General features: G+C 60.4%; 191 protein-coding genes, 1 pseudogene and 2 riboswitches (2 of these 194 cut by a window edge). Of the genes and pseudogenes, 53 read left to right on the forward strand and 139 right to left on the reverse strand.

Going from position 1 to position 230686, the window contains the following annotated elements:
• From DLM86_RS14755 to DLM86_RS14765, 3 genes are all read right to left on the reverse strand, one after another.
• On the reverse strand, positions 1–113 hold the 5' portion of the coding sequence (locus DLM86_RS14755) for a Gfo/Idh/MocA family protein (RefSeq protein WP_110840802.1). The gene continues 1138 nt to the left of window position 1, outside the view; 113 of the gene's 1251 nt are visible here — the first part of the coding sequence; it begins with the start codon at positions 111–113; the stop codon falls past the left edge of the window.
• 112 nt (positions 114–225) lie between these two features.
• Entirely contained in the window at positions 226–1566 is a 1341-nt protein-coding gene (locus DLM86_RS14760) for an ABC transporter substrate-binding protein (RefSeq protein ID WP_158289480.1), read from the reverse strand.
• Positions 1567–1612: 46 nt separating this feature from the next.
• Positions 1613–3436, reverse strand: coding sequence for an FAD-dependent oxidoreductase (locus DLM86_RS14765; RefSeq protein ID WP_110840804.1), 1824 nt, complete (start codon positions 3434–3436; stop codon positions 1613–1615).
• Between the two features lie 119 nt (positions 3437–3555).
• Here DLM86_RS14765 and DLM86_RS14770 point away from each other — a divergent pair, with 119 nt between their 5' ends.
• Entirely contained in the window at positions 3556–4374 is an 819-nt protein-coding gene (locus DLM86_RS14770) for a helix-turn-helix domain-containing protein (protein ID WP_110840805.1), read from the forward strand.
• Positions 4375–4541: 167 nt separating this feature from the next.
• On the opposite strand, the gene DLM86_RS14775 is transcribed toward DLM86_RS14770, so the two are convergent.
• Both DLM86_RS14775 and DLM86_RS14780 read right to left on the reverse strand, forming a co-directional pair.
• Positions 4542–8657: a carbohydrate binding domain-containing protein gene (locus DLM86_RS14775; RefSeq protein ID WP_110840806.1), complete on the reverse strand. Its 4116-nt coding sequence runs from the start codon at positions 8655–8657 to the stop codon at positions 4542–4544.
• A 214-nt stretch (positions 8658–8871) separates the two neighbouring features.
• Complete coding sequence (locus DLM86_RS14780) at positions 8872–9927, reverse strand: Gfo/Idh/MocA family protein (protein WP_158289481.1); 1056 nt, start codon at positions 9925–9927, stop codon at positions 8872–8874.
• Positions 9928–10065: 138 nt separating this feature from the next.
• Here DLM86_RS14780 and DLM86_RS14785 point away from each other — a divergent pair, with 138 nt between their 5' ends.
• The 4 genes from DLM86_RS14785 (at position 10066) to DLM86_RS14800 (ending at position 17007) form a co-directional block, all read left to right on the forward strand.
• On the forward strand, positions 10066–11046 hold the full coding sequence (locus tag DLM86_RS14785) for an AraC family transcriptional regulator (RefSeq protein WP_110840808.1): 981 nt from the start codon (positions 10066–10068) through the stop codon (positions 11044–11046).
• A 610-nt stretch (positions 11047–11656) separates the two neighbouring features.
• Entirely contained in the window at positions 11657–12835 is a 1179-nt protein-coding gene (locus DLM86_RS14790; protein ID WP_146250215.1) for a stalk domain-containing protein, read from the forward strand.
• Positions 12836–13136: 301 nt separating this feature from the next.
• Positions 13137–15899, forward strand: a complete 2763-nt coding sequence (locus DLM86_RS14795; protein WP_110840810.1) for an OmpL47-type beta-barrel domain-containing protein — start codon at positions 13137–13139, stop codon at positions 15897–15899.
• 262 nt (positions 15900–16161) lie between these two features.
• Positions 16162–17007: a metallophosphoesterase family protein gene (locus DLM86_RS14800; RefSeq protein ID WP_158289482.1), complete on the forward strand. Its 846-nt coding sequence runs from the start codon at positions 16162–16164 to the stop codon at positions 17005–17007.
• A gap of 28 nt (positions 17008–17035) precedes the next feature.
• Here the strand turns inward: DLM86_RS14800 and DLM86_RS14805 are convergent, their stop codons facing one another.
• The 8 genes from DLM86_RS14805 to DLM86_RS14840 all read right to left on the reverse strand — a co-directional run bounded on the left by DLM86_RS14805 (position 17036) and on the right by DLM86_RS14840 (position 26892).
• The gene (locus tag DLM86_RS14805) at positions 17036–17548 is read right to left on the reverse strand and encodes a CBO0543 family protein (RefSeq protein ID WP_110840812.1); all 513 of its coding nucleotides are present in this window, start codon (positions 17546–17548) and stop codon (positions 17036–17038) included.
• 128 nt (positions 17549–17676) lie between these two features.
• Positions 17677–18153 (reverse strand): DinB family protein, encoded by a 477-nt coding sequence (locus tag DLM86_RS14810; protein WP_110840813.1) that lies wholly within the window; start codon positions 18151–18153, stop codon positions 17677–17679.
• A gap of 182 nt (positions 18154–18335) precedes the next feature.
• Complete coding sequence (locus DLM86_RS14815) at positions 18336–18845, reverse strand: SRPBCC domain-containing protein (RefSeq protein WP_110841051.1); 510 nt, start codon at positions 18843–18845, stop codon at positions 18336–18338.
• 170 nt (positions 18846–19015) lie between these two features.
• Positions 19016–20662: an extracellular solute-binding protein gene (locus DLM86_RS14820; RefSeq protein ID WP_110840814.1), complete on the reverse strand. Its 1647-nt coding sequence runs from the start codon at positions 20660–20662 to the stop codon at positions 19016–19018.
• Between the two features lie 63 nt (positions 20663–20725).
• Positions 20726–21610, reverse strand: coding sequence for a carbohydrate ABC transporter permease (locus tag DLM86_RS14825; protein WP_110840815.1), 885 nt, complete (start codon positions 21608–21610; stop codon positions 20726–20728).
• 14 nt (positions 21611–21624) lie between these two features.
• Positions 21625–22491: an ABC transporter permease gene (locus DLM86_RS14830; RefSeq protein ID WP_245954626.1), complete on the reverse strand. Its 867-nt coding sequence runs from the start codon at positions 22489–22491 to the stop codon at positions 21625–21627.
• 255 nt (positions 22492–22746) lie between these two features.
• Positions 22747–23313, reverse strand: coding sequence for a glycerol-3-phosphate responsive antiterminator (locus tag DLM86_RS14835; protein ID WP_110840816.1), 567 nt, complete (start codon positions 23311–23313; stop codon positions 22747–22749).
• A 108-nt stretch (positions 23314–23421) separates the two neighbouring features.
• Complete coding sequence (locus DLM86_RS14840; protein WP_110840817.1) at positions 23422–26892, reverse strand: heparinase II/III family protein; 3471 nt, start codon at positions 26890–26892, stop codon at positions 23422–23424.
• Positions 26893–27331: 439 nt separating this feature from the next.
• Between DLM86_RS14840 and DLM86_RS14845 the strand changes: the two genes are divergently transcribed.
• Complete coding sequence (locus tag DLM86_RS14845) at positions 27332–28318, forward strand: copper amine oxidase N-terminal domain-containing protein (RefSeq protein WP_110840818.1); 987 nt, start codon at positions 27332–27334, stop codon at positions 28316–28318.
• Position 28319: 1 nt separating this feature from the next.
• On the opposite strand, the gene DLM86_RS14850 is transcribed toward DLM86_RS14845, so the two are convergent.
• Genes DLM86_RS14850 through DLM86_RS14880 form a run of 7 tightly spaced genes read right to left on the reverse strand, consistent with a single transcriptional unit; the run spans position 28320 to position 39227 of the window.
• Positions 28320–29000 (reverse strand): DUF4956 domain-containing protein, encoded by a 681-nt coding sequence (locus DLM86_RS14850; RefSeq protein WP_110840819.1) that lies wholly within the window; start codon positions 28998–29000, stop codon positions 28320–28322.
• 31 nt (positions 29001–29031) lie between these two features.
• On the reverse strand, positions 29032–29745 hold the full coding sequence (locus tag DLM86_RS14855; protein WP_110840820.1) for a polyphosphate polymerase domain-containing protein: 714 nt from the start codon (positions 29743–29745) through the stop codon (positions 29032–29034).
• A 2-nt stretch (positions 29746–29747) separates the two neighbouring features.
• Positions 29748–32885, reverse strand: a complete 3138-nt coding sequence (gene pelG / locus DLM86_RS14860) for an exopolysaccharide Pel transporter PelG (RefSeq protein ID WP_110840821.1) — start codon at positions 32883–32885, stop codon at positions 29748–29750.
• A complete protein-coding gene (pelF, locus tag DLM86_RS14865) occupies positions 32861–34306 on the reverse strand; it encodes a GT4 family glycosyltransferase PelF (protein WP_110841053.1) in 1446 nt (481 codons plus the stop codon). Before pelF ends, pelG begins: the two co-directional genes overlap by 25 nt.
• Before the next feature lie 5 nt (positions 34307–34311).
• Complete coding sequence (locus DLM86_RS14870) at positions 34312–36144, reverse strand: DUF2194 domain-containing protein (protein WP_110840822.1); 1833 nt, start codon at positions 36142–36144, stop codon at positions 34312–34314.
• A gap of 1 nt (position 36145) precedes the next feature.
• Positions 36146–37048 carry a hypothetical protein gene (locus DLM86_RS14875; RefSeq protein ID WP_146250216.1) on the reverse strand — a complete coding sequence of 301 codons (903 nt, stop codon included), beginning with the start codon at positions 37046–37048 and terminating at the stop codon, positions 36146–36148.
• Positions 37041–39227: an NAD-dependent epimerase/dehydratase family protein gene (locus DLM86_RS14880; RefSeq protein ID WP_110840824.1), complete on the reverse strand. Its 2187-nt coding sequence runs from the start codon at positions 39225–39227 to the stop codon at positions 37041–37043. Before DLM86_RS14880 ends, DLM86_RS14875 begins: the two co-directional genes overlap by 8 nt.
• Before the next feature lie 196 nt (positions 39228–39423).
• Between DLM86_RS14880 and DLM86_RS14885 the strand changes: the two genes are divergently transcribed.
• Positions 39424–40830 (forward strand): DUF4832 domain-containing protein, encoded by a 1407-nt coding sequence (locus DLM86_RS14885; protein ID WP_158289483.1) that lies wholly within the window; start codon positions 39424–39426, stop codon positions 40828–40830.
• Positions 40831–40887: 57 nt separating this feature from the next.
• Here the strand turns inward: DLM86_RS14885 and DLM86_RS14890 are convergent, their stop codons facing one another.
• The 4 genes from DLM86_RS14890 to DLM86_RS14905 form a co-directional block, all read right to left on the reverse strand.
• The gene (locus DLM86_RS14890; RefSeq protein WP_110840826.1) at positions 40888–41256 is read right to left on the reverse strand and encodes a LytR/AlgR family response regulator transcription factor; all 369 of its coding nucleotides are present in this window, start codon (positions 41254–41256) and stop codon (positions 40888–40890) included.
• A gap of 157 nt (positions 41257–41413) precedes the next feature.
• Complete coding sequence (sdhB, locus tag DLM86_RS14895; protein ID WP_110840827.1) at positions 41414–42166, reverse strand: succinate dehydrogenase iron-sulfur subunit; 753 nt, start codon at positions 42164–42166, stop codon at positions 41414–41416.
• Between the two features lie 2 nt (positions 42167–42168).
• Positions 42169–43926, reverse strand: a complete 1758-nt coding sequence (sdhA, locus tag DLM86_RS14900; RefSeq protein ID WP_110840828.1) for a succinate dehydrogenase flavoprotein subunit — start codon at positions 43924–43926, stop codon at positions 42169–42171.
• A gap of 16 nt (positions 43927–43942) precedes the next feature.
• Positions 43943–44608, reverse strand: a complete 666-nt coding sequence (locus tag DLM86_RS14905; protein ID WP_110840829.1) for a succinate dehydrogenase cytochrome b558 subunit — start codon at positions 44606–44608, stop codon at positions 43943–43945.
• 396 nt (positions 44609–45004) lie between these two features.
• Between DLM86_RS14905 and DLM86_RS14910 the strand changes: the two genes are divergently transcribed.
• The gene (locus DLM86_RS14910; protein ID WP_425453969.1) at positions 45005–45910 is read left to right on the forward strand and encodes a LysR family transcriptional regulator; all 906 of its coding nucleotides are present in this window, start codon (positions 45005–45007) and stop codon (positions 45908–45910) included.
• A gap of 17 nt (positions 45911–45927) precedes the next feature.
• On the opposite strand, the gene DLM86_RS14915 is transcribed toward DLM86_RS14910, so the two are convergent.
• From DLM86_RS14915 to DLM86_RS14925, 3 genes are read right to left on the reverse strand one after another with little or no spacing between them, the layout of a single operon-like run.
• A complete protein-coding gene (locus tag DLM86_RS14915) occupies positions 45928–47160 on the reverse strand; it encodes a cation:proton antiporter (RefSeq protein ID WP_110840830.1) in 1233 nt (410 codons plus the stop codon).
• 22 nt (positions 47161–47182) lie between these two features.
• Positions 47183–47848, reverse strand: coding sequence for a potassium channel family protein (locus tag DLM86_RS14920; protein WP_110840831.1), 666 nt, complete (start codon positions 47846–47848; stop codon positions 47183–47185).
• 12 nt (positions 47849–47860) lie between these two features.
• The gene (locus DLM86_RS14925; RefSeq protein ID WP_110840832.1) at positions 47861–49201 is read right to left on the reverse strand and encodes a TrkH family potassium uptake protein; all 1341 of its coding nucleotides are present in this window, start codon (positions 49199–49201) and stop codon (positions 47861–47863) included.
• Between the two features lie 92 nt (positions 49202–49293).
• Positions 49294–49438, reverse strand: a riboswitch (cyclic di-AMP (ydaO/yuaA leader).
• A 206-nt stretch (positions 49439–49644) separates the two neighbouring features.
• Between DLM86_RS14925 and DLM86_RS14930 the strand changes: the two genes are divergently transcribed.
• Entirely contained in the window at positions 49645–51270 is a 1626-nt protein-coding gene (locus tag DLM86_RS14930; protein ID WP_110840833.1) for a CPBP family intramembrane glutamic endopeptidase, read from the forward strand.
• Between the two features lie 80 nt (positions 51271–51350).
• On the opposite strand, the gene uvrC is transcribed toward DLM86_RS14930, so the two are convergent.
• Entirely contained in the window at positions 51351–53348 is a 1998-nt protein-coding gene (uvrC, locus tag DLM86_RS14935; protein ID WP_110840834.1) for an excinuclease ABC subunit UvrC, read from the reverse strand.
• A gap of 147 nt (positions 53349–53495) precedes the next feature.
• Complete coding sequence (trxA, locus tag DLM86_RS14940; protein WP_110840835.1) at positions 53496–53813, reverse strand: thioredoxin; 318 nt, start codon at positions 53811–53813, stop codon at positions 53496–53498.
• A 300-nt stretch (positions 53814–54113) separates the two neighbouring features.
• Between trxA and DLM86_RS14945 the strand changes: the two genes are divergently transcribed.
• Positions 54114–54245 (forward strand): YqzM family protein, encoded by a 132-nt coding sequence (locus DLM86_RS14945; RefSeq protein WP_110840836.1) that lies wholly within the window; start codon positions 54114–54116, stop codon positions 54243–54245.
• Between the two features lie 87 nt (positions 54246–54332).
• Here DLM86_RS14945 and dnaI read toward each other — a convergent pair whose 3' ends face one another.
• The 4 genes from dnaI to DLM86_RS14965 form a co-directional block, all read right to left on the reverse strand.
• Positions 54333–55292 (reverse strand): primosomal protein DnaI, encoded by a 960-nt coding sequence (gene dnaI / locus DLM86_RS14950; RefSeq protein WP_110840837.1) that lies wholly within the window; start codon positions 55290–55292, stop codon positions 54333–54335.
• 61 nt (positions 55293–55353) lie between these two features.
• Positions 55354–56847 carry a DnaD domain protein gene (locus tag DLM86_RS14955; protein WP_342773086.1) on the reverse strand — a complete coding sequence of 498 codons (1494 nt, stop codon included), beginning with the start codon at positions 56845–56847 and terminating at the stop codon, positions 55354–55356.
• A gap of 896 nt (positions 56848–57743) precedes the next feature.
• A complete protein-coding gene (locus DLM86_RS14960) occupies positions 57744–58631 on the reverse strand; it encodes an alpha/beta fold hydrolase (RefSeq protein ID WP_110840839.1) in 888 nt (295 codons plus the stop codon).
• A 196-nt stretch (positions 58632–58827) separates the two neighbouring features.
• Entirely contained in the window at positions 58828–59121 is a 294-nt protein-coding gene (locus DLM86_RS14965; protein WP_110840840.1) for a YuiB family protein, read from the reverse strand.
• 190 nt (positions 59122–59311) lie between these two features.
• Between DLM86_RS14965 and DLM86_RS14970 the strand changes: the two genes are divergently transcribed.
• Both DLM86_RS14970 and hemQ read left to right on the forward strand, forming a co-directional pair.
• Positions 59312–59935, forward strand: coding sequence for a DUF3298 and DUF4163 domain-containing protein (locus tag DLM86_RS14970; protein ID WP_110840841.1), 624 nt, complete (start codon positions 59312–59314; stop codon positions 59933–59935).
• A 170-nt stretch (positions 59936–60105) separates the two neighbouring features.
• Positions 60106–60852, forward strand: coding sequence for a hydrogen peroxide-dependent heme synthase (hemQ, locus tag DLM86_RS14975; RefSeq protein ID WP_110840842.1), 747 nt, complete (start codon positions 60106–60108; stop codon positions 60850–60852).
• A gap of 85 nt (positions 60853–60937) precedes the next feature.
• Here hemQ and sda (DLM86_RS14980) read toward each other — a convergent pair whose 3' ends face one another.
• Positions 60938–61099 (reverse strand): sporulation histidine kinase inhibitor Sda, encoded by a 162-nt coding sequence (gene sda / locus DLM86_RS14980; RefSeq protein WP_110840843.1) that lies wholly within the window; start codon positions 61097–61099, stop codon positions 60938–60940.
• A complete protein-coding gene (locus tag DLM86_RS14985; RefSeq protein WP_110840844.1) occupies positions 61096–61383 on the reverse strand; it encodes a hypothetical protein in 288 nt (95 codons plus the stop codon). Before DLM86_RS14985 ends, sda (DLM86_RS14980) begins: the two co-directional genes overlap by 4 nt.
• Positions 61384–61592: 209 nt before the next feature.
• On the opposite strand from DLM86_RS14985, the gene DLM86_RS14990 reads away from it, so the two are divergent.
• Positions 61593–63449 carry an LTA synthase family protein gene (locus tag DLM86_RS14990; protein ID WP_110840845.1) on the forward strand — a complete coding sequence of 619 codons (1857 nt, stop codon included), beginning with the start codon at positions 61593–61595 and terminating at the stop codon, positions 63447–63449.
• 46 nt (positions 63450–63495) lie between these two features.
• Entirely contained in the window at positions 63496–64509 is a 1014-nt protein-coding gene (locus DLM86_RS14995; RefSeq protein ID WP_110840846.1) for a helix-turn-helix transcriptional regulator, read from the forward strand.
• 266 nt (positions 64510–64775) lie between these two features.
• Here DLM86_RS14995 and DLM86_RS15000 read toward each other — a convergent pair whose 3' ends face one another.
• Positions 64776–64955: a hypothetical protein gene (locus tag DLM86_RS15000; protein WP_110840847.1), complete on the reverse strand. Its 180-nt coding sequence runs from the start codon at positions 64953–64955 to the stop codon at positions 64776–64778.
• 1314 nt (positions 64956–66269) lie between these two features.
• On the opposite strand from DLM86_RS15000, the gene DLM86_RS32080 reads away from it, so the two are divergent.
• From DLM86_RS32080 to DLM86_RS15015, 3 genes are read left to right on the forward strand one after another with little or no spacing between them, the layout of a single operon-like run.
• Positions 66270–67355 carry a sensor histidine kinase gene (locus tag DLM86_RS32080; protein ID WP_158289484.1) on the forward strand — a complete coding sequence of 362 codons (1086 nt, stop codon included), beginning with the start codon at positions 66270–66272 and terminating at the stop codon, positions 67353–67355.
• Positions 67352–68014, forward strand: a complete 663-nt coding sequence (locus tag DLM86_RS15010; RefSeq protein ID WP_110840849.1) for a response regulator transcription factor — start codon at positions 67352–67354, stop codon at positions 68012–68014. Before DLM86_RS32080 ends, DLM86_RS15010 begins: the two co-directional genes overlap by 4 nt.
• A gap of 3 nt (positions 68015–68017) precedes the next feature.
• Positions 68018–68956 (forward strand): polyprenyl synthetase family protein, encoded by a 939-nt coding sequence (locus DLM86_RS15015; protein WP_110840850.1) that lies wholly within the window; start codon positions 68018–68020, stop codon positions 68954–68956.
• A gap of 364 nt (positions 68957–69320) precedes the next feature.
• Here DLM86_RS15015 and DLM86_RS15020 read toward each other — a convergent pair whose 3' ends face one another.
• The 7 genes from DLM86_RS15020 to DLM86_RS15050 form a co-directional block, all read right to left on the reverse strand.
• Positions 69321–69761 (reverse strand): DUF6220 domain-containing protein, encoded by a 441-nt coding sequence (locus tag DLM86_RS15020; RefSeq protein ID WP_110840851.1) that lies wholly within the window; start codon positions 69759–69761, stop codon positions 69321–69323.
• 27 nt (positions 69762–69788) lie between these two features.
• Complete coding sequence (locus DLM86_RS15025; protein ID WP_110840852.1) at positions 69789–70289, reverse strand: hypothetical protein; 501 nt, start codon at positions 70287–70289, stop codon at positions 69789–69791.
• Positions 70290–70377: 88 nt separating this feature from the next.
• The gene (locus tag DLM86_RS15030) at positions 70378–71076 is read right to left on the reverse strand and encodes a response regulator transcription factor (RefSeq protein WP_110840853.1); all 699 of its coding nucleotides are present in this window, start codon (positions 71074–71076) and stop codon (positions 70378–70380) included.
• Positions 71073–72605, reverse strand: a complete 1533-nt coding sequence (locus DLM86_RS15035) for a sensor histidine kinase (protein ID WP_110840854.1) — start codon at positions 72603–72605, stop codon at positions 71073–71075. Before DLM86_RS15035 ends, DLM86_RS15030 begins: the two co-directional genes overlap by 4 nt.
• 19 nt (positions 72606–72624) lie before the next feature.
• Entirely contained in the window at positions 72625–73368 is a 744-nt protein-coding gene (locus DLM86_RS15040) for an ABC transporter permease (protein WP_110840855.1), read from the reverse strand.
• Entirely contained in the window at positions 73361–74104 is a 744-nt protein-coding gene (locus tag DLM86_RS15045) for an ABC transporter ATP-binding protein (protein WP_245954604.1), read from the reverse strand. Before DLM86_RS15045 ends, DLM86_RS15040 begins: the two co-directional genes overlap by 8 nt.
• 15 nt (positions 74105–74119) lie before the next feature.
• On the reverse strand, positions 74120–75079 hold the full coding sequence (locus DLM86_RS15050) for a hypothetical protein (protein WP_110840856.1): 960 nt from the start codon (positions 75077–75079) through the stop codon (positions 74120–74122).
• 243 nt (positions 75080–75322) lie between these two features.
• On the opposite strand from DLM86_RS15050, the gene DLM86_RS15055 reads away from it, so the two are divergent.
• Positions 75323–75802, forward strand: coding sequence for a hypothetical protein (locus DLM86_RS15055; protein WP_110840857.1), 480 nt, complete (start codon positions 75323–75325; stop codon positions 75800–75802).
• Positions 75799–76314: a hypothetical protein gene (locus DLM86_RS15060; protein ID WP_110840858.1), complete on the forward strand. Its 516-nt coding sequence runs from the start codon at positions 75799–75801 to the stop codon at positions 76312–76314. The genes DLM86_RS15055 and DLM86_RS15060 overlap by 4 nt, the downstream gene beginning before the upstream one ends.
• Positions 76315–76486: 172 nt before the next feature.
• On the opposite strand, the gene DLM86_RS15065 is transcribed toward DLM86_RS15060, so the two are convergent.
• From DLM86_RS15065 to DLM86_RS15110, 10 genes are all read right to left on the reverse strand, one after another.
• Positions 76487–76774 (reverse strand): hypothetical protein, encoded by a 288-nt coding sequence (locus DLM86_RS15065; RefSeq protein ID WP_110840859.1) that lies wholly within the window; start codon positions 76772–76774, stop codon positions 76487–76489.
• A gap of 29 nt (positions 76775–76803) precedes the next feature.
• Positions 76804–78084 (reverse strand): ArsB/NhaD family transporter, encoded by a 1281-nt coding sequence (locus DLM86_RS15070; protein ID WP_110840860.1) that lies wholly within the window; start codon positions 78082–78084, stop codon positions 76804–76806.
• A gap of 253 nt (positions 78085–78337) precedes the next feature.
• Entirely contained in the window at positions 78338–78940 is a 603-nt protein-coding gene (locus DLM86_RS15075) for a DUF975 family protein (protein WP_110840861.1), read from the reverse strand.
• A 183-nt stretch (positions 78941–79123) separates the two neighbouring features.
• A complete protein-coding gene (locus tag DLM86_RS15080) occupies positions 79124–79984 on the reverse strand; it encodes a MurR/RpiR family transcriptional regulator (RefSeq protein ID WP_110840862.1) in 861 nt (286 codons plus the stop codon).
• Positions 79985–80016: 32 nt separating this feature from the next.
• Complete coding sequence (locus tag DLM86_RS15085) at positions 80017–80730, reverse strand: PIG-L deacetylase family protein (RefSeq protein WP_110840863.1); 714 nt, start codon at positions 80728–80730, stop codon at positions 80017–80019.
• A gap of 65 nt (positions 80731–80795) precedes the next feature.
• Positions 80796–81671 carry a carbohydrate ABC transporter permease gene (locus DLM86_RS15090; protein ID WP_110840864.1) on the reverse strand — a complete coding sequence of 292 codons (876 nt, stop codon included), beginning with the start codon at positions 81669–81671 and terminating at the stop codon, positions 80796–80798.
• Positions 81671–82573: a carbohydrate ABC transporter permease gene (locus tag DLM86_RS15095; RefSeq protein WP_110840865.1), complete on the reverse strand. Its 903-nt coding sequence runs from the start codon at positions 82571–82573 to the stop codon at positions 81671–81673. The genes DLM86_RS15090 and DLM86_RS15095 overlap by 1 nt, the downstream gene beginning before the upstream one ends.
• Before the next feature lie 83 nt (positions 82574–82656).
• Positions 82657–83982 carry an ABC transporter substrate-binding protein gene (locus DLM86_RS15100; RefSeq protein WP_110840866.1) on the reverse strand — a complete coding sequence of 442 codons (1326 nt, stop codon included), beginning with the start codon at positions 83980–83982 and terminating at the stop codon, positions 82657–82659.
• 61 nt (positions 83983–84043) lie between these two features.
• The gene (locus DLM86_RS15105; protein ID WP_110841056.1) at positions 84044–84997 is read right to left on the reverse strand and encodes a GNAT family N-acetyltransferase; all 954 of its coding nucleotides are present in this window, start codon (positions 84995–84997) and stop codon (positions 84044–84046) included.
• Between the two features lie 22 nt (positions 84998–85019).
• On the reverse strand, positions 85020–86204 hold the full coding sequence (locus tag DLM86_RS15110; RefSeq protein WP_245954605.1) for an exo-beta-N-acetylmuramidase NamZ family protein: 1185 nt from the start codon (positions 86202–86204) through the stop codon (positions 85020–85022).
• Positions 86205–86441: 237 nt separating this feature from the next.
• On the opposite strand from DLM86_RS15110, the gene murQ reads away from it, so the two are divergent.
• Positions 86442–87389, forward strand: coding sequence for an N-acetylmuramic acid 6-phosphate etherase (gene murQ, locus DLM86_RS15115; RefSeq protein ID WP_110840868.1), 948 nt, complete (start codon positions 86442–86444; stop codon positions 87387–87389).
• Between the two features lie 93 nt (positions 87390–87482).
• Here murQ and DLM86_RS15120 read toward each other — a convergent pair.
• A pseudogene (locus tag DLM86_RS15120) lies at positions 87483–89051 on the reverse strand (IS1182 family transposase).
• Positions 89052–89277: 226 nt separating this feature from the next.
• On the opposite strand from DLM86_RS15120, the gene DLM86_RS15125 reads away from it, so the two are divergent.
• Entirely contained in the window at positions 89278–90159 is an 882-nt protein-coding gene (locus DLM86_RS15125) for an Rpn family recombination-promoting nuclease/putative transposase (protein ID WP_110840869.1), read from the forward strand.
• 360 nt (positions 90160–90519) lie between these two features.
• Here DLM86_RS15125 and DLM86_RS15130 read toward each other — a convergent pair whose 3' ends face one another.
• The 3 genes from DLM86_RS15130 to DLM86_RS15140 form a co-directional block, all read right to left on the reverse strand.
• Positions 90520–92835 (reverse strand): glycoside hydrolase family 95 protein, encoded by a 2316-nt coding sequence (locus DLM86_RS15130; protein WP_110840870.1) that lies wholly within the window; start codon positions 92833–92835, stop codon positions 90520–90522.
• Positions 92836–92982: 147 nt separating this feature from the next.
• Positions 92983–93240 carry a hypothetical protein gene (locus DLM86_RS15135; protein WP_110840871.1) on the reverse strand — a complete coding sequence of 86 codons (258 nt, stop codon included), beginning with the start codon at positions 93238–93240 and terminating at the stop codon, positions 92983–92985.
• A 37-nt stretch (positions 93241–93277) separates the two neighbouring features.
• On the reverse strand, positions 93278–94468 hold the full coding sequence (locus DLM86_RS15140; RefSeq protein ID WP_110840872.1) for an NAD(P)/FAD-dependent oxidoreductase: 1191 nt from the start codon (positions 94466–94468) through the stop codon (positions 93278–93280).
• Positions 94469–94798: 330 nt separating this feature from the next.
• Here DLM86_RS15140 and DLM86_RS15145 point away from each other — a divergent pair, with 330 nt between their 5' ends.
• Together DLM86_RS15145 and DLM86_RS15150 are read left to right on the forward strand one after the other, a co-directional pair.
• The gene (locus DLM86_RS15145; protein WP_110840873.1) at positions 94799–95800 is read left to right on the forward strand and encodes an NAD(P)/FAD-dependent oxidoreductase; all 1002 of its coding nucleotides are present in this window, start codon (positions 94799–94801) and stop codon (positions 95798–95800) included.
• Between the two features lie 142 nt (positions 95801–95942).
• Positions 95943–96197 (forward strand): hypothetical protein, encoded by a 255-nt coding sequence (locus tag DLM86_RS15150; protein WP_110840874.1) that lies wholly within the window; start codon positions 95943–95945, stop codon positions 96195–96197.
• Positions 96198–96207: 10 nt separating this feature from the next.
• Here the strand turns inward: DLM86_RS15150 and DLM86_RS15155 are convergent, their stop codons facing one another.
• From DLM86_RS15155 to DLM86_RS15210, 12 genes are all read right to left on the reverse strand, one after another.
• Positions 96208–97350 carry an ABC transporter permease gene (locus DLM86_RS15155; protein WP_110840875.1) on the reverse strand — a complete coding sequence of 381 codons (1143 nt, stop codon included), beginning with the start codon at positions 97348–97350 and terminating at the stop codon, positions 96208–96210.
• A gap of 46 nt (positions 97351–97396) precedes the next feature.
• Positions 97397–98317 carry an ABC transporter ATP-binding protein gene (locus tag DLM86_RS15160; RefSeq protein WP_110840876.1) on the reverse strand — a complete coding sequence of 307 codons (921 nt, stop codon included), beginning with the start codon at positions 98315–98317 and terminating at the stop codon, positions 97397–97399.
• Between the two features lie 12 nt (positions 98318–98329).
• Positions 98330–99106 (reverse strand): ABC transporter permease, encoded by a 777-nt coding sequence (locus tag DLM86_RS15165; protein WP_110840877.1) that lies wholly within the window; start codon positions 99104–99106, stop codon positions 98330–98332.
• Positions 99106–99819 (reverse strand): ABC transporter ATP-binding protein, encoded by a 714-nt coding sequence (locus tag DLM86_RS15170; protein WP_110840878.1) that lies wholly within the window; start codon positions 99817–99819, stop codon positions 99106–99108. The genes DLM86_RS15165 and DLM86_RS15170 overlap by 1 nt, the downstream gene beginning before the upstream one ends.
• Positions 99816–100223 carry a GntR family transcriptional regulator gene (locus DLM86_RS15175; protein ID WP_110840879.1) on the reverse strand — a complete coding sequence of 136 codons (408 nt, stop codon included), beginning with the start codon at positions 100221–100223 and terminating at the stop codon, positions 99816–99818. The genes DLM86_RS15170 and DLM86_RS15175 overlap by 4 nt, the downstream gene beginning before the upstream one ends.
• A gap of 144 nt (positions 100224–100367) precedes the next feature.
• A complete protein-coding gene (locus tag DLM86_RS15180) occupies positions 100368–101999 on the reverse strand; it encodes a response regulator transcription factor (RefSeq protein ID WP_110841057.1) in 1632 nt (543 codons plus the stop codon).
• Positions 102000–102004: 5 nt separating this feature from the next.
• Positions 102005–103807 (reverse strand): cache domain-containing sensor histidine kinase, encoded by a 1803-nt coding sequence (locus DLM86_RS15185; protein ID WP_110840880.1) that lies wholly within the window; start codon positions 103805–103807, stop codon positions 102005–102007.
• A gap of 158 nt (positions 103808–103965) precedes the next feature.
• Positions 103966–105285 carry an extracellular solute-binding protein gene (locus tag DLM86_RS15190; protein WP_110840881.1) on the reverse strand — a complete coding sequence of 440 codons (1320 nt, stop codon included), beginning with the start codon at positions 105283–105285 and terminating at the stop codon, positions 103966–103968.
• Positions 105286–105410: 125 nt separating this feature from the next.
• On the reverse strand, positions 105411–106235 hold the full coding sequence (locus DLM86_RS15195) for a carbohydrate ABC transporter permease (protein WP_110840882.1): 825 nt from the start codon (positions 106233–106235) through the stop codon (positions 105411–105413).
• A gap of 1 nt (position 106236) precedes the next feature.
• On the reverse strand, positions 106237–107121 hold the full coding sequence (locus tag DLM86_RS15200) for a carbohydrate ABC transporter permease (RefSeq protein WP_110840883.1): 885 nt from the start codon (positions 107119–107121) through the stop codon (positions 106237–106239).
• Positions 107122–107696: 575 nt separating this feature from the next.
• The gene (locus tag DLM86_RS15205) at positions 107697–109055 is read right to left on the reverse strand and encodes an extracellular solute-binding protein (RefSeq protein ID WP_110840884.1); all 1359 of its coding nucleotides are present in this window, start codon (positions 109053–109055) and stop codon (positions 107697–107699) included.
• Between the two features lie 414 nt (positions 109056–109469).
• A complete protein-coding gene (locus DLM86_RS15210; protein ID WP_110840885.1) occupies positions 109470–110231 on the reverse strand; it encodes a 2-phosphosulfolactate phosphatase in 762 nt (253 codons plus the stop codon).
• Between the two features lie 247 nt (positions 110232–110478).
• Here DLM86_RS15210 and DLM86_RS15215 point away from each other — a divergent pair, with 247 nt between their 5' ends.
• The gene (locus tag DLM86_RS15215; protein ID WP_110840886.1) at positions 110479–111030 is read left to right on the forward strand and encodes a YdcF family protein; all 552 of its coding nucleotides are present in this window, start codon (positions 110479–110481) and stop codon (positions 111028–111030) included.
• Between the two features lie 159 nt (positions 111031–111189).
• The gene (locus DLM86_RS15220) at positions 111190–111909 is read left to right on the forward strand and encodes a GNAT family N-acetyltransferase (RefSeq protein WP_110840887.1); all 720 of its coding nucleotides are present in this window, start codon (positions 111190–111192) and stop codon (positions 111907–111909) included.
• 192 nt (positions 111910–112101) lie between these two features.
• Here DLM86_RS15220 and sda (DLM86_RS15225) read toward each other — a convergent pair whose 3' ends face one another.
• Positions 112102–112251 (reverse strand): sporulation histidine kinase inhibitor Sda, encoded by a 150-nt coding sequence (sda, locus tag DLM86_RS15225; protein ID WP_110841058.1) that lies wholly within the window; start codon positions 112249–112251, stop codon positions 112102–112104.
• 617 nt (positions 112252–112868) lie between these two features.
• Here sda (DLM86_RS15225) and DLM86_RS15230 point away from each other — a divergent pair.
• On the forward strand, positions 112869–115352 hold the full coding sequence (locus tag DLM86_RS15230) for an NHL repeat-containing protein (protein WP_110840888.1): 2484 nt from the start codon (positions 112869–112871) through the stop codon (positions 115350–115352).
• Here DLM86_RS15230 and DLM86_RS15235 read toward each other — a convergent pair.
• From DLM86_RS15235 to DLM86_RS15250, 4 genes are all read right to left on the reverse strand, one after another.
• The gene (locus DLM86_RS15235; RefSeq protein WP_110840889.1) at positions 115346–116461 is read right to left on the reverse strand and encodes a dienelactone hydrolase family protein; all 1116 of its coding nucleotides are present in this window, start codon (positions 116459–116461) and stop codon (positions 115346–115348) included. The genes DLM86_RS15230 and DLM86_RS15235 overlap by 7 nt on opposite strands.
• A 37-nt stretch (positions 116462–116498) precedes the next feature.
• Positions 116499–117017, reverse strand: coding sequence for a spermidine/spermine N(1)-acetyltransferase (paiA, locus tag DLM86_RS15240; RefSeq protein WP_110840890.1), 519 nt, complete (start codon positions 117015–117017; stop codon positions 116499–116501).
• A gap of 21 nt (positions 117018–117038) precedes the next feature.
• Positions 117039–117491, reverse strand: coding sequence for a MarR family winged helix-turn-helix transcriptional regulator (locus DLM86_RS15245; RefSeq protein ID WP_110840891.1), 453 nt, complete (start codon positions 117489–117491; stop codon positions 117039–117041).
• A gap of 146 nt (positions 117492–117637) precedes the next feature.
• Positions 117638–117820, reverse strand: a complete 183-nt coding sequence (locus DLM86_RS15250) for a hypothetical protein (protein ID WP_110840892.1) — start codon at positions 117818–117820, stop codon at positions 117638–117640.
• 178 nt (positions 117821–117998) lie between these two features.
• Between DLM86_RS15250 and DLM86_RS15255 the strand changes: the two genes are divergently transcribed.
• Positions 117999–118943: a dienelactone hydrolase family protein gene (locus DLM86_RS15255; protein ID WP_110840893.1), complete on the forward strand. Its 945-nt coding sequence runs from the start codon at positions 117999–118001 to the stop codon at positions 118941–118943.
• A gap of 94 nt (positions 118944–119037) precedes the next feature.
• Here the strand turns inward: DLM86_RS15255 and DLM86_RS15260 are convergent, their stop codons facing one another.
• On the reverse strand, positions 119038–119997 hold the full coding sequence (locus tag DLM86_RS15260; protein WP_110840894.1) for an acetylxylan esterase: 960 nt from the start codon (positions 119995–119997) through the stop codon (positions 119038–119040).
• Positions 119998–120180: 183 nt separating this feature from the next.
• Here DLM86_RS15260 and DLM86_RS15265 point away from each other — a divergent pair, with 183 nt between their 5' ends.
• Entirely contained in the window at positions 120181–122331 is a 2151-nt protein-coding gene (locus tag DLM86_RS15265) for a YhgE/Pip domain-containing protein (protein ID WP_110840895.1), read from the forward strand.
• A gap of 96 nt (positions 122332–122427) precedes the next feature.
• Positions 122428–122619: a hypothetical protein gene (locus DLM86_RS15270; RefSeq protein ID WP_110840896.1), complete on the forward strand. Its 192-nt coding sequence runs from the start codon at positions 122428–122430 to the stop codon at positions 122617–122619.
• 98 nt (positions 122620–122717) lie between these two features.
• On the opposite strand, the gene DLM86_RS15275 is transcribed toward DLM86_RS15270, so the two are convergent.
• Positions 122718–123146: a DUF6526 family protein gene (locus DLM86_RS15275; protein ID WP_110840897.1), complete on the reverse strand. Its 429-nt coding sequence runs from the start codon at positions 123144–123146 to the stop codon at positions 122718–122720.
• Positions 123147–123246: 100 nt separating this feature from the next.
• A complete protein-coding gene (locus tag DLM86_RS15280; RefSeq protein WP_245954637.1) occupies positions 123247–123561 on the reverse strand; it encodes a winged helix-turn-helix transcriptional regulator in 315 nt (104 codons plus the stop codon).
• Positions 123562–123885: 324 nt separating this feature from the next.
• Between DLM86_RS15280 and DLM86_RS15285 the strand changes: the two genes are divergently transcribed.
• Positions 123886–124824 carry an aldo/keto reductase family protein gene (locus tag DLM86_RS15285; protein WP_110840899.1) on the forward strand — a complete coding sequence of 313 codons (939 nt, stop codon included), beginning with the start codon at positions 123886–123888 and terminating at the stop codon, positions 124822–124824.
• Positions 124825–125005: 181 nt separating this feature from the next.
• Positions 125006–125308 (forward strand): hypothetical protein, encoded by a 303-nt coding sequence (locus DLM86_RS15290; RefSeq protein WP_110840900.1) that lies wholly within the window; start codon positions 125006–125008, stop codon positions 125306–125308.
• 7 nt (positions 125309–125315) lie between these two features.
• On the opposite strand, the gene DLM86_RS15295 is transcribed toward DLM86_RS15290, so the two are convergent.
• From DLM86_RS15295 to DLM86_RS15335, 9 genes are all read right to left on the reverse strand, one after another.
• Positions 125316–126332, reverse strand: a complete 1017-nt coding sequence (locus DLM86_RS15295; protein WP_110840901.1) for a Gfo/Idh/MocA family protein — start codon at positions 126330–126332, stop codon at positions 125316–125318.
• A 68-nt stretch (positions 126333–126400) separates the two neighbouring features.
• The gene (locus DLM86_RS15300) at positions 126401–127216 is read right to left on the reverse strand and encodes a carbohydrate ABC transporter permease (protein WP_110840902.1); all 816 of its coding nucleotides are present in this window, start codon (positions 127214–127216) and stop codon (positions 126401–126403) included.
• A 16-nt stretch (positions 127217–127232) separates the two neighbouring features.
• On the reverse strand, positions 127233–128153 hold the full coding sequence (locus DLM86_RS15305; RefSeq protein ID WP_110840903.1) for a carbohydrate ABC transporter permease: 921 nt from the start codon (positions 128151–128153) through the stop codon (positions 127233–127235).
• A 117-nt stretch (positions 128154–128270) separates the two neighbouring features.
• On the reverse strand, positions 128271–129632 hold the full coding sequence (locus DLM86_RS15310) for a glycoside hydrolase family protein (protein WP_146250217.1): 1362 nt from the start codon (positions 129630–129632) through the stop codon (positions 128271–128273).
• Between the two features lie 92 nt (positions 129633–129724).
• The gene (locus tag DLM86_RS15315; RefSeq protein WP_158289485.1) at positions 129725–131872 is read right to left on the reverse strand and encodes a discoidin domain-containing protein; all 2148 of its coding nucleotides are present in this window, start codon (positions 131870–131872) and stop codon (positions 129725–129727) included.
• Between the two features lie 90 nt (positions 131873–131962).
• On the reverse strand, positions 131963–133342 hold the full coding sequence (locus DLM86_RS15320) for an extracellular solute-binding protein (RefSeq protein ID WP_146250218.1): 1380 nt from the start codon (positions 133340–133342) through the stop codon (positions 131963–131965).
• Positions 133343–133458: 116 nt separating this feature from the next.
• On the reverse strand, positions 133459–135210 hold the full coding sequence (locus tag DLM86_RS15325; protein WP_110840907.1) for a sensor histidine kinase: 1752 nt from the start codon (positions 135208–135210) through the stop codon (positions 133459–133461).
• Positions 135207–136823, reverse strand: a complete 1617-nt coding sequence (locus tag DLM86_RS15330; RefSeq protein ID WP_158289486.1) for a response regulator — start codon at positions 136821–136823, stop codon at positions 135207–135209. Before DLM86_RS15330 ends, DLM86_RS15325 begins: the two co-directional genes overlap by 4 nt.
• Before the next feature lie 326 nt (positions 136824–137149).
• Positions 137150–137350, reverse strand: a complete 201-nt coding sequence (locus DLM86_RS15335; RefSeq protein ID WP_110840909.1) for a hypothetical protein — start codon at positions 137348–137350, stop codon at positions 137150–137152.
• A 741-nt stretch (positions 137351–138091) separates the two neighbouring features.
• On the opposite strand from DLM86_RS15335, the gene DLM86_RS15340 reads away from it, so the two are divergent.
• The 4 genes from DLM86_RS15340 to DLM86_RS15355 all read left to right on the forward strand — a co-directional run bounded on the left by DLM86_RS15340 (position 138092) and on the right by DLM86_RS15355 (position 142160).
• The gene (locus tag DLM86_RS15340) at positions 138092–138838 is read left to right on the forward strand and encodes a collagen-like protein (protein WP_110840910.1); all 747 of its coding nucleotides are present in this window, start codon (positions 138092–138094) and stop codon (positions 138836–138838) included.
• A gap of 295 nt (positions 138839–139133) precedes the next feature.
• Positions 139134–139321: riboswitch (cyclic di-AMP (ydaO/yuaA leader) on the forward strand.
• Between the two features lie 83 nt (positions 139322–139404).
• Complete coding sequence (locus DLM86_RS15345; RefSeq protein ID WP_110840911.1) at positions 139405–139749, forward strand: type 2 periplasmic-binding domain-containing protein; 345 nt, start codon at positions 139405–139407, stop codon at positions 139747–139749.
• A gap of 96 nt (positions 139750–139845) precedes the next feature.
• Positions 139846–141672: an APC family permease gene (locus tag DLM86_RS15350; protein WP_110840912.1), complete on the forward strand. Its 1827-nt coding sequence runs from the start codon at positions 139846–139848 to the stop codon at positions 141670–141672.
• A gap of 224 nt (positions 141673–141896) precedes the next feature.
• The gene (locus DLM86_RS15355) at positions 141897–142160 is read left to right on the forward strand and encodes a hypothetical protein (protein ID WP_110840913.1); all 264 of its coding nucleotides are present in this window, start codon (positions 141897–141899) and stop codon (positions 142158–142160) included.
• Between the two features lie 127 nt (positions 142161–142287).
• On the opposite strand, the gene erpA is transcribed toward DLM86_RS15355, so the two are convergent.
• Entirely contained in the window at positions 142288–142647 is a 360-nt protein-coding gene (gene erpA / locus DLM86_RS15360; RefSeq protein ID WP_110840914.1) for an iron-sulfur cluster insertion protein ErpA, read from the reverse strand.
• Between the two features lie 314 nt (positions 142648–142961).
• On the opposite strand from erpA, the gene mqnE reads away from it, so the two are divergent.
• Together mqnE and DLM86_RS15370 are read left to right on the forward strand one after the other, a co-directional pair.
• A complete protein-coding gene (mqnE, locus tag DLM86_RS15365) occupies positions 142962–144065 on the forward strand; it encodes an aminofutalosine synthase MqnE (RefSeq protein ID WP_110840915.1) in 1104 nt (367 codons plus the stop codon).
• 102 nt (positions 144066–144167) lie between these two features.
• Entirely contained in the window at positions 144168–145229 is a 1062-nt protein-coding gene (locus tag DLM86_RS15370) for an NAD(P)/FAD-dependent oxidoreductase (RefSeq protein WP_110840916.1), read from the forward strand.
• A gap of 3 nt (positions 145230–145232) precedes the next feature.
• On the opposite strand, the gene DLM86_RS15375 is transcribed toward DLM86_RS15370, so the two are convergent.
• Entirely contained in the window at positions 145233–145487 is a 255-nt protein-coding gene (locus DLM86_RS15375; RefSeq protein ID WP_110840917.1) for a YuzB family protein, read from the reverse strand.
• A gap of 75 nt (positions 145488–145562) precedes the next feature.
• On the opposite strand from DLM86_RS15375, the gene DLM86_RS15380 reads away from it, so the two are divergent.
• On the forward strand, positions 145563–145814 hold the full coding sequence (locus DLM86_RS15380; RefSeq protein WP_110840918.1) for a NifU family protein: 252 nt from the start codon (positions 145563–145565) through the stop codon (positions 145812–145814).
• A gap of 91 nt (positions 145815–145905) precedes the next feature.
• On the opposite strand, the gene DLM86_RS15385 is transcribed toward DLM86_RS15380, so the two are convergent.
• Complete coding sequence (locus DLM86_RS15385; protein ID WP_110841059.1) at positions 145906–146397, reverse strand: DinB family protein; 492 nt, start codon at positions 146395–146397, stop codon at positions 145906–145908.
• Positions 146398–146544: 147 nt separating this feature from the next.
• Between DLM86_RS15385 and DLM86_RS15390 the strand changes: the two genes are divergently transcribed.
• On the forward strand, positions 146545–147126 hold the full coding sequence (locus DLM86_RS15390; RefSeq protein ID WP_110840919.1) for a CGNR zinc finger domain-containing protein: 582 nt from the start codon (positions 146545–146547) through the stop codon (positions 147124–147126).
• Positions 147127–147212: 86 nt separating this feature from the next.
• Here DLM86_RS15390 and DLM86_RS15395 read toward each other — a convergent pair whose 3' ends face one another.
• From DLM86_RS15395 to DLM86_RS15410, 4 genes are all read right to left on the reverse strand, one after another.
• Positions 147213–148007, reverse strand: a complete 795-nt coding sequence (locus DLM86_RS15395) for an SDR family oxidoreductase (protein ID WP_110840920.1) — start codon at positions 148005–148007, stop codon at positions 147213–147215.
• A 21-nt stretch (positions 148008–148028) separates the two neighbouring features.
• Positions 148029–148733: a Cthe_2314 family HEPN domain-containing protein gene (locus DLM86_RS15400; RefSeq protein ID WP_146250219.1), complete on the reverse strand. Its 705-nt coding sequence runs from the start codon at positions 148731–148733 to the stop codon at positions 148029–148031.
• Positions 148734–148843: 110 nt separating this feature from the next.
• Positions 148844–149782 (reverse strand): COX15/CtaA family protein, encoded by a 939-nt coding sequence (locus DLM86_RS15405; protein ID WP_110840922.1) that lies wholly within the window; start codon positions 149780–149782, stop codon positions 148844–148846.
• Between the two features lie 204 nt (positions 149783–149986).
• Positions 149987–150331 carry a thioredoxin family protein gene (locus tag DLM86_RS15410; RefSeq protein WP_110840923.1) on the reverse strand — a complete coding sequence of 115 codons (345 nt, stop codon included), beginning with the start codon at positions 150329–150331 and terminating at the stop codon, positions 149987–149989.
• 173 nt (positions 150332–150504) lie between these two features.
• On the opposite strand from DLM86_RS15410, the gene DLM86_RS15415 reads away from it, so the two are divergent.
• Together DLM86_RS15415 and DLM86_RS15420 are read left to right on the forward strand one after the other, a co-directional pair.
• Positions 150505–151344: an SPFH domain-containing protein gene (locus DLM86_RS15415; RefSeq protein WP_110840924.1), complete on the forward strand. Its 840-nt coding sequence runs from the start codon at positions 150505–150507 to the stop codon at positions 151342–151344.
• Positions 151345–151353: 9 nt separating this feature from the next.
• Positions 151354–151548: a type II toxin-antitoxin system antitoxin gene (locus tag DLM86_RS15420; protein ID WP_110840925.1), complete on the forward strand. Its 195-nt coding sequence runs from the start codon at positions 151354–151356 to the stop codon at positions 151546–151548.
• Positions 151549–151603: 55 nt separating this feature from the next.
• Here the strand turns inward: DLM86_RS15420 and clpP are convergent, their stop codons facing one another.
• From clpP to DLM86_RS15435, 3 genes are all read right to left on the reverse strand, one after another.
• Positions 151604–152185, reverse strand: coding sequence for an ATP-dependent Clp endopeptidase proteolytic subunit ClpP (clpP, locus tag DLM86_RS15425; protein ID WP_281272143.1), 582 nt, complete (start codon positions 152183–152185; stop codon positions 151604–151606).
• Positions 152186–152256: 71 nt separating this feature from the next.
• Positions 152257–152538, reverse strand: coding sequence for a hypothetical protein (locus DLM86_RS15430; protein WP_110840927.1), 282 nt, complete (start codon positions 152536–152538; stop codon positions 152257–152259).
• 5 nt (positions 152539–152543) lie between these two features.
• Entirely contained in the window at positions 152544–153146 is a 603-nt protein-coding gene (locus DLM86_RS15435) for a winged helix-turn-helix domain-containing protein (RefSeq protein WP_110840928.1), read from the reverse strand.
• Positions 153147–153483: 337 nt separating this feature from the next.
• On the opposite strand from DLM86_RS15435, the gene DLM86_RS15440 reads away from it, so the two are divergent.
• Positions 153484–154776 (forward strand): DUF2515 family protein, encoded by a 1293-nt coding sequence (locus tag DLM86_RS15440; RefSeq protein WP_110840929.1) that lies wholly within the window; start codon positions 153484–153486, stop codon positions 154774–154776.
• A 36-nt stretch (positions 154777–154812) separates the two neighbouring features.
• On the opposite strand, the gene DLM86_RS15445 is transcribed toward DLM86_RS15440, so the two are convergent.
• From DLM86_RS15445 to DLM86_RS15455, 3 genes are all read right to left on the reverse strand, one after another.
• Positions 154813–155634 carry an ABC transporter permease gene (locus DLM86_RS15445; RefSeq protein WP_110840930.1) on the reverse strand — a complete coding sequence of 274 codons (822 nt, stop codon included), beginning with the start codon at positions 155632–155634 and terminating at the stop codon, positions 154813–154815.
• Positions 155631–156659, reverse strand: coding sequence for an ATP-binding cassette domain-containing protein (locus DLM86_RS15450; RefSeq protein WP_110840931.1), 1029 nt, complete (start codon positions 156657–156659; stop codon positions 155631–155633). Before DLM86_RS15450 ends, DLM86_RS15445 begins: the two co-directional genes overlap by 4 nt.
• A gap of 227 nt (positions 156660–156886) precedes the next feature.
• Positions 156887–157762: a helix-turn-helix transcriptional regulator gene (locus DLM86_RS15455; protein ID WP_110840932.1), complete on the reverse strand. Its 876-nt coding sequence runs from the start codon at positions 157760–157762 to the stop codon at positions 156887–156889.
• 214 nt (positions 157763–157976) lie between these two features.
• Between DLM86_RS15455 and DLM86_RS15460 the strand changes: the two genes are divergently transcribed.
• A complete protein-coding gene (locus tag DLM86_RS15460; RefSeq protein WP_110840933.1) occupies positions 157977–159506 on the forward strand; it encodes a glycoside hydrolase family 31 protein in 1530 nt (509 codons plus the stop codon).
• Positions 159507–159598: 92 nt separating this feature from the next.
• Here the strand turns inward: DLM86_RS15460 and DLM86_RS15465 are convergent, their stop codons facing one another.
• Positions 159599–160573, reverse strand: a complete 975-nt coding sequence (locus tag DLM86_RS15465) for a quinone oxidoreductase family protein (RefSeq protein WP_110840934.1) — start codon at positions 160571–160573, stop codon at positions 159599–159601.
• Between the two features lie 103 nt (positions 160574–160676).
• Between DLM86_RS15465 and DLM86_RS15470 the strand changes: the two genes are divergently transcribed.
• The 4 genes from DLM86_RS15470 (at position 160677) to DLM86_RS15485 (ending at position 164085) form a co-directional block, all read left to right on the forward strand.
• Positions 160677–161621, forward strand: coding sequence for a helix-turn-helix transcriptional regulator (locus tag DLM86_RS15470; RefSeq protein WP_170143715.1), 945 nt, complete (start codon positions 160677–160679; stop codon positions 161619–161621).
• A 202-nt stretch (positions 161622–161823) separates the two neighbouring features.
• A complete protein-coding gene (locus tag DLM86_RS15475; RefSeq protein ID WP_110840936.1) occupies positions 161824–162438 on the forward strand; it encodes a TetR/AcrR family transcriptional regulator in 615 nt (204 codons plus the stop codon).
• A 1-nt stretch (position 162439) separates the two neighbouring features.
• Positions 162440–162709, forward strand: a complete 270-nt coding sequence (locus DLM86_RS15480; RefSeq protein WP_110840937.1) for a hypothetical protein — start codon at positions 162440–162442, stop codon at positions 162707–162709.
• Positions 162706–164085, forward strand: a complete 1380-nt coding sequence (locus tag DLM86_RS15485) for an MATE family efflux transporter (RefSeq protein WP_110840938.1) — start codon at positions 162706–162708, stop codon at positions 164083–164085. Before DLM86_RS15480 ends, DLM86_RS15485 begins: the two co-directional genes overlap by 4 nt.
• A 173-nt stretch (positions 164086–164258) precedes the next feature.
• Here DLM86_RS15485 and DLM86_RS15490 read toward each other — a convergent pair whose 3' ends face one another.
• From DLM86_RS15490 to DLM86_RS15540, 11 genes are all read right to left on the reverse strand, one after another.
• Complete coding sequence (locus tag DLM86_RS15490) at positions 164259–165863, reverse strand: putative polysaccharide biosynthesis protein (protein ID WP_110841060.1); 1605 nt, start codon at positions 165861–165863, stop codon at positions 164259–164261.
• 135 nt (positions 165864–165998) lie between these two features.
• Positions 165999–166985, reverse strand: coding sequence for an aldo/keto reductase (locus tag DLM86_RS15495; protein WP_110840939.1), 987 nt, complete (start codon positions 166983–166985; stop codon positions 165999–166001).
• On the reverse strand, positions 166979–167779 hold the full coding sequence (locus DLM86_RS15500) for an SDR family NAD(P)-dependent oxidoreductase (RefSeq protein WP_211326537.1): 801 nt from the start codon (positions 167777–167779) through the stop codon (positions 166979–166981). The genes DLM86_RS15495 and DLM86_RS15500 overlap by 7 nt, the downstream gene beginning before the upstream one ends.
• A gap of 13 nt (positions 167780–167792) precedes the next feature.
• Positions 167793–168830: a succinylglutamate desuccinylase/aspartoacylase family protein gene (locus DLM86_RS15505; RefSeq protein ID WP_158289487.1), complete on the reverse strand. Its 1038-nt coding sequence runs from the start codon at positions 168828–168830 to the stop codon at positions 167793–167795.
• A gap of 56 nt (positions 168831–168886) precedes the next feature.
• Complete coding sequence (locus DLM86_RS15510) at positions 168887–169630, reverse strand: MBL fold metallo-hydrolase (RefSeq protein WP_110840941.1); 744 nt, start codon at positions 169628–169630, stop codon at positions 168887–168889.
• Positions 169627–170640, reverse strand: a complete 1014-nt coding sequence (locus DLM86_RS15515) for a Gfo/Idh/MocA family protein (RefSeq protein ID WP_110840942.1) — start codon at positions 170638–170640, stop codon at positions 169627–169629. Before DLM86_RS15515 ends, DLM86_RS15510 begins: the two co-directional genes overlap by 4 nt.
• Positions 170641–170687: 47 nt before the next feature.
• Positions 170688–171890 carry a threonine synthase gene (locus DLM86_RS15520; protein ID WP_110840943.1) on the reverse strand — a complete coding sequence of 401 codons (1203 nt, stop codon included), beginning with the start codon at positions 171888–171890 and terminating at the stop codon, positions 170688–170690.
• 224 nt (positions 171891–172114) lie between these two features.
• Positions 172115–172795 (reverse strand): FadR/GntR family transcriptional regulator, encoded by a 681-nt coding sequence (locus tag DLM86_RS15525; RefSeq protein ID WP_110840944.1) that lies wholly within the window; start codon positions 172793–172795, stop codon positions 172115–172117.
• 54 nt (positions 172796–172849) lie between these two features.
• Entirely contained in the window at positions 172850–173671 is an 822-nt protein-coding gene (locus DLM86_RS15530; protein ID WP_110840945.1) for a carbohydrate ABC transporter permease, read from the reverse strand.
• A gap of 22 nt (positions 173672–173693) precedes the next feature.
• Positions 173694–174566, reverse strand: coding sequence for a carbohydrate ABC transporter permease (locus DLM86_RS15535; protein ID WP_245954607.1), 873 nt, complete (start codon positions 174564–174566; stop codon positions 173694–173696).
• Positions 174567–174642: 76 nt separating this feature from the next.
• Complete coding sequence (locus DLM86_RS15540; protein WP_110840947.1) at positions 174643–176001, reverse strand: ABC transporter substrate-binding protein; 1359 nt, start codon at positions 175999–176001, stop codon at positions 174643–174645.
• Positions 176002–177329: 1328 nt separating this feature from the next.
• On the opposite strand from DLM86_RS15540, the gene DLM86_RS15550 reads away from it, so the two are divergent.
• From DLM86_RS15550 to DLM86_RS15565, 4 genes are all read left to right on the forward strand, one after another.
• Positions 177330–180281: a DUF2341 domain-containing protein gene (locus tag DLM86_RS15550; protein ID WP_110840949.1), complete on the forward strand. Its 2952-nt coding sequence runs from the start codon at positions 177330–177332 to the stop codon at positions 180279–180281.
• Between the two features lie 235 nt (positions 180282–180516).
• Positions 180517–181173 carry a FadR/GntR family transcriptional regulator gene (locus DLM86_RS15555; protein ID WP_110840950.1) on the forward strand — a complete coding sequence of 219 codons (657 nt, stop codon included), beginning with the start codon at positions 180517–180519 and terminating at the stop codon, positions 181171–181173.
• 179 nt (positions 181174–181352) lie between these two features.
• Complete coding sequence (locus tag DLM86_RS15560; protein WP_110840951.1) at positions 181353–182291, forward strand: ArsR/SmtB family transcription factor; 939 nt, start codon at positions 181353–181355, stop codon at positions 182289–182291.
• Positions 182292–182453: 162 nt separating this feature from the next.
• Positions 182454–184268 (forward strand): glycoside hydrolase family 2 protein, encoded by a 1815-nt coding sequence (locus tag DLM86_RS15565; protein WP_110840952.1) that lies wholly within the window; start codon positions 182454–182456, stop codon positions 184266–184268.
• 117 nt (positions 184269–184385) lie between these two features.
• On the opposite strand, the gene DLM86_RS15570 is transcribed toward DLM86_RS15565, so the two are convergent.
• The 28 genes from DLM86_RS15570 to solA form a co-directional block, all read right to left on the reverse strand.
• On the reverse strand, positions 184386–184733 hold the full coding sequence (locus tag DLM86_RS15570; protein ID WP_110840953.1) for a hypothetical protein: 348 nt from the start codon (positions 184731–184733) through the stop codon (positions 184386–184388).
• A 128-nt stretch (positions 184734–184861) separates the two neighbouring features.
• Positions 184862–185881 carry a radical SAM/SPASM domain-containing protein gene (locus tag DLM86_RS15575; RefSeq protein ID WP_110840954.1) on the reverse strand — a complete coding sequence of 340 codons (1020 nt, stop codon included), beginning with the start codon at positions 185879–185881 and terminating at the stop codon, positions 184862–184864.
• Positions 185882–186127: 246 nt separating this feature from the next.
• Complete coding sequence (locus tag DLM86_RS15580; RefSeq protein WP_110840955.1) at positions 186128–186754, reverse strand: SAM-dependent methyltransferase; 627 nt, start codon at positions 186752–186754, stop codon at positions 186128–186130.
• A 108-nt stretch (positions 186755–186862) separates the two neighbouring features.
• Entirely contained in the window at positions 186863–187897 is a 1035-nt protein-coding gene (locus DLM86_RS15585; RefSeq protein WP_110840956.1) for a MerR family transcriptional regulator, read from the reverse strand.
• A gap of 77 nt (positions 187898–187974) precedes the next feature.
• On the reverse strand, positions 187975–189453 hold the full coding sequence (gene abc-f / locus DLM86_RS15590) for a ribosomal protection-like ABC-F family protein (RefSeq protein WP_110841062.1): 1479 nt from the start codon (positions 189451–189453) through the stop codon (positions 187975–187977).
• 325 nt (positions 189454–189778) lie between these two features.
• Positions 189779–191623, reverse strand: coding sequence for an ABC transporter ATP-binding protein (locus tag DLM86_RS15595; protein WP_110840957.1), 1845 nt, complete (start codon positions 191621–191623; stop codon positions 189779–189781).
• Positions 191616–193412: an ATP-binding cassette domain-containing protein gene (locus DLM86_RS15600; RefSeq protein ID WP_245954609.1), complete on the reverse strand. Its 1797-nt coding sequence runs from the start codon at positions 193410–193412 to the stop codon at positions 191616–191618. Before DLM86_RS15600 ends, DLM86_RS15595 begins: the two co-directional genes overlap by 8 nt.
• A 115-nt stretch (positions 193413–193527) precedes the next feature.
• Positions 193528–194622, reverse strand: a complete 1095-nt coding sequence (locus DLM86_RS15605; RefSeq protein WP_110840958.1) for a GerAB/ArcD/ProY family transporter — start codon at positions 194620–194622, stop codon at positions 193528–193530.
• Positions 194619–195902, reverse strand: coding sequence for a Ger(x)C family spore germination protein (locus DLM86_RS15610; RefSeq protein ID WP_158289488.1), 1284 nt, complete (start codon positions 195900–195902; stop codon positions 194619–194621). The genes DLM86_RS15605 and DLM86_RS15610 overlap by 4 nt, the downstream gene beginning before the upstream one ends.
• 44 nt (positions 195903–195946) lie before the next feature.
• Positions 195947–197539, reverse strand: coding sequence for a spore germination protein (locus tag DLM86_RS15615; RefSeq protein WP_245954611.1), 1593 nt, complete (start codon positions 197537–197539; stop codon positions 195947–195949).
• A gap of 428 nt (positions 197540–197967) precedes the next feature.
• Positions 197968–200553, reverse strand: a complete 2586-nt coding sequence (locus DLM86_RS33000; protein ID WP_110840960.1) for a DUF7948 domain-containing protein — start codon at positions 200551–200553, stop codon at positions 197968–197970.
• Between the two features lie 534 nt (positions 200554–201087).
• Positions 201088–201441: a Rieske (2Fe-2S) protein gene (locus tag DLM86_RS15625; RefSeq protein WP_110840961.1), complete on the reverse strand. Its 354-nt coding sequence runs from the start codon at positions 201439–201441 to the stop codon at positions 201088–201090.
• Positions 201442–201473: 32 nt separating this feature from the next.
• The gene (locus DLM86_RS15630; protein WP_110840962.1) at positions 201474–202535 is read right to left on the reverse strand and encodes an amidohydrolase family protein; all 1062 of its coding nucleotides are present in this window, start codon (positions 202533–202535) and stop codon (positions 201474–201476) included.
• A gap of 27 nt (positions 202536–202562) precedes the next feature.
• Positions 202563–204128, reverse strand: coding sequence for an extracellular solute-binding protein (locus DLM86_RS15635; RefSeq protein ID WP_110840963.1), 1566 nt, complete (start codon positions 204126–204128; stop codon positions 202563–202565).
• Positions 204129–204183: 55 nt separating this feature from the next.
• A complete protein-coding gene (locus DLM86_RS15640) occupies positions 204184–205044 on the reverse strand; it encodes a carbohydrate ABC transporter permease (protein ID WP_110840964.1) in 861 nt (286 codons plus the stop codon).
• 16 nt (positions 205045–205060) lie between these two features.
• A complete protein-coding gene (locus tag DLM86_RS15645) occupies positions 205061–205954 on the reverse strand; it encodes an ABC transporter permease (RefSeq protein WP_425453971.1) in 894 nt (297 codons plus the stop codon).
• Positions 205955–206289: 335 nt separating this feature from the next.
• Positions 206290–208617 carry a helix-turn-helix domain-containing protein gene (locus DLM86_RS15650; protein ID WP_110840965.1) on the reverse strand — a complete coding sequence of 776 codons (2328 nt, stop codon included), beginning with the start codon at positions 208615–208617 and terminating at the stop codon, positions 206290–206292.
• A 188-nt stretch (positions 208618–208805) separates the two neighbouring features.
• Positions 208806–214454 (reverse strand): discoidin domain-containing protein, encoded by a 5649-nt coding sequence (locus DLM86_RS15655; protein ID WP_245954642.1) that lies wholly within the window; start codon positions 214452–214454, stop codon positions 208806–208808.
• A 159-nt stretch (positions 214455–214613) separates the two neighbouring features.
• The gene (locus DLM86_RS15660; RefSeq protein WP_146250220.1) at positions 214614–216470 is read right to left on the reverse strand and encodes a hypothetical protein; all 1857 of its coding nucleotides are present in this window, start codon (positions 216468–216470) and stop codon (positions 214614–214616) included.
• Between the two features lie 71 nt (positions 216471–216541).
• Positions 216542–217912, reverse strand: coding sequence for an ABC transporter substrate-binding protein (locus DLM86_RS15665; RefSeq protein ID WP_110840968.1), 1371 nt, complete (start codon positions 217910–217912; stop codon positions 216542–216544).
• Positions 217913–218069: 157 nt separating this feature from the next.
• Positions 218070–219716: a response regulator gene (locus DLM86_RS15670; RefSeq protein ID WP_110840969.1), complete on the reverse strand. Its 1647-nt coding sequence runs from the start codon at positions 219714–219716 to the stop codon at positions 218070–218072.
• A gap of 88 nt (positions 219717–219804) precedes the next feature.
• Positions 219805–221448: an extracellular solute-binding protein gene (locus tag DLM86_RS15675; RefSeq protein WP_110840970.1), complete on the reverse strand. Its 1644-nt coding sequence runs from the start codon at positions 221446–221448 to the stop codon at positions 219805–219807.
• A 181-nt stretch (positions 221449–221629) separates the two neighbouring features.
• Positions 221630–223876, reverse strand: a complete 2247-nt coding sequence (locus DLM86_RS15680) for an AraC family transcriptional regulator (protein ID WP_110840971.1) — start codon at positions 223874–223876, stop codon at positions 221630–221632.
• 246 nt (positions 223877–224122) lie between these two features.
• A complete protein-coding gene (locus tag DLM86_RS15685; RefSeq protein ID WP_211326538.1) occupies positions 224123–225307 on the reverse strand; it encodes an acyl-CoA dehydrogenase family protein in 1185 nt (394 codons plus the stop codon).
• Positions 225304–226107, reverse strand: a complete 804-nt coding sequence (locus tag DLM86_RS15690; protein ID WP_110840972.1) for an ATP-binding cassette domain-containing protein — start codon at positions 226105–226107, stop codon at positions 225304–225306. The genes DLM86_RS15685 and DLM86_RS15690 overlap by 4 nt, the downstream gene beginning before the upstream one ends.
• Before the next feature lie 18 nt (positions 226108–226125).
• Entirely contained in the window at positions 226126–226908 is a 783-nt protein-coding gene (locus DLM86_RS15695; protein WP_110840973.1) for an ABC transporter permease subunit, read from the reverse strand.
• The gene (locus DLM86_RS15700) at positions 226905–227978 is read right to left on the reverse strand and encodes a sulfonate ABC transporter substrate-binding protein (protein ID WP_110840974.1); all 1074 of its coding nucleotides are present in this window, start codon (positions 227976–227978) and stop codon (positions 226905–226907) included. The genes DLM86_RS15695 and DLM86_RS15700 overlap by 4 nt, the downstream gene beginning before the upstream one ends.
• Positions 227975–229147, reverse strand: a complete 1173-nt coding sequence (gene solA, locus DLM86_RS15705; protein ID WP_110840975.1) for an N-methyl-L-tryptophan oxidase — start codon at positions 229145–229147, stop codon at positions 227975–227977. Before solA ends, DLM86_RS15700 begins: the two co-directional genes overlap by 4 nt.
• A 130-nt stretch (positions 229148–229277) precedes the next feature.
• Between solA and DLM86_RS15710 the strand changes: the two genes are divergently transcribed.
• Together DLM86_RS15710 and DLM86_RS15715 are read left to right on the forward strand one after the other, a co-directional pair.
• Positions 229278–229637, forward strand: a complete 360-nt coding sequence (locus DLM86_RS15710; protein WP_110840976.1) for a winged helix-turn-helix transcriptional regulator — start codon at positions 229278–229280, stop codon at positions 229635–229637.
• 263 nt (positions 229638–229900) lie between these two features.
• Positions 229901–230686, forward strand: partial view of a DUF4855 domain-containing protein gene (locus DLM86_RS15715; RefSeq protein ID WP_110840977.1) — the beginning only. Its footprint extends 906 nt past the window's final position; the window shows 786 of its 1692 coding nt (coding positions 1–786); its start codon is at positions 229901–229903; the stop codon falls past the right edge of the window.

Below are 230686 nucleotides of genomic sequence, written 5' to 3' on the forward strand. Positions count from 1 at the left end.
ATCGCCGGGACGTCCACATCCTCCATCCCGAGCAGCTGATTCAGCAGCCCGTATCCGCGGCCGCCCAGCCCGATCACGCCGAGCCTCGCGTTCCGTTCCGCAAGCTTGTTCAACTCGCTCCCCCCCCCCCCTGATATGCCCGCTGCCGGACAGCGGCCCCGGCAAGCGATGTCCCCGGTCGGACGGCAAGCCGCTTCCGCCGTCTTACCGAGGACACCGTCTTCCTTACTTCTTGGCCTTCTCCTCCAGCAGCATCTTGTTGATCTCTTCCTCGGCCTTGCTCAGCGCGGAGTTGACGTCCATGCTGCCGCTGTCGTATTCCTTGAAATATTTGCTCGCGATCGACTCGGACTTGGACCGGTACGGCGACGAGAGCGGATACGGAACCGGCTTGCTCTTGAATATGCTTTGCAGCTGCTTGCCTTGAAGGAAAGGGAGCCCCGTTCCGAATGCGGCCCGGACCGTCTCGCTTTTCAGCGGCGATACCTTGCCCTGCTTCGAGCTCTCCAGCTGCACCCGATCCGAAGTCGCCGCCCGGATGACCTGCATCGCCTCGTCCGTATGCTTGCTCGTCTTCGTCACCATGATGACGTTCACGCTGGCGTTTCCGTAGATGTTCGGGCGCTCGGGATAGCTCGGGTATTGGACCACGTCCCAGTTCAAGCCGTTTTGGCCGGCGGACTCGAGCTGCGAGAATAAGTTCGTATAGCCGATCATCGCCAGCGTCTTGTCTTTCAGAAATTGGTCGGCGGCCGTCACGGTGCCGGGCTCGTTGCCGGGGATCGAGTAGAACGAATGAACGAGCTCGAATACCTTTCTCCACTGCTCGTTGTTGATCGACGATTTCCCGGTCTTGTAATCGTCCGCCTGGATGCCGAGCGGCTGGTAAATCCAGGAGATGCCGGCGCCCGGATCGAATCCGCGGTATTGCGTATTGCCGTCCTTGCGGGTCACCTTCTTGGCCAAGTCGACCACCTGGTCCCAAGTCATGCCGTCCTGCGGGTAGGCGACCCCGAATTTGTCGAAGATGTCCTTGTTGTAATAAAGGGCGTGGAAGTTCGTCCCGTAAGGGATGCCGTACAATTCGCCCTTGTCGGAAAATTTGCGGACGTCGTCGATCATTTGCGGATCGAACCGGCTCAAATCGATTTGATGCGTCTTCGCCAGTTCGGTCATGTCGCGCAGCAGCTCGCGATCCGCATAGGTGGACAGCCGTCCGTTATACGTAAAGATCAGATCGGGTACGGTTCCCGCCGCGATCAGTTCGTTCAACGTGTTTCCTTTGGTCGGCTGGATGATGTTCAGCGTGATGTTGGGACGGCTCGCCTTGAGCTCTTCCTGAATGAGCTTCTCCAAAGCGGGATCAATGATGACGGCATCGATCGCCGCGGTCAGCGTGACCGGCTCCGTAGCTGTTTTCGGCGTCTCGCCCCCTTGCTGAGACGGTGCGTCCGACGTTCCCGCGCCTTTGCCGCATCCGGCCAAAGCGAGCGTGACCGCCAGCAGCAAGGCGACGGCGAAAGCCAACGTTCCATTGCGATCCGACTTTCCTTGCGCAACCTTCATTCGAGGATGACCTCCCTTTTTTCGTTGTTGCCGTGAATCCGCTTCGTCAGACGCATCGAATTTCGAACACTCGGGCATGATCCAATCCGTTGGTGGCGACCACTTCCAATCGGAGTTTCCGAAACCCGCGCAGCTCCACGTCGAAGTCCAGCTGCCGCGAATAATTGTCCCGCACGTGCGCGATTTCCCCGAAGCCTTCGCCGGTGTCGGCCAGCAGGCGGAATTCCTTCAGCGTTTCCGGCTGCGCCCCCCATGCCATTGTTTGAAAGTGCATGTCGGAATGGGTCAGTGCCAGATGCCGATGCAGTCCGCCGTCCAGCACCAGCGTAATCCGCTTCAAAGGGACGGCCTCCTCCCAGTGCATCTCCAGCCATGGCGCCAAATCCGACGGGTCGGACATCCAGCGGTGCGTGCCCGGCACGGCCAAGTCCGGCCGAACGCCTTTCGGTCCGTGCACGGATCGGACGTGGCCGTCTACGATCAGGGCGGCCCGGCCTTCCTCCTGCTCGGAGGAGGCGACGATGCGGGCATCCGCGGCGAGGTTGCGGTCTTCCAGCCGGATGCCGGGGAGATAGGCCCCCTGCCGAAGAAGCTGCTGCTGCGTCTCCTTCACAATCGCCGCGTCCCGCCATGCGTCGCCGATCGGCTTGCCGCTGCGGAGGGCGACGGCGGCGAACGTGCCCAGCCCTTCGCCCATCAAGGCGCAGGTGGCCATGACCCGAGTGCTGGAGAAGGCGATATGGGTGGCCGACATGTTGCGGCCGGCAAACAGGAGATTGTCGATATTGAGGCTGACCAGCGACCGCAGCGGGATGCCGTACAGATAAGGCGTATAAGGCGCCTTGTTCGGCTTCTCGCCCGTCGCCTCGATGCCGGCGGGATGATGAACGTCCATCGGCCAGCCCCCGTACGCGATCACATCGTCGAAATGGACCGCCTCGACCAGGTCGCTTTCCTTGAGCACGTACTTCCCGACAAACCTTCGCGATTCCCGCTTGCCGGGCACGAACCCGAACCAATCGAGCGCCCAGTTGGCCGAATCCGGGTGATGGCCGCTGTTTTTGATATGGTCCCAGATGCCCAGCATGATCGCCAGCAGCTCGTCGCGAATCGTCTCGTTGTCCTTGACGGTGTCCAGCATGCCGCCGAATTCGACCCACCAGTAGCCGTATTCCCAGGTGTCGTGCCGACGGAACTTCAGATCGTCCTCCGTGAACTTGCGCGCCCACTTCGGCGGTACGAAATGCATCGGCCGCCCCATGTCCCGGGACGTGAACAGGAGCGAGGATCCCAGCCTGTACTCGTCGCGCCGTTCCTCGGCCACCGTCTCACCGAATTCGGCCGCCGCCTCCCGGCCGGTCGTATAGACCGCTCCGGCCTCATGCCCCAGCCTGCCGTCGCCGGTGCAGTCGGCGTACAGCTCGGCCTCGATTTCGAAGAAGTCCTCCGTGCTTTCCCGGTTCGCATATACGGAAACGATGCGGCTTCCGTCCATGCGCGCTCCGACGACCGCCGTGTTGAGCATCAGCGTCAGATTGGGCTCGGCGCGGCATTTCTCGTAGAGGATCAGATCGAGCATGCTGGCGCTGCGCTGCGGATTGCGCACCGCGCACTCGAGCAAAATTTCCTCAATGATGCCGCTCTCGCGCGATTCGGTCTGAAGCGCCTTCCCCCGGACCGACGAGCCGCTGATGTTCATGCGAATTTCCGAAGAAGCGTTGCCGCCCAGGACGGGGCGGTCTTGGACGAGGATCGCGGCGGCCCCGTTGCGCGCAGCGGCGATGGCGGCGGCAACGCCGGACATCCCCCCTCCGGCGATCAGCACCTGCGTGCGCAGCAAGGTCCGTTCTCTTGCCGGTGTTACCGTCATGTCGAATCTCTCCCTTGTATCGTTCGCCCGCACAAAGCGCTGCGGGCTCTCTTTCTTTTGGCCGAACGATCCGGTATTCTTATCGAAGACCCATACATTCCGCGATAAGGGTGAGCCAAATGCCTTCCTACCATCCCCAGGAGCTTCTTCCTCATGTCGTCACCTTGGTCGACTGGCGCGACAAGGCCCGTTTCGAGAAGGACGAGGACCAGAGTCCGCTGTGGGTCCTGTTCGCCGTCGAATCCGGAAGCTTCCGCTTCGAGCTCGAGAAGCACCGGGGGAATGCGGAGAAAGGCAGTCTCGTGCTCTGCCCGCCGAACACGGTATTGAAGCGTGTCATGCTTCGTCCTTCCTCGTTCCTCGTGCTGTACTTCACCTGGCGCAGCGAGACCGGCGAAGAGATTCGGGGCGACGAGCTTCTGCAGCCGAACCCGACCGGGCTTTCCGTCATGACGGATAAGCAGCGCTTCGCCAGCAATTGCGGGTATTTGCGCCTGCTCAAATCCCGAATGGACGCCCCGTCCGTCGCCAGACGGAACTTCCTGCTTCAGGATCTGTGGCACCAGTACGGCTGGGAGTGCGAGACCAGCCGGCGACGCACGACGCCCGTGTACGACGACCCGCTCATGGACGAGGCCAGAACGATTCTGACTGAAAGCGCTTGCCATCCGCTCGGCCTGGGCCAGCTGTCCGACCGGCTCGGTCTGAGCACCGTCCAGCTTAGCCGAAGATTCCGCCGCAAGTTCGGCGTCAACCCGAGCGAATTCGTCAGCGAGCTGAGGCTCGACAAGGCGTGCGCCCTGCTGGCGGAAACGGGCCTGACGCTCGATGCGATCGCGGCGGAATGCGGCTACGCCAACGGTTACTACTTGAGCCGCGTGTTCTCGCAGAAGATGGGAATCAGCCCCTCGGAATACCGGAAAGCCCACCGGATCTGATCGCCGCTTTCGCATGCCCGCGGGCTGCCGCAAGCTGTCGGATATGGCAGGACACGGTCGCGGCGATCGTCCGGTTTATACTTGCCTTCATCGTATCAGGTTCCGGAATCGCGTTTGAATACACGAATCGATCAACGGGCATATCTTTTTCTTCACCTGGCTGCGGCTTACGGAGCGGAAATTTCCTCCACCGTCAGATCGTCAAACCAGGCGGAACCGTCCGCGGTCGTATCCGACTTCAGAAACACTTGCACATACCTCGCGGTCGAAGACGGCGCGATCGACAGCTCGTAATGCGTCCAGTCCGTATCGGCCAGCGTCTCCCGCCACGTGTACTTGACCGTGGACACGCGATCTTCCTTGACCTGCCTGAGTCCGATCGACACGCCGCCGGCCGCGGAGCCGTTCTTGACCCAACCCTTGAGCGCATACGGGCTGCCGGGCACGACCGGGATCAGGTCCGAGACGATGTAGTTCGATGCATTGTTCGGATCGGCCGCCAAGGAGACGGCGTGCTGCCCGCCATGGACGACATCCTGTACCCACAGTCCTTGACGCATCAGCCATCCGGCCGGGGCGGTCCCCTGGGACGTCGCCTGCTCGAAGCCCGGGTTGACGAGCAGATTGCTGTCGATCACGATCGGCAGCGAAACCGACCTTGCGAGCTGACCGTCGGCGAATATCCGAATCGTCGCTTCGTAAACGCCGTCGGTGACGGTCGTCGGAACGTATACCGTACCGGTGACGGTCGTTTGGCCGAATGCAGCCAAATGGGCCGATGCGGCAAGCTGCATGGTCACGCCCGAAGGCAGATCGGGCTCGATCTCCACCGCGAGCTCGCGCGCCGCGTTGTTCGACAGCTGCAGTTCGAACGGGAACGCGCCGCCCCGGTTGGAGGCGATCGAAGCCGGAGCCGCTTCGGCGTCGAGCACGAATTCGGGTTCGACCGGTATCTCGTCCACATACAGATCGTCGAACCAGGCCGGTCCGTCCGTGAGCGTGTCCGACAGCAGAAACACCTGCACATACTTGGCGTTCGCCGCCGGCGTCAGCTCCAGTTCGTAGGATGTCCAGTCCGACAGGGGCTGCGCCGATTTCCACGTGTAGTTGATCGTGGACGCGCCGTCCTCCTTCACCTGCCTCAGCCCGATCGACGCGCTTCCGGACGAGGAGCCGTTCTTCACCCATCCTCGAAGCGCATATTTGTAGCCGGGCTTGGTCGGAATCAAGCCCGAAGCGATCACGTTCCACGTATTGGCCGGGTCCGGCAGCAGCGATACGGCATATTGTCCGCCGTGCTTCTCGTCCTGCGTCCATACGCCGTCGCGCATCCCCCAGCCGTTCGGCGCCGTTCTCGCCGGCGAAGCCGTTTCGAAGCCCGGGTTGGCGAGCAAGTTTTTGCTGATGTTGACCGTCACCGGAACCGTCCGGACGACATGCCCGTCCGCGGACACGTCGATGGCCGCCTCATTGGCGCCGTCGGCCGCGTTCTCCGGAACGTATACGGTACCGGTTACAGTCGTGCTGCCATTCGCCGGCAGCGGCAAGGAGGCCGGAAGATCGATCGTCATGCCTGGCGCCAAATCCGGGTCGAGCGCAACGTTCAGCGCTCTGGCGATGCTGCTCGAGATCGTGACGGCGAACGGGAAGGCGCCGCCTTCCTTCGCGTCGAACGACGCCGGAACCGTTACGGCATCGAGCAGGTCCGAATAATCGGCATAGACCGACTTGCCGACGGTAATCCGCGTTCCGGGCCTGTCGGCATATTCGAATGCGATGACGGCTTGCAGCCGGTAGCGGTCCTCCGGCACTGCGACGCCGATGCCGAAGTCGAACGTATCCGCGGTTCCCTGACCTCCGCCGATCGAGGAGAACGCTCGGGTCTGCTGCGGCAGTCCGAACGGCTCCGGAAGCCGCAGCTCGACTTGAACGTCCTGTATCGCGTTTGCCGTCCCGTTGTGCAGCGTAACGGCCAGCTCGTTCGGCTCCTGCTGCCCGTAGATCCGCCCGGCGGCCAACGTCAAGTCGGCACGCACGTTCGCAGCCGCGATCGGCGCGAGCAGCTCCCGGATCCGATCGAGCGCGTTCAGCATCTCTTCCTTCGTGCCGCCGGCGCCGTTAAGCTCGGCCCAATTCGTCAAATCGTCGGCCGTGCTCCAGGCGTCCAGAGCGGCCTCGATCGCGTCGCCGATGGCGGACGGTGTGCCGGTCAACGCGGCTTCGGCCGCATCCAGCCCGGCGAAAAGCTGGCTGAAGGTCGACACCCAGAACGGCTCGGTCGACAGCCCGGCCGCTTCGTCGGCCTCGCCGATCGCTTGGCTTACCATCGTCGCGAACGGCACGATCCGGTACAGGAGCGACTGCTCGGGACCGAGCCCGATCGTCAAGCTGTCCGACTGTTCGTCCAGCGTGGAGCGGGAATCGCCGTACAGCAGCTCGGCGCGATAGCCCGTTGTCCCGAGCGGCACGGTCGCCGTGCGGACTGCGCCGCTCGTATTGACGACAGCCGCGTAAAGCTCGTCGCCGTCCTTCCACAGCGTCCAGCGAACGTCGGTCGCCTGACCGGCACCCAGCCGTTCCCCTTCGGTGATCAGCCGCCCGAACAGCTCGAGCTCGTCCCGGAACTTGACCAGTCCGGGCCAAAGCTCGGATTGGCGAAGCGCGAAGCCGTCTTCGTTGAAGGAGTAATAGGCGAGTCCTTGCCCGCCGCTCAGCAGCGACTGGTACGCCATGTTGCGCAGCTCGCCGATCGTGGGCAGATGCGTCCAAACCGGCGGATTGTACATCGCCTGCAGAACGTTCCATACCGGCTTTCCTTCTCCGGCGGCCTGCTTGGCCAGCGCCGTCCGCTCGCCGACGATCGAGATCGGGAAGAACGGCAGCGGGTAGACGTCGGTCGCGAGGATGTCCGTCACTTGAGCGACCGTTTCGTAGGCGTCGGCCGGGGCCTCCACAAGGTAGGCCGGATGCGCCTTGTCGATCGAACGGATGATGCGGTAAGCTTCGGCCAGCTCCTCCTGCGATTTGTTGTTCTGCACCGGCTCGTCCATGATCATCCAAGCGAGCACCGCCGGGTGATCCTTCAGCTCCGTCACGAACTGCTCGATCATCGCGTAGTTTTCCTGCACGTTCATGTTGTAATAGAGCGGGACGAGCACGCGAAGCCCGTTCTGCCAGGCCGCATCGAGCGTTCCCCGCATCGTCTGGACTTTGTTCGTCACGCCGCCCTGCACCGTATTGACTCCGGCTTCGGACAAGTACGGATAATCGGTTTGCCGGACGTGATAGGCGGCGACGGGAAAGAACGGCTCGCCGTTGATCCGGATGTTGCCGTCCTCGCGCAGCATCGTCGGACGGTCGAATCGGTATATCGTCTTCTCCGCCGTCTCCAGCAGCGTTCCGGAGCTGTCGCGCAGGCTCACCTCGACCTTGTACGGCTCCTCCTCGACCATCAGCGTCGGATCGAAGTCGAATGCCAGCGGGGAGGCGGCGCTCGTCAAGCCGTAGGTCGCAATCGACACGCCCGTGGATACGCGGTAAACGCGCGCCTCCGCCTGCTTGCCGGCCGTCTGGCCGTCATGCGGACGGAACGTCGCGGCGACGTGTCCTTCTTCCCATTCCGAGTAGTAGAACAGATGATCCGTCTTCATCTCGATCATCGGAGGAAGCTTCCGCAGCACGAAGGACGCGTCGTCGAAGAAGACGGTGCCCGTGCCGTACAGCCTCAGGAAGACGACGACGATCGTCGCTTCCGGCGGCGCCGTCACCTGCATCTTCAATTGCTGCCAGTCGCCCGTCAAATCGCCCGCGAGCACTTTGTCGGAACGGTCGATCAGATGGCCGGCGCTCGTCCGCTCCTCGCCCTTGTAAAATTCGAGCTTGAAGCCGATGCCGGACCCTTGGACGCCGGTCGCCTTCAGCCAGGCCGACACTTCGTATTCCGCCCCGGCTTCCACCCGGATCTCCTGCGCGATCCACGGATTCGACTGCTGCGTCGTTTGAATTTGGAACCCGTTCGTTCCGGTCCGCGCCGCCGCCGGCGTCAGCGCGAGCTCCGGATTGCTCCAGCCGTTGAATGGGATCCACGGAAGCGGATATCCCCCTTCAGTCTGCTCGAACCCTCCGTTGACCATCAAGTCGTCTCCGACGCCGTTCGCGGCCGCATGCGGTGTCGCTGCCGGGACGAGAAGCGGCGTCAGGACGGTCAGCAGGCAGGCCGTGAGCGCCGCCTTCGCGCCCAGCGATCGGATGTTTCGGAGCGTGTTTCGAATGGACAAGTTCATCGTCTTCCCTCCGATTCGGTTTTTGTGGAAGCGCTTGCAATTTGAGGTGTTTGCAGATACTTGGAGATCGTCAATTCGATGCCTCGATCACCTCCCTTCCTCTTGCGGCTGAGCCGACGGAGCCTCCTTGGCGGAGGCTCCGGGGTTCGTTTGCGCTGCCGAAACTCGGCGACCGGTTCCCCGTTGCTCGTGCGGATAGCAGCGCCGCACCGCGTCAGCCGTAGACGCCCTCTTCGATTGCAAGTCCTCGCAGATCGGCGATCGTGCCGCTGCGTTCCGCCTCGTACAGGCGCCAGATCACCCGCAATCCTTGGAGACTGCTGGCCCCGTCGGTGACCGGGCGCTTGCCCGTCCGGATACAGTCGATGAAATGCTCCGTCTCGTACTGCGTTTTTTTGCCCGCCGCGTTGTCCTCCATCAGGATGCGGGTCCGCGACGTTGTGTCGAGATCGGCTTGTTCCGCCGCGATGTTCGAATGCAGGTACAGCTTGCCCTCGGCGCGGTTGTACTCCAGCATTCCTTCCGTGCAGTGGGCGTGAATGCTGTAGCCGAGCCGCGTCCCGCGAGCGCCCCACGTGCCGAAGTGGTAGCCGACGGCGCCGCTCTCGAATTCGATCGCCAGATCGCTCGTCCCTTCCTTCTCCATCCAGGGCGTACCGAAGTTGGTGCCCAGGTGAAACCCTTTAACCGGCCGGCCCAGCAGCCAGAGCATGAGGTCGATGTAATGGCAGCCGTGGCTGAACAGCTGGCCGCCTCCGAGCCGCTCCGCCGACTCGGTCCAGTGCCCGGACGGAAATCGGGTGAACTGCTCCGTCCAGATCGACAGATGAAATACGTCCCCGTACGTCTTGGCGTCGATCAGCTCCTTCATCTTCCGAACGATCGGCCAGAACCGCACCGGATAGGCGCTCATCAGGACGAGCCGACGGCGCTCCGCCTCTTCGATCAGCCGCAGGCATTGCTCCTCGGTATTGCACAGCGGCTTCTCCATCAGCACATGCTTGCCGGCTTCGAGGCAGGCCAGTCCCACTTCGAAGTGAAGATCGTGCGGAAGGGCGATCAATACGGCGTCCACCCGGTCCAGCAGATCGCGGTAATCGATTGCTGTAAAGGCTGCGCCGAGCCGCTCGGAAGCCGCTCGGGCGCGGTCCTGATCGATATCGCAAACCGCCGTCACCTCCAGCCGGTCGCTCAGCGCCAGCAAGCCTTCGGCATGGCCCTTGCTCCCCATGCCGCCGCAGCCGATCAATCCCATCCGGATTTTGTTCATGCGTTTCATCCATCCTCTCGGGTTCTCTTAGTTGAAACTGTCTGTCTATGCCCTATAATAGGGGTAACTCCGCATGGACGTCGTTGTCTTTAAGGTCCAACGTTATGCCAATTCGGTCGGGACGGAAGGGAGACGGCTATGGAGCGTCCGAGACATACGCTGCTGGAAGAGTTGTCCATACGCAAATTGGTTACGTTTTACTACCGGGAATTGACCAAACAGTTCTACACGAGCGGGGAACGCCACGATTTTTGGGAAATCGTCTACGTGGACAAGGGCGAAGTGGACATTTTCACCGACGCGGGCAATCAACGGCTCAAGCAGGGAGATCTGATCTTTTACAAGCCGAACGTGTTCCATGGAGGACGGGCCGCCAACGACAAAGCTCCCAACCTGATCATCCTCTCGTTCGAATGCTCGTCCCCCTGCATGCGGGCGTTCGAGGACAAAACGATCCGCCTGCTGGAGGAGGAACGGCTGCTTCTGTCGCGCATCGTCCGGGAAGGGCTGCAGGCGTTCGAGCCCGCGATCGATTCCCCTCACATCGCGAATTGTCCGAGCAGCCGCGAAGGCGCCCCGTTCGGCGGGGAGCAGCTGATCCGCAATTATCTGGAAATTTTGCTCATTCAGCTTTATCGCCGGACGCAGGAGGTAGAACGCTCCTTACATCCCTCTTCCGTCGTGGCCGAAGCCGAAGGCGACGAGGTTGTAGATGCCGTCGTCCACTATCTCCGCGAGCATCTGTCGGACAACTTCACGCTCGATCAGCTGTGCGAGCGGTTCACGATCAGCCGTACGCGGCTCAAGACGCTGTTCCGGGCCAAGACGGGCTGCGGCGTCATGGAATATTTCAACCTGCTGAAAATCAGCCGGGCGAAGCAGCTCATGCGCGAGCATACGGCCAGCTTCTCGGATGTAGCCGAACGGCTCGGGTACAGCAGCGTCCATTACTTCTCCAAGCAGTTCAAGCGGATCTCGGGCATGTCTCCTTCCGAGTACGTCCGCTCGGTCCAAGCCCGGACGGCGTCGATTCGAGGCCGGGACGCGACGGGAGGCGACGGCGACCGGCTGCAAACGGGTCGAGACAGACCGGATTGGCAAAAAAATGGCCCGCAATGACAACGCTTTCGAATCGAACCGGGATTATGATGGAGAGGAGGTCGATGGAAGACATACCGATCGGAAGGGGAAACGCCACTTGAGCAGAGCATCGAATGGGATGGCGGTCGTCATGCCGACGGCCTGGCTGGCGACCGGCTGCGGTCAAGGAAACCAGCCGGCTGCTCCGGAGCGGACTTGAACACGGCGCTCAGGAAAGCGGAAGAAGATGCGGTGAAGAGCATTCAGGAACGGTTGAACAAATAGAGGTCTGCCCCAAAGCAAAACCCGCTTCGGCGGGTTTTTGCACGTCTTTTGGCGTTTTGTTGCACGTACGGAGGATGAAATTGGCCCGCCTTGCAGACAGGCAACAAGGCGAGGCGCTTTGTCGACGCCCCGTGCCCATTCAGCCGGAGCTGCGATCCGGGCAATGGACGTTAGCGGCCGTATCCCGCCCCGCCGTGTCTGAATCACCTTCCCGGCTATGACCAGTCACGGTCAAAGCATTCGAAAGATCATGACCGGTGATGGCCGGAAAGTTCCTGTTAGGAGGCATGCGAATGCTCTACAATGATACTTATTTCGAGCGGCATTCCGATAATGCCATAGAAACGGATGGTGAGTGAGAAACGTGTATTGGAAAAGGTTTCGCGCAGCATGGCTGGCTTTTGCCGGTCTTATGGGACTGATGCTGGTGGGGCAGACGGCGGTTGCCGCGCCCAAACCGATCGCGGTGTACCATAATGAGGCGCCGCTGCAATTTGAGGACGCTCAGCCGGTCATTCTGGACGGGACGACGTTGGTGCCGTTTCGCGCTTTGTTCGAAGCGCTCGGGTTTCAAGTGAAATGGATCGACTCCGGCGGCGTTCGCCAAGCGATCGGGAGGAAGGACGACTTGAACATCGAGCTTACGATTGACGGCAAGGCCGCCAAAGTGAACGACGAATTCATCCCGCTGGAAGTTCCGGCGCAAATGCTGAACGGCAGCACGATGGTCCCTCTGCGGTTCGTAGCCGAAAACAGCGGCTATGAGGTGACGTTCGAGGATACGGGAAGCGAATATGTCATTAACGTATGGGGCGGCGGCGACGATCCGGACGATTCGGGAGACGGATCCGCGTCGATCGAGCCTTGGGTCGTGAAGGGCTTCGTGAAGGACGGCAAGGGGAGTCCGCTGGAAGGCGTGCAGGTTATCGCGGACAATATGCTGCTGTACAACAGCAACCTGATTGCCGTTACGGACGCGAACGGCGAGTACCGTATCGAATTGCCGCAGCTGGCGACCACCTGGAATATGAGCGCCGAGCTGAAGCGGAAGCTGAACGGCAGCACGATTCAGATCAGCTTGACTCCCGACAACGACAACCCGTTTGCCGGCAACACGGGGGCGGTGCGCCATTTCGTCTGGGACTCGACGGGGCCGAGACCGGAAGGCTGCTATTCGTGCAGCGGCAAAGTGCTTTTCTATATGGCCGATTACTTCCATCCGGACAATCCGGATCTGCCGCCGCCGAGCCGCGAAGACGTCGAGCTGACGCTGGTTCCCGTCGGGCCGCTGCTGGACGGAAGCGAAGGCGAGACGATCATCGCGCATGGGGAGGATTCGGGAGACGGCTTCGGCTTGCAGGACGTACCGTTCGCCCGTTACAAGATCGCGGCCCGCTATGCTCCGCAGGACGGCGAGCCTCGCGCCATGCTCGTTCGGGTCCGCAACAAGGGCGAATATGCGGAATCCGTTACGGCCGATTTTCAATCGATCACCTCCAGCATCCATCATATCGAGGTTGAAGTGAAGCTCGGTCCGAAATAACGATCGCCCCGTCACGTGCCGAAAGCCGCGTTTATCGCGGCTTTTTGGCATTCATACGGATCGTGGCGGGGGCTTTTTCGTTTTTGTATATGCGGTTCAATGATGTTTATTGAGCTCCGCACGGCGGTTTGTTATGTTCGGACAAGGGAGGCGACGCTTTTTCCAAGGAGCGGAACGGGTATCTCCACTTGCGACGAAAGGAGGCGAAGGTCGCTTTGTAAGCGCAATCAATGCAAAGGCGACGCAATCGACTGATGCAAGCAACGGTATAAACCCAACGTGTCATGGAGGTGTTCGATTGATGAAAAAGCGGTCGAGACGAAACGTTTCCATCGTTCTGCTGCTCGCTCTGATTATGTCCGCCGTTAGCCCCGTACTGGCGGATACGGCTCGCGCGAATACGGCGCGGACCAACCCGTACGCCGCCAAACTGAATGCAAGCATGGCCAACGCGACGCTGCCGAATCTTCCGGCATGCACGTCCGCGACGGACAGCTGGGGCTTGGTCTACACCCATGCCGTACATGCGAAATGGCGGGCCTGGGCGATTACGCATTCGCTCAGCACGTTAACCGACGGGCAAAAAGAAAGCTTGAAGGGCCAGAGCAAGGCGCTCGTCGACTATTTAATCGGCTGCCAGCTTCCGGAAGGAAACTGGTGGAAGGCCGGGAGCGGCCGGACCGGCGACGATAACGCCAACCGGTTTTTGCTGCTGTCGCTGCTGGACGCGTTATGGATGCTCCGGACAAACGGCCACTTTCAGCAGGAGATGCCCCAATGGCTCGAGCGGCTGAAGCCGGCGGTCGAGTACCAATACAACTATTACGGCCGGCAGAGCCGCGTCGACAGCTACGGGGACATCTCGAAGGAGTACGCCAATGCCGACGCCGGCTATGCGTTCGTCATGGGGCTTTCCTGGAAGCTGTGGCAGGAGGACCGGTATTTGCGCAGTGCCGAGGCGTTTCTGGACGCGATCGATTCGAACGTGATGCCGGACGGCGCTTTCCATTACTTGCAGGACAGCAACGAGGTGGCTTCCTACCACGAGGTGACCGTCAACTGGCTGTCGCGGCTGTACACGATCGCCGGGCTCGAGAAGGCGGCGGCCATCATCCGGAAGACGGTCGATTATTACCCGTACCTGCTGAACAATTCCGGGGGCGCCGAAACGTCGTCCCACGTCTGGTGGAAGCAGTCGCCCGTCGTAAACGACTACGTGCCGCCGTCTCTTCCGGACATTGTCGCCGCGCTGACCGGGGACGGGCGGAACAAATGGTACGCCGAGCGCCTGCCGATCCTGTATGTCGATCCGTCCTTTTACGGAGTCGACTATTGGCGCGACGACATCGTGCCGGTCGCCCCGGCGGACAGCCGAGTCGTTCGGGATCGGAACCTCGGACCGATAGGCGGCGCGCGGGGATGGCACGGCGATTTCAACTGGGTCGGTACGCTCGGGCAGACGGCCAATACGTTTGTGGGCGTGCGGACGATGCGGGGCGCGATGGGGTCGAAGACGAAAAACGGCTATATCGAGCTGGTGAAGCCCGAGGTGGAATTCAACGGGTATTCGGCGGATGCCACCGCCATCCACTACCCGAAAGCGCTCGTAACGTCGCCCGAATTCGCGGCATTGTCCGCGCGGTATAAGCCGAGGAGGGCCCAGTATATCCATGTCGGCGAATACCCGGAATCGCCGTGGCAGGTCCATCAAATATGGCTGCAGCTGAAAACCGGCGTCGTCGGCCTCGTATCGATGCAAAGCTTGGCGGAGCAAAGCCCGAATTACGCCAGAGTGCATCTCAAGGCAAGCGAGAAAGAAACGTTCGCGTTCCAGCCGGTCGCCCCGAACGTGTTCGGACTCGGCGATTTGCGGGTTTCCGTGCTGGCCAATTCGTTCGGCTCCTCCGACCTTTCGTCCAAGTCGCTGTACGTGGGGAACGGAAGCAAGCAAACGTACGCCGCCGGACAAACGTTCGACGTGGCCGCCGACATTTCCCCCGTCTGGGCAACACCGGGCGACGGCTTTGCGAAGCTCGAAGCGGGTCCGTTTCTCGGCTTCCACATCCGCAAGGACTCGCAGCGGTACTACGTGTTTTCCAATACGTCGGCCGAATCCCGCGATTTGACCTATACGGTCGAAGGCGGCTTGAACGCGGCCGACGTGTACAAAAGCTGGGTGACCGTCGACGCGGCCGGTTACAACCCGCCCGTTTCCGCGAACGGAGCAACCCTTTCCGTCCCGCAGGTTCCGCCATACGGTCTCGTTGTCGTACGGACGGATGGCGCTTCAGACACGGCTCCTCCGCAAACGGACGCGTCCGTGGAGGGGATCGAGCGCAACGGCTGGTACGTCTCCCCCGTCACGGTGTCGCTCACGGCGTCCGACAACGGCGGCTCGGAAGTGAAGGAAACCCGGTTCAGCCTGGATGGCGGAGCGACCTGGACCCGTTACGAGCGGCCGATTCGAATCGGCGAGGAAGGCCGGCATGCCGTCGCCTACCGGTCGGAGGATACGGCCGGAAATATCGAGGACGTACGCACCGTCGAGGTGGGGACGGACTGGACGGGGCCGATCCTTGACGGTCCGCGGCAAACGTCGTATCGGCAAACCGACCCGATCGAGCTGACGGTATCGGCCGACGATGCGCTCAGCGGAGTGGAGCGCCTCGAAGCGAGGCTCGACGGGCGGCCGATCGGGATCCCTGCGCGCTTCGACGCCTTGACCGTAGGGGCCGGCACGCACGTCCTCTCCGTCGAGGCGTCCGATCGGGCCGGCAACGTGACGGAAGCGGTATACGATGTAACAGTCGAGGTTACGCCCGACGACTTGGCCGAGATCATTCGGAAGGGGGCGGACCGGGGATGGATCGACAACCCCGGGATTCGGAACGGCCTGATCCGTAAAGCCGAACGCGCGCAGGAGGCGAAGTCGGACCCGGAGCGGCTGGCTCAAGCGCTGAACGCGCTCCGGCACGAGATCGAAGCGCAGTCCGGAAAGCATATTGCGGCGGAGTTCGCCGAGCTGCTGCTGGACGATATCCGGTACGTACTGGAGCAAAGCTGACGAAGACGAGGAAACGCCCCGTTTGCGAAACGGCGTTTCCTCTTCGTCTTTTTCCTGGGGGAAGCCGCCGCTCCGCCCCGCTCCTTCGAAACCATGCCGAAAGTCCGATTCTCCCCCGAACCGCGAAGCAACATCGGGACGGAAGCCCTATTCGCATGGGAAACGGCTTCATACAATCTTTAGAGTGTCGTGACACGGGGTTAACATGCGGCAGCTATGCTGGAGATGCCACCCACCCGAACAATTCGAGGAGAGTGAAGGGATGCGAATCGCAATCATGGGAGACTTCCATTACCCGCGCATGCAGCACGCCGGGAACGAGCTGCTGAAGGCGAGAGAATCGTTTTTCGGCGGCATGCTCGAGCGTTTTATGGCGATCGAGGCGGACCTGCACGTGTCGCTGGGCGATTTGACCAACGAAGGCACCGAGGACGAGCTGGGGTACGTATTCGGCAAAATCCGATCGTTGGGCGGCGGCAACTCGTTCGTCCATACGCTCGGCAACCACGACACGTATTGGATGCCGAAGGCGGACATCTTGGCCATCACCGGCCAGCTCCGGTACCGGGCGATCGAGACGGACGAGGCCGTCGTCCTCGTGCTCGATACGACGAGGGAAATGAATCCCGCCGACTGGGGCGGCGAGCTCGATCCGATGCAGCTCGAATGGCTGGACGGACAGGTTCGGCGCTCGGAGCGCAAGCCGCTGCTCGTTTTCGCCCATCATCCGGTATACGGTACGACGGCACGATCGACGATAAGCAAGCTTTCGATCGATCCCAACATCGACATCCGGTCGATTTTGTCCAAGAAGCAGGGCTTCGGCGTCTACTTCTGCGGACATAACCATCAACACTCGATCGTCCGCGAAGGCAACTGGCATTTCGTCCAGACGGCCGCGGTGCTCGACGTCCCCGCCTTCCGGATCGCCGAAGTCCGCGACGGCGCGCTGTCCGTCGAAACCGTTCGCGTGCGGGACGAGGAGCTGCAACGGCTTGCGCGGCTGATCGGCGGGAACATGGTCTACTTCGGGCTGCACGCGGAGGCGGACGGCGATCCGGCGGACCATGCGCTGCGCGTGGACGAACGAATCTTGGAACGGAGGTAACCGAGTCGGCGAGTCGTATGATTCTCATTTATTTAACGGGAACCTTAGTCAAATGCAATAAGGTAATCGTTATTGGAACGGATAACAGGTAAGTGAATAAAGGATGTTTAAAGTGAAGTCGCAGCATCGGAAACATCAACATGTTGAAAAGTACGGAATGAAGGAAAGTCCAACCATGATCATATTTCATGGCTCCCAATAAATAAAGCCCTCCTTCAATAGCCGAATAAAGCGAGACCCAGAGGAAAACCCATGATATCGACTTCCAGCGTTTATTGGGGAATCGCCCCAGGTAAATCAATGGAGTACAGGCAAAGCAAATCATGGCAAGCAGTTCAATACCCGTATAGGACGGAATCCAAGATATCGGTGTATGGCGCCATAAGGGATATTCGTATGTAAAATAGTTATAAAGAGCATCGCAAAATAAGAAATACAAAATTGTCGAATGATATTTTTGCCAGGTTCTCCAATCGCCCCATTTCCATGCAGCAAGGATAAAAGCGATTGCTAGAATGATGAAAACCGGCTTATCATCCATGGTCTACTGTACCCCACTCCTTATTTTGTATGGATGGAACACTCGTTTTCTTGGCTGTTCATGCTCATGGCATTTGTTAATATTTACAAATTATCCGGTCTAGTATACAATCAACATTTCGATCGCGATCAATCGAATAACCCTCTGCCGATCAAGTTTGCCGTAACCGGCTTCTTCCCGATTTCTCGCGACCATACGGATAATTGACCGATGTGGTGGATCTCGTGGGCGATCACGTGCCGCATCACTTCGCCATACGTATGAGCTTCCCGTTCCCCTTCATCCGTGATATCGATCATAATCCGGCTTTCCAGGCTATCCTTCCAGTCATAGACAAACGGCGCAAGTTCCAGGTGGCAACGGGCGGAAAAATCTTTGATTTGCTGCAAGCCGGCCACGTTCTCGAACGGAGGGATTTCGATCGATTTTCCTTGTATTCCCCCGCATATCCAGCCATACTCTACTGCCACAATGTGATGTAGAGTAATAAGGATGGATCCTACGCCGCCCGTTCGTCTTTTCATCAACTCCTCCTCGTTAACCGTGCCGCACCAATCCAACCAATCTTTGCGAACTTGCCAATTATATTCGAATAGTTTCAACATGTCGCAGCCTCCCCATAAGATACTGTGTTTCGCATAATAACAGTGCTCAGCGTCCCGGTCGCCGAAATGGCCGCGAAGGCGGACGAGCGGCCCGGCAAGCCGGAACGCGAAGCAAGGGCAAACGCAAACAACAAACACCTTTTCGCTCGGAGAAGCGAGAAGATGTTTGTTGTTTGTTCCGCTTATCGAACGGACGCCAGATGCTCGTCCAGACGATCCCACGTCTCCGTAATGCCCTGCTCCATGCCCATGTCCAGGACGGCTTTGAGCGCTTCGGGGGACGCGTATGTCGCCCGGTTGACGAGCTTCGTCTTGCCCTCGTATTCCTCGAACAGAAGCACGATGTCGCTCGAAGGCATGCCGGCCGCCTCGTTGCCTTCGGCGTCGGAGAAGTAGTCCACGTAGGCGATTCGCTCCGCCTCGACGATTTCCTTGTACACGGCTTTGCCCCACGATTCCATGCCGTAGAAGCTGCCTTGGTTCTCGTCCATGCACTTCATGCAGTAATGCCAGACGCCGCCCGGGCGGAAATCGACGGTGCAGACGGTCAGCGTCCAGCCGCGGGGGCCCCACCAGCGCTTCAAGTGCTCGGCCTCGGAAAACGCCTTGAATACCAGCTCGCGCGGCGCGTCGAATACGCGCTCCAGCGTCAGTTCGTTGCCCTCTACCTTGGTCGTCATTTTGCTCGTCATCGTCATCTTCCTCCTAATGGGTTATCCGTTTCTTCGCCGGATGGCTTGGCGGCGTGCGCCTCAACTTCACACTCTTAATATACCCCATTGTGAATATTCCCGTCAAGGAATATTTTCGTCATTCCGCAGCACGACATAAAGGGCCCCCGTCGCGGGAGCCCTCCTCTTGCTTACTTGCTCTTGTTGTAACGGTCGTAGGCCGCCTTGTATACGTTCATGTAGTCGGCCACGCCCATATTTTTGACTGTGTTGACGTACTTGTCCCATTCGCCGAACGAGGCGGCGCCGGTAATGAATTTCGCCTCCATCTCGGTGATGAACGTATGGATGTCGGTCCCTTTCGTCTTCATGAAATCCGTCTCTTCGTCCGTGAAGTTGAAGTTGTACCACAGCTCCTTGATCGCATGCGGCTGCGCCTTCTTGCCGGCTTCGATCGATTCGGGCAGCGTCTCGGAGCCCTTGAAATATTTTTCCTGCACGTAGCCCGGGTAGCTGCCGCCCATCCACGAGACGTATTTCGTCAGCGCCTGGTCCATCGTCAGCCCGTTCGGGTTTTTCTTGATCTCGTCCACGAACTCGAGCTTGCCGTCGGCCGCCTTCGTATAGCTGACGCCTTCCTTGCCCATGAAGTAGAACGTCGCGCCCTCGTCGCCGTAGAAATGGTCCATCCAGCGTACGGTCGCTTCGACGTTTTTGTTTTTGTTCGTAATGACGAACGCGCCCGGCCATACCATCGGCACCTTGATGTGCGTATACAGCTGGTCGCCGTGCGGCCCTTTCAAGGCGCCGAGACCGAAGTAGCCTTCGCCGTTGAACTGCGTCTTCGGGTTCGGGTTGATCGTCGCGCCGAGCAGCCCTTTGCCGCCCTTCGCGTACAGCGCGTTGCCCGTCTGGGTGAAGACGTCCTTATCGATGAGCCCTTCCGCGTACAGCTTGTTCATATATTGCAGCAGCTCTTTGAAGTTGTCGGTCGTACGGAAGAAACGAAGCTCGTTCGTCTTCGGATCGACGTCGACGTACTTGTGGCCGAGTCCGCGCGTGCCGACTCCCCATGCCCCCATCAGCTGCTCGATGAGCGGATTGATGCCGGTGCCGCTGTACGGAATTTCGTCGGCTTGGCCGTTGCCGTTCAGATCGGTCGACTTGACCGCCTTCAAATAGTTGTACAGCTCCTCGGTCGTCTGCGGCTCCTTCATGTTCAGCTTGTCCAGCCATTCCTTCTTCACCCAGAGCGGCGTCCCGATCAGCATCGGCAAAAATTCCGGGCTGTAGAACGACGGGAACGAGTAGATGCCGCCGTCCGGCATCGTCAGCGCCTTGCGCAGGTCCGGATATTTGTCCATCAGCTTTTTCAAGTTCGGGGCGTACTGGTCGATCAGGTCGTTCAGCTTGACGAACACCCCTTGGCCGCCGTACTTCATCAGATCGGCCGCCGGTACCCGCGCCGAGTAAAGCGCGTCCGGGTAATCGCCGTTGGCGAGCGCCAGGTTCCGCTTCTCGGTCAAGCTTTCGAACGGAACGGTCTGGAAGTTGACCTTGATATTCGTCATGCCGGCATACTCTTTCCAGACGAGCCGCTCCTCGAACTTGTTGCTGCCGTTCGTCGCCGCAAGCCCCGTGAAAAACGTCAGCTCGATCGGCTCCTTCGCGATCGGCATGCCCGTCTTGTTGACGTTCGAATTCGCTGCCCCTTTGTCCCCCTGATTGTTCGACGTCCCCCCGTCGGCTTGTCCCCCGTTCGAAGCTCCGCAGCCGGCGAGCGCCGTAGCGACCATGACGGAGCTAACCGTCAGGGCGGTCCATTTCTTGAATTGCATGTCGTTTCATCCTCCCACCGATGTGTATATCTGTATGCTAAGAGGGCGCTGCCCCGAATAGCCTCAACCTTTGAGCGCGCCGACCATGACGCCCTTGACGAAATACTTTTGCAGGAACGGGTACAGCGCCAAAATCGGCAAGTTCGCCACGACGACGACGGCGTACTTGATCAGCTCCTCGTCCATCAGCGTCTTGGCGTGCGACGAGTCGCCCGCGTTCGTCATCTGCTCCATCTGCCCTTGGATCAAAATTTCCCGCAAAATCAGCTGCAGCGGATAGTCGCTCCGGTCGGTCAAATAAATCATCGCGTTGAAGTACGCGTTCCAATGGCCGACGCCGTAAAACAAAATCATGACGGCGAGGATCGGCATCGACAGCGGCAGCACGATCTGCCGCAGGATGCGCATATCCGAGCAGCCGTCGATGGCGGCCGCCTCTTGAATTTCGTTCGGGATGCCGGTTTGGAAAAACGTCCGCATAATGATGATGTTCCAGACGGACACCGCATTCGGAATGACGAGCGCCCAGATCGAGTTCGTCATGCCGAGCTGCTTGACGAGCATATAGGTCGGGATCAGTCCCCCGCTGAAAAACATCGTGAACACCATAATCGCCATCATCAGGTTGCGTCCGCGCAAATCGCGCTTGGACAGCGGATAGGCGGCCATGACCGTCATGACGAGATTGATCGCCGTGCCGACGACGGTGTAGACGATCGTATTGATATAGCTCGATACGATTTCCTTGTTCTCGAACACTTTCTCGTATCCGGCCCACGTCAGCTCCTTCGGAAAAAGCCACATGTCGCCGTTCAGGACGTGCGCCGGATTGCTGACCGAGGCGCTCAGGACGAACAGAAGCGGGTATAGGACGACTATGGAGAGCATGGCGAGCAGCGCGATATTGACGGCCTCGAACCATTTGTCTCCCAAGCTGCGCGTTTCCATCGGACGGTTACCTCCTACCATAAGCTGACTTGATTCACTTTTCTCGCGATCCGGTTCACCGTCAGGAGCAGGACGAAATTGATGACGGAATTGAACAGGCCGACCGCCGCCGAGAAGCTGTATTGCGCGCCCAATATGCCGCTCCGGTACACGTAGGTCGAGATGACGTCGGAGCCTTCCATGTTGAGCGAGTTTTGCATCAGGAACACCTTCTCGAACCCGACTCCCATCAGCGTTCCGATGTTCAGAATGAGCAGGATGACGATCGTCGGCCGGATGCCCGGCAGGTTGATGTGCCAGATGCGCTGCAGCCGCGAAGCGCCGTCCACCCGGGCCGCCTCGTGAAGCTGCGGATCGATGCCCGCCAGCGCGGCCAAATAAATGATCGAGCTCCAGCCCATCTGCTGCCAGACGCCCGAGAGGACGTAGATCGGCTTGAACCAGCCGGGCTCCGTCATGAAGAAGATCGGCTCCCCGCCGAACGCCTTGACGGCCATGTTGACGAGACCGCTCGTCGGCGACAGGAACATGAGCACCATCCCGACGACGACGACGGTGGACAAGAAGTGCGGCGCGTACGTTACGGTTTGCACGAACCGCTTGAACCCGTTCGAGCGCACCTCGTTGACCATCAGGGCGAGCACGATCGGGACGGGGAAGCCGACGACGAGCTCGAGCAAGCTGATGCCGAGCGTATTTTTCACAAGCCGCCAGAAGAAGTAGCTGTCGAAAAACCGCTCGAAATGCTTGAACCCGACCCACGGGCTGCCTCCGATGCCTTTCGTCGCGATAAAATCTTTGAACGCGATTTGCACGCCGTACATCGGCCAATAGTGAAAGACGACGAAGTACAGCATGACCGGCGCGATCAGCGCGTACATTTGCCAATGACGCAGGAGCGCCCGAACCGCCGCATGCCGTCTTTTCGCCTTGCGGCCGGTTGTCGTTACGATACGCTGCGCATGGATTTGTTCCAAACGGATAACCCCCATTTTTATCATTAATTTCCAATATTTATTGTAAAATCGAAAAAGAAAACGATCGAGAGCCGAAAGCAAAGAAGCGCTTCTCCGGCTGTACGCGCCGGAAAGGGGCCGCTTTTCTTTCGGGTTTTCTCGTCGTCTCCACCCGATTGATTATTCGATTGAAGGGTGCCACAGCGATTCGTCGCTGACCGACACGTAGTCCGCCCCCATCGCGAACGCTTCCTGCGCTTCCTCGCGGCGGCGGATCAACCCGCCGACAATGAGCGGGGAGTCGATCCGGTCCTTCACGTGGCGGACGATGCGCGGGAGAAGCCCCGGCATCAGCTCGACCTCGTCCGGACGGCTAGCCGCAACCGTCCGCAGCGCCGTATCGAGCGCGACGGTATCGATCGCGAATACGCGCTGGACGGCGATCAAGCCGGCTTGCTTGGCGGCCTGCACGATGCCGCTCTTCGTCGTGATGATCCCGTCGGGACGGAACGTCTCGGCCATATAGCGGATAAAGGCGGCGTCCCGGCCGATGCCCTCGACCATCTCGATATGGACGAACAGCCGCTTGTCCGTCTCGCGGACGCGTCTGACGATCGTCTGCAGGCGGTCGATGCCGCCCGAGACCAGATTGATCCGGCGCACGCCGCTGGCGAGCGCCGAATCGAGACTTCGTTCGTTCGTAACCGATGCGATCATGCGATCGATCGAATAGGCGGTCTTGTCCATTTGTCGGTATCCTCTTGATGTCTGCGTATTGGAATGTCTTCTGAAGTAAGCTTACCGCCGAATGATTAAGATCGCGTCAACTGGGGGTTAAGATTTTGTAAAGCACATTCACGGAATCAGCTGGACGGATACGTCGTCGAAGCGAATCTGCGCCTTCGAGGCGTGCAGCCCGAAGCCTCCTTTGCTAAGCAGCGTATCGTACGCGGCAAGCTCCTCCGTACCGTTCACGTAAAATTTCAGCATCCCTCCGTCGGCGACCGCGCGGAACGTATAAGACGTGCCGGCGTTGAACGTATACGGCTTTTCCGCGAGCACGACCGGCGCCGCCTCCGCCGCTTGTCCGTCCACCACCTTCTCGATGCGCAGCTTGCGCGCGGAGCCGTCGTTGTACGCGACGAACCGGTAGCCGTCGTTGCCGCCGAGCGAGCGGGCGACGATGCCGGCACGGCCCGGCGCCGTTCCCCAAGCGACGACCTTTACCTTCGCCTCCCCGATCGTATCGCTCCAATCGTTCTGGCTGCGCGTGCGGATTTCCGAGCTCGTCTCGTTCAAGCTGTCGCTGTACAGCTCGAAGTTGTTGATCAGGAAATGCCCTTTGCCGATATCCCACCGATCGCCGTCCACGATCTCCGTCACCTTCATGTCGTCGAAATAAGCGTCGCGGCGATGGGTGCCGAGTCCGGCGCGACCGATCAGGATGTCGGTATCGTAGGCGGTGAGCTGCAGCACGTTATTGACGTAAAACTTGAGCACGTTGCCGCTTGCGATCGCCTTCAGCGTATACGTCGTATTGTGGCTCATCGTATAGGGGACGCTCGCCAGATTCGTGCTCGTGCCGTTGAAGTTTTTCGTGATAACCAGCTGCGGGGAGCCGCCGTTCGTATAATATTGGAAATGGTAGTTGTTCGCCGGGTCTTGGTAGCGGGCATACAGGCCTACGCCGTTGTAGGAGCCGTTCGACGCCAGCGTCGTTACCTTCGCCTCCACGAGCGCGTCGGTCCACTTGCTCACCGTTACGGCCGCCGCACTCGTCTGGCTGCTCGCCGATTGGCGGTATACCTTGGACGTTCCCTGCGTGTCCACGCTCCACGTCCCGGCCTTCGGCTCCAGTCCCGCCGCGGAGCCGTTCTCGAAGTCTCGCGTCTCGCTCGTCAAGCCGGCCACGTCGAACGAATCGTTCAGCACGGGCGTTCCGGCCGACGGGCTAGACTGACCGCCCACCGTTACGAAGCCGCCCGACGGCGCGAACGCGATGGCGCTGCCGTTCAGCTTCACCGCAGTGACGCCGGGCGCGTAGATCGTAACCGTCGGCGCGAGCACGTCGCTCGAATACAGCTCCAGCGTCGGTCCGTCGTAGCGGACGGACAAATGGTGCACCGTCGCCGTCGCGGCGATCAAGCTCGTCGTGCCGTCCTTGAGCGACGTCCCCCGGGCGATGGACGCCGACCGGAGCGCGCCAGCCGGCGTTTTCTCGACGTAGGCGACCTCGCCGTCGGTCGTGAAGGCGTCGAAGCTTCGGGTCGCCGGCGCCGTCTCGTGGGACAAGTAATAATACGAGACGTTGCCGCCGTTGCCGGCGTCGTGCTCGATTTTGAGCGCCGTCGCCACGGTGGACGCCGCCCCCGTCGCCAGCCGCGCGACCGTCGGGTTGCGATTTTGTCCGGGCGCCTGCGGGAACAGCACCGTGTCGAACGTAGCGCTTCCGGTCGCCGTCTTGCCGTAGGACAAGTAGCTTACGCCGCTCTGGACGACGCCGGCGGCGTCGGAATAATACCCGTCCGTATGCACGGTGGCGGTCGTCGAGCCGGGATCGGCCGGTACGATTTTGACGTTCGCTTCGCCGGCGAAGCTCGTCGACGCCCGCTTCGTCGCGCCGTCGAGCGTCACGGACGTCGGCATGAAATGCCAATACTGCTTGTACGCGTTCGCGATCGAGCTGCCGGTCATCCGATCGGAGACGATCCAGAAATCGGGCTTCGCGAAAAAGATTTTCCGCTCGTGAACGATCGGCGCGTAGTCGCTGTGCTGTCCGTGGTAAAAATCGAAGCCGCCGTTCGAGTACCATTTGATGTGCCGGCGGTCGAGGTTGCTCTGGGTGTTGCCGTTCGGCTCGACCGTATTGTGCGCTTTCGTCGTCTTGCGCAGCCAGTTGCTCGACGGGATGTCCAAATAGTTGTTCACCCCCGGATCGACGATGAGCCGTTTGCCCAACGCGTACATCATGAGACTCAAATCGTCCGGATGGTTATGGGAGCCGGTATAGTCGGTGTCCTGATTCTCGATCATCATGTAGGCGTCGTTCGCCCCCCAGCCCGACCGCATGACGGCGAAGCTGTTCGGGTACAGGACGGACAGGTTGGACGGCACCGTTCCTTGCGCTCCCTTCGTCCCTACATATTGAAAATCGGTTCTGCCGTAATAGGTCGCGTAGTCGTTCAGAACCGACCCGGTGCCCAAGCTTTTGTCCGACGTGTCGCCGATCATCGGCACCTCGAAGTTCGGCAGCGTCAAGTCCATGAGCGCTTCGCCGCCGCGCTCCAGCACCTCCTGCAGGTCGCCGAGCACGGAATAGCCGTTCATGGCGCCGAGCTTCTGGAGCCGGTTCGCAAGCGACAGCGAGTACAGGTGGTAGTTTTCCGTCGGCTCGACGTTCATCCCGTCGCCCTTGACGTTTTTGCGCATATATTTGTACGTCGCCCCTTCCCCGCGCATGCGCCAGTTTTCCGCATCCTTGAACTCGGGGAAATAGACGCCGGCCGAGTAAATCGACCACGCCAAGCTCATGTACCAATTGTTGCCGCTCGTCCCTTCGATGCCGTCGTACAGCATGTCCGCCATTTGCCACATATGCTTCAGGAAGGCGGTATGGCCGTTCGCATCGACGACCGCGTCGTTTTTGAACACGGTATAGGCGCTGATCCAGTTGGCCACCCGCTTCGCCATATCGAGCTGGTTGTTGTCCGTGCCGAACGCGAGCGAGTTGCCCTCGTCCGCCACATATTCGAGCGTGAACTTCATCCACGTATCGGCATACTGCGTCCGCCGCGGATCGGCTGCGGGGAGCGCGTTGTAAGACGGCGCAAGAATGGCGTTCATCATGAAATCCATGATGTAGTAGTGCGGACCGCCGAACTGGGTCGGATCGCCCGGGTTCCAATGGTACGCCCAATCGATATTGCCGTTGAAGTCCCGCACCTGTCCGTCCGTAAACTTGAACGTATAGTCGGCCAGCTCGTCCGCGGTCGAGCTCATCGGCGACGTGACGGGCGTCGTGCCGACGTCGAAGTGGACGGGGGACGTCCGGGACCGGTAGTAGGCAAGCAGGCTCGCCTTCGCCGCGGCGTAATCGCCGTTCTGCACGTGCGTCTTCACCGTCGCGAGCCCGGGGGCGTCAAGATCGAGCTTGTCGAAGAAAGCGGCGTCCGTCATATTGCTCGTATCGGTATAAGCGTGGCCCGTCGCGGCCGCGGCGGTCAGCAGGACGAACAGCGCGGCCGCGAAGGCAAGCGCCAGCCGGACGGCGTGCGGCGGGCGGAGCGGACCGGATCGGGATCGGTCGAGTCGAACGGATTCGTTCATAAGTGACACCTCGCTTGGTTTGGGAATGGATTGTTGCGGGTTTCGTCGAAACGGTTCGGGTCGGCAAAAAGGACGTTCGACGACAACGTCGTGCGGCTCTCGTAAGGGTCGCGCCCTCGCCTCCTTTCCGGATCGGACTTCCCCGGTTCGGTCCGCCGGTACCGCCGGCTAGTCCGACTTGCCAAGAATGCGCTTACATTTGCGGGGATGGTTTCATCGTACGGCATTCGTTCGTCCGAATGGAATGGACAAAACGGTACGCCGCTTGGACAAATGCGCCCAAATGCAAAAAAAGCGCGTTCCCGGCCGCTTGGCGCCGCCCTGCCCGCACGCTGGCTTCTTCGTCGCTTCCGGTACCTGTCATATTGTCATTTGGCGTTCCCTTGCTATACTAGTTTCATAGCCATATAGGCCGATAACGGAAAAGGGATGGTTTACGATGCGAGTGACGAACATGATCAGCGCGGTACCGATGCTGCTCGGCTTTTTTACGGCAACGGCGGCCGCCGCCGGGGAACCATCGACCGACCCCGTCCAGCTCTTGCAATTTCGCTCCGCCTCCTCGGCCGAGCCGGTAGAAGCGTCGCTTCGGGGCGCGGACCGGTTCAAGGTCGCCTGGCGGCTGGCGGAACCGTCGCCGGAGCTGCTGCAGCGGACGGATGACGGCACGTTCCGCTATCGCAGCGGCGGGCGGACGTACGCCGTGCTGCCCTCCGGCGCCCGGACGCCCGATCCGGGGCAGGACGCGAAGCCGGCATCCGATCTCCCGGACGCCCCGTCCCCCCTCGTCTTCGACGGCAACGCCGTGCGCAGCGAAGCCGCGGGCGGCGGCTGGACGTATACGCTTCCGGAGGGCCGGAGCGTGCTGCCGCAAACACGGCAAACCGATGCGCGGTCCAACCTCTACTTTCAGGACGACGCCTCGAACTGGTATTCGTTGACCGCTTCCGGGGAAGAACGATTCGTGCTGAGGCTGGACGGAATCGGGGACCGGCCGAAGTGTGTCGTCGCCCCGTCCGGCGACTCGGCATGCGCCTCGCCGGCACTCGGCTTGATCGGACTCAGGGAGAAGTCCGACGCTCCCCGCCTGTATATGGACGGCCGGGAAACGTTTTTCCCGATGCGTCCCGCCGTCATCGACGGGGTCACCTACGTGCCGCTGCGCCCGATCGCGGAGACGTTGAAGGCTTCCGTCGTTTGGGGGGAAGAAGACCAGTCCGTCACCATTAAGGGAGAGCGCGCAGTGCGCTTGGCCATCGGCCGGCCGGGGGCGACGGTCGACGGCAAAACCGTCCCGCTGGAGCATCCGCCGCTGCTGATCGACGACACGACGTTCGTGCCGCTGCGGTTCGTCGGCGAAGCGCTTGGCGAGACGATCATATGGGAAGAGGCGACCCGGACTATCCAGATCGCCTCTCCCCAATAAGTTATTGCGCGTAGTCGCCGGAATAATTGATCAAGGCGACGTCCAGGACGCCGTTCAGCGCCGAAAGCTCGTTCACGAACGCCGTATTGTCGTCCCGAAGCCGCATCTCCAGCGTCAGCTCGGTGAAATCTTTGCGCACCGTTTTCGATTTCAGCTGGTAGTTCATTTTGCGAAGAAAGGTGCGGACGTCTTCCGTCGCCGATTCGTTATGCCGGATGACCAGCAAGTACGGCTGCCCCCGCACTTTTCTCCGCGAAAGCCAGAACAGCGCCAAGCCTACGGCCAGCGAGCCGATGATCGTAACCGGGTACAGCTTCGCGCCCGTGGCGATGCCCGCGGATACGGCCCAGAACATGTAGACCGTGTCCAGCGGGTCCTTGACCGCCGTCCGATACCGGACGATACTGAGCGCTCCGACCATCCCGAGCGACAGCACGATATTCGTGCTGATCGTCATGATGATGAGCGTCGTGATCATCGTCATCAGGACGAAGGTGACGTTGTAGTTGTAGCTGTAGACGACGCCGCGAAACGTTTTGCTGTACACGTAGTAGATGAACAGGCCGGCCAGAAACGAAACGATCAGTCCGATGATGATGTCGATATAGGAAATATTCCGGAACGCCTCCAAATGAAGCACGCTCTTCTTGAATAAATCCTGAAAGCTAGTATTGTCGCCCATGAAACGAACTCCTTCTCGATGGTGGCTATCGTTATTTGTACGTATAGTGCCGCATGCCGATCTCCCGGCAAAGCACATATTTCGAAATGGCCGACCGGGCGTGGTGCTGCGGCTGCATCAGCTGCCGCACCGCCTCCGGCAAATATTCGTTGAATTTGATCTCCATGATCGTTTTCCCGGGCTCCAGCACTTCGACAAGAGCCAGCCCGGGATCGAACAGATCGAGCGTATTGATCCCGGCCGCCAGCTTCTTGTCGAACGTCACCCGGACGTCGCCGTGCTCGTATATATACGCTTCCCGGGTGTAATCCACGATCACGGCCGGACGGAATCCGCGCTGCTCGACGGCGAAATAAAAATCTTTCAGCAGCGGAACGGTCGCGTCCTTCAGAACCGACCCTTCCCCCGCGAGAAGCCGTTCGTACTGCTCGCGGTGGAGCGGCGCGGCTTCTTTGCAGATGTAGTCGCCGTACTTGCTCTTGCGCTCCAGCTTGATGACGCCGTCGCTGCCGTTGTAGATGCGAATCCGGTATTTTTGCCGGCTGAAGATGCCGTTCACTTTGTCGTACAGCGAATGCTCGTGCGGACCGTCGAAGTACAGGCTGCGAATGGAGTAGCCTTCCTTGTCCTCCGAATTCCCGTCCAGATTCAGCATGGCGGAAACCCGCTGCCTCAGCTGCACGTATTCGTGAGGGTGAATGTAATACTTCAGTTCGTGACGCAGTTTTCTCCCCATAAATTGCATCGCTATTCCACCTTTATTTGCCTGATCCCGAAATAGAAATTGCCCTCTTCATCCTCATGCTGGTCGAAAGCGATTTGCGTGTTCCCTTTCTGATCCCGCACGACCACTTTCCAGTAGTACGTTCCCGGCTTCAACGCATCGACGACCGTCTGCGTGCCGGTCAGACCGGTCCGGTTCTCGACGCCCGTCGTGAACAGCGGATCCTTGGCGATCGACCAATCGTAGAACAGCTCGTCGCCCTGCAGGTCGAACGAATGCTCCCAGACGAACACGTGCTGGCCCGAATCGTTTTTCTGCACATCCCCGAGAAAGATCGGCTTCGGCTTCTGGACGTCTTCCTCGAAGCGGGCGAGCGAGCGGCTCGGCGTTTCGGCGATAATGCGGAGCTCGTCATCCAGCTTGTTCGTTTGAATCGGATAAAAGTTTTTGTCCGGCGCGCGGGCAAGGAACGGCTCCAGCACCGGCTTGTACAAAGCCAGCCGCGCCGCGACGGATTCGTTGTTTATCGTCTTGTGCAGCTCTTCGATCTTGTCGCGCAGCAGGCGGACGTTCGCTTCGCTGTGGAAAAACCGGTTGTGCAGCACGTTGCCCCAATAGGTGCTGATCCCGTTGCCGAAGGGGCTGATGCTTTGCAACCCGCGCTGCAGCTCCCAGCCGCCGTCGTAATCCCATGGCACGAAATACCACTTGTTCGAGTTGAGCGGCGAGTAGAGCAAGAAATTGTGCGCCGCGGTGTCCATATTGTCCATCAAGATGTTGGCCGCGAGCCAAGTCAAATAGTTGTCCAAATCGAAATGCTTCGCGATGACGTCGTTGATCGGAATCGCCCGGTTGTTCACGTCGTCGAGCATCGCCAGCAGCTTGTCGTGATCTTCGCGGCCTTCGATTTCCAGCACCTTCTCGAACGCCTGCTTGTCGTAGCCCGGGTCGGACTGCGACTTCAACGATTCGGGGTAGCGGAAAAACTCGAACATTTCCGCTTTGTACAGCTGCCCGTTCGGGTCCAGCCAATGGTTTTTCAAAAACTGCTTGTTCGGATTTTCGATATGCGTATACAAGCCGTAATCGACGAACGGCTGATTGCCGTTGCCGCCCGCCGACAAATCCTTCACGAACAGCCGGACGAACTGCGTCCGGAGACTCGCGATGTCCGGCAGTGTTTCGAACAAGTCGAAGCTGAGCTTGTTGCGGATCCGGGACGAGTCGTAGTAGTGCTTGTTCAAGTTCAAGATGCGCTGATCGCGCCACAATCCGGCTTGCTCGTTCAGCTTGATTTTGTAGGACCGCTGCGGCGCGTAACGGGCCGTGTTGCCGCGAAGGCTGATCTTCGCGTTCGCCTCGGTCGTGCCGTAGCCGAACGTTCCGGGAACGGTCCCGCTGCCGTCGGCCGCGCCTTCCTGGATGATGATGCTCATGTCCCCTTCTTCCATCCAGTCCTTGATCCGATTCAGTCGATACCAGTCGATCGACTGCTTCTCGTCGGTCTGATTCGGCATAATCGTCACGTACAGGCCGGCGAGCGACGTATCGTCATCGCGCTCGTACAGTCTTTTGTCCTCGACGAACCTTTCGGACGCCGCCGGAGCCGGCTCCTGGGCGACCGCCGGCACGGCGCCGGCAGGCTGCCGCTCCTCCGGCGCCTCGTCGGTGCACGCGGACAGCAGCCCGGCCAGCACGAGCAGCATCGTGGCGGCGGCCGCCGCCTTGGCACCTTTCCGTCTCCGGAAAGGGTTAAGCGACGGGCCGGACTTTCCGGCGGACGGGCCGAGCGGCTGGTCGCAGTACGTATAATAATCGATATTGCGCACGTACGTTAGAAGACGGGCCAGCGCTAAAGCCAGCGCCGCGAACGAAGCGAGCACCAGCCCCAGCCCGTGGCTTTCCGCCTGCATCGTCCAATAACTGAAAACGGCATTCAAAACCACAAACAAACCGCTGATCGCAAGCGCCCCCTTCCTGTCGTCGTAATACAGCATCAGCAGCATGACGATAAAAGCGTGAATGAACAAATAATAGCCGAGCACGAGAATGATGAACGTATCGATCTGCTCCATCGTGAATCCGACGACGGGCAGCAGCTTGATGCCCAGCGCGATCGATACGACGGTGGCCAGCAGCTGCACCTCCATGATGAAGCCGATTTGCTGCATCAGCGTTTGCTGCATGTTTTGCTTCGCCCGCTGAATTTCCGGATACGTCCCCCCGTGCAAAATAAAGGCGTAATAGTCCCGATATTTTTCGTAGAACGACGTTTCCATCGATACGACGAACGTGACCAGCGTCGGCAGTATCGTCAAGTAAGCGTAAAACACCGGCGTATCGTAAAACGGCGAAATGACGTAGGCTTCCGCAACCCGGACGCCCGTCGGTCCCGACCAATAGACGAAGCTGTGGACGTACACCCCTGCGTAAAAAAACGTGCCGATCCCAAATAAGGCGGGGTACTTGCGGAAGTACTCCGTAAAACGGAAGTAGTCCCGGCTCGACGACCGCGGCATCACGCTCGCGAGATGCCGGGCCGAGAGCAGCGCGATGACGAAAAAGCCGGCGTCGATCATGACCAGGACGGCCGTCGCGCTCTTCAGCCCCGTCCAAGCGAGCATGAGCCACGTTCCGGCCACCGCAATCGCCACCCCGTACAAAAAGTTGCGCACGATCCGCTTGTAATCCTTCAGCGCGGACAGCAGCACCGATTGCAGCCAAATGACGATCAGCTCCTCGAAGAAGACGAACGCCGAAAGCTTGTAGCCGGCCCCGGCCGGAACGCCGCTCAAAAAGATCGCGGCGATCAGCGCGCCGATCGGCAGGCAGATCGCCGCCGCTCCGTAAAACGACGAAAGCAGGTAATCGTTTTTCTTCTGGTAGATCATGTCCGATATGAAACGGGTCAGCAGCATGGACACTCCTCCGGTCAGGAGCACGGAGAACACGAAGCCGTACACGACGGTCGCCAAAAACAGCTCCCGCTCCAAAAACGGAGCGCCCTTCGCCGTCATCAGCTGCTGCATCGCGATAATCATCGTGACGCACAGCACCATCGGCCCGACCGTCGTCAGCGACGAATACCCGTAAGCCTTCATGTGGCTCAAAATCCCTTGATCCCGAAACAGCTTTTTCAGTTCGAAGCCGATGCCCGCCATGGTCCCGCCCCCTCGTAGGATGCATAAAGCTTCCGGTAGCTTTCGATAAACCCTTGAAACGTATAATGCTTGCGAATGCGCTCCAGACCGTTGCGCCCCATCTGCTCGCGCAGCTGGCGGTTGCGGCACAGCTTGACGATTTCGTCGGCCATCCGGTCGTAATGCATGACCGGGACGACGACGCCGGCGGGGCCGATTCCGTCGTCGAGCCCGTACAGCAGCTCGCGGCAGCTGCCGACATGGGTCGCGACGACCGGCTTGGCGCTTGCCATCGCCTCCAGCACCGCCAGCGGCATTCCTTCGCTTATGCTGGAGAGCAGAAGAATATCCATCCGCCCCAAATAGTCTTTGATGCGGACGCCACCCGTCAGGACGATCCCTTCCACCTGCAGCGATTCGATCAGCTGCACGCATTCGTCGTAATATTCCTCGTCCTCGTCGGCGGGCCCCATGATGTACAGCTCCGCCTCGGGGACTTGCTGCTTGACGAGCGCGAAGCTGTGGATCATCGTCTTGATGTCCTTGATCGGCACGATTCGCACGATCGCGCCGAGGCGGATGTTCGGCGAGCCGTCGGAGGGCGGTCCTGCGACCTCCTCGTAATCCCGGTCGTTGACGCCGTTCGGGATGATCCGGATTTTGTCCGGATCGCAGCCCAGCTCGATTTCGATTTCCTTGTTCCGGTTAAACAAGGTGATCACTTGGTCGGCATGGTCGTATGCGCATTCGGACAGACGGTAAAAGTATTCGATCCACATGTCCTTGAAGTAGCCTTTCACCCAGTCCGCCTTGATGATCTCTTCTTCCCTTTCGCGCGAATAGATCCCGTGCTCGGTCAACAGAAACGGCTTGCCGTATAGGCGCTTGGCCAGCGAGCCGATCACGCCCGCATAGCCCGTCGAGACGCTGTGGTACAGATCGGCCTCCGGGATGGGATGGCGCAGCGCCAAGTAAAGCGGCATGACCATCGACCGAACCGCCCACACCATCTCGGTGAACGGGAGCTGCTGGTACTTCTCGGCGCACAGCTCGGCGACGATGCGAAAAAACGGCTTGCTCATGAGAAAGTCGGCCGGAACCCGGAATTGCTCCGACCGCAGCAGGCCGAACAGCTCTCCCCAGTCCACGCCCCCCTCGTTCGTAAGCAGCGAACGGAACGCTTCCCTCTGTTTGCCGGTCAGCCGAACCGATCGGCTCTTCTCCCGCGATTGTTCCGCCGCACCGTCCAAAAACGTCTCCTTCACCTCGACGACGTTCGGAGGAAGCGTATATTTGTACCGGCCTCGCTGGCTGGCGTTCGCGCCGATCGTATAAATCACGAATTCGTGCTCGGGGAAGTGGGTGACGATCGAGTGGATCCAGCTCGATACTCCGCCCGTTACGTACGGGTAAGAGCCCTCGGCAATCATGCAAATTTTCATGTCCATCATTCTCCCAGCGCAATTTCGAAGTCTGCTTTAACCGCCGTTATCAAGTAAGCGCCGTCGCCCAGCTTTTGCGCCTTGCAGCCGGATGCGGCCGCTACGTGCCGGGACGATCTCAGGATGAAGTGGCGCGGACCGTGAAACGAATCGATCTTGCCCCGTATCGTTTCGGCGTCCCGCACGATTTCCAATCCGCCGGAAACGAGGTTTTTCACCTCGGCGGCCGCTTGGGTCGACGTCATCGGCCGCAGCCACGGGTAAGCCGAATCCAGTCTCGATACCATCCCGGTAAATTCCCGATACAGGTTCTCCCACGAGAGGTTGTCGCCGCGCCGCTCGTCGAGCAGATCGTCGGGGTGAATGAAGTGGGAAAAGACGCCGTACATCGTAATGCCGTTCGCGATCATCCAACGGACGTCGGGCGACTCCGTATACCCGGAAGTGAGACGCGGCAGCTCGACGATCCCGTCGGGGGCGATTTCGAACTCCTGGGAATACGCGTTGCCGTCCAGATCGTCCTCGAAAAGGGAGGAGATGACCGAGACCGACGGCAGCCCCCGCTTCAACGCTTCCCGCCCTTCCGGGCTCAGCACGTTGGAAGGCGGCACGTACGTCAGCAGCTTGTAATTCGGGAATACTTCGGCCGCAAACCGCCGCGCCTCCTCGACGGCCTGCGTCATGCTTTCCACGCCGCTCCACGGCTTGTAGCCATAGACGCCCGCGACCTCGGGGCTCGTATGCAGCGATTGGTGATTGAAGCCGTGCATGCCGATTTCGCCGCCGCTCTTGATCAATTCCCGACCGTAGGTCAGCAGCGTCTTCAGATCGGCGTCTTCCGGACGCTCGAAGGGCGGCTCGACCTGATCGCTGTACGATTCGATCAACGCGGCCGTAAATTTGATGTCGTACCGGCTGGCCGCGGACAGCATGTCCGGCCACCAGATTTCCTTGAAGAAGGTCGGGATATCGCGCCGGAAGTCCCGGTATATGCCGTCGTGAACGCCTCTCGGCAGCGGTGCGGGGAAATCGTCGATATAGAACAGCTTCGCGTTGATAATCGGGTATAGGAAATCGGGCTCCAGCATGCTGATCGCGCCGGCGATCACGCCCCGGTTTATTTTTTGCGCCAGCATCGTCCCGTTCATCACCATGAATTTGCCTTTTCCGAACGTATAGTCCCACAGCAGCGGCAGCCCTTCGGGCGACTTCGCCAGCACGCGGCTTTTCTCGTGCAGCTCGACGGCCAGGGACGTATTGTCGATGAGCGGATGATCGATGGCCAGCCCGTTTTCCCCGATCAGCACGTTCGAGGTGAGCCGGATCCCTTTCGTCACGACCGTTCCCTGCTCCGCCATGATGCCCATCTTGTGGTAGATGCGGTAAAACGTATCGTTCGGGGCGGGATGGGTCGCGATAAAGACGTATCCGCCCTGTTCGGCAAAGTCCGGCAGCAGGCTCGCGGCTCCGAGCAGCTCGAGCTGCTCCGTCGCCACGACGATCATGCCGCATCCGGAGGCGGAGAACGTCTCGTTCCGCACGTCGGACGTCTTCGTCGCCCTCTTCATCTCCTGCAGCGTCCGCTCGACTTGATCTTTCGTTTTGACGCTGTACGGATCCTGGCTGTCGAAGGCGATGCAGTAGGAGCCGCCCGTCCCCGAATAGGAAACGGCGTTCCCCGCAACTGGCGTTTGCACCCGTTCGAAATGAGGCAGTGCGTCGTTCGTGCTGAATCGCAGCACGTACTGCGATTTCGACAGCTGAAAGCCGAGCGTCAGCAGCAGCACGCCCGCTATAATGATGTATACGTTCCGTTTCAGTCTGACCTTGTCGTTCATCCTAAGCCCCTTCCGACCAGAACCTCACGGCGGTAAGCGATTCGTTCGACAAACGCACCGGCGATCGCTTCAAGCCGTCCAGCGTATGTCTCAGCTTGTCGTACGAGCCGATCGTGAAGTACAATTCCATCATCAGCATGTGGGCGTCCTCGGCGTTCGGAAAACGCCGCAAGTACGATTGAGCGGTACGCTCCGCCTCCATATACTCGCGAAGCGCCAGGTCGGTGCGTATTTTTTCGCCGTACGCCTTCTCCGATTCCGGCGCCAGCTCGAGCAGCCGGTCCAGCAGGCCGGAATACGTGTACCGGTGCTTCATGAGCGTCCTGTCGTCGAGGAAGCCGCTGTTCATATAAGCCGCCAGAACGTCCGCGTACGTGCGAAGCAAATACGGGTCGTCCTTGTCGTTCTCGTAGCGGACCGACAGCTCTTGAAGCTTCAGCGTCAGCTTGCGCTTCACTTCCATAATGGCGCTGACGGCGTAGTGGGACGTCTCCGTATCGTCGTTGCTGACTGCGCTTTGAATGATTCCCATATAGGACAAGGCGTCCTGCTTCAGCAGGTCGATCATCATTTTCCGCCTGGTGGAAAAATCGTTGACGAGCAGCGCTTCCTCCAAGGGGACGAGATTGATTTCTTTTTCCGTGTCCGGCTTGGGGAGCGAGCGGGTCGGCTCGGGAAGCTCGAAGCTGAACAGATCGAACTTGTCCGATTCGGCCGCGGCCGCCACCTCTTCGTCCCGCCGGTGCGCGCCTTTCGGCCAAAAGACGGGCAGCGCGAACCCGATGACCGGCAAGGCGGTCGCAAACGCGAAGCGGATCCACCATTCCCGTTTATCCTTTCGGTGGAAAACGCCCAACAAGACGCCGCATAGCAGGACATACAGCAAGTAGATCAGCTCAAACATAATGAACATCCTCTTCCGCCGCGTGCACCGTTATTCCGTTCTCCTTGAATCGCTCGAGGACGCGGGAAGCGTCCTCCGCGCTCGAATTGCTGAGCAGCACCATCAATTTCCCGTCCTTTCCGATGCCGATATAGTCGGTTTCGCGAAGCATTTGCGCGATCCGCGCGGGGAGCGACTGCGCCGCGAAGGGGCCGGCCTCCACCTCGAGCAGCACGTAATCGATGCCGTGATTCGACTTCGCGGTTTGCTTGGCTTCCAATATGCTTTCGAACACTTCCGGCTTGAGCACCGGCGTTCCTTCGATATATCGCTGGTTCACCGTCGCCTCCACGAACGCCAGCGCCCGGGAGAACGAGGAGGAGATCAGATCGACCGTAATTTTGAACACGTTTTGATGATACAGCGTGAAATGCTCGAACTTCATGCCGCTCAGCGCGATGACGGCGACCACTTCGCCGTTGCTTATGACGGGCGCGGCCATCAGCGGGGCGTCTTCCTGAAGCTCCTTGTTCACGAACAGCTTCTTCTCGAGCACGACTTGGCGGACGTAAGGGACTTCCTCCACCCGGATCGATTTGGCCATCTCGCTGCCGCCGGCGTCCGACCGGGACATGAGCCGCAAATACGTTTTGTATTTGTTGACGCTGTAAATCGCGACGACTTCCGCCCGCATGACCGACTCGAGCACGCCGACGGTCGACGCGAATATTTTTTCGGGCTCCAAACTTTCCAATTCCTTCGTTACGGCGTGTATTTTTCCGAAGCTGTCGGCGCTGTTCATCACTTGATGCTGGAGCTGCTCCTTGACTTCGCGCGTATCGTTGTAAACGTCGGTCAGGAACGCATATTTTTCTTCCAGCGCTTCCTTCTGCGCTCGGATGGACTGCACGGCCGCATTTTTCATATCGATCGCATAGCCCACCACCAGGCCGACGAACAAATAGATCGCGGTATAGAAATAAAAGTCGGAGTCTTGTAGCAGCGAAATGAGCTCGCGCCCGCTGTCCAGCTGCTCATAGACGTAGAGCAGGACGGAGAGCGCCACCGCGGTAATCGACTGCCGGTTCCCGTATATAATGCCGAGCACAATAATATAAATGAGCCGGATATCGATCAGATCGTACATCGAATCCCGAAGCGACAGCGTCATCCAAGCGGTCACGCCGAACGCCAGCACGTTTTCGACGAACGGCTTCGTCGCCTTGGCCCACTTGCCCGCCGGCGAAGAAGCGATCCGGGGAGCCTTCTTCTCGGCCGGCTCCGGCGAACGGTTGGCGGCAAACCAGTCGAACGTCTTGCGAAGCCCTTCCTGAATCGAATACTTCGGCGCCCAGTCGAGGTCTCTTCGAATTTTCGCGTTGTCGAGCCTGGAGCGGTAAATGTCGCCGGGGCGGCCGTCCCGATACGCGGTGCGCACGTCTCCGTGAAGCGAACGGATCGTGTCGACCAAGTCGTTCACGCTCGTTTCGGTATTGCTGGACAAGTTGTATACGCCGGTCAAATACGAATAAGAGGCCCGGTATATCGCGTCGGCGACATCCTCCACATAGATGAAATCGCGGGTTTGGCCGCCGTCTCCGTATATGATCAATTCCTTCGCCGAGAGGGCTCTTTCGGTAAAAATGGATACGACGCCGCCCTCCCCCCCGTTGCCTTGGCGGGGGCCGTAGACGTTGGAGAAGCGGAAGCAGATCGTTTCCAAGCCGTAAATTTCATGCCACTTCCGGCAGTACGTTTCCCCGATCCACTTGTTCAGCCCGTACGGCGAGATCGGCTCGCAATCGTCTTCTTCCGTCAGCGGCATCCGGCTGTTTTCGCCGTAGACCGCCGCCGAGGAAGCGAAGATCAGCTTCTTGACGCCGTACTTTTGCGACAGCGACAAAATGTTCGACAATCCGAGGACGTTCGACTTCGTATCGAGGCGCGGATCGTCGACGGAAGTGCCTACGTTGACTTGTGCGGCCAAATGCACGACGATATCGAACCGGGAGCTGCGGAAGATTTCCTCGCATTTGCGGTCCTCGACGTTATGCGTATAGCTTTTATGCTTGAACGTAACGTTTTGTCTGCTTCCGGTCGCCAAGCTGTCGATGATGGACACTTCGTAGCCTTCTTTATAAAAACGCTCGGCCACAAACGAACCGATAAACCCGTAGCCGCCCGTTACCAAAACTCGCATTGCGTTCCCTCATTCCTAAAGGTGGTTTCCATCTAATTCCGAATTCGGATGATTTCGATATAATATGATAGAGGTCTATACAAAATCTAAACAAAATCAACACGGTTTTTGTCGAATAAAATAGAATTTTGCGAGGGACCGATATATAATTTAACATACAATGCTGAATGTGACGAGATTGGAAAGGACGAACTTTATGAAGCGACAACGACTCTTTTGGCGGCGACTCCTTTTCTTGGCCGTCATTCTCGCGGTGGGCTTGTCCGGCCGCTTCGCCTACAACCGGCTGCTGGCCGACGCCGAAAACAAGCGAATCTCCTATATGCCGTCGGAGACGAACCAAGTGCTGGCCAATCCGTTTATGGGATTCGCCGTGGACGCCAAAAGCGTGGACGCCAAGCAGCCTCACCGTCTCGCCCATGTCAATTTATTTTGGCGGGAGCTCGAGCCGGAGAAGGGGGTGTATGCCTTCGACGATCTTGAACGAAAATTTAACTTTTCTTTATGGAAGCAGCGCGGCGTCCATCTCGTCATCCGGGTTATTCTGGATTACCCCGGCGATCGAACGCACATGGACATCCCCGATTGGCTCTATGAAGAAATCGACCATAAGGGCACCTGGTACGATAACGATTACGGCAAAGGCTTCAGTCCGGACTACGCCAACCCGGTGCTGATCGAAAACCACGAACGGCTGATCGCCGCCTTGGGGAAACGGTTCAACGACGACCCGCAAGTCGCGTTCATCCAGCTCGGCAGCGTCGGACACTGGGGGGAATGGCATACGAGCGACGACGAACGGCACTTTATTCCATTCCCGAAACGCGACATTACGGACCAATATGTAACCCACTATCTTCGTGCCTTTCCGGACAAACATCTGCTCATGAGACGCCCTCATGAAATCGCCCGCGCCAACGGGATGGGACTGTTCAACGATGCGTTCGGGAAGAGCTCGTCGACGATCGACGGATTTTGGAAGTGGTATACCGAAGGCTACACGTCGTGGCTGACGGGGGATCGGGAGCCGGCCATGCCGGACTTCTGGACGAAGGCGCCGAGCGGCGGGGAATTCGCCGGGGACGCCAACTACTTCGACGATCGGCATATCGAGGAGACGCTGCGGCAAGCCGTGCTTACGCATGTCACGTGGATGGGACCGAACGCTCCGTACAAGGAGACGAGCCGGGCTTTGCAGCCGAACATCGACCGGTTTCTGAACACGATCGGCTACCGATTCGTCATCAACGAAGAGTCGCACCCGCGAACGGGCGTTGCCGGCAAAGCTCTCGACATTTCGATGAGGGTGACGAACCGGGGCGCCGCTCCGTTCTACTTCGAATGGCCGCTCGAGCTTGCGTTGGCGGGCCCGGACGGCGCCGTCGCCGCGTCCGTCCGGACGACCGTCGATATCCGGGAGTGGCTTCCCGGCGAGCACGAATTTTCGTACTCGCTGCCGCTGCCGGAAGGGCTGGCTGCCGGAACGTATACGGTGCTTGCGGCCGTATTGGATCCGCAAACCGGGAAGCCCGGCGTCGAATTCGCCAATGACGGGAAGCGGGCGGACGGCCGCTACGCGCTCGGTACCGTCGTCGTCCGATAGGAGAAAATAACGAACCGCCGTCCGAAAAACGGCGGTTCGCTATTTTCAAAGACATGGCTACATGCGCTCGACAATTTTTCGTATCGGCTTTTGCAGCCGGTCGAGCGTAACGGGCTTAACCAAATAATCGAGAACGTTCATCTCGAACGCTTCGACCGCATAGTTTCGGTGAGACGTAACGAAAATAATGTGCAGCTTCGGCTTCACGCGCTGCAGCCGCTTCGCCAGTCCAATGCCGCTGATCCCCGACATTTGGGTTTCCATGAACAAAGCTTGGGCGTCGGTATTGATGATTTGTTCGCTTTCGTCAACCGGATTCGTGAATTTGCCGACCACTTCAATATTCCCGAGCTTTAGCAGCCGGTCCTCCAAATAATCGATCGATCGCTTCTCGTCGTCGATCAGAGCCACTTTAATGCTCTTCATATCGCATCCCAACTTTTTAGAAGTTAGTCTTAGTATAAAGGTTCGATCTGTACAATTTTTGAACAACGTCCTTCCGCTTGGATAGGCCCGGCCTAACGACAAAAAAGAGAATGCGGCCGCATTCTCTTTTTTGTCGAAAGCTATGCAGGTCGGCGCCTTACATGCCGAGCCATTTTTTGAATAAGTGCTTCGTCGTGTCCGCGTTGATCGCCGCGATCGACGTCGTCAGCGGGATGCCCTTCGGGCAGGAGCGCACGCAGTTTTGCGAGTTGCCGCATCCTTCGATGCCGCCGTCCTCCATGAGCGCCTCGAGGCGCTCCTCCTTGTTCATCTCTCCCGTCGGGTGAGCGTTGAACAAGCGGACCTGCGAGATCGGGGCCGGCCCGATGAAGCTCGAACGATCGTTGACGTTCGGGCAAGCCTCCAGACAGACGCCGCACGTCATGCACTTGGACAGCTCGTACGCCCATTGGCGCTTCGATTCGGCCATCCGCGGACCCGGACCGAGATCGTACGTGCCGTCGATCGGAATCCACGCCTTCACCCGCTTCAGCGAATCGAACATGCGCTGGCGGTTGATGACGAGGTCGCGCACGACCGGGAACGTGCTCATCGGCGCGACGCGCACCGGCTGCTCCAGCTTGTCGATCAGCGCGGAGCACGCTTGACGCGGCTTGCCGTTGATGACCATCGAGCAGGCGCCGCACACTTCCTCGAGACAATTCGATTCCCAGCATACCGGCGTCGTGCTGTCGCCCTTCGCGTTTTTCGGGTTGCGCTGAATTTCCATGAGCGCGCTGATGACGTTCATGTTCGGGCGGTACGGCACCTCGAACTCTTCCGTATACGGCTTCGAATCGGGGCCGTCCTGACGGGTGACGATGAGCTTGATCATCTTCGTTTCGGCCATGATCAGTGACCCCCTTTCTTGTCCGTCGTATAGTCGCGCTTACGCGGCGGAATGAGCGAAACGTCGACGTCCTCGTACGAAATGGTCGGACCGTCCGGCGTCCATTTCGCGAGCGTCGTCTTCATGAACTTCTCGTCGTTGCGATCCGGGAAGTCCGGCTTGTAGTGAGCGCCGCGGCTTTCGTCGCGCATAAGCGCGCCGAGCGTCATCGCTTCGGCCAGCTCGAACATGTTCCACAGCTGGCGGGTGAACGCCACGCCTTGGTTGCTCCAGCGGGCGGTATCGGTAATGTTGATCTTCTTGTAGCGCTGCTTCAGCTCTTTGATCTTGTTGATCGTCGCCTGCAGCCGGTCGTTGTAGCGGACTACCGTCATGTTGTCGATCATCCATTCGCCGAGCTCCTTATGCAGGACGTACGCGTTCTCGTTGCCGTCCAGCTTGAGCAGGCTTTCGTACTTGTCTTCGTTTTTCTTCTTCTCGCGGTCGAACACGCTGCTCGATACGTCCTCGGCCGACTTCTTCAGCCCTTTGATGTACTCGATCGCTTTCGGACCGGCCACCATGCCGCCGTAGATCGCCGACAGGAGCGAGTTCGCGCCGAGACGGTTCGCGCCGTGGTATTGGTATTCGCATTCGCCGGCTGCGAACAGCCCGGGAATGTTCGTCATTTGGTTGTAGTCGACCCACATGCCGCCCATCGAATAGTGAACGGCCGGGAAAATTTTCATCGGAATTTTGCGCGGGTCGTCGCCCATGAACTTCTCGTAAATTTCGATGATGCCGCCGAGCTTGACGTCCAGCTCCTTCGGATCTTTGTGCGACAAGTCGAGATAGACCATGTTCTCGCCGTTGACGCCGAGCTTCAAGTCTACGCAGACGTGGAAAATTTCCCGCGTCGCGATGTCGCGCGGAACGAGGTTGCCGTAGGCCGGATATTTCTCTTCCAGGAAGTACCACGGCTTGCCGTCCTTGTACGTCCAGATGCGTCCGCCTTCGCCGCGGGCCGATTCGGACATGAGACGAAGCTTGTCGTCGCCCGGGATGGCCGTCGGGTGAATTTGGATAAATTCGCCGTTCGCGTACGTGACGCCCTGCTGGTACACCGCGCTCGCGGCCGTACCGGTGTTGATGACGGAGTTCGTCGTCTTGCCGAAAATGATCCCCGGACCGCCCGTCGCGAGAATGACCGCGTCCGCCCGGAACGTCTGCGTCTCCATGCTGCGCAGGTTTTGCGCGCAAATGCCGCGGCATACGCCGTCCTCGTCGATGACGACGGACAGGAATTCCCAATGCTCGTACTTGATGACGAGACCGGCCGCTTCCGAACGGCGAACCTGCTCGTCAAGCGCGTACAGCAGCTGCTGGCCCGTCGTGGCGCCCGCGAACGCGGTGCGGTGATGCTTCGTGCCGCCGAACCGGCGGAAGTCGAGCAAGCCTTCCGGCGTCCGGTTGAACATGACGCCCATCCGGTCCATCAGGTGGATGATGCCCGGCGCCGCTTCGCACATCGCTTTGATCGGAGGCTGGTTCGCGAGGAAGTCGCCGCCGTACACCGTATCGTCGAAGTGCTCCCAAGGCGAGTCGCCTTCGCCCTTCGTATTGACCGCTCCGTTGATGCCCCCTTGGGCGCAGACGGAGTGGGAACGTTTAACCGGTACCAAGGAAAAGAGGTCGACGTGAACCCCGGCTTCGGCGGCTTTAACGGTAGCCATCAAGCCGGCAAGTCCTCCGCCCACTACGATAATTTTCGATTTCGCCATTGCAGTTCACCCTCCCTTAATGTTTGCTCGCCATATCCAGCACGGACGTATCTTGGAACGAAGCGTCCGTGAACGCGACCATCGTCAGCACGAACATGACGGACATGATGACGAATACGCCCATCCAGATAATGCTGGAGACGCGCTGCGCCCGCGGGCCGATCGTGATGCCCCAGCTGACGAGGAACGACCACATGCCGTTGCTGAAGTGGAACGTCGCCGCCAGTACGCCGATCAAGTACAGGATGAAGTAAGCGGGAGTGGTAAATACCTCGTGCATGAGCACGCCCAATCCTTCGTGCGTCTGATTGCCGAGCGTCACTTGGAAGCGGGTCGTGAAGAAGTGCCACGCGATGAAGATGAGCGTCACGACGCCGGTTACCCGCTGCAGCGTAAACATCAGGTTGCGGAAGTAGCCGTACCGGTTCACGTTGTTGCGCGATTGGAACGCCACATACAAGCCGTACACGCCGTGGTACAAAATCGGCAGCCAAATTCCGAACAGCTCCAGGAAAAAGACGAGCGGCAAGCTGTTCAGCCATTGCACTTGCTCGATAAACGCCTTGTGTCCGCCGTTGAACGCTTCGTAGTTCGTCAGCAAATGCTCGACGAGGAAGAAGCCGACGGGGATGACTCCGAGCAACGAATGGAGCTTGCGGTAGTAATACGAATTACCGGTCATGGAAACGAGTTCCCCCTTACAGAATTATGGCAACGTGTGCAAAGCAAACCATCTCTCATTGTACTCCCGAGTTCGACAAGCGTCAACAAAATGTCATATTTCGTCGACTTCCGGACAGCCCGCCATTCGGCCGCCGCTTGTCGGGTGTCCCGCATGGCGTACACATGCCTATTTTGCCAAGGATCGGCACGTTTAAACCCGGATTGTGAACAATGTTTGACAACTTCATGTTACTCCCATTCTTCTTATAAGGGAAATGCCGTTTTTTTATTAACTGTTATGCGTTATAATTATAAGATGGAAACAAAAAAAGCGGAAGCTTTTCTCCGCTCCCTATATTTATAAGGAAGAAAAAAATCGCCGTCCGGCGATCTTCAAGAAAGGAGACTTGCCGCCATGCTGCCCAACCTGGACGCGTTCGCCGCCGTCGTGGAGCACAAAAGCTTGAACCGCGCCGCCCAGACGCTCAACCTGTCGCAGCCGGCGCTGTCGCGCAAAATCGCCCAGCTCGAGGAGCAGCTCGGCGTGCTGCTGTTCGAGCGCAAAGGCAAGAAGCTCGAGCTGACGCGGCTCGGCCAAATTTGCTACGAGCACGCCGTCGAGCTCGGCCGGATGGAGCGCAGCCTGCTGCAGCGCATCGCCGAGCACCGCTCGTCCGGCACGAGCATGACGATCGGCGCCAGCCTGACGACGCTGCAGTCGACGCTGCCCGACCTGATCGCGCTCTATACGCGCGATTACCCGGAGTCGGACATCAAGGCGATTACCGGGAAGACGCACGAAATCGTCAGCCTCGTCAAAGAAAAAAAGGTCGACCTCGGCTTGGTCGCCTCCCAAATCGACAGCCCCGACCTGACGTGCGTCCCGCTGTTCGACGATCATCTGTGCCTCGTCCTCCCTTCCAACCATAAGTGGGCGGGCGAATGCGACGTCGACATCAACGGCCTGCAAGGGCTGCCGATGATTTTGTTTTCCAAAGGAACGTGGTACCGCATCCTGATGGACGATCTGTTCCACCGCTATTCCGTCTATCCGGACGTGAAGATGGAGATCGATTCGTTCGAGGCGATTCTCCGTCTCGTCTCCACCTGCAACACGGCGACGCTGCTCCCGAAATCGTACTTGCGCCAAAGCGTGCTCGACAACAACGACCTCGTCCTGCGCAACGTGCCGGAGCTGCAGGAAACGACGCGCACCACCTCGCTTCTGTTCGGCAGCGAGGCGGAGCTGACCGATTCGGCGAAGACGTGGATTCGCCGCGCGAAGGAGCATTACGGCCGCGTCGGAGCGACCTCGTCCTAGCCGGCCGCCCCGCGCCGTCAGTCGCCCCGTTCCTCGAGTCCGAGCTTGCGGGCGACGAGCGCCGTCGTGCTCGCCTGCAGCAGGATCGTCAGCAAAATCGCCAAAAACGTAACGGCGGCGATGACGTCGGCGTGGGCGATGCCGGCGCCCGCGATCATGCCGGACAAGGCGGCGGGAATGACGCCCGTCTCCCGCACCCAGCACATGAACAGCAGCTCGCTGCGCTCCCACTTCGCCTTCCGGTCGGGCAGCGCGCAGACGAACACGGTCAGCGGGCGCGCAATCAGCATGAAGACGGCGATAACCGCCAGACTCGGCAGCAAGTAGTCGAAGACGACGCCGAAGTTCACCTGGCTGCCGAGCAGCACGAAGATGAGCATGCGCATAATGACCGTAATGTTGTCGGAGAAGTGCGTCATTTCATGACGCTTGTCCTCCATCTCGAGCCCGAACGAGCCGGCGTTGCCCCAGATGAGACCGGCCGTGAACGTCGCCATGAAGCCGCTCACGTGCAGCTGCTCCCCGAACAGATAAGCGCCCAGCCCGGTTACGATCATCGCGATCGTCGTGTAATCGCGCAAAAAGCCGAGCCGCAGATGCGCCACGAGGTAGGAGAGCAGGAAGCCGATCGCCAGCCCGACCAGGATGCCGCCCGCCGCCGACCGGACGAAATCGACGATCGCTCCGCCGATCGTTACCCGTTCCGTACCGAGGATGACCGCCACGATCGAGAACGTCAAGATCGAGCCCGTAGCGTCGTTGAAGGCGGATTCGCTTTCGACCGTCTCGCGCACTTTGTCTCGGATGCGCACTTGGCGAAAGACCGGGATAATCGTCGCCGGATCGGTCGACGAGATGATCGCCCCGAGCAGCAGGGCGTACAGCCACGGCAAGCCGAGCACGTAGCGGGAAGCGGCCGCTACGGCGAACGCGGTCAGGAGCACGCCGGGCACGCTGAGCAGCGACAGCGTCACCCAGACGCGCTTCAAGCCGGCCAGCCGGATGTTGCGCCCTCCGTCGAACAGGATGAGCGCGGAGCCGACCGTCAATATAAACTGGTTCGTAAACGAGCTGCTCGTCTCCGTAACGAGATGCAGTCCTTGTCCGACCGCAATGCCCGCGACGAGAAACAGCGCGACGTCGGGAATGCGCAGCACGGAGGCGAGCTTGCCGGATATCATGCCGAGGCTGAAAATCAAGATCAGCAAAAAAAGGACGTGATCGATGAGGAGATTCGTTTCGTTTTCCACAAGCCGCGCCTCCCGCCGGTCGTTACGTGCCTACGAGTTCTTCCTCGAACGATTCGATCTGCTCGTTCGTGCCGATGATGACCATCACGTCGCGCTCGTTCAGAACGTCCGTCGCGGTCGGCGCGATGATGACGCCGTTTTTCTTGTTGATCGCGACGACGCTGCAGCCGTATTTCGCCCGCGGATCGAGCTCCTTGAGCGTTTTGCCGTTCAAGCATTTCGGCACGGACAGCTCGGCGATCGTATAATCCTTCGACAGCTCGATGTAGTCGAGCAGGTTCGGGTTGACGAGCTGGTGAGCGACGCGGATCCCCATATCCCGCTCCGGGTAAATGACGCGGTCGACGCCGAGACGCTCCAGCACTTTGCCGTGAAGGACGGACAGCGCCTTCGCCACGACCATCTTCACGCCCATATCCTTGAGCAAAATCGCCGTCATGATGCTCGCTTGAATGTCGTCCCCGATCGCCACGATCGCGCAGTCGAAGTTGCGGATGCCGATCGAGCGCAGCGTCTCCTCCTCCGTCGAGTCGGCTACGATGGCGTGCGTCAGCACGTCCGCCATCTCGTCGACCGCCTCCTCGTCCCGGTCGATGCCGAGCACCTCGAGACCCTCGTTGATAAGCTCCGTCGCCAAGCTCGAGCCGAATCGGCCCAAGCCGATAACCGCGAATTGTTTCATTTTCATAGTCGGTTTCTCCTATCCGATGATGATCTTGCCTTCCGGATGCCGGTACAGCTCTTTCTCCGGCTTCGGCTGCAAAGCGTAAGCGAGCGTTACCGGTCCGAGCCGGCCGGCGAACATCGTGAGCATAATCATGATTTTGCCGAAGACGGTCAAGTCGGGCGTCAGCCCCATCGACAGCCCGACGGTGCCGAATGCGGACGTCACCTCGAACAAAATCATCAAGAACGGATGGTCCTCCGTCGTAGACAGCACCATCGCGACGAATACGACGAGGAACAAGGCGAATAAGGTCAGCGTGATCGCTTTGTAGATCCGGTCCTTCGCGAGCCGGTAATGGAACAGGACGATGTCGTCCTTCCCCCGGATCATCGCGACCATCGCGCCGAGCAGCGTCGTAAACGTCGTCGTCTTGATCCCGCCCCCGGTCGATCCCGGAGAAGCGCCGATGAACATCAGGATGATGATGAAAAATTGCGTAGCTTGCCGAAGCCCGGCGATGTCGAGCGTATTCGCCCCGGCCGTACGCGGGGTCACCGACTGGAACAGCGACGCGAGCACTTTGCCGAGCCCGTTCAACGAGCCGAGCGTCCGCGGATTCGTATATTCGAAGATGAACACGACGACCGCGCCGAACACGATCAGAAACCCGGTCATGCTCAGCACGACCTTCGAATGAAGCGACAGCTTGCGCTTCTTCTTGTACTCCATCACGTCCGCCATGACGATAAAGCCGATGCCGCCCAAGACGATCAGCGACATCGCCGTCACGTTGATGACGAGATCGTCCGCATACGGCATCAAGCTGCGGAATTCGCCGCTCAAGTCGAAGCCGGCGTTGTTGAACATCGATACCGCGTGGAACAAGCCCATGTAGATCGCCCGTCCGACCGGGAAGTCGAACGACCAGCGGATGGCGAACACCGTCGCCGCGGCCAGCTCGATCGTAAGCGAGTAGAAGATGACCCGGCGAATGAGCCGGACGATGCCTTCCATCGAGCTTTGGTTCATCGCTTCCTGCAGGATAAGCCGCTCGCGCAGCGATATCCGTTTGCGCAGCACGAGCGCGATCAGCGTCGACATCGTCATGAAGCCGAGTCCGCCGACCTGGATCAGCGCCATGAGGACGATTTGCCCGAATACGGACAAGTACGTTCCCGTATCGACGACGACGAGACCGGTTACGCACGTGGCGGAGGTGGACGTGAACATCGCGTCGACGAACGGCAGCCCTTCGCCGTTCGAGGTCGATACGGGCAGCGACAGCAATAGGCCGCCCAGGAAGATGATCGCGGCGAAGCCGATCACGAGAATTTGCGGCGGCGTCAGCCGTTCGAGCACAGTTTTACCTTTCAAATTTCCGGGTCACCTCATTCGTGGAAAACCACCGACCGCCGTATGAGCGTACAACAAAAAAAGGCACTGGAAGCCCAATGCCGTTAACGGTGTGGTTTCCTGACTGGAGCCTACGAGGTTAGCTGACGGATTCGGGTTGTTAGGCACCCTATTCGCTTCCCGTGCGCGGTTGGCGAAATTCACCCCTACAAGAAATGGTTCCCCCGTTTTCGATAAGAAATTCGGCTCGTTATGGTTGATACTGTTGACGAACTCGATTATAATCCGGCCCCGTACGATATACAAAGCCGCCATTTCATGAAAAACGGGTTGATAAGTCGGCTTGGGGCAAATTAGCAGCCTGAGCGGCTTCTTTTCATTGTCCCTACCTTCGTTGCTTCCGTTTAAGTGGCATTTCGAAAAAAAGTGTGTTACGGTAAGAAAAAAAAACGGGGAGGGCTTGCATGGCTCAACGGCAAACGTCCGGGCTCGCGCTGCTCGCGGTCGCCGGCATCCTCCTGTTCGTCCTGACCAATTGGTGGCCGGCGCTGACCGGCCGGGAGGAAGCCGAGACGATCGACGACCCGCATCCCGCCGTCGAGAAGCGGGAAGCCGCTTCCAAAGCCGAGTCGTACTTGAGCGAGCTGACGGGCGGCCCTGTCCGCAGCACGTCCGTCGTCTACCAGTCGGACCAACTATTGAGCGGCTACGTGCAAAAGGAGCGCCTCGTCCACGCCTACAAGTCCCGGTACGCCGATCAAGTGCCGATCGACTTTTACCGGGTGGAGCTGACCGGCTCGGACGGAACGGAGTACATCGCGGACGTCCATATGAAGACCGGCGCCGTATTCGGCTGGCAGAAGCGCAGCCGGGAGCGGGCGTCTTCGCCGGAGGAGGCGCGGAAGCTCGCGGAGTCGGTCCTGCGGAAGTCGGGCGCGTCGCCGGAATCGTATCAAGCGCTTCCGCGGGATCGCACCGCACCCTACCGGGTCGTCTTCGAGCACCGGACGGAGAAGGTCGGCGAGGCGAAGCTGCAGGTCGCCGTGGACGTAAGGGGCGGCGAGGCGACCGCCTATCGGGTCCGGTTCGGCATCCCCCAATCGCACCTCGATTGGGTCAAGGCGCAGGATAAAGCGTCGGCGTCGATGACGCAATGGAATTTGATCGTCTCGTCGCTCATGGGCATCGCCGCCGTCGTCTTCTCGATCCTGCACCGGAAACGGATCGCGTTCGTACGGGGAATCGTGCTCACGCTCCTCTTCCTGGCCATTTACTGGATCAACAACGTCAACATGTTTCCCGCCTTCAAGACGCTCGAGGCGGAAGGGTACGATCCGTTCCTGTCCGACGAAGCGTCGGTCGTCATGATCGTCACGATGAACGTCGTCGTCACGATCATGGCCGTCGTCTGCTACTTCTCCCTGACGGCGGGGCAGTCGCTCTGGAAGGACGCCGGACGCGACCCGTGGCCGAGATGGCGCGACGCGTCGTTCGGGCGGGAGGCGATGAGCGGGATGACCCGCGGCTATTTGCTCGCCTGCTTCATGCTCGGCCTCCAGTCGCTGCTGTTTTTCATCGCGGAGAAGCGGTTCGGCATGTGGGCGGTCAACGACCCGACCGGCTCGCTGTACAATTTGCTGCGGCCCGGCCTGTTTCCGCTCATGGCCTGGACGGCGGCCATCTCGGAAGAGGCGATCTACCGCTTCTTCGGCATCGCGCTGTTCAGGAAGCTGCTTCGCAGCACGTTTCTCGCCGTACTCGTGCCGAGCATGATTTGGGCGTTCAGCCATACGCAATATCCGATTTATCCGGTCTACACCCGGTTCGTCGAGGTGACGCTGCTCGGGCTCGTCTTCGGGTACGCGTTCTTGAGATACGGATTCGTCACCGCCCTGTTCGCCCATGCCATCATGGACAGCCTGCTCATGAGCTTCTCGCTGATCGATATGGGCGGAGCCGGCAGCGCGGCGCTCGGCCTGTTCTACATCGTCTCGCCGGCGCTGGTCGGCGTCGCGCTATGGTGGCTGCACCGGACGTTCGCGGGACGCCGTCCGCCGCCGGTGCCGGACGATCCGACGCCGGCCGCTTGAGGCGGCTCGGACGCGACGAAAGCCCGCAAGTCCCTTCACGGGAGCTTGCGGGCTTTTCGCGTGCGTTCGGCCGCGGTGGCTTACTCCGCGGCGGTCGGTGCGTCCGTCGCCGCGGCTGTCTCCGGCCCCGACTCCGCGGCCGCGGCGGCGTCGGAGCCGAGCAGCGCGTCCAAAATGTCGCGCGCCAGCTTCTCGCCGATGCCGACCGCGCGGAAATCTTCCACGGACGCTTCCTTGATTTTTTTGAGCGAGCCGAAATGCTTCAGCAGCAGCTTGCGCCGCTTCTCGCCGATGCCGGGGATCGCGTCGAGCTGCGAGACGACCATCGACTTCGCGCGCGTCTCCCGGTGGAACGTGATGGCGAACCGGTGCACTTCCTCCTGAATGCGCTGGAGCAAGTAAAATTCCTGGCTGTCGCGCGGAATCGGCACGATCTCCGGCGGATCGCCGAGCATGAGCTGCGCCGTCTTATGCTTCGCGTCCTTGACGAGACCGCATACCGGGATGAACAGCCCGAGCTCGTTCTCGAGCACGTCGACCGCCGCCGAGATTTGTCCTTTGCCGCCGTCCACGATGACGAGGTCGGGCAGCGGCAGCTGTTCCTTGAGCACGCGCTCGTACCGGCGGCGCACGACCTCCCGCATCGTCTCGTAATCATCCGGGCCTTGGACGGTCCGGATTTTGTACTTGCGGTATTCCTTGCGGTCCGGCTTGCCGTCGACGAAGACGACCATCGCCGATACCGGGTCCGAGCCTTGGATGTTCGAGTTGTCGAACGCTTCGATGCGCCGGATCGTATCGGTGCCGATCCATTCGCCCAAGCTTTGCACCGCCTTCACGCTGCGCTCCTCGTCCCGCTCGATGAGCCGGAACTTCTCCTCCAGCGCCACGCGCGCGTTGTCGCACGCCATGCCGACGAGCTGCTTCTTCTTGCCCCGCTGCGGCTGGTGCACCTTGACGCGCAGCCATTTCTCCAGCGCCTCGGCGATGTCGCGGTCCGCCTCGCTGTCGGAGACGCCCGGATCGTCCGTTTCCCGGGCCGCCTGGGCCGCGAGCGCGATCGGATTCGGCTTGACGTCGGACTGCCCGGCGTCCGTCTCCTCCCGGCGATCCGCCGACGGCAGGAAAATTTCTTTCGGCAGCGCCGGATTTTCGCTGTAATATTGCGTCACGAACGAGATGAAATCCTCGTATGCGTCGCCGTAATACGGGAACTGCGTGACGTGGCGCTCGATCATTTTCCCTTGGCGCATGTACAAAATTTGCACGCACATCCAGCCTTTGTCGACGGCGAAGCCGAAGACGTCCCGATCGACCGCGTCGACCGTCGTGATCGTCTGCTTCTCCATGACCGCGTCGATGTTGACGATCTGGTCGCGCAGCTCCTTCGCCCGCTCGAAGTTGAGCTCCTCCGCGGCGGCGTGCATTTTGCGCGTCAGCTCGTCCTTGATGGCCACGTGTCCCCCGTTCAGGAACCGTGCAATTTCGTTCACCATTCGCTCGTATTCCCCTGCGGCCACCTCGTATTCGCAAGGAGCGACGCATTGGCCGAGATGGTAGTACAGGCAGACGCGGTCGGGCAGCGTTTTGCATTTGCGCAGCGGATACAGCCGGTCGAGCAGCTTTTTCGTCTCCTGCGCGGCGAACGCGTTCGGATACGGCCCGAAATATTTCGCTTTATCTTTCAGCACCTTGCGCGTCACTTCGAGGCGCGGGTGCGCTTCATGCGTAATTTTGATATACGGAAACGACTTGTCGTCCTTCAGCAGGACGTTATAGCGCGGATGGTACTGCTTGATCAGGTTGCACTCGAGAATGAGCGCCTCCATGTTGCTCGCCGTGACGATATATTCGAAATCGCATATTTCGGTGACGAGCCGCTGCGTCTTCCCGTCGTGGCTGCCGGAAAAGTAAGAACGCACGCGGTTTTTCAGCACCTTCGCCTTGCCGACGTATATGATCGTCCCGTCGCGGTTTTTCATCAAATAGCAGCCCGGCTTATCCGGCAGCAACGCCAGCTTCCGCCGGATCGACTCGGCGATTTTGTCGCGCCCTTCCCCGAAGCGCTCCTCGGCCATGTCCAGACCTCCATTCTCCCGTTCCCCTGACGAAAAAAAAGTTCCGTTTCGCGGTTGCGAAAAAGAACTTTTCGTCCGTTCTATTCTTATCATACGACGGACGGGACGTTCCGCACAATCCCGTCCGGGCATGAAAGAGTTGTCAGCTTACAGATGGCGGCCTACGACGCTCTTCAGCGCGTCCTTCGGCTGGAAGCCGACCACCTTGTCGACCGGCTGGCCGTCCTTGAACACGATCAGCGTCGGAATGCTCATGACGCCGAAGCGCGAAGCGGATTCCGGGTTGTCGTCGACGTTGACTTTGGCGATTTTCACTTGATCGCCCATTTCTTTATCCAAATCCTCGAGAACCGGAGCGATCATCTTGCAAGGTCCGCACCAAGGCGCCCAAAAATCGACGAGAACCGTTCCGGTCGATTCGACTTCGGTTTTGAAAGATTGATCGGATACGTTTACGATTGCCATCGTCTTTCCTCCTTATACTAACAAAAAGTGTGTACCTATAGATTTTAATGATTTTTGGTCAACATGTAAAGTATACCACAACTCGGGTCCATTTCATAACTGAAAACATGTTCCGGGACGGTTGTGCGCATACTATGGGCAGCGGACGAACAAGCCCGGCCGAAGCGGCTCCGGTACGGGCGTCCGAACGGGCCGCAACGCAATTGTTGCAGGATTGTCACTTAATTTCCCTTTACAACGCGTTCGGCGTTTCGGTATACTGTACGTAGCCAATTTTAGCTGTATCGGGAGGAATAACCAATGTCTGATCCTAGACTTCACGTCAACGAAGAACCCAGAAACGATTTTCTCGACGTCGCCATCGGATTCGGCGTCACGTTCGGAGTATTCTTTCTGATCGCGCTCGTGGCCACCATCATTACGTTGTTCTGATCCGCGCCGGCCGCGCGACACAAGCGAAGTCCCGTACCGCCATTGGCGGCGCGGGGCTTTTTTGTATGCGCAAAAAAAGCGGGAGCGTCACGCCCCCGCCTTGCCTCGCTTGTTCGTGCCGTTCACGACGATCACTTCGACGAACGGCCGAATCCGGTCCATGATCCGCTGCCCTTTGAACTCGTCGTCGCCGTCCTTGCTCGTGAAGCTGAAATGCCTCTCCAGCTCCGACGGCTCGTGGTTCGACGTGAAGAAGGTCGGCTTCCGGTTCATCCGGTAGTTCAAAATCGTCCCCATCACGTGGTCCCGCACCCAAGGGTTCAAGTTCTCCGCGCCGATGTCGTCGAACACGAGCAGGTCGGTTTCCTTGAGCAGCTCGACCGTCTCCTTCAGCCGGTGCGGCTCCTGGATCATCGATTTCAAATCCTCGACGAAGTCGGGCATGTAGACGATCGCGCCGGACTTCCCGCTTTTGGCGAGCTGGTACAGCATGAAGCACATGAGAAACGTCTTCCCGGTGCCGAACGGCCCGACCAGGTACAGCCCTTCCTTCTGCAGCCCTTCGGCCTGCGTCTTGCGGATATACCGGAGCAGGCTGCCGACCGCCTCCACCCGTTCCGGGTCGATGTCGACGATTTCGTCGATCGAGTAGCCTTGCGTCAGCGCCCGGTCGTCGATGTAAAAGCTGCGGATCCGGCTGCGGATCGCGTCCATCGATTGTTTGGCCAGCAGCTTCGAGCACGGCACCGACTGGTCGTGAATGTACGGATTGCCGTTGATCGTCTCGACGGACAGCCTCGTGTAATGGCCCTCGAAATCGTTCGGACACTTGTCCAGCCCCGGGCACTGGGCGCAGTTGCGCTGCTCGGTCACGTACTGGTACAGCCGGTTCATGCTGATTTTCAGCGTCCGGTCGTCGATTTCCGGATGGTCCGCGCGCAGCTTTTGAACGAGCGGATCGTTCAGCAGGCGCTTCGTTTTCTCTTCCGCCCGTTTGGCGAACGACAGCTTTTGCCAATCTCCAAGCATACCGGACAACGATTCCATGAGAAGGATCCGACTCCTTTCTTAAAATGTCGCTGCGACGCGGCGGCGATCGCCGCAAGGATTACGTGCCTTTGCCGTCGATTTCCCGGGCGAGCTTGCGGATTTCCGCCAGCTTCTCCTCGCTGACCGGCTTCGCCGCCGGCATATCGGTAATGATCGCGATCTTCGGCTTTTGCTGGCGCGCCCCCCGCCCTTTGCCCGGAAACGGGGCCAGCGTGCCTTCCGGCTTCGCGGACCGTTTCGCCCGCTTCATCGTCTGATCGCGTATGTAAGCGACGGCTTGCTCGTACGTGCTCACGCCTTTCGCCATCATGTTGGAAGCGACGGAGTCGATATAGTTCTTCGTCCAGGACGACTCCTTGTAGACGTGCAGATGATGGATCATGACGTTCATCACTTCGTCCGGCATCCGGTAGTTGACGTCGATTTTCTCGAAAATGTCCGATACCGGCTTCGGCACGGCGCCTTTCGGGAAGAAGCGCTCGAGCACTTTCGTGTACGGCTCGTTGCGCATGATCAAGTTGTACTGGTGCTGGTTGCATTGGCCGGCGAACATCGGCGGCACCTCGAGGTAGTACTGCATCTCCACCGGCTTTTCCTCGATCACGCCGGCGTAGTCGTCCGTTCTCGCGATGCCGGCGATTTTATGGAACAGCCGCTCGCGCTCCTGCTCCCGCTCCTTGTCCTGGCGGAAGTACAAATTCGCTTTGTACTGCAGCATGTCGACCTGCAGCTCGCCGTCCTCCGAGAACATGCCGTCCTCGTCCAGCAGCCGGCACGTTTCGCGCAGCGACAAATTGTATTTGCGGGCGATTTTGTTGATTTCGAACATTTGATCCGGGTTGTGGCGCAAGTTTTCGACGAACGGCCGGTTGCGCGACGTGCCTCTCGGAAACCGTTGAATAATTTCGCTGTAATGGAACGCCTTCGTCGTGACGTCGATCGCTCTCGCCGTCTCGCGGGCAGGAGCCGTTTCGTGAAGCGCCTGCTCCAGCTCGTAGTCGATCGACTTCGTGTTCAGCCGGAACAAGTCGTAGAACGGTACCGACAAATCTTCCGACTGGAGCGCCGGGTCTTGCAGCTCTTCCGGCTCCGCCGAATAAAATTGCTCCCGCAGCGACAGCACGGCGTATTTGCCGACTTTGTCGTGCAGCAGCATGACGAGGTGCTGGTTTTTGAAAAATTCTTGCGGCGACAACGGCTGGGACAGCACGTATTCGTACAAGTAGTCGTCGGCCGCGGGCGAATATTTGCGGTTCGTCTGCAGCAGCCCGATCGCCTCGAGCTTCGACGTCTGCTCGATCAGCAGCTTGCGGCCGCGCTCCCCCGGCTCGAGATCGAGCGCGAGAAACAGCTTCCGCTGCTGCTCCAGCTCCGAGTAGCCCGTCCGGTCGCCCGGCACCTGCTGGAACAGCGTCTGGTAGACGCCGATCGCGAACGCGCCGATCATCGGCTGATAGATGCCGGACAGCATCCGGTAATCGAGCCCGCTAAGCGAAAAATCCCGGTACACGCAGAACCGGTGATTTTCCGTGAAATGCAACATGTTCGTCATACGCATGAAAAGTTTCCCCATTCCTGTTCAACGGCCGAAAGAAGCGATGATCGAAATCCGTTCCTCTATTCTATCACAAAATCCGACAAGCCGGGAGCTAGAAAAGTCCCCAAAAAGTGACGAAACGCTTCGAAGCTTACTCCGGGTACTTTTTGGGGCGCCCCCCGGATTCTGTCCCGCGATTTCTCTCCGGCTCGGCGGGCAGCTGCGTCTCGTTGGATTTTGTCCAATAGATTTTCCTCGGGAAGCGGCAATTCCGCTCCGCGATTGGATTCCGTCCAACAGATGACCTTCCCCGGCCCGATTAAATCCGGATCGTCGCCAATCTGTTGGATTTTTTCCAATCGAGCCCTTCCAGGGCAGCTAAAGATTCGATTCTTTTGGATAAAATCCAATAGACATCCATGTCGCGGCGCGGCACCATCAGAAGGATGAAAATAGTCCAACGTTCGTACGGCCGGCGAAGGGAGGTCGACGGGAATCGCCCGAGCGGGTTCGATCCGAGCGAGCCGCTCCGTCCCGGTTCGCCGGTTCAGCCGGGATCCGTTCCGTTTCGAACCAAACCGAGACTCCCTCCCAACCCGATACGCGGTTGTGGAAGAGCATTTGTCTTGAACGAACGCGGCGTGTAACGGAGTACGTCATTTGGGGGCACGTTATCGGATCCGTTTCGGGGAGAGCTGTTTTCTCAGGAGGGCCGCGTACCTAAATACAAAACTGCACCCGGCTTCCCGGATGCAGTGCGGCTGCATGTTCATGGATGCGGATACGTGGCGACGGAACGAGGGGCATAACCGCGGTTTTTCCGGCGTCGGCGCAAGGCAACGAGGCAGCGGGACAAGCATAAGCCCCGGCCTCCAAAACGGAGACCGGGGCTTCCGCCTCGCGACCGCGCTTTACGTCCGCCGCTCCTCCGGCGGAACGCCGAGCGGCTCGCCCGCGCCGTCCGGGGCGAACGCCGCTTCCGCCGGCTCGTCCCGCGTCGGCTCGTCGAGCGCGAGCCGACGGTCCCGCAGCAGGCCGCGAATCCAGCGGCGGATGACGTCGTTCATTTCCGAAGCGGCCTTGGTCGGGATTTGATGCTTCTCGTCTTTGCACAGATGGACTTCGCAATCCGGGAGTTCCCGCTCCAGCAGCTTGCGGTATCTCTTGAAGCCGCGGTCCTTCGTCCCGTACAGGAGCAGCACCGGCGCGCGCACGTCGGACAACCGTTTCGTGCAGCTGTAGCCCAAGCTGTATTTGTAGTATTGATGAATGTTCTCGGCATGGCCGCGCCGGGCGTCGCGGAACAAATTGCGGAACGTCAGCCGGCCGTCGGCGTTGCCCCACGTAATCGCCCACATGAGCGGCGCGAGCATCGTCTTCCATCGGGACAGGCCGATGGCGAGACGGATCCGGTTTTTCAGCACGAAGTCGCTCGCTTCGGACATGGCGCTGATCAGGATGCCGCCGAGAAACCGGTCCGGGTGCGTCAGCATCGCCTCGAGCGCGACGGAGCCTCCGGTGGAATAGCCGCAGACGAACGCCTTCGGTATTCCCAAGTAATCGAGCAGCCGGACGATATCTTCGACGATCAGCTCGTACGTGATCGGCGCCTTCGACGGTCCGCTTTTCCCGTGACCGCGAATATCGAAGGTGACGACCGAGAACTCGCCCGCCAGCTGCACCTGCTGGTAGCGGAAATTGGCGCTCGTCAACAGCGGCGGATGGATGAAGACGATCGGCGTTCCTTTCCCGTGCACGTGGTAATTCAAAAGCGTTCCGTTGATCGTTGCGATCGGCATGACAAACGTGTCCCTCCCGATGGTCGTAGTTGGCAACATATCGCTACCCGTTACGATGCCCCGGAAAACCGACTTTTATCGAACGTCCGCCCGCCCGAATCTTGCACCGCACCTGCTGGCGCCGGCATGAAGCCGTTCCGCCGCCCCCCGCCCAAACGGTACAAAAAAAGCTTCCCGCCCGGGGAAGCCGCCATCGTCAAAACATTTTATAGCCGCGTACCCGCAGCAGCTGAATCGTCTTGCCGCTCAAGACGGCGCCCAGCAGCCCGCATGCGAACAGCAAATATTCGCCGAACTTCAATTCGCCGAGACGCGCGAGCAGCGACCCGGAATGCCAAGCCCAGTAGACGAGCATGCCGATCACCGCGACGATGTACAAGTAGATGGGGAAATGCGTCGTTTTCAGCAGCATGTTGAAAATAAAGCCGATGCCGAACATGAGCACGAAGACGAGCACCATCGCGATCACCAACTGGATGATGTCTATCATACGTTCAGTACCTCCCGCTTTCCTTACCCATTTCACGTCCATTGTAGTGGAATCGGACGGCGAAGTAAAGGCTTCCGCCGAACTGTGCGAATTCCGTCACGGAACGCCCCGCCCGTACGCCGGAACGTAATCCCCCGTCCCCGAATACGGTATGGATAAACGCCTACCGGGAAAGGAAGAAACGACCGCCATGAATCCCCCTTACACCCTTCCGCTGCAAATCCAAACGGTCCGCCGGACCGGTCCGAAGTTCGAGCTGTACGTCCCGCGCGTCGTCCAAGCGCCGAACGCCGCCGCGCAAGTCCGGATGAACAACGCCATCGCCGGCCAAATCCAATCGATGCTCCGCCAGCTCGGCTATACCCAGCATCCGCATACGACGGAAATCAACGGCTTCTACGAGATCAAGACGAACGAGCGCGGTCTGCTCAGCGTCGCCCTGAACGTGTACGGCTACACGGAGCACGCGGCGCACGGCTTGACGCTGATCCGGTCGCTGACGTTCGACACGTCCACGGGCAAAGCGTACACGCTCGGCGAGCTGTTCGCTTCCGGCAGCGGCTACGTCAAGCGCATCTCCGACATCGTCAAGGCGCAAATCGCCGAGCGCGGCATCCAGACGCTCGCGCCGTTCGCGTCGATCCGGCCGGATCAAGACTATTACGTCGCGGACAAGGCGCTCGTCGTCTATTTCCAGCTGTACGAAATTACGCCCTACGTGTTCGGCTTTCCGATGTTTCCAATCTCCGTTTATTCGCTGCAGGACTTGATTCCCGACGCCAGCCCGATCCAGCCGATGACGGTCAACGGGTAGGCCTTCCCGCTTCCTCCGCCGGTTGGAAAGACGGCTTCGCCGCGCGCGAAGCCGCTCCGGGCGGCGCTTTGTGTCAACTCTGTGAATCGTTTGCCCTTTGTCGTGCGTTTCGTTACAATGAAGGGCGTAACCGAAAGTCCGAGCGGACAAACGAAAGGAAGTGGCCCCCAATGAGCGAAGCGGTACAAACGCTGGAAGGCTGGTACGCGCTGCACGACTTCCGCGCGATCGACTGGAGCGCCTGGAAGCGGCTGTCGGCCGACGAGCGCGCCAAAGCGGAGGACGAGCTGCACGCGCTGCTGCATGAATGGAACATCATCGAGCAGCACAAGAAAGGCAGCACCGCCTTCTATTCCGTAGTCGGCCAAAAAGCCGATTTCGTCTTCATGCATTTGCGCGAAACGTTGGACGAGCTGAACGATCTGGAGAACAAGTTCAACAAGACGTCGTTCGCCCAATATACGATTCCGGTTTATTCCTACGTCTCCGTCGTCGAGCTGAGCAGCTATATGGCGAAGCCGGGCACCGACCCGATGGAGGATCCGGAAGTGGTCGCGCGGCTCAAGCCGACGCTGCCGAAGGCGAAGCACATCTGCTTCTACCCGATGAACAAGCGCCGTTCCGGCAACGACAACTGGTACATGCTCAGCATGGAGGAGCGCCGCGGCTTCATGCGCAGCCACGGCATGATCGGACGCAGCTACGCGGGCCGCGTGAAGCAGATCATTACCGGCTCGGTCGGCTTCGACGACTGGGAATGGGGCGTGACGCTGTTCGCCGACGATCCGCTTACGTTCAAGAAGCTCGTATACGAGATGCGCTTCGACGAAGCGAGCGCCCGGTTCGGCGAATTCGGCGCGTTCTATGTCGGCAACCTGCTCGACGCGGACAAGACGCGAGAGCTGCTGCGCGTCTGACCCGACGACATCGCCAAAAAGCCCGGTCCGCCATGGACCGGGCTTTTCGTATTCACGCGGGATCCGCACGGCCGAACGGCCGGCTTCAGGAAGCCGCGACCGTCTCGAGCCGGCGATGCCGCTCGGGCAGCTCCAGCTGCCGCTTCTCGATCTCTTCGCGCAATATTTGAATGAAATCGTCGTCCAGCTTCCATTCCAACGACTTCTCGTAACAGTCCAGCAAATGATCGTCCTTCAACTGATTCATAAAACTCCCTCCCGGTACGCCGTCCACGATTCCGCCTCCAGCTCGCGAACCGCGGTTTCCGTAATCGTTTTGAACGTCTGCGCCTTTTGCACAATTTCACGGGACATCTCCCGCAAAAACGAATCGTACTCCCCGGAATCGGTCAATCGGTAAAGCCGGTGCTTGTTGCTGTGCAGAACCGTCTGAATCGCAAGCGCTATGAACCGTTCGTCTCCCGAATTCATCTTCATCACCAGTCCCTCCCGGCTGTCGTCATGCAGCTGTTTGCCTCTTACATCTTCCATATTTATACACCTATAATGGTATACGGAAACCGTTCGAACTTCAGCGCAAACTTGTTGCATTTCGATGCAAATCGGTTTGCACTCGAATGCAAACCCGCCGGGATCGAGCAGTCGGACAAGATTTTGACTTCCGTTTCGCGCTGGATCATAATAAATTGTACCTGCGGTTTCTAGCAATCTACGAATCGTACAAGGAGGGCGCAACGGACATGACGCGCATCCGGCCGTTTTTATTTTTTTCCGCCATCATGACGATCAAGAGCTTCCTGACGTGGTCCGTTCTGTACGAGGAGACGTGGTCCTGGACGCCGCTTTTGACGGAAATTCCGTTCATTTGGATCTTTTTTTGCCTGATCGAGCTGTTCGCCTCGAAGCGCAAGCTGGCTGTCTACGTGTTGGTCAATTTGCTATTCACGGCGGTTTTCTTCGCGGTCATCATGTATTACAAATATTACGGCGTCATCGTAACGTACCATGCGCTGAAGATGGTCAATCAAGTGACCGCGGTCAAAAACAGCGTGTTCTCGCTTATGCATCCGTACTACCTGTTCATCTTCCTCGACGTCGTCGTGCTCGGCGCCATGCTCCTCCGGAGCAAGCGGGCGGAGCTGTGGAAGCGGATCGCCGCTCCCCGGGCCCACCGCGGCGTCCTGACGTTCGTGCTGGCGGGCTCGATCGCGCTCTGCCTGTCCAATATCGTGCCGAACCGGGCCAGCATGAGCGAGTTCAACCAAGCGAAGGAGATGGGCATTCTCGGTTACGAGGCGTATACGATTTTCGCCAAAAAAGAGCCGGAGCCGATCGCGGCCGGCGACATTACGCAGCAGACGATCGACGTGCTGAAAGGAACGCAGCCGCCCGAGACGCCCGAGACGCCCGAGTACGCGGGAGCGGCGTCCGGCCGAAACGTCATCATCATCCAGCTGGAGTCGTTCCAAAACTTTCTCGTCGACTTGAAGGTGGACGGGAAAGAGGTGACGCCGGTGCTGAACGGGCTCGTGCGGGACCATTTCTACTTCCCCCGCTTCTACCAGCAGGTCGGTCCGGGCAACACGTCGGACGCCGAATTCGTCGTTAACACGTCGTACTATATTCCGCCGACCGATGCGGCGACGCAGCGGTACGCCGGAAAGCGGCTGCCGAGCTTGCCGAAGCTGCTCGCCGCGAACGGCTACCGGTCCGCGACGTTTCACACGAACACGGTCGAATTTTGGAACCGCGGCCAGCTGTACGACGCGCTCGGCTTCGAGCGGTACTACGACAGCTCGTTTTTCGGCCAGGAGGATATCGTCTTCTTCGGTGCGTCGGACGAGACGCTGTACGCCAAAACGGCGGACGAGCTGAAGCGGCTGCGGGACGAAGGAAAGCCGGTCTACGCCCACGTCATCTCGATGACGGCGCATCACCCGTATACGATTCCGCCGGAAAAAGACCGGATCGCCGTCCCCGAACGATACCGGGGCACGTTCGTCGGCGACTACTTGCGCGCGCAAAGCTACGCCGATTACGCCCTGGGGCAGTTCATCGACAAGCTGAAGGCGAACGGCCTGTGGGACGAAAGCTTGATCGTCGTCTACGGCGACCATCTCGGCCTCCCGATCTATTCGCTGACCCGGGACGAAAAGGACATGATGAACGAGCTGCTCGGCCATCCGTACGCCTACCCGGACATGCTGAACGTCCCTCTCGTCCTGGCCGCGCCCGGCGTGACGCAGCCGCAGACGTTCGAGCGGGTCGGCGGTCAGGTCGATCTGCTGCCGACGATCGCCAACCTGCTGGGCGTATCGCTGGCCGACTACCTTCACTTCGGACTGGACCTGCTGAACGAGTCGGCCAACCTGCTGCCGCAGCGCTATTACTTGCCGACGGGCTCCTTCATTAACGAAGAGGCGATCTTCGTCCCCGGCAACGGCTTCTCCGACGGCGTCAGCTACCCGCTGGACGCCACGGGACCGACGTCGGGACCGCCGACGGAGGAGCAGTACGAACGGGCGCTCCGGCTGCTCCGCCTGTCGGATAGCTACGTCTCGCAGCTGCCGGACAAAGTAACGGTTCCCGAGCCGTAATACGGGGGAACCAGCTCGGCATATTGAAAAGGATCGGAGAAAACGAATGGCAAAATCGGACCAACTGTTGAGCGTGCTCTGGCTGCTCCGCTCGCGCGGGCGGATGACGGCGGAGCAATTGGCGGACGAGCTCGAGACGAGCGTACGGACGATATACCGGTACATCGACGCGCTGTGCGCGAGCGGCGTGCCGGTCGAGGCCGAATCGGGACACGGCGGCGGCTACAAGCTGCCGAAGACGTTCCGCGAAGCTCCTCTTTTCTTCGCCATCGACGAGCTGAAGGCGATGGTGCACGCCGGCTTGTTCGCCGAGCAGGCCGGCTACCCGTACATCGAGCCGCTGCGCAAGGCGACCTCCAAAATGCAAAGCAGGCTGAGCGAGGAGCAGATCGAGCAGCTGCAGCGTCATATCTCCGGCTTCGAGGTGATGCGCCCCGCGCGGCATCGGACGGAGGACGCCGTTCTGCAGGAGCTCGAGCTGGCGGTGGCGGAAGGCCGCACGCTGACGATCCGTTACGAGAAGTGGAAGGGCGGCGAGCCGGAGCCGCGCAAGGTGAACCCGTACGGGCTCGTCAACCGGATGTACAAATGGTATTTGATCGCGCACTGCCATCTGCGGGACGACATGCGCGTCTTCCGCGCGGACCGGATCGTCGGCGCGGAGCCGACCGGAGAATCGTTTGCGAGGCCGGACACGTTCTCCTTGCGCGACTTCATGAAGGACCGCTTCGAAGTCATGAGCGATTCCAAGGAAAGCGGCGCGGTGACCGTCAAGCTGCAGGGCGAGCCGCAGTCGATTACGATGATTTGCGACAACTGGTTTTTGCTCGACCACGTGATCGAGCGGCAGGAACGGGAAGTGACGCTCAAGCTCGACGAGGAGAGCTTGAACCGGTTTTTCCCGCGTTACCTGCTGTCGTTCGGGGGAAACGTGAAGATCGTGGAGCCCGCCGAGCTGAGACGGCGAGTCGCGGACATCGCCATGGAGCTGGCCCGGTACCACGGCGACGGCGGGTACGAGTCGGCGGACGAGCCCCGGATGTCGTCCCCGTACAGGTAAACCGGAGCAAATAAAAAAAGCCCGGCGACAGCACCCGACTCGGATAGGCATTAACGGTTATGCAGCTGCTGTTCCAGCGCGTCGACGCGCCGGATCGTCTTATCCAAGTCGAGTTCGAACGGCGCGCAGATGGCGGTCGAAATGAAAATGCTGCTGATCGATCGCCCGGCGGTCGCCGACCAGCTTGTGCACGTATGAAAAAAAGAGATTGTATATCGCGATCGATATACAATCTCTTTTTGTTCTAGTAAAATTATGTAGGAAGATTACCACCAAGTGGTGAGGACGGTCCCGTTGCTCAAGGAGACGTTATTGAATGCGAGACGAAGTCCTTTTCTTTCCGCATTCGGCAAGCTTACTTTCTCGGCAACGCTTACATTCGTCGGGTTCTTCTTCATGGCGCGAACCTCTTTTTGCAGTTCCTGGGACCATTGAATTGTTTTCATTTCGTAACCCTCCCTAACCCATTGATTTTTTCTTACAATTTCTAGTATATATGATCTGATAGAGGGTGTGAAGAGATGCGGAAGGGAAAATTTGTTGTCTCGATCACAATTTTGGTAGGAATTCAAATATGGTTCGGCTACTTAAGGATGAGTTACCCGTACTTGGGAATCAATTTGCTAGTAGGCCCTCATCACGAGTGGACGGTATATTCGATCGACAACGGTGTCACAGCCCTGAACCTGGATATTAAAGTCGGCGACACGATTACAAAAATCGATGGGAAAGATCCGGGGGAGCATGCGACAGTAAAGAAATGGCGGGCTGTCGAGCAAGCTCGCTCCATCGAAATCATAAGAGAAGGCGAGCGCTTCATCGTCAATACTCGAATGGCCTATAATTCGCTTACATACGATATTTTGCCGATGGTTGCGGAAGTCATCTGTTTTTTTTCCGCCATTCTTCTATACTTGCGATCGCATAATTCCAAATCGGCAATCTTTCTTTCCCTCGTTTTTTTAAATATTGGCGTAACCTTTATGAGTTTGGGGGCTTCGGTTAGAGGAGATACAATCGGAAAATTGCTTATGGTCAATTCTCTTGCCTTGATCCCCATCGTATTTTTGCATTTTTTAATCGTCTTTTTCAAGGAAAAGGGGAATTTGCTGCTTTATTCCAAGTACTTGCCGTATTTATACGGTTATAATGCTTTAGCCGCGATAATAAGCATCTTGCTGTACATGGATCACGACATCGATTATACCCTATACCGCCTCACGGGTTCTTTCGCTTTGCTGAATTTTATTTGCATTATTACATGGGATATAGGAATTCTCATCTCATTGTATTTCCGTCATCGCAAGAGCCAAACGTATTTAACGACCGTGATCCGCTTCGTTTTTTTCTCGTTGATTTTGTCCTTTTTGCCGGTCGTCGCCCTTTCGTTCGTACCGAATCTGGTCTACGGCAATGAACTGATCTCATCCCATCATTCAAGTTGGTTCGTATTAATTTTTCCTTTGGCGTTCGCCTACTTAATCGTAACCAAAAAACTATATGATATCGATGTAGTTTTAAGACGCGTTCTATTTACACTCATTATGGCTCTCGCGCCAAGCTTGATCATTACCGGCCTTACAGCAGCGTTTTTTTACGAAGCAATTTCGATCAAGAAATTGATTTTATTTTGCATATCGACGCTTGTTGTCCTGACCTTTGTTCTTTACTCCGTCGAGCATATGTACACGAGATTGGAGCGATTCATGTTTCCTCGGAAACATTTTCTTCAAGCGGCACTTAATAAAATATCTAAAAACTTGACTTCGACATCCAGCTTCCGCGATCTGAAAGATTTGATTTTAGTCGACATCGTCAACACGCTTCAAGTGTACGGAGGCGCTATTGTTTTTAAATATCGCGACAGCACCGAGATCATCCGTGTAGGCGACATTCTCGCAACCGATGTGGAAATGCTGCTGAACCAATCCAGTCAGGACGAGCACCCCGAACTCACCTATATCGAAATCAACCGCCACGAGGAGTATACGAGCTACCTCGTCATGACCAATAAAAAATCGAACACCCGCCTCGGACTCGAGGAAGTGAACTGGCTCAACCTGATCATCTCCTACTTGGCGGTCAGCCTCGAGAACGTCTACTTGATCCGCAAGCTGACGGTGCGGCTGAACCGGCTCGCCGCGCAGCTGCCGAACGAGAAAGAGGCGCACGACATCAACTGGTTCCGCAAGCTGACGTTCGAGCTGCAGGAGCGGGAACGCGTCCGCATCGCCGCCGACCTGCACGATACGACGATGCAGGACTTGTTCTTCCTCAAGCGCAAGCTGACAGCGCTCGCGGACAAGCACGAGCTGGCCGCGGAAGCGGCCGATACGATTCGCAGCATCGTCGACTACGTCGAAATCATCAACGTCAACCTGCGCCAAAGCTGCTTCGATCTGCACCCGTACCTGCTGCAGGAAATCGGACTCGTCCGGACGATCGAGAAAATCGTCGAACGGGAATCATACGGCTGTCCGTTCCAAATCCAATTCGAGGCCGAAGGAGCGTACGCGATCGAGCGGCGAAGCTTGGAGACGAAGCGTCATTTGTTCCGCATCGTGCAGGAATTGCTCAATAACGCGAAGAAGCATTCGGGAGCGACGCTCGTCGTCATCCGGCTCGGCGTAGCCAACGGGCGGTTCCGGCTGGAATACCGGGACGACGGCGGCGGCTTCGATCCGGACAAGCTGACCGCTCCGGATATCGGGACGTCGGGAGTCGGCATGGAGCAAATGCGCAGCCGCATTCTCCACCTGAACGGCCAGCTGGAGCTGGACGCCAAACCGGGCGGCGGCGTCTCGATTCGCATCACGTTTCCGATGAAGGAAGGGTTGACCGCATGAAACGTATCGTCAAGACGGTCGTGGTCGACGACCATCCCGTCGTGGCGCGGGCCACGACCTACATATTGGAGCAGGTCGACGGCGTGAGCGTCGTCGGCATCGCGGCGAACGGGCAGCAGGCGCTCGACCTCGTCGCCGAGCACCAGCCGGAGCTGCTGTTCCTCGACTACCATCTGCCGGATCAATACGGCAGCCAAGTCGCCGAGCGCGTGAAGCGGCGGTATCCGCAGACGCATGTCGTCATTTTCACCGGAATCGACGTCGCCGATCTGTACAACCATCTGATCGAAATCGGCGTCAGCGGCATCATCTCGAAGGAATCGGGCGAGACGACGATCCAGAACCTCGTCCGCTGCATCCTGGACAACCATACGATGCTGCCGATCCCGCTTTACCAGCAAATGCGGGTGACGAACCGTCTCCCGCGTCCGGCCGAAGCGGAAACGATCCATCTGACGCCCGACGAGCTGCAAATCATGAGCCTTCTCGTCAAAGGAGCGACCCACGAGCAAATCGCCGAGCAGATTCACGTCAGCAAACGGTCGGTCGACAACTATTTGAAAAAAATTTACGACAAGTTCGGCGTCTCCACCCGCATCCAGGCGATCGAGAAATTCGTTCGCAGCCCGATGTACGCCGATCTTCCGGAGGAGCTGTAAGCGATGCAGGCCGAAGTGCTGCGGGAAATGGAGAGTACGATCGACCGGCTTTGCCCGGTGCCGGCGTTCAACGCCTTGCTGAAACAATTCGCTCGCGACAAAGCGGCGGAGACGTCCCGCTGGGGCGAAACGACCCGCCTCGTTCACGCCATGCTCGGAGGCGCCTCGCCGCAGATCGGCCGGCTGGCCGCCCTGACCGAGCTGCTCGTGCTGGCGCTCGATATCGCCGACGACCTGCAGGATGCGGACAACGCCGAGAAAAGCTGGATGCAGGCTCCGCCGGAGCTGTCGCTAAACGCGGTGATGGGCTTGCTGATGGGAGCGGTGGCCGAGCTCGGGCGTCTGCAGGCGGAGCACCCCGGGGAACCGATGCCGAATCCGGGGGAAGTCGGCCAAATCGTCCTGAACGCCGTCAACGGCCAATACCGCGATTTGACGAACGATATCGAGACCGAGCAGGACTATATCGCCGTCGTCCAGCAAAAATCGTGCATGCTGCTCAAGCTCGCCTACTATATGGGCTACGGCGCGCTGCCGCCGGACGAAGCGATCGCCGAGCGGCTGGACGAGCTGGCCGGCTACCTCGGCGTCGTCTCGCAGCTGTCCAACGATTTGCGCGACGTCCTCCGCTACGACGTGAAGAACGACCTTCTGCACAAAAAACGGACGCTGCCCGTCCTGTTCCTGCTGGGCGGCGACGCGGACGAATTTCCGGTCATCCGCCGCTACTACGACGGAGAGATCGACCGGAACGAATTTCTGAGCCATAAGCAGGCGTGCGTCGATTACATCCGGGAGTCCGGCTGCATCGAGTATACCGAAGTGATCAAGACGCTGTTTCTGGATAAAGCGGCGGAGACGCTCGACGCGCTGCCGGCCGACGCGGAGCGGAAGGAGCGGTTTCGCGAGCTCGTGATCGGCCCGAGAACGCCGGACGAATGACCGACCGGAACCGGAAACGGCGAACGACGCCGTTCCGACGTGCCCGTCGTGGAAGTAACCGCCATGTTCTGCTGGATTCATCCAATCGCAATGCTCCGTGAGCGTATGAAATCGATCGGCTATTGGATTCCATCCAGCAGAATCGCCGCGAATCGGCCGAATCGAGACCACACGGCGATATTCGATTGGATGGAATCCAATGATGCCCCCTTTTCGGCGCCTAATCCGGCGATTCGATTGGACAACATCCAACTGGAACGGTCGGGACGGCGTCAAACTCGCAAAATCGATCAAGGCCGGCATTCGCCGGCCCTTCCCCTATCGGCGCTTCGCGGGGAGTCCGGCCGCGGGCCGACGTTTCGCCTTACCGCCCGATCCCGCTTAACCATCCCCGCGACCGTCTCGTCAAGTACAGCGCCACCGCGAACATGAGCAGCGCGTTGACGGGATGCCAGACCGCCACCATCCACACGTCCGCAAACGCGAGCGCGGTCACGTATTGGAGCGAGCTCATCGCAAACAGCCCGATCCCCCACCAGCGCAAGCTGCCGCGGATGCCCCCGACAAACGACAGGACGAAAAGAACCAACGGGATTTTATCGAAGTAGAGGACGAACGCGCGGTGCAGCTCCCAATCCGCCGCGTCCTTGAATATTCCCATGCCGGCGAACAGCACCTGGACGACGATGCAGGCGGCGAACAAAAGCGCCAATACCGCGTAAAGAAATCTTGAAATCCGGATCCGTCCCGGCGGAACGTTATCCCCGGCTTGTACCGGCGTACCGGTACGACTCGTATCATTCATCATTCATTCCCCTTTCCCTCAACCCGTTCACGCGGCGCGCTTCCCCCACGGCTTGAACACGGATAGCGCTAACAGCGCGACAAGCGAGACGATTTGCAGCGCCACGCCCGTGAACAAGTAGAGCCGGTTCGCCAAAAATCCGGGATCGTGCAGCGCGTTCATCCCGGCCGTCTCCGACAGCTCGAACGCCCGCAGCGACCAGACATAGATGCCGACCAGCCCGACGCCGATCGACAGCAGCGTCAGCAGCTCCTTCGCGATGATCCAGTAATACCGCACAAGTCCCCAATGCGTCAGCACGGACAACAGCACCCCGGTGACGACCGCGCCGATCGTGGACGCGCGAACCGACGAGCGGGCCAGGACGAGCATGACGGTGTAGCACGCTTGGAACACGCGCGGATCGCTTGTCGCCGCCGCCGTAATGTTCAAGATAAGAAACACGACCATGCAGCCGAGCAGGATGCCCGAGAAGACGATATGCAGCGTCAGCAGCGCTTTCTTTTGGATCAACGTGATTTTTTTCACAAATTCACCTCCCACCGGCCGGTCCGCATCGACGAACGCCGCTCTCGCGGCTTCGCCGTTCGGATCACCGGGTCGTTTCCGCCGTCCGCTACATATTGAACCGGTAGCCGACGCCCCATATCGTCTCGATGTATTGCGGCTTCGTCGGGTCTGTCTCGATTTTTTCCCGCAGCTTGCTGATATGGACGGTGACGGTGGCGATATCGCCGAGCGAATCGAGCCCCCATATTTTTTGGAACAGCTCCTCCTTGCCGAACACGCGGTTCGGATGCAGGACGAGGAACAGGAGCAGGTCGTACTCCTTGGACGTAAACGGCACCTCCGCCTCGTTCACGTAGACCCGGCGCGACGGCTTGTCGATGCGGATGCCGCGGACGCGGATCTCGTCCTTCGCCCCGCCGCCGCTGCCGACGAGCCGCTCGAACCGGGCCAGATGCGCCTTCACCCGGGCGACGAGCTCGCCCAGGCTGAACGGCTTGATGATGTAATCGTCCGCGCCCAGACCGAAGCCGCGAATTTTGTCCACGTCCTCCTTCTTCGCCGATACGATCAGAATCGGGACGTCGGTGCGCCCGCGCACTTGCCGGCAAATTTCGTACCCGTCCACCTTCGGCAGCATCAGGTCGAGAATGAGCAGGTCGTAGCCGCCCCCGAGCGCCATCTCGAGCCCCGCGTCGCCGCTGTCCGCGACGTCCGCCCGGAACCCCGCGGCCTCCAAATAATCCCGCTGTACCTCGGCGATCACCGGATCGTCCTCGACGATCAGTATCCGTTTATTCCCCGTCATCGTCTTCCTCCCGTCTCGTCGGCCGCATCCTTCGGCAGCGCCATCGCGATCGTCGTTCCTTCTCCCGTCTTGCTCTCCGCCCATACGCGTCCGCCGTGCTCTTCGACGATCTGCTTCACGATCGCAAGCCCAAGCCCGCTGCCGGCGCTGCCGCCGCCGCGCGAAGGGTCGGCCCGGTAAAACCGGTCGAAAACGTGCGGCAGCGCCTCGGCGTCGATGCCCGCCCCGTTGTCGCGCATGCGCACGATCGCCTCCCGGTCCGTCGATTCCAGCTCGATGCGGATCGCCGTCCGTTCCCCGCCGCCCGCATATTTGATGCTGTTATCCACGACGTTCTGGATGACCCGGTGCAGCTTCTCCTTGTCGGCGCTCACGTACGGCTCCGGTTCGCCCGGCGAACGCGGCGCGTATACGAAGGCGATGTCGGCGTTCGGATGCTGGAGCCGAAGCTCCTCGACGCAATCGCTCAAGTAGGCGACGAGCCCCGTCCGTTCGAAATGAAACGGCAGCCGCTTCAAATCCAGCTTCGAGAACAGGAACAGCTCCTCGATTTGCCGGTCCATGTCCGACGCCTTCTTGTAAATCATGCGAAGATAGTTGTTCCGCTTCTCCGGCGTGTCGGCGATGCCGTCCAGTATGCCTTCGACGCACCCTTTGATGGCCGTGATCGGCGTCTTCAAGTCGTGGGAAATGTTCGACAGCAGCTCCTTGCGGTTGTCCTCGTACTGGAGCTGCAGCGCGATCGAATGCTGGAGCCGGATGCGCATCTCCTCGAACGCGGCGCCGACCTGGCCGAATTCGTCCTTGCGCCCGCCCGTCTTCAGCTCATGGTCGAGTTTGCCCTCCTTGATCTGCTCCGCCGCCTCCTTCAAGGCGTACAGCGGGCGGATGAAGCTGCGCGAGACGAAATACGTCAGGACGCCGTTCGTCAAGGCGAGGATGAATAGCAACGTCCCGGCCACGATCGGCATCGCCTTCGGATACAGCCGGACGAGCGGACTCATGTCCGACAAGAAATAAACGTCGCCGGCGCTGCCGTCCGCGAACGTCGTCTTCCGCCGCTCCACCACGAACGTCTTGCCGCCGGACTCCATATCCCATTCCTCGTTATGGTTCCAATGGTTGCGTCCCTCGTCCCGTCCCGCCTCTTCCTGCAGGGCGGAGACGTCGACGTCGCGCACGTAGGACGATACGAAGGCGGCTTGCCCGCCGCGCACGACGACGATACCCGATTTCATCTCTCCGAACCGCGCGTCCAAATCGTTCAAAAAGGCGGCGTCGCTCAGCCGGTCCGGGTCGTACCGGATGAAAAACCGGATGCCGGCGAACAGCTCTTCGCGCCGGGCGAACGTTTCTTTGATTTCCGGAAACGCTCGTCGGCCCGTATCGCCGCCTCCGTAATAGTCCGAGATGCCCGCCATGTCCCGCATGAACAAGCCGAACAGCAGCATGGCGGAGACAAAAAACAAGACGAGCGGGATCAGGACCATCCCGAAGTTGGACAAGATGAGCTTTTTTCGGATCGACACGTGCACCGCTCCCGGGAAGTCAGAATGATTTCGTTTCGAACATGTACCAGCCGGCCATATAGCTTATTATACTACCGGAGAGCAGGAAGGCGAATGCCTGCAGCAGCTTTCCCGCGGATACGCCGCCGCCGAGCCACAGCGTATGCCAATCGGTGTACGCGAAGAACGACCAGACGGACGCTTCGGGGAAAACGAACGGCAGCAGCTTGGCGGCGACGTACAGCGCCACGCAGACGGCCAGCGTCCCGACGCCGCTGCGCAGCCATTGGGCGACGAACGCGGCGAAGGCGCACAGTGAAGCCATCGCCACGAACGCGGCCGCGTACGTCTGCAGCGAGTCCGGCAGCCCCGCGATCGTCGTCCGGCTGTCGAACGCGAGTCCGGCGGCCGCGGAGGCGACCCAGACGACGGCAAGCAGCCCGGCCGTATACAGCAGCAGCGCCGCCACCTTGGACGCGAACAGGCTCGCCCGGGTTACCGGCTGAAGCAGCGCGAGCTTGATCGTGCGGGCGGCGTATTCGCCGGAGAACGATTCGGCTGCGGCCATGAAGACGAAGAGCGGCAGCCAGACGGCGGTGAACAGGCCGAGCATGAGCTGCGGCAAGTCGCGGCCGAGCGACAGCCCGGCTCTCGACTCCAGGCTGGCGAGCAGCAGCGCGGCCAGGACGGGGACGAGCGCGGAGAGCGCGATCGCAAGCCTCGTCTTCGTCTGCAGCAGCAGCTTCGCCGTTTCGTTGTACGTGCCCGCGTACCAGTCAAACATGAACTTTCCCCTCCCTCGCCCGGCGCATTTCCGCCAAATACGCTTGCTCCAGCCCCAGGCCGGCGGTCAGCTCCGGGACGGCTCCTTCGCGGATCAGCGTCCCGTCGTACAGGAAGCCGACGCGCGTGCACAGCCGCTCCATCTCGTCGATCGCGTGGCTTGAGACGAGAAACGTCGTGCCGTTATCGGCGGACAGCCGGAGAATGAGCTCGCGCAGCTCGACCGTCCCTTCGATGTCGAGCCCGTTCGACGGCTCGTCGAGGATGACGAGCTCGGGGGCGTGAAGCAGCGAGGCGGCGAGCGCGAGCCGCTGCTTCATGCCGAGCGAGAAGCCGCGCACCTTCTCGCGCCGGTACGGCGTCAAGCCGACCCAGTCGAGCACTTCGCCGATGCGCGCCGGCGGCAGCTCGGGATGGAACCGCGCGATCAGGCGCAGGTGCCCTTCCGCGGACATGTAGTCGTAGACGTCGGCCGTCTCGATGACGCAGCCGACCTTGCGCATCGACCGCTCGTAGCCGTCGCCCGGGTGCCGGCCGAACAGGGAGACGCTTCCCCCGTCCGCCCGGATCAGCCCCGTGACGATTTTCAGCACGGTCGTCTTGCCCGAGCCGTTCGGGCCGAACAAGCCGTAGATGTCGCCGCGGCGGACGTCGAGGTCGATGCCCCGGACGCCGCGGCCGTTGCGGTATCGTTTCGTCAGCTGCCGGATTTGCAGGACGGGTTCCACGTTCGTCACGCTCCTCTTGTCTCGTTAGCGGCGGCCGCCGCGATCGCGCCAGCCGGCGTCGTGTTCGATCTTCTCGACTTGCTTGCCGGTCAGATCGACCGAATCCGGCGTCGTCGCATTCACGCCGGACAAGTCGATGTCCGCCCGGACGACGACGCTGTGCTCGGCTCCCGCATCGTCCTTCCCGACGATACGGATTTCCGCCGACTTGCGGTCGAAATAGTTCGCGGCATCGATCGTCGCATCGAGGCGAATGTCGTCCACCCGGATATCCTTCGTCAGCTTCGGCCAATCGTGCTCCAGCCCGGATGCGAACAGCGCGTGGAAGTCCTCTGCGGCTTCGCCCTCGCCCTTGCCCTCGACGCCGTGCTTCCAGCCGCCATGCGGGCCGTCCGACGCGCCCCGGACGAGAAGCGAGCCGATCGCATTGACGGCTACCGGCACTTGGCTGCCGGTCAAGTGCAGCGAAACCCGCTTGCCGCCGTCCGCTTCCGATTGCAGCGTCACGTGGTCCTTCAAGCTGCCGACGAGCGCATCCAGCACCCGCTCCGCGCCTTCGGCGAATTCAGGGTCGGGGCCGCCTTCCCGGGCGCCGTCATGACGCCATTTCGGTCCCTTGCCCCCACCGTGCTCGGCTACGCGATAGACGTCGCTGTCGCTCGTCTTCACGATCGCTTTGCCGTCCTGCAGGTACAGGTTCGCTCCCTTCGTCACCGCTCCCGCGCTCAGCGTCACGGTCGCGCTCGCGCCGGAGTCGCCCGCTCCTTTTTTGAACGCCGCGCTCGCGCCGAACAGCTCGCTGCCGTTGTCGGAGACGGTGACGGCCGCCGTACCGGCCACGCTTTGCGCCGTCCTCGTCTGCTTCAGCGCCGACTTCCAGGCTTCGTAGCCGGACGTCCCGGCCATGGCGGACATGGCGCTCACCGTCAGCATGACGGCGCCGATGCCGACGCCCGTGCCCATTGCGATCCATTTTTTCTTCATCGTTTCTTCCTCCTCGTTCCGATCGGATAGATTGGCGGGGCGTTGTTGTTTCGGCTTGCGCCGTTCGCCCTCTGAAACCATCATACCCGGCGGCTCTAAACCCCCTCTAAATGAAGTGTAAAAAAAGTATAAACAATCGGACGAAAACCGAAAGGAAGTATAAAACCGTCTCGTCACCTTGTATGCATAGATCGGGCGCCGGCAGCAAAAACTGGTACATATCCCAGACTGCGCGGAGGATTTATGGCGTTTCCCGTCTTCGTCGGCTTGACCATCATCGCGATGCTTACGTTCGTCGTCGCCCGCAAACCGGTCCATCTGTTCGAAATCATCGTCTTATGGTGCACGTCGCTCCAAATCGTGGACAATTACATCGGCCTGCTGGGCGACGACTATAAGCTGATCATCCCATCGTCCGACGTACTGGGCTTCCTCGCGTTCGACTCGATCCGCAGCTTTCTGGTGCCGGCCGTCTCGATCCCGGCGATCGGATTCGCGTCGACGCGGAGACGGGCGGCGGCCAAATGGGCGGCGGGAGCCGTGCTCGTCGCCGTGCTCGTCGGCATCGAGCTGCTGGCCGAGCGAATGAACGTGCTGGACTTCGCTCCGTCATGGAGGCGCTGGTGGTCGGTCGCGTTCTGGACCGGGTACGTGATCGCGATGTTCGCGATTCGCGCCCTGTACCGGAAGGTGCTGCGCAAGGAGGTGAACGGACTGCCGTGATTTGGCCCCAGCGCTTCGATGCGAACGAATGGTTTCTGCTTTCGGCGTTAGCCGTCATGGCCGTCCTGTTCTTCGTGATGCCCCGCCGGTTCCCGAAATCCGTTACGATCGTTTTTTTGGCGCTCGGCGTCGGCATTCCGATGTACGCCGATTTCTTGATCGCGCCGAAGCCGTTCGACCTGTACGACGTCAACGATACGGGCAATTACGAGCTATTCGAAATATTGTTTTATTTCGTCTACGCCCCGTTCGCCTACTTCTTCGTCTACTTCTTCGACCGTTGGAACGTACGCGGCTTGGGGATCGCCGGCTACGTCGTCGTCTGGTCGGCGTTCGCCGTCGCCTTCGAGGCGCTGGCCGCCCGGCTGCACGTCTTCCATTACAAAGGCTGGACGCTCGGCTACTCGTCGCTCGTCTATCTCGTCGTCCAGTCCCTGTACCTCGCTTTCTATTACCGGATCAAGCGTACGTATGCCGCGACGAAGCGGGAGTCGGCGCCGGAATGGAAGTAAGGAAGGCCGTATGCCCATTGCCATTGCGGCGTCCATGCACCTGCAGCATGCTGTGGGGGCGCTAAAGACTCGATTCGCGCCCGATCCCGCCAACCGTCGATCCGCCCAACTGCGCGCAAGCAAAACGGCCTTTCGGACATTCCGAAAGGCCGTTTCGTTGTTGCGCGTGACGTCAGTCCGCCGTCCATTCCACCCGCGTCAGCAGCTTCCGCTTCATCAGCTCCAGCACGAAATCGACGTAATAGTCCGGACGCACGATCGCTTTGTACTCGCGGTTCGGGTAGGCGTAGATCAGCACGTCGGTATGGACGCGGTTCTCCTCGAAATGTTTGCCCGCCCGCTTGATCGCATCCGCGTGCAGATCCTCCCGCAGGATGCGGATCGTAAATTCCGCGTCGGCGCCGTTGCGGCGCTCCTCGATGTCGACGACGCTCGGGTCGAACCGGTATACGAGCTTCATGGCGCTGCTCCCCTCTCTATCGCATCGAATCAAATCAAATACCGCAAATAAATGTACGCGCTCGCCATCGCCACCGACAGCAGCATGAGCGGAAAGCCGATCTTCAAATAATGCATGAACGTGATCGGATGGCCTTCCTTGCCGGACATTCCGGCCACGATCAGGTTCGCGCTCGCGCCGATGAGCGAGCCGTTGCCGCCGAGGCAGGCGCCGAGCGCCAAGCTCCACCAGAGCGGCTCCAGATCGGCGATGCCGAGCTGGCCCATCTCCTGGATCATCGGAATCATCGTGGCGACGAACGGGATGTTGTCGAGGAACGCCGAGGCGATCGCGCTGAGCCACAGGATCAGCATCGACGTGAACACCGGATCGCCTCCCGTCAGCTCGATCGCCTGCGCGGCCAGCTCCGCGATGACGCCCGTTTCGACCAAGCCGGAGACGAGGACGAACAAGCCGACGAAGAAGAAAATCGTCGTCCACTCGACTTTCGCGAACGCTTCCTCCATCCCATGCTCGCCCGTCAGAAGCAGCAGCAGGAACGCGCCGGCCAAGGCGACGGTCGCCGACTCCAGATGGACGAGCTGGTGCAGGAAGAAGCCGACGATCGTAAGCCCGAGTACGGACAAGCTTTTGACGAGCAGCTTCCGGTCCTCGATCAGCTCCTTCTCGTCGAGCTTCATGACGTTCGCTTTCAGCTCGTCCGTCGTTCGAATTTTGTTGCGGAACAGCCAGATGAACAGCGGGATGTGCACCGCCATGATCAACGCCGCGATCGGCGCCAAATTGTTGATGAACGCCATGAACGTCAGTTCCTTGACGGCGCTGCCGATCATAATGTTCGGCGGGTCGCCGATGAGCGTGGCGGTTCCCCCGATGTTGCACGCGATAATTTGCGTGATCAGAAACGGCACCGGCGGCACCTGCAGCTGCCGGGTAATGCTGAAGAGGATCGGGACCATCAATAACACCGTCGTCACGTTGTCGAGCAGCGCCGATCCCCCGGCCGTGATCAGCGAGAGCAGCGCCATGATGCGGACCGGGTCGCCCTTCGCCTTCTTGGCGGCGAGCACGGCCAAATATTTGAAGAACCCGGTTTCCGCCGTTATGCCCACGATGATCATCATCCCGACGAGCAGCCCGAGCGTGTTGAAGTCGATATGATGGAGCGCGGACTCCTGATCGACGATGCCGAATACGACGATAATGACCGCCCCGAGCATGGCCACGATCGTCCGATGAATTTTTTCCGCGATAATCATGCCGTACGTGACCAAAAAAATGACGATCGCCCAAATCGCTTGCTGTTCCATAAAGCCTCCCCCGAATGCGTCTCGTTTCCGTTTATTGCCGCATGGGCGACAATGTTAAGAATGCCCCGTTCCCGACCCGCCATTCCCCCCGCGTCTTCGGTCGTGAAGGAGTCGAACCGCACACCCGCTCCCGCCGCGAAAAACGCGAAAAACGGCAAAAAGGAGCCTGCGATGGCAGGCTCCTCCGGGTCGTTCGTATAGGGCATAACGTTAACCAGTTTACCGTGTTTCGGGCATTTTGTAAATAGCGGAGCTACACCGAGTACGTCCCGCCCCCGCTCGTGCGGGCTTTCAAATCTTCGTAAAACGCCGCCTGCGTCGCCATCATGTAAGGGGCGAGCCACAAGTAGCCGAGACCGAACGGAATGGCGGCGAGAATCGCCCAGCCGATGAACGACAAGTACAGGACGAACAAGCGGCCTTTATGGCCGACCATCATTTCCTTGCTCCGGTTCAGCGCCTCCGAAGCCGTCAAGCCCGGATTGTCCTGCATGACGAAATACGCCTGCGAATACCGGAGCGCCGCGATAATGCCAGGCACGATGAGCAGAAGCGACCAGAGCAGCACGAATATGTAGATCAGCAAGTACAGAAGGAACGACGGTCCGTACCGGTTGAACCCGTCGAACAGCGAACCGGCCGTCGGCCGCTCGCTCCGGTGCAGCTTCAGGAAGAACGCGTACAAGCCGAGCGAGATCGGTCCGCCGAGCAGCAGCGTTCCGATCCACCCGATGTACGGAATCGCTCCGACGACGCCGAGGATGATCGAAGCGAGCAAGCTCACCCCCACGCCCTTCCCCCAATTTCCGGACAAGCTCCTTCTTGCGGCTGCGCGCAGCTGACTGCTAGTAGGCATCGACACCTTACCTCCATGTTCGAATTGTCGGCCGCTCCGGCGTTCACAACTTCGTCACAACTCGCGGCACAAGTAAGCATATGAGCGAGCACCGGGAAACTTTCGATCTTTTTCCCATCGGAACAAAAAAAAGACTCCCGGCGTCGAACGTCGTCGACACCGGGAATCCGGTCTGGCGATGGCCTATTGCTTTTTGGACGAGAGCTTCGCCAAGTCTTTCAATACTTTGCGGCTGCGCTCCAAATATTCGACCGACTTCTCGTAGTTGAGGCTGGCGACGCTCAAATACAGGATGTCGATCAGATTGAGCTGCGTAATGCGCGACGTCATCGCGCCGCTGCGGATCTCGTTCTCCGTCGAGGCGGTGAACAGCGGGATGCCCGCCACGCCGCTCAGCGTCGTATGGCCGTACTTCGTGATGCTGATCGTCGTCGCACCCGCCTCGTTCGCGTACAGCAAGCTTTGGATGACCGGCTTCGTCTCGCCCGAATACGAGATGCCGACCGCGACGTCGTCGGCCTGGATCGTGACGGCCGCCGTCAGCTGGACGGTAGGGTCGGTGAAGGTGAACGACGCTTTATTGATGCGCAAAAACTTTTGCTGGGCGTCCTGGGCGATCAAGTTCGACGCGCCGGTGCCGTAGAAAAAAATCCGGTTCGCCCGGCTGAGCGCTTCGACCGCTCGCTGCAGATGGCCGAGGTCCAATATTTTCATCGTATCGCGAATCGACTGCATGTTGTTGTGCGACACGTTCTGCACGATCGTGGCGATCGAGTCGTTCGGGCTGAACTCGCGGTATTCGTACGTTTCCTGCGCCTGCAAATCCCCTACGACTTTCATTTTCAGCTCCGGATACCCTTTGAACCCGAGCGATTTGCACAGCCGGATGATGGCCGCCTGGCTGCCCCCGCTCCGTTCCGCCAAGTCGGCGACGGACATGTGCGCCATGTCCTCCGGATGGTTTAAAATATAGTCCGCTATAATCCGCTCCGAAGGCGTGATATGCTGGAGCATTTCCCGTATGCGAATCAATCCGCCGTTCAACCCGACTCCACCTTTACCGTTTGCCGGCCGTTTTATTCAAACCACTGCAGCCGCTTGTTCAGGCCGCCTCTCGGCACCATGAAGCCTTGCGCGCGCTTGAAGTAGACGGGTGCCCCGCGGACGACCGTCAACGCTTTGTAATAATCGATATACGGGAACCCGTACGTTTCCCCGCGTGCGAACGCGTACACGCTGAGCGCCTTCACCCAAGCCTCGAACGCCTCCTCCGGAATGTCGATGAACACCTCCGGCACGAATTCGTGCATGTCCTCCCAGTTTTCCGAGAAGTACAGCTTGCGCGCGTAATGGTGCGGCAGGTCGCGCTCGATCGTCTTGAGCGCCGCGTAGAAATGGGCGTCCTCGACGATTTTGTGCGTGTTCGCGTGGTCTTTGTGAATGCTGTGTTTCCAGTGCGTAATGATGATGTCCGGCTTCACTTCGCGGATGACGTCCGCGACCTCGTACTTGATCTCGTCGTTGACCGGAATTTCCGCGTCCTTGTATTGCAGGAACCGGACGTCGGCACCGAGAATTTCCGCCGCCTTGTACGCTTCCTCGATTTTTTGCTTCGCGTATTCGTCCGGCGACAGGCGCGGATGGCCTTTCTCTCCCGGCGTCAAATGCAGAAACGTCGCCTTGTGGCCTTCCTGCGTATATTTCGCGATCGTCGCGCCGGCGGTCAGCTCTTGGTCGCCCGCGTGGGCGCTGATGGCGAGAATGTGCATTTTCTTTTGTTCGTCGGACATGGTTCATTTCTCCTTTTCCATTGTAGCTTGTTTGGGGGGCGGGTTTCAAACCCGGTTCGGAAGAACTATTCCTTCAGTCCCGAATTCATCATACCGCGTACGTAATATTTTTGCAGGAAGATGAAGACGAGCAGAATCGGCACGGTGCTGATGACGAGCGCCGCATTGACGAGCGGCTGCGTCATGTTCGAATCGAGATGCGACTTCAGCTGCTGGATGCCGACCGGCAGCGTCGCCAAATCTTTGTTGACGGTGTACATGAGCAAGGACCAGATGAACTCGTTCCAGCTGCCGATAAATTCGAAGATCGCGAGCGTCGCGAGCGCCGGCACCGTCATCGGCAGGATGAGCTGGAAGAAGATGCGCAGCTCCGAGGCGCCGTCGATGCGGGCCGCTTCGATGTACGCGTCGTTGATCGTCATGATGAACTGGCGCATGAGGAAGATGCCGAACGCGCTTACCGTAAACGGCAGGATGAGCGCCAGCGTATACTTCGCCATGCCCCCGTCCCCGCCCTCGCCCATCCAGTCGTTGCCGCCCACGAACGGGAAGTGGACCATGATGTAGAAGTTCGGGATGAGGAACAGAAACGCCGGGAACATCATCGTCGACAGGATGAAGCGGAAGATCGTCTTCTGCCCGCGGAACCGCAGCTTCGTCAAGGCATAGCCCGCGAACGAGCTCGTCAGCAGCACGATGACCGTCGTGACGACCGACTTGACGAGGCTGTTCTTGAACAGGAGGCCGAGCTTCAGCTGCTCGAACGCCGTCGCGTAGTTGCTCGTCTCGAACGTCTCTGGGAACAGCGAGTAGTTCAGCCGGTTGTAATCCGCCGCTCCCTTGAAGGAGGAGAAGAGCATCTCGAGAAACGGAAACACCATCATGATGCTGCCGACGATAATGACCGTGTACGAGAACCATGGAAATTTTTTCGGTTTCATCAGTAGCTTTCCACTCCTCCCCGGCGAAATACGGTCAGCTGGACGATCGTGACGATGAAGACGCAGACGAACAGCACGAACGCCATGGCGCTCGCCGTTCCCCAGTTGCCGTAGGAGAACGCCTGGTTATACATTTCCAGCCCCCCGACGTTCGTCGAGTTGCCTGGTCCGCCGTTCTTCGTCATGACGAGCGACAGCGTGAACGACTGCAGGCCGCCGATGAACGACGTAATGAGGACGAACAGGATGGACGGCTTCAGCAGCGGAAACGTAATTTTCGTAAAAATATCCGACAGCCCCGCGCCCTCGAGCGTCGCCGCCTCGTAATAGTCCTCGGGAATCGCCTTCAGCCCGGCGGTCAGGATAAGCACCGAGCTGCCGATGCCGAGCCAGCCGCCGACGACGATAATCGAGGCGAGCGCGGTCGTCGGGTCGTCGAGAAACTTGATCGACGATACGCCGAGCTTGTTCAGCACCGCGTTGATGAGCCCGTTCGTCGGGTTGTACAAGTACAGCCATACGTTGCCGATCGCCACGACCGTCGTGACCGTCGGCAGGAAGTACAGCGTCCGCCAAAACCCTTCGTACTTGAGCCGGGTAATCATGTACGACACCATCAGCGCGATGAGGAACGAGATGGCGACCGTGCCGAAGGCGAACACGAACGTGTTTTTCAGAATCGGATTGACGAACGTCGAGCCGTCGGCGAACAGCGCCTTGTAATTTTTCAGCCCGACCCAGTCGATCAGCGTCAGGTCGAAGCCGCCCCATTCCGTAAAGCTCAAGTACAGCGAGAACAGAAGCGGAATGAGGAAAAAGACGGCGTAAAACACGACGACCGGCGACAGAAACGCCCAGCCGAGCAGCCCTTGGCCGCGGTTCAGCTTGCTTTTACCGCTCACGGCATTGCCTCCTTAACAAATCCCCGAATGGCGGCGCGGACCGTAAAAAGAAGGTCGGGCCGGAAGGCCGGCCCGTACCCCGCTTACTCTGCGCCCAGCTTCGATTGAATTTCTTTTTGCGCCGCCTGGACGGCCGCTTCCGGCGTCGTTTGCCCGGTCCACGTGCTCTCGATTTGCTTGAACAAAATGTCCTGGATTTCCGTACCGGCCGCCGGGTTCGGCTCCGGCTGCGCGTAGTTGAGCGCGTCCACGAACGTTTTCAACACTTCGTCGCTCGCCAGCTTGTCTTTGATCGGCTTCGCGTCGAGGTCGGACTTGCGCGTCGACAGGGAGTTGAACGCGTCCAGCAGGAAGCTGCCTTCCGGCGTCAAGCCGTCCTTGATCGAGACGGTGTTGAACCATTTCAGGAATTCCCAAGCTTCCTTCTGATGCTTGGACTTGTTGTTGACGCCCCACATCCACGTATAGGCGACCGAGCCCTTCTTCGTGCCGTCCGGGGACGGCAGCGGAGCGGCGCCGATGTTTTTGTACGCGTCCTTCATCGTGCCTTGCAGGGAGCCGGCCCACCAGCCCGCTTGGATCGTCATCGCCGTCTGTTCGGCGCCGAACGTCTTGCTTACGCTGAACGAAACGTCGGCGATGCCGTCCTTGTAAAACTTCGCGGCGTATTCCATCGTCTTCTTGCCGGCGTCGGAGTCGAGCTGCGCCTTCTTCAGGTCGTCGCTGATCAGCTGGCCGCCCGCCGTCGCCATGAGCGCCATGAACGGCTGGTCGACGATCGACGCGTAGCCGCGCGCGAAGCCGAACCCTTGCTGGACGATTTTGCCGGAGGCGTCCTTCTTCGTAATCGCTTTCGCCATATTGTACATTTCGTCCCACGTTTTGGGCGGGTTATCGAAGCCGGCGTCCTTCAACATCTTTTTGTTGTAGAACAGCGCGTAGGCGTTCACCTCGGTCGGGAAGCCGTACACTTTGCCGCCGATCGAGGCGCCCTTCACCGACGCTTCGGGGTAATTTTTCTTCACGTCGTCGAGGACGTCCGCCGGCGGCTCCGCGAGCACCTTGCTCTTCGTCAGCTGGCCGCCCCAGAGCGAGTAGACGTGCATGATGTCGGCGACTTGGCCGGCCGTCTGCTTCGCCTGGATCGTCTTCAGCAGCTCGCCGAAGTCGACCGGCTCGAGCTTCACTTGAATGTCCGGATGGTCTTTGTTCCACATGTCGACGTACGGCTTCAGCTTCTCTTCCTGCGGACCGGCGTAGTGGGACAGCAGCGTCAGCGTCACCGGCTCCTTCGCCTTGTCGCCGCCGCTTCCCGCCGCGTCGTCCTTGCTCGAGCCGCAGGCGGCCAAGCTGACGGCCAGCGCCGACGTGACGGCGAGGCTTACTGCGCGTGTAGCCAATTTCTTCATGAATGAGACCTCCCTGAGAAAATGGTTATATTTATGGAGCTTGCCGCGGCCGTCGAGACCGTCAGAAGCTCTTCTTGCACACGTGGAAACGGCGCGTAATCTCGAAGCCGAGCTTCTTATACAAATGTCCCGCCGTCGTCGTCTCGCCGGTCCATAGAAACCAGGCGCCGTGCAGTCCTTGCGCCCGCATGTTGGCGAGACAGTCGTGCAGCAAAATTTTGCCGAGCCCTTTGCCCTGCTGGGACGGATCGACGCCGAACGGACCGAACCGCTCGCGGATCCCTTCGTAGCCGCCGTGCATGCAGAAGCCGACGAGACGGCCGTTCTCGCGGGCGATATGGATCGCCGTCAGCGGCAGTCCGCGCAGCACCCCTTCGCGCATGGCGCGTCCCCAGTCGGGGTTGAAGACGTCGGTGGCGAACCGGATGACGTCGACCAGATCGCGGTCCTGCGCCAGCTCGAACGTGTAGCCTTCCTGGAGGCGCCGCTGCTTCAGCTCCTTCACGTCCTGCGGGTACGAGTAGGCGACGAGCGAGTAGTCCATCGCCACCGGCGAGTACAGCTTCGCGAACCCTTGCTTTTGCAAAAACGCGTAGCCGTCCGGATAGCTGCTCTCGTCAACGCCCGGAACGAAATAGTTCGGCGCGTACGAGGAGAAAAATACGTGCTTGCGCCCGTGCTTGGCGAGAAACGCGAACGCCTCCTCCATGAGCCGGGTGCCGACGCCTTGCCGGCGTACGTCCGGCGCGACGAAGAAAAACGTCACCCAGCCGTTGTCCGGCTCGAGGTCGGTGCCGTGCATCGGCAGCACCCGGCGCAGGCTGTATACCGCGCCGACGAGCCGCTCGCCTTCGAAGGCGAGACGAAGCCCTTCCGGATCGAAGTTCGCGTCGAGCAGCACCATATTGCGGAACCGCAGCGGCGTAATCGGATCGTGGTGCAGGCATTCGTTCCAGAGCGCGACGATCGCCGCCTCGTCCCCCGATTCGTAATGCCGGTATTGAATCGTCGTCATGATCGTGTCCATCCCCTTCGCCTTATTCGTACAGCAAGTACGCTTCGCGCGTCTTCGCCCATTCCGCCGCCTCGCGGTCCCAGTCGTCCGCGATCCGTTCGGCCGCCCCCGGCTCGTGGAGCGTCAGCCGGACGCGATCGCCGCCGGAGAGCAGATCGATGAACGTCTTGCCTCCTTCTTTGTAAGGCGGCAGCCATTGGAACTGATCCGGATGCATCTTCTGGATCTGCTCCAGCATATAAAGTCCGGTTCGTACGGCCCGGTACGCTTGCGGATCGGTCACGTACACCTGAATGCCGGAGCACAGCTCCCCTTTCTGCTTCGAGAACATCGGCGTGAAGTAAACCGGGTGGAACACGACGCCCGGCAGCCCTCGCCGGTTCAGCGCGTCGGCCGTCGCCTTTCCGTCGAGCCACGGAGCGCCGATCATCTCGAACGGCTTCGTCGTTCCCCGTCCTTCGGACAAGTTCGTCCCTTCGAACAGGCACGTGCCGGAGTAGACGCGAACCGTATCCATCGTCGGCATGTTCGGCGACGGCATCATCCACGGCAAGCCCGTCTCGGGATATTCCATCCGGCGGCTCCAGCCCTCCAGCGGGACGACCTGCAGCCGGCATTTCGGCTCCGACTGGTCGTTGACGAGCCGCGCGAACTCTCCGATCGTCATCCCGGTGCGGAACGGCACCTGCCAGACGCCGACCATCGACTGGTAGCCGTCGCGCAGCAGCCCGCCCTCGACGGCGACGCCGCCGAGCGGATTCGGCCGATCGAGGACGATCAGCTCCTTGCCCGCCTTCGCGCACGCCTGCATTGTGTAGACGAGCGTCGTCAAGTACGTGTAGAACCGGACGCCCAAGTCCTGAATGTCGAACACGACCGCGTCCACCGCCTCGAGCATATCCGCCGTCGGCGCTCGATGCTTGCCGTACAGGCTGAAGACGGGAATGCCGAGCGCGGGATCCGTCTCGTCCTCGAACAGCAGTCCCGCCTGCCGCTCCCCGCGGATGCCGTGCTCGCAAGCGAACAAGGCGGTCAGCTTCGCGGAGCCGAGCTCCGCGCAGACGTCGATCGTGGACCGGAAATCCCGCGTCATGCCCGTCGGGTTCGTCAACAGCCCGAACCGCTTCCCTTCCAAGTATGAGGCGGCCGAAGCGGCCAACCGGTCCGCGCCGCTCAGGACGGCCCCGCCAACCTTTGCATGTGCCAATCGATGTTCCCCCGTTTCCGTTTTTGGCATCGCTTACAATAGGCGATCATAAAACATTAATTCATTTTCTACAAGCACCATTAAAACTTTATTTTAGCCACAGCCCCATTATAACAGCTTGAAACAATATTTCAACAAAAATGTTTTGTCATAAAAAAATATTTTACAGATGCACTCGTTTTCGTTTATAGTAAGGAAAAATACCCGTTCCGGGACTACCCATCGGAGGGATTCATGATGAAGCTATACTTGGACCGGCTTACGACCGAGCAGCGCAACGAACGGACGCGCGACATCGACCAGGCGTCCACCGTCGGCATGCTCGAAATGATGAACGACGAAGACCAATTGATCGCGGCCGCCGTCCGGCAGGCCATACCCGATATCGGCCGGGCGGTGGATACGATCGTCGACCGTTTCCGCCGCGGCGGCAAGCTGTTTTATTTCGGCGCGGGGACGAGCGGGCGGCTCGGCGTGCTCGACGCCTCCGAATGCCCGCCGACGTTCGGCACCGATCCGGAGCTGGTGCAGGGCGTCATCGCCGGAGGCGATACGGCGATCCGCACGGCGATCGAGGGCGCCGAGGATAACGAGGCGCTCGGCGCCGAGGACGTCGCCCGATGCGGCGTCGGCGCGGACGACGTTCTCGTCGGCATCGCAGCGAGCGGCCGGACGCCGTACGTCATCGGCGCGATGAAGCGGGCCCGGGAGGCGGGCGCGGCCGTCGTCTGCGTGTGCAACAACGCGAATTCGGCGATGCGCGAGCATGCGGACGTCGCGATCGAGGTCGTCGTCGGGCCGGAGGTCGTGCTCGGCTCGACGCGGCTCAAAGCCGGCACCGCGCAGAAGATGGTGCTGAACATGCTGACGACCGCCTCCTTCATCCAGATGGGCAAAGTGTACGGCAACCTGATGGTCGACCTGCGGGCGACGAACGTGAAGCTCGTCAACCGCGCGAAGCAGATGATCCGCATGGCGACGGGCGCCCCGGACGAGGCGGTAGAGCGAGCGTTCAAGGCGACCGGAGGCGACGTGAAGACGGCGGTCGTCATGATCGCGACGAATTCGCCGATCGAGCGGGCGGCGAAGCTGCTCGAGCAGGCGGGCGGCTTCGTCCGCGAGGCGATCCGGCTCGGCGCGCCGGAGAAGCCGACGGATCGGCGCATCTCCGGCGATACGCCGTAAGCCGGCGGTCATAAGCAAAAGAGGGTGTCCCAAAAGTAACTATTTGGGCCAGTCTACGTAGCAAACAAAGTAAATCGTTTAAAAAACAAGGAGCTAAGCGGCCTGTTTTCGCTTAGCTCCTTGTTTTTTAGCGTCCACGGCTGCTTTCTTGAGCAGATTGTGAGCAAGGGAAAGCCACCCGACCTCCAGACTTACTTTCGGTAAGCCTCGAAGCAGGAACCTTTTAAATCCACGGTTGTTCTTCATACAGCCAAACACAGGCTCCGGCTCGATCATGCGCCTCACGGCTAGGGCATATCCTTCTTCGCTGCGGAGCTTTTGCCTTGCTTGGTTTTTTAGCCGCAAATATTTCATGCTGACTTTGATCTCGCTGTCACCTTGGGCTTTCGTACACTGCGGCTTCAGTGGACAGTCCTCACAACCGGTACTTCGGTAATGTCGGTATTCGTTTTCGTACCCGCTTTCCGTTTTCTCCTTGCTCACTCAGTGGAAATGAAGCGTTTGTCCCGCTGCGCATGTCCACGTATCCGGTTCGCTGTTATAGGTCCAGTTGTCGATTTTGCTTATATCCTTTTGCCAAGCTTTACTCTTTTCGCGGTGATAGGTGCTGTATTTGACAATGGCTTCGACTTCGTTCTGCTCCAAGTAGTCATAGTTCTCTTCGCCGCCATAGCCGGCATCAGCGATAACGGTGCTTGGCAGCCTCCCTAACTGCGATTTTACTTTTTCGAGATGAGGGATGAGGCAGCGCGTATCGGTCGGCCGCTGGTGCAAACTATAGCCGACAATGAATTGATTTTCGGTGCCAATCTGCACATTGTATCCCGGCTTGAGCTGACCGTTGCGCATGTGATCTTCTTTCATTCGCATAAAGGTAGCGTCATGGTCCGTTTTGCTGTAGCTGTTGCGTGTACCGAGAATGGCTTCTTGAGTCTCGTACTTCTGGAGGCGAGGGAGCAAGTCCTTACGGAGCATGCGCATCGCCTTCTTTAGCGGTTTGTCTTTCGGCTTCTCCTGCAGGCGCTCCTCCAATTGCTTGACGGCATGCTCCAGCTTTTCGCTGGTGATGGCAGAGGATTCGCCCAGCTCGCTCAGATCCCGGCCCCTGTGCGTTCCGTCTTCTTCCTTTTCGGCTTCCTTAATGGCGGCGAACAAATTCTGCACTTTCTCCTGGAGCTTGGCCTTCTGCTTCACGACAGCCTTCCCCCAAACAAACGTATACCGGTTGGCATTGGCTTCGATCTTGGTGCCATCTACAAAGTAGTGTTCCAGTTGCACGTAGTTCTCCTCAGCCAGGAATTGAAGTACGGCGGTGAACACCGTCTCCAGTACGGTTTTCATTCGCTCCGAACGAAAACGGTTGATGGTACGAAAGTCCGGTCTTTGTCTGCCTGCGATCCACATGAACATGATGTTTTCCCGTACGGCCTTGGCGATCTGGCGAGAGGAGTAAATGCGCTGGGTGTAGGCGTAGATGATCACCTTGGTGAGCATTTTCGGATGATAACTGTCTCGTCCGCCTCCGGGGTAAGCGGCGTCGAAGATCGCATCGTCGAGGCGATTGACAGCGGCGTTGACGACACGAACGAGGTGATTTTGAGGAATGTCCTCTTCCAAATCCATTGGCAACCAAAGTTGATCCATGCTATATTGAATGTACAAAGAAACCGTCTCCTTTTCTAATGGTTGGTCGCACTTCCATTTTACCAAGGAACGGTTTCTTTTTGTTGCACAAAATGAAGCGAGGGTGCCCCTCAGCCATTTTCATGGCTTTTGGGACACCCTCTTTTGGGCGTGTTGTCGGGCGGCGTTCAGCCGTTCGGCGATCCGATTTTTGGCCCGGTGTGGTACAATATAGAATAATGCGAAAGATGAAACGAGGCGATCCATGTTGGCGGTGCGTCGGTTAAAACCTAAAAACGATTTTATTTTTCAACGCTTGTTCGGCGAACAAGAAACAAAGGACAGTTTGATCTCTTTACTTAACGCCATACTTCGGCTGGATGACGATAAGCGGATCACCGATTTGACGGTAATTGAGAACAAACAGCTAAGCAAACAACTGATCGACGACAAGACGGGGCGGCTTGATGTCCGAGCCGAAACGCACGACCGCATGCAGATCGACATCGAAGTCCAACTAACGGATCAGCGCAATATGGCGCGACGTACGTTGTTTTATTTGGCCAAAATGTACGTCGATTCCATAAAGGCGGGCCAAAAATATGAAGACTTGAAGAAGACTGTCGCGATCAACATACTGGACTTCAACCTGCTCGATATTCGGCGGTACCACAGCACCTTTCATTTCTATGAAGATCATGAAGCCGATTATATGTTGACCGATGCTTTGGAATGCCATTTTATCGAGTACCCCAAGTTCCGGGAAGTACCGAAAAATTTCGACGATCCGCTGCACCGCTGGTTGTTGTTTTTAGACGAGAAGCTTCCGCAAACCGATCTGGAGGAGCTGATGAAGATGGATCCGGTCATTAAAAAGACGGAAGAACGGCTGGAATGGCTGAGCGCCGACGAAGAAACAGTGAGATTATACGAAGCCCGGGAGCATTCACGCATCGAACGTAACAGCCTCATCGCCGATGCGGAAGCGAAAGGCTACGAGAAAGGGATCGAGAAAGGGATCGAGAAAGGCATCGAGAAAAACAAGGAAGAGATAGCAAGGAACATGCTGCATAAAGGGATGGACGCGGTGCTTGTAGCCGAGCTTACCGGTCTGTCGCTTGCGGAAGTCGAGCGGCTGAAGAAGTGAGCCGAAGACCGCGAAAAACGGGGATCTCTCCGGCACACCGAGGCATGGCACACAAACCGCTTCAATAGGATTTCATCCAACTAGAGAGAACGCAAGGCGGAGACGAATGAAGCGTACATTGGATCGTTTCCAATGAAGCTTTCATCTTAGGGCCGATCCCGGCTAATCGGTTGGATTAAATCCAACGGATCATCCCGACGGCCGCGTTAAAGTATGCCTGCACCTGCCCGCACAACGCACGGCTCCGAGCTCAGTAGGCTTCGCCTGTCGGCGATCGGCCGACAACACCCCAACCGCCCGCCCCTGCCGCAGATCGACGCCGATCCGCAAGGGCGGGCGGACGCCGTTCCGCTACAGCCGCTACGCCCGCTCCGGCCGCAGCCGGTAGCTCCGCCCCGCTCCCGCGTCGAAGCGGAGCGGCCCGTCGCCGCGGGCGAGCGGCGGCCCGTCGACCGCTCCCGCCGGCGTCTCCGCCGTCACGGCGAGCGGGACGTCGGCCCGCACGACGCAGGCGCCTCCGGCGGCCGAGCGGACGACGGCTTCGGTCAGGACGCCATCGCGCCACGCGATGTCGACCTCGAAGCCGCCGCGCGCCCGCAGCCCCCGGACGCGGCCTCCCGGCCACGCCTTCGGCAGCGCCGGCAGCAGCCGCAGCTCCCCGCCGTGCGACTGGAGCAGCATCTCCGCGACGGCCGCCGCCCCGCCGAAGTTCGCGTCGATCTGGAACGGCGGATGGTCGCCGAACAAGTTCGGGTGAACCGCCTTCGCCAGCAGCGCATGCAAATTGTCGTACGCCTGCTCGCCGTCCTCGAGCCGCGCCCAGAAGTTGATAATCCACGCCCGGCTCCAGCCGGTGTGGCCGCCGCCGTGACGCAGGCGCCGCTCCAGCGTCACGCGCGCCGCCTGCGCGAGCTCCGGCGTGCCGCGCAGCGTAATTTGCTCGCCCGGATGAAGGGCGAACAAATGGGAGATGTGCCGATGGCCGGGCTCCGGCTCCTCGTAATCGACCGACCATTCCATCAGCTGGCCGTGCTTCCCGATTTCCGGCTGCGGCAGCCGTCGGATCGCCTCCTCCAGCTTCGCCCGGAATTCGTCGTCGACCGCAAGCCGGCGCGACGCCTCGATGCAGCCGTCGAACAAGGCGAACACGATTTGCGCGTCCATCGACGGGCCGACGCACAGGCAGCCGACGTTGCCGTTCGGCAGCCTATAGCGGTTTTCCGGCGACAGCGACGGCGCCGTCACGAGCCGGCCGCGATCGTCCTCGACGAGGAAATCGAGGAAAAACTCCGCCGCTTCCTTCAGGATCGGATAAGCCCGCTCGGCCAGGAACGTCTCCGACCGGCCGAACCGGTAATGGTCCCACGCGTGCAAAGCGAGCCACGCCCCTCCGGTCGGCCAGAAGACGGCGGGGATGTAGTTGCCCTGGATGGCCGTGTCCGCCCACAAATCGGTCGCGTGATGGGCGACGAAGCCCCGCGCCCCGTATACCGTCCTCGCCGTCCGCCGCCCGTTCTCGCGGAGCCGGTCGAGCAGGTCGAACACCGGCTCGTGGCATTCGGCCAAATTGGCGACCTCCGCCGGCCAATAATTCATCTGCAGGTTGATGTTGATATGATAGTCCGACTCCCACGGCGGCGTAAAGCTATCGCACCAGATGCCCTGCAGGTTGGCCGGAAGCGTGCCCGGACGGGAGCTGGCGAGCAGCAAATATCGCCCGTACTGAAAAAACAACGCCTCGAGACCGGCGTCCCGCCCGCCGTCCCGCACCCGCGCGAGCCGCTCGTCCGTCGGCAGCGCCGCCATCGCGACGGCGTCCGCGGCGTCCGCCGCATCCAGCTCGAGCGACACCCGGTCGAACAAGGCGCGATGCGCCGCGACGTGACGCTCGCGAAGAGAAGCATAGCCGAGCCGGGCGGCCGCTTCCGCCTGCGCGACGGAGACGGCGCGCGGATCGTCGTGGCGGAACGACGTCTGGCTCGCGACGATGAACGTCACCGCATCCGCGCCTTCGACGCACAAATAGTTGCCGACGATGCTCACGCTTCCGCCGTCGGCCACCGCCTTCAGCGCGGCGGCGTACGTCACCCCGTCCGCCCCGCATCGTCCGCTCATGACGATCGTATCCGGCCCGGCCGGCCCGACGTCACCTTCGAACGGCCGTCGGCTCAAGCTGGCGATGACCGTCACGCCGCCGGCCGCCTCCGCGGTCAGCCGGACGACGAGCGCCTGATCCTCCGCGCTCGCAAACGTTTCGCGGCGATGCTTCGTCCCCCCCGACGCGAACTCGACGGACGCGATTGCCGTCGCCAAATCAAGCTCGCGCGAATAATCGGAGACGTCCTGCGCCACGCCCTCGAACTGCAGCTTCAAATCGCCGAGCGTCTGATACGGCCCGAAATGCTGCGGCACCGACGTCATCGCCGTTCGCGCGAGCCGCTCCGCCTCCTGCGGCTTCCCTTCGAACAGCAGCCGGCGAATGTCCCCGAGATGGCGGAGCGCCTCCGGATTGTCCCGCTCGCGCGGTCCCCCGTACCATACGGAATCCTCGTTCAATTGAATGCGTTCCTCGGCCGTGCCGCCGAACACCATGCCGCCAAGCCGGCCGTTGCCGACCGGCAGCGCCTGCACCCACGCTTGAGCGGGCCGTTTGTACCGCAGCTTCGTCTCGTTCATCTTTCTTCTCCTCCTCGCATCGTTGAGGTTACCGGTAACCTCAATGTAAACGCATACCCACTTTCTGTCAATGCCAAAAATACGAAAAGGACGGCCAGCCGCTCGGCTGACCGTCCCCTACATGGAGCTTATAGCATATGAAATTCGTCAATCGTCGTCCTCGTCGTCTTCGCCTGCGGCCAGACGCCGCAAATATTCTTCGTCCGCGCGGTCGCGGGCGCGTCCCTTGTCCTTCAGCCGCTCGATCGCCGGCATGATGAGCAGATCGACTTCCTTCTGCACCGTATAAGCGAGATCGTGCCGGTCGACCGATTCGAGAAACGAACCGACCTCCATCAGCGCGTTGTACCGGTCCAGCTCTCCGCGGGTCAGCAGCCCCCGCACTTGAACGCTGCAATGTCTCACGGGCGTTACCTCCTACCGGAACCGTCTCATGCGGCCGTCAAAACTTTCCTTTGCGCAGGACGAGCGGAATGCCGCCGATGATGTACAAATACCGCAGGTCGATCAGCTTCTTCATCAGCGCCGCCATGCCGCCCTTCAGCTTCTTGCCGAACACGATGCCGATCGCCTCGCCCTTGCCGAGCGATGCGACGACGCCCTTGTTGTCGAACTTGAATTCGCGCAGCGGCTGGTTGCGGATCGATGCGACCAAATTGTACGCGCAAGTGACGCCCTGCTGCATCGCGATCTGGGCCGTTGGCGGATAAGGCCGTCCTTGATCGTTGATAATAAGGGAGCAATCGCCGATAATGTATACATTTTCAAACTGAGTCGTCCGCAAAAATTCGTCGACCTTGACGCGGCCGCGCATCGCCTCGAAGCCGGCCTGCTCGACGAGACGGTTGCCGCGAATGCCTCCCGTCCAGACGACGGTCGACGATCGGATCGTTTCCCCGTCGGCGAGCACGACGCCGTCCGGCGTGCATTCCTTGATCGCGGTGGCGATTTTGAACGTGACGCCTTTGTTCGTCAGCACTTGCATCGCGTATTCGACGAGCTCCGGATCGAAGCCCGGCAGCGCCGTCGGGGCCGCTTCGATGTTATATATTTTGACAAGCGACGGGTCGACGTCGAACTCCTTGCACAGCTTCGGAATACGGTCGGCCAGCTCGCCGATGAACTCGATGCCGGTGAAGCCCGCTCCGCCGACGACGAATGTCAGGTAATCTTTCCGTTCGGGCTCGCGCTTGAACTTGGCGAACTGGTACTCGATATGCTCGCGGATCAAGCGGACGCTGTTGATGCTGCGAATGTTGAGCGCATATTCTTGAAGCCCGGGGATGCCGAACGTTTCCGACTCTCCGCCGAGACCGATAACCAAGTAATCGTAGGACAGCGTGCCGTCCTCTAGGATGACTTTTCTCTCCTGGGGCTTGATTTGGACGACGGTCGATTTGACGAAATCGATCTTGAACTCGTCGATCAGCTTGGAGATGCTGACTCGCGCATTCTCCGGATCGTCGGTTCCGGCCGCAGGCATGTGCAGGTGCGTCGTGATGTAATGATAGTCGTGCTTGTTGACCAGCGTGACGTTCGCTTCGTTATAATTGAGCTCCTTCTGCAGCCTCAGAGCGGTCAGCACGCCACCGTAGCCTGCGCCCAAAATGACGATTCTTGGAACTGTGCTCATCTGTTATCCCTTCCATATCCTTGTTGGTTTTGCTCTCTATACGTTCTTCTTAACATTGTGAAAAATGACACAAGCGCACATGCGTCGATCGCATCTGCGGCCCCATTCGGTCCCGCACGCGGCGGCTTAAGCCCGCTTCCGGCGCTTGTACGCAATTTCTCCAATCCTATGAACGTTTATCAAGTGCAATCATATATCTTCCCATACAAAATATCAAGCGCCAAGATGTCTAAATTTTGTCGTTATTTGTGACAAAATCGCTTCCCTTCGACTAGTTTGGAAGTTTATAATGAGATGGTGTGAAAATACGACTCGGAGGTGTCAAGTTTCGTGTCATCGAACGTACAGAGCCAACCATTGACCGACATCATCATTATCGGCGGCGGGCCTGCCGGTATGTTTGCGGCGTTCTATGCGGGAATGCGTCAAGCGTCCGTCAAAATTATCGAGAGCATGCCGCAGCTGGGCGGACAGCTTGCTGCGCTTTACCCTGAAAAATACATTTACGACGTTGCGGGCTTTCCGAAGGTGACGGCCCAGGAGCTGGTCAACCGGCTGAACGAGCAAATGAGCCATTTTCCGGTCGACGTCTGCCTCGAAGAAAAAGTGCTCAAGGTCAGAAAACTGGACGAACGCCATTTCGAGGTGGAAACGGACAAGGGCGTCCATTCGTCGAAGGCGATCATCATTACGGCCGGGGTCGGCGCATTCGAGCCGCGCAGGCTGGAGCTGCCGGAGGCGGCGAAGTTCGAGAAACAAAACCTTCATTATTTCGTCAGCGATCTGAACAAGTTCGCCGGCCAAAAGGTGCTCATCAGCGGCGGCGGCGACTCCGCGGTCGACTGGGCGCTCATGCTGGAGCCGATCGCCGAGAAGGTGACGCTCATTCACCGCCGCGACAAGTTCCGCGCGCACGAGCATAGCGTCGAGCTGCTCATGAAATCGAAAGTGAACGTCGTGACGCCGAAAGAGATCGAAAGCTTGAACGGAACCGACCGCATCGAATCGGTCACGATCAAGGACGTCAAGTCCGGCGCCGTCGAGAACGTGCCGGTCGACGCGGTTATCGTCAACTTCGGCTTCGTCTCCTCCATCGGGCCGATCGCCGAATGGGGACTGACGATCGACGGCGGCTCCATCGTCGTCGATTCCCGTCAGGAGACGTCGATTCCGGGCATTTTCGCCGCGGGCGACATTACGACGTATCCCGGCAAGCTGAAGCTGATCGCCGTCGGCTTCGGCGAGGCGCCAACCGCCATCAACAACGCCAAAGTGTACATCGATCCGGATGCGAAGCTGTCCCCGGGCCACAGCAGCAACATGAAGTTTTAATAGCGGCTTTTCACGCAAAAAGGTATTCCGACAACCGTCGGAATACCTTTTCTTTCATTATAATGCGAATCCGCCGCCGCTGCGCGGGGCACGCTATCCGTAATCGGCCGCAGCCATATTCCACGGAAAGGGGACAGCTTTCATGACATCATCCGTTTGCCCGCTCTGCAACGGGCTTCTCCCCCTGCATGCGCCTTGCCCGAATTGCGGCCAGCCGCTGACGGACGGCGGCAGGCTCGACGATTATACGGGGCCTTACGCCCCTTATCGGCCGATCGACGATATGAAGCTGACGAACGGCTATCCGGATTTGGCCGAGCATACGTGCATTCACCGGACGTACTGCGCGGCATGCGGCCGGGACGCCGTCCTGCAGGTGAAGGAATGGGATTCTTAACGGCCGGCGTTTAATTCGCCGCCGATCTAAGAAACGAAGGCAGCCGGAAAAACGCGACGGCGAGCCCGGCCAAGCCGAACGTCAGCAGCACGAGTACGGCGCCGGCGACGTCGCCGATATGGGCGCCGTGCGCGATGACGTCGAGCAGCGAGTGCTGTGCCCAATATTGCGGCGTGAAATGGCCGATCTTTTGGACCAAATCGGGCAGCATGTAGGACGGCATCCACAGGCCGCCGACCATGGCTCCGCCCATCGAAATCAATTGCGTAATGACCATCGCCGCTCCTTCCCCCGGTACGATGAACGATAGACCGAGACCGATCCCCGTGCCCGCGATGCTCAAGCCGAGCACGATGAGTCCGAGCGCGTACGTATCGCCGAGCTGCAAATCGTAAACGAAATGACCGAAGGTGAACAGAACGACGCATTGGGCGATGACCGTCAGCATGAACGGCACCCACATGCCGATCAAGTAGTGCAGCGGCTTGATGTTCGTGCTGCGGATGCGCGAGAGAAGGCCGGTTTTCTTCTCGTCGAAGAAACGCCGCGTCATCGTAATCATAATATAGAAGACGAACATGACCGTCATGCCCGGCACCACTTGATCGATCGGATCGAAATGATCGGAGGAAGCCGCGACGGTTTCGATCCGGATCGGGGAAGCCAGCGTCCGCTCCGCCTGCGCCTCCGTCTCGCCGAGCGACTGCAGCGTGGAGCTCAGCTTCTCCTCGCGGTATTGCTTGGCGATCCCGTCCAAGAGGGCTTGGATCGGGGCGACCGACGCCTCCGCCGCCGCGTCCCGGATCAGCTTCACATCGGCGGCGCCGCCGCTTTTCAGCGCCGCTTCGAAGCCGGGCGGTATGACGAGGACGGCCGTCAGCTGCCCCTGCTTGATTTGCTCGATTCGGTCGTCCAGCCCCGATGCGTCCGACGGCTTTACGTCCATGACCCGCCCCGCCTGCGCGAGCAGCGCCCGCGACGCTTCCGTCCCGTCCTGGTCGACCGCCTGCAGCGTAATCGTACCCGAATCGCCCGATCCATTGAACACGGAGGCGAACATGAGGATGAACAGCAGCGGCATGAGCAGCAGGAAGAAGAAGCTGCGCCTGTCTTTGCGGATCAGTTTCAATTCCTTCAGGATGATCGCTCTCATCGTTTATCTCCCTCTTTCTTGTTCCGAGCGGTCGACGGCCGCAACGTTAATCTCGCAATGCCGTACCGGTTACGGTCAAAAATACGTTCTCGAGCGACGGCCGGACGACCTCGAGCTGCTTCACGTCCCACCGGCGGTGCGCCGCTTCGTTCAACAGCCGCTGCATCAGTTCGCCGACCCGGTCGGTTTCCAAAATCCATCCGGCCCCTTCCTTGGACGCCTTTGCGACGCCGGGACTATGAGGCGGCTCTTTCATCCCCGCCACTTCCACGTAAATCGCCTGCCGGCCGTATCGCTCCAGCAGCTCGCCGAGCGGTCCTTTCGCCTTGACGGTGCCTTGATCCATAATCGCGACCTCGTCGCAAAGCGTCTCGACCTCTTCCATATAATGCGTCGAATAAAGGATGGCGACCCCTTCCCGGTTCAACTCCCGGATCATGTCGAATATATGATTGCGCGACTGCGGATCGATGCCGACCGTCGGCTCGTCGAGAATGAGCAGCTTCGGGCGGTGCAGCATCGCCGCGGCGATGTTGATTCTCCGCTTCATGCCGCCGGAGAACGTCTGCACCTCGTCGTTCGCCCGGTCGACGAGACCGGTTCGCTCCAGCACCTCGCGAATGCGCTTCTTCAGCTCGGCGCCGCGCACGCCGTACGATTGGCCGAAAAACTCGAGGTTATCGTAGGCGCTCAGCTTCTCGTACAGCGTAATGTCCTGGGGGACGTAGCCGATATGACGCGCAACGGCGTCGGCGTCGTTCGTCGCGTCGCGGCCGAACAGCTTCACGGTGCCGCCGTCGGCATTGACGATGCCGGTCAATATTTTCATCGTCGTCGATTTCCCCGCCCCGTTCGGACCGAGAAAGCCGAACGACGTCCCGGCGCGGAGCGAAAACGTCACGTCGCGCAGCGCTTCTTTTTTCCCGTACGCTTTGCGCAGCTGCGATACTTCCAAAATCGTCTCCATACGGTATCCCTCCTACACGGTCAATTTCTTCTCCAACAAATAAGCCGACAACCGTACGATCGCGTACGAAACGACCAGGCTGGCCGCCACGGCGGCGGGCATCCCCCAACCGTACGGAAACAGGACGGCCATCTGCGCGCCCGAATCGCGGAGCATGCCGTTTTCCGGGAATAGTCGGTCGAGCGAGGCGTACATCCAACCGCCCGAGCTCATCACGACGACCCACAGGACGGGAGAGAGCGGTCTCCAAGACGTATGCTGCGCACTCGCCAGCAGCATGCCGAGCGACAGCAGCAGCGGGCTGAAGCCGACAAGCGGAAGCAGCCAGTTCAAGCCGGATACGGCGAACGACACGACGTCGTCGAACGTGTAGCGGCTTATGAAAAGCGCGATGATCGCGACGTACAGCGTAGCGGCGGCGAAGACGACGGCGACGATGGCGACGATGCGCAGCCAAGCGCCGATCCATTTGGCGCCGACGAGTCGCAGGCGCGAATACGGCAGCGTCAGCCACCAGCCGTACGTATCGTTCTCCCATTCCCGCTTCACTTGGCCGACGCCTATGAAAAACAGCGCGAAAGGAAAGCCGGCCGTCGCATACCAAATATGATCCAGCTGCAGCGTTTCGCGGATGGCGAAATACGTCGTCGAGCCGATGACGGCGATCAGCACGATCGACAAGTAGGCGATCCACCACCATTTGGCGACAGGCGTACGGCTGCGCTTCCTCCAGCTTCCTTTCCGCTTGAACTCGTGGCGCACGAGCGCCCAAAACGTATCGGAACGCATCAACGCTTCCACTCCTTTGCGTACATAGTCCGAAAGACGTCCCGGAGCGAGCCGTACTCGGCGCGCAAATCGTCCGTTTCGCCTGACCAGATCGCCTTTCCCCGGTCCATCATGACCGTATAGTCGAAGAGCCCCTCGACCTCCTGAATATCGTGAGTGCTGATCAGCATCGTCTGGTCGCGGCTTTCCAAATGATCGATAATGCCCGAGACGATCGCCTCGCGGGACATGACGTCGATGCCGGCGAACGGTTCGTCCAGCATGACGAGCGGCACGTCGCGGGCGAGGCATAGAATGAGAAGCACGCGCGCTTCCTGGCCGCGGCTCATGCCGCCGATCTTCGTGTCCAGCTCGACGTCCATCCATCCGGCGAGCCGCTTGGCGGTTTCCATATCGAACCCGGGCAGGAACGATTGCCCCCACTCGATCGCCTGCATCGCCGTATAGTTCGGGTACCAGCGCGCCCGATCGGGCAAGTAGGCGATATCGCCGTTCGTTCGCCAGCCGGGCCGGCGGCCGAACACCTCGACCGTGCCTTCGTCGGGCGTGACGAGACCCGCGATCGCGCGGAAGAAGCTCGACTTGCCGCAGCCGTTCGGGCCGAGGACGCCGACGATCCGGCCGGCCGGAATGTCGACGGTCAGTCCGTCGAGCGCCGCTTTCCTGCCGTAACGTTTCGTCGCCTGCTTGCATGATATAATCGGCTGCGTCATGATGTCGGCCCTCCTTCCTCCGCCCGCGACCGGCGTCGGACATAATCTTCGATGTCTTCCCACGTCATGCCCAAGCTTTCCATCTGCGCCATGAACGACTCGATGTAGCGGGCCGCCAGGTCCGTCCGGAACGTCTTCACCCGTTCGGCGGACGACGTGACGAACGTGCCCTGCCCTCGCCGCTTCTCCGTCAATCCGTCCCGCTCCAGCTCCATGTACGCACGCATGACGGTATTCGGGTTCATCCGCAGCTCCTGCGCCAGCTCGCGCACCGACGGCATTTTCTCTCCCAAGCCGATCTCTCCTTTCGCGATGGAACTTCGCACTTGATCCAATATTTGCTCGTATAGCGGTTGACTGAAATCGATGTGAAATCGTAACGCGCCAACCTGCTGTTCGTTCATCGGCGTACCTCCTGTCTTCCCGTTCGTTCCGGTTACTCGTTCTAAGTGTATTATATCACTTAGTACACTTAATGCAAGTAACTTTTGGCGGAATGCAAAAAAGCGCCCCGCGAGGAGGCGCTTGCCGCCAATTGCCGCATCCGATCACAACAAAGAAAAAAACGATTCGTCCTTGCCCGACCCGGGACCGCCGCTCTTCTCCCGCAGCTCGGTCGGCGTCATTCCCCAAAACTTGTGAAACACTTTCGTGAAATACCGTCGTTCCGCGTACCCGACCGTTTTGCCGATCTGGGTGACGCTTTTGTCGGTCATGAGCAGAAGCGACTTCGCCGTCTCCATCCGCTGCCGGGTTACGTATTCGACGAACGTCTCCCCGTACTGCTGCTTGAACAGCAGGCTGAAATAGCTGCAGCTGATGCCGAGATGGTCGGCCAGCTCCTCGATGCCGAGGTCGTTGCCGAGATGGCGGTGAATGTAGTCTTTGGCGCTCATCATGAGCAGCTCGCTCGTCTTCTTGGCTACGCGCGCGTTCAAGCATTCTTGGACGAGCTCGTCGATCGTGCAGAGCAATTCCTTGACGCTTACGCTTTTCTCGAGCTTGGCCCAGACCGCGTCCTCCCGGCTTCCTTCCAGCATGCCGACCTCGCGCATTTCCCGCATGAGGTGCAGGACGACGAAGTGCAAAATTTGCTCGCCGCGCAGCACCGACTGCGCCAAGATCGCCTTCACGCTCGCGTTCAGCCCGCGCGTCGCCTGCTCCGTCCGCGCCCGGTCGCACTGCTTGAGCCCCGCTACCAGCTCGTCGACCAAGGGCCACAGCGACTCGTCCTCGGTCTCGCTCTCGTCGCACCGGTTGTCCACGAGCAGCACTTGCTGCTTCTCCGGCGACAGCTGGAGCGCCCGCTGGACGCATTTGTAGCTTTCCGCCAGCGCTTCCATCGGGACGGGACACGGGTAAATGCCGACGCTGACCGGCAGCTTGACGTATTGGGCGACCGCCTGCTGCAGCGTCTCGCACCAGCCCCGCACTTCGTCCGACGCGGGATCGGGACTGCCCGGCCGGCGCCGGACGAGCACGCACCATTCCCCTTCGCGGGTTTGCAGGACGGCGTAATCGAGCTCGCGCGGCAGCAGCGCTTCCTGGAGCACGTTGCGGACGGCGAAATTCCACAGCTTTCGCTCGCGCTCGTTCCACGGCCGGGCGATGCGCGAATAGCCGTCCAGATCGGCGACGAGCAGCGTGTAGTCGAACCGCCTCATCGCTTCCTCGTCGTCGGACGGCAGATGGGGATCGCTGACCGACGCGTAGTCCATCAGGACGTCGTACAATATTTTTTGATGGGCGAGCGTCGACAGATGCCGCCACTTTTTCTCCTCGTTCCGCTTAGCCGCGCGCCGTTCGCGAATTTGCTGGGCGAGCCGCTCGACGATCGACTGCAGCTCCTCGTAATCGATCGGCTTCAAAATATAGTCCTTCGCTCCGTACTTCACCGCCGACCGCGCGTAATCGAACTCCTGGAAGCCGGTCAGCATGATCACTTCGCCTTCGTATTGGCGCTCCTGCAGCTGCTGGAGCAGCGCGATGCCGTCCATGACCGGCATCCGGATGTCGGACAGGATCAGATCGGGCATCCGCTCCTCGATCAGCTCGAGCGCCTTCGCGCCGTTCGTCGCCATGCCGACGATGTCGATGCCCATGCGTTCCCACGGAATGACCGTCTGCAAGTTGCGCATGATGTTGATTTCGTCGTCGACGAGAAGTGCCTTCAAGTTCATCCGCGTCACCCGGCCTCGTATTTCGGTATCGTTATTTGGATGATCGTACCTTTCCCTTCCTCGCTGCAGACGAATAAGCCGTATCGCGCGCCGTACTGGATACGGATCCGGTCCGCCACGTTCGGCAGGCCGAGTCCGATTCGCTCGATGGCGGCGCCGCCGTCCTCCGCCGTCTGACGATGCGGCTCGCCGCAAGGCTCCTCCGTCTTGGCGTGGAACCGCGACAGCGTCCGGTGCGGGATCCCTTTGCCGTTATCCTCGACGTACAGGACGATGCGGTCTTCGCGTTCCTCCGCCCGCACGACGAGCCGCCCCCCGCGCTCCATGCCGTCGAAGCCGTGCTGGATGCTGTTCTCGACGAGCGGCTGCAGCGTCAGCTTCAAGATCGAGAAGCGGCCGAGATGGTCCGGCACGTCGATGTCGTAGTCGAACAGGTTTTCGAACCGGTACGACTGGATTTGCAAGTAATTGCGCAAATGATCGATCTCGAGACGGAGCGGAATTTCTTCCCGCGCGGTGAAGCTGATCCGGAGTATCGTCCCGAGCCGGTGCACGAGCTGGCTCACCTTGCGCCCTTCGTTCTGGACGGCGAGCGCGTTGATCGACTCGAGCGTGTTGAAGATGAAGTGCGGCTTGATTTGCGCCTGCAGCAGCATGAGCTCGGCTTTGTTTTTGCGCTGCTGCTCCCGCTTCACTTCCTCGAGCAGGGTGCCGATCCGCGCCACGAGCGAATTGAAGCCGCGCGCCAGCACCGCCGTCTCGTCCGTTCCCTTCGTCAGCACGCGGATGTCCAGATCGCCGATCTCGACCCGCTTCATCGAGCTGACGACCTTCAGGATGAACCGGATGTTCCGGTTGACGAAGAGCAGGTTGAACAGCAGCGCGCAGACGAGCGACAGCGTCGTAATCGCGGCGATCCACCGCACCACGACGACGGTCGACCCGGACAAGACGTCCCACGGCGTCACCGACACGAGCGTCCAGTTCATCGAGCCCAGGTCGCTCAGCTCCAAATGATGGACGGACACGACGCTTTCCACTCCGTCGAAATCCATTTTGCCGCTCGCGTATTCGGACGCGAGATCGATTCGCCCGGCGGTCTGGTCGAAGATGGACCGGCCGTCCAGCTTTTTTTTGTTGTCGACCATGACGACGCCGTCCCGGCCCACGATCATGAACCGGACGTCCTTGCGGGCTCCGGTGCCGAAAAAGTTGAAAATTTTGTCCAGCTCCTGAAATTGCAGCTGCTGGATCAAAATGCCCTTGTTGTCGAGCGTATATTTGTCGTTGACGACGCGAATTTGCGTAAACAGCCCGTTGTCGCCCGTCAGCTCGGGATATTCGTGCGGTCCGATCCATTTGGACAAGCCGTTCAGCCGCCTGACCTCCGGATAGACGGGATGCCGGATGAGCGCCTCGTACGGCATGAGGCTGTGGCCGATTTTGCCGTCGCCGAATCCTTGCCCGCGGAAGTTGTACAGCGCGACCGAGTAAGCCGGAGCGTACGCGAGAAACGTCCGCTGCAGCGTCCGGATGTTGGCGGCGATGTCGATCAGCTCGATCCGCTCCTTCTCGGCGAGCGCGTCCTGGATGTCCTGCTGCAGCAAATTGACGTCGGAGAAGTAGTTCGCTTCCTTGAGCATGTACGTGATGTTGCGTCCGACCGCCTTGAGCGTAAATTCCGACTGCTCGGCGAAGTTTTTCTCGATAATATGCTGCGACACCAAATACGTGATGACCCCGAGCACGAACAAAGGGACGACGATAAATCCGACAAACGCCGTAAACACTTTTTTGCGAAGATTCATCGCTGCGCCCCCTCTCTCTCTGACGTCATTCGCGTTTGCCGCCGCCGCACGGCGGGCCGAATGCGGGAGCGACCGGCCGAAACGGCCCCGCCCCGGTATGGCCATCCTTTCCGCTTGACGGCGAACGACGACTCCGTTACGCGTTCGCGGGTCCGATCTCAACGCTTCGTTTCCTTGTTCGCGCTTTCTTGAACGAGCTGGACGCTCTCGAGCAGCTTCTCCGCGGTCGTCTTGCCGCCGAGCAGCTCCTGCATGCCGGTTTCGAGCCGTTCCCTCACCTTCGCCTGCACAATCGAATCGAATGCCGGGAACTTTTTCGTATCCGCCGCTTGAAGAATTTCGCCGACGATCGGATTGACGCCGGTCAGGTCGGTCAGCTTCATCGCGGGCAGGACGCCGACCTCGAGCAGCTGGCGCTTCTGCATCTCTTCGCTGAACATGATTTTGATAAACTGCTTGACCGCCTTCATCTCGTTGTCGTTGACGTTGGCGGAGAAGCCGTAGCCGTTCGAATAGCTGGCGTTGATCGCCCCGTCGCCCTTCCCTCCCATGTCCGGGAAGTTGAAGAAGCCGACGTCGTTTACGATTTTCGACTTGTCCTTGTCCCATAGCGCCGAGTTCACCCAGCTGCCGTCGAACATCATCGCCGCTTCGCCGCTGCGGAACGCGTTTTGCTGCTCCGCGTATTTCAAGCCGAGATTGTTCGCTTGGAAGTAGCCTTTCCGGACGAGCGTCTCGTACCGCCGGAAGGCGTCGAGGACGTCTTCGTCGGTCCATTTCCTCGTCCCGTTCACGAAGCCGGGGACGGAATCGACGCCCGCCGTGCGCACCCACATCGTGTTGATCATCATGTTCGCGACCCAGCCGTCGGCCGAGGCGAGCGCCAACGGGGTGACGTTCGCCGCCTTCGCCTTCTCCGCGACGGCGAGAAATTCCTCCCACGTCTTCGGCACGCCGACGCCGAGCTCGCGGAACAGCTTCTTGTTGTAATAGACGCCCTCCACGAACCCGGCCGTCGGCAGCCCGTACACTTTGCCGTCCACCGTAAATTCGTCGAGGTTGAAAAATTTGTCCTTCAAGCCGAGCTCGTTCAAAACCGGGGTCAAATCGAGCAGCCGGTGCGCCTTCACGTACTTTTGCGTATCCGTCCCGCCGAACAGATCGAATATTTTCGGCGGCGTCCCCGTCGCCATCTCCGCCGGCAGCTTCTCGAACCGGTTGACCCGGTCTTCGACGCCCTCCATCTCCACCTTCAAGCCCGGCACGTCCCGCTCCATCTTGGCGACGACGTCCTCGAGCATACGCAGCCTCGGCTTCGCATCGTCGCGCACCTGCACGTGTCGCAGCGACACGGTGAACGGCTTCGCCTCCTCATGGCCGGGCGCTGTCCCGCCTCGTCCCCCGGGGAAGGCGCAGCCGCTCGCCGCGACCGACAACGCGAGCGCCAGCGGGAGCAGGACGGTTCCTTTTCGGTTCATGCGCTCCCCTCCTCCAAAGCCGAACGAAGTCGTCGCGCGACGCGGCGTTTCTCCGGTGCGCGTCATTCTGCTCTCATCATAAACGATAATCGAACCGTTGTCAGGACGTGCCGGACGGGTGGCGGTCAGCCTTTTACGCTGCCGGCCGTCACGCCCTCGATAATTTTTCGCTGCAGCACCGCGTAGACGACGATGACCGGGATACAGCTGATCATGACCGACGCGCAGAGCGCCCCGTAGTTCATGTTGAACTTATCCATGAACGCGACGACCGCCACGGGCAGCGTGCGCAGGTTTTGGCTGGACAGGAACATGCTCGCCATGATGTATTCGTTCCAATGGTTCATGAAGTTCAGGATGAACACCGTGACGAGCGTCGGCGTCGTCAGCGGCAGGACGATTCGGCCGAGCAGGCCGTAGACGGACAAGCCGTCCATGATGCCCGCCTCCTCCAGCTCCTTCGGGATCGATTTCAGAAACGCCGCGATAATGAACACGGACAGCGGAATGCCGAAGGCGGTATACGGCACGAGCAGCGCGAGCGGCGTATTGTAGAAGCCCATGTCCTTGATCATGATGTAGAGCGGAATGAGCAGCGACACCGGAGGAATGAGCAGCGACAGCAGCAGGACGCCGTAGACGAGCTTGCTCAGCTTCGGGAATTTCATCCGGGTGACCGCATACGCGATCGCCGTCGCGAGCAGAATGCCCGCCAGCGTGGACAGCGTGCTGATGTACAGGCTGTTGAAGAAATATTTGCCGATATGCGAGTTCGAAAAGGCGTTCGCATAATTGTCCCACTCGAACGATTCGGGCAAACGCCACGGCTTGAGCACGATTTCCGAATTGCCCTTGAACGACGAATTGAATACGAACAAGAGCGGATACAGGATGATGGCGACGTACGGAAGGAGGATCAGGTGCGGAACGATATTCATGCGGCGATTCATCTCAATATTCGACCTCCTCCATCCTTCTCGTGACCAAGTAAAAGATCAGCGTCAGCAAACAGGTGAAAAGGAAAATGATGATCGAAATCGCGTTCGCGTAGCCGAACTGCGACATCGAATACGCTTGCTTGTACATGTACGTCCCCATCACTTCGGAGCTGCCGAACGGTCCGCCCGACGTCATGATCAGGACGATGTCCATCGCCTTCATCGCGCCGGTGATGGACAGCAGCGTAATGACGAGGATGACCGGCCGGATGAGCGGCACGGTCAAATACCGCGCCTTGCGCCAGCCGACGGCGCCGTCGATTTCGCCGGCCTCCTGCATCTCCTTCGGAATGGCGAAGATGGCGGCCAGCACGAGCACGATGTAGAAGCCGGTCCACTGCCACGCGTTCGTGACGAGGATGGCGAGATAGGCGAACTTTTCTTCCCCGAGCCAGCCTCGCGTCCACGACTCGAGCCCGACCGCGCGCAAAATTTGGTTGATCAGCCCCGCGTCCGGGTGGTAGATGAACTTCCAGATGATGCCCACGATCGCCGTGGACAGCACGCTCGGCAAAAATACCGTCGTCTTGTAAAAGTCGATGAAGCGGCGGACGCCGCTGACGAGAATCGAGATGAAGACGATGAACGGAATTTGCACGAACACGGAAAAGAGCACGAAATAGATGTTGTTTTTCAGCGCTATCAGAAACTTTTCGTCGTGAAACGCCTTGACGAAATTGTCCAAGCCGTTGAACGTCGCTTCGTTGATACCGTTCCAGCTCGTGACGGAATACCGCAGCGAGCTGAACATCGGGGCTACGTAAAACGTGACGTACAGCGCCAAGGCGGGGACGACGAACAGCGCGTAAGCTAGCGGGTTGCGCAGTACTTTGTTCATGGTAACCTCCTGAGAGTTTTTTGCGGAGCAAAAAACTCGCTTCGTAAACAGATGCCAAGCTTTTGGCGGAGCAAAAAACTCGCTTCGTAAGCAGATGCCAAGCTTTTGGCGGAGCAAAAAACTCGCTTCGTAAGCAGATGCCAAGCTTTTGGCGGAGCAAAAAGCTTGTTCCCTTCTCTCTTCTAAGCGTCCTTGGGGCGCGATTTTGCCCCTACCCCGAGACGCCCCGCCAATAAGGTGCATTTGTACCTTATTGGGCCGCGAGGACGGCCGTTTACCTCTACACCCGCCGAATAAGGTACATTCGTACCTTATTCGCCGCGGGGACGGGCCGTTCGCCGCCGAATAGCGTACATTTGTACCTTATTTGCGCGCGACCGGCCGAATTTCCGCTCCACACCCGCCGAATAAGGTACATTTGTACCTTATTCGCCTCGGGGACGGCCGTTCACCCCCGAATAGCGTACATTTGTACCTTATTGGCTCCCGACCGGCCGAATTTCCGCTCCCACTGGCCCTGGCCGCAGAGAAAAGCGGACGCCACCGCTTTCGTGTGGCGCCCGCCGCGTATGCCCTTATTTCGCTTTGTTCGCCTCGTCCTGCGCCTGCTGCATTTTCTCCGCCGCTTTCTCCGGCGTCACCTTGCCGCCGAGCAGCTCCTCCGACGTCGCCTCCAGCGTCTTCTTCACCGTCGCCTGCACGAGCGAGTCGAAAGCCGGGAACGCGCCTTTTTTCGCCGCGACCTGCGCTTTGACCACTTCGGCGACAAGCCCTTTCGTATCGCCGATGTCGGCCAGCTTCATGGCCGGGATGCGGCCGGACGCTTTCAGCTCGCGAAGCTGGTTCGCTTCGGTAAAGTAATTTTTGATGAACGCCTTGACCGCTTTCAGCTCGTTCTCGTTCAGCTTGCTGGAGAAGCCGTACCCGTTCGAGAAGCCGCCGTTGATCGTGTCGTCGCCCGGTCCGCCCATGCTCGGAAAGTTGAAGAAGCTGACGGTGTCCTTGATCGTCGACTTCTCGCCGGTAATCCCCGCGATCGCCCAGCTGCCGTCGAACAGCATCGCCGCCTGGCCGGTATAAAACTTCGCCTGGCCGTCCGGATATTTCATAGCGATGACGTTTTTGTCGATGTAGCCTTTTTGCTTCAGCTCGTCAAGCTTCTTGAACGCCTCGACGACCGGCGCGTCCGTCCACTTGGAGCTGCCTTTCGTGAAGTTTTCCTGAATTTGCGTACCGCCGAGACGGACGAAGAGCGTGTTCAGCATCATGTTGATGACCCAGCCGTCCCCGCTGCCGCCGCCCATCGCGATCGGCGTAATGCCCTTCGCCTTGAGCGCCTCGCATACTTTCAAAAACTCGTCCCACGTTTTCGGCACCTGCACGCCGGCGTCCGCGAACATTTTCGTGTTGTAGAAGACGCCCTCCACATATCCCGCGTCAGGCAAGCCGTAAATTTTGCCGTCGACCGTAAATTCGCTCAGGTTCATGAATTTGTCCTTCAAACCGAGCTCCGTCAAAATCGGCGTCAAGTCGAGCAGGCGTCCCGCCTTCGAATAGTTTTTCGTGTCGTCACCGCCGAACAGGTTGAAGATCGGGGGCGGGTTGCCCGCAGCCATTTCCGCCTTCAGCTTCTGGTCGCGGTTGACGACGTCCTCCACGCCGTCCAGCTCGAACTTCAGGCCGGGCACCTGCGACTCGGTCGTCTTCACGACGTCCTGCAGCATCGCCAGCGTGTTTTTCGCCGTTTCGCGCACGTTGATGTGACGGATCGTCATTTTGAATTCTTTCGCTTTGTCCGTCTCGGCCGGTTTCGCGGTCGTATTCGCGGGAGTCGACCCGCCCGTCTTCGTATCGGCTGTTCCGCCGCCGCAAGCCGCGGTCGTCGCCGCCATCGTCAATGCCATGACGACGGACAGCCATTTCGTCTTTTTCATACCGTGACCTCCTGAATGGATTCGGTTCGTTTCGCTTACACCTCGATTATAGGAACAACCGGGACGTTCCAGTAGACGGACATTTCACGAATGGAGGGGCAAAATTCTCTAGTCGGGCGTTTCGGGACGGCGGGCAGGCGAGGAACAAGCGCGAGGGGAAGCGACCGTCGACGGCCGATCCGGGAGGAGCGAGCGCGATTTAAAGGTCGTCGGTCATGGTGCAGTCAAAAGCAAAAAGCCGCCCTTCGACAGGCGGCTCCATTGCTTTAGCCGTATTCGATTGCGATTGCCGCACAGCGGCCGCATCCGGACCGGGCCCGCGGCGATGCGAAAGTCAGCCGGTTGCTGACCGTACGCCGGTATCCGAGCTTTCCGGAGAGGCGAAACGTCGCGCTCCGACGGCGCCGAATCCGATTAGCGGCCCCGGCTCGCCGCGACGACGAACCGCTCCCGGTCCAGAACCGGCACCGTCGCGTATACGTCGAGACGCGCACAGTGCCGGACGTCGTCCGCGCAGCCCTTCCCCGCCAGCTCCCGTCCGCTTCCGCAGTCCGTGACGAGCGGCGCGATGCGGGCTTCGGCATGGCGGAACGCGCCGACGCACACCTCCGCCTCCGGGGAGCGGCTCCCGCCGAGAGCGCTCAAGATCGCCCCTGCGCCCAAGTAGTCCTCGACGGCCGGACGCAAGCCGTTCTCCCCCGGCCGCGGCGCTTCCCACTTCTCTCCGCAGGCGACGACCGTCACGTTCGCGCCCGAGGCGGCGCGAAGCCGGTCGGCCTCGCGTGCGGCCGCGGAAGCGTTGAGCAGGCAGCCGACCAGCAGCGCCGGCGCGACCGAGCCGATTCGCGCGCATACGGCGCCGTTCAAGGAGCACAGCACGAAGCGGCGTCCCGCGTGCGCCGGGCCGAACGTGACCGGCGACAGCGTCGGGTTGCCGGCGCGAGCCGCCTCCGCCCGGCCTATGATGATGTCGGCGCCGTGACGATCGGCGAACGCGCGCAGTCCGTCGTCCTTCGGATGCGGATAGACGACCGCTCCGTAATGGAGCGCCGTGACGACGGTGGACGAGAAGCTGAGCACGTCCACGATGACGACGATATCGCCGCGCTCCGCCGCCTCCCTGGCGCCGCGTTCGCCCCATTCCAAGCAGCATTCGTAGGGGGATTGATCGAACATACGGTTATGCGCCTCCTCCATGGAATAAACATCGTTTTGTAGTGCCATGTATTGTTTCGGGCTCGGGACTTTTTTCGCTTTCGGTACGCACCGCCGTAACCCACGTCCCGCATCGGGCAGGATTGCGAAAGCCGTTGAAGAAGTAGTGCAATGAACGGAGCCGGACGGCGGCAATCGAAACAACGTTCTGCTCTTGCGGGGCCGTTAGGGGAATAACCCGTCAACTAAAAATTCGAGGAGCGACGATATGTCTTTTCCCTTTGACTGTATTAGCGATTTTATGTTTTTCGAAACGGAGATAGGCCCGTCGGACGCGATCCTCATTCCGGGGGCCGGCCAGCCGGCCCTCATGGAGCGAGCCGCTGCGTTATATCACCGGGGGATCGCCCCGCTGATCGTTCCCTCGGGCGGCGCCACTCCGAATGTGGAAACGACGGAATGGGCCTTTCTGCGAGACATCGGCGTTTCGCTGGGCGTCCCCCCGGACGCGATTTTGAAGGAGGACCGAGCGGCCCATACGTTCGAAAACGCCCGCTTCTCGTTGGACGTGCTGCGCCGGCACGGCGTGTCTCCCCGAAAAGTCGTGCTGGTCTGCAAAAACTACCATGCCAGGAGGGCGCTGCTGACTTATCAATTTGTTTTTCCTGAAGAGACCGTTTTTTATGTCAGTCCGATCGTCGACCGATCGGGGACGACCAAGGACAACTGGTTTCGCGACGACGATCGAATAAAACGGGTCATGGACGAGCTGGAGAAGCTGGGAAAGTATTTCCGCGGCCAAATATCGAATTGGGCTTGAATCGCCGCTTTCGCAGTCGATCGCCGTATTCAGGCGGAGGCTGCCGTCTTCAACGGGTCGTGCCCGCCGGTAACCGGAGGCGGGAACATTCGATTATGTTCAACTTTTCCCGGGACATCTTTGAACCTTTTGCTACGCTAGGAGGAGGAGGTGTACGTCATGAGCGATCGGCAAACCTACGAACCGACCGCCCTCGAGCTGATGGAGTACCATGTCGAGGCGCTGTTCACTCACGACCGGAACGGACGGCTTCGCCACGTAAACGAGCCTTGGCCCGGAGCGGTTCCCGCCCCCCGGTTGTTCTTGGGGAGGACGGCGGACGGCCCGGCCGTATACCGGTTCCGGCACGATGTCCCGGAGACGCTTGTCGGGCAGTTGGCGGAATTATGCGCCGACGAACCGATCGTCACCGATTTCGAGACGAAGCCTAAGCATCTCGACGCCTACGGGAGCCTCCTCCAAGGGGAGCGGGTGAATTCGGGGCCGTGCTTCCTGGTTCCCGACCATACGGCGCCAACGGCGGAGACGATCGCCCTCACGCGGGACAATGCGGCCGAATGGCTTCACGGACGCTTCGAATGGCTCATCGAGGAGCTCGACTACGCGCAGCCTTGCATGGCGCTGGTCCGCGACGGACGGGCCGTCTCGGTCTGCCGCAGCGTTCGCATTACTTCCCGCGCGCACGAAGCCGGACTCGAAACGTTGGACGATGATCGCGGCAAGGGGTACGCCGCCGCGGTCGTGGCCGGTTGGGCGAAGGCGGTGCGGGAGGCGGGACGCCTGCCGCTGTACAGCACGTCGTGGGACAACCGCGCTTCCCGGCGCGTCGCCGAAAAATCGGGTTTGGTTCCTTACGGAGTCGCGTTCACGATTTTCTGACCGTTCCCGATCGGACGGCGCCGCGTCGGGACACCTAGCCGACGGATTTATCCACATAATTATCCACATTTCACCCACACCCCCATAAAATCTGTGGATGACTTGTGGACAAAAGCGGAGCGGGGAAATCGGGGCTCGACGAAGCGTGTCGACGTCCGCCCCGATTTTTCGCCCGGCGGCAACAAAAAAAGCTCAGTTCGCCTGAGCTTCTTGACCGTAATACAAGTTGAGCTTGCGTCTTTTGATTTCCGCCAGGAGCAGCATGACGAATTCCCGGTCCAGCTTCAGATCGACCGCTTTTTTATACGAATCGATCAGCGCTTCGTTGCTTAACGTTCTCATGTCCATCACCTTACTTCTTACTTATTTTCGCGATGCGCCTGCGGCCGACTGACGAATCACCACGGATGCCGGAGGTCCGATCGGCGAATCGGATGTCGCGAATCGGCCGCCGTTACCGATATCGCTTCCCGCTTCCGTTGGCTTCGTTCTCTCTAGTGCCTACATCGTAACATGGCGTTTCTTGTAGAACAACCGCCCCCTTATCCACACGGAAATGTGGATATCTTGTGGGCACTTTGTTGACAACTGTCACAATATGTCTATTGATCAGGTCGAATAATGTGCATAACGTTATACACAAGCGTTTGCGGCTGCATGTCCATAAAAACATTTTATAGAATCGCTAGAGACGGCAGATTTCCTTGATAGATTCATAGAGTCGCTCCGAAAGATCTTTGCGGCAAGCCGCCCCCGAGGCGCTTGCGCGACAAAGCCCCGCCTGGCGGCGAAGCATGGCTGGGCCATACTCCCGTCACCCGGCAGGGCTTACGAAGAACCATTTCAGTTCCTGTCCTCTTTCCTTTCATGAAATGTCCGATAACCGCTTCAAGGGCTCGCTACAATGAAGGTGTTCGCGAACATTTTATCCGCTTCAATCATGAAGGAGGACGATACGCTTGTTCCGAAAATGGAAGTGGTTCGCCACGATTTTGCTGTTCGTCACGCTGATCCCCCTGCTCCCTTCACGCGCCGGCGCGGCAGATTTGCTCATTCCCAATTACAGCTTCGAATCCGGGCTTGCCTCCTGGACGCAAAATTTCGGCACAGGCGGCATTACCGTTGCCACCGACAAGTTCAGAACGGGAAGCCAAAGCGTCAAAATAGTCGACACGATCGGTACCGGCCAATTCGGCATCCAGAGCGGCTTTATGCCCGCAACGGCGGGAAAAAGCTATTACGCGTACGCCTGGGCGTATATCGTCGGCGGGAACGCCGACCTGTATTTGCGCTTCTACAACAGCTCGCATACGCTGCTTACCTCTTCCTTCGTCTCCGCAAGCACGCCCGCAGGCCAATGGACGCCGTTAAAAACGGGAGCGGTCGCTCCGGCCGGAACCGCCTATGTGGCCGTGCTTCTGTATTCGAACGTCGCCAACACCGGAACGGTGTATTGGGACGACGCGATGGTGACGGCCGATCTGACCGCCGTCGGTCCGGTCGTCCGCAATGCGGCGATGCGCAGCGCCACGCTCGGCACGAACGCGAGCGGCAAACCGGCGTTCTATATCGGCTTAAACGGAGCGAGCGGCATCGACGCCAAAATGGTCGAGGTCGACGTCAACAGCGCAACGGTGACCCGGCAGATGAACATGCCCGGCGCGACATACGCCCATTCCGCCGCTACGACCAGCGACAATAAAATCATGATGGGCACGTACCCGAACGGCTTTTTGTTCCAATATACGCCCGGTGCGGCCAGTCCGGTCAATCTCGGCAAGGCCGTGTCCGACGCCTCGTACATTATGGCGCTCGCGCCGAGCAATTTGCCGGGCAAAGTGTACGGCGGCACGTATCCGAATTCCGGCGTGTTCAAATACGAGCCGGGAGCGGGTTTCTACACGTTCGTGCCCAAGCCGTTTTTCCCCGGCTCGGAATACACGTATTCGATCGCCTACGACGCTCCGAACAACGTCCTGTACGCCGGCACGGGCGGCGTCCAAGCGCAGGTATCGCGGCTCGAAAACGCCGGCGGCCAGCGCAACGACAATCTGCTTCCGGCTGCGGTCGCAAGTGCGAATACGGCTGCGGACAAGATGAGCTACTCCGGCGGCAAGCTGTTCGTGCGGGTCATTCCGGAATACAAGGAAGTCGTGCTGGACGTGACGGACAATCCCGACGGCACCGTCACGACCGTGACGGACGCCATCTTCCCGGCGCACTCGTACGGCGTGTCGCCCGAGCTGAACGGGAAAGTGTACTACTCGTACGAGGGGCTGATGACGTACGATTTGGCCACGAAAACGACCGCCCCGGCGCTGAACCCGGACAACGCGACGAAGGCGCTCACCACCGTCAACGGCTACGCCTGGGGAATCGCGACGCTGGACGACAGCGCGAATTACCCGGGACCGTCGATCGTAGGCGTCGGCCACAGCTCGGGCGGCATCGTGCTGTTCAAATACAACCCGACGACCAAAAAGAGCAGCACCACGCTCCTGACGGCGATCGACGGCGTGCCGACGGATATCAGCACGGTCGGGAAAGGGCCGGACGGCAACATTTACGCGGGCGGCTTCCTGTCCGGCAATATGGGCGTCTACAGCCCGCTGCGCAGCGACCGGACGACGATGCTGTACGGCATCAGCCAGCTGGAGGGCATGGTGGCGCAGGGCGACAGCCTGTACCTCGGCGGCTACCCGAACGCGAACATTTACCGCTACGATTTGTCCGCAGGCTGGGGCAACCGGACGCGCATTCTCGACCTGGGCACGTCGGATTTGCAGGAACGGCCGTACGGCATGGCGCAGGGCGACAACAACATCTTCATCGGGACCGTCGCCGCCTCCGGACAGCTGAAGGGTGCGCTCACGATTTACGACACGCTGACGAATACCGCCCGGGTGTTCCGGGATATCGTCCCGAACCAGAGCATCGTCTCGGTCGCCTATCTGGACGGCTACGTGTACGCGGGCTCGACGATCGGAGGCGGCAAAAACACGACGCCGACCGCGACCGAGGCGAAGCTCGTGAAGATGAACGTGGCCACGGGGGCGTACACGACGTTTTCGATGCCGGTGTCCTCCCAAGGGGTTACGGCGCTGGCCGTCGGGCCGGACAACAAAATTTGGGGATTGTCCGAAGGCTACCTGTTCGTGTTCAACCCGGCAACCGATACGTTCGAGTACAACGCGCAAAAGTTTACCGACGTCAGCTACGCGCCGGGCTCGCAAATTACCCGCGACGGCTCGCTGGTGATGGGCCGGACGGGCAGCAACGCGATGTTCGGCACGATCAAAAACCATTTCTTCCGCATCGATACGACGACGAAAACGGTAACGACGCTGTTCAACGGGGCGTCGGCGGTCAACAGCGCCACGGCCGACGACTACGGCCACATTTATTTCAGCAGCGGCAACACCTTGTACCGCTGGGCTTATTGAGCCCGCATCGCTCGGTCCGCGAAGTCGATAAAATGCCGCCAATCGGACAGCCCCATATCGTGCTTGCCCGTTCGGATATGGTAGCCGACCCCGCTGCCGAAAACCGGCGTATCCGCCGGAGGAAGCGACGCGGTGCCGAGACCTTCCGAGCCGAATAACCGGTACACCGGCTCCGCGGCGATCAACGAGAGGAACTCGGATTCCGGGTCGGCCCAAAGATCCTCGGTCGCGCTGGACACGTACAGCGCCCGCGGGGCGATCAAGGACAGCAGCATATGCTGATCGACGGGAAGCTCGTTTTCGCGGCCGTCGAAGGATTTGTACGTTTCGCAAAACCAGTGGGGGAAACGCGCGTTAATATCGCGAATCGTTTCCCCCCGCTTCCCTCTCGAAAGCGCGGCGCCGGTACAGCCGGAATTGTTGCTCACGACCATGGCGAACCGCGGGTCGATCGCGCCGGCCCACAGCGCGGTTTTGCCGCCCCGGGAATGGCCGACGACGGCCACGCGGCGCGGGTCGATGTCGGGATCCGTTTCCAGGTAGTCCATCGCGCGGCACGCTCCCCACGCCCAAGCGGCGATCGTCCCCCACGCGTGCGGGGAGCGCGGCTTCTCGACCGGGTCGAACAGGCCGTGGACGCCGTCCGCGAACCCGTCGTCGCGATCCGGATCCAGCTCCTCCGTGTGAAACAGGGCCGCGGCGTATCCCCGGGATACGATCAGCTCCGCCGGCCAAAACGGCGACGACGACGCCCGCTCCGCATCGGCAACGGCGCGCCCGCGATTGTTGATCAGCAAAAAGACGGGCACCGGCTTCGCCGCTTTCGCCGGCAGGAAGAGCAGCAGCCGGAACGCGCCGGCTCCGCCCGGCCCTTCGAAACGGATCTCGACCCGTTTGCGAATGGCGGCCCCCTCCATGAAGCCGTCCTCCTTCTCGACATGGAAGCCGATGTGCTCCGGGCGCCCGACCGGTTCGCGCCCGTAGACGTAGTCCCGGAACAGCCGCAAGATGTCCGGTCTGCGGACGCTTCTCCACTGTTCCTCAGTCGTCACCTTCCGTCCGTCCGAGCCGAGCAGCGGATCGGGCAGCGATCGTTGTTCGAGAGTCATGTCCTTTTCCCCTTCCCCGTCATTTGTCCGTGAACGATTATGCGAGTGTTCGGGTCATGATCCAATCCGTTTGTTCATCGTCGCCCATATAAAAAGAGTGGGCTCCCGTATAAACAAAACCCATTTTCCTATAAAACGCAATAGCGTTTTCATTTTTTTCCCACACGCCCAGCCAAACTTTCGTTTTATGGCGTTCCCTTGCGACGTCCATCGCTTTCGTCAGCAAATAGCTGCCGAGGCCCCGTTTTTGAAATTGGCTTTTGATATAGATCCTCTCGATTTCGAGCGCTTCGTCCCCCATTTCCTCAGACTGGGCGTCGTCGGTATTGACCTTTAAATATCCCGCGACTTCCCGGTCGGCAAGAACGAAAAAGAATTGCGAAGAAGGATGGGATACTTCTTTTTCCAATTGGCTGAGGTTGAACGCCTGTTCCAGATAGGCATTCATATTTTCGGGCGAATTGTGCCGCTTGAATGTGTCGTAAAAGGTTTCATAGCCAACCGCTTGAAGCTCGCGCAAATCTTCGAGGGTACATCGTTTGATTTCGATCGTCATGCAGGCCGCTCCTTTCCGTAATCAATACGCTCTCTCGTTTCCCTTTTTCACCGATTCCCAGTCTTTTTCTACATTTTTTCGGATTCGGTGCAGAAGACGGAAGACGGTTTCCGCTTCCTCTTCCGAAAACCCCTTCAAGGCGACGCTATTGGAATAATCGTGTTCTCTTTTGATAAAAGGATAAACCCGGCTCCCCTTCTCGGTCGGAAACAGCTTTTTAATTTTTTGGTTATGCGGATCCTCTTTCTTTTCGATAAAACCGTTCGTTTCAAGCTTTTTGATCGCGCGGGCCGCCGTCGTTCTATCCACCTTGATCATCTCGGCCAGCTTTTCTTGAATGATTCCCGGATTTTCGCAGATGCGCACAAGGTACAGGTACTGCCCTTTCGTAAGGTCGTATTCTTTAAATTCGATATTGCTGATCGAATCCAACGCCCTGGCGATCATTCCGATTTCACGAAGAATTTCCTTCATCCGAACCCCCCTGCACGTATTTTGTTGCAAATGCAATAAAATGCCCCGTATTCAATGTACGTTATTTTTGTTGCATTTGCAACATAAATAGCGCAAGGCCGAATGCGGCGACCTGTTTTTAGGCACAAAAAAAAGCTGCCGCCGGATCATTCCGGTTCGGCAACTTCCCAAGCGATGCTCAGCTTGCGGTCGGCCCATCGGCGCACGACGGCTTCGACGGCCGCCTCGACCTCCTCCTCGCTCAGCTCCTCCAGCTTCATGTCGTCGATCTCGAGTTCGTCTTCCTTCACCTGCTCGCCGTCCACCGACAGGCTGATTTTGATCTTCACGTCCCGCTCCTCCCGCTCGCCGCACGCAGCGCGGCACGCCGTTTTCGAACATTATACCCGTTTTGATTATAAAAAGACACAATCCGGTTTTCCGTTATTGCGTTCCATCCGTTACAATATAAGGAGGGCCATCCGAAACCTGTGCTTTGCGATCCTTACACGAGAAAGGGGAGGAACGATGAACACGGACGCGCTCGAACCGTTTCTGGAGGAACAAAGGGGAAGCCGCAATCGGCTGTACTCGCTGCTCGGCCGCTTGCCGCCGCGCAACCGGGCGATCGCCGCGGAGACGGTCTTTACGGAGGAGCGGGACGGCTATCGCTTGGAGAAGCTGAAGCTCGACTTGAACGGCATCGAGCCGGTCCCCGCCTACCTGCTGCTGCCGAAGAAGGCCAAGCAAGGCCGCGAGAAGCCGCCTGTCATCCTTTATCATCATTCGCACGGCGGCTTCTACGGCGTCGGCAAGGAGGAGCTGCTGACCCCCGCGCCGTATTTGCAGCCGCGCGGCTACGGCGAGGAGCTGACGGAGCGCGGGTACGCGGTGCTCGCAATCGACAGCTGGGTATTCGGGGAACGAAGCGGACGCTCGGAATCGTCCGTCTTCAAGGAGATGCTGTGGCACGGCCGCTCGATGCTCGGCATGATGCTGTACGACGCCATCCGGGCCGTCGACTACGTCGCGTCGCGGCCGGAGGTCGACGCCGGCAAAATCGGCACCGTCGGCATGTCGATGGGCAGCACGATGGCTTGGTGGCTCGGTGCGCTCGACACGCGGATCAAGGCGGTCGCGGACATTTGCTGCCTGACCGACTACCAGGCGTTGATCGCCGACGGCGGACTCGACCGTCACGGACTTTATTACTACATACCGGATTTGCTGACGCACTTCACCGCTTCGCAGATCAACGCGCTGATCGCGCCGCGTCCCCGTCTCAGCTTGGCCGGCAACCTCGATCGGCTTACGCCCGCCGAAGGACTGGACCGGATCGACCGCGAGCTGTCGGCCGTCTACGCCTCGATCGGCGCGCCGGACGCCTGGAAGCTGCTCCGGTACGACGTCGCTCACGAGGAAACGGCGGAGATGCGCGAGGAAGTGCTCGCCTTCTTCGACCGGACGCTGTAGACGGCTGGGTGCACACGCAAGAAAGGAGGCTGCCGCCCGGCAGCCTCCTTTCTCTTTGCGGTTCCCCGGTCGGGCCAATCGCGGCCGGCCCCCGTCAATTCGGGCTTCCCAGCTTCCGTTTTACAAACTCGATCGTCTTCCGGTTATGGTAGCCGATATGCTCGTGCCCCATGAACGGATATGCGTGAATTTCCTTCTCGCACGTCAGCCGGTTGTAAGCGGCGTACACCGTTTCCGGCATGCAGACGGTGTCCTTCAGCCCGACCGAGACGATGACCGGAATGCGGATTCGCTCGGCCAGGTTCATGATATCGAAGTAGCTGAGCGTGTCCAGCACGGCGTCCAGCCGGTCCGGAAACTCGTTCACGAACGCGGCGAGCTCGGTCAGCGAGCCGGTCGAGTTCAGCACGCCGAAGTCCATATGGCACATGTTCGGGACGTTCGCGACCGCCAACGCCGGCTTGTCGCTCAGCGCCGCCGCAAGCAGCGCCAAACCGCCTCCCTGGCTCGATCCTTCGACGACGATCCGGGAGCCGTCGACCTCGTCCTGCCGGCTCGCCCACTCGACCGCCTTGACCGCATCGATCGCGACGGCGCGGTAATAGCAGTTGTACTTGTCCATGATGCCTTGGCTGATCCAGCCTTTGGCCATCCCGTGCGGGCTGGCCAGCCGGTTGCCCGTATCCCCCCGCTGCCCGCGCACGTCGAGCGCGAGCACCGCATAGCCCATGAGCACCCACTGCGCATACCGCTCGGGGTACCCTCTTCCCCCGGTATAGCCGTGGAACGTCACGATGCACGGCACCTTCCGCCCGCGCTCCAGCGCCGGCACCAGAAACCAGCCCGCGATCGGCGTATCGTCGAATCCTTCGTACCGGACGTCGTACACGTCCATTCCCGGAAACAGCGGCTCCGTCAACGTCTTCGTATCGTTCAGCGGCTTGGAGGCGAACTGGCGAAGCGTTTCGTTCCAAAACGTATCCAAATCGCTTCGTGCGGTCAATTCCGGCCGGTACGATTCCAGTACGGCCAGCCGATTTTGTATGGCGTTCAAATTCCGATCCTCTCCCGTCCCATGATCGTTTCCTTCGTCTCGCTTGCCCTTTCCATCATATCGCGGATGGACGGGACGAGCAACGGCGTCTCCCACAAAATAGAAAGCGACCGTCTTGGCCGCGTATGCGGTTCCGCCGATCCAGCAATACTAACACGGAAAATAACGGAAGGGCGGTACCGCATGAAGCCAATCCTGCGCATCTACTTCGGCGACCTCTCGCGGATCGGCCGCAATTGGGCCGCCGCCGTCATCGTGATCGGCCTCGCCTGCCTGCCGTCGCTGTACGCCTGGTTCAACATCGAAGCGTCCTGGGACCCGTACGGGCGGACCGGCGGCCTGAAGGTCGCCGTCGCGAACAACGACCGCGGCTCGGCCATTCGCGGCACCCCGGTGCGGATCGGGAACGACATCGTCGAGGCGCTCCGTTCGAACCCGGCCATCGGCTGGACGTTCGTCGACGAGCCGGAGGCGATCCGCGGCGTGGAGCACGGGGATTATTACGCCGCTATCGTCATCCCGGACAACTTCTCCGACCGGATCGCCACCGTCCTGTCGGACAACCCGCAGAAGGCGGAGCTGCTCTATTACGTCAACGAAAAAATAAACGCCATCTCGCCGAAAATTACCGGCAAAGGCGCAAGCGGCATCATCGAGGAGGTGAGCCGCAACTTCATCAAGACGGCGAACGGCACGATTTTCCGCATCTTGAACGAAATCGGCGTCGAGCTGGAGCAGCAGCTGCCGACGATCGAGACGGTGCGCGACGCGGTGTTCCGGCTGGAAGCGATGCTGCCGGACATCGAGCGGGCCGTCGCGATCGCCGAGGAGGACGTCCGGCGGGCGGAGGAAATCGTCGCCGGCGTCCAGTCGAGGCTGCCGGTCGTCGCCCGGCTGGCGAAGGACGGCGCGGAGCTCGCCGACCGGCTGGCGGCGGTGCTGGACCGGGGATCGGACGCGTTCGCCGCGGCCGGGCCGGACGTCAAGCACAGTCTGCTGCTGCTGGCGACGACGGCGGACGCGGCCGCCCAAATCGCGGAGGCGCTGCGGGACAACAAGACCGACCCCGCGCTGGCCGCGGCCGGGCTCGAGCAGCTGTCCCGGCGGCTCGCCTCCGCCTCGCGCGCGGCGGGCACGCTGCTGTCGCTGTTCGACCGGCTGAACGCGTTCGCCGGCGGCGACCGGCTCGCTCCCGTCGCGGCCAAGCTCGGGCAGGCGCAGGCGAGCTTCGACCGGCAGCGGCAGCTGGCCGATTCGATCCGCGCGGCGATCGCCCAAGGCGCCAAGCCGGCCGACGAGCTCGTCGCGGAGCTCGCGAGCCGGTCCCGGGAGGCGGCGGACGCGCTCGGCGGCCTGTACGCGCGATACGATTCGGACGTTCAGCCCGCCGTCCTGCAAGGGCTCGACAAGGCGCGGCTGGCGGCCCAATCGGCGCTCGGCGTCCTGCAGGACGCGAACCGCAGCATGCCCGACGTAGAGCGCATCGTCGGCGACGCGGCGGCCGGACTCGCCATCGGCGGGAAGGCGCTGCAGGACATCCGCGAGCGGCTCCCGGCCGCGGCCGCCAAGATTCGCGCCTTGGCGGACCGCATCCGCGCGATGGAGAAGCAAGGCAGCTTGAGCGAGCTGATCGGCCTGCTGCGCAAGGACGCCTCGAAGGAAAGCGAATTTTTCGCCGAGCCCGTCGTGCTGCGGGAAAACCGGCTGTTCCCGATCCCGAACTACGGATCGGCGATGTCGCCGTTTTTCAGCACGCTGTCCGTCTGGGTCGGCGCGCTGCTGCTCGTCTCGCTCCTGTCGGTCGAGGTGCACGACCCCGACGCGTCATGGCACAGCTATCAAGTGTATTTCGGCCGCTACTTGACGTTCTGGACGGTGTCCATGGTCCAGACCGCGCTCGTCACGATCGGGGACATGGCGCTGCTCCATACGTACGTGGCGGAACCGGTCTGGTTCGTCCTGTTCGGGCTCGTCATCGGCACCGTCTTCATGATGATCGTCTACACGCTCGTCTCCGTCTTCGGCAACGTCGGCAAGGCGATGGCGATCGTGCTGCTCGTGCTCCAGCTGGCCGGCTCGGGCGGGACGTTCCCGATTCAGGTGACGCCGGCGTTTTTTCAGGCGATCTATCCGTACTTGCCGTTCACGTACGCGATCGGGCTCATGCGCGAAGCGGTCGGGGGCATCCTCTGGGACATCGTCGTCCGCGACTTGTGCATGCTGGGCGTGTTCGCCGCGCTCGCGCTCATCGTCGGCATCACGCTCAAGGAATGGATCAACAAGTCCGGCGAGCGGCTCGTCCGCAAGGCGAAGGAAAGCGGTCTTCTTCACTAAGCCCGGACCGCCCGACGGTTTCGGCGAAGCGGCGGCGCACCCGGAAGGAATTCGCCGTCGGCGCGGAGAACTTACAGGCAGGAGGTGTGGCGTCCCATGATCGAGAAATATGCGCTCCTGCAGGAGCCGGGCAAAACGATGTTCGTGTTCGCCGCGAACGGCAAATTTTACGGCCACATCATCAAAGACCGGACCGACAAAGCGCCGGCCAAGTTTTTGTTCGAAACGCCCCGCTACGCGTCCGTCGAAGCGCTGAAGGCGGAATACCCGCCGGCGGAATCGCCGTAGCCCGACGACCGGCGTCGCCGGACGGAAAACGCCCCATTACCGCAGCCGTAGCGGAATGGGGCGTTTCTCGTGTCGTCGGAGCCGTTGCCCCGGCCCTATCAAACCCGATCGTGATCCGCTCTCCAACGGGTTATCGAGCGTTTGATCGCATCCGGCTTCATTCCCGTTTCGGCCGCTTTCGTACAGAGAGCCGGGAATTCGTCGTCATCCGCGAATCGGAGCGCGATGATTTGCCGCAGAGTCAATCGGGGGTCCAATCGGTTGCCGGTCAGCACATAATGCCGGAAGCTCTCCTCCTGTCGAATGATTCGATCCTGCAGTTTGGTCGCGAATTGCCGCAGCAGCGCCACGATGAGCGCCACGCAGAGCGAAAGACCGAGCAGCAGGACGGACGCAAAGCCGAACGCATCCCTAATGGCATGGACGACGGAAGCCAGGATTACGATAAGAGCGATCGGAGCCAATACGAAATGATAGAGTGGCGCAAACTTCCTGTAGTTGTCGTAGCTTTGCTGTTCTCGGCGCATAGCTTCTCCCCCTTGGAACCGGTTTCCATTACCTTTATGGCAGTAACGCTTCCTTCTATTCCCGGTCGTGCCGCAGCCGAGGTTGCCGATCGTGAACCCTCTACGTCCACTTCGCCGCCCACAGCTTCATCCCTTTGATGATCGGATGCAGATCTTGCCCTTTCGGCGTCAGCGTATACTCTACCGTTACCGGCACGGTCGGATAGACGCGCCGTTCGAGCACGCCCTTCTCCTCCAGATGGCGCAGCGTGTTCGTCAGCGCCGTCGGGCTGACGTTGTGGATGCTGCGCTGCAGCTCGCCGAACCGCTTCGTGCCGCAGAACAGCTCGCGCAGGACGAGAAACGCCCACTTGCCGCCGATGACGTCGAGCGTCTTCTCGATCGAGCATTCGATGCAGCCGGGGTCCTTCGGCATATAAGGATCGGCCGCGCGCTCCCGCTCCTTCGTTTCCTCGAGCCGTGCCGTCCGTTCCGTCGCTTTCATCCGGTCGCCCCCTTTTTTGAAGTTACTTAACTGAAGTGTAGCAGCTATAACGAACGTAATTATATCAACGAAATTTCACTACTTTCAATAGTGTACCAACTTTTTTTATAATGGTACAGGGGAAAGCCGTTCCGGTTCCGGCCGGACCGATCCGTTCCGTTCCGGCGGTGCGGCGCGAAGCTTCTCCGCGTATTTCGTTCGCCCGTACCGGGCGAAATGGCCGTACATACTACCCAATAAGGAGTGGACGCTGTTATGAAATACCGCAAACTGGCCAATACCGGCCTGAAAGTAAGCGAAATCAGCCTGGGCAGCTGGCTGACCTACGGAGGCTACGTCGAGAAGGACAACGCCGTCCAGTCGATCCGCCGCGCCTACGACCTCGGCATCAACTTTTTCGATACGGCAAACGTCTACGAGCGCGGCGCGGCCGAAATCGTCGTCGGCGAGACGTTGAAGGAATATGCGCGCGACTCTTACGTGCTCGCGACGAAAGTATTTTGGCCGATGGGCGACGGCCCGAACGACCGCGGCTTGTCGCGCAAGCACGTGTTCGAGCAGCTGCACGCGAGCTTGAAGCGGCTCGGCACCGATTATGTCGACATCTACTACTGCCACCGCTTCGATCCGGAGACGCCGATCGAGGAAACGCTGCGCACGATCGACGATTTCGTCCGTCAGGGCAAAGTGCTGTACGTCGGCGTCAGCGAATGGACCGCCGCCCAAATGTCGCAGGCGCTCGGCGTCGCCGACCGGTATTTGCTCGACCGCATCGTCGTCAACCAGCCGGTCTATAACATGTTCAACCGGTACATCGAGAAGGAAGTCATCCCGTTCGGCACGCAGCACGGCATCGGCCAAGTCGTCTTCTCCCCGCTCGCCCAAGGGCTGCTGACCGGCAAGTACAAGTCCGCGAGCGATATTCCGGCGGACAGCCGCGCCGGCAAGCTGGAAGGGATGCGCAAATCGGTCACCGAGGAGAAAATCGCCAAGGTGAACGCGCTCGCCGAAATCGCGGCCGAGCTGAATCTATCGGTCGGCCAGCTGGCGATCGCCTGGATTTTGCGCCAGCCGAACGTCGCCAGCGCCCTCGTCGGGGCGAGCCGTCCGGCGCAAGTGGACGAGAACGCGGCGGCATCCGGCGTGGAGCTGTCGGCGGACGTGCTGGAGCGGATCGAATCGATTTTGCAGTAACGGGCGGCAAGCGCGACCGAAGGGAGAGGACAGCGGCATGGGCGTCGACGAGTCCGTCGGCACCCTAACGAAACCCCCGCGGCGAGCGATAAGCCCGGGGGTTTCGTCGTGCCGCCGGTTCGAGGCCGGCGCGTCGTTTTGCTATAATGGGGGAAAACCCGACGGATCGAGGATGACACGCATGGCATTCGGCATCACCCGAGCGGAGCTGACCCGCTGGAAGGAAGCGGTCGCCCGCGGCGAAATCGCCTTCCTGACCCATTACTGGCACGACCCGCGCTTTCCGGGCATCCGGACGGTGACGAAGGTCGGCTGCGCCGATCTGGACCGGCTGTCCGGCTGGTGCCGCTCGCACGGGCTCGATCCGCGCTACATTCATAACCGGCCGCCGTTCCCGCACTTCGATCTGCTAGGCCCGAAGCAGGCCGACATCCTGCGCCGGGAAGGACTGCTCGAGCATGTGGAGCGGTTCCGGCTGGTGTAGCGCCTCCCTAGCCGCCGACCGGGACGACAACGCCCCCGCCGTCGTGCGATCGGATCAACGCTTCGGCAACGTACAGCGGATAGATGGCGTCCTCGAGCACGCAAGCCGGCTCCTTCCCTCGTTTAAGCACATCGACCAAATGGGCGACGGCGTTTTGCATGTTGTTCGACTTCGCGAGCATTCCTTCGTCCTCCCGTTCGAGCCGGAGAGCGCGCAGCTGCTTCAGCTGCGGATGCTCTTCGATCCCGAAATAACGGATGACGTCGCCGCTGCGCCCGATTTCGATTTTGCCTTTGTCGAAGTACAAATCGATTTCGAACAGATAGTAGTCCTCCCTGTCGTCGAACGCCTCGGCAAAACCGTCGATCCGCCCTCCCCCCGCCTTGAAAAGAAACCGGAACGTCCAATCCTCCTGTTGGTCCATCGATGTAGCGACTTGCCCGACGACCCGCACCTCGTCGATCGTACCCGCGAAATAGCGGACCAGGTCGAACAAGTGCGCCCCCGAATTGTAGATGCCGCGGGTATAGCGCAAATGGATCTTCTTCAACGTGCCGTAAGCCCGTCCGGCTATCGCTTCCCTCACGTCCGCCGTCCCCTTGTTCCACCTCCGGGAAAGATTCGGGATGAGAACCCGGTCCGGATGCGCGGCCATCAGTGCGCCAATGTGCCGCGCCTCCTCCAGCGATCGGGCAACCGGCTTTTCGCAAAAAACGACGCGGGCCTCGGACCGCTCGAGGACGGTTTGGATGAGGCCGTACCGGACGTGCGAAGGCGTGCAGATGCTTACGACGTCGGGAGCATGACGTCCGAGCATATCTTCCGGGCTTACATAAAAGGCCGCCTCCGGAGCCAGCTTCGCAAGCCGCTCCCCTTGCTCCGCGCGAGTGCCCACGGCCGCCGCGAATTCGATCTCCGGATCGAGATGATAAGCCAACGCATGGGTATGAAGCCGTCCTTCCGACGAACCGATGTCGTGCATAAGACCGATTTTCCCCAAGCCGATGACGGCTGCTTGAACCATTTTCGTCCCCCCGTACCGATTGTTCGTATGCGAAGCGTCGTCGATCGTTCACCCGAATGGCGCCCGTCTCATTTGTCCGTCCCGAGCGTAATGCCGCGGATAAAGCTGCGTTGGAACGAGAGGAAGAACAGAATGAGCGGTACGGCCGCTACCGTTCCTCCGGCCATCGCCAAGCCGTAATTGACGGACGTCTCGTGGCGGATCAGCGTGGACACGCCGAGAGGAAGCGTCTTCATCTCTTCGGATTGCAGCACGATCAGCTGCCACAAGTAATCGTTCCATACGTACAGGAACGAGAAAATCGCCAGCGCCCCGAGAGCGGGCGCGATCAGCGGAAGGACGATCTGCACGAAAATGCGGATTTCCTTCGCGCCGTCCACCTTGGCCGCCTGAAACAATTCATCCGGAATATAGCGGATAAACTGGCGGATCAAAAAAACGCCGAACGGGTATCCGATCGCGGGCAAAATCAGCCCTGCGTACGTGTCCAGCAAATTCATGTCGGAGATCAAGATGTATAGCGGCACGAGAATGACTTGATGGGGCATCATCATCGTCGCGATGATCAGGAAGAACAGGACGTCCCGGCCCGGAAACGTCTTCTTCGCGAAAGCGTAGCCCGCCATCGAGCAAAACAGAAGGATGAACGCGACGGCGATCAAACCGGAAAACACGCTGTTCCCGATCCATCTGACGGTAGGAAGCTCCTCGAACAGCTTCTCGTAGTGGGTCCACTGCAGCGTCTTCGGCACCCAATCGGGAGGCATGGACCATATGGACAGCATCGGCTTGACCGATCCCGTTATCATCCAGTACAAAGGAAAAGCGAACACGACGGATGCGGCGATCAGAAGGAGATAACGCAAGACGATATTGACTTTCATCGATTCCCTCCGTTTTTCACTTGACTTTCAACAGCCGCAGCTGAACGAGCGCGATCGCCATAATGATGACGAAGAGCACGACGCCTTGCGCGGAAGCAAGGCCGAATTCGTAAGAAGTGAACGCGGTCCGATAGATGGTGTAGACGAGCGTTTCCGTTCCGTAGTAGGGGCCGCCGCCCGTCAGCAAGTAGATGACCGCAAAAATTTGAAACGTGGCGATCGTCGTCGTAACCGTCACGAAAAGCGTCGTATGGGCGACAAGCGGCAGCGTGATGGAGAGCAGCTTGCGCAGCGGACCCGCTCCGTCGATCTCCGCCGCTTCGTAATAATCTTTGGGAATCCCGTCCACCGAAGCCAAATACAAAATGACCGGCTGGCCGATCGACCACGTCGCGACAACGACGGAGACGGCGAGAATGGCCGACGTCGGCGTTCCCAATAGTTCCGTCGGCGCATACCCGAGCAAGCTTCGGAAATAGTTCAAAATGCCGAAGTTCGTATTGTAAATCCAGGACCATATCATCGTGAGAACGACCGGCGTGCTGATGACGGGCAAATAAAACATGGTCCTGAAAAACGATTTCGAAGAGTTCCTCATATCCCGCATCAGCGCCGCGAGCGCAAACGAAACGGCCACGACGACGGGGACGATGATGAGGACGAAGTAAAACGTATTTTTCAACGAGTTCCAAAAGATCGGATCGGCGAATAAGGCCGAGTAGTTGTCGAAGCCGACGAAGGATTGTCCCGCTATATCGGCTTTGTAAAAGCTCAGCTTGATCGTATCCAATAGCGGATACACGAAGAAGATCAGAACGAACGCCAGATTGGGAAAGATGAACAAATATCCCGACAACGCGTCTTTCCATTTCCGCTGGCGTCCTCTGCCGATCGATGGCGGAGAACGTGTTGCATCGTTCGCTTGTTTCGGCAGCATGCCGGCTTGCACCTCATCCCTTAGTCTTATCGAAAAACGCCGTTTGGCGGACGAGCCGGGCGGCGGCTCTCCCGATCCTGCGCCCGGCTCGTTGCCCGCAAACGGTTGCGGCACGCCTCAGTTTCCCGTCCGGATGGCGAACAGGTCGGCGTCCTTCAGGACGAACCGGAATCGCACCGGCTCTCCCTTCAGCTCCTCCAAGCCGTGTCCTCCGTTCCACTTGACCGCTTCAGAAATCGAGTCCCCGTACATGTCGTCCATATCGTCAATCGTAAACCCGTCGATCGGATCGCCGGATGCGTCCTGGACCTCCACCTTCACCGAACCGACGGCGGAAGTGGAATAATTGAGGAACAGCCGGTTGCCCGCAAAGACGACCGGACGCGTCACGAACTCGCCGCCGTCGTAGCCCGCATTCACGGATGCGAAGCCGTGCTTGCGGACGGTCAGCCGGCGCAGCCGGCTATCGCTGCAGCGATAATGCTCGCTGATATAAAGCGAGAATTCGTCGGGAGCCGTTTCCACGATGCCGCGGGCGACCATCTGGTTCCGGTCGATCCAGTTGTTCGGGTCCGTCCCCGGCCGTACCCAAGCTTCCATAAACGGCCTGTCCCAGTGCAGACCGTCCCGGCTGCTCATCATGACGGCGTCGGATACGCCCGGATACAGGCTTTTCCGGTTCTTCTTGCGCTCCGGCACGATTCGCATCGGAAACGACAGGTACATGTGCTCGGCACCCGGACATTGTACGGTGGCGTTGGTGTAAAATTGCTCGAGCGGGACACCCTCCGCATACCGATTCGGCCGATGCTCTCCCCAGTGGACGAAATCGGTGGAAGAAGCGACTTGGACGGCTCTTGTCTTATCTTCAAAATATCGCGAGTAGCAGCGATATTCCTTGGCATTCGTATCCCAAAACGCAACGTTCAAGCTATCGAAGGCCCCGTTATGAAGGATCGGTTCATCCCACTTGTGCCAGTGGATGCCGTCGGAGGAATAATAGCCGTTCAGAAACCCTTGGTTCAAATAAATGGATTGCGCCTTCGGACCGACGCCGGCGACGGCTTTGAAGCGCAATTGCGGCGGAGCGTCCGGACTTTCGTCCAGAAACGGCGAAAAATTGTGGGCATCCGTTCCGACCAAAATAATGTTGTTGTCCTTGGAGCCTTCATGCTCGTACAGGCCGAGCGAAGGCCGTTCGAAGCGGATGCCGTCCTCGCTTTCCGCGTAGCAGGTCACCTGCGTATCGTCGTCCGTATCCCGGAGACAGGCTCCCCTATAATAAAGACGGATTCTGTCCGGTTCGGGGATGACGGAGAAGAAACAACCCGCGCCGTCTTCCCACGGCCGGTCGAGCACGAGTACCGTTTCCCGCTTGACGGGAGGATTCAGCTTGAGCTTGGCGCCCTTCATTTCCTCGATGAGCCAATCGTCGACAAACATCTCTACTCGGGTTCCGATCTCCACTGTATGCTTCATGATCGCGTCCTCCCTATCCATGCTTTCCGTATTGGATGTTCCGAAGAAGAGGGGGGCGTTCGATTCCGAACGCACCCCCGCCTGCCGTTCCTTTAAGGCTGCAGCATCGGACTTGTCGTATAAAGTTCGAATTCGGCCAGTTGCGGCCAACCGGAGCTGACCTGCGATATGCGCACGCGAACGTATTGGGCCGTCGTCGGTGAGAAGGTCAGGTACTGCACCGCGTTCGTATCCGCTGCATTCAGACTGGCTGCTGAAGTCCAAGTCGTGCCGTCGGTGGACACCTCCACGACGGCCGATTCCTGATAGCCCGGCTTCAGCATCAGACCGACCTTGTCGAAGGTGTAGGGCTGATCGAACGACAGCTGCCAAGTTCCCGTGCAGCCGGTGCAATCGGCCGTAGCACTGTAATTGTACTCGGCCTTGCCGTCTATAGGTCCTGCCGGATTCAATCCGGGGTAAGTGCCGGACGGGTCCACGTAATTCATATTGCCGCCAATCGTCGCCCGGCCGGTTCGCATCATCTGCCAAAGATCCATCTTCAACGACCGCGACCGATAGAAGGTAGTCGGAGCGACTCGAATCGCCAGGTCGTTCAAGGTAGCGGCGCCGTTGCCCTGGGAGTCCGTAATGTTGACGCGCACGTGCTTCACGTCCCGCTCCGTTCCAAAGGACGTCCAGTCATAGTCGTCGGTCTGCTGCATCGTATACGTTCGGACGGTTTGCCAATCGCCGCTTCCGTATACGGAAACGTCCACCGTGGCCGATTCCTTGTATCCCGGCTTTAACACGACGCCGATATCGGTAATCGGGTACGCTTTGTCCAAATCCAATTGCCAGTACTTGGCCGGAGGCGCTCCCGTCGCGCTCGCTGCCGTATACCAATAGGACGTATTGCCGTCCAGCGGGCCCCACGGCTGCATCATCGGCTTGCTGGAAGCCCTGTGCGTCATATCCGTCTGATAGGCGGCCTGCCCGTTCAGGAACATCTTCCACAAGTCAAGCCGATACGGATCGGGTCGCGTATACGTCCCTCCCAAAATACCCTCGGCCCGATTGTAATAGACGGTGAAGACGCGTCCGTCGTCCAATTCGACGCTGACGGGATAGGACATATCGTCGAACGCGCGCGAATTGCGGTACAGCAGCTTGCTCTGCGTGTAGGACCAGCCTTTCGAATCCACATACATTCGGCCTACGACCGGTCTTCCGCCCACCCCTTGGAAGCCCATAGCGCCGTAGGTGAGGAAATGAGTTCCGTTCTTCAATTTGAGAAAATGAGGGGCGTGGCCTCTGAGCGACGGCTCGTCAACCGGGGCGCTCCACGTGTTGCCGTAATCGTACGAATGGCTTACCCTCATGATGTGCAAGTCGGGATTTGCGTCGGTCGTGCCGGGAATGAATTTGGGACGCGAAGTGCGCGACACCATCATTACATGGCCGTTGCCCAGATCGGCCAACGCGGGCTCGGGATAGCCGATGGCGTTCGTATCGAAGTCGTAGCCTTCGTACTCATAGCCGCCCCACATGGCCACGCGCTCGTCTTCTTTGAGCCACGTATACCCGCCGTCCCGGCTGCGAAGAACGTGGGCGCCGAAATGGCCCATAGTACCGTCATGGTTTCGCAAGCCGTAAATGGGCATCAGAATATCGCCGTTGTCCAGTTCCACCATCTCGCTGCTTACCGCGGCATATCCCCTGGGATGATCGTAGAACAACGTGGGCGGAACGATCGGCGGCCCCCAAGTCAAGCCGTTGTCGGTCGAGCGGCGAATATACACTTTGCGCCGGTTTTGGGTCCGGCCGGGCACATAGTCGAAATAGGACAGCAACACATCGCCGTTGCGAAGCACCGTCAAGTTCGGCTCTCTGTCATCGATGGAATCGTCCACGATGATCGTTTCCTCCGACCAGGTCAATCCGTTGTCGGTGCTTCGCCTGGCCGCTATGTCGCCGTGAGCGGAGTGGCTGATCGACAAGTTGTAGGCCACATACAGGTCGCCGTTGGCCAGCTTGGCGACGGACGAAAACCATGGGCATGGGACGGTCTCATTCTCGATACGATTCTTATCGAAATCCCACTTCAAGCATGCACTGTTCTCCGGCGATACGATCTTGACGTCCGGAACGGCCGGATCGTCCACCTGGAGAGGCGCGGCGCCGGCGGGGTCCGTTGCGGCGACGCCCGACAACAGGAGTGCGACGAGACCCAACGATACCGCTTTGACAAACCTTTTCATCGACAATTCCTCCTTCGAAAATGATCGTTTCATTTTCTGCGGACACCGTGTTGTCATTGAATAGGCTTGCATCACCTCCTTGCCGCGATATTATTTCTTCTGTTTCTCCGCCAGAAAATCGTTCGCTTTTTTCGCATAATCTTGAATGCCTTGCTCCGGCGTTTTCTTTTTCAGAAGAATCGCTTGCAGCTCCGGGTACCACATTTTCCGGACGTCCGGGAAGTAAGGGGAAGAGACGCCCGTATTCGCCAAAGGCAGCTTGGAAACGACATTCATCGCCGCTTGGATTTCCGGGTTGTCGAATTCATAGCTCGCGGATTGTCTGGAAGGGACGTAATTGCCCGACTTCGACAACGCCTTGACATGCTCCGGCTGAACCATGAACCGGACGAACGTCTTGATCGCCTCCCGCTTCCCCGGATCGCTCTGCTTGAACACCTGATAGCCGTGAAAGGCCGAAGCGACTTTCGGGGTCACCCCTTTGGCGTGCGGGGGCGCCATGCCGAACAGCTCCACCTTCGGATTCGTGGATCCGTCTTTCTTGCCGGCTTCCACCATCGACCAGAGACCGTTTGCGAAAGGGATCATCGCGATTTTGTTCTGCTTGAACATCTCCACCGCGTCCAAGGCGGCCGTAGTCGCTGGGCCCGGGGCGACGACGCCCTCGTCCAGCATGCTCACGAGCATGCGGAGCCCTTCGGCGGCTTGGGGGTATTGATCGAGCACGATTTTGGAGGAGGATTCGTCCCACTGCTCCGCGCCCATGGCGAATAGCCGCATCAAGTTCATTTCATCGGCTTGCTCGTTGGCCGCCCACAAGGCGGTGCCGTACACGCCGTTGCCGGAAACCTGCTTGAGCGCGTCGCGCATCTCTTCGATCGTCCATGTCCGATCGTCCTTCGGAATCAAATGCTCCAAGCCTTTCGCTTTGAACAGGCCGACATTCAAGAAGAAGTATTCGGGATTGAGCGTTACGGGGATGCCGTACAGCTTGCCGTCGCGAGTAACCTTCTTCAGCATCTCCGGGTTGAAATCGCTTACCATATCTTCGATGAAGTCGCCGATCGGCTCGCTTTTTCCGCTCTCCACGTATTTCATCAAGTTCCGGTCGATCGATTCCAGGACGACGTCCGGCGCATTGTTGCCGGCAACCGCGATTCCGATTTTGTTCTGGGATTGGTCGAAAGGCACCGTTTGGAAATTGACCTTGATCGACGGATGCTGCGCTTCGAACTGCTTGATCTTCATTTTTTCCCATTCGCCGGCGCTGGGGGACGGGGCGCCTTCGACGTTTTGGTAAATCGGGATCGACCAATATTCGATCGTATACGATTTCCCGGCAGACCCGTCGTTCGATTTTCCGGACGGGGTGCCGCCCCCCTCCCGTTCTTGCCCCCCTCCGCCGCAACCGGTCAGCGCAAGCGAGCTTGCCAGCAAGAGCATAACTCCGTGTTTCCATGATTTTCGCACCGAAACCCCTCCTGTATATCCATTTCTGGGCCGAAAACGCTTCCAAGCAATTCCGACAAGTCAACTGTACCGCTTTATGGAGCGCACCAGAATAGAGTCCTTTTCGATTTGGGTCGTTAATTTTCGATTTTGCCGATTACCGCCCGAACCGTCGTGCCTTCGCCTTCGGCGCTCGTATAGCGGAGCCCCCGGCTGTTCCCGTAGAACAGCTTGATGCGCTGGTTGACGTTATAGATGCCGTAACTGCCGGCATAAGCGTCGCCGCCATCGGTCAGCGATCGATTGATGGCTGCCAATTTCCCGCTCTCGATGCCGTGGCCGTTATCGGTAATTTCGATGCAGATGCTGGAATCGTCCTCCCGGCTGACCACGACCTCGATGTATCCTCTGCGGTCCAATCCTTTGATGCCGTGCTGAATCGCATTTTCCACCAGCGGCTGCAGGATCAGCTTCAGCATTTGGCAGTCCAGCAGCTCCTCGTCGACCTCGACATAGGAATCGAATGCATGCTCCAGAAACATGCTCTGGATGTTCAAATAATGCTCGAGCAGCTGAAGCTCGTCCCGAATCGTGATCACGTCTTTTCCCCGGCTGAGCGCGATCCGGTAAAACTCGGCCAAATTCAGCGTCATCTCGGTGATCGGATGCACGGCCCGGCGTTCGGCCATCCCTTTGATAATTTCCAGCGAATTGTACAAAAAGTGCGGATTGATCTGCATTTGCATCGCATGGAGCTCCCATTCGGTCTTCTTCCGCTGCTCCTCCACGATTTTCGTCATTTGCTCGTTGATCCGGTTGATCATCGCGTTAAACCCGTGCGAGAGTCGGCCGATTTCGTCCCGCCTGAACAGCTCGGATCGGACCGTGTAATCGCCGTCCTGGACTCGTAGCATCAAATTTTTCAACGCGGTGATCGGCTTCGTAATCCATTTGGAGGTCACGACGGACAACAGCACGATGACGCCGATGCCGATCAGCGAAAGGCCGATCGCGAGCAGCTTTGTCTGAACGAGCTTCCGCCCGACCATCTGGTTCGGAATGACATGAACGATCCGCCATCCATGCTCGTCGTTCGTCATGTAATAATACCGGTTATCGCCGTCGTCGCTTTGACCGAAGCCCGACCGGGAAGCGGGCCGCAAATCGTAGAAGTCGCTCATCGGCTTGCCGATCATGTCCGCCCGGCTGCTGGACAGCACCGCCCCGTTCTCGTCCGCGACGAAGATCACCTGCAGCGGATCGGCGGGCAAGTCCGCGAACAGGCGGCTGATTTCCGTTTCGTCGAAAAAGAGCAGCAGGAGGCCGGCGTTTCGAAAGGTGTCCAAGTCGTTGATGGCCCGGGCGACGAGCAGCAGATGGCCTCCCCGGTAAGGAACCGCCTTTACCCATTTCGTCTTCCCCTCGCGGTTCAGCACGTCCGGCAGCCATGCCGCGTCGGCCGGTCTTCCGTCGTCGAGCGGCACCCATTCCTGGGTTTGCGCCCGGATGCGGAACTGCCGATCGTAGATTTGGATCGAATAAATTTCTTTTCTCGATTTGATGTCGTTGATCACGTTCATCGCGTTGTTGTACGTCGAGATGTCCACGTTATCGGGATCGGAAATGCGCAGCAGCGTTTGAATGTCGGCGTCGGCGTACAGCCGCACCGTATTCTCCTCCACGCCGGCCAGGACCGAGTCGAGCTTGCTGTCGATCAATTCGAGGGACAACCTCGTGTTGACCGTGAAATGGTCGGCGATCATCTGTTTGGAATTGGCGTAAAACACCCGCATGAGCAGCACGAGCGGGAGGATGGCGATCAGCAAAAACAAAATAATCAACCGGGTGCGAAGGGGCCAATGGTTCGGATGGGCAAATGCGGACTTCATGGCCGGCCACTCTCCCGATTCGAATGCTTCCGCTTGTATTCGGTGGGCGAAAGGCCGTATATCGCCTTAAAGCTTTGGCTGAAGTAATGCGGGTCTTTGAAGCCGACCTCGAAGGCGACCTCGAACACCCGGAGATCGGACGATTCCAGCAGCTCCTTCGCCTTGCCGACCCTTACCCGGTTCAAATAATCGCTGAAGCTTTCGTTCGTCAGCTGCTTGAACAGATGGCTGAAGTAGGTGTAGCTCGTGTGGAATTGCTCCGAGACGAGCCGAAGCGTAAGCTCGCTGTTCCGGTAATGGGATTCGATATATTCCTTGGCCTTGAGTATCGTTTTGGCGTTTTTATGGCTTTTTTTGCCGTTGAAAAAAGCGGCGATCGTCGCGGACACCGTTTCGATGGCGCGCTGAACGTCGGCAATGCTTCGTTTGCCGAGCAGATCGGAATACGGGTTGCAGCCGTCCGGGAACACTTCCTCCTGCCGGTATCCGAGCTCGTGAACGACGCCGAGGAACGAAGACGTGATCCGGATGGCCACTGTAATGACATATTCGTAACCGAGTGCCGGCTGCTCCCGGATCCGCTCGAAAAGGTCGGCCAGCGCCGCCGACAGCAGCTCGGTATTCCCCTGCTTGAGTGACAAAGCCAATTGCTCGTACGGGACCGGGATATCCGGCGCCCCCTCCCGCTTCACTTGGACGTCGGAGATATGCAGCATGCAGCTGCCGTCTTGAAAGAAACGGTGCCGCAGCGCCTCCCGGGCTTCCTTGAAGCAATCGGGCAAACGGGCGATCTCGTTCGTCCGGCGGCTTACGCCGATCGTCACGCGCACGTCCAGCACGTCGGACAACGCGTTCATGATGCGCGTACACGTATCGGAAATCGCTCCCCGATCGGTCCGATCTCCGGTCACGAGTAGCGCCAGCTGCTCTTCATACGTGACGTACAGGATCGCGTCCGGATCATCGCCGATCACCTTCCGGGCAAGATCGCATACCGTATATTTCAGCATTTGCCGTTCTTCCTCCGGTCGTCCCGCTTCCTGCAGCTGTTCGACGTCGATCAGGACGAGCGCGTACGCGTCGCTGCACAAGTCGATGCCGAAAAAAGCGGATTTTTCATCCAGAACGTCGGCATGGATGGAGGTCCGGATCACTTGGTTTAAAAATTGCTCCCGAAGCGCGTCGAAATGTTCGGCGATCTGCTTCTTCATCCGGTTGCCGATCTCTTCCCGGTACTGCTCCCGCCATATTTTGTTTTTGACCTTCTCGACCATTTCGTCCAGCTCTTCGCTTCGGATCGGCTTCAGCAAGTAGCACTCGGCATCGAACAGCAGCGCTTTCCGCGCATATTCGAATTCCTTGATCCCGCTCAAAAAAAGGATGTTCGGCTTGTAGGGACGATCTATGATCGTCTCCGCGACTTGAATCCCGTTCATTCTCGGCATATGTACGTCCAGGATGACCATATCGGGGCGCAGCTCCTCGATTTTGGCCAACGCTTCGATGCCGTCCCCCGCTTCTCCCACAATCTCGATGCCGTGCTTGCGCCAATCGATGGCCGAACTCAAATTTTGGCGAATAAGCGGCTCGTCGTCGACCAAGAGCAGTTTCAAATCGGATCCCTCCCGCGTCCGCGATGATCGATAGCAAATCGGCGATCGCCTCCGGTCCGTTCCGGAAAGCGATCGCCGCTCGACGTCCAATCGTTGCACGACGTTCGTACAACATTCGTATCACATTATGATACATTGTATCCATTTTCATTATATCCCATCATAAAGGAGCCTGTAAACGGCGAGCCGCCAAAGCCGAGGAGAAACGACCGAAGCCCTTCGGCAGAAAGCGCGAGGCTTCCGTCCCGAAGGGCTTATTCGATGCCGAGCGTTACACGCGTCCCGCATCGGCAAAGATGTTCCTATCATCCAAACTCGCGGGGAGCTTAGCCGGTATGCGCGTCGGCGGCGGCCCACTTCTCCATGACCGATTTCCACTGCTCTTCGCGGCTGAATCGGGGCTTCAGCCGGATGTACCGGAGCTGAAGGCCGATGCAGACGTGCTTGAGACGGGAAAAGTGGCGCAGCGCCTCCATCCGGCTCATCGGCTCTCCGTATCGCTTGCCGTTATACCATAACACCCACATGGGATCGTCACTCCTTTTTAGACTCGTCGAGGTCGTCCGTCCTTTTCTCTCTTTACTGTAAAGGATAAGCCCCTTTCATTTCCATATGACGCGGTCATGAAAACCGTGTCCGAGCTGTCATCATTTTCGCCTAAGTGCATGCATCGAATTGCACGGACGCCTAAGCCCGGAGTCACGCCATTGACTTCCAGATCGAAATGTTGTAAAATTATAGGATGTGTTATTTGAATTCGCTTCACATAGTTCCAACGATTGATATCAATACCTGATTCACACTGGCACGATCAAGGAGTCGTAAGGATGGAAGAGAGGCAGGGCTTTCATTGTTTTAGGTTTTCATAGGGATATAGGTTAGCCGAATTACGCAATAACACGACATCTCGGATCCCGACGGGCCAGGCGCTTTCTCGCGCTCTCGCCCGCCGCGGTCCCGAACGTATACGTTTGCGAGGCGCCGCCTTCCGGTCATATCGACCGCCGGGCGGCGTCTTCGTGTCTGCGGAGCTTTCTCTCCCCCTGCTCGTCCCTTCTTCCTTTACCCGATAACGTTCTTACCGAAACGGGTAACGAAAAAAATCCTCGCCGGCACCTCGAGCCGGCAAGGATCGGAAAGGCTTCTCCGCTTTGTTCCCCCGTTTCAATACCCATTTTGGCGAAAAAGGGAGTTTGTCAGGTTAATCGTCCAATCCCGAGGACTTTGTCCTACGTACAATACACCATCTCAACAGGGAGGTGTTATTGATGGATTGTTTGATCAAGAAGAAGGGAAAGCGCCACTGCTTCAAAAAGACGGTGACGGTTTGCCCGAGCAAGCGGAAAGCGAAGAAGTGCGTCATTAAGAAGGTGAAAAAGGTCGTACGGGTTACGTGCCCCCGGCCGAAGGTGAACGTCACTCCGGTACCGGGACCTCAAGGACCGCAAGGGCCTCAAGGGCCGCAAGGACCGCAAGGACCGCAAGGACCGGCCGGACTTACGGGGCCGCAAGGGCCTCAAGGCGTACAAGGACCGCAAGGACCGCAAGGGCCTGCAGGCGGCATTTCGAATTTCGCGTTCCTGTGCAGCACGGTGAACCAGACCGTTGCGGCCGCACCAGCACCCGGTGCCCAAGGCGGAGCCGTCACGTTCAACAACTCCGTCATCAGCGCAACGGCCGTGACGTTCTCGCCGCCGAGCAGCCTCATCATCAACGAGACCGGCTTCTACAAAATTACGTGGGAAGTGTTCCCGACGGCGGGCAACAGCGCGTTCGGCCTGTTCGCGGATCCGGACGGCGCGGGTCCCGCACCGGCCGCTCTCGTCCCGTGCAGCAACTACGGCGCGGGTGCAGGCAACCAGCCTTATCCGGGCCAAGTGGTCGCCCGATTGACGGCCGGCACCGTCCTGACGCTGAATCGGATCGACAACACGGGTGCCCAAACGCTTCAAGCGAGCATCGGCGGCGGCACGCCGACGGTCAGCGCGTCGCTCTCCATCGAGAAGCTGCAATAATGGAGTATCGAGGACCCGAAAGCTCTCCGAGCTTCGGGTCTTTTTTTCGTTTGCCGGACATATAACCATCGTATTCCGCTTCTGCCGATTTGGTTCGGGTAGATTTTAACCGCAGTCGATCCGACATTTCGAAGAATAACGCGAAAAACGAAGCGTACACCTTCCCCAACCCGATGTAAACGTTTCCCCGGGCTTTTTTTCAACATAGCCTTTGGAATCGGACCTACGGTACGTTTTACAAACGGCCGTTCTAGGCGTATTATTCAATTCAGTTATCGAATCGCATACGCTTTTCAATTCGTATTCGCTGAATTTCCCGAGCAGGGGAAACGGGGGAACCAACGAGGACGGATGCCTGCCCGCATGCATCATCGTCTTCAGGGGTGAATCCTTGCGAGTGAACCGGTCGGTTCACCGTAAGGTAGGGCGACTCTCACCGCCCGAATCCGGCAGCTAACCTCGTAAGCGTTGATTGAGGGAGGGTTGAACTTGTGATTTTAAACACAGGTTTCGAACCTGTGTTTTTTGTTTGCCAAAAACGATCGAGGATAGGGGAACATCCGGATATGATTCATTTTTTTCAACTTTCGGCCGAAGGCTGCCGCGCGTATGTCGCATTCGATTCGGACCGGCGCATCGCCCACCTTCTGGAATCGGAGGAGTCCGATATCGCTTTGGCGGAAGCCGCGCCCACGGTTATGGAATCGGCTCGGGAACGAATCGCCCGATTTTGCCCGATTGCGACGCCGACCGTCCGATGGCTGGTCTACGACCGAAAAGGCTGCGTTTTCGAATGCCGGGAGCGCGAACGTTCGCCGTTGGAGCTGGCCGATCGGGACCTTTACGCGCCATTCGTCAAGAAATTGAAGCTGCGTCGGGCCTCGTTGGATCTTGAAGTCGGCAGTTCTTGAACGCCGGATGGGCGGGTACATGGGAGCTTGCATGGGAATGGGAGCGTTGCGGGCATATTGAGTAGAGGACAAAATCGAAACGAGTGGTGACCGCATATGCCATCTTCCATAAAACGTTTTTTGATCGGACGCCCTCTGAAATCGAACGAGTTGGGGGAGCAGAAGCTCAATAAGACGAAAGCGTTGGCAATTTTGTCTTCGGACGCTTTATCATCGGTCGCCTATGGGCCCGAGCAAATCCTGCTCGTTCTGGTTACCGTCGGCGCGGCCGCCTTCTGGTACTCCCTCCCGATCGCGATCGGGGTATTGGTTTTATTGACGGCCTTGATCTTGTCTTACCGGCAAATTATATTCGCTTACCCTCACGGCGGGGGCGCTTATGTCGTCTCCAAGGAAAATCTCGGCATCTTCCCCGGACTGGTCGCCGGCGGCTCGCTGCTGGTGGATTATATTTTGACCGTAGCCGTCAGCGTGTCCGCCGGCACCGATGCGATAACGTCGGCCTTTCCCGGCCTCCATGCCCATAACGTGGCGATCGCCGTCATTTTCGTGGTACTGATTACGACCTTGAACCTGCGCGGCGTAACCGAATCCGCCTCCATCCTCGCCTATCCGGTTTACTTGTTCGTTCTGGCATTGTTCCTGTTGATCGGGGTCGGCCTTTACCGGATAGCGGCGGGCGACGTATCGCCCGCCTTGCATACGCCGGTCGGAACGCCGGTGGCCGGCATCGGCTTGTTTTTGCTGCTGAGGGCATTCGCCTCGGGAAGCTCCGCCTTGACCGGGGTGGAAGCGATATCCAACGCGATTCCGAATTTTAAGGAGCCTGCGCCGAGCAATGCGGCCAAGACACTGATCGCCATGGGCGCCTTACTCGCGCTGCTGTTTTCGGGCATCGTCTACTTGGCTTATTATTACGGCATCGCGCCCAGGGAAGAAGTCACGGTCGTCTCGCAAATCGCGGAGCAAACGTTCGGTCGCGGGTTTATGTATTTCTTTATTCAAGGCACGACGGCGTTGATCTTGATCCTCGCGGCGAACACCGGGTATTCCGCTTTCCCGCTTCTTGCCGTCAATCTTGCCAAAGACAAGTTTATTCCGAGGATGTTCACCATTCGGGGAGACCGGTTGGGCTATTCGAACGGAATTCTAATACTCGGCCTCTTGTCCATCGCCTTGATCCTTCCGTTTAAAGGACGGACGGAACACCTGATTCCGCTCTATGCGGTCGGGGTTTTCATTCCGTTCACGCTGTCCCAGACGGGGATGATGGTGAAATGGATTCGCGAAAAACCGGAAGGCTGGATCGCCAAGCTGATCGTCAACACCGCCGGAGCCGTGATCAGCTTCACGGTCACGATCATGTTCTTTTTGACCAAGTTCGGCCAAGTTTGGACGGTTCTCGTCTTTTTGCCCGTTATTCTGTATATGTTTCACCGGATACGGAAGCATTACCGGGCGGTCGGCGAACAGTTGAGGCTAACCCCTTCCGAGCCCGCCGTGCCGATCGAAGGCAATGTCATCCTCGTGCCGGTGGCGGGGCTTACCCGGGTTGTAGAAAATTCGTTGAACTACGCCAAATCGCTCGGCGCATACCAAGTGATCGCCGTGCACGTCTCGTTCGAGCGCGAGGAAAACGAACAGTTCGAACAGGAATGGAAGCGATGGCAGCCGGACGTCCGACTCGTTTCGCTGTATTCCCCTTATCGAAGCATCATCCAGCCGCTGACGAAATTGATCGATACCGTTCAGCATAAGGCGAGCGAATCGAACTATCAGGTAACGGTCGTCATTCCGCAGTTCATCCCCAAGAAAGGGTGGCACAACGTGCTGCATAATCAGTCGAGCTTGCTGATCCGCGCCCACTTGTTGTACCGGAGAAACGTCATCGTCACGACGGTTCCTTATCATTTGAAGAAGTAACCCGCGAAAGAGGTACACCCGTGTGGGCATGTGCCTCTTTTATTTGGGCGGATCCACAACGGAGCGCCGTATGAAAATATAGGACCAGAAGACCACCCGCCAACGATCAGCCGCAAGCAAAAATGCGCCCTTTGAAGGAATTGGTCGAACAATGACGAATTACTCCTCAGAATATTATCAGGGGGGTTTTACCAATCGATTTAGAGGGATTTGTGAATGTCACTATGCTGGTGCTCGTTCTTCTAGTGCCGATCTGTTTCGGAATTGCAAGAGTCAACAAGGTCCCCAAGAAATCCGTCCTCATCGCTCAGTCGCTCGGATTAGGGTTTGCCGTCTTCCTCATCGCTTCGATCGTTTCGTTTTTTGTATATACCGACGCTCTGAATATGCTCGTCTTCTTGTTCCTTTATACAGCGGCTTTTCTGTTGAGCGGCTTGATCAATATTGGAATGATTCTTGTTAAGAAACGCTGGATTGGCGACAGCTGACGACACGCCGATCTCTTCCCGCCGCCATTCCCCGGTATGAAGCGCAACAAAAAAACCTTCCGAGGCTGTGGTTTGACGTCAAAACACAGCTCGGAAGGTCGTAAATCCGCAACCTCGAAAATCGTTATCAGCAAGCGTCCGGGTTCGGCTTGCCTTCCTCGTCCTTCGTCCGGAACGAGCTGCCGCAGCCGCACGTCGCGATCGCGTTCGGGTTATGGATGGTGAAGCCGCCGCCCATCGCCGACTCCTTGAAGTCGATTTCGAGGCCGCGCAAATATTTGGTGCTGTCCGAATCGACGACAACCTTGAGCCCGTTGATGTCGAGCACCTGGTCGGTGCTTTGCTCGTCGTCGTCGAATCCCATCCCATATGAAAAACCGCTGCAGCCGCCTTCCTTCACGCCTACGCGCAAAAACAAGTTCGGCGTTTCCTCCGCGGCCAGCATTTCTTTGATTTTATCGCAAGCTTGCTCCGTAATGGTAATCATATCGGTCCCTCCCTCGTTTCTTGCTACTTTCAGTATACCCCTAATCGGGCGGCTCCTCAAGAGGGGCGAAGCCCGCCGCGCGCCCGTCCGCTTCTTTCTGTTGCCCGTACGCACGGGTAGGTTTATAATAGATTAGTCAACGACACGAACGTCATCTTGCAACGACCGGCCGTTTTCGGGGCCGGGACGCATTTCCGTTTTATCCGTTTGCGCGGGCCGCCGGACGATTCCGGGGTTTCAGCGCCTTTTTTCCGTTTGCCTTTCTTCCCCGCGCTTCCCGCGCGAATTATGCTGCCCGAATAGGAGGAATCATCATGAGTACCGTACTGACGAACCCGGATCGGCGCATGGCCGAGATTGCCGACAAAGTCGAGAACGGCGAACGTCTGACGCTCGTGGACGGCGTCTTTCTGTACGAATCCGACGATTTGTTGACGATCGGTCAAATGGCCGACTTGGCGAATACCCGCAAAAACGGCCGGCGCGTTTATTTTATCGAGAACATGAGCCTGTACTTCACGAACGTATGCGAAGACCGGTGCGCCTTCTGCCATTTCCGCCGGGACGAAGGAGAGGACGGCGCCTATACGCTGACGCCCGACGAAATTCTCGCTTACGTCGCGAAGCATTACCGTCCGGAAATGCGGGAGTTCCACATTACCGGCGGGCATAACCCGAACGTGCCGTTCGACTATTACGTCAACTCGATCCGCGTCCTGAAGCAGGCGTACCCCGACGTGACGATCAAGGCGTATACCGGGGCGGAAATCGACTTTTTCTCGCGCATCAGCGGCTTGTCGTACCGCGACGTGCTGCAGACGCTGCGGGACGCCGGACTCGGCACGATGCCGGGCGGCGGCGCGGAAATTTTGACCGAACGGTACCGCAACAAGATGAACGTCGAAAAAGCGACGTCCGAGCAATGGCTCGACGTTCACCGGACCGCGCACAAGCTCGGGATGAAGACGCACGCCACGATGCTGTACGGCTCGATCGAGACGAAGGAAGAACGGATCCGGCACATGCTCCAGCTCCGCGAGCTGCAGGACGAGACGAACGGCTTCATGGTGTTCATCCCGAACGCGGTCCAGCCGCCGAACGCCTCCATGGGCATCAAGCGCAGAACGTCCGCCTTCGACGATCTGAAGACGATCGCGATCAGCCGTCTTATGCTCGACAACATTCAGCACGTAAAAGCCTACTTCATCAATCTCGGCACGCAGCTGGCGCAGCTCGCCTTCACGTTCGGCGCGTCCGACGCCCACGGCACGATCGTGCAGGAGCGTATCAGCCATTCCGCCGGCGCGCTGTCCCCGGAAGGTTTGACCCGCGACGAGCTCGTGCACTTGATCAAAGGCGCAAACCGAATTCCGGTCGAGCGCGATACGTTTTATAACGAAATTCGCGTATTCGGGTAAGGGGCCGCTCATAATATGCCCTTCCGGGTGAGACGCTAATACACAATCGCTCTACTTCTTCTTGCTTTCAAATCAAGCCTTTCGGAAAGGACCGCAACTGGCATGGGTAAATTCGTCATATTGGGCGGAGGGTACGGCGGCTTGACGCTGGCTCTTCATCTTCTGGAGCAAGAACCGCCGCACGGCACCGAGATCGTCCTCGTCGACCGGATGCCGTATCAGGGGCTGAAAACCGAATATTACGCTTTGGCGGCGGGGACGGTATGCGAGGCGGATATTCGCGTGTCGTTTCCGACGGACCCGCGAATCATTTTGAAGTACGGGGAAGTAACGGAGGTCGATCTGGACCGGAAAATCGTCATGATGGAAAACGCCGATCCGATCTCCTACGATTGGCTCGTCATCGCGCTCGGCTGTGTCGACAAGTTCCACGGCATCGCCGGAGCGGAGCAGCACGCGCACAGCATCCAGACGATGTCCTCGTCGCGCAAGACGTACCAGGCGCTGAACGACTTGAATCCGTACGGTCAAGTGACCATCGTCGGCGGCGGGCTGAGCGGCGTGGAAGTCGCCTCCGAGCTTCGCGAGAGCCGGCCGGATTTGAACATCCGCATTATCGACCGCGGCGCAAGCATCTTGTCGTCGTTCCCGGACCGGCTGCAGTCGTACGTCCGGGACTGGTTCATCGAGCACGACGTGGAGATGCTGTCGCACGTATCGCTGCAGCGTCTCGAGCCGGGCATCCTGTACGATCGGGACAAGACGATCTTGACCGATCTGACCGTATGGACGGCCGGCATCCAGCCGAGCCCGATCGTGCAGAAGCTCGATCTCCCGAAGGACAATCAGGGACGGGTGCTGTTGAACGAATACCATCAAGTGCCCGCCTATCCCGACGTATTCGTCGTCGGCGACTGCGCCAGCCTGCCGTTCAGCCCGAGCGCCCAAGCGGCCGAAGGGCAGGGCAAGCAGGTGGCCGAGGTCATGCACGCGCTGTGGAAGGGCGAGACGCCGCAGCTCAAGCCGATCAAGCTGAAGGGCGTGCTCGGCTCGCTCGGCAAAAAGGCGGGCTTCGGCTTGATGGGCAAACGGACCATCATGGGCAAAATGCCGCGCGTCTTGAAAAGCGGCGTCCTTTGGATGTCCAAGCACCATTTCGGCTAAACGTCAGTCGTCCAGCCAGGCGAATTGGGCTTCCCATTCCTTGATCTTGGCCATAATCGCTTCGAACAGCTCGTCCGCGGACGAGGCGGGCACGATCTCCCCGTTGACGAGCGCGTAAGGCTCCATATAGCATTGGCCGCAATTGCCCAAGCAGCCGTATTCGATGACGTCGATGTCGGGATTTTCCTCCAGCCGGCGCATCACTTCGTCGGTGCCGTGATGCATATTGTTCGTGCAAAACTCGACGATCGGTCTCATGGTCACCACCCGGTTCGCACCATTTTATTTTCGCTTAATATGTACTATAATAAAGGGAGAAAGGAGATGAGGCAAATGAGCGAGAACGTACAACAACAAGAGTCGATCTATGACGAGGTCCTCGAAGTTTTGGATAAGTTGCGTCCGTTTCTGCAGCGCGACGGCGGCGACGTCGAGTTGGTGGACGTGGAAGACGGCGTCGTGAAGCTGAAGCTGATGGGCGCTTGCGGAAGCTGCCCCAGCTCGACCATTACGCTCAAGGCCGGTATCGAGCGCGCCCTCGTGGAAGAAGTCGAAGGCATCACCGAGGTCGTCCAAGTGTTTTAATTCGATCGGTTATAGTGAAAAAAAGAGCGCCATGCCCGGCCCGGGCATGCGGCGCTCTTTTTGTTTGCGGTGCGGGCGAGCTCGGCGGCTTTCATTCGAACGATCGCTTCGACGGCCAAGACCCTTGCAGCTTTCGGGTTTGCACGATTTGACCGATATGGTAGGCGTCGTGCGTAATGAGGCTGAATGCCCACAGACCGGCCGGCTTTTTCGGAATGAGGCGCTCGAAATCGCCCTCTTCCCATGACGCGATCCGTTCGCGGATCGCCAGATGGACGCGCTTGAGCCGGTCGAGTGTATCGCGCCACCCCGCCTCGTCGCCGGTCGCCCCGGCGAACGTGTCGTCGTTCGTCAGCCCGGAGGGATACGACGTCTCCTCCCCCGTCAACCGCTTCAGCAGCCGTTCCTTGTAAAAGAGGAGGTGCAGCACCGTCTCCCAAATCGTATTCGCCGCCTCCCCGGCCGGCCTCCAGCTCGCCTGTTCGGCCGTCACGCCGTCCAAGGCCTGAGCAAGCGGCGGGAACCAATCCTCCTTGTCGTAGCAGGTGTCCCAACCGTGAAGCACCAGTTCGTTGTCGGTCACGCCGATCCCTCCCGTAACGATCATAATCGATTTAACCAGTTACCGATCTCACTGTAGCATGAGGACAGGAACGCGGTCAAGTAACTAGCGTCCCGAATAGTAACCTGTTACAATGGTGGGCGTAACGCAAGGGGGCCTGGGACCGACATGCTTTGGGACGATTTCATCAACAGCGAGTGGCGGGACTGGCGCGGAAGCGGACGGACGGAAGACCGGCTCGACCGGCCGGATTGGCTCGAACGATTGCTGGCCGAACACGGCTTCGATCCGGCGAGGCCGCCGACGGAAGGCGACATCGCCGAGCTGAAGCGGCTGCGCGCCGTGCTGCTCGGCATCGTGCGGCGGCTCGCCGCCGGAGAGGTGCCGGATGCGGCCGACTTGGGCCGGCTGAACGCCGTCATGGCGGGCGGCCCCGTCGTCCGCAGCGTCGGCGCCGCCGACGACGGCCGGTACGAGCTGCGGCTGTCCCCCGCGGCGCGGGATTGGCCGCAGCTCGCGGCGGAGATCGCCGCGTCGCTCGTCCGGACGATGGCCGAGGGCGAGCCGTCGCGGTTCCGGATTTGCGACAATCCCGACTGCCGGTGGGTCTATTACGACGATACGCGCAATCGGTCGAAAAAATATTGCGACGACAAAATGTGCGGCAATCTGATGAAGGTGCGCCGGTTCCGCGCGCGGAAAAAAGCCGGGAGCGGCGCGCCGCCCCCGACACAACCGGAGGCGGAATAAGCCGCCGCAGACGATAAAACGCCGCATGACCTCCGTTCCGGAAACAGGGGTCATGCGGCGTTTTGGGCGGCATCGGCGCCGGCGCGTTACGCGTTCCGGCCGGAAGCGTTCGCATCCGCGATCGTGCGAATCGGATCGAAGCCGCCGGATATGTCGATGACGTTTCCCGTCAAGAAGTCCGATTGCGGCATGCAGAGGAAGGCGATCACCCGGGCGACGTCCTCCCCCGTGCCCGGACGGATGCCGGGAAACTCTTCGTCGGTCAAATGACGGACGTCGTCGATCCGTTTCTCCTTGAAGCTCCCGCGAATATCGCCGGGACATACCATGTTGACGGTGACGCCGTGCTCCGCCTGCTCGGCGGCGAGTGTCTTCGTGAACGAGACGAGGCCGACCTTCGCCGCCGCGTAGACGGACCGATGCGGCCACCCCCGGGCTTCGGCGGCGCGGCCGAAGCCGAAGTGGACGATCCGCCCCCATCGTTTCTCCCTCATATACGGCAGCGCCAGACGGTCCAATTCCATGACGCCGAGCAGGTTGCCGCGCATCAAGTAATCGATCTCGTCCAGCCCATACGCGTCGAACGTCCGCCGCTCGCGGACGAACGGACCGGCGTTGTTGATCAGGATATCGACGGCGCCCCACGCTTCCGCCACCGACCGGACGAGACGCACGTTGTCGTCCCGCACGGCGACGTCGGCGCGGACGGCCATCGCCCGAACGCCCTTCGATTCGATGAGGCGCGCCAGCTCGAGCGCTTCCGTCCCGCTGTTTACGTAACTGACCGCCACGTCGCAGCCGAGATCCGCTAGCGCCAGCGCGGTCGTTTTGCCGAGCCCTTTCGCGCTGCCCGTGACGAGCGCGATTTTGCCCTGAAGCATGGGGGCTCCTCCTTCTCGTCGCTACGTTTTTTTGCGATCGTGCACATAGTCGAACACCGTGGCCAACGTTCGGCACACCATGTCCATCCCTTGCCGCAGGTCGTCCATATTCGCGCTCAAATCTTCGATGTACGTCCGGTCGGCCCGGCACAGGTCGATATGCAGCAGGTCGTCGAGCATTTCCGTATTGACCAGATGAATTTCCATATTCCGCTTCTCGCGCAGCCGGGCAAGCGGCTCGCGGTACGCGTTCTTGATGCTCTGCAGCGGCTCGCACAGCCCGGGCTCGGCGTGCAGATGCTGCATTTGGCGCAGCACCGTGAAGTACGAGAACTTGTTTTTGACCCGCTCCGACTTCAGCTTCAGCAGATCGTTCAGGAAATAGCCGAGCTTGTCCAGAATGGAGAACAGCCGGATCAATCCGTTCTTGTAGAAATAGACGTGGCGCCGGTAATCGTCCCGCTCCTCCGGCGTCATCTTCTCCTCCTGCCCGCGCGTGACGCTTTCGCGGAACCGGGCGGCGCAGTAGACGCTTTGCTCCAGTTCGTCCAGCGCGTTCGTCAGCCCGCGGGCCCACAGCTCGTAGCGGGTGTAACGGCCGCACTCCGGCGTCTGCCGTTCGATGAGGCCGGTCAACAGCTTGCGGTACCGCCCGATGGCGGTTACGGCGTCGAGCAGCGGACCAGCGTCGGTACGTTTCGGCTCGTCAAACCAAGCTCGGAACAATCGGGTCTCACCGCCTTCGGAATGAAAATTGTCGCTCATCTGCCTAGTTTGCTCCGGAAACGGTCAAACGACCCGTGCCATGCGGACACGCTTCCTCATCCGCGCTCCCGTCATCCGATCCGCCGCGCCCTCCAGCCGAGAACGCTCATATAGCACAGGACGCCGAACAGCCCGGATACGAGCACGACGTGGATCAGCGCCGTGAGCAAATACCAGTCGCTGCCGAGGCTCCAGACGACGGAGGCGCCGCTGGCGATTTGCAGCACGGTCAGAAGCAGCGCCCAGTTCGCCGATTTGCGCAGCAGCGCCGATGCGGGCTCGGAGCGAGTCGCCCGGTGACCGATGTAGGCGACGAGCGCCAGCAGACCAACCGCGGCGACGCGGTGCACGAACGCGATGCCCGTCGCGCCCTCGAGCGTCGGGACGATTTCCCCGTTGCACAGCGGCCAGCCGAGGCAGCCTCCGGTCGATTCGGTATGCCGCACGAAGGCGCCGATGTAGACGACGACATAGCTGTAAATCGTCGCCACCCAGATCCATCGGCGCATGCCCGCCGTCATCGGGACGGAGCCGCCATCCGTCCGGGGACGGCGGCCGGAGCCGCCCGTCGACGGCACGTAGGCGCCCGTCCGGATGCCGACCGTCAGCAGCAGCGACGTGGCGAACGCCACCAGCGAGAAGCCGAAATGAAGCGCCATGACCGCGTCCGATTGCGGGAAGATGACCGCGAGCGCACCGAGAATCGCCTGCAGCACGGTGAAGAACAGCGCGCCGAACGCGAACAGCATCGCTTCACCGCTATGGCGAAGCCGCATGAACACGGCGATTGCCGCGGCCAGCACCAAAATTCCGACAATCCCGCTCACGAAGCGGTGGCTATATTCAATCATCGATTCGATCGTGTAGGCCGGCACGAACTTGCCGTTGCACAACGGCCAATCGGTGCCGCAGCCTTCGCCCGACTCCGTTTTCGTGACCAGCGCGCCCATGAACAGCACGAGCCCCATGCCGATCGCCGAAGCCGTCGACAACCATTTCAAACCTTTCATGTTGCATGCACCTTCTCTTATGTTCGATCGCAATTCGACAGGCTTTGCGTTTTGTCTCCCCCATTATATCGGTTATCGCCGGTCAAATCCATTTCGGAAATGTGAACGTATCCCGTGCGGCGCGCGGATCGCCCCCGTTTTGCACCAACGACAAAAAAACCTTGCTCCAAGAGCAAGGTTCGGGACTTCTTCGCGCGGGACGTCTTATTTCGCGGAAGCTTGGCTCGCTTCCACCACCTGATCGAGAAACTGCTCGATTTCTTCGCGGGTTTTACGAAGCTTGCTGACGAATCGGCCGAGCTCCTCCCCGCGGCGAAACCCGATGAAGCTCGGGATGCCGAGAATGTTGTACTTCTCGCACAAGTCCGGCAGCTCGTCGCGGTCGAGCTGAACGAACGACAGCTTGTCGGCGTACGCCTTCTCCACGCCCGGCATGAACGGCTCGATATAGTGGCAGTCTTTGCACCACGTCGTCTTGAACACCGCCACGGTCGGTTTATCTTGGTTAATCGCGTCGTAGAACGCTTGCTCCGTACGAATCGGCTCCATCGTATGCACCTCCGTCATCCGATTGTTAAAAATCGGTTTAACTTGTTATAGCATGACCCGGCACCGTTGTCAACGAGGCGAAATAGGCAGTCGTTTCATTTTACATTAACTAGAAAATATGATATCATGTCAATATCAAAACAAAATCATATACTCGAAGGGGAGAGGATGGCATGAAAGAAAAGAAAACATGGCACATTAACGGTTTCGTGGGAATCGTCCTATTGCTGGCCCTCGCCGGCTTGTCGGCGTACGCCTTCTTCAAGGAGCAGCCGGTCGTCGGCGTCGCGCTCGCCGTCGTGGCCGTCGCCATGCTGACTTCGATCTCGATCATTCAGCCGAACCAATCGAGCGCGATTATTTTTTTCGGGAAATATTTGGGGACCGTGCGTGAAGGCGGCTTCTGGCTCGTCACCCCGTTCAGCACGCAGAAAAAAATATCGCTGCGCGTACGCAACTTCAATAGCGCCAAGCTGAAAGTAAACGACATCGACGGCAACCCGATCGAGATCGCCGCCGTCGTCGTCTTCCGGGTCGTCGATACGGCGAAAGCGCTGTTCGACGTGGACAATTACGAGCAGTTCGTGGAAATCCAAAGCGAGACCGCGCTGCGTCACGTGGCCAGCAAATACCCGTACGACAATCTCGACCGCGACGGGTACTCGCTGCGCGGCAATACGGAGGAGGTCGCGGCGGAGCTGGCGAAGGAGCTGCAAAGCCGGCTGGCCGTCGCCGGCGTCGAAGTGATCGAGGCGCGGCTGACGCACCTCGCCTACTCGACCGAGATCGCCAGCGCCATGCTGCAGCGCCAGCAAGCGGCGGCCATCATCTCGGCGAGGGAGAAAATCGTCGAAGGCGCCGTCGGCATGGTGCAGATGGCCATCTCCCGTCTGGAGCGGGACGGGCTGACGCTCGACGAGGAGCGGAAGGCGGCGATGATCAACAATTTGATGGTAGCCATCGTCTCCGACCGGTCCGCGCAGCCGGTCGTCAACGCCGGCTCGCTGTATTGACGGTGCGTCATGTCCGCCAAGAAAAGCTTTCCTCTGCGGATCGATCCGAAGCTGTACGAAATATTGGAGCGATGGGCGGCGGACGAATTCCGCAGCGTGAACGGGCATTTGGAATTTTTGCTGCGGGAAGCGGCGCTCCGGGCGGGACGATTGCCCGGGGGGCGCGTCCCTCCGCCCGATTCCGGCGAGGACCGATCATCGTAACCGACGCTGCGCCCATAACGAAGCCTCCGGTCATCCGACCGGAGGCTTCGTCCGTTTATTTCACGATTTTGTCGATCAAGCCGTAAGCCAACGCTTCTTCCGCGCCGAAAAAGGTATCGCGGTCCGTGTCGCGCTCGATCCGCTCCAGCGGCTGGCCGGTCCGGTCGGCCAAAATGCCGTTCAGCGTCGCCCGCGTGCGCAAAATCCAGTCCGCGCGGATTTTAATATCCGACGCCTGCCCTTGCGCGCCGCCCCACGGCTGGTGGATCATCACCTCGGCGTTCGGCAGCGCCGCCCGCTTGCCCGGGGCGCCTCCGACCAGGATGATCGACGCGGCCGACGCCGCCATTCCTACGCAAATCGTCGCCACATCGGGCTTGATGAACTGCATCGTATCGTAAATCGCCATGCAGGCGGTCGTCGATCCGCCCGGAGAGTTGATGTAGATGGAGATGTCCTTCTCCGGGTCTTCGGCCGCCAAAAACAACAGCTGCGCGACGACGGCATTCGCCATCTGGTCGTGGAACTCGGTCCCGATGAAGATGATCCGGTCCTTGAGCAGACGCGAATAAATGTCGTAAGACCGCTCCCCTCGGTTGCTTTGCTCGATCACGATCGGAATATAGTGGCTGGACACGGCCATCCGCCTCCTTGTCGAAATGAACTCGAACGGGGCGTTGCGCACCCGCCCGGTAAGTTAGCTCCGCATCAAGCGGCCATGCGGGCTTCCGCGGAAGCCCTCGCCTTGTCCGTCCCGGCCCAGAAGCCGGACCCGACGTACGTGACGACCGCCGCATCCCCCGCGCTGCCTTCGCGTCCCGGCATCGTCCGGGTGACGACCGTCGCTTCTCCGGCCGACTCGGTCCCCGGGAAGCGCAGCGGGACGACTTGCCCGCCGCCGGCCGCTCTCTCCGCTTGCCCGGACCGCGACGTGTCCGCGGTGTTCTCCCATACGACGACGGGACGTTCGTTGCGCCGTTCGTCTTTCATTCGCTTCACTCCTCCCCGATTTGCGGATAGACGGCGACAAGCAGCTGATACGAGGCCGGCCGTTCTTCGTCCCCGGACTTCGCGCCGCCGTACTTTTCCGTCAAGAGGCGGACCGCCTCCATGTACTCCTGGACGAACGATTGCCGCTCCCGCTCCCCGGCCAGCTTCACCGTCGCGGCAAGCGACGCGCTATGCACCGTTTCGCCCGCCTCGGACCGCTCCAGCAGCCGCAGCGCGTCGCGCTTCAGCTTGTCGGACGTCTGCACGAGATGCGACAGCGAGCCGTCCTCCTTCATGCGCCGGACGGTCTCCGGCTCGAACCCGAGCGTGTCGGACAAGACGAACGTTTTGGCAATCGCCTGGTACAGCACTTCGACGAGGTTGCGCACTTGCCGCGTGCCCGTCCGGCGGACGAGACCGGCCTTATCGAGCGCCTTCAGATGGTAGTTGATCCGCTGCGGCGTCTCCCCCATCGCCCGGCCGACCTCGGCCGCCGAAACGGGCTCGCGCATATGCGACAAGATCGCCGCGCGCAGCGGATTGAGCAGCACGACCGCCTGCTCGGGATCGGTGACGACATACGTTTCCGCAGGCTCCTGCAAGCTCATCGGGCATCACCACACATAAATAGTATTGTTTACGTAAAAATATTTTATTACGTTAGCGCCGCATTGTCAAATCGTTTCCGCAGGAGCCCGTTCACCGCTACGGATCATAAAAAAAGAGACCCGCAAGCAACGGGCTGCGGGTCTTTCGCAAATATATATTTCAAAAAGGGGGTCGACTTTTATTATAGAGCCCGTTCGTTAAAGGAAGATGAAGTTCATATTTCAATTTCGTTACAAATTCGTCCATTCACCCGGACCCAGCCTCTCCGGAAACCGTATAACGGCGGCGGTTCGCTCCATATACTGTAATATTCAAACGAACGAAGGAGGGGTCCGGATGAATGACGCCCGCGAGCTCCCGCGCCTCCGCCGGCTGCTGCGCCGGCTGCTGGCCGTTCCGGAAAACGTCGCCGGCTATTGGGCCGGCAAGCTGGCCGGCTGGTGGAAGTCGAGCCAGCTGGCGGAAGACGCGACGCCGCTCGCGATCGGCAAGGACGCGGTGCGCGCCCTGCGCCAGGCGGCCGTCCGCTACGCCGGAGCCGGTTCGGCCGCGCACGAGTCGCCGACGGCGTCGCCGGAGGAGCGCGCCCTGCTGGAATCGATCCGCGACGAAACGGAGCGGTTCAACCGCAACAACGTCACCCGCACGCAGGCGTACTGGCGGGTATTCGAGCGGCGTCCGGAGCTGCATTGGGCGTTCCTCGCCCACATGGTGTCGCGCAACGGCGGCTGGAACATGACCGATCTGAAGAGCGAGCTGCTGTCGCGGCTCGTGTCGCCCGCGCGCGCCGAGGCGATTTTCGCATTTTTGGAACGGGCGAACGCGCTCATTTTCCAGGACGCCTATCCCCAGCTCCGGCTGTACGAAGCTTCGCTCGAGCGCAAGCGCGAGCTGTTCCGGCTGCTGCCCGCGTTCGGCGTGTCGGCGTTCATGCGGCCGGTGTGGGAGCAGTTTTGGCGGGAGCGCAACTCCGCTCTGCTCACCGTCGCCCTCATCGTCAACGAGCAGCACTATATCGAAGGACGCGTCGTCCAAAACGAAACGTTCCGGCGGACCGTGCTCGACACGGCGGCGTTTCAGGCGCAAAGCCTGATGCAGCTGAACGCCGTCGTCTTCCCGTATGCCGACGCGCAGTCGCCGGGCTCCTCCCGCCGCCTCGCCGGACTCGTCCTCGAAACGTTTTCCGACTTGCGCGAAAGGATCGAGTTCGGCAAAAAACTGTACGCGATTTTGTTCGCAATGCCCGGATTGGCGCAGTCGATCCGCTCCTTCGCCGCCGCCCGTCCCCATACCGGCTCCCGCGCGGACTACTGGCCGCATCTGTTCGCGACCGTGCGCAAGTCCCCGCCGAAGCCCGGATACGCGGAGAAGCTGGACGGCTGCAAGCTGCGGCCCGGCGCCGAGCCGATCTTCAGCCCGGAGCTGGCGCACGCCTGGAAGGACGTCCCGGTCCGGCCGCCCGAGCGGTACGATTGGTTCCGCCCGGACGACACCGGCCTGCTGTTCGGCGCTTTCGGCTATCTGGACACGGTGCGTCCTCCGGCTTCCTTCGAGATGACGAACGAATACTGCTTCGTGATGAACAAGCTGGAGCTGGCGCATATGGCCGGGGAGCTGCTGTTGGAATAGATCGGGGAGCGCAACGGTCGCGACTGCCTTCCCGGACTACGTCCGGCGCATATAGGCGCGCACGGTGAGCGGCGCGAAGACGGCTACGATGACGGCGGCGCCGGCCAAGGAAATGGCGAGATCCGCCCCGATCGTGCCGCTGTTGGCCAGATCGCGTACGGCCGTCACCAGATGCGAGATCGGGTTCGCGTTCACGAACCATTGAAGCCAGCGCGGCATCGTATCGACCGGCACGAACGAATTGGACAGAAACGTCAGCGGGAACAGCACGATCATCGAAATCCCCTGCACGCTGGACGCCGTACGCGCAATGACGCCGAAGAAGGCGAATATCCAGCTGATCGCCCACGAGCATCCGATGACGAGCACCCCGGCCAAGGCGACGTACCCCAAGCCCCCGTCCGGACGGTAGCCCATGACGTAGCCCATCGCCAGCGTGAGGATCGTCGCGATCGCATACCGGATCGTGTCCGCCAGCAATGCTCCCGCCAAAGGCGCGATGCGGGCGATGGGCAGCGATTTGAACCGGTCGAATACGCCCTTGTCCATATCCTCGCGCAGCTGGACGCCGGTGACGATCGAGGTGGTGATGACGGTCTGGACGAGAATGCCGGGAATGATGATGGGCAAATAGTTTTGCACGTTGCCGGCGATGGCGCCCCCGAAAATATAAGTGAACATGAGCGTGAAAATAATCGGCTGGATCGTCACGTCGAACAGCTGCTCGGGCGTGCGCCGAATTTTCAACAACCCCCGATAGGCCATCGTCAACGAATGGCGCACCGTTTGCCCGAAGCCCGTCGTATTTTTCAACGGACGCGCCCCGTACCGATTCACGACAGAATGGGCCTCTCTCATACGCTAACCTCCCTCTCCGCATCCGGACGTCCGGCTTCCGTCGACGCCTTCTCACCCGCGCCGTGACCCGTGATCGTCAAAAACACTTCGTCCAACGTCGGCTTCTGCACGCTGATTTCGGCCAGCCGGATTCCTTCCGCCCGAAGCGCCACGAGCAGGTCGGTGACGCGATCGGCGTCCGCCATCGGCGCCGTAATGCTCCCGGCCTCCGCCGACATGCCGGAACGGACTTGGAGCACCCGCTCGACGATATGCCGGGCGTCCTCGATCCGATGCGAATCCCCGACCCGCACATGCAGCGACGAGGTGCCGACCGACGCCTTCAGCTCGTCGACCGTTCCTTCGGCGACGACCCTCCCCCGATCGATGACGGCGATCCGGTCGGCGAGCTGATCCGCCTCATCCAAGTACTGCGTGGTCAGCAGTACGGTCGAGCCGGTATGGACCAGCCGCCGGATCGTCTCCCACATTTGCGCCCGCGTCCGCGGATCGAGCCCGGTCGTCGGTTCGTCCAGGAAGATGAGCGGCGGCTGGGCGATAAGGCTCGCCGCCAAGTCGAGCCGGCGGCGCATGCCTCCGGAAAACTGCTTCAACGGACGCTTCGCGGCTTCGGTCAAGCCGAATTCCTCCAGCAGCTCCGCCGCCTTCCGCCGCGCCTCGGCGCGCCCCAATCCGAGCAGGCGGGAAAAAATGATCAAATTTTCGGTTGCGCTGAGCGACTCGTCGACCGATGCGTATTGGCCCGTCACCCCGATCAATTGCCGCACGATTTGCGGCTCCTTCACGACGTCGTGTCCGAAGATGGACGCCGTGCCCGCATCCGGCCGCAGCAGCGTGGCCAGCATGCGGATCGTGGTCGTTTTGCCCGCTCCGTTCGGACCGAGCACCCCGTAAATCGTGCCGGCGCGAACGGTCAGATCGACGCCGTCCACCGCGCGGTTGGCGCCGAACGCTTTCACGAGCCCGCGGGCTTCGACGGCCCATTCCCCGCTGCCCGGAACCTTATGGACGTATTTATGCTCCATGGCGATTTCTCCTTTCGAACGATTCCATGAGGATGATAACTCCCGTTCATGAACGGAATATGAACGGACGGATCCATAGCTGTATCGTAACGATTTTCGGGCCGCCGCGATACCATCCGCGGAACGGTTTGCCGATCGGTCTCCGGTAGGAGAACCCGAAGGCCCGCCGCGCCAAACGAGAAAACCCCTTTCCGCCGCCGTAGGGGAAAAGGGGGTTAAGCGCTTCGCTATTCGTTCAGGAAAACCGCGTCGAAGGGCCATTCCTTCCGGTTCACCCGGTAATCGCCCGGGGATTGGCCCAAGTAGTGGCGGAACACTTTGCCGAAGTAGCTGGGGCTCTCGAAGCCGCACCGCCTGCCGATCTCGGCGACGGGCAGGTCGGTCGCGCGCAGCAGCGAGACGGCCGCCTCCACCCGTCTTCGGCGCAAATATTCGAGCGGAGAGCCTTGTCCGAGGTTGCGGAACAGCTTGCACAGATGATGGCCGGTTACGCCGCAATGCGCGGCTACGTCCCCGAGCGTCAGCGGCTCCGCGCGCCGTTCCTTCATGAGCCGCTTCGCTTTCCCCACGATCGGGTTGTCGTGCCGGGTCGGGGCGGGAGCGCCCGTCTCCGGACGAAGCATCGTCAGCGCCCAATCGTAGACGAGGGCGGACAGCGCATATTTGTCGCTTACCCCTTCATCCGCGACGGCCCGGAACATTCTCCACAGCCGGGCGATGGGCGGCGAATCGGGGGCGAGCGCGACGATCGGGCCTTTATGCGCGACGATCCGGTCCCACAGCCTCTCGGCGTCCTCGCCCTTCACGTTCAGCCATAAAAACTCCCACGGCCGCTTGGAGGCCTTATCGTAATAATAGCGGTGCCGGCTCGGTACTTTGACGAGAAAGCCGGTCTCGGCGGGCAGGCGGTACGTCGTCGAGTCGAGCTCGATCCGCCCTTCCCCGGACAGCGTATATTGGAAAATGACGTGTCCGCGGTCGCCGCGTTCCGTACCGCTGTACGAGTAACGGTCCGAATCGGCCGTCTGCCAGCCGATCGAGTCGAGCGTCATGAATGGCGTATCGTCGCCGGTGACGAAGCCGAAGGAGGACGGCAGCTGCATCTGGATATCTCCCGGTTTCCTATGCCATCGATCGCCGATTTCGTTATATCGCGGACTCCCCCACAGCCGTTGCGAGGGCAATCCTCTGCCGATTGATGGACCATTTTGTTATAGTCCATCTCAATATATTCAGATTGAGGGCGGATGTCAATGCTGGTACGATGGAGGCGATTCGAAGCCGATTGCAATCGGGCGTGGAAAAGGAGCGTGCGTCATGTCGAGTAAACGTCTGGAAATACCGGTTTCGGCCGGCGAATATTGGTGGGGCGGCAGCGTGGCCGAGGGTCAGCATATGCCGTACGGCGGGAAGCCGATCCAAGTCGATCTTTCCGTCGACTTGAACGCCAACCAAGGCTGTCCGCTGCTGCTGTCGAACCGGGGCAGCTACGTATGGTCGGAGGAGCCTTTCGCCTTCCGCGTAGAGAACGGGACGCTGATCGTGGAGAGCCGGGGAGGCGACCTGATCCGGAGCGATGGTCACGGAAGCTTGCGGGGCGCGTATCTTCACGCGTCGCGGACGTATTTCCCCCCGGCGGGCGAGCTTCCGGAACGGCTGCTGTTTACGGCGCCGCAGTACAATTTATGGATCGAGCTGATGTACGAGCCGACGCAGGACAAGGTGCTGCGGTACGCCCGCGACGTGCTGGCGGCCGGCATGGCGCCCGGCGTCATCATGATCGACGACAATTGGCACGAGCCTTACGGCACGTGGGAGTTCCACTCCGGCCGCTTCCCCGATCCGAAGGCGATGACGGACGAGCTGCATGCGCTCGGCTTCCGGGTGATGCTCTGGGTATGCCCGTTCGTCAGCCCGGACTCGATGACGTTCCGCGAGCTGGAGCCGCAGGGCGTGCTGCTGAAGGACAAGGACGGGCAAACGGCGCTTCGGCGCTGGTGGAACGGGGTCAGCGCGGTGCTCGATTGCACGAACGAGGCGGCCGTCCGCTGGATTTGGGACCGGCTCGACCGGCTGCAGCGCGAGTACGGCATCGACGGATTCAAATTCGATGCGGGCGACTTGCCGTTTTACGAGCCGGACGACCGCACGGCCGTCCCGGCCGGCCGCAATGCGCAGTGCGAGGCTTGGGCCAAGGTCGGTCTCCGGTACCGGCTGAACGAGTATCGCGCCTGCTGGAAGCTGGCGGGCCAGCCGCTCGTCCAGCGGTTGAAGGATAAGAACCACCGGTGGGACGGCAACGGGCTCGCCTCCTTGATCCCGGAAGGGATCGCGCAAGGGCTGCTCGGCTATTCGTTCGTCTGCCCGGACATGATCGGGGGCGGATCGTACCTCGATTTTACGGATGAAGCCCGGCTTGACCCCGAGCTGTTCGTGCGGTATGCGCAATGCTCGGCCTTGTTCCCGATGATGCAATTTTCCGCGGCGCCGTGGCGGGTGCTGAGCGGCGAATATGCCGCCTGCTGCATCGAGGCGGCGCGCCTGCACGCCGAGCTGGGCGAGGAAATCGCGGCGCTGGCCGAACAATGCGCCGCCAGCGGAGAGCCGATGCTGCGCCATATGGCTTACGAGTTCCCGGAGGCAGGCCTGGAGGAGGCCGCCGACCAGTTCATGCTCGGCGGCGACATCCTGGTCGCTCCGGTCGTGACGAAAGGTGCGCGCAGCCGGACGGTGGCGTTTCCGGCCGGCACCTGGCTCGGCGACGACGGCAGCGTCGTGCAGGGCCCGGCCCGGCTTGAGGTCGAAGCGCCGTTGAGCCGGCTGCCCTGGTACCGGAAACAGGCTTGATGCGGATGGAAAACGCCGAATAGCGACGAGCGAAAACCCCGGTCCGTTCGGATCGGGGTTTTGCCGAAGCTGCAGGCGACGGAAGCCGCTCTTTACGGATTGACTTGCAGACTTATTTTCCCCAAGTAATGACGGGATAGAACGGCATGCGCCTCCCGTGCATCCTTCAAGGCAATGGTATGGCTGATGTGGGCGGTCAGCCGATTTCGTGAAATGTAACGGCGAAGCCGGTCCATAATGTCCGGATCCGGTTCGCCGTAATATCCCGTTACCCGGACGTGTTCGACGTTCCCGAGCGATGGGCGTATTCCGTGAGGAAAGGCGATTCGGCCGCCTGGACGCAGGCAGCCGGCGGCGGCATCGGCGGCTTCTCCTCCGGCGGTGAACAGCGCCGCATCGAACCCTTCCGGAGCAAACTCGAACGCCTTCGAAAGAAAATCGCCCTCCCTCCCGTTCGCGACGGCATCACAGCCAAGCCGCTTCACCATGGCGACGCCGTCCTCGCCCGAGGCGACGCCGAATACTCGCGCTCCCAGGCACTTCGCGAGCTGCACCGCCATATGGCCGACACCGCCGCCGGCACCGAAAATGAGGATCGATTCCCCTTGCCGCAGCGCCAATACATCCTCCAGCCCCCGCAAGGCGGTAATGCCGACTCCGGAAATCACCGCCGCTTCCCGCATCGTCAATCCTTCCGGCATTCGGGTCACGTACTTGGCGGGGACGGCCGCATATTCCGCATAAAAGCCGCCTTTGGGATTCAGAAAAGCCGATGCGTAAACCGGCTCCCCCAAATCGACGTTCGACACCTTCTCACCGCGCGCGACGACGGTGCCCGAGCCTTCGGAACCGAGAACATAGGGGAATTGCGGTCTCATGTTCAGCATATCCGCATACCCGCCTTCCCGTTCGAATGCATCCCATTCGCCGACACCGGCGTAGGCGACTCGTATCAATACCTCTTCGGGTCCGAGCTCGGGCACGGCGATCTCCCGATGGACCAGTTCGTCCGGACCGCCGAACTTTTGAAGGACTACCGCCCTCATGGTATTGGGGGGCTTGTTCATGGTTCCTCCTCCTCCGATAAATAGAATTGTTCTTGCAAAATCCAACTTATCACAATACCATGTCAATAGTTGTCATGTTTTTTCGGAAGAGGAGTGAATCGTGATGTCCAAGACGAAAATGCTATTCGACCTCATCTTGTATGTCAATGCAAGACGCCAATTTACCGCTCAGGATGTCGCCACGGAATTTCAAATCTCCTTGCGTACAGCCCATCGGTACTTGTCGGAACTGGGCGAGATGGGAGTCCCGCTCTATACGGAACCCGGTCGCAGCGGCGGCTATCGCGTATTGAACAATCGGGTATTGCCGCCCGTTCTGTTCGACGAGAACGAAGCGTTCGCAATCTTCTTCGCCTTCCAATCGCTGAAGCACTACCGGTCGCTGCCCTTCGACATCGACATCGAATCGGTTTCCCGCAAGCTTTATGCCGGCCTGCCCTTGGATACGAGGAAGCGGATCGATCGTCTTGATGCGGTCTTATCGTTCTGGAACAAAAAAAGAACGGTCCCCTCCCCTTATCTCAAGGAAATCATTGAAGCAGCCGCAGAGAAACAGGTCGTGTATATCGAGTACAGATCGAAGACGGGTCTTACCTCCAGAGAAGCGGCTCCGATCGGCATTTACGCCTATGGCGGCTTCTGGTATATGCCCGCCTTCGATATCGCCCATAACACGGTCAAACTATTCCGAACGGATCGAATCGCGGCCTTTAACCGGTCGGAGCGGACCTATTCGCCTTCCGTGACACTGAACGATTGGCTGCTCAGCCGCACCGGGCAAGAACCCGAAACGCCCGTGAGGTTATACGTCGAGCTAACCGGAGAGGGAATTCGGCAATGCCGCAGCGAACCTTGGTTGGAGCCCGACATCGTCACGGATGATCAAGGTCGGGGGCATATCGATACGGTTATCGATCGGACGGAGATCGAATTCGTGTCCCATTACTTTTTCCGGTTGGGAACGGCGGCTAAAGTCATAGAGCCCCGGGAAGCGGTGAGCCGCATCCGCGTATTATCCCGAGAGCTTCTGAAGCATTACAATTATTGAATCGAACCCTTCTCGCTTCCGAGCGGCAAAAAAAGGGAACTTCGGGATATTGGGGCGGAATCCTTCCGACGAAATGATCAACAGAAAAACGGATTCTAGAGTGGAAAAACGAAAAACGATTGAATGCAATAACGCATTAATATATAATGACTTTAAAGTCATAAAATGAATACAAATTACAGAATAGAGGGATACAAGGAATATGACTCCAAAAATTTCATTGAAGGAAAAGCAGCGTGAGGAGCGAGAAAGGCTTATTCTGGATTACGCTGAAAAGATGTTGCTTGAAAAAGGTTACCATGATGTCAGTATGGATGAAATTGCCACTGGTATAGGCGTTGCTAAAGGAACATTATATCTCCATTTCCCCAAGAAGGAAGACCTTGTTTATGCCGTGGTGAAGCCCAAGATGCAGTCCTTTCTTAATTCCGTCGAAGAAGCGAAAGCTCTTGCGGATGGTCCAAAAGAAAAGCTTGCCTATCTCCTTCAACGTGAATTGACCGGAGCTTTTTTTCAATTTTTGCTGAAAAGCGGTTCCGACATGACGACGATTTTCAAATCGTACGAAACGGAGATCAATGAAATTCTCCCCCGAATTTTTAGCGGCATACACGAGATTTTGAACGAAGGAAAAAGAAAAGGGTTGTTTGATCCGGCATTACCGGTCGAGTTTATGTCTTCCGCTTTCATTAACTTGTTTGAGCCGCATTTGTATCGGGAAATGGTCACGGTAAGAAAGATGCCGGTAGAAGTATTCATCCGATATACCTCCGACCTGCTTTTTCGAGGCATTATGAAATCAAGGGAGATGAAATAACGTGAAAAACTATCAAGAACTGATGAATTTGAAGTTCGGGGAAGTAGTCACGGAGGAACAATTCGAATGGCTCCATGAAATCGTATTTCTTTCCGTCTTGGAGGAGGTTTTGAGCTCAAGCGGATGGGCGCACCGCAAAGAAGGGGAAGGACCTTACCCGGAGCGGTTCGGGCTGTTGAACCGGATTTTTGGAACTAGTCCCAAAGAATTCGAAGAGCGCTTGGAGTCGTTTGCCCAGCACATCCAAAGGAAAGGCAAGCTGGGTAAATGAATCGAACCGTAGCCTTGACAACCGGTCCGATCGGGAAGACGTTGTTCTATTTTGCAATACCATTTTTAATCGGAAATGCGCTTCAATCGCTTAACGGGCTTGTGAATTCGATATGGGTCGGGCAGCTTCTGGGGGAGCAGGCTCTTGCGGCCACATCGGGCGCAAACACGCTTCTGTTCTTCTTGATCAGCACCATATTCGGGATCGCTATGGCTACTGTGATCATGATTGGAAAGCGCATTGGCGCAGAGGAACTGGACGCCGCAAAAGAAGTTGTGGGCACGAGCGCCGTTTTCTTTCTTGTTGTATCGGTTGTCATTGCGAGTGTGGGCGCTCTGTTCACAACGCCAATTCTGGGTATGCTGAATACTCCGTCCGATATCATCACCTTGGCCGAGTCGTATACGCGAATTTTATTTCTTGGCATTCCCTTTTCATTTCTCCTGCAATTTGCCATGGCTGTCATGAGAGGAGCCGGAGATTCCAAAACACCGTTATATTTTCTTGTTTTCTCAGTCGTCCTGGATATCGCGCTGAATCCAGTATTGATTTTGGGGTTGGGGCCGGTTCCCGAATTCGGGATTTCGGGGTCGTCCTTAGCCGCGGGTATCGCTCAATTCTTAGGCCTTCTGTTCTTGCTGATCTATTTGTATGGGCAAAAATACTTCTTGCGGATTACGAGAGGCGATCTTCGCCTTTTAAAAATGAACTGGAACATTATCAAATTTTTAATCGGCAAGGGTATTCCGATGGGACTGCAAATGATGCTATCCACGGCGAGCGTCTTAGCCTTGTTTCAACTGATCAACACGTTCGGATCCGATGCGACTGCAGCTTTCGGTGCGGTTAACCAACTTGTCGCCTACGTTCAAATGCCGGGAATAGCGCTCGGCGGTGCTTTAACGGCGATGGCCGCGCAAAACATCGGAGCAGGCAGGTGGGAACGGGTGAATCGCGCCCTACTAACAGGCATTGGGATAAATTTGCTGCTGACAGGCGTATTGGTAGTATTATGTACCCTGTTCAGAGACGAAATCCTTGCGCTTTTTTTACCAACGAAGGGGAACGCTCTTGCCATCGGCAAACAAATCCTTTTAATTACACTTTGGTCCTATATATTGTTCGGGATCACGCTTGTCATCGGAGGGATCGTCAGAGCAACCGGGGCGGTGGTCGTTCCTCTGCTCATTACCTCCCTTTCGTTATATGGAATCCAGATCCCGCTTGCCTATTTTTTTGGAAGGAGTTACGGATTGAGCATGTTATGGTGGAGCTTCCCGATTTCACTAGTCTGCTCGGCTTTACTTTTTGCCGGTTATTACCTATCGGGAATATGGAAAAAGGCTTCGGGAGGGAATGCGGTCAGGTCCAGATAGTACCGGTCTTTGCTCTTAAAGATGGCCGAAAAGAAAAAAAGCGACCCGCAAGCAACGGGCCGCGGGTCTTCCAGGTTTATATATGAAAAAAGGGGGTCGAGATTTAGTATAGGCCAAGGACATTAAAGGAAGATGAATGGCACATTTCATTTTCGTTACAAATTCCGCTTCGTTCAGCCGCCCGCCTGCCGCTTGCGCCCGAACCGCCGCAGCGCCTTCTGGAGCGGCGCGGGCAACCGCCCGACGTCTTCGGGCGCGACCACCTTCGTTACGCCGAGCAGGACGGCGTATGCCAGCAGCACGACCGCGCCGACGATGGCGGCGTCGAGCATATGACTCAGCCGGTAGCCGAACGGCTGCACGTACCGGTGCGTCAGCACCTCGAGCCCGTACCCGACCGCATAGACGAGAACGGCCGTCCAGACGAGGCCGAGCCATTTGCGACCGAGAATCGTATAGTCGACATGCTTGCGCAGGACGACGAGGTTGAGCTGGGTCATGACGACGAAGCAAAGCGCCGTCGCCGCGATGATGCCGTATATGCCGAACATCGGCGCGAACAAGTAGCTGCACGCCAGCTTGACGGCGATGCCGACGACCACGTGCACGATCAGCGGCCGCATTTGCCCGATGCCCATCAGCACGGCGCCGGACGTCTGCATGACGATCTGGAACATCGCGCTCGCGGTCAGCAGGGCGATGATGCCGCTGCCGTTGTCGTCGCCGAACATGAAAATGTTGATCGGGCGGGCTGCGGCGCCGATCGCCAGCACGATCGGCAGTCCGGTAATGACCGAGATGTACAGCGCTTTGGAGGCCTGGGCATTGACCGTCGCGTAATCTTTTTTGGCGAACGCCGACGAGATGACCGGAACGGCGGACTGGCTGAGCGCAATGGCCAATATGATCGGGATGCCCGCCAGCGACTGGGCTCGTCCGCCCAAGACGCCGAGCGCCTCGACCGCCGTCTCGTAGGTCATCCGCCCCTGCAGCAGGCCGACCGTAATGGTCGAGTCGATCCAGTTGATCAAAGGCACCGTCAGCGAGAACAGGACGATCGGGACCGACAGGGCGAACAGGCGGCGAAAAATATCGCCGTTCGTCATCGCGGCGGACGTCCGCGTCCGGTTGCCGACGCTGCCGGTGCGGCGGTCTTCCCGGCGCAGCTTGAACGCGTAGTACAGCATGACGAGCACCGCTCCCACGCTGCCGGCGACGCCGCCGAACGACGCCCCGGCTACCGCCCAATCGTGCCCCCAGCCGATTTGCAGCAGCAGGTAGGCGAGGCCGATCGCGGCGACGAGCCGGACGATCTGCTCGACGATTTGGGACAGGCCGTTCGGCATCATCCGCTGCCGGCCCTGGAAGTAGCCGCGCATGATCGCGATGAGCGGGAACAGCAGCAGCGCCGGCGCCAGCGCCCGGATCGCGAGCGACGCCTCGGGCACCTTCGCCATATGCTCGGCGTAATAAGGCGCGGCCGCGAACAGCAGCACGGTCATGACGGCGCCCGCCGCCAGCGCGAATCCGATCGCGGCGCGGTAGATGCGCCCGGCCTCCTCGTATTGGCCGAGCGCCGTCTTCTCCGAGACGAGCTTGCTGAGCGCGCTCGGGATGCCCGCCGTCGCCGCGACGAGCAGCATCATGTAAATATTGAAGGCGATCGAGAACGTCGCCATGCCGGGGTCGTCCAGCAAGTAGACGAGCGGGATGCGCTGGACGGCGCCCAGCACGCGGGCGATCAGCGCCGCAAGCGCCAGGATGATCGTGCCTTTCATCAACGAATCTTTCGACAAAGCGTTCGTACCTTCTTCCGTATGAATGATGACTGTTCCATTATACACGAGAATCGGCACGAAAGCTTGCCTGCGGAGCAACGTCGGCGGAACGGCGCCGGGCTTGCGGTCCGGCCTTCAGCGGCGGGACGCGTTCGGCCAGAGCGACGGCGAGACGAGCAGCGGCGGGACGTCCGCGAACTCCCGCTCGATGCGCCGCCGCGCCCGTTCGGACAAGGCGGGACCGGCGACGAGCCGGGCGTTGTCGTCGACCTGCTCCGGCCGCTCGGCGCCGACGACGACGCAATGGACGCCTTCCGTATCGCGGACGTAGGACATCGCCAGCTGGGCGATCGACATTCCTTCGTCGTCCGCGATCGCCCGCAGCTTGATCAGCTCCGGGAGCGCGGCGGAGCGAAGCGGCTCGTCCAGCCCGTCCCCCGTATGGAAAAACAAGCCTTGCAAAAAGACGCTGCGAACGGCGACGATTCGGCCGTCCGCGCGAAACTGCGCCATGGCGCCGCAGCCGACGGCACGCCGGTCCCACACGTTCATCGGCAGCTGGACGACCTCGTAGACGTCGTCGCGCAGCAGCCCGCCGCAATCGGCGAACTGCCGGTCCGGCTCGGCGCCGAGCGAGACGCCTGCGCGGCCGATCAAGCCGGCGGCGCGAAGCCGTCTCAGGACGTCGGCGACGCGTTCGCCGTATGCCTGCAGCACGGCCGGGTCGTGGAGGAGGAGCGCCGGAAGCGTCGACAGCCGCAGACGCGCCAATATCGTCTCGACCCGCCCGGTCAGCTGCCGCTCCAGGGCATCGGCCGACGACAGCCCGAGGTCCGCCTTCACCTTGGAAACGATAAACGGCGGATGCTCCCCTGCGCCGCCGGCGGCAGCGCGGTCCGCGAAATAACGGCCCAGCGTCTCCTCCGCATCGCCGTATTCGAGCGCCGTGTCGTAGCCGTTGACGCCGAGCTCCCGGCACCGGTCGAGTATCGCGCGGCCGTCGACCGACTCGGTCCGGTTGGCGATGCCGTAGCCGGACAAGCCGAGCTGCGCCGTCCCGAGCATCAGCTTGGACAGCCTTAACCGCCCCGCATCGCTGTAAGGCATGCCCGCCGTCACCATCCGCTCCACCCCCCGTCGACGACGAGGTTGTGGCCCGTCACGTATTTCGACGCATCGGTCGCCAAGTAGACGACCGCGCCCTTGATATCCGAATCGTCCGCCATCCGGCCGAGCGGCGTCCGCTCGACGTAACGGCGCACGAATTCGTCGGCGCGAATTTCGTTCGCCGTGCCGACCGGGTTGTAGCCGCCCGGGCTGATGCAATTGACGCGGATGTTGAACTTGCCGTAATAATTGGCCAGCCATTTCGTCATCCCGACCATCCCCCACTTGGCGAACGTATATTCGATGCCGCTCGTCATCCCCGTCTCCCCGTATACCGGAAAATGCGGCCCGAGTATGCCTTGGATCGAAGCGATATTGATGATGTTCCCGCCGCCGCGCTCGCGCATCGTCCGCACGACCGCTTTCGTCATCAGCATCAGGCCGAGACCGTTCACCCGCTGGGCGGCCTCCCATCCTTCCGCCGTCGTCTCCTCGATATCCGCGAGCCCGGTCCGGGACACCGAGTTGTTCACGAGGATGTCGATGCCGCCGAACCGCTCCAGCGCCTCCTCGACGAAAGCGCCGATCGCCCCTTCGTCCGCCAAATCGAGCGCCATGCCGTGCGCGGCGTATCCCCGCGCGCGCAGCTTGGCCGCTTCCGCCTCGCACCGGTCGCGGCCCCGCGAGGCGATGAGCACCGTCGCTCCCGCCTCGCAAAGCGCTTCGGAGATATGGGCGCCGTACAGCCCGGAACCGCCGGTGACGACGGCCACTTTCCCCTCCGCTCGAAACATGTCCATCACATTCATCGTTTGCCGCCTCCTAATGCGCCGTCTCGCGCGGTGTCATCCCGCTCCTCGTCTCCGCCAGCATGAACAGCGGCTCGCCCCGGCGCACCGTCGGCGTCCCCGCGATCATGACGAGCAGCCCTTCGCGGGACGCCCGGACCGTCTCGCGCACGTCCCCGTCGAGGCCGCAAATGTCGCCGATGGCGTCACCCGGCCGGACGATCGTCCCGAGCGCCGCCGACGGGAGGAAGAAGCCGTCGGCCCCCGCCGTCTCCGAGCCGTCGAAATTGCCGTCGCCGTATACGCGCAGCGGCGCGGCGGCCGGCGGCAGCCCGGCCTCCTTCCCGGCGTCGTCCGCCTCCAGCATGCCCAGATGCCGCATCAGCCGCAGTGCGCCGGCGTAGAACAGCTCCGCCTCGTCGCGGCGGACGCGCCGCCCGCCGTAAGCTTCCGTGTACAGCCACGGGACGCCGAGGGCGAGCGCCGACGAGACGGTGCGGCCCGGCGCGACGCTCTCGTGCGCCCATAGCAGCGGAGCGCCGAACGATTCCGCCGCGGCCCGGCTCCGGCGCCCGACGTCCGACCCGTCGTCGTGGTAATACCCGACGAGCGCCGATACGGCGTAATGCGTGCCGCCGCTATGCAGGTCGAGAAGGAAGTCCGACCGCGCGATAAAGCGATGGTGCAGCTCGTACGCGATCCGCTCCGTCGGCGTCCCCTCCGGATTGCCGGGAAACGTCCGCGCCATGTTCAACCCGTCCTCCGGCGTCACCCGCGCTCCGCCCCGGTACGCGAGCGGGTTCGCGGCCGGGACGAGCACGACCGTGCCCGCCAGCTTCTCCGGCGGCAAGTCCCGGAACAGCCGCAGCGCCGTCTCCACGCCCTCGTATTCGTCGCCGTGCACGGACGCGAGCACGAGCAGCGTGTTCCCGTCCCTCACGCCGTCCACCTGCAGGACCGGCATCGTCAACGGCTCGTCGAGCCCGACGTCCGCCAGCAGCTCGAAGCTGCGCTTCGTACCCGGCACGCGCGATTTCATGTCGTAGCGGTTTATTTCCATTCGAACGGCCATCCGTGCCGCACTCTCCTTTCTCTCGTTGCCGGCCGGCGGAGCTATCCGCCGTCCGCTCATACGATGCTGAGCGGCGGCAGGCTTTGCCGAAACCGCTCTCGCGCCGCCGCGATCGGCTCGCCGCCCCCCGTCGTCAGCGCCCGGCCGTGGCCGGGGAACAGCCGCCCGACGTCCAGCCGCGCCAAAGCCTCGATCGTCTCCCGGTAGTCGTCCATCGAGAAGTCCGGCGTGTCGATCACGGCGAGCCGCCCGCCTTCGAACACCGCATCGGCGGCGAACAGCGCCTTCAGCTCCGGACAATAGTAGCAGACCATGTCGGAGCTGTGGCCGGGTGCGCCGACGACGGCGAGCGTCAGGTCGCCCACGGCGATCGTCCCGCGGGGGCGGACGATCCGGTCGACCGGGCACGGCCGGAGCCGGTACCAGTCGGGATACGTCCCGGCCGCCCGCGCGGCGGCGAGCGACGTCGCCTCCTCGTCGGCGCTCTCCACCATGGCGGCGGTCGCGGCGGGAGCCGCGATCTCGAGCCGGCCGCCGCCGAGCCGCTCGCGGAGCGCCGCCGCCCCTCCGGCGTGATCGGCGTGGCCGTGCGTCAGCAGCAGCAGCGCGACCCTCTCCGGCGCGATGCCGTCCGCGGCCAGCTGCACAAGCAGCCGCTCCGGCTCGATGCCCGAGCCGGCGTCGATCAGCGCGAACGTTCCGCCGCCGTCGAGAACGTACACGTTGCAGTCGTACAAGCTGGTCAGCCCGTAGCCGAGCCCCCCGCCTCCGACGACGCCGACGCGGTCCGTCAGCCTCATCCGTTCCCCTCCTCCGGCGCAAGCCGGACCGGGCGCCCGCTTACGGCGGACTCCCGGACCGCCGACGCGACCCGGACCGCCTTCCAGGCGTCGACCAGGCGGAGAATGTCCGACGGACGGCCGGACCGCACGCAGTCGATGAAATGCTCCAGCTCCTGCGCGAGCGGCCCTCCGACTTTGCCGTGCGCCTCATAGCCGGACAGAAACGACGGCCATTCCGCCGCCGCGGCTCCCATCACCGTCATGCCGCCTTCGGGGTCGCGCAGCACGATCGAGCCGGCGTCCCCCGTGATTTCGGTCCGGACGTCCATGAACGAGGGGGCGGCGTCGGGCAGCAGCCAGTTGTTTTCCAAAATGCCGATACCGCCTCGGCGAAACTTCAGCATCGACCAGATCAAATCTTCCGTCTCGTGCCCGGACGACGAGCGGACGGCGGTCACTTCCTCCACGTCGTCGTCCATGAGCCAATGCATCATGTCGATATCGTGGATGCCGAGTATGAATACCGGAGAAATCCGGTTATAGATGGAGAAATATTTCTTCCCGTTGTTGCGCTTCGCGTAAATCGAACGGACCGTCCCCGTTTCGCCGCGGGCGATCCGCTCCTTGGCGGCCGCATACCGGACGTCGAACCGGAGCACGTGGCCCGTCATCAACATGCGCCCGCTCGCTTCGGCCGCCCGGACGAGCCGCTCCGCCTCCCGCGGCGTCGACGCGAGCGGCTTCTCGACGAAGACGTGGGCGCCGGCCCGCAGCGCGTACTCGACCGGCTCGACGTGCAGATGCTCCGGCGTCAGCACGTCGACCGCGTCCGGCGACTCGCGGTCGATCATGTCCCGCCAATCCGCGTAAGGTCGGGCGTCCGGGAATACCGCCCGGAACGATTCCAATGCCGCCGGGTTCGGGTCGCAAATCCCGACCACCTCGACGCCGCGCAGCTGCGGCCATATGCGGGCGTGCGCGGAGGCGAACCTCCCGAGCCCGATCATCGCCAATCGTACGGCCTTCATGGCCCTCTCCTCGCTTTCGTCCTGGTTTCGTCTCCGGCCCTTTCCGGTCAAATGCCCAGACGGTCCGCCGTAAGCAGCGGCACCGTCCTCTGCGCGACCATGTCGGCGAGCCGCTGGCCGTCCTTGAAGCCGACGCCGCTAATGACGCAGACGGCCCGTTCGGCGGGCAGCCCGCCCCGCTCCCGGCTTGCCCGTATGAGGCCGGCGACGGACGCCGCCGCCGCCGGCTCGCAGAAGAGGCCCTCCTCCTCGGCGAGCAGCCGCTGCGCCTCCCAGATGTCCTCGTCGGCGACCGCCGTCGCGGAGCCGCCGCCGCGCGCCATAATGTCGAGCGCCACGCCGCCGTCCGGCGGATTCGGCACCTGCAGGCCGGAGATGCGCGACGTCGACGCTCCCGGCGCCGGCGTCCGCAGCCCCGCCTCGTAGGCGCGCACGATATTCGCGCAGCCGGCGGACTGCACCGCCGTCATATGCGGCGTCGAGCCGATCTCGCCGATCCGGCGCAGCTCCTCGAAGCCTTTCCAGATGCCGACGTACAGCCCCGCTCCCCCCGCCGGCGCATAGACGCTCGTCGGCGCCCCGCGAAGCTGCTCCGCCAGCTCGAACGCGATCGTCTTGACGCCCTCCATCGCGTACGGATTGTACCGGAACGCGGTAATCGTCACTTCCCAATCGCGCTCCCGCGCCGCCTCGAACAACCGCGCGAACACCCGGTCGCCCACCTCCGGCGACGTCCCGAAGCCGCGCACCTTGCGGACCTGCGCATTGTAGGCGAGCACCTGGGCGAGCTTCGCCTCCGCCATATGCTCGAGCACGAACAGATGGTACGGCAGGCCGGCCACCGCCGCATAGGCCGCCACCGCCGCCCCGGCGTTGCCCGACGTCGTGCCGATGCACGCCCCGCGTCCCGCTGCGAGCGCCCGCGATACGCCGACGGCCGCGATCCGGTCTTTGTACGAGCCGGTCGGATTGCCGCCCTCCAGCTTGAACCATAGCTCGCCGACGTTCAGCCGCTTCGCCAGTCTCCGGCTCGGCACGAGCGGGGTGGCGCCTTCTCCCAAATAAAGCCGGTGCTCCTCGGGAACGTCCGGCAGCAGGCGCCGGTATTTCCACATGCCGCGCTGCGAGTCGTCCTTCCACTCGCCGGCGACGTCCCCGTAATCGAGCATCAGCGTGCCTCCGCAATCGGGGCACGCGTACGTCCGCGCATCGGGCGCCTCCCGGCCGCACGTCCAGCATAGAGCTTTCATCCCGCACTCCACCTTCGATTTATAGTATGGTTCGACCACGATGAACGAGAGAGAGTCCTCTCCACGACCGCTGCGCTTTCAGCCGCACGCGAATCGCGCCTGCCGGGCTCATCGACGAGCGCAGCCGCAATGGCGTACCGCCGCTCGCCGGCCCGACAATCGGCCGGCCGATCGGTCGGTCGGCCCGGCGCCTTCCGGCGACGATGCCGCCGGCCGTTTCCGCGCTAGTCGTGCAAAAACCGCTTCAACGGCTTCAAGTGCGTTTCCATCTCCCGCTTCGCGCCGTTCAAATCCTTCGCCTTGATGTACCGGATCAAATTGTCGTGCTCGACGAGCGACAGCTTCGTATCCTCGACGTTGCCGAAATGCCGCTTCCGGATATTCGTGAAAAAGTCGGTCAGCACCTCGCTCAGCTCGTAAAACGTCTCGTTGCCCGTCGCCCGGAACAAAGCGCGGTGGAAATGCAGATCCTGCTCGATCGGCAGCTCGCCCCTGTTGATGGCGTCCGCCATTTTCGCGTTCCAGCTCTCCATCTGTCCGATCGATTCGAGATCGTACCGCTCGATCGCCATCTCTACGGCGCCCAGCTCCAAAATGCGCCGCGTCGCCCACAGCTCCTTCATCCGCCGCTCGTCCTGCTTCCAGCGGAACGATACCTGATCGAGCACCGGCTTGAGCGACAGGCCGTCGACGTAGATGCCGTCTCCCGTCTTGATTTTGATGACGCCGACCGTCTCGAGCGACTTGAGCGCCTCGCGGACGACCGTCCGGCTGACGCCGAGCGTGTCGATCAGCTGCTTTTCCGAAGGGAGCTTGTCGCCCGCCTTCAGCTCGTTGTCGAGAATGTAGCCTTTGATCCGCTCGCTGACGATTTGCGACAAATTCACTTTTTCGGGTATTTCCATGCGTCACTCTCCTCCTCTCCCGGCCTTGTGCGACGTGCCCGCCGAGGGCGGCGATTACCCTTTCACGCTGCCGACCGTAATGCCTTTGACGAAATATTTTTGGAACGCGACGAACACGATGAAAATCGGGATAAACCCGAGCGTGGCCGCGGCCATCTGCGCCCCGTAATTCGCCACGAATTCGCTGATCAAGGTCGAAATGCCGACGTTGATCGTCATCTTCCTATTATCGTTCAGCATGACCAGCTGCCACAAGTAGTCGTTCCAGGCGAACGAGAAGACGAAGATCGCCAGCGCCCCGACGCCCGGCTTCACGACCGGCAGGAAAATGTTCGCGAACAGCCGGATTTCGCCGCACCCGTCGATTTTGCCCGCTTCGAGCAGCTCGCTCGGCACCGTCTGGCTGAACTGCTTCATCAGGAACACGCCGAACGGCAGCGCCAGTACCGGCAGGATGACGCTCGCCAGCGAATTGACGAGATGCAGCTGCTTCATGAGCGTAAACATCGGCACGAGGCCGAGCTGTCTCGGAATGAGCATCGTCACGATGACCGCTCCGAAAATGAGCAGCCTTCCGCGAAACTCCTTCTTCGTCAGCGCATACCCCGCCATCGTCGCGATCAGACAAGCGAAGGCGGTCGACACGCCCGCCACGAAGACGGTGTTGTACAGCCACCGGACGATATCGCTGTCCTGCATCAGCCTCGCGTAGTTGACCAGCGTCGGATTCGTCGGAATGAAGTCCGGCGGTATTTTGATCGTCGTCGATTGGTCCTTGAACGATCCCGTTATCATCCAATAGAGGGGGAACAGGAAAAAGGCGGCCAGCGCATACAGCGCGACGTCCGACATCCATTTTAACATTTTAGCGGCCATTTCGCTTCGCATCCTCCCTCTATCAATATTCGACGTCGGTTTTGAAAAATTTGAACTGCACGACGGAGAACGCCGAGATGATGACGGCCAGGATGACGCCCATCGCGCAGGCGAGCCCCAGCTTGCCGTACTTGAACGCCGTCTCGTACAGCATGTACATGACCGTCGTGGTCGCGTAGCTCGGCCCGCCGCCCGTCAGCAGCTGGACGACGACGAACGTCTGGAACGCCCCGATCGTACAGGTGACGATGACGTACAGCGTCGTCGGCTTGAGCAGCGGCAGCGTAATGCTCCAAAATTGCCGCCAGCCGGTCGCCCCGTCGATGGAGGCGGCTTCGTAGTAGGTCGACGGAATGTTGCCCAACGCGGCCAAGTACAGAATGATCGGCTGGCCGACGCACCACGTGATGACGACCGCGATCAGCGCGGGAAGCGCGAACCTCGAATCGGATAGCCACATGACCGGCTCCGCGCCGAACAGCGAAAGCGCGTAGTTGGCGATGCCGCTGACTGGATTGTAAATCCACAGCCACGTAATCGAGAGCAGCACCTGCGACGTGACGATGGGCAAGTAGAAGCTCGCCCGGAAAAAGGTGGCCGCCGCCGCCGACTTCTGAATGACGAGACTGGCTACGAAGATGGAGAAGACGACCGACAGCGGCACGACGCCCACGACGAACAGAAACGTGTTGAGCAGCGCGCGCAGAAACACGTCGTCCGCGAACAAATTCGCATAATTGCCCAGACCGATAAAGCGCTTCGTGCCGATTCCGTAATCGAACAAGCTCAAGTACAGCGCGTCGACAAACGGGTACACTTCGAACAGCAGGAAGACGAGCAGGAACGGGGCGACGAAGAAGTATCCCCAAAACTGCTTGAGCGCGCTCGCAGACATCCGCATCCCCCGTTTCACGATGAAGTCGGAGGGGAGGCTCCGGCTTGCCGAAGTCTCCCTGCTCCGCGGTTATTTCTTATTTCGAGGCGTTCGCGATAATGTCGTTCGCCTTTTTCGTCCAGTCGTCGAGCGCCTGCTTCGCCGTTTTCTTCTTCGTCATGACGGCTTGCAACTCGGGGAAAAACGCGTTCCGCGTCTCGGTGTAGCCGGGAATGGCGACCCCGATGTTGCCCGCATATTGGAACAGCTTGAACGTCTTGCCCTGGATCGAGCCGTCGTCGTAGTTTTTGGACAGCGACTTGCGGGTGGAGATGACGGAAGGGGCCTTCGCCATTTTCTCCATCCCTTCCTTCGTGTTGATATATTTGGCGAATTCCTTCGCCCATTTCATTTTCGCGTCGTTTTTCGTGTTCCATACCCACGTGCCATAGCCGAACAATACCGAGTTCGACGACTTGCCGTCCTTGGACGGGTACGGAACGAGATCGACCTCGAACGTTTTGGCGGAGCCGTCCTTGAACGCCTTCTCGAACGCCGAAATGTTGCCGATGCTGCCGAACGTCATGCCGATTTTGCCTTGCAGGAACATCTCGTTGATAACCGCCCCCGCCTTCAGACCGGCCGCGCCCGGAGGGACGACGCCTTCGTCGAGCAGCTTCACGTACGCTTCCAGCCCCGCCACGCCTTCGGCCGAATTGAGCACCGCCTTCGTGTTGTCGTCGGACCACGTCTTCGCGCCGAAGCCCCACAGGAACATGTGATGGCCTTGGTCGCCGCCCGTGTCGCCGGCGTACATGCCGAAGCCGTAAACTTGCTTCGCCGGATCGTTGACCGCCTTCGCCGCTTGGACGAATTGGTCGTACGACCAGGTGCCCATATTTTTCGGGAGCAGGCCGTCGGCGTTTTTCGCCTTGAACAGGTCGCGGTTGACGAGCAGGCCGGAGGCGGTCATGCTGTTCGGGTAAATGTACGATTTGCCGTCGACGGCGAGCGAGCCGAGCGTTTTCTCGTCGAAGTCGGCTTTCTCGATAATGTCGTCGAGCGGGACGAGCAGCCCTTTCTTCGCGTACGTGAGCGGCCAGAAAATGCCGCCCTGCTGCACGTCGGGCAGCTGGTTCGTGTTGACGGCGATGCTGATCCGTTCGTTGATTTTGTCGTCGGGCGTTTTGACCAGATTGATTTTGACGTTCGCGTTCGCCTTCTCGAAATCGGCTTTGTAGCCTTCGTAGATCGCCTGTACGTCGTCTCTCGCGTCCACCCACCAGGTGAGCTCGACTTTGTCTTTCGGCAGATCGCCGCCGGCGGCGTTGTTCGTGTTGGAGCCGGTACCGGACGAGGGCGTTCCGCCCTGCGATGAGGCGCCTCCGCCGCCGCATGCGGCCACCAGGCCGGCCAGCAGGACGAGCGACATGCCCGCCGCGATTCGTTTTTTCATAGTGCAGACCCTCCTTGATATAAGTTCGTGCGGTCTAGCGGCGCTTTACAGGCGGTCGGTTCGCGGTCTTCGGGCGGCTCGGCGCCGGGCCGATCCGGACGAGGCCGGACGGATCGGATGCGGCCGGTTGCCGCGTTCGGCGATCGGTCCGGTGGCGTTCCTCAAAGACGAATTCGACGTTTTTCGCGAAACCCCTGTAAGCCTTTTCAAATCCGAAAAAAACAAGCACCTCCTTGCCGTTGTCCAGCAGCCGCTCACGCCGATGTCTCGTGGCCGGATAGTCCGGTCGTCCGATCCGATGTTCGGGCTCTACGCCGATATCTCGATCCCTTGTAAACGGGTGCCGCATTACCGAGACATCGCGATACTTCGATACCTCTATACCTCGGTACCTTATATCCGGTACATCGATACCCCGGTCCTGAACCCCAACGTTCTCCTCTTCGATACCGGTTTCTGCGAATCCCGAGAACCGGTTGCGTCGGCATGCGCTGGACTCGTATGTAGATTATGGTTGGACCATAATACATCTAACTAATACTATAGAGTGTGCCGTTCGCGGTTGTCAATCGCTTTTTGCTCGTTTTGTCAGAGTCGGGCTTTTTGGTTTTTGATATTGACACCGCTTTCAACTCTGCATTAGACTGGGGACGAGCACTAGGGTCCGACCATAGTATTGATCATCCCGGATCAACTGCCGATTCCGATTGGGACTCGCGCATTCCCGGCGCACGGGCGGAACCGCGTACGTTCGTACACTGTTTCGCCGAGGGGACATCACATTCGCGCTTGGCGCGGGAACATAAGGTGATTCGCACCTTATTCCCTCACTTTCCCAGGCTTTCGGCCGGATAACGTACGCTCGTACACGATTTCGTCGCGACGGCATTCCGTATAACCCGTTTCTTCGCCACCCTGACGCTCTACGCCGTTGCCGGGCAATCGCAGCTCCCCGTTCCCGCATCAAGCCTCCAGCACCGCATAAACTTGTCCGATCCTGCAACAACGTCAATGCTGCCGACGTCTCCTTCCAAGCTTTCAACGCAATATGGTCATACCATATTATCGATAATTCAACACTTCACATCCAACCGCTCGAACATTCCCGAAAGGAGGTGATCGCCGGCCGACATGCGACACGGCGCCATGCGAACGGGACATGCCGTACACGTCCGTACGCCGCACGGCCCCACAGCCTGCGAGCTCCCGCATACCACCGCACCGCCGCCGCGGCCCGCGCGCCCAACCGCCCATCGCCGCACACCCTCCCGGCCCGGCCAGCCCGCTAAGAAGCTCTTATCATTCAAGAAAGATGAGGTGTTCGATTCATGAGAAAACTCGCCCTCCTGCTTATCGCCGCCATCCTCGGCGCGCTCTTCTCCGCCATGCCGGGCGGCCCGGTCGCCCATGCGGCGAAATGGACCGGCACGGTCGGTTACTTGAACAACGACGGCTCGCCCGCGACCGGCGCGCTCGGCAGCTTCGGCGCGACGGGGCCGGCCGCGCTCGACTATTTCAACCGCAGCGTCGGCATCGACCTCGGAGCTCCGCGCGGCTTCGACGAAATTCGGCTGCTCGACGCCGACACGACGAACCGGATCAACGACGCCACCGATTTGTCGGTATACGTCAGCAACGACAACGTCTCCTACACGCAGGCGACGGGCTGGAGCTTCTCCAAGGCGGGCCATACGATCACGCTCGGCGGCTTGTCGGCGACCGCGCGCTACGTGAAGGTGCGCTCCAACTTCGCCGACGCGGGCGCCGCCGACGTCTGGCTGAGTATGCCGAGCTTGCAGCAGCTGATCGAGGTGCACCAGACGCCCGCCGTCGCCGCACTCCCGGGTTCGGTCGGCTACGCCGACAACGACCGGAATCCCGCCGCATCGCCGCTCGGCAATTGGGGTGTCACGCTCGGCATCGCGCTCGACTACGCGTACCGCAGCGTCGGCGTCGATCTCGGGTCGGTCCGGCCGTTCAACACGGTCGAGCTGATCGAGAGCCAGGCGCCGTCCCGGCTGCAAAAGCCGGACCTTTCGCTATATGTCAGCAACGACAATGCAACGTACACGAAGGTCGCCGACTGGGATTTCCTCAAGCTCGGCCGGACGATCGTGCTGTACAACTTCAATGCGACGGCCCGCTACGTCAAAATCCATAACCATATCGACGATACCTCCTACACGTTCTCCAACACGAACCAGCAGCGGTTCGTCCGCGTCCTCGACCGCCCCGCCGGGCAATGGACCGCCTCCGGAGGCGGCGCCTGGGCTTACCGCAAGCCCGTCCAAGTGACGAACGGCGGTGCCTCCGTTCTGTACGACCGGAGCGTCTACGTCGCAAAGTCGGCGCTCGGCACGGCCGCCCTCGTCTCCGCCGGCAAGCTGCAGCCCGACTTCCGCGACATCCGGTTCGCCGACGCCTCCGGGAAGGAGCTGCCCTTTTACATGGACAAGGACGGCTTCTACGTCAACATCCGCGAGCTTGCGACCGGCGGCTCCACCATTTACGCCTATTACGGCAATCCGTCGGCCGCGTTCGTCGGGGCCGGCCAAGAGGCGCTGCAGGTGGAATACGGCAACAAGACGCTGACCGATCATACGAGCGGCTCGTTCCGCCACAACTTGAAGCCGGTCAAGCTGGCCGACGGAACATTGATGATGGTTGCCAATTACGGCGCCTCGAGCGGCATTCTCGCCACCTATTCGAGCGACGGCGGGCGCACGTGGACGGCTCCGACGGTCGTCGTCAACCTGAACGACGCCGGCCGTGACGAGCCCGGGAGCCTGTTCGTCGACCCGGCGAACGGCGACGTTTTCCTGTTTTTCTACTCGTATTACGGCTATACGACGAGCAACTGCCTGACCGCAGGAAACGCCTGCCGCAACGATCTGTATTATGCCAAGTCGACGGACAACGGCGTCACGTTCGGCACGCCGGTCCGGATCGACACCGGCACGCTCGTCTACAACGGCACGACGTACCCGATCAACTACAACATTACGTACTCGAACCCGATCCAATTGGCGAACGGCGATTGGGTGCTGCCCTTCCATTACGTCTGCAAGCCGGACGGCGCTTTCGCCGAAAGCGTGCTGTATTCGACGGACCGCGGGGCGACATGGACGAAAAGCGCGAGCCAGATCACGGTCCAGTCGAGCGGCGGCGAAGCCGGACTGACCGAGGCTTCGATCGTCCAGCTGACGAACGGCACGCTGAAAATGTATATGCGCCAGCAGCTGGCCACCAGCTACCGGCTCGCCGAAAGCGTCTCGACCGACAACGGCCGGACGTGGTCGGCTCCCGTCGACTCGCCGCTGTTCGCGCCGAACACGATGTCGGCGATGACGCGGCATACGAACGGCGACATCCTGCTGCTGTGGCCGGGCAACAACGCGTTCGGCGGCACAAGCTACTTGCGCAACCCGCTGTCGCTCGCCTACAGCAAAGACGAGTCCGCCACCTGGAGCGGCATGCGCGACCTGCTCGGCCGCACCCGGCTGTCCGAGCCGATGGTCAATCCCGTGAAGCGCGTCGCGACGCAGCCGGATCTCGTCCGGGTGGACGCCGACACCTACTTGTTCGGCTGGTGGGGGCAGTCGCTCACGACTGCGGAGACGCTGCTCGTCGAGGATTTCAACCGGTACCTGTACCGGTCGCACGGCGTGGCCGACGATTTCGAATATGCGGAGCTGAAAAACGACTACTGGTGGCAGGTCGGCGCGACGGTGGAGACAAGCACCGTCCGTTCCAAGAGCGGAACGGCTTCGTTGCGGCTGCTGGACGACAATACGACGAGCTTGACCGCGGGAAGCCGGCTGTTCCCCTCGATGAAAAAAGGCACCGTCTCCTTCAGCCTGTATGCGGCCAGCTTGAGCAACCGGTTCAGCTTCTCTCTGCGCGAGCCGTTTTCGCTCGTGCATAGCGCGCCGGGGACCGCGTTCCAATTCATGCTCGAACCCGACGGCTCGCTGAAAGCGTACAATTCGTCCGGCAGCCTGATCGAGCTGCCGGTTCCGACCGACCTGACGACGGGCGCTTGGCACGACATCGAGGTCCGCTTCGATACGGACGCGAAGCAGGCGACCGTGTTCGTGAACGGGGCGAACAAAGGGACGGTCGGCCATTACTTGGATGCGAACGTCGTAGCGCATTTCCATATCGCCTCGGCCAGCACGACCGGCACCGGAACCGACGTCTACATCGACAACTTGATCATCCGGGATACGGGCTCCGGGCTGCCGACGGCCGGTACGGTCGGGGCCGAGCAGCCGGTCTGACCCGGATTGAAAATCCGGTCAAGCTCGAATCCGCTCCGCCGTAAACGTCGTCTCTCTCTCGAAGGTCCGGATAACGGTCGGCCGGTTCCCCCGCCGATCGGTCCGGGCCTCTTTCCGATCCGGATGGGAACCGAACGCGTTCCGCCCCCGGACATATTGACACGGCGGGCAAAAACGACTACGCTCTTAGTGGTCTGACCAAATTCCAGACGGAACGCGAGGAGCAAGCCCGACGATGAAACCGATCGAAAAAGCGGAGCGCTACACGCTCAGCAAGCTGGTAGTCCATAACTTGAAGCAATATATCGTGGAAAACGGCATCCTGCCGGGGCAGAAGCTTCCCGCCGAACGGGAGCTCGCCCAAATCATGAAGGTGAGCCGCGCGATCCTGCGCGAGGCGCTTCGATCGCTCGAAAGCGCCGGCATTCTGGAAATTCGCCACGGCGAAGGGGCGTTCATCTCCGCCAACAGCTTGAGCCCGCTGCTCGAGCAGCTGTCGTTCGCGGCGAGCCTCTCCGGGTCGAACGCGGGCGAGCTGCTCGAAATCCGCTACCTGCTCGAGGCGGCGGCGGTCGATGCCGCGCTCAAGAAGGGCGGCGCTTTCCCGTTCGACGAGCTCGAACGGCTGATCGAAGCGGCCGCCGCGCCCGGCGCGCCCAAGCCGCAGACGGACGAAGCCGACGCGGCGTTTCATCTCGCGGTCGTGCGCACGCTCGGCAACGGGTCGCTGGCGCAGCTCGCCGAGCTGTTCATCCGCCAGGCGGCGACGGCCGACGGCGGGCCCGCCGCCCCGGCTCGCGCCGCGGAGGAGCACGCCCGGTACGTGCGGGCGCTGCGCGAGGCGAACGCGGAGGCGGCGAAGTTCGTGCTGCGCGAGCATTTGCGCCTGTAGGCGGGGCGTTCGGCGCCACGCGCGTCCAAGCGGGGGCTTCCGATGAGGAGGCCCCCGCTTTTTTTCCCCGTTCCTTCCCCCAAATTTGAAATTGACATGCTTTCCGATCCGACTTATATTATTATTGAACTATAACAATAATTATTGAACCATTTCACCCGACACGGAAAGGCGGTCTTATGTCCCGCGTACTGAAGCTGTCCATCGACGAATTTCTCGAAATCGCCAAAGCGCTCGCCAACGAGTCTCGGCTTGAAATATTCAAACAAATCCAGAAGACGGACATGAACGTCAACGAAATCGCCGACCGGTTCGGGCTGCCGTCGTCGACCGCGACCGTCAACGTGAAGAAGCTCGAGGAGGCCGGCCTCATCAAGACCGAGCTGCTTCCGGGCGCCCGCGGCTTCCAGAAAGTATGCTCCGCCTTGTACGACCAGCTCGCCGTCGACTTGAAGAGCCCCGAGGAGCCCGCCGTCCAAGAATCGGCCCGGTACGTACATATGCCCGTCGGCCTGTACTCGGATTGCGACGTCCGCCCGACGTGCGGCGTCTTGAGCGACGAAGGGATCGTCGGCTATCTCGACGACCCGCGAAGCTTCTACGAGCCGGACAAAGTCCGTGCCCAGCTTCTGTGGTTCCGCCAAGGCTACGTCCAATACCAAATTCCGAACAAGGTGCCTTACGACGCCAGACTGACCGGGCTCGAGCTGTCGGTGGAAATTTGCTCGGAGGCGCCCCACCATAACCCGAACTGGCCGTCCGATATTACGGTGTGGATCAACGGCACGGAGATCGGCACGTTCATGAGCCCCGGCGATTTCGGCGGGGAGCGCGGCTTGCTGACGCCGGCCTGGTGGGACAAGATCAACACGCAGTACGGCCAGCTCAAGCGATGGCGCATCGACGAGACCGGCTCCTACATCGACGGCCGGCAAGTGTCCGACGTCACCGTCGACCGGCTGAACATCGGCGACGCGCCGGCTTTCCAGCTGCGCATCGGCGTCAAGCCGGACGCCGCCAACGTCGGCGGCTTGAACTTGTTCGGCGCCAAATTCGGCAATTACGAGCAGGACCTGATCGTCCGCTTCGATTACAAGCCGCTCCGCTCGTCCGAGTAAGGACGTACGGGCGGCTCCGGCGACCGGCGGCGCGGCGGGCTTGATCGGCATTGGAGCCCGAGCCGATTCCGGTACGGATACCGGAGCGGCGTTTTCGCGCCCATTATCTCATGTTTTATTGTTTCACAACATAAATTAATGAGATTAAAAGGAGAGATCGTCATGACCCAACCCGTCATTCCCCGCCCGGAACACCCGCGCCCCCAATTCGAACGGGCCGACTGGCTCAACCTGAACGGCGAATGGGAGTTCGACTACGACGACGCCAACGTCGGCGAAGCCGAGCAATGGTACTCGGATTCGAGCTCCCGCAAGCTCGGCCGGACGATCGTCGTCCCGTACTGCTACCAGAGCAAGCTGAGCGGTATCGGCGAAACCGACATCCACGACATCGTCTGGTACCGTCGCACGTTCGAGCTGCCGCAGTCGTTTGCGGGCAAGCGCGTCCTCCTTCATTTCGGCGCCGTCGATTACGAAGCCAAGGCGTGGGTGAACGGCCGGCTCGTCGCCGCTCACGAAGGCGGTCATACGCCGTTTCAGGCCGACATCACCGAAGCGCTGAACGCATCGGGACCGAACCGTCTCGTCGTGCGCGCACGCGACTACAGCCAAGACACGACGCTCCCCCGGGGCAAGCAATATTGGAAGCCGCGATCGGAGGGCATCTTCTATACCCGGACGACGGGCATATGGCAGACGGTATGGCTGGAGGCGGTCTCCGAGACGCACGTGCGCCGGGTGCGGATGACGCCCGACGTCGACCGGAGCCTCGTCGAGCTGAAATTTTCGTTCGCCTATCCCGGCACCGGCACGGATGCCGGCTTCGGCGACCCGGCGCTCGAATCGCTGCGGCTCAAGACGACCGTCTCGTTCGCGGGCGAGGTCGTCGCCGAGGATGCGTTCCGCATCCGCGCGGCGACGGAAACGCGCTGCATCGGCCTGCACGACAACTTCGGCCGGGGCCGGACGTGGAGCCCCGACAATCCGCAGCTGTACGACGTCGAGTTCGTGCTGGAGCGGGACGAAGAGACGATCGACCGGGTGAACAGCTACTTCGGCTTGCGTAAAATTTCCGTGGACGGCGATCGGGTATGCTTGAACAACAATCCGTACTACATGAAGCTTGTGCTGGACCAAGGGTATTTCCCCGACGGCATCTTGACGCCGCCTACCGACGAGGCGATCCGCTTCGACGTGGAAGCGACGAAGGCGATGGGCTTCAACGGGGCGCGCAAGCACCAGAAGATCGAAGACCCGCGCTACCTGTACTGGTGCGACAAGCTGGGCTTGCTGCTGTGGGGAGAGATGGCGAACGCTTACGCCTATACGGAAGAGTACGCCCTGCGGATGACCCGCGAATGGACCGAGGCGATCGAGCGCGACTACAACCACCCGTGCGTCGTCGCCTGGGTGCCGCTTAACGAAAGCTGGGGCGTCCCGAACATCTCGAACGACCACAAGCAGCAAATGCACGCGCTGGCGCTTTATTATACGACCAAATCGCTCGACTCGACCCGCCTCGTCGTCTCCAACGACGGCTGGGAGCATGCGGTGACCGACCTGTGCACGATCCACGACTACGAATGGCGGCGCGACGTGCTCGCCGACCGATACTCGTCCGCGGACAAGGCGGCGGCGGCGCTGCCCGCCAACCGGCGCATTTTCGCCAGCGGATTCCGTTATGAGGGGCAGCCGGTACTCGTCAGCGAGTTCGGCGGCATCGCGTTCAAGAAGTCGTCCGACGAAGGCTGGGGCTACTCCGGCGCGAAGGACGAGGCCGATTTCGTGAAGCGGCTCGCCGACGTCGTCCATCCGCTGCTGCAAAGCCCGTGCGTACGCGGGTTCTGTTACACGCAGCTGACCGACGTGGAGCAGGAGCAAAACGGGCTCATGACGTACGACCGCAAGCCGAAGCTGCCGTTCGACGTCATCAAGCAGATCAACCAAGGCAAGCTGCCGGACTACCCGCCGCAATAAGAAAAACGTAACGATACCAGCAAACAAACACGTAAAATCCCCCGCTCTTCCGATTCCGAGACGGGGGATTCTCGCGTTATGCCGTTCGGTTGCAGGGACGTTCGGGAGCCGCCCTCGCTACCTTCCGATTTTATTGATGTTGAGATTCAGTCCGGACAGCTTGTCGTTGACGCGGGTTTGAATTTCGTGAAGCTGGGCCATGTCGTGCGCCAGGTCGATGACCTTCACCTTTACGACGGCGATGACGCTGCTCGCCACGCGCGCGACGTAATCGTCGGCCACCGGGTTGCCGGACGGGAGCGCGGTCAGCTTGCCCAAGCTTTGAAGCGCTTCCGCGCTCACGCGCAAGTTTTTGGCGTTGATTTGGTCTTGAACCGCTTTCGTCATGCCGGACAATGCCGCTTTTTGCAATTCGGGATCCGAAGCGAGCAGCTTTCCCAGTTCATCCATTCCTTTATCGGACATATCGATTCCTCCATTCGAATGTGAAATGACGGGTGCCTTCCGGGCAGCGGGTGTGACGTGAAGGGATAAAGCGGAAAGTTGCCCGTGACGAAGGCGGGCGTGTGCGGAAGCTTGGGTGAGGGAAACGTCTAGCCGGCCTTGCCGGCCGCCCAGTTGTTCAGCAAAATGTCCATGCCGTACTGCCGCATGGCGTCTTCGACCATCCAAAAGTCGGGTCGCGAGCGCAAGGCGTTGCACATATGGCAAACCGAATGCTCGCGCGGCGGAAGCCGCCATTCCGGATGGAACCGCTGAACGATTTGTTCGAGCTCGCCTAGACCTCGATGGGTGATCACTTTCAAGTACACGTCGCCGAGCATGCTCGTCAGCACTTCCGGCATCGACTGCCGATACAGGTTGCCGACGACGAACACGCCGTCGTCCAGACAGACCGAGCAGCACGGCTCTACGTCGCCGTTCGGCTGAATGACCATCTGCACGCGCGGGCAGAACAGCTGATCGTCCCGCGGGACGCGGGTTTGCACGAGCCGCGGAAGCTGCTTCGCCCGTCCGACCGGCAGCACGTAATAGTTCTCGTCCCAGAGGAGACGGTCGTGCCATTCCGGCTCGAAGTAGTCTTTGGCGCTTTTGCCGGGGCTCGTGAAATTGCTCGTAACGGACACCGCGAGGCCGACCTCGAGCGCCGTCTTGGCCGCAGTCGCGGCGTGCTTCGGGTTAACCCAGACCGAATGGCTTTCGTCCATCGAGACGGCCACCTCGACGAGGCCGAGCGCCTTCAGCTCCGTCAGCCGGCGCCGCGCGAGCTCGGGATTGTTGCCCCAAAACCCGTTCGTCGTAATCGACGTCAGAAAGCCGAAGTCGTGCAAATGCTTGTGCACCTCCAGCATTTCGTCGTAGCGGAGAAACACCTCTCCGCCCGTGAAGCCCGCCGTCTTGCAGTAAGGCACGTATTCGGAAAAATCGCGAATCCATTGCCTGACGCCGGAAATGTCGATGACGCCTTTCTTCCCGGGACCGTCGTCGTTGCAGCAAATGTCGCAGTAGGCGTTGCACTGCCGCGTCAAGCTGAAGACGAGATCCTGGATGCGGACATGTCCCCGCAGGCTCGTCTCGGTCAACTGCAGTTCCTCGACCAGCGTAATCGTCATTCACCTCCTCTTCCCGAAAATAGGCGCGGACCGCGTTAGCCATAACGCAGTCCGCGCAATGCAACTATAACAAGCGGCGGAACGGATTGTCATGGGAACATCATCACGAATCCGCCTAAGCATTTCGGTGCATTTCCGGCGCCGCGGGCGAGCGCCGATCGGGGGCTTTCCGGACTAGGCGGGAGTGGCCGAAGCCCCGCATAGCCGGCGGGAAGCTTCGACTCCCTTCCTCCGGACCGCGCCCGCTCAGGCGAGCCGCTTGCGGACGATCAGCACGGACGCCGCATGGCGGTGCGGAACACCGCTCGAATCGCAGTCGAATATCCGCTCTTCGGCGGCGAGCGTCTCCCAGCCCGCGTCGTCGTAATACCGCATCAGCTCGTCCCGGCCGTACAAATATTCGTTGACGCCCCAGTCCGGCGCCGGCGCCACGTCGGGATGATCGACGAAGGCGAACAGGACGTGCACGCCACCCGGCGCGGTGCCGTCGCGGAACCGGCGGAACTGCTCGGCCCGGCGGTCCGGCCGAATATATTGCAGCGCCCCGATCGAGTAGACGACGTCGGCCTCTCCTTCCCATGCGAAGTCGTTCAGATCGGCTTCCCGCGTGGCGATGCGGACGCCGCGCTCGTCCGCGAGCCGGCTCGCCTTCGCCAGTCCCGCGGGCGCCCAGTCGACGGCGACGACGTCGAAGCCGAGCTCCGCGAAGCGGACGCTGTCCCGTCCTTCGCCCGCGCCCAGATCGAGCAGTGTCGCGCCCGCTTTCTTGTCCGGCGGCACGACCTGGGCGACCCGGCCGGCCAAGAAGCTCGGCTCCTTGCCCCAATAGTAATCCGTCCCTCCGTACAATCGCTGCAATTGCTCTTTGTCCATCGGTATTTCCTCCTTTGCGTCGTGGCGACAGCGCCATTGTAAACCGTGCCCCGACGACAAAGTCAACATCGCGCGACGAACCGCGGCGGACGCCGGAAGCGGACGCCGCTACCGGATCGGAACGGCGAGCACGATATGGACCATCGCGCCGATGCGGCGATGCTTCGTGACGTACCCGTTCTCGTCAAACCAGCGAAGCATGTCGGACACGCGGGCGTAATGCCTCTCGCTTCCCGTCCCGCGCAAGCGCCGCGCCGCTTCCCATTCCCCGTCCGCCTCTTCCGGAACCATCGCGTCGACGATGCAGATGCGCCCGCGAGGCTTCAGCACCCGGCGCATCTCCTCGAGCGCCAGCAGCTGCTGCTCGCCCGCGAGATGGTGGAAGGCGAAGCTCGTCGCGGCGAAGTCGAACGTCCCGTCCGCGTGCGGGATCGCGAGAAAGTTGCCGAGCTTCGTCTCGAGCCGGGGGGACTTGTCCCGGCACCGCCGCAGCATTTCCCGGGACTGGTCGATGCCGGACATGCGGACGCCGGCGGACAGAAACATCCCGGCCAAGTTGCCCGTCCCGCAGCCGACGTCGAGCCCGCGCTCCCCCGGCGCCGCCTGTACCCAGTCGAAGGCGAGTCCAAGCGCTTCCTCGTAGCGGTCGTATATCGGATAATCCGGATGCTCCCCGTACACGAGCGAGTCGTGAATCGGCGCCTGCCGGTCGTAATTCCACCGGTCGTACCAGTTGCGTCTCGCCTCGCGAAGCCGCCGCGAGCCGTCCGCCAGCGCATAGATCATCTCCCGGTCGGGTGCGCGCGCGCCGTCCGCCGACGCGATCATCCGTTCCGTCGTGTCGATCATCCGCTTCAGCTCGACCCACTGCGCGTACATGACCGCCTGCTGCAGCTCGAGATAATAGCGCAGATGCTCGCCGTCGCCGCGGTCGATTTCGTCCAGCGCCCGCCGCACGTCCTCGACCGGCATCCCGATTTCGCGCAGGGCGATGACCGTCTGCAGGCGCCAGACGTCCTCGTCGGCGTAATCGCGGTACCGGTTATGCGCTTCTTTGTCCGGGGCGACCAGCCCTCTCTGCTCGTAAAAGCGTATCGCTCTCGGGGTAATCCCGAGCTTGTCGGCCACTTCCTTGATTCGCATGCGCCTCTCCTCCTTCCCCCATTGTAAACCTTATCCTAACGTCAAGGTAAAGGAACCGGCGCGCCGGAAACGCGCCGTCACAGCTCGACGACCTTGGTGGCGATCCGCCGGCCAAATTCGCTGTCGTGCTCGACGAATAGAAGCGTCGGCGAATAATCGAGCAGCAGCTCCTCGATCTGCATGCGGGACAAAATATCGACGAAATTGAGCGGTTCGTCCCACACATGCAGATGGGCGTTCTCGCAAAGACTTCTCGCGATCAGCACTTTTTTCTTTTGGCCGCCGCTGAACGCCGACATGTCCTTCTCGAATTGCGTTCTGGAGAAATCGAGCTTGCGCAATATCGATTTAAACAAGCTCTCGTCGATCCCGTAGGCGGCCGCATAATCGGACAAATCGCCCTGAAGATGGGAGGTATCCTGCGGAACGTACGACACTTTCAGCTGGCTTCCCTTCCGGAACGTGCCCGTATAGCGAATCGGCTCGCCGCAAATCAGCTTGAGCACGCTCGATTTGCCGGAGCCGTTCGGACCGGCAAGGGCGACGCGCTCGCCCCGTTCGATCGTAAAGCCGACCTCCTCGCACGCCGGCTGTTCCCCGTAGAAGACCGACACGCGGTCGAGCTCCACGAGCCGGCTTTGATGATAGGCGAGCTGCAACATTTTCAAGCTGTCCGACGTTTCGATGTTTTTCAGCAGCTTGGCCGTTTCGTCGATCGCGGTCTGCCGTCTTTGCTCCATCGATTTGGAGCGCTTCATCATTTTGGCCGCCTTATGCCCGATGTACCCTTTGTCAACTTTGGAGCCGGAGTTTCTCGTGCCGTTTTTCGTTTTTTCCACCTCGTGCGACCAGTCGCTCGTCCGTTTCGCGGCCTCCGACAGCCGTTTCATTTCCTTTCGCAGCTTTTCGTTCTCGTCCAGCTCGAACTGATCCTGCTTCTTCTTGTCTTCCCACCAGTCGGAAAACGTTCCTCTCCGGATGTCGATGCCGGATTTGTTGATCGACATCATATGGTCCACGCAATTGTCCAGAAACGCCCGGTCGTGCGACACCAGAATGAATCCGCTTTTCGACCGGAGGTAGTCGCTGACCAGCTTCCTCGCCTTCCCGTCCAGATGGTTCGTCGGCTCGTCGATGAGCAGAAACCGGTCTTCCTTCAGGAATAATGCGGCGAGCAGCACCTTCGTCCGTTCGCCGTTGGACAGCGAGCGGAAGGGCCGGTACAGCGCCTCCTCGGACATCCCGAGCATCGTGAGCTCGCGGACCAGCTGCCAATGAAGACAGTCCGGCACAATCCCCTCGACGACGTCGACGGTATTCGCCTCCTCGTCCTCGACCTCGAACGGGAAGTAGTCGAAGTCGACCTGCGCCGAAATGGTGCCGCCGTATTCGTATTTGCCGAGCAGCAATTGAAGAAACGTCGTCTTCCCCCGGCCGTTGCGGCCCGTCAATCCCAATTTCCAATCGGTATCGATGTGAAACGACACCTTTTCGAAGATCGGGTCGTAGCTCCCGTCGTAGGCAAACGTCAAGTTCGAAACCCGAATTAAAGACATCTCGTTATCCTCCCGCAAAAAAAAATTTGAGCCGCAAGAAAGTCGCCTTTCCCGCAGCTCAAATCGATACGGCAAATCCGGTCCGAGCGCGCGAAAGACGTTCGGGGTCCGGATTCCGGATATGTCGATCGAGTGAAAAGAATAAGCAACTTTCTTGCGCATAGCCGCAATAAAACAAGCGATACGTTCGTACGCTTTGCCTTGTTTTATCCGCATATAGCCGCAAGAAAATCACATTATTCCCTTCACTCCTCATTCGTTCGTTGTCACCATCGTACCATACCCGCCGGAATTTCGCCAGCGGCGGGGGCCGCGGCCCCGTTCGTCAGACCGGCGCACCGCCTCGATACCAGTCCGCCTGCTCGCGGAACATCGCCGCGTAGACGCCGTTCGCCGCCAGCAGCGACTCGTGCGTCCCTTCCTCGGCAATTGTCCCGTCCCGCAGGACGACGATGCGGTCCGCGTAGCGCGCCCAGCCGAGCCGGTGCGAGACGAACAGCGCCGTCCGGCCCCGGGCCAGCTCGCGGAACGAGCGGTACAGCGCCGTTTCGTGCTGCGGGTCGAGGGCGGCGGTCGGCTCGTCGAGCACGAGCAGCCGCGCGTCGCGCAGCGCCGCCCGGGCGACGGCGAGCCGCTGCCATTCGCCGCCGCTCAGCTCGCGGCCGCCCTCGCCGAGCAGCCCGAGCCGGGCGTCGAGTCCGCCCGGCAGCCGCTCGAGCGCGTCGGCGCCGCCTGCGCGCAGCGCACGGCGAATGACGGCGTCATCGCCCGCCGCGTCCGGACGGCCGAAGGCGACGTTGTCGCGCACCGTCGTCTCGTACCGGACGAAGTCCTGGAACGCGGCGGACATCGCGCGGCGGACGAGCGCCGGGTCGAGCTCGTCGAGGCCGACGCCGTCCCACGCGACGCGGCCCGCCGTCGGCCGGTACAAGCCGAGCAGCAGCTTGACGAGCGTCGACTTGCCGGCGCCGTTCCCGCCGACGAGCGCGACCGTCTCGCCCGGCTCGAGCGTCAGCCGGATGTCGCGCAGCGCCGGCTCGGCGGCCCCCGCGTACCGGAACGTCACGTCCTCGAACGCGATCCGCCCCAGCGGTCCCGGGGCGGGCCGCCGCGCGGCGGGGGTCGCGGCGGATGCCGCATCCGCTCCGTCCGCGGGCGATTCCGGCGGCAGGCGCAAAAACTCGGTCAAATCGAGCAGCTTGGCGCTTTGGATATACAGCTTGCCGAGCGGGAACGCCATCCGGGCCGACAGCCCGTTCGCCTGCCGCATCGCCTGAAAGACGACGACGAACGCCCCGGCGGTCATGGCGCCGGACTTCAGATGAGCCGCCATCCAAGCGACCGTTCCGAACAGTCCGGCGATCTGCACCGCCGACGCCGCGATGCCGTGCCGGATTTCCCTCCGGTTCGCGTTCATCCGCATCGCGAGCGATTGCCGCATGTCGTCCCGCCACGTCCCGATCAGCCGGTATATCGTCCCGTACAGCCGCATTTCCTTCACCGTGGCGGGCTTGGCGATCTCGTCCCGCAGATAGTCGGACCGGCGTCCCGGGCCGGTCAAGTCCCGATTCAGCCTCCGTTTGACGATGTCCGACTCGAGCCGGATCGCGAGCGAGACGAGGAAGACGGCGGCGAGAACCGCACCGGCGACCGGATCGGCCGCCGCCGCCGCCGCGGCAAGCCCGAGCCATTCGAACAGCTGCCGGACGAACAGGATCGTCTGCTGCAGCACCCCGAGCAGGTCGCCGCCCGCCGCCTCCTTCGCCCGCTGCAGCCGGTCGTAATAATCGGCCCGGTCCATCGCCGCGAGCGGCACCCGCAACGCCCGCTCGTGGACGTCCGCCTGGATGCGCATCGCCGCGGCGTCGCGAAGCTTGGCGTCGACCGCCTCATGCAGTGCGCCGAAGACGGCGCGAAGCAGGGCGGCGCCGGTCAAGACGGCGAGCGGCGGCCATACGGCGGCGAGCGTCTCGGCCCATGCCCGTTCGGCCGGCCCACCCGCCGCCACATCGACCAGATCGCGCTGGGCGGCGTAATAAGGCAGAAGCGTCGCACCGAGCAGCAGCGGGAGGCCGAGCCATACGGAGGCGAGCGCGGGCGTCGCCCGCCATAACCGGACGATCAGCAGCGCGGAGCCGCGCGCCATAGCGGCGCGGGAGTTGTTACGCATACCACGCCGCCTGCGTCCGGAACATCCGTCCGTATTCGCCTCCCGGGCGCATCAGCAGCTCGTCGTGCGTGCCGCTCTCGATCAGCTTCCCGTCCTTCAGGACGTAGATGACGTCCGCGAGCTTCGCCGCGCCGAGCCGATGCGTGACGAGCAGCGCCGAGCGTCCTTCGGTGACGCGCAGAAACAGCGCGAACGCCTCCTTCTCCGCGACCGGATCGAGCGCGGCCGTCGGCTCGTCGAAGAAGACGAACCCGGCGTCGCGGAGCAGCGCGCGGGCGGTGGCGAGCTTCTGCCATTCGCCGCCGGACGGCTCGATGCCGCCGAACGCCGCGCCGAGCTGCGCGTCCAGATCTCGCAGCCCGCTGCCGGCGTCGCGGAGCGCCTCGCGCAAAGCGGCGTCGACGCGCTCGGCCGGAGCCGAAGCCGCCGCCATGGCCGCGCTGCCGAGAACAACGTTGCCGCGGAGCGTCAGGCACAGGCGCGTAAAATCTTGGAACACCGCCGAAACGCCGGCTTCCCCCGCTCCCGCGAGCCGGCGAGCTTCGCCGTCGGTCCAGGCAACAACACCTTCGTCCGGGGCATACAGCCCCGTCAGCAGCTTGACGAGCGTCGACTTGCCGGAGCCGTTCTCGCCGACGAGAGCGGCGCGGCAGCCCGGCGGAATCGTCAAGCCGACGCCGTCGATCGCGTCCCGCTCCGCTCCGGGGTACCGGAAGCGGAGCCCGCGCGCCTGCAGCCCGACGGCCGCGGGAGCGGCATCCGGCCCGGTCCGCGGCGACGGGCCGCCCTCCGCCTCTTCCAGCGCCATGTACGCGCGGAAGTCGTCCCACCGCATCGCGAGCGCCCGCATCGCCGCGGCTTGCGCGATCCATTCGGGCAGCTGGCCCATCAGCAGCGTCAGCGCCATCAGCAGCAGGGCGAAGTCGCCGGCGGTCAGCCGGTCCGCGCCGGGCTGCAGGACGACCGCGACGAGGAGCGGGCCGGCGAGCGATGCGAGCAGCAGGTCCGGTCCGAGCTTGCGCAGCCCGGCGGACCGGACGGCCCGCCAGCGCTCCCGGGACAGCTTCCCGTACAGGGCGCCCCACCGTTCGGCGAGCGTGCCGCCCAAGCCGAACAGGCGCACCTCGGCGGCCGCGCCCCGCTTCGTCATCAGGTCGGCGTAATGCCGGAGCAGCCGGCCGTCCTCCGTCTGCTCGCGGGCGAGCCGCTCCATCCGCTCCGACGCCCGGCCGGAGACGGCCGCGTGCAGCGCCGCCGCCGCGCAGACCGCGGCCGCCGGCAGCCATTGGCCGTACCCGAGCAGCAGGGCGAGCAGCAGCGCCGACCGCAGCGTAAGCTGCGCGAGCTGCAAGCCCGCGTTGAACGTATCGTACAGCGAGACGCGGCCCGCCCGCTCGCGCAGCCGCTGCACGGCCGGCGATTCGACCGACGCGAGCGGCAGCCGCGCCGTCTTGTCGAGCAGCAGGCGCCGCTCCTCGAGCGAGCCGATCTCGATCAGCCGCGTCATCGCCATCGGGGCCGGCACGCCCAGCGCGATGTTGCCGACGGCCATAAGCAGGGCGAGCGCCGCGGCCGCGGCGACGATGCCGCCGACCGGCTCCGGCGCGGTCCATGCTTCGACGCGGTCGACGATCGTTTTGACGAGCCACAGCTCGGCCGGCACGATCGGCACGGCGAGCAGCAGCGAAGCGGCCGCGACCGCGACCGGCCGCTTCTCCAGCCGGTACAGCCGGCCGGCCGCCTCCCGGAAACTTGACCAAGCGTTGACGATGTTCCATCCCCTCCGCACGATTCGATACTTGCAGGACTCGACAAGTATAATCGTTCGGATGGAGGGGCGCTACGGAAAAAACGGTCAAAGCGGTTTTTTCCCCGCACGGAAGAACGTCGGACCCGGCAACGGCTTACGCCCGCCCCCGCCGGTTCCGTCGGACGAGCATCGCGACGAATAGCAGCGCGGGGAGCGCCATCTGGAATACCGGCGATACCGCATTGACGAAGACGACCAGCCCCGTCCAGATGTGATGGGTATAGCTCGGCGACAGAAACGCCATCGCGTAGATGGCCGCCCCCGTCGGAACGACGAGCTTCTTGTAGGCGATTCCCGTCACTTTCTCCAATCCGATAACCGCGCCGGTGTAGAAGGCCGCCATCTTGATCCCCAAGCCGAGATACAGGAGCAGGGCGAACAAGATGTCCATCCGTTCGAACACTTCGGCGATTTGGATCAGCTGCACCGTCTGCAGAAGCGGAAACGTCGCGTTGGCCGCCAGCATTGGTCCGAGCACGAGAATATTGATTTGGTTGATCGCGATCAGGAACACGGCTACGCCTCCGTACGCCGTCATGACGGCCGCGGACAGCCGTTTCCCTCTTTTCGCCATGGGGAGGAAGACGAGAAACAGCGCCGTTTGCCCGAACGGAAACGAGACGATCTCGGGAAACGCGCTGTCCCATACCGGCTTCCAGCCGTCGTCCAGCACCGGGAGCATCAGCTCGGGATGAATCAGTCCTACCCCCGCGATGAGGCCGACGATGAGGGCGTAGCTTCCGATGACGATCGGAAACAGCGTCAAGCACGTCCAGAACAGCACCTCCGCGCCGTGAAGCACCGTATTCGCCACAACGGCGATCGTGATGATCATGATGAAAAAGAGAGGCGTCTTCACGAGCAAGGTCAGCACCGTCAACTCGCCCAAATCGCGCAAATTCCGGGACGTCTCGTAGGCGAAATACAGCGAGAAGGCGAGTCCGCCGAGAGCGCCGGCCCACCTTCCCCAATACCGCCGGCACAGCTCGAACAAGTCGCGCTCCGGATCTCTCCGGTGGATGCTCAAATACATCAGTAGCAGGACGAAGCCGATCGCCGCTCCGATGCCCATCGCAAGCCATGCATCCCGCTTCGCCTTGCCCCCCAGCAGGAAGAGCGGCGTGCTGCCGATTTCGAACAGAACGAGACCGACGACCAGCTCCGACACCCGTACCGCCGTTCGGCTCATCGAGCCCCTCCCCCTTTCGTTCCGCCGCTCCCCGACCGGTCGGCTCCCCCGTAATCCCGTTCCCCTTCCCGCTGCAGCTCGTCGAACGATTTTTGAAACAGCCCGGTCCGCCGGACCGTCGCCTCGACCCGATACGTCAGCTCCAGCTTCGCCAGCTCGCTCTCCCACCTTCCCTTCATCCGCTTCCATTCGCGCGGAAAACGGCGATGCACCTTGTCGGCAAAGCCGGGCAGGTCGACCCCGAGCTTTTTGACCGCCTGCCATCCGCTCGCCATATCGCGCCGGATTCGGTCCTCGATCTGCTTCTCCATCTCGCCCATTCGATCCGGCTTCGTCAAATCCTGGCCGCAGGTCGATTCCAGCAGCACGCCTGTCGCCTTCACCTCGATTTCCATCGCGTAATGGCCGCCCTTCTTCACGGGCGTCGCGCGCGTTTTCGCACGATCGACGCGGAACGACGAATGCTTCGCCGGCTTCCCCGAACCCGGACATTCGAACGAGATCGTCGTCCCCTTCACCCGATCGGACAGCCAGGAGACACCCCGGCTTTCCTCCCTTCCCAGCCATCCGACCAGACGGTCGCCGTGAAAGACGCCCAGGCGGGACAGCCGCAGCTTGCTCGGGGTCGACGTTTTCTTGAAGATGTCGAGCGACTCCAGCTGCTCGTCCTCGCCCTTCAATACGATTTCCGGCACGCCCGCCCCCCTGGCGTCGGAATTCATGCTCATGGCAAGCTCGTACATCGAAACCGCCGGGAAGAAGGAGGCGAACCGTTCTTCTTTGCGCAAAATATCGGCCATCGCCGTGCCGGGCAGCCTTTCGGGCGGAACGAACTGCTTCAACACGTCGCTCGCCTTGTTTTCCGCGAGCAGCACCATGACGGTTTCCCGGGCGTCGGGGTTGCGGAAATACAAGTCGACGATTTCGCCGATGCCGGCCTCGGCCGCTTCTCTTCCGATCACCAGAACGTTGTTGTGGGCGAAGTACAGCCGACGCGGATTTTCCAGATCGCTCAAGGCGACCGCCTCGCGCATCGTCTTCGCCTTGGTCGAGAACACGTGAACCGGCGTCTGCGACGCGTTGGCGCCGGAAGCGCCGCCGGTGCCGGTCGACATTGCGGACGGTACGATCGTCTGGTAGGTGACGATCCATTCCCCGTGCGACAAGTCCATCCCCGTGGCGGTCGTAATGCCCAGTTCGTTGAGCTCGGTTCGGCTCCAGCAGCCGGTCAGCGCCAAACAGACGGCGACGGCGAACAGCAGGCGTCCGTATGCACTCATGATGTCGACCTTTTCCTCCCCGACGGGCATCGTTCGTCCAGCCCTTAGTTTTCCTTTCGCCCGGAAGCCGGCGGCGGCTTCGGCCTCTGCTCGTCGGCCTGTCTGCTCAGATTTCCCGTCGCAATGCCGGCCGGACGCCGCTTCATCGCCCACCACGGCACCCGGGTGAACAAGTCTTTCCAGTTGCCTTTCCGGAAGGGAGCGACGGGCATGAAATAAGGGACGCCGAACGACCGGAGCGACACCAGATGGACGAGCAGCGGAACGAGCCCGGCGATGATCCCGAACAAGCCGAGGGTGCCGGCGAGAAACATGAGCGCGAACCGGATCAGCCGTACCGTAGCCGCCATATTGATCGTCGGCAGCACGAAGTTGGATATGGCCGTGAACGATACGACGATCACCATCGCGGCCGAGACGAGTCCGGCCTGTACCGCCGCTTGGCCGAGGACGAGGGCGCCCACGATGGAGATGGCCGGTCCGATCGCGCGCGGCATCCGGACGCCCGCTTCGCGGATAATCTCGAACGTGATTTCCATCAGCAGCGCTTCCAGCACGGCCGGCAGCGGCGTCCCTTCCCGTTGGGCGGCCAAGCTGATGAGCAGCGTCGTCGGGAGCATCTCCTGATGGAATGTCGTGACCGCGATATATAACGACGGGAGAAGCATCGCCACCAAGAACGACGTCAGCCGGATAACGCGAAGAAACGACGAGATGTCGTATCGCTGGTAGTAGTCCTCGCTCGATTGGAAAAATTTGAAGAACGTAATCGGCGCGATCAGCACGAACGGCGTCCCGTCCACGAAAACCGCCACCTGCCCTTCCAGCAGGCAGCCCGCCACCGTATCCGGCCGTTCCGTATTCATCAGCGTCGGAAACGGAGTGACGGCGGCGTCTTGAATCAATTCCTCGATATACCCGCTCTCCAAAATGCTGTCCGTGTCGATCGCGCGGAGCCGCAAACCGACTTCCTTCACCACTTCGTCGTTGGCGACCCCCTGCAAATGGAGGACCGCGACTTTGGTCTGCGTATACCGGCCGATCGTCAGCGACTCCACGCGCAAATCCGGTGTTCGGAGCTTCCGCCGGACCAGCGCCAGGTTGGTCGAAAGGTCTTCCGTAAACCCTTCCTTCGGACCGCGGATCACCGTCTGCGAGCTCGGCTCCTCGACCGCCCGCCGAGCGCCTCCCGGAATCGAGACGGCGGCCGCGACCGGGGAGCCGTCGAAGAGCACGACCGCACAGCCGTCGAGCATGCAGGAGCAGACGTCTTCCGTCTTGTCGAGCGTTGCGACGCCGCCGAACGGAATGTGCCGCTTCGCGGTCGAAAAGGCGGTTTCGGGGGTAACCGTCGCGTCCGCCGCCAAGCCCGCCACGCTCTCCAGCAGCTCGGTCAGCCGTTCGGCGTCGACCAGCCCGTCAACGTAACAGACGGCCGATTTCGGGCCTTGTGTCCCGTCCGCTTCCGCCCATTCCCGGATTACGATGTCGGGACTCGTCCCCATTCGGAGCCGAATCGCGTCCAGCGTCTCCGCCAGCGACGTTCCGAGCTTGGCCGGCGTCTCGCGACGGTCGTTTCGCCCGTATTCGGATGATTTGCGGTTTTGCCGGTTTCGGCCGGGCCATCGAGTGAACAAGTGACGGGTCGCTCCTTGCTTTTCGTTTCGATTAGTATGCGAATATTTACCAATCCCGATACGCCGCCGATTTGGTTCCTTTGCGACCCACTTGGTATAGTTAGGATTAATCCGACCCGGCTGTTGTTCGGCAAAGGGTCGCCGGAACATCCCCGTTCCCATATTCCGCTTTACGTCCACGGCGGCGGCAGCAACAAGAGAAACGTTAGACTGTGGTTTTTACGCCACAACAACCCTTACTATTCCGGAAAAGTTATTATCCCCCTACAAAATACGGAACAGTACTGCCCGTTGCTCGACAATTTGCCCTTGCTTGACAGGCGCAGAACAAAAAACGCAACTGACGACGGATTGCCAGTGCGTTTCAAAATTTCATCCAGTTCCTCGATGAAGAGCGATCGTATTTGTATCTTCCATGCGACTTTTCCTTAACGACGGACCTTGGGACAACGGATCGATTCTCTTTTGGTGGATCTTCGCGGCCTGCACGGCTTGCAAACCACCTTTAATAAACCGTTACGTCCTTTTGCCTTACGATCCTTCTTTGTCTTCTTCCGTTTTTTCAGCATTTTCATCAGCAGCTTCTTGCACAATTTTTGAATCGCGCGGTTACGAACGGAGCCGGCAGGTCCCGGTGGTCCCGGCGGACCTTCCGGTCCCGGTATAGTTGGCGGTCCAGCCGATCTTTGCAGTCCCGGCGTTCCTGAAGGCCCAGGCGGGCCGAGAAGCCCGGGTGTTCCTGAAAGCCCTGGCGTTCCAGGTGAACCGGATGGCCCGGGCGGTCCCGATGGTCCGGGTGGTACGGGCGGCCCGGGTGATCCGGGTGGTCCGGGTGGTCCGGGTGGTCCGAGTTGCCCGGGCGGACCGGGTGGTCCCGGCGGCGCAACATACTCCCCGAGTTTGACTATGAAAGCATTTGTGATGGACGGATCAACGTTGGGATTCGGAAGAAAGGCTCCCGGAGTGACCGGGAAGTCGAGCGATCTCGTCCTGCCAGTGGCATACACCGTACCAAATACATCAACGGCGATATCGGTGCCCGAATCAAAAAAGTTCCCTCCGAGAAAAGAAGAATAAAGCAAAGAGGAGCCCGTCAAGCTTATGCGGGTCAAAAAGGCGTCTTCGCTGCCTCCCAGTTTGGTTTCAAAGGCGCCGGGGATCGTCGGAAAGTTTGCTGAAAATGTCGTGCCTATGATATTGGCGTTTCCGTAAGCATCTAACGCAATACCGTTAGCCCCGTCGGCTTCGCTTCCTCCGAGATAGGTGGAGTAGAGGAGGGCTGTGCCCGCCGGGTTCAGCTTGGCTACGAAAGCATCCTCGCTGCCGTTGTTCGATGTGGAGAAGGCGCCGGATGTCGTCGGAAAGTCGGAAGAGCTGGTCGTTCCCGCTACATAGGCGTTGCCCTCGACGTCTGCCGCAATACCGTTCCCATGATCAAGACTGGTTCCCCCGAGGTAGGTGGAATAAATGAGCGCGGTACCCGTCGGGTTCACCTTGGTCACAAAAGCATCTTGGAAGCCGCTAAACGTGTTGAACAAGGCGTTCTGTATCGGAAAATCGGTGGAGTCCGTCCACCCGGTTACATAAGCGTGGCCGGAAACATCGACGGCGACTCGACTCGCGATATCTTGCCCGGATCCTCCGAGATAAGACGAATACACGAGGCCCGAGCCTGCAGGGTTGAGCTTGGTTACGAATGAATCGATTTCGGAATCGTATGACGGTTGAAAAACGCCGGGGGTCGTCGGAAAATCGAGAGCATCCGTAATTCCGGTTATATACGCGTTACCGAGAGCGTCCACGGCGATTCCATGCCCTTCATCTCGCAGACTGTCGCTTCCCCCCAGGAAGGTGGAGTAGACAAGAGCGGTTCCCGTGGGGTTTAACTTGGTCACAAAAGCTTCCTGTATCCCTCTCAACATTGGGTCCAGGGCGTCGGAGGTCGTCGGAAAATCGTGGGATCGGGTAACACCCGTTATATACGCGTTTCCCGAAGCATCCGCCGCAATTCCGAAGCCCTTGTCGAGATCGCTTCCTCCGAGATAGGTCAAGTAGACGGGGGCGGTACCCTCGGGGTTCATCTTTAACACATAGGCATCGTAGGTTTGACCCCCTAAATTCAAGGACGGTTGAATGGCGCCGGGGGTCGTGGGAAAGTTGGCGATATTCGTAAAGCCTGTCATATACGCGTGGCCGGAATCATCCGCAGCGATACCAAGACCTTCGGTTTCCAGACCGGGGCCGATCCCCCCGAGGTAGGTGGAATAGAGGAGGATGGGATCGATGACCAAGGGATGGTTCGGATCGTAGTCTCCCAGCAGCTCGAATCCGACGATCCGGATTCCAGCACTTTCCTCGTATAAGGTAAAAGCACAATCTATCATTTCCCTCCTTCCCCGTACGTCTTGATAAGCAACCGGTTTTTGGTCCGTCAGCGTTCCCAATGGGGTATCGATTAGCAAATTCCCGGTATCGTCGATTCGAATCCCATCGGCGCCTTCGCATACCAGGCGGATGTTCTCTACGCGGCTTCCCGGCTGCAGCATCACATCGTACTTGAGCGTTCCTTCACCGCCGCGAAAGACGACATCGATTCCGGACCATACGTTCCGGCATACGACTTCCCGGTACATCGGAACGCGGGTAAGATGCTTTTTCGGGTCGTTGCCGCGAAAGAAGTTGACCGTCCCGGCTTCCAGCAAGGCCCCTTCCACGGTCATATCGGGTTCGGCGTGCCGAAACCGCCAGACTAGGTTGACACCCTTCAGTGGACGTTCATGTTCTTGCAAGTCCCGCTCATGCAAGCGTGAACCGGTGGTTCCGGCTCCGCGAACTGATGAAGGCGAAGGGTCAGCCGTATAAAAGGTCATCGTTATACGATCCGGTGCGAAAGCATACCGAAATCCGTTACCCTCCGCATAAAACGTTATCGAATCGTCCACTTGCCCGACATTGGGAATAAACAAAAGTGGAATCTTGGAGTAGGCCTTCCGTATACGTTGCTCGGCATGCAACGGGTCGTCCTCCCTTCTAATGTAAGATGACAAGGCATGGGTTGGGGTTTCCTACATCTGTATGTGGCGTCAATTCGGCTTGCTTGTGTATTTATCTTGGGAAACTCTCCGGAGGCCGATGTTGTCCGGTTTCGACAACGGCCGATCCTGATCAGGCGTCGTCGGTGCCCGGAGAACGGCTGCGCCAGCGGAAGAGCCGGGCGTTCGGCGATATTTAATAAATCGGAATGTAAAGAATACATTCGGGTAAAATCCCCGGTAATAGCGACTTCAAGATGTCAAATAAACAAAGAACCCGGCCAAATACGGTCGGGTTCCACGGATTTATGCAAGAGATTGGCTAACAACGTCGGATCCATCCAGGGATACGGATCCGGTCGACGAAACCAATTAAGATCGGTGCATGTGTTATTCCCTATCCCTCATTCGTATCTTAATTCCGCCGGCGACCGGATGGGAGCCAGCTCGGCGAGCCGCCGACGACCGTCAGCGCTCTGTCCGCCCGGCCCGACCGTCCGGCTCCGGCAGCCCCGCCTACCCGATCACGATGCCGATCTTGCCGTCGCGCACGTCGACCTTGTAGCTGCGCGTCCGCACCTTGTCGCTGATCAGCGACTTGCCGGTCTTGATGTCGAACTCCCAGCCGTGCCACGGGCAGCGGACGATCTCGCCCGCACGCCCGTACTCGTACCGGTATACGTCCGACGGCAGCGTCGTGCCGCAGACGTGACCGGCGCACAGCGGCGCGCCCTGATGCGGACAATAGTTGTGCAGCGCGTAAAATTGCCCGCCGATCCGGTATACCCCGATCTCGCGCCCCTCGACGTTTACGACGGCGCGCCCGCCATCCGGCACGTCGTCCGCGTCCAAGACGTAATGCACCGCCATTCGCGCGCCTCCTCCCTCCGCTTTCCCAAGCCTCACAGCCGGTACAGCTTCTTCGCGTTTTCGTAAAACACTTTCCGCTTCGCCTCCGGGCTCAGCCGCTTCAAAATCGCCGTCGGCGCATCGAAGTCCCAATGCGGGTAGTCGCTCGAATACAAAATCATGTTCTCGGCGTCGATCATGTTGAACAGGTCGATCAAATGCTGCGGATTGTCCGGCTCCTCGATCGGCTGGGTCGAGACGTAGCAGTGCTCGCGGATATACTGGCTCGGCGGCTTTTTCAGCCACGGCACTTGGGACCGAAGCGCCTTGTAATTTTTGTCGAGACGCCACATGATGTGAGGCAGCCAGGCGATGCCCCCCTCGACGAGGACGACCTTCAGCTTCGGGAATTTCTCGAACACGCCCTCGCATACCATGCTGACGAGATGCGCCATGAACATTTGCGACAGGCACGTATGCCACTCGATATACCGCGACGGATATCCCGCCGCCGTCGGCGGGGTGGAGCTGCCCGCCCCTTCCGCGCCCGGGTGAAGGGCGACGGGCAAGCCGTTGCGCTCCGCCGCCTCGTAGATCGGATGGTACTGCCGCTGGCCGAGCGGGGCGCGGGCCGCGCTCGAGATGATGACCTCGACCATGTCGGGATGTCCGCCGATCCGGTCGATCTCCCGCGCCGCGAGCGCCGGGTCCTGCGTGGCGACGGCGATCGCTCCTTTGAACGCCTTGCTTTTGCCGAGCCATTCCTCGATCAGGAAATCGTTGTACGCCGAGCAGATCGCCGCGGCGAAGTCGGGGTCGTGGGTCGCCGATATGTTGTAGACGACGCCGGTCAAGATGGCGTACTCCACGTTGTAGCCGTTCACCAGCTGCTCGATCATGAAGTCCGGATCGGAGCCCGCCTTGCCTCCGCCGGGAGGGACCGAGTCCCTCCGCAGCACGCCGACGGGCGAATGGTACCCGGAGCCGGCGAAGCCGACGCCGCCGCTCGCCACCCTGCTTCTCCACGGCTCGGGCAAATACGGGACGAGCGCGGCGTCGCTCTGTTCGTTGTGGACGTCCACGTCGATCACTTTGAAGCTCTCGTCACGGGGCATATGCTCTCTCGCCTCCTCGGCCATCCGTTATTTCGCGCCGTACGTCCGTTTGTACGCCGTATTGTACATGTTGAGCAGATCGTCGGAGCCGAGCTTTTTCGCCTGGTCGAGGAACTGCTTGTAGGTCGTATCGTTGATCGGCGTTTTGCCGACGACGAACTCGGTAATTTTTTGCTCCAGAAACTTGTTCAGGTTGTTCAGCTTCGACTTCTCGAGCTCCATCTCTTCCTCGGTTTTGACGATTTGCTTCGGCGCCGGCACGATATATTTCTCGTAGCTCGCGTTGATCGCCTTGCTCTTCTCGTCGAGTCCCCGCTCCCAGGCGTCGCGCGCCTTCGCGTTGTTGAGCGAGATGTTGTCGTACCAGACGCCGTAATCGCGGCGCAGCGGCACGTACGGGCTCGCGCCGAACTCCTTCATGAACAGCGGCTTGCCGTTCTCGAGCGTGTACGTCTTGCCTTGGATGCCGAGCGACAAATAATTGGAGCCTTCCTCGCTCATGAGATAGTCGAGGAATTGGACGGCCCGCTCCTTGTCCTTCACCTTCGCCGAGATGGCGCGTCCGACGTTGCCGATCAGCGGACGGGAATATTGGTAATTTTTGACGCCGCTCTTGGCGAATTGCGGAATTGTGCTCAGCTCGTACTCCTGCCCGGCGCCGGCCGCCCGCGCTTTTTGCGTCAGGCTGTCGAGGTCCGCCTTCCAGAAGTAGGTGACGAACGATTTCCCCTTCAGGATGCGCTCCTCCCACTGCGCCGCCGTCAGCAGCGAATATTCGGGGTCGAGCAGCTTCTCGGTATACAGCTTGTTCAGGAAGACGATCGCTTCCTTATACCCGTCGTGGTAAGGGGCGAACGCGTATTTGTCGTCTACCGGGTTCAGGTTGAAAAACCCTTGGATGCCCGTAAACGCCCGGCCCATGACGGTGTACAAGCCGGTGTCGCCGATCGGCGAGTTGGAGACGAGCGGGTACGAGTCGGGATGCTTCGCCTTCAAATCTTTCAGAAACTGGTAAAACTCGTCGATCGTCGTCGGCGGCTTCAAGCCGTCCTTCTCCATGACGTCCTTGCGGACGTACCAGACGAAGTTGAACCCTTTCCCTTCCGGGTCGCCTTCGAGAATCGGCACCGTGTAGATGCCGCCGTCCGGCCCCGTCGCGACGGCCTTCGCCTCCGGGTAGCTGTCGAAAAACTTTTTCAGGTTCGGGGCTTTGTCGAGGTAATCCTTCAAGTTCAGAAACACTTTCTCCGGTCCGTGCTCCCGGCCTTCCTGCGTCGTCACCTGGATGAAGTCGGTCACCGAGTTGGTCGCGATCATGATCTGTCTTTTCTCGGTCAGCCCTTCCTGGCTCACGACCTGGAAGTCGACCTTGACGCCCGTCTTCGCCTCGATTTCCTTGAAAATTTCCCAGTCCGTCCGCACCTTTCCTTCCGGCCTGTCGTACACGAGCCAGCTGAACGTAATCGGCTTCGGCGCCGAGCCGTCCGTTCCTTTCGAGTCCGCCGGGGAATCGGTCTTGCCGCCGCAGGCCGCCGCCAGTCCGGCCAGCATGACCGTGGCGAGCGTCGTAGCGATCCATTTGCTTCGTTTCATCGGACAACCTCCCTTGATTTCGACAATGTATATGGGAACGGACGACGAAGCTCCGCTATCCCTTGATGCCGCCGATCATGCTGCCTTGGACGAAATATTTCTGAATGAACGGGTACACGCAAAGAATCGGCAAAGTCGCGATCATGATCATCGCGTATTTCAGCGTCACGACGAAGTCGAGGTCGCCTTCGCCCTGCACGTTCGAGCCGGCGATCAAAATGTTGCGCAGCATAATTTGCAGCGGGTACATGCTCTTGTCCTTCAAATAAATGAGTGCGTCGAAAAAAGCGTTCCACTGGCCTACGGCGGTGAACAAGGCGATCGACGCCAGCACCGGCAGCGACAGCGGCATGACGATGCGCAGCAGCACCTGCACCGACCCGCACCCGTCGATCGTGGCGGCGTCCTCCAGCTCCTCGGGCAGCGCCTCGAAAAACGTCCGCATGATGAACAGATGCCACGTGCTGATAAGCGACGGCAGCACGATCGCCCAAATCGAGTTAAGCAGGCCGAGCTTCTGCACGACGAGAAACGTCGGGATGAGCCCCCCGCTGAACAGCAGCGTGAAGGCGGCCATGAGCAGGACGGCCCGGCGGCCGGGCAGCCATTTTTTCGCCAGCGGATACGCCATCGCGGCCGTGGCGATCAGCGTCAGCGCCGTATGGACGACCGTATACCGGATCGTATTCCAGTAGCTGATCCAGACGTCCGGGTTGGCGACGATCCGCCCGTACGCCTCCAGCGTCACCGCCTTCGGCCACAGCAGCACCCGCCCGCTCGATACCATCGCGTTGTCGCTGATCGAGGCGGAGAAGACGTACACCATCGGGTACAGCATGACGACGACAAGCAGGAGCATGAGGAGCACGTTGAACGCGTCGAACAGCTTCGAGCCCCAGCTTTCCTTGATTTTCATTCGCGTTCCCTTCCTTTCACCACAAGCTCGTCTCCGAATATTTGCGCGTAATCCGGTTCGCCGCGACGACGAGCACGAAGCCGATCGCCGACTGGAACAAGCCGACCGCCGTCGCGAAGCTGAAGTCCGCGTCGAGGACGCCCCGGCGGTAGACGAACGTGTTGATGACGTCCGACGTCTCGTACGTCATCGAGTTGTACAGCAGCAATATTTTGTGAAACCCGCTTTCCATGAAATGGCCGAGATTGAGCACGAACAGGACGATAATGACGGGAATCATGCCGACGAACGTAATGTGGCGCATTTGCTGAAACCGGTTCGCGCCGTCCATCTTGGCCGCTTCGTACAGCGTCGGGTCGACGCCGGCGATCGCCGCCAAGTACAGAATCGTCCCCCAGCCGACCTTCTGCCATATTTCCGAGCCGACGTAGATCGTCCGGAACCATTCCGGCAGCCCGAGGAACAGGATCGGCTCCATGCCGAACCATTTCACGAGCACGAAATTGACGACGCCGGTCGACGGGGACAAAAACGTCACGAGGATGCCCGCGATGACGACGGTGGACAAAAAATGCGGCATGTAGCTGACGCTCTGCACGAACTTCTTGAACTTCTTGTTGCGCAGCTCGTGGAACAGGAGCGCGAGCACGATCGGCGCCGGGAAATGGAACAGCAGGTCGTACACGTTCAGCATGACGGTGTTGCGGATCAGCTTCCACGAATCCGGCGTATTGACGAAAAATTCGACGAAATGATCCAGCCCGACGAATTTGCTGCCGAGTATGCCCCGGCCGACCGAGAAATTTTGGAACGCGATGACGACCCCGTACATCGGCACGTATTTGAACACCACATAATACAAAATGCCAGGCAGCATGAGCAGATAAAGCGCCTTGTGTTTCCTCAGCATGTACCCGAAGTAAGCGAGTCTGCCTCTGTTGGCCAAACGTCCACACTCCTTTCGTCCGTTTATCGTTTCGGCGCTCGCGAAACCGCTTGCAAAAACGGGCTTCACCGCCTCTTGCTTCCTGTCGCTTCGGCCGGCCGACCCGGCGGCGCCGGTCTTGCGTCCACTATACGGATTCGGAGCGCCCCCGGTAAAGCGCGCATTTTTCCGCGGCGTCTCCGTTTTTGCGAGCCGCGTCCCGCCTCGCCCCTTCGCCGGCGTCAGGAAAAAAAAGAGACTCCCCAAAAAAAGGAGTCTTCGGCTTGTTTCCAAGTACGCTTAAGTACGCCTAGTGACGCCTAAGTACGCTGGTGAATCGTCCGGTATTTCGCCGGCGTAATGCCTTCGTACTTGCGGAATATGCGGATGAACGAATTGCGCCCCCAATAGCCGACCTTCTCCGCAATGTCGTCGATGCGCCAATCCGTCTCGAGCAGCAGCTCCTTCGCCTTCGTCATGCGCAGCCGGGCGATATATTCGACGTACTTTTCCCCGACCTCCTCCTTGAACGTTCGGCTGAAGTGGCCGACGGACATGTTCATCCGCTCCGCGAACATTTCGATCGACAGCTCCTCGCCGTAATGCTCGTCGATATACCGGACGATGTCCGCGAACATCGCGCCGCGGTCGGTCGTCTCCTCCTCCCGGAACAGCTCGGCATGGATGCCCTCGAAGCAGCGGCGGACGTCGTCCCAGGAGACGCACCGGCCGAGCCGGTCCAGCAGACCCGAATAATAGGCGATGCCGAAGTCGCTTCGCTCGGATTCGACCGCCCGAATCCACGCATGGAGCACGTCCTGGCAAAACGCCTTCACTTGGCGCGCGGTGGCGCTGCGCGCCCTCCCCGCCTCCAGCATGTCGAAGACGGAGGCGAGCAGCTTGTCGTACTCGCGGCTTTTGTACAGGTTGAAGATGCGGTTCACCTCTTGCGCCGACAGGAAGCCGTCCCATGGGACGCGCTCCGCCCATCCCGCCTCCTCGCGGCATATTTCGACCCCGGCCTCCATGCTCTTATGCGCCAGCATCGCATTGGCGTGGGCGTAAGACAGATGCAGCTCCTCGACGGCGTGGACGGTGCGGCCGACGCCGATCGACGCCTTGCAGTACGCCCCGTATTGACCGAGCAGCAGCTTGACGGCCTCCGCCGTCTCCCGAGGGCCGACGTGCAGAATCGGATCGTGCTGCACGACGCAGGCGACGAGGTCCGCCCGCGTTTCGCACACCCAGACGAGCGACGGCGATACGCCCGGGATGCGCTGCTTCAGCTCGGCCGTCAGGAACGATTTGGACGTCTCGGACAGCCGCTCCTCCGCCTGCTCGTAAAATTGGATATCGATGCACAGCACCGTTCGCGGCGCCTTCGGCTCGTAAGCGAAGCCGATCTCCTTCGCGTAATAATCGATCGACAGCGCGTCCCGGTATTCGCCGAGCAGCATTTTCGCGATAAAATGCTGGTGCACGATCGGATACATCCCGCCGACGAGCCGCGACAGCTGCTCGTTCTCGACGATGATCAGGTCCGAAAACCGTTTGATCAAATCAAAGTCGTCGCCCCGGTGCCGTGCCGCGCCTTCCGTCCGGCGCCGGGACGCAAGCCCCGTCTTGATCTCCTGGATCGGGGCGTACATGCGGCGGCTGAGCGAATACGAGACGAGGCTGCCCATGACGAGGAAACCGACGAGGAAGCCGATGCTCAGCATGCGGATGAGCCTCGCGGGCTGAAGCAGCGCCTGCCAATCGATGAAGCTGACGTACCGCCACGATTCGTCGAACCCCGATTTCATAAATGAGAGCGCTTTCCGATCGCCGTTTACAAAAAGATCGCCCTCGCGGTGCGTGCGCAGCGCCTCCTTCATCGCCGCCGGGTCGTATTCCGCCGCGCCCGCATGGCCGATGACGCGGCCTTCGCCGTCGACGATCGCCGTTCCCGTCACCCAGCTTTCGCCGATGCCGATCCGTTCGCTCAGCTTGTTTGCGCTTACATTGACGACCAGGTAGACGTCCGGGTTATCGCTGTTGAACGGATAGCTCATGACGACCGAAATGTTGGAATCGGCGGACGGCACGTTGCTTTCGAACAGCGGCTTCCGGTACAGCGTGTGGGGCTCGGTGAACTCCATCATCTTCTTGCCCTTGAAATTGGCGAAGAAGTCTTGGCGGTCGACCCGGTCGATCGGGTAATAGTGCTCGAAGTAAAAATCTTTGGTCGTATGCGTGTTGATGTCGACGACGAGATCGGAATGGGCGAAGTACAGGTAGGCACTGGACGTCAAGTCCCCCGTATCGAACTTGCCCAATTGGTCCATGAGCGAGTGGACGAGCTCGTTGCGCTGCTGATTGTCGGGCGGCTCGCCGGCGATCCGCAGGAAGCTCCCCAGATTGGGGCCGCTGAGCATGCGGATCATGTCCGTTTGGAGCGAGGAAAAGGTGGCGTCGGTCTGTTCCGAGAAGTGGCGCATGATCGTGTTGTTTTGCCGCTCGGCGTCTCCTTCGATAAGCCGGACCACGAAGACGTACGTGAACGCGCTGGCTACGATGACGGGCACGAGGATCAGGACGAAGTAGCTGACGAAAAAACGCCAAAACAGCGCGAGATGAAACGAGTGCGGCTTGACCAACCGTTTCACTTTCAGGTCGTCCCCCTTTCGGATATTGGAAACTTTTTTTCATTATATTCCAATATGATTAGAAATAATATAACTATTTTGAAAGGGGGCGGACGGACAAGGGCATGACAAAAACAGGAAGAGCCGCATCTCCAATCGCGGCTCTTCCCGTTTCTAGCATCCGTCCGTTCCCGATCGTCCGCTGCGAATCAGTAGACGGTCAGCTCGTGGATCGACCAATAGTTGCCGGCGCGGCCGGTTTGCACGATCTTGACGTATCTCGCGGTACGCGGCTCGAATGCGATCGGCGTAACCGCCGCACCCCCGCCGGTCGCGACGGGAGAACCCCAATCGACGCCGTCGGTCGAAACGTATACCTCATACTGCCGGGGATAATCGTACCGGCTCCCCGTCGTGTCCAGAACGATTTTGCGGAACGTCCGGTCGGCCTTCATGTCGACGACATAAGATTGTCCGTACACTTGGGCCGTCGCCGTATCCCACCGGGTGGCCGCATTCCCGTCCAGTACGAATTTGGCGTTGCCGCCGTTGGACGATGCCGTCGCCGTCCAGCCGGTCCGGTCGAGCGGCGTTTCGCCAACCGCTCGGAGCGTGACGACCCGCAGCTCGTCGCCGTATTCCGAATTCCCGGCCGCATGCTTCGCCCTTACGCGGTACGTATACGACGAATCCGGCCGCAGCCCCGTATCGGCGAAGCTTGTCAAGGCGCCCGGCGTGCCGCCGATCCGGTTCCATCCGGCATGCCCGCTCTCGCGCCGCTCGACGTCGTATTCCGTCGCCCCGCCTACGGCTGCCCAGCGGAGCTCGACCGTCGTATCCGTGATGCGCTTTACCGTCAGCCCTTGCGGTGCGTCCGGCAGAGCGGGAGGAAGCTGCAGCAGACGATCCGCCGCCGCCGCCAAACCGGCCGTATCGCCGGAGACGATATTGAGCGCCTGATACTCGCCGACGAACGGCGACTTCGCCACGCCGACGGCCGCCTGGCCCGGCGCGATGTCCGCCCCTCGGTTCGGAAGCAGGAAGCCGCGGGCTTGGTCGAGCAGCAAGACGTTGTTTGAACGGTTGCCGATCAGCACGAGATCGGATTCGATCGTCTTCCACTGCGGGTATTTGACGTACGACGATTGATAGTCCTGCAGACCGGTCACCACCCCGCCGGGTTCGGCTAGCCCGAGCTTGGCGCTGCGTCCCCGCTGCGTCAGCCATTGGACGAGCCGTTTCGCCTGCTCCGCGATCGCCGGATCGTCGCGCTGCGCCGCGGTCAGCGCGACGGTGACCGGTACGTTCGTCCGCTCCGCGAACTTGCGGATGTCCGCTTCCCGGTGCAGGCTAGCGGCTTGCGGCGTATTCGCCGGCGCCGGAGGCGTCTGCACCTCGACGGATACGGCGGACGTCTGGCCGCTAAGCAGCTCCTTCGCGGCCACCGTATAGACGCCGGGAGCGTCCGTATCGCGAAGCGGCAGCTTCGCCGTCAGGCCGGTGGCCGAATATACGGTCGCCGTATCGCCGCTGACCCGGTGCGTGACCGTCAGCTCGACCGGTATGCCGGTCATCGGTCCGGTTGACGGGCTTGCGCCGTTGACGGTCGCGAACGCTTCGTAGAAGCCGTCCGGCCGCTTCGCGACCGATACCGACGGGGTCGTCGGCTCCGAGGGCGGCAGCGCGTACCACGCGAAGCCTTCCGTGCGCAAATCGACGTACGTCGCTTCCTGCACCGTTACTTTTCGGCCTTTGCGAATATCGTAGATCGGCCTCTCGGCATTCCAGGCCAACGCTCCCGTCTGCCCGATCAAATGCTGCGTCTGACCCGGGGTCGGATCGTGCTTCTGGTTCACGACCGTGACGTACCGGGTATCGCCGGACCGCGTCGGAATCGCCCAGATCGTGCGATCGCCGGAAACGGCGATCGGCGCTTCGGCTCCGATCATCGCCGCCCGAAACTTCGCGATATTGTCGGCGTTGCGGTCGAGCAGCGCATTCGTCTTGTCCTCTCTGCTCTGGATGACGTACGCTCTGATCTGCATGCCCGTATCGACGGCGGCGACCGGCGAGACGGACTCGGCATCCTTCACCAGGCGACCGCCCCGGTCCACGAAGCTTTGCAGCTCGCCGGCGATTCCGTCGTACCAACGCCAGCTGTCGTCCACGTCGTTCAAGCCGACAAGCAGAATCGTCTTGATCGAGGACGGCAGCCCCCGCTTCAATTCGTCCGGCGTCACGATTTTCGACGGCCAGCCCGCCGCATGGGTCAGGAAGAGCGCCTCCGTCACTTTCCCCTCATGCGATCCTTTCAGAAGCTTGTCGTCTTCTGGAGCTTCGCCGCCAACGACCCCTCTCAGCAGCGATTGCTCGTTGACGTACAGGATGCCTACGGGGGGAGTCGGCTCGGTCATCGCGTAAGCTCCGCCGTATCGATGGATCCAATCGTACAGCTCCTTCTGCTCGGCGATTGTCTGCGGCTTCGCCAAAGGCCCCCGGTCGTTCGGCAATACGTTCGTGCCGATCGCTTGAATGCCCCGGGTCAAGGCGAGCGCATAAGCTTTTTGACGGTCCGTCTTGCCGAAAAACAGACTGAAGTCGTCCTGCGTCGCCCAAGTCGTTTTGCCCGGATCGGCGCTGCGAAGCCGGTCGATGAGAGCGACGAGATGCATCGGCTTGGAGCTGTCCAGCTCGTTCCAATCATAGGCGGTTTGCACCGGCAGCCGTTCGTGCATCGGTCCCGCGTCGATCGTACCCGTCGGGAATCCCCCGCGGGCGCCGTTGCCCGCCGAGCTGCCGAACGACCCCGTCGTCGTCACGTACCCGGAATCGACCTCGGAGACGGCTCTGGCGAAATAACCGTACTGCCGGTACGTATCGTCGTATCGTTTCACATAGTCGAGGAACGGTTTGGCGGGCGCATAGTACTCGTGCTCCTTCCGGTTGTAGGAGCCGATCAGGCTGGACGCGATCGGCGTCGACAGCGGCTGTCCCGCTCCGGACTGGAAGGCCGTATAGGCGGTTCCCCAAGGCCGGTTCGGAATGGGCGGCGTCCAATCCCAGTAGGGGAGATAAGGCGAATTGTCCGCTCCGATGCTGACGCCGGTCATGTTCGGGTAAGCGGCGAGGCGCTGCAGGCCGAGCTGGACGTCACGGTACAGCGGCGCGCGGAAGTCGGGCAAGTTGTAGCTGTAGAACGCCAGGTTCGGGCTGCGCATGTCGATGGTGTCCAAGTCCGAGAGCGGCACGACTCCGAAGCGGACGCCTCGCCGATCCAGCGCCTCCGCCATGTTCTCGTGCGCGTTCGGACTGTCGGCGGCGCCGAACATGCCGAACTCGAACACCCGGTCGTATCCCGTTCGGCTTACATAGTCGGCATACTGCTCCAAGGTGCCGATGTCCTGATATCGGGCGGCCACGCTGCGGTGCTCGGAATGGTAAAATCCGCCCGAGCTCATGCCGTGCGTCATATAGACGAAGTTGATCGTCTCCGGCGATCGCGGGACGTCGACCCCGACATGACGGGCGATCGACGATCGGTCCGGAACGTATCCGGGTGCGGCCGGCTGCGGCACGGGAAGCGCCGCGACGTCTCGGTCCCAAGCGTCCTGATTCGGGAACGTCTCGGGACGCTCCAAGCTTGCGACGGCGATTGCGGGGCCCGGTCCGGGAACTGCGGCGTTTACCGGGATCGGCACGTCTTTCGGATTGCCCGGCTCGATCGGCTGCAGCCCCGCATCGAAGCGAACCGGCCCTCTGCCGTCCACCCACAGCTCGTAAGGCTTGCCTTGCTCGTTTTGGGGCAGCAGCAGCGTAAGCGAATCGTACGCGTTGCCGCCGCTGTCGTAGATGACATTGCCGTCAACCTTCAATACGACCCGCTTCACCGAACCGGACTCGCTCCCGGCGATCTTCACCGGAAACGTCCACAGCTCGTGATCCCATACCCACGTCCGCGACGTGCGGTCCGTATTGTACAGGTAGGTCTGTCCCCAGCGCCACGACACGCCGCGCACCCAATGATTGCCGGGCTCCAGCACGTTGTCCGTGGGCTGCTGAAAATATTTCTTGCTCTGGCTTTCACGCTGCAGCAAAATTTCGGTTTCGTATTTCGCGCCGGCGGCGAACGGTTTCACCGTTTTCACCGTGTTGTCGGCCTGCGGGATGCGCAGCGTGATGTCCGGCCAATCGACCGCATCGGGACCGGCTTTGCGTACGGCGTTTTGATGGATTTGGGCGCTTCCCTTCGTGAACAAGCCGGTCGGCATGTCGAACCGCACGAGCCGGAACGTCGCCCACTTGGTCGGCTTCGTGAAATCGCCCGCCTCGACGGGACGGATCGAGATCGTATCGTTCATATCCGCTTTGATTTGCCCGGGCGTAAGCGGCGCGGCGTAGATGCGCAGCGAATCGATCGCCCCGCGGAACCCATATTTTTTCATCGTGCGCGTAGCCGTATCCCAATGCCATTCCGCGCCGATCAGCATATCGACGTCGTTCGGCAGCAGGTCCTTGCCGACCTCGGCGCCGTCTCTCCGTCCGATCGGCTCGCCGTTGACGTAGAACGTCAGGCCGGCGTTCTTCTCGAATACGACCGCCACATGCACCCACTGGCCGGCGACGATCGCCGAAGACGGATACCACCAGTTATAGTTCGATTGCCCGTAATCCCCGGTAAAGCCGAGCTGATTGCCGATCAGCCGCATATAAAAAGTCGACCCTTTCCAGTTGTCGTCCCGCTTCGAGACGATCGGGAGGTTGCCGTTCAGGTCGTCCGGCTTGATCCAAGCGGTGACGGTCAGCTTGGACGAAACGTTGTCGAGCTGGGTCGTTTTGTTTACCCGTACGGGATCGATTCCGATAAGCTTCAGCGCTTTCCCGCCGGCGCGTCCCTCCGTGAAGGAGGCGGTCCCCGGGATTTCCCCGTCATGTCCGTGGCCGCTCCGGTCGACCAGAACGGACGGAGCCGAGGCGTCGGGCTCCATGTCGTATCGGGCGATAATCGGGAGCGAGATCACGCCCTCCGTCGTGACCGTCACCGGAACGCTCGCCGGGGACACGTTGCCGGAAAGGTCTTTGGCCCGCACCGTGAAGCTGTAAGCCGTTTGCGGCGTCAGCCCCATCACTCTGAACGTCGTCGACGGCGACCGGCCGACCGGTGCGGCTCCGCCTGCGTAAATCTCGTACTCCGAAATGCCGATATTGTCGCTCGAAGCCGCCCAAGCGAGCTCAACCTCGGTATCCGTTTTGGAGACGACGGTCACGCTGCCGGGTACCGTCGGCGGCACGAGATCGGGCGCCAGCTCCCCGACCACATTCAGGTCGTGGATCGACCACCACAGCCCGGCACTTTTCGTGAGCACGATCCGGACGTATCGGGCCGTCTGCGGCTGGAACTGGACGGTCGATTGGCCCGACGAGCCGACGGCGGCGGCGACCGGCTCGCTCCAGACGACGCCGTCGTCGGAAACCCGGATCTCGTAGCCTCGCGGATAGTCGTTCGCGGAGCCGCCCGCATCCATCGTCAGTCTGGTATACGTCTTCTCGCCCGGCCCGGTGTCGATCTGGAACCACATCCCCGCCGCCTGCGCCGCGCCGCTCGTCCATCGGGTCGACAGCGACGAATCGATCGCCATGGCCGGGGCGGAACCGGTCCCGCTGGCCGATGCGGCCGTCTGCCACATCGTCCGGGGCAGCGCTTGATCCGCGGCGGGGATGGCCGACGCAGAGGCGGCCGGCGCCGGCGTATCGGCCGACGCTTCGGCTGCGGCGATCGGGGCCGGCAGCGGGAGCGGCATCGTTCCGAACAGGACGACGAAGAGTAGCAAGCGAACGATCCACGATTTCTTGCGTTTCATTCTCAAAGCTGAAGCCTCCTTCCGTAACTTCACATACCGGGCGTTCCCGGTTCGGGCTCTCGCATGCTGAAATGACAGCGCTTGCGAAAAACGATTCGAATGTTCGGGCATCCCCCCTTTCAAGCGGTGACGGCTGTCCGAAGACAGCCGTCGCGACGTTCATCGGGGAAGGACGTTCCACTCCCTGAAATCCCACACCGCCTCGTATCCCGGGTATCGCAGCGTCAACAAGCCGCTTCCGACTTCGGAATGCGCGAACGGATTGTCCAGTAGCGGCCAGCGGTCGTAGCGGAGCGGCTCTCCGTTGACCGAACGTTCCCCGTCGTATGCCATGTGCAGCGTGTCGCCCGTCAAAGCCGTATACCCGACCGCAGGCCGTTCCCCGTCGAGCGCCGCGGCGTCGACCTTCGTCCGGGCCAATACGCGTTCGCGGAACCGCTCAAGCTCCGCCCGGACGGCCGCCTCCCCGCCGAGCCGGACGTCGTCTTCGCGGGAATAATCGGCGGGATCGGCCGCCTCGACGATAACCCCGTTCTTCCGCCCGGCGCTGCGCAGCCTCCGATGGCCGTTGTCGTCCCGCAGCCATATGTACGGCTTGAGCGGCCGTACGGCGATCAGAACGGCGCCGCCGTGGGCGAACAGCCAGCCGGACGAATCCTCGACGAGCTCGAGAATGGCGGTGCCGGAGAAGAAGCCGTCGATGTACGGATCCCGATCCGAAGGGAACGGATCGCGCGGCCCGTACCGGTACGTCTCCCCGGCCGGAATGTTGTAGACCGCGATCAGAGCCCCCTTGTGCTGCATCACTTGCTCGAAGGGCGAAGAACCGATCCACTTTTCCACATACCGCTCCTCCGGATGACCGAAGTCGGGGAAAGGATGGTTGAAAAACAGTACGCCGGACGGCTGCGGCGAATCCCAGTCGAGCGACCATCGTCTCGTCTGTCCGGTCATGACGACGTCGCCCTGCTTGCCGTCCGCCATGCTGCCCAGCGTAAAGCGGGGCGTGACGTAGCTGTACTTGTACACGCCGGCGCGGCTCACATAGCCGTACCCTTTGATCGTTACGTCGCCCCTGCCCAGCTCGCGGGTAACATGATTGTCGTTCGTCGTTTCCGCCGTGCCGATGATGTCGTGCGTCTCCCGGTGCTCGAACGCGACGCTGCGGTCCTGCGCCATGCGGAGGACCGCCTCGGGCGCCCGGTAGCCGGACAGCGCGTTGATGGCGGCATAATGGCATTCGCCGTTCGCGAAGTCCGGCTCGCGCCCCCCGAAGTAGAGCCATGCCGCCGTCGTCCCGGCGGCGGCGTTCGTAAACGTCTCCGTCGGATGATAGTCCCGCGAATGCGCGCCCGTAAACATCCCGTTCAGCCAGTCTCCGGCCGTGTTGGCGAGCAGCCAGTCGATCGCCATGCCGGCTTTTTTCCGCAGCTGCGGGTCGTGCGAGAAATCGTACAGCGTCGCCAGCGTATTGATATAAAATACGCTGTACGTCGTCGAATCGAACTCCCCCTGACCGTAACGGGTGATGCGGTGGAAGTAGCGGTGCAAATAGTCGGCGCAGCTTCCCTTCACGTCCTCGGCCCGTTCCCATTCGGGCCATGTCTGGGCCGTCAAATAACCGGCCACCGCATTCATGATCCGGTGATTTTCGGTGCCGCCCCGCAGCTCGTACAAGTCGGCGCGAACCATCTTCTCCTTCACTTTGGCGCGCAGCGCTTCGTCGTAGACGTGTCCGAACCGGAGCAGCGCATCGATGTTGGCATGACGGAAAAACATCGCGGCGTTGCCGGGGTTGTCGTTCGATTCCGAAATATGCGAAAGCGCCGTGTCCGTTTCGATGCCGAGCCCGAGCCGCGCGATGGCGTGAAACATCCGCCTCCGCGGGACGTCCGATTCCGGAATCGGACACCGCACCGTCCGCTCCAGCAATAGGCGGCACCGGCTTGCGAACGCCTCGTCGCTCCCGTTCGCGCCGGCCTCTTGCCGCGGATTCATTCCTGCGAAATTCGTCATCTTGCCTTCCTCCCCGATCGAATGTTTCGCCTCGCCCGGCTCTCCGTCCGATTCCGCCGGACGAAAGCGCTTTATTTCTTCATCTGTTTTTCCGCTTCTTTTTGCAAGTCCGCCCATTGCGTATTGAATTCCTTCACTTTGGCCGGCACCTGCGTATAGACGTCGAAGCTGTCGGCGAACAAGTTTTGCCCGAGCCAGCTGATGAAGCCCTCGAAAGCGACTTCGGTCCCCGGCAAATTGTTCATCATGCCGACGCCCTCCTCGTTCGTTTTCTCGACCTGGTACAAGATCGCGTCGGTCACGTCTTTTTTGCCGATCGTCCGCTCCCATGTCGCGATCTGTTCTTTTTCGTTCGGGAACGCCGGTATCGTAATCTTCTGCTTAATTTGCTCCAGCTGCCCTTCGTTGTCGTAGGCGAGAAATTGGATCAGGTTCCACGCCTCCTCCTTGTTTTTGCTCGTGGAGGACAGCGCGATTCCGTCAAGACCGCCGTACCCCTGCTGCTTGCCCGGTCCGACGGGCGACGGCACGACGCCGTAGTTCAAGCCGGCTTCGTCGAACTGCTTCATCTTGAGCCATGTGAATGACATGCCCGACGTGCCCTTCATGATGTTCGGCCCGGAAGGCAGCCCTTTCGCCTGGCTCGCTTTCCCCGGACTGAGTCCGTCTTTTACGACCATGTCGCGAAAAAATTCGTACCCCTGGAGCGCGCCCTGACTGTCGAGCGTCATCTGGTTGCCCGCGCTGTTGAACGTGGAGCCGCCCCACGCGCCGCCAACGATGTGCAGCATGTTCGGAAACGAGTTCTCGAAGGCGTGCACGTTGTTCTCGACCAGCTTGCGCCCGGCGTTCCGCATGTCCTCGTACGTCCAGCTCGGCTTCGGCTCGGGAATGCCGAATTTGCGGAACAAATCCTTGTTGTAGAAAATCATGAACTGCGTATGGAGCCACGGGAGCGCGTACCGCTTGCCGGCGTAGACGCCGCGGTTTTGCAGGGAGGGGTAATATTTTGTGATGTCGACGCCCGACTTCTTGACGTACTCGTCGAGCGGCACGACCCAGCCGCGGGCCGCGTACTCGCCGGCGCCGACGTTCGGGCTGACGCGCAAAATGTCGACCTGCTCGCCGGAGGCGAACAGCGCCGTGTTGGCCGTAATGATGTTCTCCCCCTGCTTCGGCTTGACCATTTCCACCTTGACGGTGACGTGCGGGTTTTTCTCTTGGTACTTCTTGATCGCCGGCGCCAAATCCTGATCGAACGTTTCATAGGTGGTGTGCTTGATGACGAGCGTGACCGGGTCCTTCGGCTTGTTCGGGTCCGTCTTCGTGTTTTGGCCGTTTTCGGCTCCCGACGGACCGGAGCCGGACGAGCACGCCGCGGCGGACAAGACGAGCGCCGAGCCGAGCAGCGCGGCCGCCGCCTTTTTCAACAATTGCCCCATGATACATGGATCCCTCCCGAGATGGTGGTTCGTATGGCCGGAACTTGCGTACCGACTGTTACCAGCCTATCGCACGGCAAGAACGTTTGGAATCGAGGACGTTTACATCTTCTCGAATTTATTTACGCGGCGGCCGGAACGCCGGACGAGCCGGCCGTTATCGCTCCCGGTATTCGGTCGGCTTGAGACCGGTATACCGTTTGAACAGCGTGCTGAAATAAAACGGGTCCCTCAAGCCGATTTCGAAGGCGATTTCGGACACCCGCAGCGATGTGTCGCGAAGCAGCAGCTTCGCCTTTTCCAGCCTCGTCATCGTCAAATATTCGGTGAACGTGTACCCCGTCTCTTGGCTGAACAAACGGCTGAAGTACGACGCGTTCATGTGCAGCTCTTCGGCAAGACGGTTGATCGACAAATCCTCGACCCGGTAATGGGCCTCGATGAGTTCGATCGCCTTGCGGATGACGGTACGCGTACGGCCGCCCCGCTTGTCGCGGACGAAGTCGGACAGGTCCAGGAAAAGGCCGTGCAGTTGCTGCTCCATCTCGTCCATCGTCCGGTAACGGTCGACGGCCGAATACGGATCGTACTCCTTGCCGTACCGTTCCGCGAGGCGGGCTCCGGAGTCCGGAAGCCTGCGAAGCGCATGGGCCAGAAATTCTTTCATGCCGATTTTGATTTCGGTAATGGAGACGCCGGTTCGGCTGCGAATGAAAGCGAATATCGCCTCCAGCTCGCCCCGGATGCCGGCCTCGTCACCCTGCAGCGCGGCGGCCGTCAGCTTCTCGATATGCTTTTCGGGAACGGCGAACCGTCCCGGCTCCGTGAGTGATCGGATCGAGCCGGCCGAGATGACGCTGCTTCCGCAAGTCCAAAACCGGTAAGCGAGCGCTTCGGTCGCCTCCCGATAAGACTCCGCAATCCCCTCGAGCCCGCACTTGACCCCGCCCATTCCGATCGTAACGGGCACGTTCATCGTCTCCCGGACATGAGCTTTGACGCCTTCCGCCAAATCGGGCAACCGGTCGCGGTCTTCCGGCCCGTCTCCTTCCAGGATGCAGATAACGCCCGCGCCCGATCCGAAGGACACGGCCGCCCGCTTCCGGTCGCGCAAATACGCTTCGATGCCGTCGCGCAGCCTAAGAAGCGGCGGTTCCTCGGCGTCGCCGCCGCGATCCGCCGCACCCGCGGAGAGCGGCTTATGCTCCGCTCCCGTCCTCCGCCCCGCCGGCGGCTCCGGCTCGACGATCCAGACGGCAAACCGGTCTCCCGTCAAATCGATCTCAAGCGACTCCAGCTTCTGCCTGGCCCCCCGCTCGTTCAACCGCCCTTCCACCAAACTTGTCAGCACGTTCTCTCGAAGGAGCGGATAGCTTTCCTGCAGCCGTTTCATCGTCAGCCTCAGCGACGATTCGGCTTGGCGGTAGCCGGCCACCTCCCGCTTCGCCTGGAGTACGGCTTGTTCGAGCTCCGAGCGGGTGAACGGCTTCAGCATATATTTCATCGCCGAAAGCTCGAGGGCTTGCTTGGCGAATTCGAAGTCTTCATGGCCGGAAAGGATGACGATCTTGATGTTCGGATACAGCTTGCGGGCTTCCCGGCCCAGCTGGATGCCGTCCATACGCGGCATGTGAATGTCGGTCAGCAAAATGTCGACAGGTTCGCTTTTCAGCAGCTCGAGCGCGGCTTTCCCGTCCTCGGCGGCCCCTACCAGTTCGATGCCGAGCGCGTCCCAGTCCAGCTTATTCCGGATGCCTTCGCGAATGATCGGCTCGTCGTCGGCGAGCAGCAGTTTGACGTCCATGGCGATCCCCCGATCGATTCCGGTTTTCCTGCGGCGGGAGAAGAGCGCCCGTCCGATAACGTCCGCGAGCCCTTCCGTCCGCCTTTTGTCACTTATTCCCGTAAAGCTTGACCGCGTCTTCGCCGAACCGGTACAAATCGTCCAATACAAACGCCTTCGACCGGTTCGTTTCGTACCATTCGGCGTAAAAGTCGTCTATTTTCGCCCCGCCCGCTCGATTCCACAAGTCTTTCGCATCCCGGTACGCCTGATCGGCCGTATAGCCTGCTCCTCCTACCACCGCCTTCGCCCAAATGTCCTTGATCGGTTGATCGATGTTTTTGACCGCGACGGACAAGTCGTGCGGCAGGACGGGCAAATATTCCGGCTTCAGCGTCGGGATCGGGCGGCTTCTGGAGACGTACGCCTCGTCCGCCTGGATCGCCAAGTCGCGGAGCACCCTCTGCGTTTCCGTCTGCTGCGGCTTGGCCTCGGTGAACCCGCACCGCCCGAACAGCAGCTGGGAGGTCAGCATGCCCAGATCACCGGTGTACGAAACTTCTTGTTTGTTCCGTTCCGGATCGATCGGGGCCGGACAGCCGTCGCCGTCCTTGCTCCAATGAACGCCCTCCAAGCCGTTGCGGATCGTTCGCGCGTTCTCCGGCTTGATCATGAAATCGATATAGCTCATGACCGCCTTCGGATCTTTGGCGGATGCGCTAACCGTCGCCACCATTTGAATCGGACTGCCGACCGCCGGACTGAATTGGCCGTATTCCGATTTCGGCATGACGAGGATCGCCAGCTTGCCGTCCGGCGCGTTACTTTTGAACGTCTCGTACTCTTTGTCGGTGATCTCTTGATGCAAATAGATGCCGAGCTTGCCGGACAGGAAGTCCCGCTTGGCCTTCTCCCCGCTTTTGTCGGTCAAAAAATCTTTGTCTACGGAACCGGCGTCGAACAGCTTTTTTTGGAAAGCGACCGCCGTCCTCAGCCTCTCCCATTCGTGAACGAACTTGCCGCCTTCGAATCGCCACGCCACCTCCCCGAAGCCGAACATATGCTGGACGATGCTCGCGCCGTTGCCGCTCAAATTCAGTCCGAACGTATCGGGCTTGCCGTTGCCGTCCGGGTCTTGTTCGGCAAACGCCTTCGCCGTCTCGAAAAGCTCCTCCGTCGTCGACGGCACGGGCAAATTCAGCTTCCTCAGCCAATCTTCCCGGATGTAGATCCGGTGTCCGGCGGTCAGCGGGTACACTCTTCCGATTTCGTACAGCTTCCCGTCGTCCTTCGTCCCCAATTTTTTCAATTGCGGAAATTGATGCATCAGCTCCTTGTAAGCGGTGCTGTATTTGTCGATGACGTCGTCGAGCGGCATAAGCAGCTTTTGGCCGTACCATCGGTTGCGATACCCCGTGTCGTATTCCAGAATGAGGTCCGGGGCGGCATTCGTCGCGAACAGCGCATTGAACGTTTGCAAAGACTCCCAGCGGGGCACCGGAACGAACGTGACAGGGACCGGGGCGTTTCGGCGGATCCACTCGGTCCATCGGTTATGGTCCCAATTGCCTTCCCCGGGCGGGATGCTGCCGCGGTCGTAAATCGAAACCGAGATGCCGGTTTTTGGGTTTGCAGCGGTTCCCGGCTTGTCCGCTTCAGGGACGGCGGGTTCGCAGCCCGACACGATGACGCTCGCCGCCGCCAGGGCGGCGGCACCCGCCAGCATCCGTCTGTTCCACGGCTGAATCGGCATGCTCGGCATTCCCCCTTTCAGTCGGATCGTTGCGGACCGGCTTTCGCCCGAATCGCCCGTTCGAAGCCCACTATACCCGGGCCGCATCGTCCGATCAATGTACATGTTTCGCCCCGTTAACCGAAAGGAAAAGAGGCCGCCATATAAGCCATCTTCGCTCAATCGAAAAGAAAAAGCCCCGTCACGAGGGGCTTTTTCCGAACGGCTTCCGGTATTCGCCGGGCGTCGTTCCCGTCACTTTTTTGAAGGCGCGGATGAACGAAATGACGTGGGCGTAACCGACGGCACGGGCGACTTCCTGCAGCGGCATGGACGTTTCCTCAAGCAGCCGCTTGCTTTGCCCGATCCGGACGCCGACAACGAAATCGATCAGCTTCTCGCCGAACGCCTCTTTGAACAAACGGCTCAAATATTTACCGTTCAGACCGAATAAGCCGCACAAATGGTCGAGAGACAAGTCGGGGTTCGCGTATTCCCGTTCGATATAGCTTCGCACGTCGCGAATCAACGCGAAATGGTTCCGGCTCTCCCGCCATTCGCGGATGCTCCGGCCGAACGAAGTCAAAATGTCGCGAAACCGAATCTCGAGGTCGGCCGCCAAATCGAACGTCTCCAACGCCGCATGCAGCCCCGGCAGCACCCTCTCGTTCCATTCCCTCCGTACGTCCGCCGGCATCTCGGCCAGCTCCTGTACGAGATGATGAATGAACGTGTTCATCAGCTGGACATGCTCGTCCCGCGTCAGCAGCCGTCCTTCCAGCTCCCGAAACATCCGATCGAGCATCGGGAGCCAGTCCTCCTCGCCGGTACGAAATGCGCGGACGAGCGGCCGGATCGACTGAAGCTGAGGGTACGCGCCGTCCGGCCCGTTCGGCTGCAGGCAGCCGGGACGGATGACCCGGTTCAGGCCGAGACTCGGCTTGTAATCCAGCGCGCGGACGGCATCGGAGTAAGAGCGGGATATTCCGGAGAGCTGTCCGCCGCAGCCGCCGACGCCGACGGTCACCGTGAAGTCGAGGTTTTTCTCCACCCATTGCTTGACGCTTGCGGCCATCGCGGCGATCCATTCCGCCCCGTCGATTCCGTCACCGACGATTTGGTACAGCGCCGTCACCCGATACTCCGCCGTCCACTCCGTCCAGACGGTGACGGGGTGCGGCTCCGCCATTTCCCGGATAACGCCGTTCAGGACGAACTTGAGCAGATATCGGTCGCGATGCGAATAACGGTCCGCAAAATCGGCGTACCGGTCGATCTCGTATACGGCCGTCCCGACTTCGCGGAAACGGGAAGCGATACGGAGACGTTTCAGCTCCGCATGCCATTCCTCGGGGCCGATCGACCGCTTGCCCTCCAGCAGCTCGATGAAAAAATGGCTTCGCCGGTACACCGCGTCTTCCTCATGCAGCTTCCGGTACGTATTCGACCGTTCGATCAAGTCGTCGATCGCTTGTCCGATAAAGTGGAACTCGTCCTGCGCCTGACCGGACAACAAGCCGCTTTTTTGCGCGGAATACAACTGGATTCGGGCCAATACGGCTTCGATCGGTTTGTAATTGCGCCGGGTCGCATAGGCGATCCATACCGTCCCGGAGACGACGACGAGCAGTCCCCCGGCCACCCATACATAAGAGAAGACGGAAGCGTAACGAAACGCACGATCGTCGTACACGCCGCCGACATACGTCCATCCCGTCACGTCGGAGGCCGCTTGCGACAGAGCCGACTTCCGGCGCTTGGCGTCGGTATCGGACGGGGCGTAGACGAGATTTCCCGCGGCGTCCCTGATTTCCACGTAGCTGAAGCCGGAGCTCGACATGCCGGCGACGGTCCTGCCGATTTCCTCGAGGCCGATATTGGCGACGATGACGCCGTCGGTTCCGTCCAGCAGCGGAAATTTCCGTACAATCGAGAAGACGGAGACGGGCTGCCTGTGGGGAAGGGGAAATTCCTCATACCGGCGGGTGCCGGACAATTCGTACAAGGACCGCGACTGCGCCCGGCTTTCCACGAACGCCCGGTCCCCGAATCGGTCGAGCGGCAAGAACGCATTGGAGCTCATGACCATGCCGTCCGAAAACCGGTACAGATAGATCGAGTCGATCAGCGGATTGATGCGGGACAGCTCGTTGATCTTTCTCGAAACCCCGTAATCGCGAAAGTAGTCGCGTTCCCCTCCTTTTTCCCGGAAAAAGGTGTGCAGATTGGCGTTCGTTTCGATTTCATACACGAGCAAGCCGTCGATTTCGCGGATCGAACGGTCGAGCTGCTCCATGATGTGCCGGACCACCCGTTCGTTGGCGGTTACCGTTTCCCGTCGCGACATGTCGCTAATTAGCAAAAACGTAAGCAGGATCAAGACGGAGGTCAGACTGAAAAAGATCGGGAAATAAGAAAACAGAAGCCGGTAAAACCATTTCTTCTTCATAGCCGAACGGTCTCCCCCTCCGCCAATAAAATATCACGTGCGGCCCAACCGCACAACCAAAAAAAGGAAGGGGACTCACAAACAAAGACCCACCGGCCGCGACGACGACCGATGGGTCTTGCTTAATGGTTTGCGTTCGTTGACCGGCTTTGCGGCGGTCAGCAGACGGAATACGATGACGGCCGGCCCGATCAGGTACATTTGCACGCGATTCACCCTACTCGGGCTTCTCAGCTCCGACCGCGCCTACAGCCGCTCCGCGTCTTGGACCGCCTGCCGGCCGAGCTGCGCGACGGCCGCATCCTCCATCGGCGGATTGTGCAGCCCGAACCGGACGTCCCGGTACAGCCGCTGCAGCGGATGCGACCGGGCCAAGCCGTGCGAGCCGACGATCCGCATCGCCTTGTCGACGACGGACAGCGCCGTCTCCATGGCGAACAGCTTCACCGCGGCCAGCTCGGGAATGAGCCCGGCCGCCTCCGGCCGGCCGCGCAGTTCGTCCCAGCGCGCCGCCACCGCATACAGGAAGCGGCGCGCCGCCGACAGCTGCAGCTCGATCTGCCCGAAATGCTGCCCCACGTTCGGCGTATGCAGGATCGGGTGCGGCAGCGAGTTCGGCTGATACGACTTGGCGAACCGGAGCGCTTCCTTCCGCGCGGCGAGCGCGATGCCGAGATAGCACGCCGGGATGTGCAGCAAGTAAGGATTCGGCGTCTGATGGTACGCCTTCCCGGCGGCATAGACGAGCGCCTCGCCCGGTACGACGACGTCGCGCAGCACCAAATCGTGGCTCGCCGTCCCGCGCATGCCGACCATGTCCCACGTCTCGTCGATCGAGACGCCCTCCGTCCCGCGGCGGACGAGAAACTCGCCCTCCCCGTCCTCCAGCGCCGCCGTCACGATGAAATAATCCAGCACCGGCGCCATCGTCGTGTACGTCTTCCGCCCGTTCAGCCGATAGCCGCCGCCCGGCAGCGGCTCCGCCGTCGTGCGCGGCTTCCCGCCGCGGGCCGGGCTCCCCGTCGCCGCCTCCGTCGCGGCGCGGTTGACGAGCGCGCCCCGCTCGACGACGTCGCGGCAAAGCGCCGCGAACGTCTCCTCCCGCCACGGGCGCTTCTCGTCGAGGTCGAACAAGACGCCCAAATGCCAGCCCATGCCGAGCGCGATGGCGGCGTCTCCCTGGGCAAGCCGTTCCTGGTACAGCACGAATTCGTACAGCGTCGCGCCTTCCCCGCCCCGCTCACGCGGAACGGTATACGCCGGGTAGCCGATCCGGCGCAGCGCCTCGACGTGATCGTAAGCGAAGCGATCCTCCTCGTCCGCCAGCCTCGCGCCTTCGGCGAACGAGTCGGCCAGCTCCCCGATCCTCCCGAGCCGCTCCAACTGCTCCGGCGTGCGGACGAACAACCGATCCAACCGGCTCAAGCTCATGCGTGTCCTCCCTCCTTCGCGTACGCCGATCCCATAATCCGGTCCAGCACTTTGCGCTCCAGCTCCGCGAAAGCCGGATCGGCCGTCGTTCGCGGTCTCCGCAGCCGGTTCTCGATATCCATCGCGACCGCGCCGTCCTCGATCAGCACGATCCGGTCGGCCAGCTTGATCGCCTCCGTCACGTCGTGCGTGACGAGCAGCGTCGTAAACCGCCGCCCCAGCCACAGCCGCTCGATCAGCTGCTGCATGTCGAGCCGGGTCAGCGCATCGAGCGCGCCGAGCGGCTCGTCGAGCAGCAGCAGCCGGGGATCGCGCACGAGCGCCCGGGCGAGGGCGACGCGCTGCTTCTGCCCGCCCGAGAGGACGGCCGGCCATTCCGACGCCCGGTCGGCCAAGCCGACTTGGCGCAGCCGGTCCTCCGCCCGGGAACGCCAGTCGCCTTGCAGGCCGAGGCCGACGTTGTCGACGACCCGCTTCCACGGGAGCAGCCGGGCGTCCTGGAACATGACCGTCGTCTCGGGCGAGACGCCCCGCAGCGGCCGGCCCCCGATCCGCACCTCGCCGTCCGTCGGCCGCTCCAAGCCCGCGATCAGCCGAAGCAGCGTGCTTTTGCCGCTGCCGCTGCGGCCGATGACGGCGACGAATTGACCCGGCTCGAGCGTCAAATCGAGACGGTGCAGCACCGTTTTCCCTTCAAACGTTTTCGTCAGCGATCGCAGCTCGACCGCCGCTCCCGCCGAGGCGCGGTTCGCCTGTTCCGTCGGCAAAGCCGTCGCCGCCTTCGCGGTTGTTCCCGTCATGCCGTCTCCCTCCATTCGTTACGCCCGATAGGCGGCGTTCCACCGCAGCAGCCGTCGTTCGAGCGCTTTGGCCAGCAGGTCGGCCAATTTCCCGAACAACGCGTACAGGATGATGCTCAAAATGATGATATCGGCCTGCATAAATTCGCGGGCGTTCATCGCCAAATAGCCGATTCCTTCGTTCGTGGCGATCGTCTCGGCGACGATCAGCGTCAGCCACATGACGCCGAGCGCGTAGCGCAGCCCGACGAAAATGGACGGCAGGGCGCCCGGCAGCAGGATATGAAAGAACAGCTCCCGCGGACGAAGCCCGTAGACGCTCCCCATCTCCAGCAATTCGCTTCCGACGTTGCGGACGCCGTGGTACGTATTGACGTAAATCGGGAACAGGACGCCGAGCGCCACCAGAAACACCTTCGACGTCTCCCCGATGCCGATCCAGATGATGACGAGCGGCACGAGCGCCAAATGCGGAACGTTGCGGATCATCTGGATCGTCGTATCGAACAGCCGGTACGCCGTCTTGGACGCCGCGTTGGCGATGCCGAGCGCGAACCCGAGGCCGCCCCCGATGAGCAGCCCGAGAAGAGCCCGCTGCAGGCTGATGCCCATATGATGCCCAAGCTTGCCGGAAGCGAACAGCTTCCAGCCGGCCTGCGCGATCATAAGCGGCGTCGGGAACAGCTTGGCGGAGACGAGCTCCATCGACGCCGTCCACTGCCAGACGATCAGGACGATCGCCGGCAGCACCCAAGGGAGCAGCGCGTCCGCCGCGGCGGAGCGGGCATGCCGCCGGCTCATCGTTTCAAATCCGGCGCCCACGGCGCCTGAACCGGCATCAGCTTGGAGACGTCCAGCTTCTCGTTAATGAGCCCGATACGGTAAAACGTGTCGGCCAGCTGCTGCTGGGGAGCGATAATGTCCTTCGTAATCGCTTCGACCCCGTACGTCCGGCGCTCGACGGCGGTGCGGATCGACGCCTCGTCGATGCCCAGCTCCTGCGTCAGCAGCTTGACGACCTCCGGCTTGTTCCGGTTCGCCCACTTGTCCGCAACGTCCGTCTCTTCGAGAATGAGCTTGACCAAGTCCGGATACTTCTGCGTAAAGTCCACGGTCGCATAATAAAATGTGCGGTTCGGCGAATAATCCGCGCCGTCGGTCAGCGTCACCGGCTTCAGATCGATCTGCACGGTCGCGAAGAACGGGTCCCACGAGCCGAGCGCATCCACCTTCTTCGTCTCGAACACGGCGCGCCCTTCCGACGCGTCCTTCACGAAGACGTATTCGACGTCGTTATCCTTCAGCCCGGCCCGCTCGAGCGCGAGCACGGTCAAGTAATGGTGGTTGCCGCCTTTGACGACCGCCACCTTCTTGCCCTTCAGGTCCGCGATCGTCTTGATCGGCGAGTCCCGGTGCACCATGATGCCCATGCCCTCCGGATTCGGCAGGTCGTTGCCGACGTACACGAACGGCTTGCCTCCCGCCTGGGCGAATACGCCGGAGCCGTCGGCGGCGTTGCCGTAGTCGATTTTGCCGGACGTCAGCGCCTCCAGCACGGTGCCGCCGCTCGGGAAGACGTTCCATTCGACGGCGATGCCCTGCTTCTTCAGCGCTTCGTCCAAATTGCCCTTTACCTTCAAAATATTCAGCGTATTTCCTTTCTGATAACCGATCCGGACAACCTTCGGCTTCTCCGTCGCGGAGCCCGTCCCCGCGGCCGGCGCGGCGGCCGGAGGCTGGCCGGCCGCTTGCTTGCCGCCGCCGTTCCCCGCGCAGCCGGTCAGCAGCGCGCCGAGCAGCAGCGCCGCTCCCGCCAAGGCGGCGGACCGCCGCCGATATCGCAATGAGGTTCGAATGATGAATGCATTCATGATTGAATGACCCCTTCCAATGAAAATGTTCGCCAATCCAGCTCGTCGCCGTCCGGTCCCGCCGTCAAAGCCCGGCTCATCGATTCCCCGACGGCGCTCGCGAATTTGAAGCCGTGTCCCGACCCGCCCCCGGCGAACCAGACGTCCTTCCGGCCGGGCACTTCCCCGAGCAGGAACGATTCGTCCGGCGTGCGCTCGTACAGGCATACTTGTCCCCGGAGCAGACGGCCTACGCCGGGGAGAAACCGGTCCAGCGCGCGGCGCAGCTCCGCCTCGTCGTCCGCGTAAGCGCCGAACGGCTCCGGGGGCCGATCCGGCTCGGCGATCCGGCCGCCGTCGTGCCGGCCGATCTTCAAGCCGCCGCCGTCCAGATCGGGAAAACCGAAATATTCCTCGTCGCCGCCGGCGTTGACGATAAACGCGGGCAGCGCGTCCCGGCCGTACCGGTCCGCCGGCGCCTCGAACCAGCCGATCGGCTTGCGGACGGGCGTCACCGCCTCCGCCAGCTCCGGCAGCAGCCGGCCGGCCCACGCGCCGCCGGTGACGAGCACCCGCTTGGCGGCGAACGAGCCGGACGTCGTATGGACGACGTGCCCGGCACCCGCCCGCTCGATGCGCAGCGCCGCCGTCCGGACGAGCAGCTCCGCGCCGTGCCGCAGCGCCAGCCGCCGATAGACGCGGACGATCCGTTCGCTGTACAGGACGCCGGCGTCCGGCTCGTACAGCCCCTCCATCGTATCCGGGACGGATAGCCCCGGCCACTCCGCGCGAACCTGCTCCGCGCTCATCCGCCGGTGCGGAATGCCGAACGCGAGGCAGCTTTCCGTCTTGCGGCGGATGAAGGGAGAGCCGGCCGGCCCGATGCTGACGACCCCGATCGGGTCGAACAGCGGCCCCGCACACGTTTCGTCGGACGCCCGCAGCGCGGCCGATTCGGCCTCCAGCTCCTTCCATAGCCGCATCGCCCGGATCGCCAGCTTGACGTAGGCGGCGCCCATCGTATAAGCCGTCCGCGCGATCCGCGTCTGTCCGTGATGGCTGCCGTCCGCATGAGGCGGATCCCCCGCATCGACGAGCAGCACGCGCCGTCCTTCGCGCGCAAGCCGGTAGCCGGCGCTCATGCCGAACGACCCTGCTCCCGCCACGATGACGTCGTAATCGGTACGCACGATTTCCACTCCCCCTGATTGTTTCGGGCCCGAATTAATAGTATTATAATTCCTATAGTATAACTTGGAAATAGCGCACTTTTACGATACCTGGTTTCCAAAACGATACCCCAAAGGAGGAGCGCACACGATGAGTTTGCCGAAAAAAACGTTCTTATGCGAGAAGGAGCTGACGCTGTCCGTCATCGGCGGCAAGTGGAAGCCGATGATTTTGTGGCATTTGGGCCAAGGTACGAAGCGGTTTTGCCAGCTGAAAAAGCTGATGTCCCCCGTCACCCAAAAAATATTGACGACCCAGCTTCGCGAGCTTGAGGACGACCTGCTCGTCCACCGCGAGGTGTATCCCGTCTATCCCGCCAAAGTCGAATATTCGCTTACCGAGCACGGCGAGTCGATCATTCCGATTTTGCGGATGATGATGGAATGGGGCAAAACGTATAAGGAAGCGGTCGTCCACTACGAGGTGGAAGTGAAGGAACCGGGCGTTTGACGAACGGCTCGGCTTCATCGAACCGTCTGTCGTCGTCTCCGCCAGCTCGCTCGGAATGAAGGAGAAGCGCGCCCGAAGCCCCGCCGCACAGTCGTGCGCAGGTACGTTTGATCGTCCCCGGCCGTTGATCCGTATACGACGATCGGGACTTTCGGAGGTTTTATTCATGATAGATAATTTTTATGGAGGATATATCCAATAAACGTCGAATACGTCACATGGGAACATCGTTCCCGCTACCATTGTGAGGAGGGATGCGTTTGATGAACAAAAAAAGGCTGTTTGCCGCGGCGGCGACCGTGGCGATGCTGACGGGGCTCGTGCCCGCCCAATCGGGATTCGCCGAACCGGCCGCCGAGCCGACGACTCCGCCCCCGGTCAACCTGGCGCTGGGCAAGCCGTACACGCTGGAATACCCGTATGCGCCCGATCCGTACTTCGGCACGTTCGAGAAGTCCCACGCCGACGATACGGGCAAGCAGCTGACGGACGGCGAATACGGCGGCACCGTGTTCTCGAACAAGGCGTACGTCGGCCAGCTGTGGCAAGGAAGCCGTTCGGTGACGATCGATTTGGAAGCGCCTTCAACAATCGAGTCGATCGCGCTGAACGTCCTGCAGGACATCCCGGTCGGCATTTTCTTCCCCCGCGAAGTGACGTTCTCGATCTCGAACAACGGCCAAGCCTGGGAGCGGCTTGACGCCGTGCCGAGCTCGGTCTCCACGACCGCCAAAGGACCGCTGACGCAAAAGATGCAAAAGAACGGCATCCATAAGACGGCGCGGTACGTCAAGCTCGATATCCCGGTCGACTCGTGGCTGTTCATGGACGAAATCGAAGTCGTCGGCACGCCGGGGGCGTCCGGCGATCCGGTCGTCCCGTCTCCGCAAGGGCCGAAGGGGGACAGAGGCTATCCGTCTCCCCAAGCCGCCGGGATGCGCAACCAGGTGCTGATCTTTACCGGCGAATGGCAGTATCAGCCGTCGGACTGGATTTCGTTCAAGAAGGAGGACTACAAGCCGTACGTCTCCTACGTCGACGCCGGCATG

It is taken from the genome of Paenibacillus flagellatus (genome assembly GCF_003217775.1).
Taxonomy (GTDB): domain Bacteria; phylum Bacillota; class Bacilli; order Paenibacillales; family NBRC-103111; genus Paenibacillus_AB; species Paenibacillus_AB flagellatus.

Excerpts from the sequence above, each read along its gene's own strand:
- DLM86_RS14985 (WP_110840844.1), bottom strand. The coding sequence starts at position 61,383 with ATGGAAGATGTAAGAGGCAAACAGCTGCATGACGACAGCCGGGAGGGA.
- DLM86_RS15415 (WP_110840924.1), top strand. The coding sequence starts at position 150,505 with ATGAAAGAAAAGAAAACATGGCACATTAACGGTTTCGTGGGAATCGTC.
- DLM86_RS15675 (WP_110840970.1), bottom strand. The coding sequence starts at position 221,448 with ATGCCGATTCAGCCGTGGAACAGACGGATGCTGGCGGGTGCCGCCGCC.
- DLM86_RS15275 (WP_110840897.1), bottom strand. The coding sequence starts at position 123,146 with ATGCGCCGAGAACAGCAAAGCTACGACAACTACAGGAAGTTTGCGCCA.
- DLM86_RS15405 (WP_110840922.1), bottom strand. The coding sequence starts at position 149,782 with ATGAAAGGTTTGAAATGGTTGTCGACGGCTTCGGCGATCGGCATGGGG.
- DLM86_RS15010 (WP_110840849.1), top strand. The coding sequence starts at position 67,352 with ATGAAACGTATCGTCAAGACGGTCGTGGTCGACGACCATCCCGTCGTG.
- uvrC (WP_110840834.1), bottom strand. The coding sequence starts at position 53,348 with ATGGCCGAGGAGCGCTTCGGGGAAGGGCGCGACAAAATCGCCGAGTCG.
- DLM86_RS14965 (WP_110840840.1), bottom strand. The coding sequence starts at position 59,121 with ATGATAGACATCATCCAGTTGGTGATCGCGATGGTGCTCGTCTTCGTG.
- DLM86_RS14780 (WP_158289481.1), bottom strand. The coding sequence starts at position 9,927 with ATGAACAAAATCCGGATGGGATTGATCGGCTGCGGCGGCATGGGGAGC.
- DLM86_RS15150 (WP_110840874.1), top strand. The coding sequence starts at position 95,943 with ATGACATCATCCGTTTGCCCGCTCTGCAACGGGCTTCTCCCCCTGCAT.
- DLM86_RS15570 (WP_110840953.1), bottom strand. The coding sequence starts at position 184,733 with ATGTCCGATAAAGGAATGGATGAACTGGGAAAGCTGCTCGCTTCGGAT.
- DLM86_RS14770 (WP_110840805.1), top strand. The coding sequence starts at position 3,556 with ATGCCTTCCTACCATCCCCAGGAGCTTCTTCCTCATGTCGTCACCTTG.
- DLM86_RS14825 (WP_110840815.1), bottom strand. The coding sequence starts at position 21,610 with ATGGAAACGCGCAGCTTGGGAGACAAATGGTTCGAGGCCGTCAATATC.
- DLM86_RS15170 (WP_110840878.1), bottom strand. The coding sequence starts at position 99,819 with ATGACGCAGCCGATTATATCATGCAAGCAGGCGACGAAACGTTACGGC.
- dnaI (WP_110840837.1), bottom strand. The coding sequence starts at position 55,292 with ATGGAATCGTTGTCCGGTATGCTTGGAGATTGGCAAAAGCTGTCGTTC.
- DLM86_RS14955 (WP_342773086.1), bottom strand. The coding sequence starts at position 56,847 with ATGACGAACATGTTGCATTTCACGGAAAATCACCGGTTCTGCGTGTAC.
- DLM86_RS15075 (WP_110840861.1), bottom strand. The coding sequence starts at position 78,940 with ATGCCTACTAGCAGTCAGCTGCGCGCAGCCGCAAGAAGGAGCTTGTCC.
- DLM86_RS14930 (WP_110840833.1), top strand. The coding sequence starts at position 49,645 with ATGGCTCAACGGCAAACGTCCGGGCTCGCGCTGCTCGCGGTCGCCGGC.
- DLM86_RS15125 (WP_110840869.1), top strand. The coding sequence starts at position 89,278 with ATGTTGGCGGTGCGTCGGTTAAAACCTAAAAACGATTTTATTTTTCAA.
- pelF (WP_110841053.1), bottom strand. The coding sequence starts at position 34,306 with ATGAAAATTTGCATGATTGCCGAGGGCTCTTACCCGTACGTAACGGGC.
- DLM86_RS15085 (WP_110840863.1), bottom strand. The coding sequence starts at position 80,730 with ATGTCCGACGAACAAAAGAAAATGCACATTCTCGCCATCAGCGCCCAC.
- DLM86_RS15700 (WP_110840974.1), bottom strand. The coding sequence starts at position 227,978 with ATGAATGCATTCATCATTCGAACCTCATTGCGATATCGGCGGCGGTCC.
- DLM86_RS15315 (WP_158289485.1), bottom strand. The coding sequence starts at position 131,872 with ATGAAAAGGTTTGTCAAAGCGGTATCGTTGGGTCTCGTCGCACTCCTG.
- DLM86_RS15710 (WP_110840976.1), top strand. The coding sequence starts at position 229,278 with ATGAGTTTGCCGAAAAAAACGTTCTTATGCGAGAAGGAGCTGACGCTG.
- DLM86_RS15215 (WP_110840886.1), top strand. The coding sequence starts at position 110,479 with ATGTCTTTTCCCTTTGACTGTATTAGCGATTTTATGTTTTTCGAAACG.
- DLM86_RS15585 (WP_110840956.1), bottom strand. The coding sequence starts at position 187,897 with ATGCGAATCAAGGAAGTGGCCGACAAGCTCGGGATTACCCCGAGAGCG.
- DLM86_RS15335 (WP_110840909.1), bottom strand. The coding sequence starts at position 137,350 with ATGTGGGTGTTATGGTATAACGGCAAGCGATACGGAGAGCCGATGAGC.
- DLM86_RS15195 (WP_110840882.1), bottom strand. The coding sequence starts at position 106,235 with ATGAATCGCCGCATGAATATCGTTCCGCACCTGATCCTCCTTCCGTAC.
- DLM86_RS14810 (WP_110840813.1), bottom strand. The coding sequence starts at position 18,153 with ATGTTGAAACTATTCGAATATAATTGGCAAGTTCGCAAAGATTGGTTG.
- DLM86_RS15130 (WP_110840870.1), bottom strand. The coding sequence starts at position 92,835 with ATGAACGAGACGAAGCTGCGGTACAAACGGCCCGCTCAAGCGTGGGTG.
- DLM86_RS14910 (WP_425453969.1), top strand. The coding sequence starts at position 45,005 with ATGCTGCCCAACCTGGACGCGTTCGCCGCCGTCGTGGAGCACAAAAGC.
- DLM86_RS14945 (WP_110840836.1), top strand. The coding sequence starts at position 54,114 with ATGTCTGATCCTAGACTTCACGTCAACGAAGAACCCAGAAACGATTTT.
- DLM86_RS15530 (WP_110840945.1), bottom strand. The coding sequence starts at position 173,671 with ATGGCCGCTAAAATGTTAAAATGGATGTCGGACGTCGCGCTGTATGCG.
- DLM86_RS15140 (WP_110840872.1), bottom strand. The coding sequence starts at position 94,468 with ATGAGCACAGTTCCAAGAATCGTCATTTTGGGCGCAGGCTACGGTGGC.
- DLM86_RS15605 (WP_110840958.1), bottom strand. The coding sequence starts at position 194,622 with ATGAGCCGAACGGCGGTACGGGTGTCGGAGCTGGTCGTCGGTCTCGTT.
- sda (WP_110840843.1), bottom strand. The coding sequence starts at position 61,099 with ATGAATCAGTTGAAGGACGATCATTTGCTGGACTGTTACGAGAAGTCG.
- DLM86_RS15190 (WP_110840881.1), bottom strand. The coding sequence starts at position 105,285 with ATGAACCGAAAAGGAACCGTCCTGCTCCCGCTGGCGCTCGCGTTGTCG.
- abc-f (WP_110841062.1), bottom strand. The coding sequence starts at position 189,453 with ATGTCTTTAATTCGGGTTTCGAACTTGACGTTTGCCTACGACGGGAGC.
- DLM86_RS15690 (WP_110840972.1), bottom strand. The coding sequence starts at position 226,107 with ATGACGGGAACAACCGCGAAGGCGGCGACGGCTTTGCCGACGGAACAG.
- DLM86_RS15505 (WP_158289487.1), bottom strand. The coding sequence starts at position 168,830 with ATGGCCGTTCGAATGGAAATAAACCGCTACGACATGAAATCGCGCGTG.
- DLM86_RS14815 (WP_110841051.1), bottom strand. The coding sequence starts at position 18,845 with ATGACGAGCAAAATGACGACCAAGGTAGAGGGCAACGAACTGACGCTG.
- DLM86_RS14850 (WP_110840819.1), bottom strand. The coding sequence starts at position 29,000 with ATGGGCGACAATACTAGCTTTCAGGATTTATTCAAGAAGAGCGTGCTT.
- DLM86_RS14795 (WP_110840810.1), top strand. The coding sequence starts at position 13,137 with ATGAAAAAGCGGTCGAGACGAAACGTTTCCATCGTTCTGCTGCTCGCT.
- DLM86_RS15000 (WP_110840847.1), bottom strand. The coding sequence starts at position 64,955 with ATGAAAACAATTCAATGGTCCCAGGAACTGCAAAAAGAGGTTCGCGCC.
- DLM86_RS15030 (WP_110840853.1), bottom strand. The coding sequence starts at position 71,076 with ATGACGGGGAATAAACGGATACTGATCGTCGAGGACGATCCGGTGATC.
- DLM86_RS15200 (WP_110840883.1), bottom strand. The coding sequence starts at position 107,121 with ATGAACAAAGTACTGCGCAACCCGCTAGCTTACGCGCTGTTCGTCGTC.
- DLM86_RS15050 (WP_110840856.1), bottom strand. The coding sequence starts at position 75,079 with ATGAAGAAAAAATGGATCGCAATGGGCACGGGCGTCGGCATCGGCGCC.
- DLM86_RS14765 (WP_110840804.1), bottom strand. The coding sequence starts at position 3,436 with ATGACGGTAACACCGGCAAGAGAACGGACCTTGCTGCGCACGCAGGTG.
- DLM86_RS15090 (WP_110840864.1), bottom strand. The coding sequence starts at position 81,671 with ATGAAACCGAAAAAATTTCCATGGTTCTCGTACACGGTCATTATCGTC.
- DLM86_RS15355 (WP_110840913.1), top strand. The coding sequence starts at position 141,897 with ATGCTGGTGCTCGTTCTTCTAGTGCCGATCTGTTTCGGAATTGCAAGA.
- DLM86_RS15255 (WP_110840893.1), top strand. The coding sequence starts at position 117,999 with ATGAACACGGACGCGCTCGAACCGTTTCTGGAGGAACAAAGGGGAAGC.
- DLM86_RS14840 (WP_110840817.1), bottom strand. The coding sequence starts at position 26,892 with ATGAACGAATCCGTTCGACTCGACCGATCCCGATCCGGTCCGCTCCGC.
- DLM86_RS15500 (WP_211326537.1), bottom strand. The coding sequence starts at position 167,779 with ATGAATGTGATGGACATGTTTCGAGCGGAGGGGAAAGTGGCCGTCGTC.
- DLM86_RS15655 (WP_245954642.1), bottom strand. The coding sequence starts at position 214,454 with ATGAAACGCAAGAAATCGTGGATCGTTCGCTTGCTACTCTTCGTCGTC.
- DLM86_RS15485 (WP_110840938.1), top strand. The coding sequence starts at position 162,706 with ATGAATCGAACCGTAGCCTTGACAACCGGTCCGATCGGGAAGACGTTG.
- DLM86_RS15245 (WP_110840891.1), bottom strand. The coding sequence starts at position 117,491 with ATGAAGGAAATTCTTCGTGAAATCGGAATGATCGCCAGGGCGTTGGAT.
- DLM86_RS15290 (WP_110840900.1), top strand. The coding sequence starts at position 125,006 with ATGGCATTCGGCATCACCCGAGCGGAGCTGACCCGCTGGAAGGAAGCG.
- DLM86_RS15180 (WP_110841057.1), bottom strand. The coding sequence starts at position 101,999 with ATGAACTTGAAGGCACTTCTCGTCGACGACGAAATCAACATCATGCGC.
- DLM86_RS15575 (WP_110840954.1), bottom strand. The coding sequence starts at position 185,881 with ATGACGATTACGCTGGTCGAGGAACTGCAGTTGACCGAGACGAGCCTG.
- DLM86_RS14990 (WP_110840845.1), top strand. The coding sequence starts at position 61,593 with ATGACGCGCATCCGGCCGTTTTTATTTTTTTCCGCCATCATGACGATC.
- DLM86_RS15185 (WP_110840880.1), bottom strand. The coding sequence starts at position 103,807 with ATGAATCTTCGCAAAAAAGTGTTTACGGCGTTTGTCGGATTTATCGTC.
- DLM86_RS15175 (WP_110840879.1), bottom strand. The coding sequence starts at position 100,223 with ATGAACGAACAGCAGGTTGGCGCGTTACGATTTCACATCGATTTCAGT.
- pelG (WP_110840821.1), bottom strand. The coding sequence starts at position 32,885 with ATGGCGGGCATCGGCTTCGAACTGAAAAAGCTGTTTCGGGATCAAGGG.
- DLM86_RS15510 (WP_110840941.1), bottom strand. The coding sequence starts at position 169,630 with ATGAGGCTGACGGACCGCGTCGGCGTCGTCGGAGGCGGGGGGCTCGGC.
- DLM86_RS15520 (WP_110840943.1), bottom strand. The coding sequence starts at position 171,890 with ATGAAAGCTCTATGCTGGACGTGCGGCCGGGAGGCGCCCGATGCGCGG.
- DLM86_RS15670 (WP_110840969.1), bottom strand. The coding sequence starts at position 219,716 with ATGGACGTCAAACTGCTGCTCGCCGACGACGAGCCGATCATTCGCGAA.
- DLM86_RS15305 (WP_110840903.1), bottom strand. The coding sequence starts at position 128,153 with ATGCTGCCGAAACAAGCGAACGATGCAACACGTTCTCCGCCATCGATC.
- sda (WP_110841058.1), bottom strand. The coding sequence starts at position 112,251 with ATGAGAACGTTAAGCAACGAAGCGCTGATCGATTCGTATAAAAAAGCG.
- murQ (WP_110840868.1), top strand. The coding sequence starts at position 86,442 with ATGAAGCTATACTTGGACCGGCTTACGACCGAGCAGCGCAACGAACGG.
- DLM86_RS15295 (WP_110840901.1), bottom strand. The coding sequence starts at position 126,332 with ATGGTTCAAGCAGCCGTCATCGGCTTGGGGAAAATCGGTCTTATGCAC.
- sdhA (WP_110840828.1), bottom strand. The coding sequence starts at position 43,926 with ATGGCGAAATCGAAAATTATCGTAGTGGGCGGAGGACTTGCCGGCTTG.
- DLM86_RS15350 (WP_110840912.1), top strand. The coding sequence starts at position 139,846 with ATGCCATCTTCCATAAAACGTTTTTTGATCGGACGCCCTCTGAAATCG.
- DLM86_RS15490 (WP_110841060.1), bottom strand. The coding sequence starts at position 165,863 with ATGAAAGGCACGATCATCCTGGCGCTTGCGGCGCTGATCGCCCGCGTG.
- DLM86_RS15470 (WP_170143715.1), top strand. The coding sequence starts at position 160,677 with ATGTCCAAGACGAAAATGCTATTCGACCTCATCTTGTATGTCAATGCA.
- DLM86_RS15280 (WP_245954637.1), bottom strand. The coding sequence starts at position 123,561 with ATGCCGAAGGACCCCGGCTGCATCGAATGCTCGATCGAGAAGACGCTC.
- DLM86_RS14760 (WP_158289480.1), bottom strand. The coding sequence starts at position 1,566 with ATGAAGGTTGCGCAAGGAAAGTCGGATCGCAATGGAACGTTGGCTTTC.
- DLM86_RS15595 (WP_110840957.1), bottom strand. The coding sequence starts at position 191,623 with ATGCGTAACAACTCCCGCGCCGCTATGGCGCGCGGCTCCGCGCTGCTG.
- DLM86_RS15660 (WP_146250220.1), bottom strand. The coding sequence starts at position 216,470 with ATGACGAATTTCGCAGGAATGAATCCGCGGCAAGAGGCCGGCGCGAAC.
- DLM86_RS14905 (WP_110840829.1), bottom strand. The coding sequence starts at position 44,608 with ATGACCGGTAATTCGTATTACTACCGCAAGCTCCATTCGTTGCTCGGA.
- DLM86_RS15325 (WP_110840907.1), bottom strand. The coding sequence starts at position 135,210 with ATGAAGTCCGCATTTGCCCATCCGAACCATTGGCCCCTTCGCACCCGG.
- DLM86_RS14775 (WP_110840806.1), bottom strand. The coding sequence starts at position 8,657 with ATGAACTTGTCCATTCGAAACACGCTCCGAAACATCCGATCGCTGGGC.
- DLM86_RS14880 (WP_110840824.1), bottom strand. The coding sequence starts at position 39,227 with ATGCGAGTTTTGGTAACGGGCGGCTACGGGTTTATCGGTTCGTTTGTG.
- DLM86_RS15440 (WP_110840929.1), top strand. The coding sequence starts at position 153,484 with ATGAATGACGCCCGCGAGCTCCCGCGCCTCCGCCGGCTGCTGCGCCGG.
- DLM86_RS15345 (WP_110840911.1), top strand. The coding sequence starts at position 139,405 with ATGATTCATTTTTTTCAACTTTCGGCCGAAGGCTGCCGCGCGTATGTC.
- DLM86_RS14960 (WP_110840839.1), bottom strand. The coding sequence starts at position 58,631 with ATGCCGATCGCAACGATCAACGGAACGCTTTTGAATTACCACGTGCAC.
- DLM86_RS15560 (WP_110840951.1), top strand. The coding sequence starts at position 181,353 with ATGTCCCGCGTACTGAAGCTGTCCATCGACGAATTTCTCGAAATCGCC.
- DLM86_RS15680 (WP_110840971.1), bottom strand. The coding sequence starts at position 223,876 with ATGAAGAAGAAATGGTTTTACCGGCTTCTGTTTTCTTATTTCCCGATC.
- DLM86_RS15450 (WP_110840931.1), bottom strand. The coding sequence starts at position 156,659 with ATGGAGCATAAATACGTCCATAAGGTTCCGGGCAGCGGGGAATGGGCC.
- DLM86_RS14830 (WP_245954626.1), bottom strand. The coding sequence starts at position 22,491 with ATGTACGCGCTGATCGCGCCGGTCATGCTGTACTTCGTCGTCTTTCAC.
- DLM86_RS14885 (WP_158289483.1), top strand. The coding sequence starts at position 39,424 with ATGAAGCGACAACGACTCTTTTGGCGGCGACTCCTTTTCTTGGCCGTC.
- DLM86_RS15465 (WP_110840934.1), bottom strand. The coding sequence starts at position 160,573 with ATGAACAAGCCCCCCAATACCATGAGGGCGGTAGTCCTTCAAAAGTTC.
- DLM86_RS15015 (WP_110840850.1), top strand. The coding sequence starts at position 68,018 with ATGCAGGCCGAAGTGCTGCGGGAAATGGAGAGTACGATCGACCGGCTT.
- DLM86_RS15070 (WP_110840860.1), bottom strand. The coding sequence starts at position 78,084 with ATGGAACAGCAAGCGATTTGGGCGATCGTCATTTTTTTGGTCACGTAC.
- DLM86_RS15455 (WP_110840932.1), bottom strand. The coding sequence starts at position 157,762 with ATGCAGCTGCCGTCCTCCTTCGGCTTCGTCACCGGCGACGATACGCCA.
- DLM86_RS15055 (WP_110840857.1), top strand. The coding sequence starts at position 75,323 with ATGGCGTTTCCCGTCTTCGTCGGCTTGACCATCATCGCGATGCTTACG.
- DLM86_RS15610 (WP_158289488.1), bottom strand. The coding sequence starts at position 195,902 with ATGAGTGCATACGGACGCCTGCTGTTCGCCGTCGCCGTCTGTTTGGCG.
- DLM86_RS15270 (WP_110840896.1), top strand. The coding sequence starts at position 122,428 with ATGATCGAGAAATATGCGCTCCTGCAGGAGCCGGGCAAAACGATGTTC.
- DLM86_RS15445 (WP_110840930.1), bottom strand. The coding sequence starts at position 155,634 with ATGAGAGAGGCCCATTCTGTCGTGAATCGGTACGGGGCGCGTCCGTTG.
- DLM86_RS15555 (WP_110840950.1), top strand. The coding sequence starts at position 180,517 with ATGAAACCGATCGAAAAAGCGGAGCGCTACACGCTCAGCAAGCTGGTA.
- DLM86_RS14870 (WP_110840822.1), bottom strand. The coding sequence starts at position 36,144 with ATGAACGACAAGGTCAGACTGAAACGGAACGTATACATCATTATAGCG.
- DLM86_RS15395 (WP_110840920.1), bottom strand. The coding sequence starts at position 148,007 with ATGCTTCAGGGCAAAATCGCGCTCGTCACGGGCAGCGCGAAAGGGCTC.
- DLM86_RS15460 (WP_110840933.1), top strand. The coding sequence starts at position 157,977 with ATGTCGAGTAAACGTCTGGAAATACCGGTTTCGGCCGGCGAATATTGG.
- DLM86_RS15040 (WP_110840855.1), bottom strand. The coding sequence starts at position 73,368 with ATGTTTGACTGGTACGCGGGCACGTACAACGAAACGGCGAAGCTGCTG.
- DLM86_RS15630 (WP_110840962.1), bottom strand. The coding sequence starts at position 202,535 with ATGCCCCGTGACGAGAGCTTCAAAGTGATCGACGTGGACGTCCACAAC.
- DLM86_RS15430 (WP_110840927.1), bottom strand. The coding sequence starts at position 152,538 with ATGAAAGACGAACGGCGCAACGAACGTCCCGTCGTCGTATGGGAGAAC.
- DLM86_RS14995 (WP_110840846.1), top strand. The coding sequence starts at position 63,496 with ATGGCAAAATCGGACCAACTGTTGAGCGTGCTCTGGCTGCTCCGCTCG.
- DLM86_RS15525 (WP_110840944.1), bottom strand. The coding sequence starts at position 172,795 with ATGGAAATACCCGAAAAAGTGAATTTGTCGCAAATCGTCAGCGAGCGG.
- DLM86_RS15165 (WP_110840877.1), bottom strand. The coding sequence starts at position 99,106 with ATGCGTTCCGATACGTTTTGGGCGCTCGTGCGCCACGAGTTCAAGCGG.
- DLM86_RS15390 (WP_110840919.1), top strand. The coding sequence starts at position 146,545 with ATGCTTTGGGACGATTTCATCAACAGCGAGTGGCGGGACTGGCGCGGA.
- DLM86_RS15565 (WP_110840952.1), top strand. The coding sequence starts at position 182,454 with ATGACCCAACCCGTCATTCCCCGCCCGGAACACCCGCGCCCCCAATTC.
- DLM86_RS15220 (WP_110840887.1), top strand. The coding sequence starts at position 111,190 with ATGAGCGATCGGCAAACCTACGAACCGACCGCCCTCGAGCTGATGGAG.
- DLM86_RS15645 (WP_425453971.1), bottom strand. The coding sequence starts at position 205,954 with ATGCTGAGGAAACACAAGGCGCTTTATCTGCTCATGCTGCCTGGCATT.
- DLM86_RS15205 (WP_110840884.1), bottom strand. The coding sequence starts at position 109,055 with ATGAAAAAGACGAAATGGCTGTCCGTCGTCATGGCATTGACGATGGCG.
- DLM86_RS15265 (WP_110840895.1), top strand. The coding sequence starts at position 120,181 with ATGAAGCCAATCCTGCGCATCTACTTCGGCGACCTCTCGCGGATCGGC.
- DLM86_RS14920 (WP_110840831.1), bottom strand. The coding sequence starts at position 47,848 with ATGAAAATGAAACAATTCGCGGTTATCGGCTTGGGCCGATTCGGCTCG.
- DLM86_RS14820 (WP_110840814.1), bottom strand. The coding sequence starts at position 20,662 with ATGCAATTCAAGAAATGGACCGCCCTGACGGTTAGCTCCGTCATGGTC.
- DLM86_RS15410 (WP_110840923.1), bottom strand. The coding sequence starts at position 150,331 with ATGGAGCCGATTCGTACGGAGCAAGCGTTCTACGACGCGATTAACCAA.
- DLM86_RS14970 (WP_110840841.1), top strand. The coding sequence starts at position 59,312 with ATGAATCCCCCTTACACCCTTCCGCTGCAAATCCAAACGGTCCGCCGG.
- sdhB (WP_110840827.1), bottom strand. The coding sequence starts at position 42,166 with ATGGCCGAAACGAAGATGATCAAGCTCATCGTCACCCGTCAGGACGGC.
- DLM86_RS15515 (WP_110840942.1), bottom strand. The coding sequence starts at position 170,640 with ATGAAGGCCGTACGATTGGCGATGATCGGGCTCGGGAGGTTCGCCTCC.
- DLM86_RS14805 (WP_110840812.1), bottom strand. The coding sequence starts at position 17,548 with ATGGATGATAAGCCGGTTTTCATCATTCTAGCAATCGCTTTTATCCTT.
- DLM86_RS15580 (WP_110840955.1), bottom strand. The coding sequence starts at position 186,754 with ATGGACAAAGAGCAATTGCAGCGATTGTACGGAGGGACGGATTACTAT.
- DLM86_RS14890 (WP_110840826.1), bottom strand. The coding sequence starts at position 41,256 with ATGAAGAGCATTAAAGTGGCTCTGATCGACGACGAGAAGCGATCGATC.
- DLM86_RS15380 (WP_110840918.1), top strand. The coding sequence starts at position 145,563 with ATGAGCGAGAACGTACAACAACAAGAGTCGATCTATGACGAGGTCCTC.
- DLM86_RS15540 (WP_110840947.1), bottom strand. The coding sequence starts at position 176,001 with ATGAAAAAACGAATCGCGGCGGGCATGTCGCTCGTCCTGCTGGCCGGC.
- hemQ (WP_110840842.1), top strand. The coding sequence starts at position 60,106 with ATGAGCGAAGCGGTACAAACGCTGGAAGGCTGGTACGCGCTGCACGAC.
- DLM86_RS14845 (WP_110840818.1), top strand. The coding sequence starts at position 27,332 with ATGCGAGTGACGAACATGATCAGCGCGGTACCGATGCTGCTCGGCTTT.
- DLM86_RS15160 (WP_110840876.1), bottom strand. The coding sequence starts at position 98,317 with ATGGAGACGATTTTGGAAGTATCGCAGCTGCGCAAAGCGTACGGGAAA.
- DLM86_RS15685 (WP_211326538.1), bottom strand. The coding sequence starts at position 225,307 with ATGAGCTTGAGCCGGTTGGATCGGTTGTTCGTCCGCACGCCGGAGCAG.
- DLM86_RS15625 (WP_110840961.1), bottom strand. The coding sequence starts at position 201,441 with ATGGCGGTGCATTACGTCTTGGACGCGGACGACGTGCCGGATGGCGGG.
- DLM86_RS15300 (WP_110840902.1), bottom strand. The coding sequence starts at position 127,216 with ATGAAAGTCAATATCGTCTTGCGTTATCTCCTTCTGATCGCCGCATCC.
- DLM86_RS15100 (WP_110840866.1), bottom strand. The coding sequence starts at position 83,982 with ATGAAGAAATTGGCTACACGCGCAGTAAGCCTCGCCGTCACGTCGGCG.
- DLM86_RS14800 (WP_158289482.1), top strand. The coding sequence starts at position 16,162 with ATGCGAATCGCAATCATGGGAGACTTCCATTACCCGCGCATGCAGCAC.
- DLM86_RS15155 (WP_110840875.1), bottom strand. The coding sequence starts at position 97,350 with ATGAGAGCGATCATCCTGAAGGAATTGAAACTGATCCGCAAAGACAGG.
- DLM86_RS15065 (WP_110840859.1), bottom strand. The coding sequence starts at position 76,774 with ATGAAGCTCGTATACCGGTTCGACCCGAGCGTCGTCGACATCGAGGAG.
- DLM86_RS15535 (WP_245954607.1), bottom strand. The coding sequence starts at position 174,566 with ATGTCTGCGAGCGCGCTCAAGCAGTTTTGGGGATACTTCTTCGTCGCC.
- DLM86_RS15370 (WP_110840916.1), top strand. The coding sequence starts at position 144,168 with ATGGGTAAATTCGTCATATTGGGCGGAGGGTACGGCGGCTTGACGCTG.
- erpA (WP_110840914.1), bottom strand. The coding sequence starts at position 142,647 with ATGATTACCATTACGGAGCAAGCTTGCGATAAAATCAAAGAAATGCTG.
- mqnE (WP_110840915.1), top strand. The coding sequence starts at position 142,962 with ATGAGTACCGTACTGACGAACCCGGATCGGCGCATGGCCGAGATTGCC.
- DLM86_RS15420 (WP_110840925.1), top strand. The coding sequence starts at position 151,354 with ATGTCCGCCAAGAAAAGCTTTCCTCTGCGGATCGATCCGAAGCTGTAC.
- DLM86_RS15020 (WP_110840851.1), bottom strand. The coding sequence starts at position 69,761 with ATGAATGATACGAGTCGTACCGGTACGCCGGTACAAGCCGGGGATAAC.
- DLM86_RS15210 (WP_110840885.1), bottom strand. The coding sequence starts at position 110,231 with ATGTTCGATCAATCCCCCTACGAATGCTGCTTGGAATGGGGCGAACGC.
- DLM86_RS14875 (WP_146250216.1), bottom strand. The coding sequence starts at position 37,048 with ATGTTTGAGCTGATCTACTTGCTGTATGTCCTGCTATGCGGCGTCTTG.
- DLM86_RS15340 (WP_110840910.1), top strand. The coding sequence starts at position 138,092 with ATGGATTGTTTGATCAAGAAGAAGGGAAAGCGCCACTGCTTCAAAAAG.
- DLM86_RS15285 (WP_110840899.1), top strand. The coding sequence starts at position 123,886 with ATGAAATACCGCAAACTGGCCAATACCGGCCTGAAAGTAAGCGAAATC.
- DLM86_RS14835 (WP_110840816.1), bottom strand. The coding sequence starts at position 23,313 with ATGGACAAGACCGCCTATTCGATCGATCGCATGATCGCATCGGTTACG.
- DLM86_RS15640 (WP_110840964.1), bottom strand. The coding sequence starts at position 205,044 with ATGAAAATCAAGGAAAGCTGGGGCTCGAAGCTGTTCGACGCGTTCAAC.
- DLM86_RS15495 (WP_110840939.1), bottom strand. The coding sequence starts at position 166,985 with ATGGTGACGGCGGGCATGCCTTACAGCGATGCGGGGCGGTTAAGGCTG.
- DLM86_RS15435 (WP_110840928.1), bottom strand. The coding sequence starts at position 153,146 with ATGAGCTTGCAGGAGCCTGCGGAAACGTATGTCGTCACCGATCCCGAG.
- DLM86_RS15475 (WP_110840936.1), top strand. The coding sequence starts at position 161,824 with ATGACTCCAAAAATTTCATTGAAGGAAAAGCAGCGTGAGGAGCGAGAA.
- paiA (WP_110840890.1), bottom strand. The coding sequence starts at position 117,017 with ATGACGATCGAAATCAAACGATGTACCCTCGAAGATTTGCGCGAGCTT.
- DLM86_RS15375 (WP_110840917.1), bottom strand. The coding sequence starts at position 145,487 with ATGAGACCGATCGTCGAGTTTTGCACGAACAATATGCATCACGGCACC.
- DLM86_RS15635 (WP_110840963.1), bottom strand. The coding sequence starts at position 204,128 with ATGAAACGAAGCAAATGGATCGCTACGACGCTCGCCACGGTCATGCTG.
- trxA (WP_110840835.1), bottom strand. The coding sequence starts at position 53,813 with ATGGCAATCGTAAACGTATCCGATCAATCTTTCAAAACCGAAGTCGAA.
- DLM86_RS15550 (WP_110840949.1), top strand. The coding sequence starts at position 177,330 with ATGAGAAAACTCGCCCTCCTGCTTATCGCCGCCATCCTCGGCGCGCTC.
- DLM86_RS14785 (WP_110840808.1), top strand. The coding sequence starts at position 10,066 with ATGGAGCGTCCGAGACATACGCTGCTGGAAGAGTTGTCCATACGCAAA.
- DLM86_RS14855 (WP_110840820.1), bottom strand. The coding sequence starts at position 29,745 with ATGCAATTTATGGGGAGAAAACTGCGTCACGAACTGAAGTATTACATT.
- DLM86_RS15105 (WP_110841056.1), bottom strand. The coding sequence starts at position 84,997 with ATGACGACGATTCAATACCGGCATTACGAATCGGGGGACGAGGCGGCG.
- DLM86_RS15695 (WP_110840973.1), bottom strand. The coding sequence starts at position 226,908 with ATGAGCCGGCGGCATGCCCGCTCCGCCGCGGCGGACGCGCTGCTCCCT.
- DLM86_RS15665 (WP_110840968.1), bottom strand. The coding sequence starts at position 217,912 with ATGGGGCAATTGTTGAAAAAGGCGGCGGCCGCGCTGCTCGGCTCGGCG.
- DLM86_RS15235 (WP_110840889.1), bottom strand. The coding sequence starts at position 116,461 with ATGACTCTCGAACAACGATCGCTGCCCGATCCGCTGCTCGGCTCGGAC.
- DLM86_RS15310 (WP_146250217.1), bottom strand. The coding sequence starts at position 129,632 with ATGAAGCATACAGTGGAGATCGGAACCCGAGTAGAGATGTTTGTCGAC.